Source organism: Enterobacter sp. JBIWA003, from assembly GCF_019968825.1.
Lineage (GTDB): Bacteria > Pseudomonadota > Gammaproteobacteria > Enterobacterales > Enterobacteriaceae > Enterobacter > Enterobacter quasiroggenkampii.
Genome location: NZ_CP074170.1, coordinates 856,685 through 1,087,370, shown reverse-complemented (window position 1 = coordinate 1,087,370; position 230,686 = coordinate 856,685). Strand labels below are relative to the sequence as shown.

199 protein-coding genes, 5 tRNA genes, 3 rRNA genes and 5 pseudogenes (1 of these 212 only partly in view) are annotated in these 230,686 nt (G+C 54.8%); 72 read left to right on the top strand and 140 right to left on the bottom strand.

Annotated elements, in window-relative coordinates:
• Positions 1-1,503 carry the 3' end of an exonuclease subunit SbcC gene (gene sbcC, locus KGP25_RS05155; protein WP_223540065.1) on the top strand. Its footprint begins 1,629 nt before the window's first position, so only the last 1,503 of its 3,132 coding nucleotides appear in the window; its start codon lies beyond the left edge, outside the window; the stop codon is at positions 1,501-1,503.
• 66 nt (positions 1,504-1,569) lie between these two features.
• Here the strand turns inward: sbcC and mak are convergent, their stop codons facing one another.
• Positions 1,570-2,475, bottom strand: coding sequence for a fructokinase (gene mak, locus KGP25_RS05150; protein ID WP_048225853.1), 906 nt, complete (start codon positions 2,473-2,475; stop codon positions 1,570-1,572).
• Between the two features lie 123 nt (positions 2,476-2,598).
• Between mak and rdgC the strand changes: the two genes are divergently transcribed.
• Positions 2,599-3,513 (top strand): recombination-associated protein RdgC, encoded by a 915-nt coding sequence (gene rdgC, locus KGP25_RS05145; protein WP_023310540.1) that lies wholly within the window; start codon positions 2,599-2,601, stop codon positions 3,511-3,513.
• Between the two features lie 48 nt (positions 3,514-3,561).
• On the opposite strand, the gene ppnP is transcribed toward rdgC, so the two are convergent.
• The 5 genes from ppnP to KGP25_RS05120 all read right to left on the bottom strand — a co-directional run bounded on the left by ppnP (position 3,562) and on the right by KGP25_RS05120 (position 6,199).
• Positions 3,562-3,849, bottom strand: coding sequence for a pyrimidine/purine nucleoside phosphorylase (gene ppnP, locus KGP25_RS05140; protein ID WP_008503270.1), 288 nt, complete (start codon positions 3,847-3,849; stop codon positions 3,562-3,564).
• 71 nt (positions 3,850-3,920) lie between these two features.
• Positions 3,921-4,598, bottom strand: a complete 678-nt coding sequence (locus KGP25_RS05135; protein ID WP_008503271.1) for an AroM family protein — start codon at positions 4,596-4,598, stop codon at positions 3,921-3,923.
• Positions 4,599-4,835: 237 nt separating this feature from the next.
• On the bottom strand, positions 4,836-5,027 hold the full coding sequence (gene yaiA / locus KGP25_RS05130) for a protein YaiA (protein ID WP_023334675.1): 192 nt from the start codon (positions 5,025-5,027) through the stop codon (positions 4,836-4,838).
• Between the two features lie 44 nt (positions 5,028-5,071).
• Positions 5,072-5,596: a shikimate kinase AroL gene (gene aroL, locus KGP25_RS05125; protein ID WP_223540064.1), complete on the bottom strand. Its 525-nt coding sequence runs from the start codon at positions 5,594-5,596 to the stop codon at positions 5,072-5,074.
• A gap of 144 nt (positions 5,597-5,740) precedes the next feature.
• Positions 5,741-6,199, bottom strand: coding sequence for a YaiI/YqxD family protein (locus tag KGP25_RS05120; RefSeq protein WP_010428006.1), 459 nt, complete (start codon positions 6,197-6,199; stop codon positions 5,741-5,743).
• A 97-nt stretch (positions 6,200-6,296) separates the two neighbouring features.
• Between KGP25_RS05120 and proC the strand changes: the two genes are divergently transcribed.
• Positions 6,297-7,106, top strand: a complete 810-nt coding sequence (proC, locus tag KGP25_RS05115; protein ID WP_032656527.1) for a pyrroline-5-carboxylate reductase — start codon at positions 6,297-6,299, stop codon at positions 7,104-7,106.
• A gap of 16 nt (positions 7,107-7,122) precedes the next feature.
• On the opposite strand, the gene adrA is transcribed toward proC, so the two are convergent.
• From adrA to KGP25_RS05085, 6 genes are all read right to left on the bottom strand, one after another.
• Positions 7,123-8,226: a diguanylate cyclase AdrA gene (adrA, locus tag KGP25_RS05110; protein ID WP_223540063.1), complete on the bottom strand. Its 1,104-nt coding sequence runs from the start codon at positions 8,224-8,226 to the stop codon at positions 7,123-7,125.
• Positions 8,227-8,328: 102 nt separating this feature from the next.
• A complete protein-coding gene (gene psiF / locus KGP25_RS05105) occupies positions 8,329-8,649 on the bottom strand; it encodes a phosphate starvation-inducible protein PsiF (protein ID WP_008503278.1) in 321 nt (106 codons plus the stop codon).
• A 90-nt stretch (positions 8,650-8,739) separates the two neighbouring features.
• Positions 8,740-10,155, bottom strand: a complete 1,416-nt coding sequence (gene phoA, locus KGP25_RS05100; protein WP_223540062.1) for an alkaline phosphatase — start codon at positions 10,153-10,155, stop codon at positions 8,740-8,742.
• Between the two features lie 99 nt (positions 10,156-10,254).
• Entirely contained in the window at positions 10,255-10,515 is a 261-nt protein-coding gene (gene iraP / locus KGP25_RS05095) for an anti-adapter protein IraP (protein WP_023293178.1), read from the bottom strand.
• Between the two features lie 209 nt (positions 10,516-10,724).
• The gene (locus KGP25_RS05090) at positions 10,725-11,939 is read right to left on the bottom strand and encodes a multidrug efflux MFS transporter (RefSeq protein WP_048030063.1); all 1,215 of its coding nucleotides are present in this window, start codon (positions 11,937-11,939) and stop codon (positions 10,725-10,727) included.
• A gap of 168 nt (positions 11,940-12,107) precedes the next feature.
• Entirely contained in the window at positions 12,108-12,791 is a 684-nt protein-coding gene (locus tag KGP25_RS05085) for an extensin family protein (RefSeq protein WP_126534518.1), read from the bottom strand.
• Positions 12,792-12,894: 103 nt separating this feature from the next.
• Here KGP25_RS05085 and ddlA point away from each other — a divergent pair, with 103 nt between their 5' ends.
• Complete coding sequence (gene ddlA, locus KGP25_RS05080) at positions 12,895-13,995, top strand: D-alanine--D-alanine ligase (protein ID WP_032674239.1); 1,101 nt, start codon at positions 12,895-12,897, stop codon at positions 13,993-13,995.
• Here the strand turns inward: ddlA and KGP25_RS05075 are convergent.
• On the bottom strand, positions 13,992-14,228 hold the full coding sequence (locus KGP25_RS05075) for a DUF2754 domain-containing protein (RefSeq protein ID WP_032656524.1): 237 nt from the start codon (positions 14,226-14,228) through the stop codon (positions 13,992-13,994). The two genes, ddlA and KGP25_RS05075, sit on opposite strands and share 4 nt — an antisense overlap.
• 247 nt (positions 14,229-14,475) lie before the next feature.
• Between KGP25_RS05075 and KGP25_RS05070 the strand changes: the two genes are divergently transcribed.
• Positions 14,476-14,775, top strand: a complete 300-nt coding sequence (locus tag KGP25_RS05070) for a DUF2755 family protein (RefSeq protein ID WP_008503287.1) — start codon at positions 14,476-14,478, stop codon at positions 14,773-14,775.
• Here the strand turns inward: KGP25_RS05070 and KGP25_RS05065 are convergent.
• The 3 genes from KGP25_RS05065 to KGP25_RS05055 form a co-directional block, all read right to left on the bottom strand.
• Positions 14,772-15,869 (bottom strand): DUF1615 domain-containing protein, encoded by a 1,098-nt coding sequence (locus KGP25_RS05065; protein WP_223540061.1) that lies wholly within the window; start codon positions 15,867-15,869, stop codon positions 14,772-14,774. The two genes, KGP25_RS05070 and KGP25_RS05065, sit on opposite strands and share 4 nt — an antisense overlap.
• Positions 15,870-15,883: 14 nt before the next feature.
• Positions 15,884-17,104, bottom strand: a complete 1,221-nt coding sequence (gene sbmA, locus KGP25_RS05060) for a peptide antibiotic transporter SbmA (protein WP_223540060.1) — start codon at positions 17,102-17,104, stop codon at positions 15,884-15,886.
• 114 nt (positions 17,105-17,218) lie between these two features.
• Complete coding sequence (locus tag KGP25_RS05055) at positions 17,219-17,752, bottom strand: isochorismatase family protein (RefSeq protein ID WP_223540059.1); 534 nt, start codon at positions 17,750-17,752, stop codon at positions 17,219-17,221.
• 204 nt (positions 17,753-17,956) lie between these two features.
• On the opposite strand from KGP25_RS05055, the gene ampH reads away from it, so the two are divergent.
• Positions 17,957-19,117 (top strand): D-alanyl-D-alanine-carboxypeptidase/endopeptidase AmpH, encoded by a 1,161-nt coding sequence (gene ampH, locus KGP25_RS05050; protein WP_032638396.1) that lies wholly within the window; start codon positions 17,957-17,959, stop codon positions 19,115-19,117.
• Between the two features lie 2 nt (positions 19,118-19,119).
• On the opposite strand, the gene KGP25_RS05045 is transcribed toward ampH, so the two are convergent.
• The gene (locus tag KGP25_RS05045) at positions 19,120-19,743 is read right to left on the bottom strand and encodes a helix-turn-helix domain-containing protein (protein ID WP_167214436.1); all 624 of its coding nucleotides are present in this window, start codon (positions 19,741-19,743) and stop codon (positions 19,120-19,122) included.
• Between the two features lie 96 nt (positions 19,744-19,839).
• A complete protein-coding gene (locus tag KGP25_RS05040; protein ID WP_223540058.1) occupies positions 19,840-22,614 on the bottom strand; it encodes an autotransporter outer membrane beta-barrel domain-containing protein in 2,775 nt (924 codons plus the stop codon).
• A 453-nt stretch (positions 22,615-23,067) separates the two neighbouring features.
• On the opposite strand from KGP25_RS05040, the gene hemB reads away from it, so the two are divergent.
• Together hemB and KGP25_RS05030 are read left to right on the top strand one after the other, a co-directional pair.
• Positions 23,068-24,042: a porphobilinogen synthase gene (gene hemB, locus KGP25_RS05035; RefSeq protein WP_045909816.1), complete on the top strand. Its 975-nt coding sequence runs from the start codon at positions 23,068-23,070 to the stop codon at positions 24,040-24,042.
• 127 nt (positions 24,043-24,169) lie between these two features.
• On the top strand, positions 24,170-25,870 hold the full coding sequence (locus KGP25_RS05030) for a lysophospholipid acyltransferase family protein (protein WP_196345844.1): 1,701 nt from the start codon (positions 24,170-24,172) through the stop codon (positions 25,868-25,870).
• A gap of 105 nt (positions 25,871-25,975) precedes the next feature.
• Here KGP25_RS05030 and tauD read toward each other — a convergent pair whose 3' ends face one another.
• The 6 genes from tauD to mmuP all read right to left on the bottom strand — a co-directional run bounded on the left by tauD (position 25,976) and on the right by mmuP (position 31,911).
• Positions 25,976-26,824, bottom strand: a complete 849-nt coding sequence (gene tauD, locus KGP25_RS05025) for a taurine dioxygenase (protein ID WP_063620912.1) — start codon at positions 26,822-26,824, stop codon at positions 25,976-25,978.
• Positions 26,821-27,648, bottom strand: a complete 828-nt coding sequence (gene tauC, locus KGP25_RS05020; protein ID WP_048225831.1) for a taurine ABC transporter permease TauC — start codon at positions 27,646-27,648, stop codon at positions 26,821-26,823. Before tauC ends, tauD begins: the two co-directional genes overlap by 4 nt.
• Positions 27,645-28,412 (bottom strand): taurine ABC transporter ATP-binding subunit, encoded by a 768-nt coding sequence (gene tauB, locus KGP25_RS05015; RefSeq protein ID WP_045909819.1) that lies wholly within the window; start codon positions 28,410-28,412, stop codon positions 27,645-27,647. Before tauB ends, tauC begins: the two co-directional genes overlap by 4 nt.
• Before the next feature lie 10 nt (positions 28,413-28,422).
• Positions 28,423-29,385: a taurine ABC transporter substrate-binding protein gene (tauA, locus tag KGP25_RS05010; RefSeq protein WP_001018397.1), complete on the bottom strand. Its 963-nt coding sequence runs from the start codon at positions 29,383-29,385 to the stop codon at positions 28,423-28,425.
• A 206-nt stretch (positions 29,386-29,591) separates the two neighbouring features.
• On the bottom strand, positions 29,592-30,524 hold the full coding sequence (gene mmuM / locus KGP25_RS05005; protein WP_223540057.1) for a homocysteine S-methyltransferase: 933 nt from the start codon (positions 30,522-30,524) through the stop codon (positions 29,592-29,594).
• Positions 30,511-31,911, bottom strand: coding sequence for an S-methylmethionine permease (gene mmuP / locus KGP25_RS05000; RefSeq protein ID WP_008503244.1), 1,401 nt, complete (start codon positions 31,909-31,911; stop codon positions 30,511-30,513). Before mmuP ends, mmuM begins: the two co-directional genes overlap by 14 nt.
• 363 nt (positions 31,912-32,274) lie before the next feature.
• Here mmuP and KGP25_RS04995 point away from each other — a divergent pair, with 363 nt between their 5' ends.
• On the top strand, positions 32,275-33,384 hold the full coding sequence (locus KGP25_RS04995; RefSeq protein ID WP_048030055.1) for an AI-2E family transporter: 1,110 nt from the start codon (positions 32,275-32,277) through the stop codon (positions 33,382-33,384).
• 119 nt (positions 33,385-33,503) lie between these two features.
• Entirely contained in the window at positions 33,504-35,288 is a 1,785-nt protein-coding gene (locus tag KGP25_RS04990; RefSeq protein WP_045909823.1) for a diguanylate cyclase, read from the top strand.
• Here the strand turns inward: KGP25_RS04990 and KGP25_RS04985 are convergent.
• The gene (locus tag KGP25_RS04985; RefSeq protein WP_223540056.1) at positions 35,285-35,512 is read right to left on the bottom strand and encodes a hypothetical protein; all 228 of its coding nucleotides are present in this window, start codon (positions 35,510-35,512) and stop codon (positions 35,285-35,287) included. The two genes, KGP25_RS04990 and KGP25_RS04985, sit on opposite strands and share 4 nt — an antisense overlap.
• A 349-nt stretch (positions 35,513-35,861) precedes the next feature.
• On the opposite strand from KGP25_RS04985, the gene KGP25_RS04975 reads away from it, so the two are divergent.
• From KGP25_RS04975 to catA, 6 genes are all read left to right on the top strand, one after another.
• On the top strand, positions 35,862-36,473 hold the full coding sequence (locus KGP25_RS04975) for a flavin reductase family protein (protein ID WP_223540055.1): 612 nt from the start codon (positions 35,862-35,864) through the stop codon (positions 36,471-36,473).
• A gap of 162 nt (positions 36,474-36,635) precedes the next feature.
• Positions 36,636-37,709: a catalase family peroxidase gene (locus KGP25_RS04970; protein ID WP_223540054.1), complete on the top strand. Its 1,074-nt coding sequence runs from the start codon at positions 36,636-36,638 to the stop codon at positions 37,707-37,709.
• Positions 37,706-38,293, top strand: coding sequence for a cytochrome b (locus KGP25_RS04965; RefSeq protein WP_223540053.1), 588 nt, complete (start codon positions 37,706-37,708; stop codon positions 38,291-38,293). Before KGP25_RS04970 ends, KGP25_RS04965 begins: the two co-directional genes overlap by 4 nt.
• A 400-nt stretch (positions 38,294-38,693) precedes the next feature.
• Complete coding sequence (locus KGP25_RS04960) at positions 38,694-39,188, top strand: molybdopterin-dependent oxidoreductase (protein WP_048030045.1); 495 nt, start codon at positions 38,694-38,696, stop codon at positions 39,186-39,188.
• Between the two features lie 17 nt (positions 39,189-39,205).
• A complete protein-coding gene (locus tag KGP25_RS04955; protein WP_223540052.1) occupies positions 39,206-41,137 on the top strand; it encodes a GGDEF domain-containing phosphodiesterase in 1,932 nt (643 codons plus the stop codon).
• Between the two features lie 63 nt (positions 41,138-41,200).
• On the top strand, positions 41,201-41,878 hold the full coding sequence (catA, locus tag KGP25_RS04950) for a type A chloramphenicol O-acetyltransferase (protein ID WP_223540051.1): 678 nt from the start codon (positions 41,201-41,203) through the stop codon (positions 41,876-41,878).
• A 314-nt stretch (positions 41,879-42,192) separates the two neighbouring features.
• Here catA and KGP25_RS04945 read toward each other — a convergent pair whose 3' ends face one another.
• From KGP25_RS04945 to KGP25_RS04935, 3 genes are all read right to left on the bottom strand, one after another.
• Positions 42,193-42,492, bottom strand: coding sequence for a hypothetical protein (locus KGP25_RS04945; protein WP_025912594.1), 300 nt, complete (start codon positions 42,490-42,492; stop codon positions 42,193-42,195).
• On the bottom strand, positions 42,489-43,553 hold the full coding sequence (locus tag KGP25_RS04940; protein ID WP_223540050.1) for a hypothetical protein: 1,065 nt from the start codon (positions 43,551-43,553) through the stop codon (positions 42,489-42,491). Before KGP25_RS04940 ends, KGP25_RS04945 begins: the two co-directional genes overlap by 4 nt.
• Positions 43,554-44,238: 685 nt before the next feature.
• On the bottom strand, positions 44,239-44,868 hold the full coding sequence (locus tag KGP25_RS04935; RefSeq protein WP_048225801.1) for a hypothetical protein: 630 nt from the start codon (positions 44,866-44,868) through the stop codon (positions 44,239-44,241).
• A gap of 430 nt (positions 44,869-45,298) precedes the next feature.
• On the opposite strand from KGP25_RS04935, the gene KGP25_RS04930 reads away from it, so the two are divergent.
• The 3 genes from KGP25_RS04930 (at position 45,299) to KGP25_RS04920 (ending at position 50,809) form a co-directional block, all read left to right on the top strand.
• Complete coding sequence (locus tag KGP25_RS04930; protein ID WP_223540049.1) at positions 45,299-48,928, top strand: AAA domain-containing protein; 3,630 nt, start codon at positions 45,299-45,301, stop codon at positions 48,926-48,928.
• A gap of 70 nt (positions 48,929-48,998) precedes the next feature.
• Entirely contained in the window at positions 48,999-49,682 is a 684-nt protein-coding gene (locus tag KGP25_RS04925; RefSeq protein WP_048225797.1) for a hypothetical protein, read from the top strand.
• Between the two features lie 77 nt (positions 49,683-49,759).
• Positions 49,760-50,809 (top strand): FRG domain-containing protein, encoded by a 1,050-nt coding sequence (locus KGP25_RS04920; protein WP_048225795.1) that lies wholly within the window; start codon positions 49,760-49,762, stop codon positions 50,807-50,809.
• 176 nt (positions 50,810-50,985) lie between these two features.
• Here KGP25_RS04920 and KGP25_RS04915 read toward each other — a convergent pair.
• The 3 genes and pseudogenes from KGP25_RS04915 to KGP25_RS04905 all read right to left on the bottom strand — a co-directional run.
• Positions 50,986-52,079, bottom strand: a pseudogene (locus tag KGP25_RS04915) (DEAD/DEAH box helicase); the annotation flags it as partial.
• 434 nt (positions 52,080-52,513) lie between these two features.
• Positions 52,514-53,611 carry a hypothetical protein gene (locus KGP25_RS04910; protein WP_048225794.1) on the bottom strand — a complete coding sequence of 366 codons (1,098 nt, stop codon included), beginning with the start codon at positions 53,609-53,611 and terminating at the stop codon, positions 52,514-52,516.
• 93 nt (positions 53,612-53,704) lie between these two features.
• Positions 53,705-54,589 (bottom strand): annotated as a pseudogene (locus KGP25_RS04905) (primase-like DNA-binding domain-containing protein); the annotation flags it as partial.
• On the opposite strand from KGP25_RS04905, the pseudogene KGP25_RS26785 reads away from it, so the two are divergent.
• Positions 54,589-54,792, top strand: a pseudogene (locus KGP25_RS26785) (ogr/Delta-like zinc finger family protein); the annotation flags it as partial. The pseudogenes KGP25_RS04905 and KGP25_RS26785 sit on opposite strands and share 1 nt — an antisense overlap.
• A gap of 400 nt (positions 54,793-55,192) precedes the next feature.
• On the opposite strand, the gene KGP25_RS04895 reads toward KGP25_RS26785, so the two are convergent.
• The 6 genes and pseudogenes from KGP25_RS04895 to proB form a co-directional block, all read right to left on the bottom strand.
• Positions 55,193-56,821 (bottom strand): ATP-dependent helicase, encoded by a 1,629-nt coding sequence (locus KGP25_RS04895; protein ID WP_048225792.1) that lies wholly within the window; start codon positions 56,819-56,821, stop codon positions 55,193-55,195.
• Positions 56,818-58,518: an AAA family ATPase gene (locus tag KGP25_RS04890; RefSeq protein ID WP_223540048.1), complete on the bottom strand. Its 1,701-nt coding sequence runs from the start codon at positions 58,516-58,518 to the stop codon at positions 56,818-56,820. Before KGP25_RS04890 ends, KGP25_RS04895 begins: the two co-directional genes overlap by 4 nt.
• A pseudogene (locus tag KGP25_RS04885) lies at positions 58,508-59,689 on the bottom strand (integrase arm-type DNA-binding domain-containing protein). The gene KGP25_RS04890 and the pseudogene KGP25_RS04885 overlap by 11 nt, the downstream one beginning before the upstream one ends.
• A 163-nt stretch (positions 59,690-59,852) precedes the next feature.
• Positions 59,853-59,928 (bottom strand) — tRNA-Thr (locus KGP25_RS04880).
• A 111-nt stretch (positions 59,929-60,039) separates the two neighbouring features.
• The gene (gene proA, locus KGP25_RS04875) at positions 60,040-61,293 is read right to left on the bottom strand and encodes a glutamate-5-semialdehyde dehydrogenase (RefSeq protein ID WP_223540047.1); all 1,254 of its coding nucleotides are present in this window, start codon (positions 61,291-61,293) and stop codon (positions 60,040-60,042) included.
• 11 nt (positions 61,294-61,304) lie between these two features.
• A complete protein-coding gene (gene proB, locus KGP25_RS04870; RefSeq protein WP_008501877.1) occupies positions 61,305-62,408 on the bottom strand; it encodes a glutamate 5-kinase in 1,104 nt (367 codons plus the stop codon).
• Positions 62,409-62,712: 304 nt separating this feature from the next.
• Here proB and phoE point away from each other — a divergent pair, with 304 nt between their 5' ends.
• Positions 62,713-63,765, top strand: coding sequence for a phosphoporin PhoE (gene phoE, locus KGP25_RS04865; RefSeq protein ID WP_008501878.1), 1,053 nt, complete (start codon positions 62,713-62,715; stop codon positions 63,763-63,765).
• Positions 63,766-63,901: 136 nt separating this feature from the next.
• Here the strand turns inward: phoE and crl are convergent, their stop codons facing one another.
• The 3 genes from crl to gpt form a co-directional block, all read right to left on the bottom strand.
• On the bottom strand, positions 63,902-64,303 hold the full coding sequence (gene crl / locus KGP25_RS04860) for a sigma factor-binding protein Crl (protein ID WP_223540046.1): 402 nt from the start codon (positions 64,301-64,303) through the stop codon (positions 63,902-63,904).
• Positions 64,304-64,360: 57 nt separating this feature from the next.
• The gene (gene frsA, locus KGP25_RS04855) at positions 64,361-65,605 is read right to left on the bottom strand and encodes an esterase FrsA (RefSeq protein ID WP_045909843.1); all 1,245 of its coding nucleotides are present in this window, start codon (positions 65,603-65,605) and stop codon (positions 64,361-64,363) included.
• A gap of 104 nt (positions 65,606-65,709) precedes the next feature.
• Positions 65,710-66,168 carry a xanthine phosphoribosyltransferase gene (gene gpt, locus KGP25_RS04850; protein WP_003863205.1) on the bottom strand — a complete coding sequence of 153 codons (459 nt, stop codon included), beginning with the start codon at positions 66,166-66,168 and terminating at the stop codon, positions 65,710-65,712.
• A 260-nt stretch (positions 66,169-66,428) separates the two neighbouring features.
• Here gpt and pepD point away from each other — a divergent pair, with 260 nt between their 5' ends.
• On the top strand, positions 66,429-67,886 hold the full coding sequence (gene pepD / locus KGP25_RS04845) for a cytosol nonspecific dipeptidase (protein ID WP_045909844.1): 1,458 nt from the start codon (positions 66,429-66,431) through the stop codon (positions 67,884-67,886).
• A gap of 76 nt (positions 67,887-67,962) precedes the next feature.
• On the opposite strand, the gene dinB is transcribed toward pepD, so the two are convergent.
• From dinB to KGP25_RS04805, 8 genes are all read right to left on the bottom strand, one after another.
• Positions 67,963-69,021: a DNA polymerase IV gene (gene dinB, locus KGP25_RS04840; protein ID WP_048029970.1), complete on the bottom strand. Its 1,059-nt coding sequence runs from the start codon at positions 69,019-69,021 to the stop codon at positions 67,963-67,965.
• Between the two features lie 108 nt (positions 69,022-69,129).
• Positions 69,130-69,333, bottom strand: coding sequence for a (Na+)-NQR maturation NqrM (nqrM, locus tag KGP25_RS04835; protein ID WP_023615899.1), 204 nt, complete (start codon positions 69,331-69,333; stop codon positions 69,130-69,132).
• On the bottom strand, positions 69,333-70,556 hold the full coding sequence (nqrF, locus tag KGP25_RS04830; protein ID WP_196364969.1) for an NADH:ubiquinone reductase (Na(+)-transporting) subunit F: 1,224 nt from the start codon (positions 70,554-70,556) through the stop codon (positions 69,333-69,335). The genes nqrM and nqrF overlap by 1 nt, the downstream gene beginning before the upstream one ends.
• Positions 70,557-70,566: 10 nt before the next feature.
• Positions 70,567-71,163, bottom strand: coding sequence for an NADH:ubiquinone reductase (Na(+)-transporting) subunit E (gene nqrE, locus KGP25_RS04825; protein ID WP_023334613.1), 597 nt, complete (start codon positions 71,161-71,163; stop codon positions 70,567-70,569).
• 6 nt (positions 71,164-71,169) lie between these two features.
• Positions 71,170-71,808, bottom strand: a complete 639-nt coding sequence (locus KGP25_RS04820; RefSeq protein WP_024909466.1) for an NADH:ubiquinone reductase (Na(+)-transporting) subunit D — start codon at positions 71,806-71,808, stop codon at positions 71,170-71,172.
• Positions 71,801-72,595 (bottom strand): Na(+)-translocating NADH-quinone reductase subunit C, encoded by a 795-nt coding sequence (locus KGP25_RS04815; RefSeq protein ID WP_223540045.1) that lies wholly within the window; start codon positions 72,593-72,595, stop codon positions 71,801-71,803. The genes KGP25_RS04820 and KGP25_RS04815 overlap by 8 nt, the downstream gene beginning before the upstream one ends.
• Positions 72,588-73,823 carry an NADH:ubiquinone reductase (Na(+)-transporting) subunit B gene (locus KGP25_RS04810; RefSeq protein WP_223540044.1) on the bottom strand — a complete coding sequence of 412 codons (1,236 nt, stop codon included), beginning with the start codon at positions 73,821-73,823 and terminating at the stop codon, positions 72,588-72,590. Before KGP25_RS04810 ends, KGP25_RS04815 begins: the two co-directional genes overlap by 8 nt.
• Positions 73,824-73,826: 3 nt before the next feature.
• Positions 73,827-75,170 (bottom strand): Na(+)-translocating NADH-quinone reductase subunit A, encoded by a 1,344-nt coding sequence (locus KGP25_RS04805; RefSeq protein WP_111967264.1) that lies wholly within the window; start codon positions 75,168-75,170, stop codon positions 73,827-73,829.
• 298 nt (positions 75,171-75,468) lie between these two features.
• Between KGP25_RS04805 and dpaA the strand changes: the two genes are divergently transcribed.
• On the top strand, positions 75,469-76,209 hold the full coding sequence (dpaA, locus tag KGP25_RS04800) for a peptidoglycan meso-diaminopimelic acid protein amidase (RefSeq protein ID WP_167214374.1): 741 nt from the start codon (positions 75,469-75,471) through the stop codon (positions 76,207-76,209).
• Here the strand turns inward: dpaA and KGP25_RS04795 are convergent.
• Both KGP25_RS04795 and lpcA read right to left on the bottom strand, forming a co-directional pair.
• Positions 76,180-76,947 carry a class II glutamine amidotransferase gene (locus tag KGP25_RS04795; RefSeq protein ID WP_223540043.1) on the bottom strand — a complete coding sequence of 256 codons (768 nt, stop codon included), beginning with the start codon at positions 76,945-76,947 and terminating at the stop codon, positions 76,180-76,182. The genes dpaA and KGP25_RS04795 overlap by 30 nt on opposite strands.
• 57 nt (positions 76,948-77,004) lie before the next feature.
• Complete coding sequence (lpcA, locus tag KGP25_RS04790) at positions 77,005-77,583, bottom strand: D-sedoheptulose 7-phosphate isomerase (protein ID WP_021242877.1); 579 nt, start codon at positions 77,581-77,583, stop codon at positions 77,005-77,007.
• Positions 77,584-77,822: 239 nt separating this feature from the next.
• Between lpcA and fadE the strand changes: the two genes are divergently transcribed.
• Positions 77,823-80,267 carry an acyl-CoA dehydrogenase FadE gene (gene fadE, locus KGP25_RS04785; protein WP_048029959.1) on the top strand — a complete coding sequence of 815 codons (2,445 nt, stop codon included), beginning with the start codon at positions 77,823-77,825 and terminating at the stop codon, positions 80,265-80,267.
• A 108-nt stretch (positions 80,268-80,375) separates the two neighbouring features.
• On the top strand, positions 80,376-81,146 hold the full coding sequence (locus KGP25_RS04780; RefSeq protein ID WP_045909852.1) for an amidohydrolase: 771 nt from the start codon (positions 80,376-80,378) through the stop codon (positions 81,144-81,146).
• A 57-nt stretch (positions 81,147-81,203) separates the two neighbouring features.
• Here the strand turns inward: KGP25_RS04780 and KGP25_RS04775 are convergent, their stop codons facing one another.
• The 9 genes and pseudogenes from KGP25_RS04775 to dnaQ form a co-directional block, all read right to left on the bottom strand.
• Positions 81,204-82,805, bottom strand: a complete 1,602-nt coding sequence (locus KGP25_RS04775) for a gamma-glutamyltransferase family protein (protein WP_063620866.1) — start codon at positions 82,803-82,805, stop codon at positions 81,204-81,206.
• A gap of 9 nt (positions 82,806-82,814) precedes the next feature.
• Positions 82,815-83,690: an ABC transporter permease gene (locus tag KGP25_RS04770; protein ID WP_045909854.1), complete on the bottom strand. Its 876-nt coding sequence runs from the start codon at positions 83,688-83,690 to the stop codon at positions 82,815-82,817.
• A gap of 2 nt (positions 83,691-83,692) precedes the next feature.
• Positions 83,693-84,634 (bottom strand): ABC transporter permease, encoded by a 942-nt coding sequence (locus tag KGP25_RS04765; RefSeq protein ID WP_206805699.1) that lies wholly within the window; start codon positions 84,632-84,634, stop codon positions 83,693-83,695.
• Between the two features lie 18 nt (positions 84,635-84,652).
• Positions 84,653-86,167, bottom strand: coding sequence for an ABC transporter substrate-binding protein (locus KGP25_RS04760; RefSeq protein WP_074167081.1), 1,515 nt, complete (start codon positions 86,165-86,167; stop codon positions 84,653-84,655).
• Between the two features lie 2 nt (positions 86,168-86,169).
• Entirely contained in the window at positions 86,170-87,252 is a 1,083-nt protein-coding gene (locus KGP25_RS04755) for an oligopeptide/dipeptide ABC transporter ATP-binding protein (protein ID WP_045909855.1), read from the bottom strand.
• Complete coding sequence (locus tag KGP25_RS04750) at positions 87,249-88,262, bottom strand: ABC transporter ATP-binding protein (protein WP_223540042.1); 1,014 nt, start codon at positions 88,260-88,262, stop codon at positions 87,249-87,251. Before KGP25_RS04750 ends, KGP25_RS04755 begins: the two co-directional genes overlap by 4 nt.
• Positions 88,259-88,977: pseudogene (locus tag KGP25_RS04745) on the bottom strand (FCD domain-containing protein). Before KGP25_RS04745 ends, KGP25_RS04750 begins: the two are co-directional and overlap by 4 nt.
• 379 nt (positions 88,978-89,356) lie before the next feature.
• Positions 89,357-89,433, bottom strand: a tRNA-Asp gene (locus KGP25_RS04740).
• A gap of 132 nt (positions 89,434-89,565) precedes the next feature.
• Positions 89,566-90,297 (bottom strand): DNA polymerase III subunit epsilon, encoded by a 732-nt coding sequence (dnaQ, locus tag KGP25_RS04735; RefSeq protein WP_048029949.1) that lies wholly within the window; start codon positions 90,295-90,297, stop codon positions 89,566-89,568.
• A gap of 31 nt (positions 90,298-90,328) precedes the next feature.
• Here dnaQ and rnhA point away from each other — a divergent pair, with 31 nt between their 5' ends.
• On the top strand, positions 90,329-90,829 hold the full coding sequence (rnhA, locus tag KGP25_RS04730; protein WP_223540539.1) for a ribonuclease HI: 501 nt from the start codon (positions 90,329-90,331) through the stop codon (positions 90,827-90,829).
• Here rnhA and KGP25_RS04725 read toward each other — a convergent pair whose 3' ends face one another.
• Positions 90,830-91,546 (bottom strand): class I SAM-dependent methyltransferase, encoded by a 717-nt coding sequence (locus KGP25_RS04725; RefSeq protein ID WP_045909859.1) that lies wholly within the window; start codon positions 91,544-91,546, stop codon positions 90,830-90,832.
• Positions 91,547-91,578: 32 nt separating this feature from the next.
• Here KGP25_RS04725 and gloB point away from each other — a divergent pair, with 32 nt between their 5' ends.
• Positions 91,579-92,337, top strand: coding sequence for a hydroxyacylglutathione hydrolase (gene gloB / locus KGP25_RS04720; protein WP_223540041.1), 759 nt, complete (start codon positions 91,579-91,581; stop codon positions 92,335-92,337).
• A gap of 68 nt (positions 92,338-92,405) precedes the next feature.
• Entirely contained in the window at positions 92,406-93,770 is a 1,365-nt protein-coding gene (mltD, locus tag KGP25_RS04715; RefSeq protein WP_045909861.1) for a murein transglycosylase D, read from the top strand.
• Between the two features lie 52 nt (positions 93,771-93,822).
• Here the strand turns inward: mltD and KGP25_RS04710 are convergent, their stop codons facing one another.
• From KGP25_RS04710 to KGP25_RS04700, 3 genes are all read right to left on the bottom strand, one after another.
• Complete coding sequence (locus KGP25_RS04710; RefSeq protein WP_196351995.1) at positions 93,823-94,596, bottom strand: class I SAM-dependent methyltransferase; 774 nt, start codon at positions 94,594-94,596, stop codon at positions 93,823-93,825.
• Between the two features lie 76 nt (positions 94,597-94,672).
• Complete coding sequence (locus tag KGP25_RS04705; protein WP_025912579.1) at positions 94,673-95,473, bottom strand: endonuclease/exonuclease/phosphatase family protein; 801 nt, start codon at positions 95,471-95,473, stop codon at positions 94,673-94,675.
• 136 nt (positions 95,474-95,609) lie between these two features.
• The gene (locus KGP25_RS04700) at positions 95,610-96,785 is read right to left on the bottom strand and encodes an MFS transporter (protein WP_196351994.1); all 1,176 of its coding nucleotides are present in this window, start codon (positions 96,783-96,785) and stop codon (positions 95,610-95,612) included.
• Between the two features lie 104 nt (positions 96,786-96,889).
• On the opposite strand from KGP25_RS04700, the gene yafC reads away from it, so the two are divergent.
• Complete coding sequence (gene yafC, locus KGP25_RS04695) at positions 96,890-97,795, top strand: DNA-binding transcriptional regulator YafC (protein WP_045909864.1); 906 nt, start codon at positions 96,890-96,892, stop codon at positions 97,793-97,795.
• A 29-nt stretch (positions 97,796-97,824) separates the two neighbouring features.
• Here yafC and dkgB read toward each other — a convergent pair whose 3' ends face one another.
• The 8 genes from dkgB to gmhB all read right to left on the bottom strand — a co-directional run bounded on the left by dkgB (position 97,825) and on the right by gmhB (position 104,990).
• On the bottom strand, positions 97,825-98,628 hold the full coding sequence (gene dkgB / locus KGP25_RS04690; RefSeq protein WP_048029939.1) for a 2,5-didehydrogluconate reductase DkgB: 804 nt from the start codon (positions 98,626-98,628) through the stop codon (positions 97,825-97,827).
• Positions 98,629-98,788: 160 nt separating this feature from the next.
• A tRNA-Asp gene (locus KGP25_RS04685) sits at positions 98,789-98,865 on the bottom strand.
• A 56-nt stretch (positions 98,866-98,921) separates the two neighbouring features.
• Positions 98,922-99,037: ribosomal RNA gene (rrf, locus tag KGP25_RS04680) — 5S ribosomal RNA — on the bottom strand.
• Positions 99,038-99,109: 72 nt separating this feature from the next.
• Positions 99,110-102,013 (bottom strand): 23S ribosomal RNA (locus tag KGP25_RS04675).
• 170 nt (positions 102,014-102,183) lie between these two features.
• A tRNA-Ala gene (locus KGP25_RS04670) sits at positions 102,184-102,259 on the bottom strand.
• Between the two features lie 107 nt (positions 102,260-102,366).
• Positions 102,367-102,443, bottom strand: a tRNA-Ile gene (locus KGP25_RS04665).
• Between the two features lie 69 nt (positions 102,444-102,512).
• Positions 102,513-104,054 (bottom strand): 16S ribosomal RNA (locus tag KGP25_RS04660).
• The 16S, 23S and 5S rRNA genes sit together here with 3 tRNA genes alongside, the layout of an rRNA operon.
• Positions 104,055-104,423: 369 nt before the next feature.
• Positions 104,424-104,990: a D-glycero-beta-D-manno-heptose 1,7-bisphosphate 7-phosphatase gene (gene gmhB, locus KGP25_RS04655; RefSeq protein ID WP_045907848.1), complete on the bottom strand. Its 567-nt coding sequence runs from the start codon at positions 104,988-104,990 to the stop codon at positions 104,424-104,426.
• Positions 104,991-105,178: 188 nt separating this feature from the next.
• Here gmhB and metN point away from each other — a divergent pair, with 188 nt between their 5' ends.
• From metN to proS, 6 genes are all read left to right on the top strand, one after another.
• Positions 105,179-106,210: a methionine ABC transporter ATP-binding protein MetN gene (gene metN, locus KGP25_RS04650; RefSeq protein WP_045907847.1), complete on the top strand. Its 1,032-nt coding sequence runs from the start codon at positions 105,179-105,181 to the stop codon at positions 106,208-106,210.
• On the top strand, positions 106,203-106,856 hold the full coding sequence (locus tag KGP25_RS04645; protein ID WP_003856130.1) for a methionine ABC transporter permease MetI: 654 nt from the start codon (positions 106,203-106,205) through the stop codon (positions 106,854-106,856). Before metN ends, KGP25_RS04645 begins: the two co-directional genes overlap by 8 nt.
• Before the next feature lie 40 nt (positions 106,857-106,896).
• Positions 106,897-107,712 (top strand): methionine ABC transporter substrate-binding lipoprotein MetQ, encoded by an 816-nt coding sequence (metQ, locus tag KGP25_RS04640; RefSeq protein WP_014168729.1) that lies wholly within the window; start codon positions 106,897-106,899, stop codon positions 107,710-107,712.
• 106 nt (positions 107,713-107,818) lie between these two features.
• Positions 107,819-108,223: an Rcs stress response system protein RcsF gene (gene rcsF / locus KGP25_RS04635; RefSeq protein ID WP_008501883.1), complete on the top strand. Its 405-nt coding sequence runs from the start codon at positions 107,819-107,821 to the stop codon at positions 108,221-108,223.
• Positions 108,220-108,927 (top strand): tRNA (N6-threonylcarbamoyladenosine(37)-N6)-methyltransferase TrmO, encoded by a 708-nt coding sequence (gene tsaA, locus KGP25_RS04630; protein WP_045907846.1) that lies wholly within the window; start codon positions 108,220-108,222, stop codon positions 108,925-108,927. Before rcsF ends, tsaA begins: the two co-directional genes overlap by 4 nt.
• Positions 108,928-109,039: 112 nt before the next feature.
• On the top strand, positions 109,040-110,758 hold the full coding sequence (gene proS / locus KGP25_RS04625) for a proline--tRNA ligase (RefSeq protein ID WP_048028425.1): 1,719 nt from the start codon (positions 109,040-109,042) through the stop codon (positions 110,756-110,758).
• Between the two features lie 47 nt (positions 110,759-110,805).
• On the opposite strand, the gene nlpE is transcribed toward proS, so the two are convergent.
• Genes nlpE through KGP25_RS04610 form a run of 3 tightly spaced genes read right to left on the bottom strand, consistent with a single transcriptional unit; the run spans position 110,806 to position 112,503 of the window.
• Positions 110,806-111,504, bottom strand: a complete 699-nt coding sequence (nlpE, locus tag KGP25_RS04620; RefSeq protein ID WP_048028427.1) for an envelope stress response activation lipoprotein NlpE — start codon at positions 111,502-111,504, stop codon at positions 110,806-110,808.
• A gap of 34 nt (positions 111,505-111,538) precedes the next feature.
• Positions 111,539-111,961: an alternative ribosome rescue aminoacyl-tRNA hydrolase ArfB gene (gene arfB, locus KGP25_RS04615; protein ID WP_028018285.1), complete on the bottom strand. Its 423-nt coding sequence runs from the start codon at positions 111,959-111,961 to the stop codon at positions 111,539-111,541.
• The gene (locus tag KGP25_RS04610; protein WP_196347003.1) at positions 111,958-112,503 is read right to left on the bottom strand and encodes a YaeQ family protein; all 546 of its coding nucleotides are present in this window, start codon (positions 112,501-112,503) and stop codon (positions 111,958-111,960) included. The genes arfB and KGP25_RS04610 overlap by 4 nt, the downstream gene beginning before the upstream one ends.
• Before the next feature lie 196 nt (positions 112,504-112,699).
• On the opposite strand from KGP25_RS04610, the gene KGP25_RS04605 reads away from it, so the two are divergent.
• Positions 112,700-112,900, top strand: coding sequence for a YaeP family protein (locus KGP25_RS04605; RefSeq protein ID WP_008501889.1), 201 nt, complete (start codon positions 112,700-112,702; stop codon positions 112,898-112,900).
• Entirely contained in the window at positions 112,887-113,147 is a 261-nt protein-coding gene (rof, locus tag KGP25_RS04600) for a Rho-binding antiterminator (protein WP_024907532.1), read from the top strand. Before KGP25_RS04605 ends, rof begins: the two co-directional genes overlap by 14 nt.
• A gap of 28 nt (positions 113,148-113,175) precedes the next feature.
• Here the strand turns inward: rof and tilS are convergent, their stop codons facing one another.
• From tilS to rpsB, 20 genes are all read right to left on the bottom strand, one after another.
• A complete protein-coding gene (tilS, locus tag KGP25_RS04595) occupies positions 113,176-114,465 on the bottom strand; it encodes a tRNA lysidine(34) synthetase TilS (RefSeq protein WP_223540040.1) in 1,290 nt (429 codons plus the stop codon).
• Between the two features lie 58 nt (positions 114,466-114,523).
• Entirely contained in the window at positions 114,524-114,913 is a 390-nt protein-coding gene (locus KGP25_RS04590) for a VOC family protein (RefSeq protein ID WP_023293230.1), read from the bottom strand.
• Between the two features lie 65 nt (positions 114,914-114,978).
• Complete coding sequence (locus tag KGP25_RS04585) at positions 114,979-117,111, bottom strand: lysine decarboxylase LdcC (RefSeq protein WP_223540039.1); 2,133 nt, start codon at positions 117,109-117,111, stop codon at positions 114,979-114,981.
• Between the two features lie 100 nt (positions 117,112-117,211).
• On the bottom strand, positions 117,212-118,171 hold the full coding sequence (gene accA, locus KGP25_RS04580; RefSeq protein WP_008501895.1) for an acetyl-CoA carboxylase carboxyl transferase subunit alpha: 960 nt from the start codon (positions 118,169-118,171) through the stop codon (positions 117,212-117,214).
• A gap of 12 nt (positions 118,172-118,183) precedes the next feature.
• The gene (gene dnaE / locus KGP25_RS04575) at positions 118,184-121,666 is read right to left on the bottom strand and encodes a DNA polymerase III subunit alpha (protein ID WP_223540038.1); all 3,483 of its coding nucleotides are present in this window, start codon (positions 121,664-121,666) and stop codon (positions 118,184-118,186) included.
• A gap of 38 nt (positions 121,667-121,704) precedes the next feature.
• Entirely contained in the window at positions 121,705-122,301 is a 597-nt protein-coding gene (gene rnhB, locus KGP25_RS04570) for a ribonuclease HII (protein ID WP_045907841.1), read from the bottom strand.
• Positions 122,298-123,446 carry a lipid-A-disaccharide synthase gene (gene lpxB / locus KGP25_RS04565; protein ID WP_223540037.1) on the bottom strand — a complete coding sequence of 383 codons (1,149 nt, stop codon included), beginning with the start codon at positions 123,444-123,446 and terminating at the stop codon, positions 122,298-122,300. Before lpxB ends, rnhB begins: the two co-directional genes overlap by 4 nt.
• A complete protein-coding gene (gene lpxA, locus KGP25_RS04560; protein ID WP_045907839.1) occupies positions 123,446-124,234 on the bottom strand; it encodes an acyl-ACP--UDP-N-acetylglucosamine O-acyltransferase in 789 nt (262 codons plus the stop codon). Before lpxA ends, lpxB begins: the two co-directional genes overlap by 1 nt.
• A gap of 3 nt (positions 124,235-124,237) precedes the next feature.
• The gene (fabZ, locus tag KGP25_RS04555; RefSeq protein ID WP_010426706.1) at positions 124,238-124,693 is read right to left on the bottom strand and encodes a 3-hydroxyacyl-ACP dehydratase FabZ; all 456 of its coding nucleotides are present in this window, start codon (positions 124,691-124,693) and stop codon (positions 124,238-124,240) included.
• A gap of 102 nt (positions 124,694-124,795) precedes the next feature.
• Entirely contained in the window at positions 124,796-125,821 is a 1,026-nt protein-coding gene (gene lpxD / locus KGP25_RS04550) for a UDP-3-O-(3-hydroxymyristoyl)glucosamine N-acyltransferase (protein ID WP_023345460.1), read from the bottom strand.
• A gap of 3 nt (positions 125,822-125,824) precedes the next feature.
• Positions 125,825-126,319 carry a molecular chaperone Skp gene (gene skp, locus KGP25_RS04545; protein WP_045907838.1) on the bottom strand — a complete coding sequence of 165 codons (495 nt, stop codon included), beginning with the start codon at positions 126,317-126,319 and terminating at the stop codon, positions 125,825-125,827.
• A gap of 122 nt (positions 126,320-126,441) precedes the next feature.
• Positions 126,442-128,850: an outer membrane protein assembly factor BamA gene (bamA, locus tag KGP25_RS04540; protein ID WP_048225699.1), complete on the bottom strand. Its 2,409-nt coding sequence runs from the start codon at positions 128,848-128,850 to the stop codon at positions 126,442-126,444.
• A gap of 31 nt (positions 128,851-128,881) precedes the next feature.
• On the bottom strand, positions 128,882-130,234 hold the full coding sequence (gene rseP / locus KGP25_RS04535) for a sigma E protease regulator RseP (RefSeq protein WP_024907524.1): 1,353 nt from the start codon (positions 130,232-130,234) through the stop codon (positions 128,882-128,884).
• A gap of 11 nt (positions 130,235-130,245) precedes the next feature.
• Positions 130,246-131,103, bottom strand: coding sequence for a phosphatidate cytidylyltransferase (gene cdsA / locus KGP25_RS04530; protein WP_063620841.1), 858 nt, complete (start codon positions 131,101-131,103; stop codon positions 130,246-130,248).
• A 12-nt stretch (positions 131,104-131,115) separates the two neighbouring features.
• Positions 131,116-131,874, bottom strand: a complete 759-nt coding sequence (ispU, locus tag KGP25_RS04525; RefSeq protein ID WP_047651476.1) for a (2E,6E)-farnesyl-diphosphate-specific ditrans,polycis-undecaprenyl-diphosphate synthase — start codon at positions 131,872-131,874, stop codon at positions 131,116-131,118.
• Between the two features lie 186 nt (positions 131,875-132,060).
• Positions 132,061-133,260 (bottom strand): 1-deoxy-D-xylulose-5-phosphate reductoisomerase, encoded by a 1,200-nt coding sequence (gene ispC, locus KGP25_RS04520; protein ID WP_048225697.1) that lies wholly within the window; start codon positions 133,258-133,260, stop codon positions 132,061-132,063.
• Positions 133,261-133,353: 93 nt separating this feature from the next.
• Positions 133,354-133,911, bottom strand: coding sequence for a ribosome recycling factor (gene frr, locus KGP25_RS04515; protein WP_008501909.1), 558 nt, complete (start codon positions 133,909-133,911; stop codon positions 133,354-133,356).
• Between the two features lie 167 nt (positions 133,912-134,078).
• A complete protein-coding gene (gene pyrH / locus KGP25_RS04510; RefSeq protein WP_008501910.1) occupies positions 134,079-134,804 on the bottom strand; it encodes a UMP kinase in 726 nt (241 codons plus the stop codon).
• Between the two features lie 150 nt (positions 134,805-134,954).
• Positions 134,955-135,806: a translation elongation factor Ts gene (tsf, locus tag KGP25_RS04505; protein ID WP_014830708.1), complete on the bottom strand. Its 852-nt coding sequence runs from the start codon at positions 135,804-135,806 to the stop codon at positions 134,955-134,957.
• A 117-nt stretch (positions 135,807-135,923) separates the two neighbouring features.
• Entirely contained in the window at positions 135,924-136,649 is a 726-nt protein-coding gene (rpsB, locus tag KGP25_RS04500) for a 30S ribosomal protein S2 (protein WP_013095653.1), read from the bottom strand.
• A 321-nt stretch (positions 136,650-136,970) separates the two neighbouring features.
• Here rpsB and map point away from each other — a divergent pair, with 321 nt between their 5' ends.
• From map to KGP25_RS04480, 4 genes are all read left to right on the top strand, one after another.
• Positions 136,971-137,765, top strand: a complete 795-nt coding sequence (gene map / locus KGP25_RS04495) for a type I methionyl aminopeptidase (RefSeq protein WP_045907833.1) — start codon at positions 136,971-136,973, stop codon at positions 137,763-137,765.
• Positions 137,766-137,828: 63 nt separating this feature from the next.
• The gene (gene glnD / locus KGP25_RS04490) at positions 137,829-140,504 is read left to right on the top strand and encodes a bifunctional uridylyltransferase/uridylyl-removing protein GlnD (RefSeq protein ID WP_053077067.1); all 2,676 of its coding nucleotides are present in this window, start codon (positions 137,829-137,831) and stop codon (positions 140,502-140,504) included.
• Positions 140,505-140,536: 32 nt separating this feature from the next.
• Positions 140,537-141,361, top strand: coding sequence for a 2,3,4,5-tetrahydropyridine-2,6-dicarboxylate N-succinyltransferase (gene dapD / locus KGP25_RS04485; RefSeq protein WP_008501915.1), 825 nt, complete (start codon positions 140,537-140,539; stop codon positions 141,359-141,361).
• A 111-nt stretch (positions 141,362-141,472) separates the two neighbouring features.
• Positions 141,473-141,859, top strand: coding sequence for a DUF3461 family protein (locus KGP25_RS04480; protein WP_014168696.1), 387 nt, complete (start codon positions 141,473-141,475; stop codon positions 141,857-141,859).
• Between the two features lie 92 nt (positions 141,860-141,951).
• Here KGP25_RS04480 and KGP25_RS04475 read toward each other — a convergent pair whose 3' ends face one another.
• The 3 genes from KGP25_RS04475 to dgt all read right to left on the bottom strand — a co-directional run bounded on the left by KGP25_RS04475 (position 141,952) and on the right by dgt (position 146,338).
• Positions 141,952-143,109 (bottom strand): CdaR family transcriptional regulator, encoded by a 1,158-nt coding sequence (locus tag KGP25_RS04475; protein ID WP_223540036.1) that lies wholly within the window; start codon positions 143,107-143,109, stop codon positions 141,952-141,954.
• A gap of 146 nt (positions 143,110-143,255) precedes the next feature.
• On the bottom strand, positions 143,256-144,692 hold the full coding sequence (degP, locus tag KGP25_RS04470) for a serine endoprotease DegP (protein ID WP_025756813.1): 1,437 nt from the start codon (positions 144,690-144,692) through the stop codon (positions 143,256-143,258).
• Positions 144,693-144,823: 131 nt separating this feature from the next.
• Positions 144,824-146,338: a dGTPase gene (dgt, locus tag KGP25_RS04465; protein ID WP_063620833.1), complete on the bottom strand. Its 1,515-nt coding sequence runs from the start codon at positions 146,336-146,338 to the stop codon at positions 144,824-144,826.
• 82 nt (positions 146,339-146,420) lie between these two features.
• Here dgt and mtnN point away from each other — a divergent pair, with 82 nt between their 5' ends.
• From mtnN to KGP25_RS04450, 3 genes are read left to right on the top strand one after another with little or no spacing between them, the layout of a single operon-like run.
• On the top strand, positions 146,421-147,119 hold the full coding sequence (gene mtnN, locus KGP25_RS04460) for a 5'-methylthioadenosine/S-adenosylhomocysteine nucleosidase (protein ID WP_008501920.1): 699 nt from the start codon (positions 146,421-146,423) through the stop codon (positions 147,117-147,119).
• Positions 147,112-147,912: a vitamin B12 ABC transporter substrate-binding protein BtuF gene (gene btuF / locus KGP25_RS04455; RefSeq protein ID WP_223540035.1), complete on the top strand. Its 801-nt coding sequence runs from the start codon at positions 147,112-147,114 to the stop codon at positions 147,910-147,912. The genes mtnN and btuF overlap by 8 nt, the downstream gene beginning before the upstream one ends.
• A gap of 27 nt (positions 147,913-147,939) precedes the next feature.
• Positions 147,940-148,563, top strand: coding sequence for a TRIC cation channel family protein (locus tag KGP25_RS04450; protein ID WP_223540034.1), 624 nt, complete (start codon positions 147,940-147,942; stop codon positions 148,561-148,563).
• 58 nt (positions 148,564-148,621) lie between these two features.
• Here the strand turns inward: KGP25_RS04450 and erpA are convergent, their stop codons facing one another.
• Both erpA and clcA read right to left on the bottom strand, forming a co-directional pair.
• On the bottom strand, positions 148,622-148,966 hold the full coding sequence (erpA, locus tag KGP25_RS04445) for an iron-sulfur cluster insertion protein ErpA (RefSeq protein WP_013095643.1): 345 nt from the start codon (positions 148,964-148,966) through the stop codon (positions 148,622-148,624).
• Between the two features lie 85 nt (positions 148,967-149,051).
• Positions 149,052-150,452, bottom strand: coding sequence for a H(+)/Cl(-) exchange transporter ClcA (clcA, locus tag KGP25_RS04440; RefSeq protein WP_045907827.1), 1,401 nt, complete (start codon positions 150,450-150,452; stop codon positions 149,052-149,054).
• Positions 150,453-150,629: 177 nt separating this feature from the next.
• Here clcA and hemL point away from each other — a divergent pair, with 177 nt between their 5' ends.
• Positions 150,630-151,910, top strand: coding sequence for a glutamate-1-semialdehyde 2,1-aminomutase (gene hemL / locus KGP25_RS04435; protein WP_048225686.1), 1,281 nt, complete (start codon positions 150,630-150,632; stop codon positions 151,908-151,910).
• Positions 151,911-152,003: 93 nt separating this feature from the next.
• Here the strand turns inward: hemL and fhuB are convergent, their stop codons facing one another.
• The 6 genes from fhuB to hrpB form a co-directional block, all read right to left on the bottom strand.
• Positions 152,004-153,986 (bottom strand): Fe(3+)-hydroxamate ABC transporter permease FhuB, encoded by a 1,983-nt coding sequence (gene fhuB / locus KGP25_RS04430; protein ID WP_223540033.1) that lies wholly within the window; start codon positions 153,984-153,986, stop codon positions 152,004-152,006.
• Positions 153,983-154,873 (bottom strand): Fe(3+)-hydroxamate ABC transporter substrate-binding protein FhuD, encoded by an 891-nt coding sequence (gene fhuD, locus KGP25_RS04425; RefSeq protein ID WP_223540032.1) that lies wholly within the window; start codon positions 154,871-154,873, stop codon positions 153,983-153,985. The genes fhuB and fhuD overlap by 4 nt, the downstream gene beginning before the upstream one ends.
• Positions 154,873-155,670 (bottom strand): Fe3+-hydroxamate ABC transporter ATP-binding protein FhuC, encoded by a 798-nt coding sequence (fhuC, locus tag KGP25_RS04420; protein WP_047346397.1) that lies wholly within the window; start codon positions 155,668-155,670, stop codon positions 154,873-154,875. Before fhuC ends, fhuD begins: the two co-directional genes overlap by 1 nt.
• Before the next feature lie 50 nt (positions 155,671-155,720).
• Complete coding sequence (fhuA, locus tag KGP25_RS04415) at positions 155,721-157,931, bottom strand: ferrichrome porin FhuA (protein ID WP_223540031.1); 2,211 nt, start codon at positions 157,929-157,931, stop codon at positions 155,721-155,723.
• A 234-nt stretch (positions 157,932-158,165) separates the two neighbouring features.
• Positions 158,166-160,691 (bottom strand): bifunctional glycosyl transferase/transpeptidase, encoded by a 2,526-nt coding sequence (gene mrcB / locus KGP25_RS04410; RefSeq protein WP_045907821.1) that lies wholly within the window; start codon positions 160,689-160,691, stop codon positions 158,166-158,168.
• A 142-nt stretch (positions 160,692-160,833) separates the two neighbouring features.
• Entirely contained in the window at positions 160,834-163,263 is a 2,430-nt protein-coding gene (gene hrpB / locus KGP25_RS04405) for an ATP-dependent helicase HrpB (protein ID WP_223540030.1), read from the bottom strand.
• Between the two features lie 73 nt (positions 163,264-163,336).
• On the opposite strand from hrpB, the gene thpR reads away from it, so the two are divergent.
• From thpR to panD, 9 genes are all read left to right on the top strand, one after another.
• Complete coding sequence (gene thpR / locus KGP25_RS04400; protein WP_223540029.1) at positions 163,337-163,891, top strand: RNA 2',3'-cyclic phosphodiesterase; 555 nt, start codon at positions 163,337-163,339, stop codon at positions 163,889-163,891.
• The gene (sfsA, locus tag KGP25_RS04395) at positions 163,881-164,585 is read left to right on the top strand and encodes a DNA/RNA nuclease SfsA (protein WP_039265695.1); all 705 of its coding nucleotides are present in this window, start codon (positions 163,881-163,883) and stop codon (positions 164,583-164,585) included. The genes thpR and sfsA overlap by 11 nt, the downstream gene beginning before the upstream one ends.
• A 176-nt stretch (positions 164,586-164,761) precedes the next feature.
• Positions 164,762-165,217, top strand: coding sequence for an RNA polymerase-binding protein DksA (dksA, locus tag KGP25_RS04390; RefSeq protein ID WP_001155232.1), 456 nt, complete (start codon positions 164,762-164,764; stop codon positions 165,215-165,217).
• Positions 165,218-165,276: 59 nt separating this feature from the next.
• Positions 165,277-166,167 carry a tRNA glutamyl-Q(34) synthetase GluQRS gene (gene gluQRS / locus KGP25_RS04385; RefSeq protein WP_223540028.1) on the top strand — a complete coding sequence of 297 codons (891 nt, stop codon included), beginning with the start codon at positions 165,277-165,279 and terminating at the stop codon, positions 166,165-166,167.
• Positions 166,168-166,209: 42 nt separating this feature from the next.
• A complete protein-coding gene (gene pcnB / locus KGP25_RS04380) occupies positions 166,210-167,607 on the top strand; it encodes a polynucleotide adenylyltransferase PcnB (protein WP_080347332.1) in 1,398 nt (465 codons plus the stop codon).
• Complete coding sequence (gene folK, locus KGP25_RS04375; protein WP_111967237.1) at positions 167,604-168,083, top strand: 2-amino-4-hydroxy-6-hydroxymethyldihydropteridine diphosphokinase; 480 nt, start codon at positions 167,604-167,606, stop codon at positions 168,081-168,083. Before pcnB ends, folK begins: the two co-directional genes overlap by 4 nt.
• A gap of 123 nt (positions 168,084-168,206) precedes the next feature.
• Positions 168,207-168,998, top strand: a complete 792-nt coding sequence (gene panB / locus KGP25_RS04370; RefSeq protein ID WP_008501941.1) for a 3-methyl-2-oxobutanoate hydroxymethyltransferase — start codon at positions 168,207-168,209, stop codon at positions 168,996-168,998.
• A gap of 11 nt (positions 168,999-169,009) precedes the next feature.
• Positions 169,010-169,861: a pantoate--beta-alanine ligase gene (panC, locus tag KGP25_RS04365; RefSeq protein ID WP_008501942.1), complete on the top strand. Its 852-nt coding sequence runs from the start codon at positions 169,010-169,012 to the stop codon at positions 169,859-169,861.
• A gap of 34 nt (positions 169,862-169,895) precedes the next feature.
• Positions 169,896-170,276, top strand: coding sequence for an aspartate 1-decarboxylase (gene panD, locus KGP25_RS04360; RefSeq protein ID WP_003856284.1), 381 nt, complete (start codon positions 169,896-169,898; stop codon positions 170,274-170,276).
• A 3-nt stretch (positions 170,277-170,279) separates the two neighbouring features.
• Here the strand turns inward: panD and KGP25_RS04355 are convergent, their stop codons facing one another.
• The 4 genes from KGP25_RS04355 to KGP25_RS04340 form a co-directional block, all read right to left on the bottom strand.
• Positions 170,280-171,527, bottom strand: coding sequence for a polysaccharide deacetylase family protein (locus KGP25_RS04355; protein WP_223540027.1), 1,248 nt, complete (start codon positions 171,525-171,527; stop codon positions 170,280-170,282).
• A 64-nt stretch (positions 171,528-171,591) separates the two neighbouring features.
• Entirely contained in the window at positions 171,592-172,032 is a 441-nt protein-coding gene (locus KGP25_RS04350; RefSeq protein ID WP_045907814.1) for a PTS sugar transporter subunit IIA, read from the bottom strand.
• Between the two features lie 104 nt (positions 172,033-172,136).
• Complete coding sequence (locus tag KGP25_RS04345; RefSeq protein ID WP_032675960.1) at positions 172,137-172,907, bottom strand: ABC transporter permease; 771 nt, start codon at positions 172,905-172,907, stop codon at positions 172,137-172,139.
• On the bottom strand, positions 172,904-173,830 hold the full coding sequence (locus KGP25_RS04340; protein WP_008501946.1) for an ABC transporter ATP-binding protein: 927 nt from the start codon (positions 173,828-173,830) through the stop codon (positions 172,904-172,906). Before KGP25_RS04340 ends, KGP25_RS04345 begins: the two co-directional genes overlap by 4 nt.
• A gap of 107 nt (positions 173,831-173,937) precedes the next feature.
• On the opposite strand from KGP25_RS04340, the gene can reads away from it, so the two are divergent.
• The gene (can, locus tag KGP25_RS04335; RefSeq protein WP_008501947.1) at positions 173,938-174,600 is read left to right on the top strand and encodes a carbonate dehydratase; all 663 of its coding nucleotides are present in this window, start codon (positions 173,938-173,940) and stop codon (positions 174,598-174,600) included.
• Between the two features lie 87 nt (positions 174,601-174,687).
• Here can and hpt read toward each other — a convergent pair whose 3' ends face one another.
• Positions 174,688-175,224, bottom strand: a complete 537-nt coding sequence (gene hpt, locus KGP25_RS04330) for a hypoxanthine phosphoribosyltransferase (protein ID WP_008501948.1) — start codon at positions 175,222-175,224, stop codon at positions 174,688-174,690.
• A gap of 208 nt (positions 175,225-175,432) precedes the next feature.
• On the opposite strand from hpt, the gene KGP25_RS04325 reads away from it, so the two are divergent.
• The gene (locus tag KGP25_RS04325) at positions 175,433-177,823 is read left to right on the top strand and encodes a pyrroloquinoline quinone-dependent dehydrogenase (protein ID WP_048225662.1); all 2,391 of its coding nucleotides are present in this window, start codon (positions 175,433-175,435) and stop codon (positions 177,821-177,823) included.
• Between the two features lie 85 nt (positions 177,824-177,908).
• On the opposite strand, the gene cueO is transcribed toward KGP25_RS04325, so the two are convergent.
• On the bottom strand, positions 177,909-179,477 hold the full coding sequence (gene cueO, locus KGP25_RS04320; protein ID WP_223540026.1) for a multicopper oxidase CueO: 1,569 nt from the start codon (positions 179,475-179,477) through the stop codon (positions 177,909-177,911).
• Positions 179,478-179,622: 145 nt separating this feature from the next.
• On the opposite strand from cueO, the gene KGP25_RS04315 reads away from it, so the two are divergent.
• From KGP25_RS04315 to speD, 3 genes are all read left to right on the top strand, one after another.
• On the top strand, positions 179,623-179,970 hold the full coding sequence (locus KGP25_RS04315; protein WP_045327862.1) for a YacC family pilotin-like protein: 348 nt from the start codon (positions 179,623-179,625) through the stop codon (positions 179,968-179,970).
• Between the two features lie 115 nt (positions 179,971-180,085).
• Positions 180,086-180,955 carry a polyamine aminopropyltransferase gene (gene speE, locus KGP25_RS04310; protein WP_039265690.1) on the top strand — a complete coding sequence of 290 codons (870 nt, stop codon included), beginning with the start codon at positions 180,086-180,088 and terminating at the stop codon, positions 180,953-180,955.
• Positions 180,956-181,750 (top strand): adenosylmethionine decarboxylase, encoded by a 795-nt coding sequence (gene speD / locus KGP25_RS04305; protein ID WP_008501953.1) that lies wholly within the window; start codon positions 180,956-180,958, stop codon positions 181,748-181,750.
• Positions 181,751-181,781: 31 nt separating this feature from the next.
• On the opposite strand, the gene yacL is transcribed toward speD, so the two are convergent.
• Both yacL and acnB read right to left on the bottom strand, forming a co-directional pair.
• On the bottom strand, positions 181,782-182,144 hold the full coding sequence (gene yacL / locus KGP25_RS04300; protein ID WP_045907811.1) for a protein YacL: 363 nt from the start codon (positions 182,142-182,144) through the stop codon (positions 181,782-181,784).
• 190 nt (positions 182,145-182,334) lie between these two features.
• A complete protein-coding gene (gene acnB, locus KGP25_RS04295; protein ID WP_032645211.1) occupies positions 182,335-184,932 on the bottom strand; it encodes a bifunctional aconitate hydratase 2/2-methylisocitrate dehydratase in 2,598 nt (865 codons plus the stop codon).
• 399 nt (positions 184,933-185,331) lie between these two features.
• Between acnB and KGP25_RS04290 the strand changes: the two genes are divergently transcribed.
• Both KGP25_RS04290 and KGP25_RS04285 read left to right on the top strand, forming a co-directional pair.
• Positions 185,332-186,906 carry a DUF3300 domain-containing protein gene (locus KGP25_RS04290; RefSeq protein WP_223540025.1) on the top strand — a complete coding sequence of 525 codons (1,575 nt, stop codon included), beginning with the start codon at positions 185,332-185,334 and terminating at the stop codon, positions 186,904-186,906.
• Positions 186,907-186,916: 10 nt separating this feature from the next.
• Positions 186,917-187,708, top strand: coding sequence for a DUF2950 family protein (locus KGP25_RS04285; protein WP_063620806.1), 792 nt, complete (start codon positions 186,917-186,919; stop codon positions 187,706-187,708).
• A gap of 55 nt (positions 187,709-187,763) precedes the next feature.
• Here the strand turns inward: KGP25_RS04285 and traT are convergent, their stop codons facing one another.
• The 5 genes from traT to pdhR all read right to left on the bottom strand — a co-directional run bounded on the left by traT (position 187,764) and on the right by pdhR (position 195,753).
• Complete coding sequence (traT, locus tag KGP25_RS04280) at positions 187,764-188,495, bottom strand: conjugal transfer complement resistance protein TraT (RefSeq protein WP_048225655.1); 732 nt, start codon at positions 188,493-188,495, stop codon at positions 187,764-187,766.
• Positions 188,496-188,691: 196 nt separating this feature from the next.
• Positions 188,692-190,116, bottom strand: a complete 1,425-nt coding sequence (gene lpdA, locus KGP25_RS04275; protein WP_223540538.1) for a dihydrolipoyl dehydrogenase — start codon at positions 190,114-190,116, stop codon at positions 188,692-188,694.
• A gap of 175 nt (positions 190,117-190,291) precedes the next feature.
• Positions 190,292-192,187: a pyruvate dehydrogenase complex dihydrolipoyllysine-residue acetyltransferase gene (aceF, locus tag KGP25_RS04270; RefSeq protein WP_023326706.1), complete on the bottom strand. Its 1,896-nt coding sequence runs from the start codon at positions 192,185-192,187 to the stop codon at positions 190,292-190,294.
• Positions 192,188-192,201: 14 nt separating this feature from the next.
• Positions 192,202-194,865 carry a pyruvate dehydrogenase (acetyl-transferring), homodimeric type gene (gene aceE / locus KGP25_RS04265; protein ID WP_028015529.1) on the bottom strand — a complete coding sequence of 888 codons (2,664 nt, stop codon included), beginning with the start codon at positions 194,863-194,865 and terminating at the stop codon, positions 192,202-192,204.
• A 123-nt stretch (positions 194,866-194,988) separates the two neighbouring features.
• Entirely contained in the window at positions 194,989-195,753 is a 765-nt protein-coding gene (gene pdhR, locus KGP25_RS04260) for a pyruvate dehydrogenase complex transcriptional repressor PdhR (RefSeq protein WP_008501960.1), read from the bottom strand.
• 263 nt (positions 195,754-196,016) lie between these two features.
• Between pdhR and KGP25_RS04255 the strand changes: the two genes are divergently transcribed.
• The 4 genes from KGP25_RS04255 (at position 196,017) to KGP25_RS04240 (ending at position 200,184) form a co-directional block, all read left to right on the top strand.
• A complete protein-coding gene (locus KGP25_RS04255; protein ID WP_083261508.1) occupies positions 196,017-196,244 on the top strand; it encodes a hypothetical protein in 228 nt (75 codons plus the stop codon).
• A gap of 46 nt (positions 196,245-196,290) precedes the next feature.
• Positions 196,291-197,661: an aromatic amino acid transporter AroP gene (gene aroP, locus KGP25_RS04250; protein WP_024907477.1), complete on the top strand. Its 1,371-nt coding sequence runs from the start codon at positions 196,291-196,293 to the stop codon at positions 197,659-197,661.
• Between the two features lie 164 nt (positions 197,662-197,825).
• A complete protein-coding gene (locus KGP25_RS04245; protein WP_223540024.1) occupies positions 197,826-199,223 on the top strand; it encodes an MFS transporter in 1,398 nt (465 codons plus the stop codon).
• A 10-nt stretch (positions 199,224-199,233) separates the two neighbouring features.
• Positions 199,234-200,184, top strand: coding sequence for a family 43 glycosylhydrolase (locus KGP25_RS04240; protein ID WP_223540023.1), 951 nt, complete (start codon positions 199,234-199,236; stop codon positions 200,182-200,184).
• A gap of 18 nt (positions 200,185-200,202) precedes the next feature.
• On the opposite strand, the gene ampE is transcribed toward KGP25_RS04240, so the two are convergent.
• Both ampE and ampD read right to left on the bottom strand, forming a co-directional pair.
• On the bottom strand, positions 200,203-201,057 hold the full coding sequence (gene ampE / locus KGP25_RS04235) for a beta-lactamase regulator AmpE (RefSeq protein WP_045907806.1): 855 nt from the start codon (positions 201,055-201,057) through the stop codon (positions 200,203-200,205).
• Positions 201,058-201,066: 9 nt separating this feature from the next.
• Positions 201,067-201,618 carry a 1,6-anhydro-N-acetylmuramyl-L-alanine amidase AmpD gene (ampD, locus tag KGP25_RS04230; protein ID WP_223540022.1) on the bottom strand — a complete coding sequence of 184 codons (552 nt, stop codon included), beginning with the start codon at positions 201,616-201,618 and terminating at the stop codon, positions 201,067-201,069.
• Positions 201,619-201,705: 87 nt separating this feature from the next.
• On the opposite strand from ampD, the gene nadC reads away from it, so the two are divergent.
• The 4 genes from nadC to hofC all read left to right on the top strand — a co-directional run bounded on the left by nadC (position 201,706) and on the right by hofC (position 205,780).
• Positions 201,706-202,599, top strand: a complete 894-nt coding sequence (gene nadC, locus KGP25_RS04225) for a carboxylating nicotinate-nucleotide diphosphorylase (protein WP_021240514.1) — start codon at positions 201,706-201,708, stop codon at positions 202,597-202,599.
• Between the two features lie 176 nt (positions 202,600-202,775).
• Positions 202,776-203,213 (top strand): prepilin peptidase-dependent pilin, encoded by a 438-nt coding sequence (gene ppdD / locus KGP25_RS04220; RefSeq protein ID WP_045907804.1) that lies wholly within the window; start codon positions 202,776-202,778, stop codon positions 203,211-203,213.
• 10 nt (positions 203,214-203,223) lie between these two features.
• Complete coding sequence (gene gspE, locus KGP25_RS04215) at positions 203,224-204,606, top strand: type II secretion system protein GspE (RefSeq protein WP_045907803.1); 1,383 nt, start codon at positions 203,224-203,226, stop codon at positions 204,604-204,606.
• Positions 204,596-205,780, top strand: a complete 1,185-nt coding sequence (gene hofC, locus KGP25_RS04210) for a protein transport protein HofC (RefSeq protein WP_223540021.1) — start codon at positions 204,596-204,598, stop codon at positions 205,778-205,780. Before gspE ends, hofC begins: the two co-directional genes overlap by 11 nt.
• A 41-nt stretch (positions 205,781-205,821) precedes the next feature.
• Here the strand turns inward: hofC and KGP25_RS04205 are convergent, their stop codons facing one another.
• Entirely contained in the window at positions 205,822-206,865 is a 1,044-nt protein-coding gene (locus tag KGP25_RS04205) for a GMP reductase (protein ID WP_023293282.1), read from the bottom strand.
• Positions 206,866-207,093: 228 nt separating this feature from the next.
• Between KGP25_RS04205 and coaE the strand changes: the two genes are divergently transcribed.
• Genes coaE through yacG form a run of 3 tightly spaced genes read left to right on the top strand, consistent with a single transcriptional unit; the run spans position 207,094 to position 208,661 of the window.
• Positions 207,094-207,714, top strand: a complete 621-nt coding sequence (coaE, locus tag KGP25_RS04200; RefSeq protein ID WP_048225642.1) for a dephospho-CoA kinase — start codon at positions 207,094-207,096, stop codon at positions 207,712-207,714.
• Positions 207,714-208,457, top strand: a complete 744-nt coding sequence (gene zapD / locus KGP25_RS04195) for a cell division protein ZapD (protein ID WP_008501972.1) — start codon at positions 207,714-207,716, stop codon at positions 208,455-208,457. Before coaE ends, zapD begins: the two co-directional genes overlap by 1 nt.
• A gap of 9 nt (positions 208,458-208,466) precedes the next feature.
• The gene (gene yacG, locus KGP25_RS04190; RefSeq protein ID WP_023615920.1) at positions 208,467-208,661 is read left to right on the top strand and encodes a DNA gyrase inhibitor YacG; all 195 of its coding nucleotides are present in this window, start codon (positions 208,467-208,469) and stop codon (positions 208,659-208,661) included.
• A 25-nt stretch (positions 208,662-208,686) separates the two neighbouring features.
• Here yacG and mutT read toward each other — a convergent pair whose 3' ends face one another.
• The 19 genes from mutT to mraZ form a co-directional block, all read right to left on the bottom strand.
• On the bottom strand, positions 208,687-209,088 hold the full coding sequence (gene mutT, locus KGP25_RS04185) for an 8-oxo-dGTP diphosphatase MutT (RefSeq protein WP_048028502.1): 402 nt from the start codon (positions 209,086-209,088) through the stop codon (positions 208,687-208,689).
• Positions 209,089-209,145: 57 nt separating this feature from the next.
• The gene (gene secA, locus KGP25_RS04180; RefSeq protein ID WP_223540020.1) at positions 209,146-211,851 is read right to left on the bottom strand and encodes a preprotein translocase subunit SecA; all 2,706 of its coding nucleotides are present in this window, start codon (positions 211,849-211,851) and stop codon (positions 209,146-209,148) included.
• Positions 211,852-211,909: 58 nt separating this feature from the next.
• Entirely contained in the window at positions 211,910-212,413 is a 504-nt protein-coding gene (gene secM, locus KGP25_RS04175; RefSeq protein WP_167213990.1) for a secA translation cis-regulator SecM, read from the bottom strand.
• Between the two features lie 279 nt (positions 212,414-212,692).
• Entirely contained in the window at positions 212,693-213,610 is a 918-nt protein-coding gene (gene lpxC, locus KGP25_RS04170; protein ID WP_010426966.1) for a UDP-3-O-acyl-N-acetylglucosamine deacetylase, read from the bottom strand.
• 101 nt (positions 213,611-213,711) lie between these two features.
• Complete coding sequence (ftsZ, locus tag KGP25_RS04165; protein WP_008501978.1) at positions 213,712-214,863, bottom strand: cell division protein FtsZ; 1,152 nt, start codon at positions 214,861-214,863, stop codon at positions 213,712-213,714.
• Positions 214,864-214,926: 63 nt separating this feature from the next.
• Positions 214,927-216,183 (bottom strand): cell division protein FtsA, encoded by a 1,257-nt coding sequence (gene ftsA, locus KGP25_RS04160; protein ID WP_006173845.1) that lies wholly within the window; start codon positions 216,181-216,183, stop codon positions 214,927-214,929.
• On the bottom strand, positions 216,180-217,022 hold the full coding sequence (gene ftsQ, locus KGP25_RS04155) for a cell division protein FtsQ (RefSeq protein WP_023293285.1): 843 nt from the start codon (positions 217,020-217,022) through the stop codon (positions 216,180-216,182). The genes ftsA and ftsQ overlap by 4 nt, the downstream gene beginning before the upstream one ends.
• A 1-nt stretch (position 217,023) precedes the next feature.
• On the bottom strand, positions 217,024-217,944 hold the full coding sequence (locus tag KGP25_RS04150) for a D-alanine--D-alanine ligase (RefSeq protein WP_063620781.1): 921 nt from the start codon (positions 217,942-217,944) through the stop codon (positions 217,024-217,026).
• Positions 217,937-219,412, bottom strand: coding sequence for a UDP-N-acetylmuramate--L-alanine ligase (gene murC / locus KGP25_RS04145; protein ID WP_023293287.1), 1,476 nt, complete (start codon positions 219,410-219,412; stop codon positions 217,937-217,939). The genes KGP25_RS04150 and murC overlap by 8 nt, the downstream gene beginning before the upstream one ends.
• Before the next feature lie 56 nt (positions 219,413-219,468).
• The gene (gene murG / locus KGP25_RS04140) at positions 219,469-220,533 is read right to left on the bottom strand and encodes an undecaprenyldiphospho-muramoylpentapeptide beta-N-acetylglucosaminyltransferase (protein WP_111967225.1); all 1,065 of its coding nucleotides are present in this window, start codon (positions 220,531-220,533) and stop codon (positions 219,469-219,471) included.
• A complete protein-coding gene (ftsW, locus tag KGP25_RS04135) occupies positions 220,530-221,774 on the bottom strand; it encodes a cell division protein FtsW (protein WP_008501983.1) in 1,245 nt (414 codons plus the stop codon). The genes murG and ftsW overlap by 4 nt, the downstream gene beginning before the upstream one ends.
• Entirely contained in the window at positions 221,774-223,090 is a 1,317-nt protein-coding gene (gene murD, locus KGP25_RS04130; protein WP_045907796.1) for a UDP-N-acetylmuramoyl-L-alanine--D-glutamate ligase, read from the bottom strand. Before murD ends, ftsW begins: the two co-directional genes overlap by 1 nt.
• A gap of 2 nt (positions 223,091-223,092) precedes the next feature.
• On the bottom strand, positions 223,093-224,175 hold the full coding sequence (gene mraY, locus KGP25_RS04125; RefSeq protein ID WP_008501985.1) for a phospho-N-acetylmuramoyl-pentapeptide-transferase: 1,083 nt from the start codon (positions 224,173-224,175) through the stop codon (positions 223,093-223,095).
• Positions 224,169-225,527: a UDP-N-acetylmuramoyl-tripeptide--D-alanyl-D-alanine ligase gene (murF, locus tag KGP25_RS04120; RefSeq protein WP_223540019.1), complete on the bottom strand. Its 1,359-nt coding sequence runs from the start codon at positions 225,525-225,527 to the stop codon at positions 224,169-224,171. The genes mraY and murF overlap by 7 nt, the downstream gene beginning before the upstream one ends.
• Positions 225,524-227,011 carry a UDP-N-acetylmuramoyl-L-alanyl-D-glutamate--2,6-diaminopimelate ligase gene (gene murE / locus KGP25_RS04115; protein WP_223540018.1) on the bottom strand — a complete coding sequence of 496 codons (1,488 nt, stop codon included), beginning with the start codon at positions 227,009-227,011 and terminating at the stop codon, positions 225,524-225,526. Before murE ends, murF begins: the two co-directional genes overlap by 4 nt.
• The gene (locus KGP25_RS04110) at positions 226,998-228,764 is read right to left on the bottom strand and encodes a peptidoglycan glycosyltransferase FtsI (protein ID WP_045907793.1); all 1,767 of its coding nucleotides are present in this window, start codon (positions 228,762-228,764) and stop codon (positions 226,998-227,000) included. Before KGP25_RS04110 ends, murE begins: the two co-directional genes overlap by 14 nt.
• A 15-nt stretch (positions 228,765-228,779) precedes the next feature.
• Positions 228,780-229,145: a cell division protein FtsL gene (gene ftsL, locus KGP25_RS04105; RefSeq protein ID WP_008501989.1), complete on the bottom strand. Its 366-nt coding sequence runs from the start codon at positions 229,143-229,145 to the stop codon at positions 228,780-228,782.
• The gene (gene rsmH / locus KGP25_RS04100) at positions 229,142-230,083 is read right to left on the bottom strand and encodes a 16S rRNA (cytosine(1402)-N(4))-methyltransferase RsmH (RefSeq protein ID WP_223540017.1); all 942 of its coding nucleotides are present in this window, start codon (positions 230,081-230,083) and stop codon (positions 229,142-229,144) included. Before rsmH ends, ftsL begins: the two co-directional genes overlap by 4 nt.
• Before the next feature lie 2 nt (positions 230,084-230,085).
• Entirely contained in the window at positions 230,086-230,544 is a 459-nt protein-coding gene (mraZ, locus tag KGP25_RS04095) for a division/cell wall cluster transcriptional repressor MraZ (protein ID WP_021240528.1), read from the bottom strand.
• Positions 230,545-230,686: the final 142 nt, after the last annotated feature.

The following is a 230,686-nucleotide window of genomic DNA, read 5'->3' as shown; positions in this document are numbered from 1 at the left end:
GAGGAAGGCCTGCTGGTGCTGGGACAGGTCAATGCCCTGACTCAGCAGATCCAGCGCGAGACAGACGACGCGCAGACGCTTTCTCAGGAAGAGCAAGCGCTCACTAAAGAGTGGGTGGCGGCCTGCACGTCCCTGAATATTACCTTGAATATTCAGGACGATATCGCGCCATGGCTGAACGAACAGGAACATTACGAGCGCCAGCTTTATCAGCTCAGTCAGCGTCTCACCCTGCAGAACCAGCTGAGCGAACAGGAAGCGCAGGAGCGGCAGTATCAGCAGCAACTGGCGGCCACGCGGCAGGCGCTGGAACATGCCCTGCTCGCGCTCTCACTTAACGCACCTGAAGAGAGTCAGGAAGCCGCCTGGCTTCAGGCCCGTGAAGCTGAATTCGCGCAGTGGCAGGAGAAACAAACGCAGCACGGCGTGCTTCAGGAACGTATAAACGCCCTGAAGCCACTGCTCGACGCGCTTCCGGCAACGAACAGCGAAGACGCCGAACCGGTTATTCCTGATAACTGGCGCACCATCCACGACGAGTGCGTGTCGCTGCAAAGCCAGCTTACCGCGCAACAGCAGCAGGAAGCGCTGGAGCGAGAGCGCCTGCAGCAATCGCAGACGCAGTTCACCGCGGCGCTCTCGGCGAGCTGCTTTGCCGACCAGGACGCGTTTCTTGCCGCCCTGCTGGATGACGATGCTATTCGCCACCTTGAACAGCTGAAACAGTCGCTGGAAAACCAGATACAGCAGGCCGCGGCGCTGTGCGGGCAAGCGAACCAACAGCTACAGTCTCATCTGGCGCAGAGGCCGGAAGGGCTCGACGCCGATGTACCCACGCTGCAAATCCAGCTGCAGCAGTTGGCGCAACAGCTGCGCGAGAACACCACGCATCAGGGCGAGATCCGTCAGCAGCTTAAGCAGGACAGCGATAACCGGCAGCACCAGCTGGCGTTGATGCAGCAAATTGAAGAGGCCGCGCGCCAGGCGGATGACTGGGGGTACCTGAACGCGCTGATCGGCTCCAGCACCGGCGACAAGTTCCGTAAGTTCGCCCAGGGGCTGACGCTGGACAATCTTGTCTGGCTTGCTAACCAGCAGCTTAACCGTCTGCACGGGCGTTATTTATTGCAGCGTAAGGCCAGCGACGCGCTGGAGCTGGAAGTGGTGGATACGTGGCAGGCAGATGCAGTCCGCGATACCCGCACCCTCTCCGGCGGCGAGAGCTTCCTGGTCAGCCTGGCGCTGGCGCTGGCGCTTTCCGATCTGGTGAGTCATAAAACGCGGATCGATTCGCTGTTCCTGGATGAAGGGTTCGGCACGCTCGACAGTGAGACGCTGGATACGGCGCTGGATGCGCTCGACGCGCTGAACGCCACCGGGAAAACCATCGGCGTGATCAGCCACGTAGAGGCGATGAAAGAGCGTATTCCGGTGCAGATCAAAGTGAAGAAGATTAACGGGCTGGGGTATAGCAAGCTGGATAAGGTATTTGCGGTGGAATGAATGGGGGGATCGTGCGGTCTGATGCCCTCACCCTAACCCTCTCCCACAGGGAGAGGGAATAAACGTTTATTCTGGCCACAGCCACGCCGCGCCGCGCACGCCGCTGGAGTCCCCGTGCAGCGCTTTGCGGATCGGGGTTTCACACTCGCCGCCGAAGACCCACTGCTTCACCAGGTTCGGCACCGTGGCATACAGCCGATCGACGTTGCTCATGCCGCCGCCGAGCACTATCACGTCAGGATCGAGAATATTCACCACGTGGGCCAGCGATTTCGCCAGCCGCATTTCGTAGCGGCTAAGCGCCAGCTCCGCCACCGGGTCCTGCGCTTCGACCAGACGCATGATCTCGTTACCCTTGAGCGGCTGGCCGCTCAGGCGATGGTAGTCGGTCGCAAAACCAGTACCGGAGATAAACGTCTCAATACAGCCCTGTTTTCCGCAGTAGCATGGGACTTCAGTGCGGTATTTGAGTTCGTCTTCATCCATCCACGGCAGCGGGTTGTGTCCCCACTCGCCCGCCGTGCCGTTACCGCCGATATGGGCACGCCCGCCAAACGCCACGCCCGCGCCGCAGCCGGTACCGATGATCACCGCAAACACGGTCTGGGCACCGGCCGCCGCGCCGTCGATGGCCTCAGAGACGGCGAGGCAGTTAGCATCGTTGGCCAGACGCACTTCCCGGTTCAGACGCGCGCTTAAATCTTTATCAAACGGCTGACCGTTGAGCCAGGTGGAGTTAGCATTTTTAACCACGCCGGTATACGGCGAGATCGACCCCGGGATCCCCATCCCGACGCTGCCGGTTTGTCCTGTGGCCTGCTCGGCCATCTCAACCAGCCTGGCAATGGTCTCGATAGTCTGGTGATAATCATCGCGCGGCGTAGGCAGACGGTGGCGGAACAGCTGTTCCCCCTGCTCGCTCAGTGCGATAACTTCTGTTTTGGTGCCGCCCAAATCAATGCCAATACGCACAAGACTCTCCTCATTATTTTGATTATCAACAGAGTAGAAGCACGCATCCCGATTAGCAATGCAAGCGATGCGACAATTCGTTATCATGCCCGCTGATTTAACGACAAGGCCGTGGAAATTATCATGCTGTGGTTCAAAAATTTGATGGTTTACCGTCTCAGCCGCGACGTTTCGCTGCGTGCAGAAGAGATGGAAAAACAGTTAGCCGCTTATACCTTTTCCCCTTGCGGTAGCCAGGATATGGCAAAAACCGGTTGGGTTCCGCCAATGGGTTCACAAAGCGATGCATTGACCCACGCCAGCAGCACGGGTCAAATCATCGTCTGCGCCCGTAAAGAAGAGAAGATTCTGCCCACGCCGGTGGTTAAGCAGGCGCTCGAGGCGAAAATTTTCAAGCTGGAAGCCGAGCAGGGCCGCAAGCTGAAAAAGACCGAAAAAGATTCGCTGAAAGACGAAGTGCTGCACTCTCTGCTGCCGCGCGCCTTCAGCCGCTTCAGCCAGACCATGATGTGGATCGACACCGTTAACGGGCTGATCATGGTGGACTGCGCCAGCGCCAAGAAAGCAGAAGATACGCTGGCCCTGCTGCGTAAGAGCATCGGCTCGTTACCGGTCGTTCCGCTGGCGCTGGAAACGCCAATTGAGTTAACGCTGACCGAATGGGTACGCAGCGGTGCTGCGGCACAGGGCTTCCAGATCCTTGATGAAGCCGAGCTGAAAGCCCTGCTGGAAGATGGCGGCGTGATCCGCGCGAAGAAGCAGGATCTGGTCAGCGACGAGATCGCCGTACACATTGAAGCGGGTAAAGTGGTCACCAAGCTGGCGCTCGACTGGCAGCAGCGCATCCAGTTCGTGATGTGCGACGACGGCTCCGTGAAGCGTCTGAAGTTCTGCGACGAGCTGCGCGATCAGAACGAAGATATCGACCGGGAAGATTACGCCCAGCGTTTTGACGCGGACTTCATCCTGATGACCGGCGAGCTGGCCGCGTTGATTCAGAATCTGGTGGAAGGTCTTGGCGGCGAAGCGCAGAGATAACGGGTAAAACGTAGGCCGGGTAAGCGTTAGCGCCACCCGGCTAATTTTTTATTTCAGGTAGCGGCACAGATAAGAGGTAGGCTCAGCCACCTGCAAATGAAATTCGCTGTGGCCAGGGACGTTGAAAACTTGCCCGGCAGCGTAAACTTTCCATTCCGTTTCACCTGGCAGCAGGACGTTCAGCGCGCCGCTGACCACCGTCATCTCTTCCGCTTCCGCCGTGCCAAAGGTGTATTCCCCTTCCGCCATTACGCCAACGCTGGCGCGGCCAGTGCTGCTGCTGGTAAAACCAATGGATTTCACTTTACCGGAAAAGTATTCGTTACTCTGAAGCATGAACTGGCCCTTATATTTTTAGATAAAAATTCACTATAGGGGCCATGCTCATCACCTGTCACGCAAAATCATTACATGAGCAGTTCCGAGGCCAGGCGAGCCATCAGAACGTTGGATAACAGCACCGGCACATCCAGCGCTTTTTGCAGCAAATCACGATGATGCTGGTGGAATCCCAGACAGTCCAGAATCAGGACATCGGCCCCTCTTTCCAGCAGTTCCTTCCCGGCAGCAATGAGTTTGGCCTCACTGTCCCAGAACGGATTGGCCAGCGCGTACAAGGGCACTTTTTCCAGCACGTGCCATTTTGCCTCCTGGTTATCCATGAGCTCCTCAATGGGGACAATCACCCCCACCTGATGACCATCCACGATGGAGGCCACCAGCGGCGGAATGATGCGCATCGGTTCCAGCAGAATCGCATTGCGCGCCGTGAGTCCCTTAATGGGGGCCGTGCTCATCAGCAAAATAACGTCATAACCTTGATTATCGAGCACTTCTATTACGCCCTGCAGCGAGCGCTCGATTTTCTGGCGTGAAACATGCGCCAGTTTACCGTCACTTAATAACGTCGCCAGGGGATCCTCCCCCGCCTCGACAGCGTAGTCCTCCATGACCTCTTCCCGACTCATCTTCCCCAGCAGGCTCAGATGCGTTATCTGTTGTTCAGATACATGCTCGGTTAAGAGCGGTAACACTTCGCTTACAGGGACCACACCAATGGTGAGGATCGCCAACGTTGCCTTCATCTTTATCGCCTTCCATTACTCCAACATCGTGCACACAGGTACAGGCTCACTACGCTGCACAGTTCATTTTTTCAACAAAACAGCACCAAGCGTAGCAGGTGATCCCGACATCGAAATGTAAAGATCGCCTGCCGATACCAGAGTTACTTGTAATAACTAAATATTAACTCCTGCTTAACTTTCACGATGAGTAAAAAGTGTGATTCAGGCACGATCCTGGAGCGTTTAGGAAAACATTCAGGTTATGTCGGGATCTTCGTAGCGCCGTTTCGCATCCAGCGCTTCCTGTTCAGTCTCGTGTTCACTGATCAGCGAGTCCGGTTTTGGGTGATCGGCACGCAGTTGATACCAGGTCACGGTATGACCCGTATGGCCTTTTTCAACGGTAACAATGCGCGCTTCACGCGGATAGGGAGGTCTGGTTGGCATAGCTCATCCTTTTTTTATGTCTGAGCTATAAGTATAGACGCCGCTTAGCTGGCACAAGCCAAACGCAGGGCGGTAATAATCTGAATCACAACGTCTTCGGGAGAGGCTGACGCATCCACCACGTGGTGAGCCGCTTCGCGGTATAACGCATCGCGTTCCGCCAGCACTTCACTCACCTCTTCGTTCAGCGGCCTGGAGGTTAGCGCAGGGCGTTGCCCCTCTTCCGGAAAGGCTTCCAGACGCCCAACCAGGGCCGACACCGGCGCGCTGAGGTAAATCACAATCCCCTTTTCGCGCATAAACTGACGATTACACTCCGCCAGAACAATGCCACCCCCGGTCGCAATCACTGCAGACGGGGTGGTGACCGCTTTCAGCGTGGCCGTTTCGCGCGCGCGAAAGCTTTCCCATCCCTCTTGTTCAACAATCTCAGCGATGGTTTTTCCAGCCTCGGTTTGCAGCCAGTGGTCGGTATCCACAAACTGGCGATGACACACACGTGCCAGCTCCAGGCCAACGGTGGTTTTCCCACAGCCGCGGAGGCCAACTAAAAAGATGGGTTGGGTCATAGCCAGGTGTTCCCCTTGATGCCGGATGGCTGAAGAGTGTAAAGAAATAATTGCAGAAGATGTTGCGATTACTTTACTGCAAAGCGGTACGGGATGACAACCCTGTGGAGGCCACACTGTACCACAAATTGACAATAATTATCATTACGCTGTACGGCGCTTCACTTCCAGCAGCCATTTATCCAGTTCGGCAGCAAACTGCTGGCGATCGCGCTGTGACAGGCTATCCGGCCCACCGGTCTGCACGCCGCTGGCCCGCATCGTATCCATAAAATCGCGCATAGTGAGCTTCTCGCGAATGGTCGACGGCGAGTATCGCTCTCCGCGCGGATTGAGCGCCGCCGCCCCTTTCTCCAGCACTTCGGCAGCCAGCGGAATATCCGCCGTGATCACCAGATCCTCCGCGCTGCACAGGCGGACAATTTCGTTATCCGCTACGTCAAACCCGGCCGGCACGCGTAAAGAGCGGATGAAGCGCGAAGGCGGTACGCGAATATTCTGGTTCGCCACCAGCGTCAGCGGCATCTGAACGCGCTCGGCGGCACGAAATAAAATCTCTTTAATCACATTCGGACACGCGTCCGCATCAACCCAAATCGCCATATTGTCTCCCCTTAATAACTCTGCCGACTATTGTCGCCTGCATTTCGTTGTTAAGCTATCAATCAGAGAAAACAACGCATAATGACGGAGAATCGTGATGGACAAGAAAATCGGGTTTATCGGCTGCGGTAACATGGGCAAAGCCATCCTGGGCGGTCTGATCGCCAGCGGGCAGGTGCTGCCGGGTCAGATTTGGGTCTATACCCCGTCACCGGACAAGGTCGCCGCGTTGCGCGATCAGTACGGGATCAACGCCGCCGAAAGCGCGCAGGAAGTGGCCCAGGTTGCCGATATCGTCTTTGGCGCCGTCAAGCCGAACATCATGATCAAAGTGCTGAGCGACATCACCTCTAGCCTGAATAAAGAGACGCTGGTGGTGTCGATTGCCGCGGGCGTCACGCTCGATCAGCTGGCGCGCGCGCTGGGCCACGACCGCAAAATCGTCCGTGCGATGCCAAACACCCCTTCACTGGTCAACGCCGGCATGACCTCCGTCACGCCTAACGCCCTGGTGACCTCAGAAGACGTGGCGGATGTACTGAACATTTTCCGCTGCTTCGGTGAAGCAGAAGTGATTGCCGAATCGATGATCCATCCGGTAGTCGGCGTCAGTGGTTCTGCGCCTGCGTATGTCTTCATGTTTTTAGAAGCGATGGCCGATGCCGCCGTGCTTGGCGGAATGCCGCGCGCCCAGGCGTATAAGTTCGCCGCGCAGGCCGTCATGGGCTCCGCCAAAATGGTGCTGGAGACCGGCAAACACCCGGGTGAGCTGAAAGATATGGTTTGCTCCCCTGGCGGTACCACCATCGAAGCAGTGCGGGTGCTGGAAGAGCGCGGATTCCGCTCGGCCGTCATTGAGGCCATGACAAAATGCATGGAAAAATCAGAGAAGCTGAGTAAATCCTGATCGTTTCAGTCGGGCGTCAGGCGGCCACTTCAGTGCGGCTGCGCCCGGCATTTTTCGCTCTGTACAGCGCCACGTCAGCCGCCTTTAGCCATTCCCGATAATGTCCAAATTGCGGTCCCCAGGGGGCAACGCCTACGCTGATGCGCAGCGCCTCTTTTGGCGCGCACGGTAGCGACAGCGTTTCCAGCCGCTCATGCACCCGGGACATCACGGCGATCGCGCTTTCCGCCGCGGTCTGCGACATAATCACCGCAAACTCATCCCCGCCAAACCGGCCGATGGCATCACCTGACCGCACCGACATCTGAAGCTGGCGCGTAATGGCAATGATCGCCTCATCCCCCACGGCGTGCCCCCAGGTATCGTTGATATTTTTAAAGTGATCGATATCAATCAGCAAAATCGTGGCGGTGCAGTGGTCACGGCGGCAATGCTCAAATTCATTTCGCAGCAGCATTTCCCAGTGACGTCGATTAAAGACCCCGGTCATGCCGTCGCGGGTGCTCATCATTTCCAGCCGCTGCTTGTGCTCAGCAAGCCTGACGGCGGTGCGGTGGCTGAGCCAGGCAAACAGCATGGGATAAAGCACCAGCACCGGCAGCGTTAAGCCCCACTCCACCGGGTCGGGGTTAAAGACGGTCACGCGGCCGACAAGCGGCAGCGTCACCAGCGCGGAGAGCAGGGTCAACAGGATCCCCGGAATAAACAGACGACAGCCCCCGGAGCCCATCATATTCATCCCTACCATCATCACCAGCGCCGCCGTGGGTAACGCGCTCATCCCCATCACGCCGATCCAGAGCCCGGCAATGATGGCATCGATCTTAAGATTGAATACTTCCTGCTGATGAGGTGACGCGGCCCGGCAGGACAACTGCCAGGCGAAATGGGGCCAGACGAACGCCCAACCGACCAGTAAAAGCCACCAGCCTCCGGGTAAAAAATGGGTGACCAGCATTCCTGCAACCGGGAAAAACATCGCTGCCAGCCCCACGGCGCGCGCCAGCCGAACCCACCGGGCAAACTGAATGCCAGCGCGGTGAGGGTCATCCTGAGAAAGGGTTAAATTCCACTCTTCCCGAATGCGCTTTTTGTTGTAATACGTTTCATCATTCATCATTTTTGGGAATATTCTGAAACATTTTCCCAAATTATAGAGAGGGGGTCTGCGGGGAAAGTATGAAATTTCGGGTGAGCCGCCGGAGCCGCTCACCCGTTCGAACTACACTTTTTTCTTCAGGCAGGCACTCATGAACTTGCTGCGGTCATCCCCTTTCAGAGACTGTTCGGTGGCCTTGGCATTACACTCGCGCATCTTTTGCTGCTGAGGCGTCAGGCTTTTTTCAGCTGGCTTCGAGGCGCCGTTTTTGAGGCAGTCGCTCATGTAGGTCTTGCGAGCATCGCCCTTCAGACTCTGAGACGTCGCCTGTTGATTACAGGTGGTCATACGCTGCTGCTGCGGCGTTAACGTTTTCTCTTCCGCGTTCGCCGAGGCGACCAGGAACAGGCCGGAGAGCAGAGTAACCAGTAATGTTGTTTTCATTGCACCATCCTTTTGTGAACATTCCCTGTAAGTCTGGTTCGTGACAGGAAAAAAACCACCCGGCAGATGTGATTTCCGCCGGGATTTTTATCATTTCAGACCCAGCGCCGCCTTCATGGTATAGAACAGATCCGTTTGATCCGTCAGGCCTACCACGTTTGCCGCGTGCGGGCCGTAGGCGGCAATGCGCAGCTGGGTGCCCGTGTGCTCCATGGACTCTTCTTCAGAGTTACCGTAGCTCATCACCATGACGGCACCATCTTTGGTGTTCAGCGCCTGCGTCAGGCCAGGGGCTTTGGTATCTGGCGGAATGATCTGGCTGGCGTGCGCGTGGTCCGCGGTGACGATCACCAGGGTGTTACCATCTTTTTTCGCGAACGCGAGCGCCTTCTGCACCGCCTCGTCCAGATCGACGGTTTCGCCAATCTGACCGCACGGATTCGCCGCATGATCCTGCTTATCGATTGACGCGCCTTCTACCTGCAGGAAGAACCCTTTTTCGCTCTTGCTCAACAGAGAGATCGCTTTATCGGTCATCGCCGCCAGCGTCGGTACGCTGTCCGTGCGTTTCGGGTTTGGCGTACAGGTCACCGCAGGCTTATCGATATTGCCGTGATACGAGGCTTTTGGACCTTCCCAGCGCACGGGCATATTGCCGTCGGAGAACAGCCCCAGCAGCGGCTTGTCCTGGTTCGCCTCGCTTATCGCCCCCAGAGCATTTGCGTCACTCACCAGCTGATAGCCGCGAGCCTGCGCCTGCTCGCGCAGCGTTTTGCCCTGCCATTCGCCCGCCGTCGCGGTTTCCGCGAAGGTTTTCGCGCCGCCGCCCAGCGTCACGTCAGGACGCGCGTTCAGCAGTTGTTCCGTAATCGAGCCTTTCCCGCCTTTTTCCAGCGCATTTGTAGGGCATTTTTCGCTGGTCACTGACGGGCCGTAGCACTTACGCGAGGTCACGTGTGCCACCAGCGCCGCAGGCGTCGCATCCTGAAGTTCAGCGGTGGAGACGTTGCCGGTCGCCAGGCCCGCCGCTTTTGCCATCTCCAGAAGGGTTTGATGATCGTGTTCGTGAATATCCACGCCCAGCGCACCATTATAGGTTTTCACGCCGGTGGACCACGCCGTGGCAGAGGCCGCGGAGTCCGTTACGTAATCCGGTTTACCGGTTTTTTTATCCAGCGCGTAGTGGGTATATTGTCCCGTCAACGGTAAGGCGTCGATACCTTTAAAAAAGCCGCCCGCTCCCTCGGCATAATTTCGCGCCGCCGTGATTTCGGAATCGCCCATTCCATCGCCAATCAGCAGAATAATATTTTTTGCCGGTTTCTCATTCAGCGAAGCGCGAATAGCGGCGGTTTGATCTTCTGATAAACGGCGCGCGCCGCCAGGCTGGGTGATATCCCCTTTTGCCGCACGATTATCCAGCACGCTGGTTTGCGTCGTATCTGCATAAATGGCAGGGGTAATTAACAGGGGAAGTAATGCAATGAAAAGTGCGCTCTGTTTCAATTTATTTTCTCCATGTACAAATACATAAAAATAAAAACAGAGCGACTATAGGCATCCTACATGACAATTCTATGACACGTCGTTACGTCCTGTGACGGTTTAGCTGCGCGGATGCCTTAACAGCTTCTTTACGTACTGGTGGAGCATCTCCGCATCCTCTACCGGTACCTGCGATTCAGGCCTGACGCTCTCCAGCGCGCCTTCAACGCTCTCAATCAACGCCTGCTGATCGGTTTTCGCCATTTGTCGCAGCAACGCGGTGACCACAATCTCAAGCGCTTCGACCTGAGCCACCAGTTCTTTTGACTCTTCTTCCTTTTGTGCCAGCTTGACCAGCAATTCAGCAATGAGGTTTTTCATCGTGCCAGTTCCTTTTCAGTTTTGTCTGACGTTATCACTCTGAATCCCTATTGCAAAGAGAAGAAATTAATTATGGTATGCAAAAGTGACACAGGAACGAAAATAAAGAGGTAGCGCCGTGAGCGAAACGTTTTTCTAAAAAAAGACGCCGCATTTTGTTATATAAAAATGCGGCTACCATAAGAATATATAATACATCTACTAAAGTGTTATCTCGCCGATTTGGCCTCCGCCATTTGTCGGCGGCGTCGCAGCGCAATAGCCAACTGGATAATATTGATTAAAACAACAATCGCTGTCGCCGCAAATACCCAACGAAAACCGGCCATTGCGGAAACGGATGCGCCAATAAGCGGACCGGCAACATTCCCCAGATACATAAATGACTGGTTATATCCAAAAATTCGCCCCGTCACCTGGTCGCTGGAATATTTGACCAGCAGAGTCTGTACCGCAGGCAACATGGCGCCGTCAGCAAAGCCGAGCAGAAATCGCAATATGCCAAGCTGAAGCGGAGAAGTGACAAACGACATCGCGAAGAAGAGCACCACCGCAAAGATCAGCGTCGCCATCAGGATGCGCGCCGTGCCGATCCTGTCCCCCAGTTTACCCAGACGCGGCGCGGAAATCAGGGCGGATACGCCCGGCACGGCGGCAATCATGCCGCTCAGAAAAGCGATATTCGTGCTCTCCGGCTCCATCGACTTGATAAACAGCGCCAGAATCGGACCGACCGAACCGTTACAGAGCTGGATCACCATGGTGGTCACAAACAGGCTGATCATCAACCCCGGATAAGGCAGCGAGGCGAAAACGGCCTTGCCGCTGAGGCGTTCAGATTTACTGATAACCGGGCGGCCCCCTTCTTTAATCAGAAAGAGCGTGACCAGAAAACTGACCACCAGCAGGATCGCGGTGATAATAAATACCGCGCGCAGCCCGACGTGGTCCGCCAGAAAGCCCCCCAGCAGCGGCCCGCCGATGACGCCGCTGATCTGTGCCGTGGAGAGCGTACTCAGCGCCCAGCCGCTACGCTCGCGCGGCACCTGAGAGGCGACCAGCGCCATAGCGTTTGGAATATACCCGGACGTCAACCCCATCACTGCCCGCAGGAAAAACAGCTGCCAGACGTTGGTGGCGAAGGCCTGCAGCAGAATAGCAATCGCCATCCCGAGCGAGGCGCGCAGCAGCATCAGTTTACGGCCTTTTCGATCTGCCAGGCTGCCCCACATCGGTGACACAATGGCGGAGACCAGAAACGTGACGCTGAACGTCAGACCGGACCACATGGAAAGCGCTTCATGCGAGGTCACCCCCAGCTGCGACACGTACAGCGGCAGGAACGGTAAAATCTGGCTGATGGCCAGCCCGGTAAAGAAGCAACCGAACCAGACCGAGATAAGATTAACTTTCCAGGATTCCATAACGAAATAGTCTTCATTTTTAGGCGAATTCGCCGACAGATTAGCAAGTTACGCGTGTCAACGTCGCACCAGAGATGCGGCCCGACAGACTTTGGTGTTTTATCTTCCCAGTCATCATATTTGTGAAATAAGTCACAATTCATCCATTTTCTGGCGGAATATTATGCTTCACCGGCAGAGGCCAAAACCGCGCATTCCCAGATGAAAATGGTTTGCATGCGCCGCGTTATACTCCGGTCCCAGGCCGTTCCCGTAGTAGCCGCAGCTCGCCGCCAGCATGGCCTTCAGCCAGGGCTGCGTTGTTGTCGCCTTCCAGCCATTCAGCACCGTGACGCGTTCACCGTTCGCCAGACGAAAAGCGGCAATATCCAGCGCCTCCGCCGTGGCATGTTCACTGCGGCGCGCGTCAGGGCGGTGATAAATATTGCGGCAGGCAAAGCTGCCAAGGTGGTCGATACGCGCGAGCTCGCTGCCTGTATAGCGTTTTGTCAGCGGCCGGGCCTGCTGGCTGATAAAGAGGGCTGAGCTGAGCGCCAGCGGGCAGCTGGCAAGAAAGCTGCTGTTCAGGCCGACAGGGCCGAAGTCACGCACGCGCACGACGTTGTTAAGGGGACACGCGCCGCCGCTGTCCGCTACCGGCTGGGTGCGGATGAGATCGCGTTGATTAGCCTGTAACAGCAGGCTCGCGCACGCCTCGGGAGTTAAACGCCGAAGCTTATACTGAGTGATTCGGCCTGGCGGATCGTCAAGCGTCAGCGGCGTGAAAGGGTTGTAGTAAGTCGGCAACCAGCGGTAACCCAGCGTTGCGATGGTCAAAATGATAAATCCGGTCAGCAGCGTTTTTCCTCTCACTCTCCCCCCTCAACATTCCCCAAAACATTATGGCAGAAGGCCGCGAAACCCGCCGGGCATCGTGGTATGTTATTGGCTTTTCGTCAGACTGGAAGAGAGTAAGATGGCTAAGCAGCGCGTAGGTATTGTCTTTGGGGGAAAATCAGCGGAGCACGAAGTATCATTGCAATCGGCTAAAAATATCGTTGATGCGATCGATAAAAGCCGTTTCGACGTGGTGCTGCTGGGCATTGATAAACAGGGCCAGTGGCACGTTAACGATGCCAGCCAGTATCTGCTCAATGCTCACGATCCGGCACACATCGCCCTGAATCCTTCAGAAGTGAGCGTCGCCACCGTACCCGGCGTCGTGAAGGGGCAGCTTATCGACGCCGGCAATGCGCAGGCTCTCGCCCAGATCGACGTCGTCTTCCCTATCGTTCACGGTACCCTGGGGGAAGATGGTTCCCTGCAGGGAATGCTGCGCATGGCCAACCTGCCGTTCGTCGGCTCGGATGTCCTCGGCTCTGCCGCCTGCATGGACAAAGACGTGACCAAACGCCTGCTGCGCGATGCCGGGCTGAATATTGCCCCGTTCGTTACACTCACCCGCGCCAACCGCGACAAACACACCTTCGCGCAAATTAGCGGAGAGCTGGGTCTGCCGCTGTTTGTGAAGCCTGCAAACCAGGGCTCCTCCGTGGGCGTCAGCAAAGTGACCAGCGAAGCTGAGTTCACGCAAGCTGTCCGCCTGGCGTTTGAGTTCGACCATAAAGTGGTGGTTGAGCAGGGCATCAAAGGCCGTGAAATTGAGTGCGCCGTGCTGGGCAACGATTTTCCACAGGCGAGCACCTGCGGCGAAGTGGTCTTAAACAGCGACTTCTACTCGTACGACACCAAATACATTGATGATAAAGGCGCGCAGGTTGTCGTGCCTGCGGATCTCGATCCGGCGGTTAACGATAAGATCCGGGCGATCGCCATTCGCGCTTATCAGACGCTCGGCTGCTGCGGCATGGCGCGCGTGGATGTGTTCCTGACGGCGGAAAACGAGGTGGTGATCAATGAAATTAACACGCTACCGGGGTTCACTAACATCAGCATGTATCCGAAGCTGTGGCAGGCGAGCGGCCTGAGCTACCCGGAATTGATCACCCGCCTGATCGAACTCGCGCTGGAGCGTCACGCCGCCGACAGCGCGCTTAAAAGTTCCGTAAACGGTTAATCGGCGCCCTTCGCCGACTCTGCCTCATCCGCTGTCGTCTCTTCAGGACGGCGGCGGATAATCAACCCCGCCAGCCAGAAACTGATAACCCAGGTCACCAGCCCAACGGCATAGGTTTGCCAGCCTTTTGCCTCAAACCCTAACAGGCCCACGACACCGTTAAGAATAAAGATCAGCCCGATAGCGAAGGCGTAGTAGTGCCAGTCACGGCGTAGTTTGGACGTGAGCTTCATAACAACTCCGGCAGGAAAAAAAGACATCCTCTCACAGTTTTACGACCAGGTCTGTGGCAGATACGGAAATTCTGAAACGCGACGCAATTTCACTTAAGTTAATAAATTGTGACGTGCTGCAGAAATCAACAATCCAGGAGGATTCCGTCGCGTAAATTACCACGATTCTGATATTGACAAATGCGATGACCTGTCAAACTCCCCCTGTACGAAGCGTATTAACAGAGCGATTTATCCGGAGGTCATCATGGCTGACTTTACATTGTCGAAACCGATTTTTGGCGGAAAACCAAAAACCTCCACGGCGGGTAATATCGCGTATGCCCTGTTTGTCCTGTTCTGCTTCTGGGCTGGCTCGCAGCTGCTCAATATGCTGGTCCATGCGCCTGGCGTTTACGAACACCTGATGCAGGTGCAGGATAACGGACGCCCGCGAGTTGAGATTGGTTTTGGCGTCAGCACCTTGTTCGGCCTGATTCCCTTCCTCGCGGGATGTATGATTCTGGGCGTTGTGGCATTAGTGCTGCGCTTTCGCCGCCGCCGTTAAAGCCCCATACAGCGAGCCCGGCGATCGTCCACGCGTTTTGCGAACCACGCGGTGGTCAGGTTACGCGTGATCTTCGGGCTTTCCAGCTGAATACCCGGCAGGATAGCCCTCGGTAACGTTTTCCCGCTTTTCTGCTCTGCAAGCGCAAACACCTTCTTGTACAGATCCGTTTTCTCAAAGGCCAGGCTATCGCCTTTCTCAAGCTGGCGGCGAATGTCGCTGTTGCTCAAGCCAAGCGTTGCCGATAATTTCCGTACGGCAAGCTCGGTGCTTCCCGCCTCGCTGCTGCCGTAAGCGATGAGATCGCCGTCAAGCGCCAGCTTAACGCCGCTTGCGCGGCTGACCGCACTCTGGAATGCCGCATTACGGCTGGCATACCAGCCAGCGTTAAAGTCGGCAAAGCGATACAGCGGCTCATCGTAGTTCGCCGGGTAGTTCAGCAGGTGATACGTGCCGAACCACAGTCCGCCGCGCAGGGAGAAGACCTCCTGGCGCACCGTACCGTCGATTTTCCACGGATAGCCGTCGGTGTGTTTCTCCGCGAACGCGATGCTTACCTGCATTGGGCCACCGGTATGGACCGGATTCAGTGAGCCAAACAGCTTCTGCCCCATTGGGACCATGCTGATGAAATCATCAAAGATGGCGCTAAGCTGTTTTTCGGTTTTCACCGTATCCAGCCGTTCGCTGTAGCTTTTGCCGTTCGGCGAGGTGATTTTAAGCGCGGTATGCACGAGGAACACCGGGATATGCATGGACTCCGCGCGGCGGTCGATCTCTTTCCAGGCGATTTTATTCAGCCCCGGCACAGCCGGATCTGACTGGTACATCGACTCCTGCTGTGCCACCGCCAGCACCGAACAGATGTTCTCCTCGGTCGGCGCGATCTTTTGGCTTTCAAAGGTTTTTGCCAGCGCGTCTGCCCACGCATTGCGATCTTTCACGCTGGCGGGCATTTTCTGCCGCACAGCGCTCGCCACATCAACGGGCTTCTCGCCCTTTTTGAGCGGAGCGGCCCCCTTTTCGGCACAGCCTGCCAGCACAAAAGCGGCCAGAATGGTCAACGGTAATGCGCGCGGTACGGCAAAAGGCATAGCAACGTCCTGTATTAGCTAAATGTGTTGGTGACTTCCTGCAGGTCACGATCGTCCAGCTCGCGTTCAAAGCTACGCAGACGTTTGTAGATGGACATCAGTTCCACCAGCGTGGTCCAGGAGCTGATCAGGTACTGGAATGAACTTCTGACCTGATCGAAAACGTTAGTAATTTGGGTCATCAGTCCCAGGGTAATTGTCCCTGCAACAATTGACGGGAACAACAGGACTATTCCAAAAACAGTATCGGCCTGAAGATATAAAATACGAGCTATGTTGAAATACATGTAGTGGAAGTAGAGCTTAAAGTAGTTAAAACGGACGTTCTGAAATAACTCTTTTACCGTTGGTGGCGCAGCTCGTGATGGGTCATCCTCACCGTAAACAAGTTCTTTACGGTAAGCCGCTTCCACGCGCTGATTTTTAAATTGTAACCCCGGCAATTTGATCCCCACCACAGCAAGAAGCCCCGTTCCCATAAGAGACCAGACCAGTGCCGCAATAACCAAACCATAGGGTAAATGACCAACAACGGGAAGTTCAGGCACATGGGGTGAAAGTGCAATCAGAATCGGTAAAAAAGCGATAAGTTTCATCACAGCATTAAGCAAGCTGACCCCCATGTCCTCCAGCGTTGAGGCAAAACGCATGGTGTCTTCCTGCACACGCTGTGCAGCACCTTCGATGTGCCGCAGTCGTTGCCAATTTGCCATGTAATATTCGTTCATAGCAGTACGCCAACGGAAAACGTAATGGCTAACGAAGAAATTGTTCAGCACTGCCACTGTTACTGCAATCATGGCAATGCCGGTAAAACTAACGAGACTGGCATAGAGTTCACCAATCGGAACCTTATTCGGGGCGCTTAGTGCTTTTTGGAGCAAATCGTAGAAGGGTGCATACCATGCATTAATTGCAACGCTCACTTCCACCATGAACCAGGTAACGAAAATGATCAGTGCAGATCCCAAAATCGACCAAAACTGCCAACGATGCGGAGAATACTTGAACCAGAAGAGTGCAAACAGCCCCACACATACCGTGTAGTAGGCATAAAATACGATAAAGCTGAGCGACCAGAAGCGCGCTGCGCTAATCGGCACCTCGCCTGTCGCCCCCGTGATGCGCGTCAGCCATGCGCCGCCGCCCGCCTGCCAGAAAATGACAGCGATCAGTGCCCAAATAAATGCCGACAGGAAAAAAGGCCCCGGCTTTGGGAAAAAAGACTTAAACATAATGCTTCCTTCTTGTTGTTATGGCTGTTGCTGTGTACAACACGTCACCACACGAAAACCTGCCCGAGCCAGCCTCCCGGCTCCGGCAAAAAGGTCAGACCCGATCGTTAATTATTAGTTCGCTTTCCAGTTTTCAAGAATTGTTTCGGTGCGTTTCACTGCGAGAGGATTCGCCGGCGCAATGAAGTTACGCCAGACGTCGTTGTGATGGTTAATCAGAATCTGTGCTTCAGCAGCCGGTCGGTTGGATGTGGTATGGGCATCTTCCGCCACGGTGATGTGATAACCCCGGCTAACGCCGTTCTTGATCGTCGCATCGACGCAGTAATCGGTGGCGCAGCCGCAGATAACAAACTCGCGAATGCCCTGCTCCCGCAGCAGCGTCTCAAGCCCGGTGTTGTAGAAGGCATCACAGGCCGTTTTGGTCACGTAAAGCGCGTCAGCAGGCTGATGGAGTTCAGGCAGTAGCGCAAACCCTGCCCCCCCCTCTTCCAGCCCCCCGGCCTCGGTGTGCTGTATAAAAATCACCGTGTCGGCTGCCTGCGTAAGCTGGTTGATCAGAGAGACACACTTTTCGCGCTGATGACGAGGGGTTTCAAACACCCCGTTCTGCATATCGACAACCAAAACCACACGCTTCTCAGACATACCGTTCTCCGTAAAATTGAGTGACACTGGTGCCTATCATAAGCCCGATGTCACAAAATGGGAGATGGCTCGCAAGTAAATTGTTCATATTTACCCATGGTTACGTTTTTCTCGCTATCGTTATGCAATTCGGGGCATTGCACGGTACCGATTAGTAGTATAAATACCCATTACTTTCCTCATTCACTTCATGGATGCTTTTCGTTGAAACGTTGTCTGCTCTCTTTTGCCGCGCTGTGTGCGGTGAGCTTCTCTACCGCCCAGGCAGCCCAACCGCTGACGGCTCCCGTTTTAGCTTCAGATATTGCCGATCGCTACGCGAACCTTATCTATTACGGCAGCGGCGCGACCGGAATGGCGATGGTCGTCATCGACGGAAACCAGCGCGTATTCCGCAGCTTTGGCGAAACGCGCCCGGGAAATAACATTCACCCGCAGCTGGATTCCGTCATCCGCATCGCATCCTTAACCAAGCTCATGACCAGCGAAATGCTGGTGAAACTGCTCGACCAGGGCGTGGTGAAGCTCGACGATCCGCTCAGCAAATACGCGCCGCCAGGTGCCCGCGTACCCACGTATCAGGGGACCCCGATCCGGCTTGTGAACCTTGCTACCCACACCAGCGCCCTGCCGCGTGAGCAGCCAGGCGGAGCGGCGCATCGTGACGTGTTTGTCTGGCCAACGCGCGACCAACGCTGGAGCTATCTGAGTACCGCCACGCTGAAAGCAGCACCGGGCTCGCAGGCCTCTTATTCAAACCTGGCGTTCGACCTGCTGGCGGATGCCCTCTCAACGGCGGCTGGCAAACCCTACACGCAGCTGTTTGAAGAGCAGATCACCCGTCCGCTCGGCATGAAAGACACCACGTTTACCCCGTCCCCGGATCAGTGCCGTCGCCTGATGGTGGCGGAAAAAGGCGCCAGCCCCTGTAATAACACGCTGGCGGCCGTGGGCAGCGGCGGCGTTTACTCCACGCCTGGCGATATGATGCGCTGGATGCAGCAGTTCCTTTCCTCGGATTTCTACTCGCGCAGCAGCCAGGCCGATCGTATGCAGACCCTGATTTATCAGCGAACTCAGCTGCATCGGGTCATCGGGATGGACGTACCGGGTAAAGCCGATGCGCTCGGCATGGGCTGGGTCTATATGGCACCGAAAAATGGCCGTCCGGGTATTATTCAGAAAACCGGCGGCGGCGGCGGGTTCATCACCTATATGGCGATGATCCCCCAGTCAAACGTGGGCGCGTTTGTGGTGGTGACCCGCTCTCCGCATACGCGTTTCGTCAATATGAGTGACGGTATTAATAACCTGGTGGCAGAACTGAGCGCCAATAAAGCCCAGGTGCTTACCGCGTCCAACTGATATTAATATTCCGTGGGCAAGCGGTTGATGCTGACCAGCTTGCCCCGGCTCATATTGATATAGTTTCCCTGTCGCAGGGCGGCCAGAACTTCGGCAACAACAGAACGTGAAATGCGTGTGCTTTGCTGAATATGATTCATCACACCGATTTTTGAACGCAGCGTTTCATCCCACTCGGCCATATTTAACAGCATCGCGCGGATCTGGTGATAGGAGTTATTGCCCACCAGCTGCATATCGCGTTTTTCAAGAATGTAATTTATCCAGGATAACCAGCAGAAGGCCTCTTTCCACAGGGAATACTGCTGGATCTGTTGACGGGTAGTTTCCGTGGATAAATAAAAACCGGTGCAGGCCGTTTTAGCCATCACTCTGTATTCCTGAGAGTGATTAATGACCACCGTAGACAGCCCGAAAATAAAAGGTGCCGTCGCAATCCCCACCAGCAGCTCATCGGAAGGGCGATAGACCTCAATAATACCGGTTTGTAATACGATCGTGCGAGGCTCAATTGATTCGCCTGACGTAATTAATTGTTGAGGAGCACATGTAAAAGGGGTACTGGCTGCTATTAACCCCTGTTCGAGCCGGCGTAATTCAGAAAGTGGTTTCGCATTAACGTTCATGCAGACCTCAAGTCATCCGTATTTGTCGGTTCAATATTATTTTAAATGCTTCTGTAAAAAGCGGGGGAAGATAACCCCTCCCCCCGCTTTTATTCATTACCAGGTATATTTCACACCCAGGTTTGCGCCCCAGTTCTGGTCAACGTCACCGCCGCCCAGATAAGTGGCATCCGTGTAAGCGCTGAAGTTCTTCGTGAAGCTGAACTGGGTGCCCAGCCCAACACGAACAGCGGATCCTTTCACGCCGTTATCAATGCTGTCACCGTTAATATCGGCATTGTTATCGGCGTCGGCATAGACCCAGGCCAGTTTGAAGTAAGGCGTCAGAGCCTGATCGCCGCCGTAGTTGAAGGTATAACCCGTATCAACACCAAGTTCATAACGCAGGCTATCGTAAGATTGTCCATCAACGCGCATGTCATTGCTCAGACGATAGTCATCACCAGACTGGAACAGACCCGATACGGCTGCGTATGGGGTAACGTAGCCAGAGAGGTTTGGTTTCCAGTCATAGCCCAGCTTCAGCCCAAAACCAACAGCATCACTGGTGGTATTGCCGTCAACATACTGGCCGTTGCTCATGTTAGCGGAAAGATCGCTGTTGAAGCGGGTGTAGCTCAGGGAGCTGTCGAGGAACAGATCGTTCGTAAACTTCGCTGACGCGTAGATCATCGCCGTCTGGCTATCCTGATCGACCTGACCGGTACGATCGCTGATATCTCCCTTCGCGAAACCTGCCGCCCCACCGACGATCCACTTCGCGTTATTACCGTCAATCTGGGTATCCAGACCCACCATAATACCGCTCACGTCCTGATCGTAGCTGATAACGCCATTGTCACCGTCGAAATTGCCGCCGAAGTAGCTCACCCACGCTCCGCCATTATCCGCCAGGCCGTGACGGCTGTTGGTCAGACGCGCACCTACGGTATCCTGCTGCAGATTCCAGATATTGGTATTGGCAGAAGGAATGCTCAGCGCCATATTGGCGTAGTCGGTCAGCGCTTTCTGCTGGAGGACAACGGTGTCACCCTGCTGCTGCGCCTGGTAGGTATAGGCCCCTAAATCGGCTCTGTTTGCAGCAGTAAAGCTGGCTGCAGTATCCGCATTATTGTCATAGATGCGAACGATCTCTTTGTTTTTGTAATCAGCAACGGAACCCGCTCCGGTCGCGTCATCGATACGGACCTGATAGTTACCGGCGACGTCACCGTTCACCGCCAGATGGCCGTCAGAGTTAATGGCCACTACGCCGTAGTCATAATCAGCGCTGCGCTTATCGTTAGTGATATAGCGTGCGTTGTTCAGATCGCTGTTCAGCACGTAATCACGGCTGGCAACGTTCAGCACGCCGCCATCGGTCAGTACCATATTGTGCGTATCAACCTGACCCAGCCCCAGCGCCAGCTCTGCACCGTTATCCACGGTGATGGTGTTGGCATAGAGCTCGGCCGTTTCTTCCGTCAGCGCCGCACGGCTATCGCTGTCCAGATACAGATGGTCGGTAGCCACGCCGCCGCTGTCGCCGATATTCAATGAGGACGCATTGGTCAGAGTGATGGCATCCGCCAGCAGGCCTGAGTTTTCAACGTTGACCTGAGACTGGTTGTTGACCGTCAGGGTGTCGATGTTAGACACCTTACGGGTATCCCACTCGGAACCGTTGTCCAGCGCGATGTTAAACAGACCGCTCTGATACACCGCTTCGCCCGCAACATGTCCGTTGTCGTCATAGGTGGAGTCCGGCCAAATGCTGTTAGGGGACAGAGCGTTCCAGTCTACGTTGCTGTAACCCTGGCCATACATCTGCGCCGTGCCAATAGCCTCGACGCTGGACTGTGCTGCGCCGACCCATTTGCTGCCGTTGGTAAGCGTCACATCCAGCTTATCGGTGCCATCCCAGCCGTTGGTGGTTGGGTTATAGATGCCGTCTTCGGTGGTATCGGTTGCCGGATCGCCGTTCGGATAGAAGTTGTTGTCGAAGGTGCTGGAGAACAGAATATCGCCAGTAACGGTGGAATGATCGAACGTGGCGGTGGTTTGCATCGCGTTATCAGACGCGCTGGCGGCCACAATCAGCGCCGCATCGTCTGCCGCTGTCGCGCTGGTTTCACCATAGTCGCTCGGCTTCGCGGTTTGACCGTAGAATCCGCTGGTACCTAAATCGCTGTACGCACCGGAAGTCAGTACCGAATCTTTCACCAGTAGCGTGTCGGTAAAGACGTTGCTGCTGTTGGCTACGCCTTCAACGCCGTCGTATGGCGTATTATCCAGCTCCTGGTACTCCTGCGTCAGGGTAATCCCCGCGACGTGAGAATTATTCTGGATAACAATATCCGATTCCACATCCAGGGTAATCGCATTACCCAGATCGTACGTATCCAGATAGTGTCTTTCCGTATTTTCCCCATTCACGACATCATACGCATAATGCTCGTACGTATCGTTAAGGGTAGAATTATCAACGGTCAGACTAAAACGATCGTATTGCGTATGATGGGTGCCGTCAGCATCCACGCCATCAGCACATGTGGTGGTCATACACTCAGAAGTAATCATGCCGTTAATGGTGCTATTGGAAATACTCAACGCATTCGCCCGGCCATTGATGCCATCATCCAGGTAGTACGTTGAAATAACACCATTCACGGTGGCTTTATTAATCACGGGATAAATATCACCATCATGGATGGCATCCGAGTAATCCCAGTCGGCATAACCATAATACCAGGGGGTGGACGCTGTATTATCGTATCCGAAGGTATTATATGTCGTACCGGAAATATCCTTAGCATTGGCCTGAGAAGCGATAGCCAGGGTGCAGGCTAATGCAAGTTGAGATACAACGAGTTTCTTTTTCCATGTTTGCATTGGGTCATCCCTCCTCAGGGACGTAAGCAAGTTTGTCCATTAATGAATTTGCAATATTTAATTGCGGAGGGAATTATGCAGTTTCATTTCGAAAAGGTTCAATGAATGTTTCCATTAAGTCCGTATTCAGACAAAAAACACATTCAGACCACAAACCATAAGGCGTCATAAAATAAATATTATAAAAACAGAATGTTAATACACGGCTAAACCAATCGGAAAAACACACCGGAAAATAATAAATCATTTTTAATTATGCTTTCATTTCTATATAGAAATAACACGAATATTTCATTCTCCTTTCAGCGTTATACTGGCCTGCATTATATATTATTTATGACAGGCAAACTCACCTGCCGCATTTCACAAAAGCAAAATGCCCACTTTAGTAAAACACCCGTCTTCACTTTGATGTACACTAGCCCTCTTTGTTCCACAAACATCAGGCATACCATGACCGATTTAATTGCACGCCCACGCCGCCTGCGCAAGTCACCTGCACTGCGCGCTATGTTTGAAGAGACAACCCTGAGCTTAAACGATCTGGTGTTGCCGATTTTTGTTGAAGAAGAGATCGATGACTACAAGGCCATCGAAGCCATGCCGGGCGTCATGCGCATTCCGGAGAAATATCTGGCGCGTGAGATCGAACGTATCGCCAACGCGGGGATCCGCTCGGTGATGACCTTCGGCATCTCCCACCATACTGACGCGACCGGCAGCGACGCGTGGAAAGAAGATGGCCTCGTCGCCCGCATGTCACGCATCTGCAAAGAAACCGTGCCGGAAATGGTGGTGATGTCCGACACCTGCTTCTGTGAATACACCTCGCACGGCCACTGCGGCGTACTGTGCGATCACGGCGTGGATAACGATGCTACCCTGCTTAACCTCGGCAAGCAGGCTGTTGTCGCGGCCGCGGCAGGCGCAGATTTCATCGCACCTTCTGCCGCGATGGACGGACAGGTTCAGGCGATTCGTCAGGCCCTGGACGCGGCTGGTTTCACCGACACCGCCATCATGTCCTACTCCACCAAATTTGCCTCCTCCTTCTACGGCCCGTTCCGTGAAGCAGCCGGTACGGCGCTGAAAGGCGATCGTAAAACCTATCAGATGAACCCGCTGAACCGCCGCGAAGCGATTCGTGAATCCCTGCTCGATGAAGCCCAGGGCGCAGACTGCCTGATGGTAAAACCGGCTGGCGCGTACCTGGATATCCTGCGCGACATCCGCGAGCGCACCGAGCTGCCGCTGGGCGCTTATCAGGTGAGCGGTGAGTACGCGATGATCAAATTCGCCGCCCTGGCGGGTGCCATTGATGAAGAAAAAGTGATCCTGGAAAGCCTGGGGGCGATCAAACGCGCGGGCGCGGATCTGATCTTCAGCTACTTCGCGCTGGATCTGGCCGAGAAGAAAATTCTGCGTTAATCCGCTTTAGCGCCGGGTGGCGGCTTCGCCTTACCCGGCCTACGCTCTGCTCAAATCTTCACCCAACTGCAATACAACCGACATCTGCGCCTTCTACTGTCTTCGCAAGACGGCAGGAGGAGTGACCATGTTTAGCCTCGATAGCGTTCTCGACGATCTTTGGCCTCAGGCGAGGCCCGCACCCTGGCAAAAAAGTCTGTTAAAAAGACTGTTCTACGAAGACGAATTTCAGCAATTTGCCGCAGCCCACCGCCACCTGAAAGGCCTGGATATGGTGGAGCAGGTTCTGGAACACCTGGATATTCTCTGCACCGTTTCCGCCCGCGATCTCGAACAAATCCCCGAACATGGCCCGCTGGTCATCTTTGCCAACCACCCGACGGGTACGCTGGACGGACTGGCGCTGCTGTATGCCGTCTCCCGCGTGCGGCGCGATGTTAAAGTCGTAACCAACCGGATGCTGACCCACCTTGAGCCCCTCAGTTCGCTGTTTATTCCGGTGGACAATATGGGCGGCAGGACGGCGAAAACGTCTCTGGTGCAAATGGAACAGCATCTGCAAAACGCGGGCGTGCTGATCTTCTTCCCGGCAGGCGAAGTGTCCCGCCCCACGCGCAAAGGCATTCGCGATAAAAAATGGCACTCCGGCTTTATCAAACTTGCTGGCAAGCTGCGCGCCCCGCTGCTGCCGGTGCATATTCAGGCGCATAACAGCCTGCTCTTTTATGCCAGCACGCTGGTCTCCCCGACACTGTCGATGCTGCTGCTGATGCAGCAGATGTTCCGCCGCCGCCACAGCCAGCTGCCGATCAAAATCGGCCAGCAGATTGCGTGGCATCACTGGCACAGCGCTAACCTTTCGTCGCGTGAGATGGCCGAGCAGTGCCGTCAGCACGTGATGCGTCTTGGCAAGGGAGTGCCCGGCGTCTTTAAAACCCAGTGCGCCATTGCCCGTCCGGAAGACCGGGCCACCCTGAAACGCGCGCTGGCGCAGGCCGAATGTCTGGGCAAAACCAGCGACGGTAAAACCATCTATCTTTGGCAGCGAAACGGTCAGGAAGACGCCCCGCTGCTGCGCGAGCTGGGCCGCCTGCGCGAGATTGCCTTTCGCGCGGTGGAGGAAGGGAGCGGCAAACGTCGGGACACCGACAGCTACGACGATGATTATCTGCACCTGATCCTGTGGGATGAGGACGATCTGGAGATCGTCGGGGCGTATCGCTTTATGCCGACGGCCATGCAGATCGAAAAGCGCGGCGTTGAGGGGTTGTACAGCTATAGCCTGTTTCACTACGACGACAAAATGCAGGACGTGCTGGAACACGGCATTGAGCTGGGGCGCAGCTTTATTCAGCCGCGCTACTGGGGGCGCCGCGGCCTGGACTATTTATGGTCCGGCATTGGTGCCTATCTGGCGCGTTATCCGCACTACCGCTACCTGTTTGGCCCGGTCTCGATTTCCGGTGGCTTACCGCCTGCCGCGCGGGATCTGCTGGTCGCCTTTTACCGCCTGTGGTTCCCGGCGACGCATCCGCTCGCCGCCTCGCGCCAACCGTATCCCGCGTCCCTGCCGGACGTGCTGGCGCAGTTTGGCGGCGTGGATTACGTGGACGATCTGACGAAGCTGAAATCCCTGCTCGGCAATCTTGGCTGCGGAATTCCGCCGCTCTACAAGCAATATTCCGAGCTGTGCGAGCCCGGCGGCGTGCAGTTTATTGATTTTGGCAGCGACCCGGCGTTCAACAACTGCGTCGACGGGCTGGTGCTGGTGGATTTGTGTTACCTGAAGGCGAACCGCTATCAGCGGTATATTGAGGCGCACCTATAAATGTACGGTATTTTGTAGGCCGGGTAAGGCGTAGCCGCCACCCGGCAATTGTGCACCGTTTTCGCCGGGTGGCGCTGCGCTTACCCGGCCTACGGGAGCGACGGGTTAAGGACGATAAAACGGCTTATCGCCCAAAATCGTCGCCCGCTGCATAATCCGGCGCTGCGGCAGATAGTCCGCATTGGCATAATGCTGCGTTACGCGGTTATCCCAGATCGCCAGATCGTTCTCCTGCCAGCGCCAGCGCACCTGGAACTCCGGTTTGGTGATATGCGCAAACAGGAAACCTAACAGCGCCTCACTCTCTTTTTCCGTCACGTCCACGATGCGCGTGGTGAACCCTTCGTTCACAAACAGCGCCTGTTTGCCCGTTACCGGATGGGTCCGCACCACCGGGTGCAGCAGCGGAGGATGTTTCGCCACAGCCTCCTGCCAGCGCTGATGTTCCTCTTCCGTTTTACGGTACTTGTACTCCGGGAACGATTTTTTGAAGTCGTGCTCCGCCCGCAGCCCGCTCAGCAGCGTCCGGAACGGCGCGGAGAGCGCCTCATACGCCGCAATCCCGCTGGCCCACAGCGTATCGCCCCCCGTCTCCGGCAGCCGTTTCGCCGCCAGAATCGCCCCCGCAGGCGGTGTGTCGATAAAGGTCACATCGGTATGCCAGTTATCGTTATCCGGCGGGTTATCGTTGTGGGTGTCGAGGACGATAATCTCCTCCACCCCTTCCGCATGCGGATAGACCGGGTGGATATGCAGATCGCCAAAGCGCAGGGCCAGCGCGCGCTGCTGCTGCGGGGTGATCGCCTGCTCGCGCAGGAACACCACCTGATGGCGCAGCACCGCGTGGTACAGTTGCTCAAACTGGTTATCGCTCAGCGGACGGGTCACATCCAGGCCCGACACCTGTGCACCAATGTACGGCCCCAGCGGGGTGATAGTCAGACGTTCACTCATTGTATTTCTCCATGCCAGGGCGTCAGACGGCGCTGTAACGCGCGCAGCCCCAGTTCTAATCCGAAGGCGATCGCGGCGATCACCGCGATCCCTGCCAGCACCACGTCAGTCGCCAAGAACTCTCCCGCCGACTGCACCATAAACCCAAGGCCGCGCGTGGCCGCAATCAGCTCCGCCGCCACCAGCGTGGACCAGCCCACGCCAAGGCCGATGCGCAGCCCGGTTAAAATCTCCGGCAGTGCGCCCGGTAAAATCACGAACAGCAGCACCTGCGTACGGCTGGCTCCCAGCGACTGCGCCGCGCGGATCCGCACCTGCTGGGCGCTCTTCACGCCCGCCAGCGCCGACATGGCCACCGGGGCGAAAATCGCCAGATAGATCAGCAGGATTTTTGACGTTTCACCGATGCCGAACCAAATCACCATCAGCGGCAGATAGGCCAGCGGTGGGACCGGGCGGTAAAGCTCAATCAGCGGGTCGAGGATGCCGCGCACCGTCGGGCTCAGCCCCATCGCAATCCCCACGGGAATGCCGATAATCACCGCCGCCAGCAGCGCCACCAGAATACGCGCCAGGCTGGCACCTAAGTGCTGCCAGAGCGTGGCATCCATAAAGCCCTGCGGCCCGGCGATGGTAATGAGTTTGGCCAGCACCTGTCCCGGCGGCGGCAGAAACAGCGGGCTGACCCACTGCAGGGCAGCAACTGCCCACCACACCGCCAGCAGTACCAGCAGCGTGCCGACGCTCAACGTGATTTGACGTGAGAAAGGCCAGCGCAGCGCCAGACGCGTGCGGCGCGTTTTTTCACTGAAGACGATGCTCATGAGAAGGCCTCCCGCTGTTCAAACACGCGGCTTAAAACGTACTCACGCTGTTCGATAAACAGCGGATCGGATTTGATGCTGCGCACGGGTTCCCCCGCGACGTAGCGGCGGGCGAATTCCAGCGGCAAGCGCTCCAGCACACGGCCCGGCCCCGGCGAGAGCAGCACCAGCTCGGTGGCCATAAATACCGCCTCTTCGATATCGTGGGTAATCAACAGCACCTGCTTGCCCGTCTCATGCCAGAGGCGCAACAGCAGGGTTTGCATCTGCTCGCGGGTGAAGGCGTCGAGCGCCCCGAACGGCTCGTCCAGCAGCAACAGCTGCGGATTCGCAGCCAGCGCGCGGGCAATCCCGACACGCTGTCGCTGGCCGCCGGAAAGCTGCCAGATATAGCGTTTTTCCGCGCCTTCCAGCCCCACTTTTTTCAGCATCGCCCGCGCCGTTTCCAGCCGCTGTTCACGATTGATGCCCGCAAGCTGCAGCCCAAACGCCACGTTTTCCTGCACGTTGCGCCACGGGAGCAGGCCTTCATTCTGGAAGACCACGCCGCGCTCTGCGCCGGGGCCTTCCACCTTTTTGCCTTCCAGTTGAATGGAGCCATGCTGATAAGGGACAAACCCGGCGATCAGATTCAGCAGCGTGGTTTTTCCGCATCCGGACGGACCCAGCACCACCAGCAGTTCACCGCTGTCCAGCGTCAGGTTGATCTCCTCCAGCGCGGGTTTGCCACCGTAATCAGCAGACAGATTTGTAATATTCAGCATGGCGGACTCCTTATTTCACAAAACGATCGGTCACGTACTGGCTGTAATCCGTCGCTACCGCGGGTACTTTGCCCTGCTCTTTCAGGAAGGTGGCGGTATCAACAATCGCTTTGTTTACCGGCCCGGTCAGCTGCTGCACCTGCTGCGCGGGGGTCAGATAGGTATTGCCCTTCACCAGCCCCGGCACGTCCGCTTCCGGCACGCCGCTCAGGCGGGAAAGTTTTTCCAGGTTGGCGGGCTGCTTCAGCCATTCATCCGGGTTACTGATGTACGGCTGCTGGGCGTCAATCGCGCTTTTCGCGAAGGCTTTCACCACCTCAGGATGTTTCTCGGCGAAGTCTTTACGCACGACCCACACGTCGAGCGTTGGCGCGCCCCACTGGCCCACTTTTTCGGAGTCGGTCAGCACGGTGCCGTCTTTTTCCAGTTCGTTCACGGCAGGTGCCCACACATAGGCCCCGTCAATGTCGCCGCGCTGCCAGGCCGCGATAATCGCCGGCGGCTGGAGGTTAATAATTTGTACCTGCCCCGGCTTGATGCCCCAATGTTTGAGCGCTGCCAGCAGGCTGTAGTGGGTGGTGGAGATAAACGGCACGGCGATGCGTTTGCCGATCAGGTCTTCCGGCTTGGTGATGTTTTTCTTCACCACCAGCGCTTCAGAGTTACCGAGCTGCGAGGCGAGCAGGAACACCTCAATCGGCACCTGCTGGCTGGCCGCAACCGCCAGCGGGCTGGAGCCGATATTGCCAATCTGCACGTCGCCGGAGGCTAACGCACGCACCACGGAGGCCCCGCTGTCGAACTTGCGCCAGTCGACTTTCGCGCCGCTCTCTTTGGCAAAGGTGTTGTCCGCCTGCGCGACTTTCGCCGGTTCCGCAGAAGTTTGATACGCGACGGTGACGTCCACCGCCTGCGCCTGAAATGCCCACAGCGCCAGTGCGCCGAGTAGTGTGATTCGCGATGAAATTGCCATAGTGCCTGCTCCCCTTGTTGTTATGAGGGCAGTATTTCCAACGCGGGAATTTTGATAAAGGAATAAAAATGAATCGCTCATAACGATTCGTTTTTAGATAAAAAGCGGGAAAGGATAGTTGGTTTTGTGCGTTTGTTTATGCCGGGTGGCGCTGCGCTGTGCGATCCGTAGGCCGGGTAAGGCGCAGCCGCCACCCGGCAAAAAACTCAGCGCTTCGCGTTAAGCTCAGCAATATCCTTCGGCGTAGTGCGACAGCAGCCGCCAATCAGCTTCGCGCCGGCGTCCAGCCACTGGGGCAGATACCCCGCCAGCGTCTCGCACGCTTCGCCGTGGTGGTGCCAGGTTTTGGTCACCGCATCATAATGCTCGCCCGAGTTCGGGTAGACCACCAGCGGCAGCGGCGTCAGGCTTTGCAGGTGCTTCAGTGCCGCCGTGGTGTTTTCCAGCGCGATACAGTTAATGCCCAGCGCGACGATATGCGGAGAGTCGGCCAGCGCGCTGACTACGTCACGCAGCGGCGTGCCGTCGCTCAGGTGTTCACTGTCCCGCAGGGTAAAAGAGAACCACGCCCGGGCGCGGGGATACCCGGCCAGAAGGGCCGCCAGCGCCTTAATCTCGGCAAAAGACGGCAGCGTTTCGCAGGCCAGCAGGTCAGCGCCCGCATCCAGCAGCGCTTCCACGCGCGGACGGTGGAAGTCGGTGAAGGCTTCCGCACTGCGCACGTAGTCGCCGCGATACTCTGAGCCATCCGCCAGATAGGCACCATACGGTCCAACGGATCCCGCCACCAGCAGCGTGCCCGCATGCGGATTTTCAGCCAGATACGCTTCACGCGCCTTACGCGCCAGCTCCACGCTTTTGCCAATCAGCGCCCGGGACTGCGCCTCGTCCAGGCCGCGCGCCGCAAAACCCGCAGGCGTGGCCTGATAGCTGGCGGTGATCGCCACCTGCGCACCTGCGCGGTAATAACCAAGATGCACTTCGCGGATAAGCTCCGGGTTTTCCATCAGCACTTTGGCAGACCAGAGGTTGTCTGCCAGGTTACAGCCGCGCGCTTCCAGCTCCGTCGCCATCGCGCCATCCAGCACCACAAACGGCTGCTTTTCAAGGAGGGCGGTAAGCGGATTATTCTGCGACATGTTCGGGCTCCTGCGATGTCATATTTCGGGTCAGATAGTAGGCACCATAGCACAGGGCGACAAACGGAATCCCGCAATAAAGGGCAATGCGCTGGCTTGGGTCAAACCACAGGCCGACACAAGCCACCACGCAGAGGATAAAACCGAGCACCGGTACCAGCGGATACCACGGCGCGCGGTACTGCAGCGCAGAGAGCGGCTGCCCGGACTGCAGATGGCGACGACGGAAAACGAAGTGCGACGCGCAGATGCTGATCCAGACGGCCACCACCGCAAAGCCAGAAATCGCCGAGAGCGCGACAAACACAGTGTCAGGCGCCACGACGCTTGAGAACAGCGCCAGCACGCCGCCGAGCATAGAAACCGACAGCGCCGTCAGCGGCACGCCGTTTTTGTTCACTCGGGCAAAGCAGCGCGGGAGCGTTTTCTCATTAGAGAGCGACCACAGCATGCGCCCGGAGGCGTACAGCCCGGAGTTCGCCGCCGAGAGGATCGCCGTCAGAATCACAAAGTTAAAAATATCCGCCGCGTAAGGAATACCGACCTTTTCAAACACCAGCACGAACGGGCTCTTTTCCACGCCAGCCTGCTGCATCGGGATCAGCGCCGCCAGCACAAACACGGTGCCGATAAAGAAGATGATCAGGCGCGCAATGGTGGTACGGATCGCGACCGGAATCACCTTGTGCGGATTTTCCGTTTCCCCTGCGGCAATACCGATAAGCTCGGTCCCGGAGAAGGCAAAGTTCACCGCCACCATGGTCATCAGGATCGGCAGGCCGCCGTGCGGGAACCAGCCCTCGGCGGTGATGTTGCTTAAGCCCGGCGCGGGGGAACCGTCCTGCATCGGGATAAAGCCAAAGACCGCCGCGCCGCCAAGAATAATGAAGGCAATGATGGTGATGACTTTCACCAGGGAGAACCAGAATTCACCTTCCGCAAAAAAGCGCGTTGAGATGACATTCAGGCCAAAAATCACCACGCAGAAGACCACGCACCAAGCCCATACGGGCACCTGCGGGAACCAGTACTGCATGCAGAACCCGGCGGCGGTAAAGCTTGACCCGAGCGCCACCGTCCAGGTGAGCCAGTAGAGCCACGCCACGGTGTAGCCCGTCGCCGGGCCAAGATAACGCGCGGCATAGACGTGGAACGCGCCGGTTTCCGGCATCGCCACGGAGAGTTCGCCCAGACACTGCATCACCAGCCAGACCACCAGCGCGCCGATCAGATAGGCCAGCAGCGTGCCCGCCGCCCCGGTCGTGGAAATGATGTAGCCGGTATTGAAGAATAACCCTGTCCCAATCACGCCACCCAGCGAGAGCATGATCAGGTGGCGTGTTTTCATGGTGCGCTTAAGCTGCCCATTTTCTTGTTGTGTTTGCATATTACCTTCTATACGTATGGACATCTAAACATCCAAAGAAGGTGTGTTATACCGCGATTGTTAATAAAAAGCTAGATGACCAGACGCAAACGGGCGCGCCGCGCGCTGAGTCTGGGGTGGGTTGTGAGGATGACATAGAGAATCGGACGCCAGGCCATAAGCACCTCCGCAAGCAGATACTTACAGCATGGTGCGGGAAAAGGCGATCTTCGGTCAGTCGAAAGTGGTATCCGTAAAGCGCGAAGTCATACCGTAACACTGCCCGCAAGACGGGTAAGGCGCAGCCGCAACCCGGTGCAAGGTTGGTAATTCTCACAATCGGTTCTATAGTCGTCACAGTTTCTTAGTAACCAGGACTGACTGATGCGCTTTAACGGACTGACTAAAGGTTTCTTTATTTTCATTCTCGCCCTTGTGACCTGGGCCTTCTTCGACGTGCTGTCGCCCTACTTCTCCGCGATACTGTGGGCCGCCATTCTGACCGTTATCTTCAACCCGGTAAAAAACAAGCTGCGCACCGCGCTGGGGGAGCGCAACGGGCTGGCCTCGCTGTTGACCATCGGCATTATCTGCCTGATCGTCTTTATTCCGCTGATGGTGATCCTCTCCTCGCTCGCCATTGAGCTGAATGTGGTTTACACCAAACTGCAGGAGAACAACACCCAGTTCCCGGAAGTGGTGGCGAGCATCTTCAACCACCTGCCTGACTGGGCCAGCGGCTTCCTCGCGGATCACAACCTGACCAACGCGGCGCAGATCCAGAAAAAACTCTCCGATGTCGCCCTGCAGGGCGGACAGTATCTCGCCGGCAGCGCGTTTCTGATTGGCAAGGGGACGTTTGGCTTTGCGATTAGCTTCGGCATCATGCTGTATCTGCTGTTCTTCCTGCTGAAAGACGGCCCGTATCTGGTACGCCAGATCCTCGATTCCCTGCCCCTGTCCGATTTTGCCAAGCAGCATCTGTTCGCCAAATTCGTCGGCGTGTCACGCGCCACGGTAAAAGGGACGGCGGCGGTGGCCGTGGTTCAGGGCATCCTCGGCGGGATTGCCTTTGCCATTGCCGGTATCGACGGCAGCGTGCTCTGGGGCGCACTGATGGCGTTCCTTTCCCTCGTGCCCGCCATCGGCTCAGCGATTGTCTGGGTGCCCGCCGCTATCTTCCTGTTCGCCACGCACCAGATCTGGCAGGGGCTGTTTATTGTCGGCTTTTTCGTGATTATCGTCGGGTTGGTGGACAATATTCTGCGCCCGCTGCTGGTGGGGAAAGACACCAAAATGCCGGACTACCTGATTCTGATCTCCACTCTCGGCGGCATGGAGCTGTACGGCATTAACGGCTTTGTGATCGGGCCGCTCATCGCCGCGCTGTTTATCGCCTGCTGGAACCTCTTTTCCGGACGCGATCACGAAGGTAACGCCGAAGAGCTGGACGCGGATTTCATCGAAGAAGGAAAAAATCCTCCAGATTTGTAAGGACGTGACGATAAAGACCACACCAGGCGGCACTGTGCCGCCTTTTTTTTCGCCTTAAATCAGACGTTTTCTATAATTTGAAGAACGCCATCCTACTCATGTCGTAAAAGGATCATCTGGTGCGAATCGCGACGATAACAAACTGGGCCTATGGGGCCACGGTCTGCCTGACCATCGCCTCCGGCATCATCATGCTGATGGCGTCCAGTGCGGATACCCTCGAACGTCAGGCCGTTGAACAACGGCAGAAATTTGATCAGCTGACGGAAGATATCGAAACCGATATCTGGGCGCAGTCTGATTTAGCGCGGCTGTACGTCATTAAAAAAGATCCTCAGGTGCTCAAGGAATATAACCAGGCAGAAAACAGCCTGAAGCGCATCGAGCTTCGTCTGGAAAAGCTGCAGGATAACGGCGCATCGGATGAAGAACTGGCCCTGCTGCATGAAGGAATAAAGATCGTCGATGAGCTGCAGGACGAGCAGCAAACCGCCCTCGCCAGCCTGGAACGCGGTGAAGACGCCCAGGCCGTTGCCTTGCTCTATGGTCAGCCCTATGAGCAGGAGCTGGATCGCGCGCAGAATCAGATCGATCACTTTCGCCAGATACTCGACAAGCGCGTTATCGGCTCCGTAAAAGATGCGACAAAAAAATCGAAAGCGCTGCGTACCGCCTCTGAGCTGACGGTCGGCCTGACCGCCCTGCTGTTCCTGTTTGTGCTCGGCTTTATATTAAAGCGCCGCGTGCTACGCCCCGTGGTGCGCCTGAGCGACGTGGTGCACCGCCTGGCATCCCAGGATTACGCGGTTGAAACGCCCAATTTCAACCAGATTGATGAGATAGGCGATATGGCTCAGGCCATCAGCATCTTCCGTGAAAACGGCCTGGCGCGGCAGCGTCTGGAAAAAGAGCGCGATGCCGACTGGGCCATCCGCGAACTGCTGGCGCGCATGACCCAGCGGCTGCAGGGGTGTGAGAACTTTAACGATGTGATTAACGTGGCGGAGCTGTTTGCCCCCAATATCGCGCCGGGGATCGCGGGCCGACTCTACGTCCTTGACCGCGAGCCGTGGCAGATGCGCTGCGTCGCGCAATGGCTTTCGCCGATTGGTGAAGAGACGACGTTCCACCCGGACGAGTGCTGGGCCGTGCGTCGCGGGCAGAGTCACCCGCCGGTGAACGGCGAGCCGGATATTGCCTGTTATCATCTTCCGGCATCCCAGGCGGAAAGCGCGCTTTGCGTGCCGCTTATCGCTCAGGGTGAGGCCATTGGCCTGCTCTCCTTCCAGAATATCACGGCGGATAATGCCCCTTCCCGCGCATATCTGGAGCTGATGGCTGAGGCGCTCGGGCTGGCGCTGGCCAACCAGCGTCTGCGCGACGCGTTGCTGGAAAAAGCGTTGTTTGACCCGCTCACCGGCCTGCGTAATCGTCATCATCTGGAAGATACCCTGCAAACCCAAACGGCACAGGCGATACGCACTGGCGTACCGTTAAGCTGCATGATGATTGATATCGACCACTTCAAGAGCATTAACGATCGTTTCGGCCATGAAGCGGGCGATCTGGTGATCAAAAGCGTGGCGTCAATTGTTCAGCGGGCCGCACATGACAACGGGCTGGCATTCCGCTACGGCGGCGAGGAGTTTCTGGTGTTGCTTTCCGGTGCCGATGAAGCAGAAGCGTACGCCTGCGCGCAGAAGATTTACACCGGCGTGCATGAACTGTCGCTTCGCTACGGGCTGACCGAGATTGGGCCGGTGGACGTGTCGATTGGCATTGCCAGCTACCCACAACATGCCCAGACCGACAACCTGCTGCGCGCCGCGGATGTGGCCTTGTACCGGGCAAAAGAGCTGGGACGCGCGCGGATTGTGAGTTTTGGGATGCTGGAGGCGGGTTAGCTATTACTTTCACGCCACTGCTTTACCATCTCATCTGTTACTTCATTTTTATAACAAATGGGAGCATAGCCTCCCGCCTTACTCCATGCGCTGCGTTTCCCGCAAGCGCTTCCGTTTCTGGCCCGGTTAAAAGGACAAGCGCATACTCCGGGATAAGATGCTATCGACTCTGCAATAACATTCTCTTTAACCTGTTCACTGGAAACTGAACTGTTTTTTGCCATGGCGATGTCCGCTACAAAAAAGCAGCACACAGCACAAAGCACAAAGCACCATCAGGAACGGTCTTTTTTTCATTTTTGATTCGTTTTAAGGAGGGGGTGCACACGATAGGCGGCGAATGAAAGAGACATCATGATTTAAGTCAATAAATCTGTTCCGGCAGGGACAACGAACCTTACGCGTTCTCGCAAAAGGTGGACGCATTATGCACGTTCTCGCTCAGTTGGGTACAAGGCAGCTATTGCAGTTCCCCTGGGAATTTTAGCCTGCCGCGTTTTACTTCACGCTTCACCGAAGTAACGCACGTTAGCAAAACGTAGACTGGTCCTTCGTTAATCAGAGGATGATAAAATGAAAACCCAGCAGGTCGATTTTGCTTCTTTATATTTTGGTACACCGGTCGCCATTATCTCCAGCCAAAATCCTGACGGTTCAACCAACCTGAGCCCGATCTCCTCGTGGTGGATCCTTGACCGGAATATCGTGTTCGGGCTTGGCACCTCTGGAAAATGTTATGAAAATATCACAGGTAACCCCGATATTGTTCTGAACATCCCGGACAGCAGGCTCTGGCCGAATATTGAAGCTATCGCAAATAAAACGGGAAAAGCATCGCCACCGGAATGGAAGAAAAAGAGGGGGTATGTTTTTGAACAGGACAAATTTAGCTGCGGGAATTTCCATAAGGAAAAGGCGGTGACGATTAACTCGTTGAGAATTAAAGAGTGTCCTGTACAAATAGAGGCTAAGGTTGGCGGGATATCGCCCCTGACCGGTTCGCAGGGGAACCTGGTGTCCGTTGATGCCACGATAACCTGCGTCCACATATCTGAGGCATTATTAATTCATACTCAGAGAGGGGTAAAATTTAATGTGGAGAAATGGAACCCCCTCTATTATCTATTTCGCCACTATTTCTCGCTGGGTCACCGACTCGGTCACAACTTCCGCCACGATGAGTAACCCGGTCTTTTTTGCAGCGGAAAGGTTTAAACTTTTCGTGATATTCTTTCTTTACGCCCCTTAGTTCCTATACTCGAGCCATATTCGCCACTGTATTAACACCTGTCACGCACAATACGTTGCGCATGACAGGTGAAGATATTTTGTTCTGGAAAAACGTCTATGTCGAAACTGGATTTGAGGTCCAAAAAAACCTGGGGCGCGCTGGCAGCGATCGCCGTTGTCTCCGGTACGCTGGCATTTGCTTTTGCATGGACGGCGGGCTGGCTTGGGTCACGCACGGTCAGCCAGGCACTGGTGGGTGAAACACCGAAACCCTTCCCGCCTGGTTTTCGCCGCGCGCATGGAAAAGGCATCTGCTTTGCCGGCACCTTTACGCCAAACGGCTCGGCGGCTTCTCTTTCAACCTCCCGCCTCTTCTCGCAGCAGGAAGTGCCCGTTGTGGGCCGATTCTCTATTGGTACCGGCGATCCGCATGCCCCGGATAGTACGACCAAAACCCTGAGCATGGCGCTGCTGCTGAAGACAGATGATAAGCAACAATGGCGGATGGCGATGAACAACGAGCCTTTCTTCGCCACGCACAGCCCGGAAGGTTTTCTGGCCTTGCGAAAAGCCACGGCCGTTGATGCGGCCACCGGCAAACCGGATCCGCAGCGTCTCAAAGACTTTTTGAAAGCGTACCCGGAGGCGGAGAAATACCTAAAATGGGCGGCACAAAAACCCGCGCCCGGCAGCTTCGCGGGGGCGACGTTTTACAGCATTAACGCCTTTTACCTTGTGAACGCACAGGGGGACCGTCAGGCCGTTCGCTGGATGATGCGTCCGCACGAGCCTTTCCTGTCGATAAGCGATGAGCAACGACAGAAAGCCGATGACAACTTCCTGTTCGAAAATCTGCGTCAGCGCCTGGCGCAGAAGCCACTCTACTGGGATTACGTTTTGCAGCTCGCACAGCCGGGCGATCCGGTGGATGACCCTTCCCAGCCATGGCCGGACGATCGCAAAAAGGTGGTAGCCGGTACGCTGGAAGTGACGCGCGTCGAAGCACAATCCACAGGCGCGTGCCGCGACGTTAACTTTGATCCTTCTGTCGTTCCTGCAGGCGTTGCGGTGTCTGATGATCCCATCTTAAGCGCCCGCTCCGCGGCCTACTCCCACTCTTTCAGCCGCCGTGAACGGGAAATCGGCTACGACAAGGCCACCGAAGCCGTGCAAAAGCAGGAGGTAAAATGAGCTCAAATAAAGACAGGCGAGAGCACGCGCCGCAGCATTTCAATACCCTGGCGCGAAGCCTGCACTGGCTGATGGCGGTGATGATCCTGACCATGCTTTTCATCGGTGCCGCGATGATGACGTCGTTACATCACCGGATTTGGCTAATCGACCTCCACCGGCCGCTGGGGATCGCCATTTTACTGCTGGCACTGGTTCGTCTGGTCAACCGACTCCTGAGCCGCACGCCCCCACTTCCTGCCGATTTGCCCATCTGGCAGGTGCTTGCCGCAAAGGCATCACACTGGATGCTGTATGGGTTAATGCTGGCAATGCCGCTGCTGGGCTGGGCGCAGCTGTCGGCAGCGGGCCTGCCGATTGTGATGTTTGATGGCGTCAACCTGCCGGCAATTGTCCCGACCAGTCCGGCACTCTTTGCCTGGTGTCACGACGCCCATAGCCTTCTGGCAAAATTGCTTTTTGCCGTGGTGCTGGTCCATCTCTCCGCCGCACTCGTTCATGCGTGGATCTACCGGGACGCAGTGTTTGCCAGCATGGCGAAAGGGAGTAAGTCGGCGTCAGCCCTCCGGGATGACCTGAAGTAAGGCAAGCGCCAGGGGACACGCACAATCAGAATGTTCGTGTCCTCGCTTATCATCGCCATCCTGAAACAGCGCACACAACCGGGGCGCGTATTTAGCCGCTAAATTCGCGCGCCAAAAAGCCACGGACACCCCACAATTATCGTGGAAGATAATATCTCTAAATTAAAGCGATTATTTTTTAAACAGAAGAGCATTTATGCCCGCAATTTTAGCTTTTATCAAAAAGTTAAGAGTCGCTCGCGCATCAAACATCCTGACACCCGCAACACATAACTCATTGATTAAAATGACTTTACATCAATAAAAACGATAAAACCCCCGACTCCCCAACAAAATATATCAACTCGTGTGATATCTAAATTATAATTCTTATACTTCTGTTAAAAAGGTGGAGGTCAAAATGCGATTAACCCTACTGCTGTTATGCTGTCTGGTACAAAGTGTAACCTGGGCTGGCGACCTGCCAAAACCAGTTGGTAAACCCATTTTAACGATTTACGGTAATATAGAAAATACCAACGAAAATGGAAAAGCAGTGTTTGATCTCGCCAGCCTTGAAAAACTCGGAGTAGTGAGTTTCGAGACGACCTCTCCCTGGTATAACGGTCGTACGAAGTTTGAGGGTGTCCCCATGAGCAAGCTCATGGATTATGTGGGTGCAAAAGGTACGAACGTGAATGTTATTGCGCTCAATGATTACTCAACCATCATCCCTCTCAGCGACTTTAAAAAATACAACGCCATCCTTGCCTTAAAGGTCAATGGCGAATATATGCGCATCCGCGATAAAGGCCCATCGTTCATTGTATACCCCTATGACAGTCTTCCTGAGTTGAATAATCAGATTTATTACTCACGATCAGCATGGCAGGTAAGCAAAATGAAGATTGAGTAGCCGTTCAGGAGAACATAATGAACAGGATACTGGTTGGTATCATTTTTTCTCTTTTTATCACGACAGGATATATTGCATACCTTGTTTATGATCGACAGCAGGAATTGCAAAAACTGACTCAATACACTGAGTCCTGGTCCGTGGCACAACTGGTATCAGAGTATTACCGTTTTGAATCATGGCTTGGTCTATACGCAACCGATACTGATGACGTTACGATAGACCAGGTCCGCATGCGCCTCGAAATTATGCTCAGTCAGGGCGATTTAATGAAGGGGGGCGATTTAGGTCGCTACATTGATAGCGATAAAACGCATCAGGAGCTCGCTTTACGCTTAGAAAATATACTGGCCTATCTGGATAGTCATCTTGAAAAAATGAGCCATCCGGAGTTACAGGCGTACCTGACAAATATGCATGAGCTCGACGCACCGCTCAGCCAGCTGTCTGCAACGGCATTAACGAAAGATATTAATACGGTTAATGAATCCAACAACAAAATACAAATCCTGTATTATATTTATTCCGCACTTTCTTTACTCCTGGTGATTTTAAGCTTTATTCTTGGCTTCTTAATGATCTACCAGAATAAAAACATCCTGAAAGCACACATGCAGGTTAAAAGCCTGGCTGATGAACTTCAAATATCAAAAGAAAAACTGCAAATTCAGAACTCGAAGCTGGAGTATGATGTTTATCATGACTCCCTCACCGGCATGAAAAACCGCCTTTTCTTCTGGGACGATCTCAACAAAATTAATCTTCAGGCAGATAAAAACCACGTCCCCGTCACCGTAATGTTATTTGATTTAGACCGCTTCAAAGAGGTCAACGATACCTATGGCCATGATACGGGAGATTTGCTGCTGAATCAGGTATCCCGACGGCTGACCTCAATGAGCAGCGCAACGAATACGTTTTACCGCTTGGGCGGCGATGAATTCGCCCTTCTCTCCAGCGGACTCACGGAAACCGCCGCCGTTTCGCGCGCCAAAGAAATCAGCGATCATATCAGCCAGCCCTATACGATTAATAATCAGCTGATAAAAATTGCCACCTGCGTGGGCATCGTTTTATCTGATAATGAACGACGCTCTGATTACCTTTATAAATTTGCCGACCTGGCCCTCTACGAAGCGAAAAAAGAAGGTTCGCAGCAGATCAAGGTCTTCCGGCAGTGGATGCTGCAAAGACTGCAGGAAAGCAGAACCCTTGAACATGATATGGCTCTGGCGATCGATCACAATGAATTCGTTGTGTATTACCAGCCTATTGTCGATTCATTCAGCAATGAAATTTACGGCTATGAAGCGCTTATTCGCTGGATACACCCGGTGAAAGGGATACTCGCGCCAGATTATTTTATTTCCGTCGCTGAAAAAACGGGGATGATCAATGAGATCGGCAAGTCGGTGCTTGAGATGGCCTGCCGGGAAGCTGTGTCCTGGGCGGTGCCGGCCAGGATCTCGGTGAACGTCTCACCCGTTCAGCTAGGCACGAAATCGTTTACCACGATGGTGCAGTCCATCCTGAAAGAGACAGGGCTACCGGCCAACCGACTCGAGTTAGAGGTAACAGAGTCTTCACTCTTCAGTGACAGCAACATGCCGATCACCATTCTCAAAAAGCTCCGGGCGCTGGGTGTCAAAATTTCCATCGATGATTTCGGAACGGGATATTCCTCGCTCTCACGACTGAGTGAACTTAATTTTGATAAAATTAAGATAGATAAATCCTTTGTGAATCCGATATCCACGCAGGATGATGCCCTTAATATCGTTAAGTTAATTACCGGCATGGCGAAGAGCCTCAACATGCGGGTCATTGCTGAAGGTGTTGAAACCGAAGCACAGCTTGAACGTCTTCAGGCGCTTGGTTGCGATCTCGTGCAGGGATACCTGTTCGGAAAACCACAGGCTGAGATTGACAGGAAGATTAGATACGGTTGAAATGGTTGTGCGGTTTTTTCTGGCCCAAAATCACGTAGACGGTTGATAATCAAAGGTTAAACAATGAAAAAAACAGCCCCGGACTATACGCCTGTTGATTTATCTCGTTGGCCAAGGAAGGAGCATTTTGAAGTCTTCCAGTCATTTGCTGAATGCACAATTAACCAAACCGTTCTCATCGACATCACCGCGCTGCGAAAACATATCAAAGCGGTGGGCTGGAAGTTTTACCCGACGATCATTTTTCTCCTTTCTAACATCATGAACCGGCATCCTGAGTTCCGTATGGCCATGAAGGACAATGAGCTTGTCATATGGAATGAAGTTCATCCCAGCTACACCATTTTCCACCCCGAAACGGAGACCTTTTCGTCACTGTGGAGCCACTATGACGGCAATATGCATCACTTCCAGAACACGTATGCTGAAGATACGGCCCGCTATGGAAATAGCCTTTCATACTGGCCTAAGGAAGAGTCCCGGGAAAATGTCTTTTTCGTCTCGTCTATTCCGTGGGTTACGTTTACGAACTTTACGATGAACATTGCGCATATGAAGAACTTCTTTTCGCCTATGTTCACGTTTGGAAAATACTACGAGCAGGATGGAAAAGTGCTGCTGCCGCTCGCGGTGCAGGTCCATCATTCGGTGTGCGATGGCTTCCATGTGGCAAGGATGTTTAATGAGTTGCAGGAGATGTGTGATGGTTTGTCGGCGTTGTCAGAGGAACCTGGCGCATGATGCGTAAGAAGTGCTGATGGTTTCCATCTGCAGGAGTGGGTGTGAGAAGCCTACCGGGCTTTCATTATTTTATGCGCTTTCCATGTGAGGCCACAAGGGCCATAGAAATCTGCGTTCCTGCACGTTATGGAGACGGCACACTGCGCCACTATCGATGAGAATGTCTGCCGGGAACGCTGCCCAAAGGGCAGGTTCTTTTCGGGGGCATCGATGCTGACGAGACGAACACACATGAGCCTGTTTTAAGGTTCTGCGCTTCCCCTGTCCGGCTGGAGGCGTACCCAATAATTTACTGACGGCGCTGGAAACTAACGCTATGGTAAATCACCTGCTTTTAACAAAACGATTGCATGGTCAAGCTGCTTGTAGAGTTTGTGTCTCAAATCGTCTAACTCGTCATTTTCCCGAATGAGAGGTATTCCATTTTTATGAAGAACAATATCGTTAAATGATCCCATCCCGCCGTAGAGTTTTTTCAACGAGTAAATGGATGACTCACAATCAACATCGAGCTCGATGGCTAGTTTTTCGAATGTTTTTGCCCATGAATCCTCATCATTTGAGGAGAGGATTTTGATGATATCAGTTACCGTTTTCTTTATTTCATTTTTCATTTCAAACCACCACTTTCAAGTATCTTAACGCCAGGTATTTTCCACGGGGTAGGTATCACAACTTGCTCAGAGCCACCGGAAAAAAGGTCTGTTTGATAGCCAACTTCTCCAACATATACTTTCGTTCCTGCGGGTATTTGTATCTTGTGATAGCTATCAAGAGGGGATTCACTTCCGTTAGGCCATTTGGGGAGCAGAGCCTTATCTATTCTGGTCTGGAGCACTCCCTGAGGTTGTTCATATCCGAAAAACTGACCTAATGGTCGGCCCTCAATACCACCTCTGTAGAAACTCGTGTCTGTTGATAGCGTGATCTCTTTATATGTACCACTGGAGAAGGTTTCAGCCAGCTCTTTAGGTAATGGTCCGGGTTTTATCATCGAGTATTCACCCTCGACTTTTCCCAGAACATGAAGATTGCTAAGCTCACTCGCCGTTCCCAGTCTGCCCAGGCCAAGGCCCGCAGCAACAGAAGCACCAGCGATAATCAGCCCTTTATTATCCATAACCTGATCGTAACCCGCCGGTGCATCACCACCGAGCTGCTGCGCGGTCTGACGGAATCCCTCGATATTGCCATTATAGATCCCGCCCGCGGCCAGCAACCGACCGGCAGTTTTGCTGTTGATGGTTTTTGCGGCCTGGGCATATTGCACCGGTGCCGCATGGCGGACCTGATATCTCGGGCGTTTCAGTTGCCGGGACAGGATGTGTCGGAGTCGGGTTTGAAGGAACAGAGGCAGGTCATTGCGAAGGTCACCGGATGTCGTCAGCACGCCCGAAATCGCATGGCCGGTGATGTCTTTTCTTAGCAGAACGAGCTTACCGGATTTGATGTCGTCGAGCGTGTCACGGTATGCCATCCAGGGATGTTGCCAGTGGTACAGTTGATACCGGCTGACAAACCGGGTGTAGCCCTGTGGCAAATTCCACTCCTGAATGATGCGGTTAGGCCTTGCAGTATCTGCGAGGTCTCCTGCTGCCGTATCCGGGTGAATAATGTGAGGAATGTCTTCAAGGTAGATGTCATCCAGTGACATTGCCTGGCTGTGATGAAGCATATTGCCCCTTTTACGCTGCCATTATGTGCCACATTATCGCTCATTCCGGAAATCTGGCAAAGACACGAATATAGCAGGTAATGGCCAGTTGTGTGGCTGTAAGCAACGGGTTCTGTACGCTGAGAAGAAAGCATACTGCTTGCGGAAGATGACAGACAGCCCACATTAGCGCCCCATCCGAACGTAAATGACGATGAAGATCTGTTGGTTGTTTAACCATGGACGGCGCAAACCGAACAGGAATATATACACAATCCTATACACATTCCGTATCGGATTCTACTGGATGGTTACGGACAGCGACGGACTAAAAAGAAATAAAATCGTTATAAAGCAAGGTGTTTATGGATGAATACGGACGTTTGGGGAAGTTGAGATGGTGTGATAATAGGAACAGAACCAACAGCATAAAAACATTGATTTTCAATCACTTTATTTCATTCGATCTTTTAGAATACCCCCATAAGTACCCCCAGATGTCAGTATGTCACACAGTTCTTTTTTTAGTGGCGTTCAAAAGTATCAGGTATCAGCCTTGATATCTGAAATCATTCCTTTGGCATCCAAGGCTACTACTGGGTCGAATTCATGTTCACACGTTCATTCGGCCGCCAAAGATTTCATCGGGTGCATTAAAGTGTTTATTGCTGAGTTGCTCTACAAAGAGTTTGCTTCATCATCTTGTTTACTTAGGGACCAGGGGCATATTCCCAGTCAAAAATGAGCGGATCGCACTGTCGATTATCTCGCGAGTGAGCACCAGCTCTTCCACGATGATTTGCAAACCAATGCCGCTACGATAGCCAGATTGAATGCGGTAGCCAGGAGTAACTACAGGCGGGTTGTCGCGCATGACTTCGGCCAAGCGTTTATCAATGTAGTCGAAATAGGTTAATCCACCGAATTGAGGATAAGAAACGCGGGTACGTTCTACCACCGTATGGCTAACCACCTTCCCATTCGCATTGTAGTTTGGTGTTGTATCCATGCGGGCTTCATCTTCCTGCTGGTTTTGGCTCAACATGGCATGAGCTTCTTCAAACACCAGATTTTCCACAATATCCGCACGCGCTACGTCAATGGTAATGATCTCCGCATTCCAATACACATCTGGCGAATTACCCAAGAATAAAACATCGCTCCAGGTCCACATCCAACCCGCAGCAATGGCCTCTGCATTTTCAGAATCGCAATCATCATAATGCAGCCCTCCGCAGCGGTGACGCTCGCGGTGGATCAGATTCTTGACGTGTTGTGTCCGGGCACGACGCCGACGGCGGGAAAGAGTATTAAATGTTTTGTTTCTGCGGATCATGGTTCACTCTGCGCGTGCTCGCTGGGAGGAATCCAGCCGCACAGTTTAGCTAATAGGAATAAGGAAATCTACTTGCTAACAAGAGGGCAAAAAATATGGGGCTTGGGCAATATGCTGTATATCATTAATGTGCAGGGACGAAGTCAATGTGCTCATGGACACGCGAATAAAAATCTATCCAGATGTCGAAAACTTATTACCGTACCTCAAGCTCACGGGTAATAGCCTTTGGCTGGCCCTCAACCATCAAGTCATACCAACGAACCTGCATTATATTGATTTGCACAGAGTGCGTCTTTGCACGTAAGCAGCCAGTTAAGCATCCCACCGAGATTTGGATCTACGTCATGAGCGCACGTTAATAGTTTTAGAAATCAAGCAAATTAGCATAATATCTCTTAACTGAAGGGGTATGGAGCCGCAGAAATAAATGAAGACACGGCAGTATGCGCAAAAATCTATCTTCGATCTGGAAGCAATCTTCGAACAGTCCCGCAACAATGTTAGTGAACTTGAACAGCTGTTGAGCGAGCTGACCTTTCGCAACACTGCCAGGGCGCGGACGCTGACGTCTAAAATCGAGCAATCTCTAACTGCACTTAGCGACCGCAGCGAGGTCGCCATGTCGGCTTCCAACCCATCAACATGTAATCCCGATTCGGCGTCCATACAATTTTCTCAAGCTGTGCCCCACAGTGCACCTGCAGCTGTAGAGCAACTGCAACAGAAGGCTATCCCAGACACTGCCATGCGACAGCAATTCGACAAAGACCAAATTGATCTAGGTCCACTCCCATCTTTCTCTCCGTCAGATAAGGCGAATGATGCGCGAGCAATACTGGCAGCATGGACAGCCCTCGAAGCACTGTCGCCTCAAGGTTATAAACGCCCAGAGGATATGGCAACCGGCGATCGCTCCAGGGTTGCTCTATTGGAGCGAGGTGTTCCTTGGGGACCAAATGCCCGCAGCAAGCCTAGTTATAAGCTTTATTTCGAGGTCGTCCTCGGCTCCATCGCTCTCGACAAGGCGACGGACGAGCTGGTCAAGGTTTTTGGCGAGGATGAGGAGAGTTCACGCCCGGACGGTAAGAAAGCGGCCATCGGCTCGATCCTGATCGACAAGGAAGGTTATGTGCTTGAGGAAAAAGGCGTTGCCGTTTCCAGTTTTGCCTGGGCACTCAAGCCGGCTCTCGATCTGAAGCTTGGGAGCTTAGGGAATTGGCCGAATGTTGAGCCGCGCATTATCGAGCATCTGGATCGAATAGTTCGCCGCTACAACGAGGATGGAGAACCCATACCGATCGATTTGGATGTCGTTCTTAATGCTTATAAATGGCTTGTGTCTCAATTCGGTGTACCCGAACATTTGGTTGAGCCACCCACATTCGCGATTAAGGTGTTTCATCATTTCAAGGCCAAGTCGCCGCCTGAATCTTCGTTACTGAATTCCTTCTATCTTGAAGATCTCGGTGAAGCAACCAAATTGCTCGAGACGGGCAAAGCCGGAACCGGTTTGCGCCGCTATATGGGAATTGGCAGGCCTGACCAAAAAATCGACGTGCTATCGCCCATTTCCGCAGTTGAGCCTTTCGTCGCGCCGTCGCTCATGCCGCAGGCTCGTTGGCCTTCGAAAGGCGGCCATCCATTGGTACTGCTTCAACAGGCTGCCGTGAATGCGGCGCGTGCAGAGCTGAATGGTGCTCCAGGTATCATCGGTGTCAATGGGCCACCGGGTACTGGAAAGACCACTCTTCTGCGAGATATTGTCGTTGGGTGCATTCTTGATCGGGCCACGGCGATGTGCGGCTTCAATAAACCGCAGGATGCCTTTTCCACAACAGGCGAGAAGCTGGCATTCGGTTCCAATGCATTCCTGCACTTCTACAAGTTACATGCGTCCTTGAGGGGCCATGAGATCGTCGTAGCCTCCTCCAATAACAAAGCAGTCGAAAACGTCAGTAAAGAGCTTCCTCTCAAGGAAGCCAATGGTCGCCATGAACAGATCGCCTACTTCCGGTCCATCAGCGACCTGATTGCGAATCCCAAACGCGCCGGCTATTTCGAAGCCGAGGCCGAGGGGGACATCCCATCCGACCCTGTCGAAACCTGGGGATTGATCGCCGCGGCTCTCGGCAAGAGCAGCAACCGAGGCGCGTTCCAGCAAAGTTTCTGGTGGAATGAAGACGGTGGTTTCCTTACCTACCTGAAAGCAGCTCGCGGCTTAAACGTCTTGCGTGAGATCAAAGATGAACAAACTGGCGAAATCATCGATCGCGTGATGCCCAGCGTGGTCGTCAATGAGCGGCCCAGCACCAACGAAGCGGACGCTTTAGCGGCCTGGCAGAAAGCACGAACCGTTTTCCTTAAACTCAAGGAGACGGTAGACACCGAAATCGCCAGCATCGAAGAGATGCGACGGGATATCCAGGCACTCAAGGGAGCGACTACCGAACTACAAAGGGTGGAACAGCGTCGTCCGAGTCTGATTGAAGCTGTCGAAGAGGCACACCAGACTGCTGAATCCTACCAATGGGAGCATGAGAAGGCAAAATCGCAGATCGAGCAGGACAAGATCATGCTCAACAGCCATCTTGCTTGCCGTCCAGGTTTCTTCTCCCGTTTGTTCGCAACTGCGGCCTGGAAGTCGTGGAGATCGACACTGCAGAAGCTCTCGGCGACCTTGCAGCAATCAGTCTTACGGGCGCAGGAGACAGACGGTGCCCTGGAGCTTGCAAGGACTAAGTGGAGCAATATTAAGTCCCAGTTACAGCAACTCGACCAGGAAATTTCCAGCAAATGTCAGGCTGTCTCGAAATTGAAGGCAGCCGAGGCAGAGGCACGCAACCGCATGGGAGACAGAGTCGTTGATGAGAGATTCTTCGAGCGCGAGCACGAGGCTATCCACCTGACTGCGCCATGGCTTCCCGATCAGGTTCATCACCTGCGAGAGGATCTTTTCGCCGCTGCCCTGACTGTGCATAAAACGTTCATTGATGCTTCGGCCAGCCGCTTGCAACACAATCTTGGGCTATTGATGTCGGGTATGGTGGCTGGCGCCTTCCAGTCTTCCGCTCACCGTGAACTTCTCCCCGACCTTTGGTCGAGCCTTTTCATGGTTGTGCCTACCGTGTCCACGACATTCGCCTCTGTTCGGACGATGTTCGGGGATCTGCCACCAGAGAGCATTGGCTGGCTTCTTGTAGATGAAGCGGGCCAGGCCGTTCCTCAGGCAGCAGTTGGAGCTATCATGCGGGCAAAGCGCTCCATCGTGGTAGGTGACCCGTTGCAAATCCCACCTGTAGTTTCACTTCCTGAAAAGCTGAACGCCGAAATCTGCAAGTTCTTTGACATTGACCAAGTCGAATGGTCTGCCCCCGCAGCATCTACGCAGACCCTTGCTGATCAGGCATCAAGCTTCAAATCCACCTTCGTCATGGACGTAGGTGATCGAGAAGTCGGGCTGCCACTCCTCGTTCACAGGCGTTGTCAGAACCCAATGTTCGATGTTTCTAACTCCATCGCCTATGCCGGGCAGATGGTCCATGCTGTCGGGCCTAAAAGACCTGGATCTATCGGCTCGGCTTTGGGGAGATCTCACTGGGTGGATATCAATGGCGATGCTGAGACGAAGTGGTGCCCCGAGGAGGGCGAAGCGGTTGTACGAATGCTCAAAGAGCTGGCAGCATCGGGCATTACAAATCCAGACGTATTTATTATCACACCATTCAAGATTGTAGAGCAGAACATGCGTCGGCGTCTCGACAGAGAAACCGACCTGCTGCGAACGTTCGGCGTAAAGTTGGATGAGTGGTGCCGTGATCGTGTAGGCACGATCCACACGTTCCAGGGCCGAGAGGCGGACACGGTCATCCTGTTGCTGGGTGCGCCGAAAGCGAGTCAGCAAAGGGCGCGTCAGTGGGCGGCAAGCCCGCCAAACATAATCAATGTAGCCGTCTCACGCGCCAAGCAAAACCTGTATGTGGTCGGCTCGGCTGCTGCATGGGCAGGGGCGGGAACTAGTCTGCAGATCCTGCATCGGCAATTGGCGCAATCAGGCTGACAATCTCCGAGGTGGCCCTCATTGTTGAGGGCGCATCGCGGTTAATCTACAACCTGCATGAGGTGTTTAAATGAGTTTTATTAAATACATATTTTCCAGTAAGACATCTGGACTGACTGAACTTACCGAGAAAGAGTATATGGACATGTTAGTGAATATATGTCCCGATAAGGCAGAAAAAGCCTTCGAGAAGGCATGGGCAACAAGAAATTTTGAAATTGAAATGTATTGGAAAAGAGCAACATACTTTTGGGCATTCATTGCAAGTATATTTGTAGGTTACTTTGCTTTAATTTCATCAGAAAATTATGTCAAGTATGATAGATTTAACCATGTTGAAGTGTATTTTTTGATATGTATCGGTTTTGTGCTTTCGTTAGCTTGGCATTTTACTAATATAGGCAGTAAGTCGTGGCAGAGGCATTGGGAGGTTCATGTTGATTTACTTGAAGATGCCTTTACAGGCCCATTGTATAAAACTGTTCATCCCCAGCTAACATATTCTGTTTCTAAAATAAATGAAATTGTAAGTTTTGTTTTTGTTTTTATTTGGCTTCTTCTTGGCGTAAAATATTTATTTGACCAAAACCTAATTCGTTCTCTTGGAGAGACTAAATCTGTAAACTGGTTTGTTGTTACAAGCACCATCATGTCATTACTCGTTGTTTGTTCGATGATTTTTGGCCATGGCAGAGGTCGTTTTGGTTCAAGACCAATAAAAATGTATAGAAGAAATGTTTCTTACAAAAGTTAATGTTATGAGTAAATAATGACCATCAAATCTATTTGCTAAGGCGTGAAATTCTATATTCAATAAAAAGGGGTAAATAAATGCTAAGCGATGGACTTATTGAAATACTACGAGATAAAAAAATTCCGGAGAAATTGATAACTGATGTAATAGATTCAGGCTATATACTCAGAAAATTTCATGATCCATTTTCAGGTTATAAATGGTTGAGTGTTAGTGATAAGATGTATGGCAACAAACAGCATTCCAGTTCATTTGATATTGATGATTTTGTTAAATATATCAAAGGCGATAATGTTTTCGAAAAATTACCTAGCTTCACGGAATTTACAGCGAAAAACTATAAGGATATAGAGGAATTTTTATCTGAACCAAGGAGGCAGCACTATATTAATGAAGGCACGCTTTCATTTCGTGGTCAAACATCTCAATATACTTATAAGCGAAAAATCCCGAATCCAGTAAGAGCAGATCAAAACGGAAGGGAACTATCTATATTTCCAGGTTTATATAGACAAAAAGAGGAACTATACTCATTCAATATTATTCAAGATGAACAAAGGAGTGCCCTCAGTGTCCTTCAAGAGCTCGAGCCCAACAATCCGAACGTGTTCTTTGATAGTTCTTATTCATCCGATATTATGCGGGTGGAACAGCATTATGCCACTCAAACAGCTGGTTTAGACATATCATTTGATATTGAAACAGCTATATTTTTTGCCACCTATAAGTTTCTTTTTAATTCGCATGGTAATGCATATCATAGCAAAATTAAAAAAGGCGAACATGAGGGTGTTATTTATGGATTTCGTTTTAGAGCCCCCCCAGTAAAAAAAACTGAATTTCTAATTGAAAAGTTTGATTTATTTAAAACATATAGGCCTGAGAGGGTTCTAAGGCAAAATTGTGCCTTACCATTATTTAGTGATTATGAACGTAACATTGCAATCACTGATTTAGATTTTATAATATATCTCGATAAAGATTTTGACTATGAGGGTAAGAGAGAACCTTGTTATATGTTCCCAAATATAAAAGAAGATCGATTCTATGGAAAACTGCTTGAATTGAAGGATGCACATCCGCATTTACTTCCTAATGTTATCGAGTATCAAGGTAGCCGAGATTAAACTTATGAGCGTTTAATGTGCCAGGTGGCGATTGATATTTTATAATCTCATGTGTCTGCTTCTCGCTCAAAGCAGACCTTACGACCTCGATTTCTGGCAGATCCGAAGAGTGGACATTGGTAACATCAACGGCCTCTATCTTAAGGGGAACATCTCCCCCTTATTACGTAACCAGTTTACTGAACGTGCCGCTTCAACCAAATACGAGTACCTTCAATATCATACGTTTTTTCCCCAAATCCTTTCGCAAGCAGGGACTCTGGTAAATACTCGTCGTATTTATCCAAGAACTTTTCTGGAACATCTTCGGCAAGATCAAATGCAGATGATAAGCCTGACAACAGCATTTTTTTAAGCACTTGTTGAACGGTTGCATCAATCTCTATAACACCTACGAATGGATTGGCTTTAAAACCACAACGTATGAGCAAGGCTGTAATCGTATTCACAACTTTATCCCCCCATCCAGGGAATTACGTAACAGTGTTGCCCACTCGTAATAATATACTCATTTTGCAAGTTATAACGCTGAAAGTTACTACAGCCTTCCGCAAATAGTTTTTTGGCGGCAGTATCGGCATAATCTACTTTCTTCCTACCTATTGCTATGCGGTAATCACCTTCCCTATAGATAGCGAGCATTTCCTGACGAACGACATCATGAACAGACATACCCCCCACTAAATTGTGGTGGCTGACCGCCTTTGGTCGCCTCTACATAGATAACTTTTTTCTCTGTCTCGATCTCTGTCACTTTCCAGCGCCGCCCATCGAAGATGATGTGTTGGTCTGGTAGCAGTGGGGAGTTCACAGGCACTGTTCCAAGGGTTCTGTTTCCGGTGACAATGCGGAACTCTTCTGGTGTATTGAACACGGCATAAAACGTGTAATGGTTAGTCAGTTTCTCCCCCTCTGCCCCAACAACCATTTCGCCGCTAGCAAGTTGAGTGAGTAGGCCACATGCTCCCATATGTTTAAGCAGGCTTTTGAAATCGTTTAAATCTACATTTCTAAATGGTCCTGTCTGGCATAGTTGCGACCAGAGCTGGTCGGCACGAACTCCGCCCCATTGTGCCGTAATAGCAAGAATCTGGTGCAACAGCGTGGAATAATGAATCTGTCGAGCATCTGCTGGTTCAAACCATTGTTTAGAGATCATCAATCTGATCATTGCCATCGACTGGACCAACTGCAGCCGTAGGAGGTCAACGATACTGCTAGTTACAGTAAGCTCATTTTCTTCTGTAATTAGCTTTCTTAGAACTGATGGGTAGAAGTGATATGTAATTACTTGATATGACTGGTGCGATAATAGGAACAAACAAATCAACTTAATTCGTTGTTTTGCAAGAATTTATTCTTATCGACAAATAATCCTATACACATGGCTATACACATTGGCGGGAGCGTTCAAAACTCGTCCACCTCATCGCACAACAAAATACTTTTTCTTAAGAAAAGCGTACAGACTATTCACCATCATATTTTTATATGAAATATCAATATGATAGAAGTTAACCGTTAAGTGAAGAGTGAACAGCAAACCCTACATTTGATCTTAGACCATAATAAAACCCAGCATTCGCCGGGTTGGTTGTCCACTCGCAATAAATTTATGATAGGTCAAAACTATCTTTTCCTAAATTTTAACCTATTCCAAAAGAACAGGGCTGTGAAGTTAGCCCCATCCTTAACCTATTAAATTTATTCAAGATATAAGGATTGCTCAATGAACTGACTGGTACCACATAAATGAACTTTAACCTCACGCTCACCAAAAAACGCCTGCCAATATTTTTTTATATCCTTTTCTTTTTCTTTATCTCTTTCATATGTTACGACTTCAATTTTAACACTTCGTTTAATCATTCGAGATAAAAGTTGTCTCATTTCAAAATCGGCATTCGGCAACGAATAACCTATGAAGATTATTCTGTCAGCTTCAGATAATTCAATACCAGCGTTCTGCCAAATTATTTTGTATTGAGGATTTGATAGATCCTTTAGAAAGGTAGGCATAATAAGATTTGATATCAGTCTATTCTCTTTATTTACTGCGTCATGATTTTTATCGCAATGCCTACATGTTGCCCCTCTCGCAACCCCTATTTTTTTATTAAACCCGACATAAAGGCGCATGCATCGCGAACATTGTAGCCAGTTAAGTGAACCATGAATCTTCAGCAGTTTCACATTAAAACCACCTGCTCCTAACATTTCTAGACCCGGCTTTACCGTTTCGTCCCTTTCTTCTAAGGAGCTTATATAACAGCAATAATCAACAACTGCACGTCCGTGGTAGTTCCTTTGGATATAATCATACAATGAATTATCTAGTAGAATATCCCAGTTGGTACTAATAACGCTTACAGGATCATGCTGTCTATAATTACCACCCAGCCTCTCGCTACATTTCCTCACTAAATACTCAGCAAAGTGGTCAATATATTCCTTACTATTCCCTTTTCTTTCCAAGATCCTCCTAATGGCCAAACCAATGATATTAAAAACAGCATCCCTTGTCTTTGTCATTTGCTCAATAGACAGACCTCTAAACTGGATATTATCCGCCAAGCACCGGTCTAAAGGAGTGAACATATCTTCAATCTGAACATCTTTAAATTGCTCACATTTATAATATAACTGTTCAGTAAGTAAGTTTTCAAAAAGCTGAAAATCTGAACCATTAAAATAGTTTGAATCCTCTTGGTGTATTTTAAATATCTCACCCATTATTTCCGCCTGCATAGGCGCGCCAGCTTCTTTTGAAAATCCAGCGCCAAGCACAAATACAGTTTTCATCCACAACCTCTTAAATTATATTCTGCGGTCAGGTATTTGAAGATTAGCTTATTCATATGTCAAGAAAAAACCAGCTTCCACCGGTTTAAATACCTATTTTGTGATTTCGAGACCGTACTTCGGTAGCCAGTCAGCATTGCATTCTTCTCTAAGTGCTAGATTGGTCTGCATTCCCTGATTGATCCGCCGCTTCTCGTACTGCAGCCCATACTCTTTCAGCATTAACGGCAGCCCCTTGCCAAACATGGTCAGACTGAGCGTATTTTTATAGCCGTTGGCTTCCATGTAGACCAGATAGGCATGGTAGAGGTACATACGAGGCTGACGTGGAACAATGTTAGCGTTCCCCATAAACATACCCGTGGTGTCTGGTAAAACTTCAAGATAGCCGCAAAAATCAAACGCAGAATCGGCATCACGTTTGATGGTGAGCGCTTCATCGGAATTTTGCTGCGCCTGAAGTAATGCTCTGGCGCTCATAGGGTCGCTGAAACGCTGCATAAGCTGGCGAACAATCACAGCCAGCTCGCTGGCAATTTTCTCTTTGAGCTGGGTATCGCGTTCCGCCGGGGCTATCTGGTCGGGGAAATGCAGGATCACCCTTCGGCGTGATACTCCACCACTACGATCAGTGAAACGCATCGGATTATTGTTCACAGCCAGGATGACCGCCGGAATGTGGGTCGAAAAAGCGTTCTGGTACTTAGGATCAACAGATACTGCATCGCCGCAAGTGATGGCTTTTAGTCCGGCCCCGTCACCGCTCCACTTCTCCTAGTCGGGAAGGCGAATCAGTGAAAAACCTATTAATGCGGCTCGTTCTCTCGGTGATTCAAGCATTTCTATCGTTGCCGAAGTTGCATAATCCTCACCCGCCAGCATGGTTGCGATTTCAGCCAGGATACTCTTGCCGCTTCCACCAGGGCCTGTGACCTCCAGAAACAACTGCCAGTCGTACCGGTTAGCCAGAACCATATAAGCGGACCTACTATCAGTGCAAAAATCTTGAGTGCTCATGTACATTTACCGCACTTGAGAGCGTGGACACGATTATTGCCCGGCTTAACAAGGTCGAAGTTAAGGATGAAGCCGCTGCCGAGCAGTCAGAGAAGCCAGCTCATACGCTCGGAAAATATGGCGCAGCCTCAAGGCTCTCCAATCGTCAGCAAATTCCTGTCTGACAACCCAAGCAATCCTCTAACCGGCTTATATGCCGGTTTTTTACGCTAACTTTCTGGCTTCTCCGTTAAAGTTGAGAGTGCATGTCTATGCTGCATGAAAACGCATGAGCTCAATGCGCTGCTTTTGCTCCGTAAGGCACTCAAACGTGCATCTCTAGCCTCTCTGATGGTGCATGAAAAGTGAAGAGCGGACGGGCGGACGGACGCTCGCACTGAAGCTAGAAATTCAACTCGAGCATGTCTAGCTTGCTACAACGAAAAAAGATACTGACCCTAGGAAAACTAAGCGCACTGGCCATATCCATTATCATTTATTTTATAACACGACCATTAGATGGTCATTTAAAAAATATAAATAAAAATGCTTTATTAACAATAAAAACCATAAATATCGCACACTTTACTTAATTACTTTATAAAGTCCACCCAGTCCTTTACGTGAAAGAAATTGGGATGGCTTCGCCTGTTTCACTTCTTTTTGAAAATTAAAGCGTTGAGTAGAGTTCACTAGCACAATTGCTTTTTTTGCTCTAGTAATTCCTACGTAATGTAAATTAAGGCATTGCTCATAGTTTGAAAAAACTTCTTCATAGCAACCTTTTATGACCTCCCTTCGAGGTAAAATCCAATCGTAAAGATCTAAATGAAAGACAATATCGAACTCCAAACCTTTAGCCTTGTGCAAGGTCATTATTTGAAGTTCATCATCGCTGATTGGCAAATAATTATTCAACATCATTCTATTGCCAGTTATTGAACTAATAGCATCAACATGCTGAGCAGAAAGGTCTTCGTCTATAAGCATTTTCAGAGCCTTTCTCAAGGAAGGAATCAACTCTAAATCATCAACAAGTCTAACCTCCTTAATAACACGCCTCATACTTCTGAGGGCGTTAGATTCAATAGATTTATGAGACAGTTCGTCAATAATTGATTGTGCTGTCGCAGATTTATTATATCTAAACTTTAGTAGTGCCTTCAATAAAATAGAAGCAGCTCCCCCAACCTTAGATAATTCATCATCTAAATATGCTCGACATTTTGTTTTAACAAAACTTGAAACTAACGATACAGAAGCATTCGTTGCAAGCAATATAGCAACCTTGCTCTCTTTTTTAACATTATAAAATTTCAGCATGTTAAAAATTTCCGCATCGATCCATGCAGAAATATCTCGCTGTGTACCGTTAACTGTTGTTCGAAAAACACGGATTTCTTCGCAGGGTAACAATTCAGCATTTTCCTTAAGTAATCGTGATGCATAATTTATTATCGAAGGATGTGAACGGTGATTTATAGTGATTTCAAAAGGTTCAAAACCACTATCTTTACTTAGTAGTGCGGTTAGATATCTTGAGCTCTTTCCAGCGTACGAATAGATGGATTGATCGATATCACCTACAGCTACAGATTTTATGCCAATGGTGGACACTAGGATAAAAATGAGATGTTGAATAAAACCCGCATCCTGATATTCATCAATGTATACTGATTTATATTTGGTTGACAGATATCTACGACTAGAAGATGAGATAACAAGCACAAAATATGCAAGTAAGGGAATAAATTCTAATATCAAAAAACCTTTATCATATAGAATCTTTAGCTCAAAAAAGTCGTAAACATCAATTTTAGCGCAAACATCCTCAATATCATTGTAAATTTCTAAACGTTCTTTAGATTCTTGGGGTAAATCTGAAAACTTAATCACCTTCAAATTTTCGGCTCGCCCCCAAACCTGATGAATATATTGAAAAATTATTTCATTCAAATAGAATTTATCTATAGTCCCAAAAAAACTTGATTTAGTAGATGCTACACTTTTAGCGCATCTTCGTTTAAGTTCTTCACTTGCCTTATTAGTATATGAAATAGCAATTACCCCTTGATAATCTTTGCAGGAGCTTAAATCTCTCACTATCTTCTCGACAATCACAGCAGTTTTCCCACTGCCAGGACACGCAGTTAAGACCATGCTTTTAGGATAAGCAATCGCTTCTTTTTGCTCATCAGTAAAGTTTATCTTCATACATCATCCTTAGCTAAAGAAACCGCTGTAAAAAGTGGTTTAATCAATTCACCTGTTGAAATACTTTTTAAATCTTGAGAATACTCCTCTAAAAATGCTCTCATCCTAATTGCTTTTTTACCGCGTAAAAATTGCGCTGCATCGTTTTCAGTTTCAACTCCAGCATAATCTTTTAATTGCTTGCTTAGTTCTTTACTTACATCCCCTTCTAGATCATCATAGGAAATATAAATATTCTTATCTTGAAGTATTTTTCTATACGCATCATGCATCTGATTTCGCATTGCGCGTGTAATTTCTTTATTTTCATTATCTATTAATTTCCTACCAGACAATGCCAATGCCCTGTTTAAACCTGCATACTGCCACTCATTTTTTTTAGGAACCTTAGATACGTCATTATCAGTTCTTGCAACCCACTTAATTTCAAATGCGTCTAAAATTTTCCTGTAAACTTCAAATTGAACACCATCAACAGAAAGCAAACTTATATTGTAATAATCCAAGTCAATATCATTAACCCTCGCCAAGGCTCGATAAAATAACATCTCCGATGGACCTTCAACTAAAAAAACCACCTTAGCAAAGAAAGCTTCTGCTGATAATATACTGATTCTGTACCCCATGTCTGACCATGCTTCGCTTATACAGTTTGAACATCCTTCGCTCGCAGCATAAGATTCGCCATCTGATGAGCATATTTTTATTATTGAATCCGGGGAGTAATTAACTGCAATTTGCGGTGAGTGAGAAGTGACTAAAGACTGACCTGGGAGCTTATTAATGAGATACTCAGAAAGTTTTCTCTGTTGATGAGGATATAAGTGTGATTCAGGCTCTTCTACGCAATAAATAACAACTTCGTTATCAACATCATGTTCTCTTACGCTTTTTGCCTTCCAGAGCGCAAGTAATATTTGATTATTAAAGCCATCACCTCCTAGCATGACCTTTTTCCCGTTTGAGCTTGAACTTAGCTCTAATTTTTCAATAAATTGATCTATTCCTATAGCCCCTGAATCAAGCATTACAGTCATTTTATCGTTGTTATAAGAGAGTTTGCTTAATTCAGTATTTAGTTCATCAGTTGCAGCCGACACATAACTAATTTCTTTTACTTTATCATTTATATTTACCAGTAATTCACCAAGTTCCCTTAAGGTTGCCTCATCTTTCTCGACGTGATCTGTGTCTCTCATTTCCTGTGCGAGTTTGAGCAAATGCCTTTTCTCAGTCGAGATATACTTTGTAAGATCTCTATGTGAATTAACATACCTTAAGTTAAGGTACTTCAAATAAAAACGCCCATTTATCTCATCCATATCAGAAATTTTATGCCCTAAGAATAATTTGTAATCCAATGTGCTCCTTTTTGCCTGATACTTTATATACGTCTGTTCATCATCACTGATGTAACCACCAAGCTTAGATATAACAGCATCTTCCTTTACATCTCTAAAATTTAATATGACCTCAAAATGGTCGGATTGTTCGCCTTTACTATTTATATGAAAATCACTATTTTTAGGCTCTATATCCAAATCAGAAAGACTTTTATCCAATAACATTCTCAATGCATATAAAAGATTCGTTTTGCCAACATCATTACTTCCTATGATAAGCGTCGAACGGCTAAATTTAATAAAACTATCCGAATAGTTTCTAAATCCTTTAATATAAACATTATCAATGTACATTGTTGAACCCCGTAATTATATTGGAATACCACTGAAGCATTTCCTTGCGCTTCTCAAAGTATTGCGCGTGGTTGCAATTTCTACGAATACTATTTTTATCGATATGCCCCAGTTGAGTTTCAATCCATTCGGATTTAAAGCCATTCTCATGCATTAGAGTTGACATCATGTGCCTAAACCCATGCCCGGTAAGCTTACCATCATAACCAACCCGCTTAATGACTTGATTTATACTCGCTTCACTCATAGGTTTATTCGGATCGTTCCGTCCCGGAAAAACATAGCGATAGTTTCCTGTCATGGTCTAGAGTTCACTGAGTAAATCTAACGCTTGAGTCGACAATGGCACAAGATGCGGCCTGCGCATTTTCATCCTTTCAGCAGGAATTTCCCAAATAGCGTTATCCAGATCAAACTCTTACCATAATGCCGCACGTAATTCGATGGTTCTCAAGCCCGTAATCATCAGTAATTTCGTGGCTATCTGGACAAGCTTACTTCCGGTGTAACTTTCTAAGGCGCGCAGAAATTCGGGTATCTCATCAGCTTTTAGGAACGGGAAATGATTGGATTAGTGTACTTCGAGAGCGCTGGAAAGATCTGCCGCAGGATTGTACTCCGCTCTACCCGTTGTAATTGCGTAGCGAAACACTTCGGAGCAAGGCTGACACACTTTCCGCACTTTTTCCAATGCACCACGTTTCTCAATTTTACGCAGTACGTTCAGCAGCTCCAGCGGTTTAATCTCTCCCACAGGCCTTGTTCCAACATAAGGAAAAATGTCGTTCTTAAACGCTTCCATGATGTCTGATGCATATCCTGCCGACCACTTAGCAGATTTAAGTTGATGCCACTCTCTGGCTATCTTTTCGAAGGCGTTCTCTGACTCTGCTTGCAGAGCCAGCTTTTGCTCTTTTCGAACCTCACAAGGGTTCTTTCCTTCTGCCACAAGTTTTAGAGCTTCATCACGACGGGAACGAGCATCGGCAAGGGTGATTGTTGGGTAAACGCCAAGCGAGATCATCTTGGGTTTACCGGCATAGCGATAGCGGAACCGCCAGCTCTTGCTTCCATTAGGTTCTATAAGCAATGACAAGCCTTGCCCATCCCCATGCGTATAGGGTTTATCTTCAGGCTTAGCGCGGCGAATCAGCACATCGTTTAAAGGCATGTGCATAGGGATCCAGACCGAACAGGAACATATACACAATCCTATACACATTTAGTTCCGGATTCTACTGGATGGTTATGGACTAACACGGATTAAAGATGCAGTAAAAACTTTATAAATAAGAGATGTTATGGATGGTTACGGATGTTTGAGGAAGTTGGGGTGGTGCCGATAATAGGAGTCGAACCTACGACCTTCGCATTACGAATGCGCTGCTCTACCAACTGAGCTATATCGGCCCTGAGAGGCCGGTTACGAGTGTAACCACGGGGCAAAAGGTTAGATCTATCCGGGTGATGCGTCAATGCCCTTTTGAATCAAACGGCTATTTTTGCATCACCCGTGATTATTTACGCACGAATCGTATCGTCGCCGAAGCCGATCCACTTGTACGTGGTCAGCGCTTCCAGCCCCATCGGACCGCGCGCGTGCAGTTTCTGCGTGCTGACCGCCACCTCAGCGCCGAGGCCGAACTGGCCGCCGTCGGTGAATCGGGTGGAGGCATTTACATACACCGCAGAGGAATCCACTTCGTTCACGAAGCGATCCGCATTGCGCAGCGTACGCGTCAGGATGGCGTCAGAATGCTGCGTGCCATGCTCACGGATGTGCGCAATGGCGTCGTCAAGATCGCTCACGATTTTCACGTTCAGATCCAGTGACAGGAACTCGTCGTCGTACTGCTCCGCGTTGACGGGAACGACGTTAGCCGGGCCATCCTGCAGCAGCGCGAGCGCACTGGCGTCAGCATGCAGCGTCACGCCGCTCTCTGCCATCTGTTTGCTCAGAGCTGGCAGGAAGGTATTTGCAATGTCCTGATGCACCAGCAGCGTTTCCACGGTGTTACAGGTGCTAGGACGCTGGGTCTTCGCGTTCACGATAATCTTCAGCGCAGGAGCTATCTCAGCGCTGTCGTCTACCACGATATGACACACGCCAATACCGCCGGTGATAACCGGAATCGTCGACTGCTCGCGGCACAGCTTATGCAGGCCCGCGCCGCCGCGTGGGATCAGCATGTCGATGTATTTGTCCATGCGCAGCATTTCGTTGACCAGCGCGCGGTCCGGGCTCTCAATTGCCTGCACGGCACCCGCCGGTAAGCCACACTCTTCCAGCGCCTGCTGAATGACTTTCACCGTCGAGGCGTTGGTGCGCCAGGTCTCTTTCCCACCGCGCAGAATCGCGGCGTTACCGGTTTTCAGGCAAAGGGAGGCGACATCCACCGTCACGTTTGGACGGGCTTCATAAATAACGCCGATAACGCCGAGCGGCACGCGACGGCGCTCCAGGCGTAAACCGCTGTCCAGCAGCCCACCGTCAATCACCTGCCCTACCGGGTCGGCCAGATTGCAGACCTGACGAACATCGTCGGCGATGCCTTTCAGGCGAGCCGGGGTCAACGCCAGACGGTCGAGCATCGCTTCGCTCAGACCGTTGCGGCGCGCTTCCAGTAAATCCTGCTCGTTGGCGAGCAAAATTTCCTGGGACTGAGATTCCAGATAATCAGCGATTTTTTCCAGCACGCGGTTTTTCTCGCGGCTGGAAAGGAGCGCCAGTTTATAAGAGGCGGCCTTCGCGGCGGCGCCCATTTGTTCCAGCATGTTCTGGCTCCTTAACGAATAATCATGTCATCGCGATGCACGGCAACCGGGCCATATTCATAGCCCAGAATGGCGTCGATCTGCTGCGAATGGTGACCCGCGATGCGGCGCAGGGCATCGCTGTTATAGCGGCTTACGCCGTGGGCGATGTCGCGGCCTTCGAGGTTACGGATACGGATCACTTCACCACGGGAGAAGTTGCCTGTCACGCTTTTAATTCCTTTAGGAAGTAATGAACTTCCTCGTTCCAGAATCGCGGCAGTCGCCCCTTCATCGACGACGAGTTCGCCCGCAGGCGGCGCGCCAAATATCCAGCGCTTACGGTTTTCCAGCGGAGATTCCTGAGCGTGGAAGCGGGTGCCAACGGAGATGCCTTCCATCACGTCGCCAATCACGCCAGGGCGGCTGCCCGCCGCAATGATGGTGTCGATGCCGGCGCGGCACGCCACGTCGGCGGCCTGCAGCTTGGTCCCCATACCGCCCGTTCCGAGGCCGGACACGCTGTCACCGGCGATGGCGCGCAGCGCATCGTCGATACCATGAACGTCGGTAATCAGCTCAGCTTCCGGGTTGGAGCGCGGATCGGCGGTGAACAACCCCTGCTGATCGGTCAGAAGCAGTAATTTATCGGCGCCAGCCAGAATGGCGGCCAGCGCAGAGAGGTTATCGTTATCACCCACTTTGATTTCAGCGGTAGCAACGGCATCGTTCTCGTTGATGACCGGAACGATATTGTTGTCCAGCAGCGCGCGCAGGGTATCGCGGGCGTTCAGGAAGCGCTCTCTGTCTTCCATATCCGCACGCGTCAGCAGCATCTGCCCGACGTGGATGCCATAGATAGAGAACAGCTGTTCCCAGAGTTGAATGAGTCGGCTTTGTCCCACGGCGGCCAGCAGCTGTTTGGAGGCGATCGTCGCGGGGAGTTCGGGGTAACCCAGGTGTTCACGCCCGGCGGCAATCGCCCCGGAGGTCACAATCACAATACGATGCCCTGCGGCATGTAACTGAGCGCACTGACGTACAAGCTCAACAATGTGGGCGCGATTTAGGCGGCGCGATCCGCCTGTTAAAACACTGGTACCGAGTTTTACCACCAGCGTCTGGCTGTCACTCATGATTCTCTGCCGTTCAACGATAAGGGAAAGTAATGTCGAACGAACGTTTTAGCAGGAGTCAGCCCCGTTGCCAACTGCCTTAGCACATCGCGAAACACTTTGTTGCGCGGGATCAGGAAGCGTAGCGGGAGAATTTGACACTTTTATTACCGAAATAATAAATCACAGTTTTTTAAAATTATTCTTAGTTTGTCATAAAAGTTTCATTCCAGAACGATAAAACCCTTCCTGTTTTTTCACGGGACTTAAGCATGAGCTTATCGTCCAGCGAATTTTTTAGCGCGTTTATAAGACAGGATCGAAAATGAAAAAGAGCACTCTGGCATTAATGGTTATGGGCGTAGTGGCTTCTGCATCCGTTCACGCAGCTGAAGTTTATAATAAAGATGGTAATAAGCTGGACGTGTACGGCAAAGTGAAAGCCATGCACTACATCAGCGATGATGCCACCAAAGACGGCGATCAGACTTACGTTCGTTTCGGTTTTAAAGGCGAAACCCAGATTAACGATCAGCTGACGGGCTATGGTCGTTGGGAATCTGAATTTGCGGGTAACAAAGCCGAGAGCGACTCCTCTCAGAAAACCCGTCTGGCGTTCGCGGGCCTGAAGCTGAAAAACTTTGGTTCTCTGGATTACGGTCGTAACCTGGGTGCCCTGTATGACGTTGAAGCATGGACCGACATGTTCCCTGAGTTCGGCGGCGACTCTTCCGCGCAGACCGATAACTTCATGACCAAGCGTGCGACCGGTCTTGCTACCTACCGTAACACCGACTTCTTCGGCGCGGTTGACGGCCTGGACATGACCCTGCAGTACCAGGGCAAAAACGAAAACCGTGACGCCAAGAAACAGAACGGTGACGGTTTTGGTACCTCTCTGAGCTATGACTTTGGCGGCAGCGATTTCGCCGTCAGCGGTGCTTACACTAACTCTGACCGCACCAATGCGCAGAACCTGCTGGCGCGTGGCCAGGGCCAGAAAGCCGAAGCCTGGGCTACCGGTCTGAAATATGACGCGAACGATATTTATCTGGCAGCGATGTATTCAGAAACCCGCAATATGACGCCAATTTCTGGCGGATTTGCTAATAAAGCACAGAACTTTGAAGTCGTCGCACAATATCAGTTCGATTTCGGTCTGCGTCCTTCCCTGGGTTATGTCCAGTCTAAAGGCAAAGATATCGAAGGTATTGGTGACGAAGATCTGGTGAAATATATTGACGTTGGCGCGACCTATTACTTCAACAAAAATATGTCCGCGTTTGTTGATTATAAAATCAACCAGATTGACGACGATAATAAACTGGGCGTGAGCAGCGATGACATTGTTGCTCTGGGTATGACCTACCAGTTCTAAGATTATCCGAATAAGAAAATCCCGGCAGATAAGCCGGGATTTTTTTTGGCCGGTGGCGCTGCGCTTACCGGGCCTACGGGATAGTGCATTTTGTAGGCCGGGTAAGGCGAAGCCGCCACCCGACGCTGTGACGCTATCAGGCAGTCAGCTTCACCGCTTCGCTGGAAAAATCATCCGCTGGCTCGAACTTAAGGTCCAGGGTGGCCAGCAGTGCGCTCGCTTTGTCGTGAAACTCTTTCAGGGTATATTCCAGGCGATCGATCACTTCCTGATCTTTAATGGTGGTGGCCTCCCAGTTACCGTCTTTATTAAACAGGCCAAACTGGTAGCTATACGTAAAGCGTTTTTCCTCTGCTTCCATTTCCATCCACCAGCCCCAGAATTCACGTTTTTCGGGTGCAGGCTTCACGTTGACGCATACAGCCAGGCAGTCGAAAAAAAAGCGATTCTCTTCACACTGCTCTTCTCGAATATACGGGCCAAGAGCCATGAACTTCTTAATCAATCTACTTTTCGGGTGTCCACTCGGTAACGTCATTGCGATCTCCTTTTGTGAAGCCACTGTTTTACCAAACCAGCGAAATTTAGCAATCTATTAACACAATCTCTGAGCGATCCAGCGCGTAATCTCTTTCAGAGCTTTATCGAAATTCTGATAGACCGGGCTGAACGGCACCTCAAGTAATTTGCCATCCGCAGATGACGACGTGATTAAGCGCGACTCTTCTTCCGGACTGAACGGATCGTTTTTCCAGAAACCCGACAGCATCGGCGTTGGGCAGCGACGTCCCAGTAACCCTTGCGTTTTTAACGAGTAGCGATTGAGCTCCACGCGCAGCGCTTCGTCTGATGCATCATGCATGCCAAGACGGCTGGCCAGCACATCAAGGTACATTTCAGGCACGCTCCCCTGGCGGGCGGGATCGCTGAGCAGGGCGTGAACGACCGGACCAAGACAAGCGACGGCTTTCAGGCGGGAGGATTCAAGGTAAGCCAGACGCACCGCGACGTTTGCACCAAAGCGGAAGCCAAATGCCGCCACGCGGGTGTGGTCAACCCATGGAATGTTTTCCAGCGCTTTTAGCGCATGCTGGTGCAGCAGGCTGGAATCCTGAGTCAGTTTCCATTTGGAGGAGAAGCCGATTGAGGGCATATCCAGCGTCAGCATCGCGATCCCTTTTGGTGCGAAGTAACGCTCATAGAGGCTGTAATAATCGATCTGCAACGAATCCAGCCCCCCGCACATGAGGACGGTCGGGAACGGACCTTCACCTTCAGGCATATGCAGGAACCCGGTGATGGATGACCCACCCGGAATGGTAAACTCGAGTTCGCGCATCTGGCCCGGCAGGCGTTGAGCCGCCTCTTCGTAAGCGCGATTCGCCAGCGCCTGTGCCTGCTCAGCCAGCTCATCACCTTTCAGATGTGGATACGCGGCAATGGCGTAGAGATTGGCCGCATGCAGCCAGTGCTTGCCGCTGCGCGTGGCATCCTCTTCTTGGGTGGCTTTTTGCTGCCAGAGCATCGCCTGTTTAGACCACTCGTAGATCCAGTTTCCCCCCCGATAACCCACCACCGTATCATAGAGTTCGCTGTCGGTGCGCTCGGCTTCACTCATCACGATACGCGCCTGCACATCAAGGATTTCACGAGGATCGATACCGCGCCAGACCCACATCAGGCGGTTAATCATACGATACCAGTGGGGAACGTTTTTACCGTCTAACGCGGACTGCACGGCAGGCTGGGTCCCCGGATTAAAGCGACGCACCAGCGTCGACGTTTCAGGGTGTTTGAAACGGGGTTTGAAAAGTGTCTCGGTGAGATTCGCCTGCGTCATTGCGTTGCCTCCATGAATACGTCATATGAAGACTATTGTAACGCGTGGCAGGCCAAAAAGAACAACGCCCGGCATAGCCGGGCGTGTAAAGTTACGTACTGGTATTAACGGCCTGAAATCGGCGGTACGAAGACCACGCCCATATCCCATGGCTGTTCAATCCAGGTATCCTGCGGGATATCAATCACGTAATCGTCAACCAGTGGGCGACCAGCAGGTTTCGCGAAGATAGTGACGAAATGGGCTTTCGGATACATTTCACGGATAGCCACCGCAGTACCACCGGTATCCACCAGGTCATCAATAACGATGAAACCTTCACCGTCGCCTTCCGCGCGTTTCAGCACTTTCAGCTCACGCTGGTTATCATGGTCATAGCTGGAGATGCAGACGGTATCGACATGACGAATACCCAGCTCACGTGCCAGCAGCGCCCCCGGTACCAGACCGCCACGGCTGACGGCAATAATGCCTTTCCACTGTTCGGAAGGCATCAGACGCGCAGCCAGTTTGCGTGCGTGAATCTGCAACATGTCCCAGGTGACGACGTATTTTTCGCTCATGTGAAGTGTCCCAGCCTGTTTTTATACGGCTTAAAAAGTGTTCGAGGGGGAAATAGGTTGCGCGAGATTATAGAGATCTGACGCACTAAAAACCAGTGTTTAGCGCCCTCAGCCTGAGTTTTTACATGCTTTATGCTACCAGCCAGCAGAGAAAGTGGTATTCTCAGATTCATCTCGCAAGCCTGACTTGTGGTAACTATTAACCTGCTAACCCTGTGACCTGCAACCCTGTTTGCAGCGCCTCGACAAGGAGACTTATCGTGTCTGAACTGTCTCAACTATCTCCGCAGCCGCTGTGGGATATTTTTGCCAAAATCTGCTCCATTCCACACCCTTCCTACCATGAAGAACAGCTTGCCGAACATATTATGGGCTGGGCGAAGGAAAAAGGTCTGCATGCGGAACGTGACCAGGTTGGCAACATTCTGATCCGCAAACCCGCCACCGCAGGCATGGAAAACCGTAAACCGGTTGTGCTGCAGGCGCACCTGGACATGGTGCCACAGAAGAACAACGACACCGTTCACGACTTCACCAAAGACCCGATTCAGCCGTACATCGACGGCGACTGGGTGAAAGCGCGCGGCACCACCCTGGGCGCGGATAACGGCATCGGTATGGCCTCTGCGCTGGCCGTGCTGGCTGACGACAGCGTTGAGCACGGTCCACTGGAAGTGCTGCTGACCATGACCGAAGAAGCGGGCATGGACGGGGCGTTCGGTCTGCAGGCGAACTGGCTGCAGGCGGATATCCTGATCAACACCGACTCCGAAGAAGAAGGCGAGATCTACATGGGCTGCGCGGGCGGGATTGATTTCATCTCTACCCTGCCGCTGTCACGCGAAGCGATTCCTGCCGGTTTCCAGACCTTCAAGCTGACGCTGAAAGGACTGAAAGGCGGCCACTCCGGCGGTGATATTCATCTGGGTCTGGGCAACGCCAACAAGCTGCTGGCCCGCTTCCTGGCAGGCCATGCGGCTGAGCTGGATCTGCGTCTGGTAGACTTCAACGGCGGTACCCTGCGCAACGCGATCCCACGCGAAGCCTTCGCCACCGTAGCGGTTCCAGCATCAAAAGCCGACGAGCTGAAAAAACTCTCCACCGTATACCTGGATATCCTGAAAAACGAACTGTCGGCGAAAGAGAAGAACCTGACCGTGGTGCTGGAATCCGTCTCCACGGATAAAGCCGCGCTGACCGTGCAGTCTCGTGACACCTTCGTTCAACTGCTGAACGCGACGCCAAACGGTGTGATCCGCAACTCTGACGTGGCGAAAGGCGTGGTGGAAACCTCACTGAACGTGGGCGTGGTGACCATGAGCGACGACAGCGCGGAGATCATCTGCCTGATCCGTTCCCTAATCGACAGCGGTAAAGAGTATGTGGTGAGCATGCTGGAATCTCTGGGCACGCTGGCGGGAGCAAAAACCTCAGCCAAAGGCAGCTACCCGGGCTGGCAGCCGGATGCAAGCTCTCCGGTGATGGCGCTGGTGCGTGAAACCTATCAGCGTCTGTTCAACAGCACGCCGAACATTCAGGTGATCCACGCAGGTCTGGAATGCGGTCTGTTCAAGAAACCGTACCCGGACATGGACATGGTATCTATCGGGCCAACCATTACCGGTCCGCACTCGCCGGATGAGCAGGTTCATATCGAAAGCGTCGGTCACTACTGGACGCTGCTGACTGAACTGCTGAAAGCGATCCCTGCGAAGTAACATCTTCATCCCAACCCTCTTCCTGTGGAAGAGGGTGAAAAACCCAGGCCCGGTAAGCGTAGCGCACCGGGCTTTTTTACAATCCCAATACCAGTTGTCGCTCTAACTGCGGATCCAGCAGCGTGACGTGCAATCCCACCAGCCTCACCCCTCGCCCACCTCGTCGCTCTTCCCATGCCTTTTTTGCCGTCGCGATAAGATCGTCTTTATTCAAACGCGGCCAGACATGTTCCTGCGTGGTCTGCTGGAAATCGTTGAATTTGAGCTTGATGCCCTGACGGGCGATGAGCAGGTCCGGTTTTACCTTGCTTAAGCGTCGCTCCAGCTCCGGGTAGAGTTGTTCCGTGATAATAGATTCGCACTCGGACCAGTCATGAATATCTTCAATGAGGGTACGCTCAACGCCGACGGATTTCCGCAGCCGTTCGCTGTTCACATCGCGATCGTCAATCCCCTGGCTGCGCTCCCACAGCACGCGGCCAAACTTCCCGAAGCGCTTAAGCAGCATCGCGAGATCGCTTCGCTGTACGTCTTCGCAGGTGCGTAACCCCATGCTTTCCAGCTTTGCGGCGGAGACTTTTCCTACCCCGGGGATTTTGCCGAGCGGCAGCGTTTTTAAAAATGCGGGCACCTCTTCCGGGGTAATGACGTACTGGCCGTTGGGCTTATTTAAATCAGAGGCAATTTTGGCAAGGAATTTAACGGGCGCCACACCCGCCGATGCCGTCAGATTCAGCTCGTTGAAAATCGTCTGGCGAATCTCCTGCGCCATCAGGGTGGCGGAGCCGTGGCAGTGCACGCTGTCGGTCACATCCAGATAGGCTTCGTCCAGCGACAGCGGCTCTATCAGAGAGGTATAGCGGGAGAAAATTTCCCGAATATGAAGGGAAGCCTCTTTATAGGCGTCGAACCGCCCGGGAAGAAGCGTGAGATGAGGGCAAAGCTTTAAGGCCATCGCCGTCGGCATGGCGCTTCGCACGCCAAATTTGCGCGCAGGATAGTTGGCGGTGCTGATGACACCACGCTGAACGCGGCTGCCGCCAATGGCGATGGGAATATCCCGCAGCGCCGGGTTGTCTCGCATCTCCACTGCGGCAAAAAAGCAGTCCATATCAACATGGATTATTTTGCGCATAGTAAGCCCTCACTCATCACTGGATAAGTATACAGTAAATAAATGAGGGTTGAGAAGCAGATGTAAGAATGCCGGGTGGCGGCGTTGCCTTACCCGGCCTACAAAAACTTAAATAATGCGCTGCTGCTCGCGCGCCATGCGTTTTTTGCGGGCGTCGCACGGTTCCGGGCAGTCGCAGACCTTCTCCATACCAATGGAGGAAATACCGCCGCAGCTGCCCTGAATGCTTTTCCGCTTAACGATCCAGCCTAACGACATGCCGAAGATGACAAGCACAAAAACCACAAAGGTTGCCAGAAACGTCAGCATCATCAGCCTCCAAAGTCATCAAGCATGATGTTCTCATCTTCGACGCCGAGATCTTTCAGCATCTTAATCACGGCGGCGTTCATCATCGGCGGACCACACATATAGAACTCGCAGTCCTCGGGCGCCGGGTGCTGTTTGAGGTAGTTTTCATATAGCACGTTGTGGATGAACCCCGTATAGCCCGTCCAGTTATCTTCCGGCTGCGGATCGGAGAGCGCCACGTGGAAGGTAAAGTTCGGGTTTTCACGTGCCAGCTGTTCAAACTCGTCGTCGTAAAACATTTCGCGCAGCGAGCGCGCCCCGTACCAGAAGCTGATTTTACGCTTGCTGCCGAGCCGCTTGAGCTGGTCAAAAATGTGCGAGCGCATCGGGGCCATACCGGCACCGCCGCCGATAAAGACCATTTCCGCGTCGGTATCTTTCGCGAAGAACTCCCCGAACGGACCGGAGATAGTTACCCTATCTCCCGGCTTCAGAGACCAGATGTATGACGACATCACGCCCGGCGGCGCATCCGGCACATTCGGTGGCGGCGTGGCGATACGCACGTTGAGCATGATAATACCCTTCTCCTCCGGGTAGTTGGCCATCGAGTAGGCGCGCAGCGTCGGCTCTTTTACCTCTGATACAAAGCGGAAGAGATTGAATTTGTCCCAGTCGGCGCGGTACGCCTGCGGAACGTCGAAGTCCGCATATGCTACGGTATGCTCAGGACACTCAATCTGAATGTATCCGCCGGCGCGGAACGGGACATCTTCCCCTTCCGGTACGCGCAGCTTCAGCTCTTTGATAAAGGTGGCTTTGTTATCATTAGAGATAACCTCGCACTCCCATTTTTTGACGCCAAAAATCTCTTCCGGCAGTTCAATCTTCATGTTCTGACGCACTGCGACCTGACAGGCCAGACGGCAGCCCTCTTTTGCCTCACGCTTAGTGATATGCGCCAGCTCGGTGGGCAGAATATCGCCACCGCCCTCTTTTACCGTCACGCGGCACTGCCCGCAGGAGCCGCCGCCGCCGCAGGCTGAGGAGACAAAAATACCATTACCGGAGAGCGTGTTGAGCAGTTTATCTCCCGCAGGCGTGCGGATCTGATTCTGCGGATCGTCATTAATATCAATCACCACGTCGCCGGAATTCACCAGCTTCGCCCGCGCTGCCAGAATGAGTCCTGACAGCACCAGTACGATCAGCGTGAACATCACCACGCCAAGAATAATTTCCATCTGTTAGCCCTTATAGCTGCACACCGGAGAAGGACATAAAGCCCAGCGCCATCAGACCGGTGGTGATAAAGGTGATCCCTAAGCCACGCAGACCCGCAGGCACGTTGGCATATTTCATTTTCTCGCGGATCCCCGCCATGGTGACAATCGCCAACATCCAGCCGATACCGGAGCCGAAACCGTACACCACGGATTCACTGAAGTTGTAATCACGCTGAACCATAAACGAGACGCCGCCGAAGATGGCACAGTTCACCGCGATCAGCGGGAGGAAGATCCCCAGCGCGTTGTAGAGCGACGGGAAATACTTATCGAGGATCATCTCCAGGATTTGCACCAGCGCCGCGATCACCCCGATAAAGGTAATGAAGTTCAGGAAGCTGAGATCAACCCCTTCCACCAGCGCGCCATCCCGCAGCACGAAGTTGTACACCAGATTGTTAATCGGAACCGAAAGCCCCAACACAACGGTGACCGCCACGCCCAGGCCAAATGCCGTGGAGACCTTTTTAGACACAGCAAGGAACGTACACATGCCGAGGAAAAACGCGAGCGCCATGTTTTCAACAAACACCGCGCGCACAAACAAACTCAGGTAATGAGCCATCGTCGGTTACTCCTTTTCCTGCTGTTCTGGTTTCAACGTACGAATCAGCCAGATCAACAAACCGATAATGAAAAATGCGCTAGGGGCCAGCAGGAACAGGCCGTTTGGCAGATACCATCCGCCGTTTTGCACCGTGTCCAGCACCGTGATGCCAAACAGCTTGCCGCTGCCAATCAGCTCTCGCAGGAACCCCACGGTCAGCAGGATCGCACCGTAGCCCAGACCGTTGCCGATACCGTCCATAAAGCTCGCCAGCGGCGGCATTTTCATGGCGTAGGCTTCCGCACGCCCCATGACGATACAGTTGGTGATAATCAGCCCGACAAACACCGAGAGCTGTTTGGAGGTTTCATAGGCGAAGGCGCGCAGCAGCTGATCGACCACGATCACCAGCGAGGCGATGATCGCCATCTGCACGATGATCCTCACGCTGTTGGGAATGTGGTGGCGGATCATCGAGATAAACATGCTCGAAAACGCCGTAACCAGCGTGACGGCCAGCGTCATTACCACCGCCGTTTCCAGCTTGGTGGTCACCGCCAGGGCTGAACAGACGCCCAGCACCTGCAGCGTGATCGGGTTATTGGCGAGCAGTGGGCCAATGAGCACCTTTTTCACTTCTTTCAGTTCACCGGTATCAGCCATTGTTCAGCGCTCCTTCACGTACGTTTTTCAGGAAAGGACCAAAGCCCAACTCGCCCATCCAGAAATCAAAACTGTGCTGCACGCCGTTTGAGGTGAGCGTGGCACCGGAAAGCCCGTCGACCGCGTAGTCGTCACCGGGACGTGCCGCTCCTTTCATCACCTTCAGCGCAGGCAGACCGTTATCGTCGAGCACTTTCTTGCCGACAAACTGTGCCCGCCAGTTCGGATTTTCCACTTCGCCGCCCAGCCCCGGCGTTTCGCCCTGGTCATAATACGTAATGCCTTTAACGGTGCGGCCATCCGTATCAAGGGCTACAAAGGCATACATCATTGACCACAGGCCGTTGCCGTAGACAGGAAGCACCACTTCCTGAATGCGTTTTTGGGTGTCACGCACCAGGTATATTTCGGCGAGATTGCTGCGGCGCTTAATCCCGGCAGGGTCTTGCGATGCCTCGAGCGTCAGGCTCATCTGCGGATCTTTCAGCGCCAGCGCCTGGTTGAAGGTTGCCGGGTCTTTATCCAGCAGCTGGCCGGTTTTTAAATCCACCAGACGCGCGGAAATACGTTCGGCAAAGACGGCCGAAACCTCATCTGCGCTCATCCCCTCCTGCATCAGCCCGGCCACGGCCAGAATGTTGCGCTGTTTATCCAGGGCACGTTGCTCCTGCTGCAGGGGTTTTAACCCCACGGCAGAACCGGCCACGACAATGGAGCAGACCAGACAGAGCACCACCACCACCAGCAGCGTTTTGCTGATGCTGTCGTTATTTTTGACTTCAGCCACGCGCCTTCCTCCGCTTGATGTTGGCCCGCACCACCAGGTAATCGAAGAGTGGCGCAAACAGATTGGCAAACAGAATCGCCAGCATCATCCCCTCCGGATACGCCGGGTTGACCACGCGGATCAGGACGCACATCGCGCCAATGAGCACGCCATAGCTCCATTTACCTTTATCGGTAAACGAGGCCGAGACGGGGTCCGTCGCCATGAACATCATGCCGAACGCGAAGCCCCCCAGCACCAGATGCCAGTACCACGGCATAGAGAACATCGGGTTGGTGGTCGAACCGATAAGGTTGAACATCGTGGCGGTCAGCACCATGCCGATCATCACGCCCGCCACAATCCGCCAGGAGGCCACGCGCCCAAACAGAATGATCGCCCCGCCAATCAAAATCATCAGCGTCGAGACTTCACCGATAGAGCCGGGAATGTTGCCCATAAAGGCATCAAACCAGGTCACGGGCTGACCCGTCGCGTTGTTCACCAGCGTTTCGCCGCCGTGTGCCGCCCACTGTGAAAGCGGCGTCGCACCGGAAAAACCGTCTGCCGCCGTCCAGACCAGATCGCCTGAGATTTGCGCCGGATAGGCAAAGAAGAGGAACGCTCGTCCCGCCAGCGCCGGGTTGAGGAAGTTCCGCCCGGTGCCGCCGAAAATTTCTTTAGCAATGACCACGCCAAAGCTGATGCCCAGCGCCGCCTGCCAGAGCGGTAAGGTTGGCGGGACAATCAGGGCAAACAGAATCGAGGTCACGAAGAAACCTTCGTTGATCTCATGTTTACGGATGATGGCGAACAGCACTTCCCAGAAGCCACCCACGATAAATACCGTGAGGTAAATCGGCAGGAAGAACACCGCGCCCAGCGTCATCATGCTGATCCAGCCTGCGTCTGGCGCAAAGTTCACCCCTAACGACTGGGCCAGGCGGTAGTGCCAGTCAGACTGAAGCACCTGCGCCAGCTGCTGCGCATCATACATGTGGTGCAGCGCCGGAAGGGTCTGCAAACCGACGTTGTACATCCCCCAGAACATCGCCGGGAAGACTGCAAACCACACCAGAATCATCATCCGTTTAAGGTCGATGGCGTCACGAACGTGCGCCGCCCCCTTCGTCACCAGACCCGGCGTATAGAAAATGGTTGCCGTTGCTTCATACAGCGGGTAGTACTTTTTGAGCTTCCCTTCGGTAAAGTGCGGCTCCATTTTTTCAAAGAGGTGTTTTAAGCCCATCGGTTATCCTTCCTGCTCAATGCGGGTTAACACCTCGCGCAATACCGGTCCATATTCGTATTTTCCCGGACAGACATAGGTACAGAGCGCCAGATCTTCTTCGTCCAGTTCCAGGCAGCCCAGCGCCTGCGCGCTGTCGGTGTCACCGGCGAGCAGATCGCGCAACAGCATGGTCGGCAGAATATCCAGCGGCATGACGCGCTCGTAGTTGCCAATCGGGACCATGGCGCGCTCGCCACCGTGCGTAGTGGTCGAGAAGTTAAACAGCCTGTTACGCAGGAAGTGGCCCAGCGTGGTCCGGGTAACGGAGTATTTTTCCGCACCGGGCAACACCCAGCCGAACAGCTCTTTGTCGCGTCCTTCCTGCACAATGCTGACCTGCAAATGGAAACGCCCCAGATAGGCGTGCGCCTGCACAGCATGGCGGCCACTGAGGACCGAACCGGAAATCAGCCGGTTTTCGCCCGCTTTGGTTTCGTCGGTCAGTAGTTCATTGATATCCGCGCCAATCAGCGTTTTCACCAGACGCGGGTTTACCGCCTGCGGCCCGCCGATGGCGATGACACGTTCTGCGCACAGCTCTCCGGTGGTGAAGAGCTTCCCGATGGCGATGACGTCCTGATAATTAAGGTGCCAGACCTGTTTCGCCAGGCTTACCGGCTCAAGAAAGTGGATGTGCGTTCCAACCAGACCCGCCGGATGCGGGCCCGCAAACGCATTAAACGTGACCTGCCCCTGCGGATGTCCGCCGAGCTTGCCGCCACCGGCCTGGCAAACGTGGACTTTCCCCGACGTCAGGCGGGTTAACACGGTCAGCCCGGCATCAAAGGCTTTGCGCTGCGCCAGGATAACCGGCTGCGGGTCCACGCTGAGCGGGTTGGTGTCCATTGCCGTGACAAAAATCGCGGCCGGTTCCGTGCCCGGCATAGGGGATTTGCTGAAGGGACGGGTACGAAGCGCGGTCCATAAACCGGATGCCAGAAGTTGAGCCTGAACAGCGTCACGGCTCAGCGACGCGAGGTCTGCGGCATCGTAATGGGCGAATTCACGCTGTTCGTTGCCTTCAATGCGGATAACCACCGACTGCAGAACGCGTCGTTCGCCACGGTTAATCGCCACAACGGTGCCACTTGCGGGGGCCGTGAACATCACGCCGGGATTTTTTTTGTCCTCAAAGAGCGCCTGTCCTGTGATCACGCGATCGCCTTCCTGTACCAGCATAGAAGGTCGCATTCCCAGGTAGTCGTCGCCCACAATGGCGACATGACGGACACGTGCGCCTGTCGAAACGTGCTGCGCGGGCACGCCTGCAATCGGCAGATCAAGTCCTTTTTTTATTTTAAACATGTGGTTAGCAGGTTTCCATGAACAACAATCCAGTGGCCGCGAAGTGTAACATTTTCCCCTTCTCGCGGGCAGGGAAACCGCCGTCGTGCGCTCCAAATTGCGAGCTAATGCGCAAAGTTCCTGGAGCCATCGCGATTTTGATGGTTTATAAAGTAAAACTAATTTGTAAACTCACCGCCCGGCTCTTGCGAAAATCTATAGCGGTGCTAATGTGAGCGCTCCTAACAGAATAATCTGATTTCGGGTCTCTTTTGCCGTCCTGGCAAGTTGGTCATGGTTTTATCAAGGAACTAGTAGTATGCGTAAAATCGCATTGTTCATTGCGATGCTTCTGATTCCGTGCATGTCGTTTGCCGGACTGCTCAGCAGTAATAGCTCAACGACGCCGGTCAGCAAGGAATATAAACAGCAGTTAATGGGATCGCCGGTTTATATTCAAATCTTCAAGGAAGAACGCACTCTCGATCTGTTTGTGAAGATGGGCGAGACCTATCAGCTGCTTGATAGTTACAAAATTTGTAACTACTCCGGCGGACTGGGGCCAAAACAACGTCAGGGCGACTTCAAAAGTCCGGAAGGGTTCTACAACGTTCAGCGCAGCCAGCTCAAGCCTGACAGCCGCTTCTATAAAGCCATTAACATCGGCTTCCCGAATGCCTATGACCGTGCACACGGTTATGAAGGTAAATACCTGATGATCCACGGTGCCTGCGTGTCTATCGGCTGTTATGCGATGACCGATTCCGGCATTGATGAGATCTTCCAGTTCGTGACCGGCGCGCTGGTCTTTGGGCAGCCTAGCGTACAGGTCAGCATCTATCCGTTCCGCATGACGGACGCCAACATGGCACGTCACAAGTACTCATACTACGCGGATTTCTGGCAACAGCTGAAGCCGGGTTATGACTACTTTGAGCAGACCCACAAGCCACCGGTGGTCTCTATCGTAGATGGCCGTTACGTGGTCAGCAAACCGCTGAGCCACGAAGTCGTCCATCCACAGCTGGCGTCAAATTACACGGTCCCCGAGACAAAATAGCACCCACTCGCCTGGCATAATCTTTTGCCAGGTTTCGTTGCCCGTCAGCGGCTGCGTTGCAATAACAGTGACCACATCGTTCGGTGTGGTCTCCTTCTGAAAGTCTATCTCCACATCCTGATCCAGCAGCGTCGCCACGCCAAACGGCGCACGGCGGGTGATCCAGAACAGATTCGTCGAGCAGAACGCCATCACATAGCGGCCGTCAGAGAGCAGCATGTTGAACACGCCTTTTTCACGTAGCTCGGTCGCCAGCGTCGCGATGTATTTAAACACGGCAGCCATGTTGCCGGGCGTGCGGGGATAGCGCTCCGTCAGCTTGTGCAGCAGCCAGCAGAAGGCTTTTTCGCTGTCGGTTTCGCCAACCGGGCGGAAATTGCCCGTCTCCAGCGACTTATAGCCCGTGAGTTGCCCATTGTGCGCGTAGGTCCAGTTACGGCCCCACAGCTCGCGGGTAAACGGATGGGTATTTTCCAGCGCCACTTCGCCGCGGTTAGCCTGGCGAATGTGGGCGATCACCGAGCGGGACTTGATGGGATAGTCCTGCACCAGTTTGGCAATCGGTGAGTTAAAGCTGGGCTGTGGATCTTTGAACGTGCGACACCCTTTAGCTTCGTAGAAGGTGATGCCCCAGCCGTCTTTATGCGGCCCGGTTCCTCCACCGCGCTGCACCAGCCCGGTGAAACTAAAGCAGATATCGGTTGGCACATTCGCGCTCATCCCGAGCAGTTCGCACATACATCACCTCCACAACAGCGGGGGCAGCGCCCCAATGGATATGCCCCCCGCGAAGTCTTACTTAGCCATCTCTTTTTCGATCAGCTGGATCAGGATGTGGATCACTTTGATGTGAATTTCCTGAATGCGGTCAGCATAACCGAAGTGCGGAACGCGAATTTCAACATCCGCCGTACCGTCCATCTTACCGCCATCTTTACCCGTCAGGGTGATGACTTTCATCCCTTTTTCACGCGCGGCGGCGATCGCTTTGATCACGTTACCGGAGTTGCCGGAGGTAGAAATCCCCAGCAGCACGTCGCCTTCACGGCCTACCGCTTCAACGTAGCGAGAGAAGATGTGGTCGTAACCGAAGTCGTTGCCTACGCAGGAGATGTGGCTCACGTCGGAAATCGCAATCGCCGGATAGCCCGGGCGGTTTTCGCGATAGCGACCGGTCAGCTCTTCTGCGAAGTGCATCGCGTCACAGTGAGAGCCACCGTTACCGCAGGAGAGCACTTTGCCACCCGCTTTGAAGCTGTCGGCCAGCAGGACCGCAGCGCGCTGAATAGCGTGAATATTGGCATCATCTTTCAGAAAGTTAGCCAGCGTTTCCGCCGCTTCGTTCAGTTCGTTACGAATAAGATCCTGGTACATGAGGATAATCCTTCAGTATTGATGAAATAACACAGTGGAGTGTACCGGATAGCGGGAAAAGCGAGAAGCTAAAGCCATGCGAAACGTCCGGCGTTTTGCTTTTTCGTGCCGGGTAAAACGCGAACAATGTGAACCAGGTTGTAATTATTTTGTAAACACATTGCTAAAGGAAATAACATCAACTACAACCATATCATCACAAGTGGTCAGACCTCCTACAAGCAAGGGAGCTTTTCTTTATGATGATTTTGAGCATTCTCGCAACCGTTGTTCTGCTCGGTGTGTTGTTCTATCACCGCGTAAGTTTATTCCTGAGCAGCCTGATTCTTCTGGCCTGGACGGCTGCGCTTGGCGTCGCAGGTCTCTGGAATATCTGGCTTTTAGTCCCTCTTGCCATCATCCTTCTGCCGTTTAACTTTGCCCCGATGCGTAAATCAATGATCTCTGCACCGGTGTTCAAAGGCTTCCGCAAAGTGATGCCGCCAATGTCGCGCACTGAAAAAGAGGCGATTGATGCGGGCACCACTTGGTGGGAAGGCGACCTGTTCCAGGGCAATCCGGACTGGAAAAAGCTGCATAACTACCCGCAGCCGCGTCTGACCGCGGAAGAACAGGCGTTTATTGACGGCCCGGTAGAAGAAGCCTGCCGTATGGCGAACGACTTTGCTATCACCCATGAAATGGCCGATCTACCGCCAGAACTGTGGGCGTACCTGAAAGAGCATCGCTTCTTCGCGATGATCATTAAGAAAGAGTACGGCGGTCTGGAGTTCTCCGCTTACGCTCAGGCTCGCGTGCTGCAAAAGCTGGCAGGCGTTTCCGGGATCCTGGCGATTACCGTTGGCGTGCCTAACTCCTTAGGCCCGGGCGAACTGCTGCAGCATTACGGTACGGAAGAGCAAAAAGATCACTACCTGCCGCGTCTGGCACGCGGTCAGGAAATCCCTTGCTTCGCGCTGACCAGCCCGGAAGCAGGCTCCGATGCGGGCGCGATTCCGGATACCGGCGTGGTCTGCATGGGCGAGTGGCAGGGCGAGCAGGTGCTGGGCATGCGCCTGACCTGGAACAAGCGTTATATCACGCTGGCCCCTATCGCCACCGTGCTGGGTCTGGCCTTTAAGCTCTCTGACCCGGAAAAACTGCTGGGCGGCGAAGAAGATCTGGGCATTACCTGTGCACTGATCCCGACCTCTACCCCAGGCGTCGAGATTGGTCGTCGTCACTTCCCGCTGAACGTGCCGTTCCAGAACGGTCCGACCCGCGGCCAGGATATCTTTGTGCCGATTGACTACATCATCGGTGGCCCGAAAATGGCCGGTCAGGGCTGGCGTATGCTGGTGGAATGTCTGTCGGTGGGCCGCGGTATTACCCTGCCGTCTAACTCAACCGGCGGTCTGAAGTCGGTGGCGATGGGGATTGGTGCCTACGCGCACATCCGCCGTCAGTTCAAAATCTCCATCGGCAAGATGGAAGGTATCGAAGAGCCACTGGCGCGTATCGCGGGCAACGCCTACGTGATGGACGCCGCCGCCACGCTGATTACCTACGGTATTATGCTGGGCGAAAAACCGGCCGTACTGTCCGCCATTGTGAAGTACCACTGTACCCACCGCGCGCAGCAGTCAATCATTGACGCGATGGATATTGCAGGCGGTAAAGGCATTATGCTCGGCGAAGGCAACTTCCTGGCGCGCGGCTATCAGGGCGCACCGATTGCCATCACCGTGGAAGGGGCAAACATCCTGACCCGCAGCATGATGATCTTCGGTCAGGGCGCAATTCGCTGCCATCCATACGTGCTGGAAGAGATGGCCGCTGCGCAGAACAACGACGTGGATGCCTTCGATAAGCTGCTGTTCAAACATATCGGTCACGTGGGCAGCAACAAGGTGCGCAGCTTCTGGCTGGGCCTGACGCGCGGTCTTACCAGCGCCACGCCGACCGGCGATGCAACTAAACGTTATTATCAGCATCTGAACCGTCTGAGCGCCAACCTGGCCCTGCTGTCTGACGTTTCCATGGCGGTGCTGGGCGGCAGCCTGAAGCGTCGCGAACGTATCTCTGCCCGTCTGGGCGATGTGCTGAGCCAGATCTTCCTGGCCTCTGCGGTCCTGAAACGTTACGACGACGAAGGCCGTCAGGAAGCGGATCTGCCGCTGGTGCACTGGGGCGTGCAGGATGCGTTGTATCAGGCTGAACAGGCGATTGACGATCTGCTGGCGAACTTCCCGAACCGCTTCGTGGCAGGCGCCCTGCGCGTGGTGATCTTCCCGACCGGTCGTCACCATCTGGCGCCGTCCGACAAGCTGGACCACAAAGTGGCGAAGATCCTGCAGGTTCCGAGCGCAACCCGCTCCCGCATCGGTCGCGGTCAGTATCTGGCACCGACGCCGCATAACCCGGTGGGTCTGCTGGAAGAAGCGCTGCTGGACGTGATGGCCGCCGATCCGATTCACCAGAAGATCTGTAAACAGCTGGGCAAAAACCTGCCGTTTACCCGTCTGGACGAACTGGCAAAACAGGCGCTGGCCGGGGGCATTATCAGCAAAGATGAGGCTGCTCTGCTGGTGAAAGCCGAAGAGAGCCGTCTGCGCAGCATTAACGTGGATGATTTCGAACCGGATGAGCTGGCGACGCAGCCGGTAAAGCTGCCGGAGAAGCACCGCAAACCTGAAGCGGCATAACGCGTTTCGCTTATACAAACCCCGCCTCGCGCGGGGTTTTTTATTGCCACATTTTCTCGTTATGTCGTGCTACAGTGTCAAAAAGTGGTCGTTTGAGGAGTCTGAATTGTGCCTGGTCTGAAGATTTCTATTTTGCAGCAACCTTTAGTGTGGATGGATGGCCCCGCCAACCTGCGCCACTTTGATCGTCAACTGGAAGACATTACCGGGCGTGATGTGATTGTCCTGCCGGAAATGTTCACCACCGGCTTCGCCATGGAAGCGGCAAAACAGTCAATGCCTCAGGATGAGGTGGTCGCCTGGATGCACGCCAAAGCGCAGCAGACTAATGCGCTGATCGCCGGCAGCGCCGCCCTGCAGACCGAACGCGGGCCGGTGAACCGCTTCCTGCTGGTGGAGCCGGAAGGGAACGTGCATTTTTACGATAAACGCCACCTGTTCCGCATGGCGGATGAGCATCATCACTATGAGGCCGGTAACGAGCGCGTGGTGTTCGAATGGCGCGGCTGGCGTATTCTGCCGCTGGTCTGCTACGACCTGCGTTTCCCGGTGTGGTCGCGTAACCGCAACGATTACGACCTGGCGCTGTATGTTGCCAACTGGCCTGCACCGCGCTCCCTGCACTGGCAATCGCTGCTGGTGGCGCGCGCGATTGAGAACCAGGCGTACGTGGTGGGCTGTAACCGCGTGGGGACGGACGGCAACGGGCATCACTATCGCGGCGACAGCCGGGTGGTGAATCCGCAGGGCGAGATCATCGCCACCGCCGAGCCGCATCAGGCGACGCGTATTGATGCCGAATTATCGTTAACGGCGCTGAAGGAGTACCGGGAGAAGTTTCCGGCGTGGCAGGATGCGGATCCTTTTAGCATTGAGTGAAAAAAAAGCCGGGTGGCTGCTACGCCTTACCCGGCCTACCAATGTTGCTCGCTTCTTTTAACTCACCAGCGCCTGCCCGTCCTTGCGGCTTTCCGTCGCGGCCACGTAGTGTCCTTCCGGCAGGCGGTAAATCACCTGCGCGCCTCCGAAGTTGTAATCCTGAAGCGGATCTTCCACCACGATCTGATGCCCGCGCTCGCGCAGAGCGGCAATCGTGTTGCGATCGAACGTCGATTCAACGATCACCTCCCTGCCCTGCACTACGCGCCAGCGCGGAGCGTCGATTGCCGCCTGCGGGTTTTGCCCGTGCAGCATGATGCGCAGCGCCATCTGCATGTGCCCCTGCGCCTGCATCGGGCCGCCCATCACGCCAAAGGACATCAGCGGCTGGCCGTTGCCGTCCATCGCAAAGCCCGGAATGATGGTATGGAACGGGCGCTTGCTGCCCGCCAGCGCGTTCGGGTGCTCAGGATCCAGCACAAATCCGCAGCCCCGGTTTTGCAGGCTGATCCCGGTATCCGGCACCACAATGCCTGAACCGAAGCCCATATAGTTGGACTGAATAAACGAGACCATCATCCCGCTGGCGTCCGCGGTGCTGATGTAGACCGTGCCGCTCTGCGTCGGGGAACCGTAGACAAAATCAGACGCGCTGTCGTGGTTGATCAGCGCCGCACGCGACTTCAGATAATGGTCGCTCAGTAGCTCTTTTGCCGCGAACGCCATGTGCTCTTCGTCCGCCACGTAGCGGTCGAGATCCGCCAGCGCCAGCTTCATCGCCTCAATGGAGAGATGCAGAGACTGCACGGAATCCGGATGATGCTTCTCAATGCCGCACTGCTCAAGAATGCCGAGCGCGATCAGCGTGGCGATCCCCTGACCGTTAGGCGGGAGCTCCTGCACCGAACCGCCCGCGAAGTCGCGCGACAGCAGCTCTACCCAGTCCACGCGATGGTTGGCCAGATCCTCAGCCGTCAGGTGCGCGCCATGTTCTTTGGCGAAGGCGGCAATTTTCTGCGCCAGCTCGCCGCGGTAAAAGGCGTCGCCGTTGGTGCGGGCGATCAGCTCCAGCGAGTTTGCCTGCGCCGGGTTACGGAAGATCTCCCCCACGCGCGGGGCGCGGCCTTCCGGCGCGAAGCAGGCGCTGAAGCCCGGCTGATCTTTCAGCTTGTGATAGCCGCGCTGCCAGAGATGCCCAATCAGCGGGGAGACCGGGAAGCCGTTGCGCGCGTAGTCAATGGCGGGCTGCGCCAGCGTGGTCAGCGGCAGCGTGCCGAAGCGTTCCGCCAGGGCGACCCAGCCGGATACCGCGCCCGGCACGGTCACCGCGTCCCAGCCGATTTCCGGCACTGCGGTTTTTCCGGCAAACAGATCCGCATGCCAGCTCGCAGGCGAACGACCGGAGGCGTTCAGGCCGTGCAACTTTTCTCCGTCCCAGACGATGGCAAAGGCGTCGCTGCCGATCCCGTTGCCGGTCGGCTCGACCACCGTCAGCGCCATCGCGGTGGCAATGGCCGCATCCACGGCATTCCCGCCCAGCTGCAGCATCTTCATACCCGCCTGCGCCGCCAGCGGCTGAGACGTTGCAACGGCGTTATGGCCCAGCATCGGCGGGCGTCGTGAATCGTAACCGGACGTAAAATCAAGCGCTTTGGTCATCATGACTCCTTAGTCATGGCGCGGATCGAGCGCATCGCGCAGCCCGTCGCCGAGTAAATTAAAGCCCTGCACGGCAAGGAAAATCGCCACACCGGGGAAAATGGACATCCACGGGGCCTGCTCAAGAAAACCTTTGGCGGTGTTGAGCATAGAGCCCCAGGACGGATTGGGCGGCTGCTGTCCCAGCCCCAAGAACGACAGGCTGGCTTCAGCGATTATCGCCGAGGCAATCGCCAGCGTGGCCTGTACCAGGATCGGCGACATCACGTTGGGCAGGACATACTTAATGATGATCCAGCGATCCGGCAGGCCAATCGCCCGCGCGCCGTCGATATACTCTTCGTTGCGAATGGCGATCACCTGCCCGCGCGTCAGGCGGGCGAAGATCGGCATCGCCGAAAGACCGATGGCGATCATCGCGTTGGTCAGGCTCGGGCCTAAAAATGCCCCCAGCGCGATCGCCATGATCAGGAACGGGCAGGCCAGCAGCGCCTCGATCACGCGCGAGATGACGCCGTCCCACATCTTCTGGAAGTAGCCCGCCACCAGCCCCAGCGGTACGCCGATAACCACGGCAATCACCACAGACATACAGCCCGCCATCAGCGAGGTGCGCGCCCCCCAGATAATGCGGGATAAGATGTCGCGCCCCAGCTCGTCGGTGCCGAACCAGTACATCGCCGAGGGCGCTTTGCGCACCGCCAGGAAGTTGGCCTTGACCGGATCGAACGGGGCGATCCACGGCGCCAGCAGCGCCACCAGTACAAAGAATCCCACCACCGCCGCGCCAATAACCGCACTTTTATTACCGAGGAATTTCTTCAGCACCCGGTTTTGCGCCCGCGGCAGCGCAGGCACAGCGGTTTGCGTCGTCAGTTCTGCCATGGTTAACCTCGCATTTTCGGGTTGATGAGGACGTAGAGCACGTCGGCCAGAAGGTTCAGCATCAGGAAACCGATCGCCACGATCAGCACCACGCCCTGCACCACCGCATAGTCACGGTTGAATACCGAGTCAACGATCATCTTGCCAAAGCCCGGAATGGTGAAAACCTGCTCGGTCAGCACCGCGCCGCCCAGCAGCTCGCCAAACAGCAGCGTAGTGAGGGTGATTACCGGCACCAGCGCGTTGCGAAAGGCGTGCTTCAGGATCACCGCTTTCGGCAGTAGCCCTTTCGCCTGCGCGGTGCGGATGTAATCCGCTTTCAGCACGGCAATCATCGAGGCGCGGGTATGGCGCATCAGCGTTGCCGCAAGGCCCGTTCCGAGCACGGACGCGGGCAGCAGCAGCGTGCGCAGGTTCTGGAGCGGATCTTCGCTGAATGGCACATAGCCGGACGCAGGGAGCCACTGCAAGTTCACCGAGAAGACCAGAATCAGCAGGATCCCCAGCCAGAAGTGCGGGATCGAGATCCCCGAGATCGCCACGAAGTTCGCCCCGTGATCGACCCAGCTGTTTTTGTTCACCGCCGCGAGGATCCCCATGCTGATGCCAAACACCAGCGCGATAATCATCGCCAGCAGCGACAGCTCCAGCGTAACCGGCAGCTTGCTGGCAATCAGCTGCGTCACCGGCTCATGCGTGCGTAAGGAGACGCCCAGATCGCCCTGCAGCGCCCGCGTCAGCCAGTGGAAATACTGCACGGGGATCGGCGCATCGAGGTTCAGCTCCGCGCGCAGCTGAGCGATAACTGCCGGGTCGCGCTCCTCGCCGGCCATGGCGATCAGCGGGTCGCCGGGCAGCAGCTTTTGCAGCCCAAACACCATCATGCTCACCAGCAGTAGCGTCGGGACGGCCAGCAGCAGACGTTTGCAAATCAGTTCCAGCATGGGCTCTCCTCAGGACGGTTATTTCGCCAGCGTTAAGCCAGCCAGACGCACGATGCCGTCCGGGTACGGCTTAAAGCCCTGCACGCTTTTGTTCAGGCCAAAAATACGCGGCTCGAAGTAGAGGTAGGCAATCGGCATATCCGTTTGCAGCTGTTTCACCACCTTGTCGTACAGCGGCTGGCGCGCAGCCTGGTCGGTGCTCTGGCGCGCCTGGGTCAGCCACTCATCGACCTGCGCATTGCTGTAGCGGCCGTCGTTCAGGGTGCCTTTGCTGTTGATAAAGCCGTAGATGCTGCCGTCCGGATCCGGGCGCCCCGACCAGCCGGAGAAGCTCAGCTGATAGTCCCCGCTCTGCTGGCGGTCCAGCAGCGTGGCGAATTCGGTCATCTGCAGGTTCAGGTTAAAGCCCGCCTCGGCGACCATCGCCTGCAGCACCTGCCCCACCTGCTGTGAGGTGGGGTTGTTCGGCACCAGCAGGTTGACGGTCAGCGGCGCGCTGACGCCAGCCGCTTTGAGCAGCGCTTTGGCCTTGTCGACGTCACGCGGCGGGACCGGCAGGTTGACGTGATACGGGCTGACCGTCGAAAACGCCTGGTTGGCTGGCGTATACAGTCCTTCAAAGACCACCTGGTTTAGCGCATCGCGGTCGATAGCCTGCGAGAAAGCCTCGCGCACGCGGGCATCTTTGAACGGGTCGTTAGCTGGCACCTTGCCGTTATTGATGTTGAAGGTGATGCCCTGATAGCCCAGGCCCGTTACCTTCGCCAGCGCCAGCTTGCTGTCGGCTTCGACGGTTTTCACGTCGCTGGCAGCAATCCCTTCGGTCAGATCGAGATCGCCCGCGCGCAGGTTCGCGAGGCGCACGGAGGCATCCGGGATCGGCAGATAGATGATTTTGTCGAAGTGGTAGGCGTCTTTGTTCCAGTAGTTGTCGAAGCGGGTCAGAACAATGCGGTCCTGAGATACGCGGCTGTCGAATTTATACGGGCCAGAACAGACGGGATGGGCAGCAAAGTCAGGCTTTTTCGCCGCCTCGGGGGCCATCATTGCACCCGCGCGGTCGGTGAGCTGCATCAACAGCGCGGCATCGGGGGTCTTCAGGTGCAGCGCAATCTGCATCGGGCCGGTGACCTCGACCGATTCAACAGAGGAGATCTCGCTCTTACGCAGGGAGCCTTTCAGGGTCAGGGCGCGGTCGAGGTTGTATTTTGCCGCAGCGGCATCGAATTTCTCACCGTCGTGGAAGGTGACGCCTTCGCGCAGATTGAGCGTCAGGGTTTTACCGTCGTCACTCCACGCCCAGTCTTTGGCCAGACCGGGGACGACCTTCAGATTTTCATCCACGTCCACCAGCCTGTCGCACAGGGAGGCGAAGACGAAGCGGCCATAGTAGGTGCGCGCCAGATGTGGGTCGAGCATGTCCGGATCTGCCCCCAGGCCAATACGCAGCACGCTTTCAGAATGGGCGGGCAGCGCCGCGCCAAGCAACATAACACTTCCCAGTACGGTCAACAGAGAATTACGCATTGTCATTATCATGAGTTCCTTGAAGGAAGGGATGAATGGGTGGCCGCGTGTTCAAACAGCGCGCGGCGGCGCAGAAAAGCGGCGGATGGCGGTGCGATCTGGATAACGCTGCGATCGCGGTTGATCTCCTGCCAGCGGTGGCAGGCAACCTGACGCCCGCCATCGAGCACCTGATTAATCGGCTCGACCTGGCGGCATTCGTCGGTGACGTAGGGGCAGCGGGTGTGGAAACGACAGCCGGACGGCGGGCTGGCAGGGTTCGGTAAGTCCCCCTGCAGCAGCGGCGCGGCGCGTTCAGCGCCCGGCTGCATCTGCGGCGCCGAGGCGATCAGCGCCTGCGTATAAGGATGAAGCGGCGCGTCAAATATCTCATCCACGGTGGCGAGCTCGACGATTTGCCCGAGGTACATGACCGCCACGCGGTCGCTCATGTGGCGGATCACCGCCAGACCATGGGCGACAATCACCATTGTCAACCCCAGCTGCTGCTTCAGGCTTTCCAGCAAATTGACCACCTGCGCCTGAACGGAGACGTCCAGCGCGGATACCGGCTCATCGCCCAGCAGCAGCTTCGGTCCCGAGGCCAGCGCGCGCGCAATGCCGATACGCTGGCGCTGCCCGCCGGAAAACTCGTGCGGGTAGCGCCCGGCCCAGGCGGCGGGCAGGCCTACGGTTTTAAGCAACTCGGCAACGCGGTACTGGCGATCCGCTTTTTTCATGTTCTGATGCAGCCACAGCGGCTCGCCGACGATCTGCTCCACCGTCATGCGCGGGTTCAGGGAGGCGAAGGGATCCTGGAAGATGATCTGCAGCTCGCGGCGGAGCTGATTGAGCCGCGCGCCCGAGGCGTGGGTGATCTCTTCCCCCTGATAAAACACGCGCCCTTCGCTGGCGGCCAGCAGGCGCAGCAGCAGGCGGCCAAGCGTGGATTTTCCGGAACCGGACTCGCCGACAATCGCCAGCGTTTCGCCCGGCATGACCGCAAGCGACACGCGATCGACCGCCGTGACGAACCGGGCCGGGGTAAAGAGTTTTTTCGGACCGGGGAACAGCTTGCTGAGGTCCCGTGCTTCAAGAATGGGTGTGGTCATGCGGTCTCTCCCAGGGCGATGTGGTGTTCGAGCGGCACGCGGAAGCAGGCAACCTGATGGCCCGCGCCGAGCGTGGCGAGCTGCGGTTTTTCATCATGGCAGCGCGCCTGCGCAAACGGACAGCGGGTGGCAAAACGACAGCCCTTCGGCATGGATTCCGGCAGAGGTACCGAACCGGGAATGGTGGAAAGCGGGCCTTTACGTGCGCCAAGGGAGGGAATCGACCCCATCAGGCCGATGGTGTACGGGTGCTGCGGATCGGCAAATATCGCCTCAACGCTGCCCTGCTCTACCACCTGTCCGGCATACATCACCGCCACCTGCTGCGCCACTTCGGCCACCACGCCTAAATCGTGGGTGATCATCAGCACCGCCGTGCCGGTCTCTTCTTTGAGGGCGTTGAGCAAGGCGAGGATTTGCGCCTGGATGGTGACGTCGAGCGCGGTGGTCGGTTCGTCGGCAATCAGCAATTTGGGATGGTTAATCAGCGCCATGGCAATCATCACGCGCTGGCGCATGCCGCCGGAAAGCTGATGAGGATAAGCCTTGAGACGCATCTCTGCCGCCGGGATCTGCACTTTCTCGAGGATCTGCAGCGCGACCTTCATCGCCTCTGCGCGCGAGATGTCCTGGTGTCGCATGACCGCTTCACTCAGCTGATCGCCCAGCGTAAACGCCGGATTGAGCGAGGTCATCGGCTCCTGGAAAATCATCGCCAGCTCGCTGCCGCGCAGATCGGCATATTCCCGCGGCGAGAGCTTGCGCAGATCGTGGCGGCGAAACTGCATCTCCCCGCTGACGATCCCTGCGCTGGCGGGCAGTAACCCCATCAGCGCCAGTGAGGTGATACTTTTCCCGCAGCCGGACTCTCCCACCAGCGCCAGCGTTTCACTCGCCCTGACGGTCAATGAGATACCGTCAAGCACGCTAACCGGTGAGCCCGCGAACGTAACGTTGAGGTTTTGGACTTGCAGTACGGGCGTGGCGTCCTTAAAGGGGATTGTCGTCATGGCGTGAAGTCGTCCTCAAGGTGGATAGCCTGAATCAGGGCGGTTTGCAGGCTGAGCAGGTGTTCGCGCATGGCGGCCGCAGCTTCATTAGGCTGGCGATGGATAATCGCCGCCATGATCTTGTGATGGTGGTCGTTATAGCTATCGACACGTTCGGGCGTGCGGGCTAATTCGCGCAGATGCTGCCAGCCCGGTTCACGTCTGACGGCATCAATGGCATCAAACAGGCCGAGCATCAGACGGTTGCCCGCAGCCTCGGCAATCGCCCGGTGAAAGGCGCTATCCCAGAGTTCGTTAAGATCGCGGTCATCCGGGCTGACCTTATCGATGCGTTCCAGCATGCGCTGCATAAGCGCGAGGTTTTCCCTGGTGGCACGCAGTGCCGCAGCCGGGCCAGGCCGGGTTCAAGCTGAAGACGAGCTTCCATCACTTCCAGCAGGTTGGTTTGCTGCACCAGTCCCTGAAGGGCCAGCGGTTCAACAGGTGCTGACGGGCCGATAAAGGTCCCTTTGCCCTGCTTACGCCAGATACGCCCCTCCTCTTCCAGCACATCCAGCGCACGACGGACTTCACGTCGCCCTACGCCGAGAGTGTCCGACAGCTCACGTTCCGTGGGCAGCGGAATGCCTGGTGTTGACTCATGCTGGTTGATTAGCCCGCGCAACTGCTCAAGCGCGGTGCTGGAATTGGCCAGAAACCGTGACGGTTTTTCCATATTGGTTCGCTCGCTTTCATCATTGCTTTATTTTTATTAACGATAAGTTATTGATATGGAATGAAGCTTATCGTGCTAATGATTAAGCAATAACCAAACCAATACGTAATTGGTTCGGTATTTTTTTGGCAAACGCGAGATAACCAAATGATTCTGCGTGAATTATTTTTACAGAAAGACACACTCTGAATGAGGTCTGAAGAGAGTCATGGTGGCAAAATGCACAACAATAGTGCAAATAACGCACTGCAACCGTGCAATTGTTGATTAATTGCACCATTGATATTAACTTTTTGTTAACGATAAGTGAGAGTATGGGATTACAGAACGCGGAAACGACGAAGGCCTGAATCATTTCTGATTCAGGCCTTCTGAATAGTGGCGGAACGGACGGGACTCGAACCCGCGACCCCCTGCGTGACAGGCAGGTATTCTAACCGACTGAACTACCGCTCCACTGTTCCCGTTTGGGGAACGAGGCGCATATTACGGTGCGCCTCCGATCTCGTCAACGCTTTTTCTCGCGTTTTGAATCGTTTGCTGCAAAAATCGCCCAAACGATGATTTTACAGGCATTCCGGCGTTTTTTCAGGCACGCCAGAGACAGCTGCCGCCCTTCTTCTGCACCAGATCAAGACGGGATTCGTGGTTAAGCAGCTCTTCATCACTGGCTAAAACAACCCGTAGCCGGCTTGCCTGACGGACAACACGCTGAATACCCGCTTCGCCCTGCGTCTGCTGAGACTCATTTTCCATACTGAACTTCATTGACGTCTGCCCGCCGGTCATCGTCAGATAGACATCGGCGAGGATCTGGGCATCGAGCAACGCCCCGTGGAGCGTTCGTTTGGTATTGTCTATCTCGTAGCGCGAACAAAGTGCATCCAGGCTGTTACGCTTGCCGGGGAACATCTTCCTCGCCAGCGCCAGACTGTCTGTTACCTTACAGAAGGTGTTCGTCTTCGGGATATCACGATTAAGCTTGCTGAATTCATAGTCCATAAAGCCGATATCGAACGAGGCGTTATGGATGACAAGTTCGGCGCCCTTGATGTATTCCAGAAACTCGTCAGCCACATCCGCAAACGTCGGCTTATCCAGCAAGAACTCATCGGCAATACCGTGAACGCCGAACGCTTCGGGGTCCACCAGCCGATCGGGCTTTAGGTAGACGTGGAAGTTGTTCCCCGTAAGACGACGGTTCACCACTTCAACGGCGCCGATCTCGATGATCTTATGCCCTTCGTAGTGCGCGCCGATCTGGTTCATACCGGTGGTTTCGGTATCGAGGACGATCTGGCGAGTAATTGCAGTGCTCATAGCGGTCATTTATGTCAGACTTATCGTTTAACTGAACGTTTCAAATACAGGAAGTCTACCAGAGATGCGTAAACAGGTAGAAATTTTCACCGATGGATCTTGTCTCGGCAACCCAGGTCCCGGCGGCTACGGCGCGATTATGCGTTATCGCCAGCACGAAAAAACTTTTAGCGAAGGCTATTTTCTGACCACCAACAACCGGATGGAGCTCATGGCGGCCATTGTGGCGCTGGAGGCGTTAAAAGAACATTGTGACGTGGTGTTAAGTACCGACAGTCAGTACGTCCGCCAGGGAATTACCCAGTGGATCCATAACTGGAAAAAACGCGGCTGGAAGACTGCCGATAAGAAACCGGTCAAGAACGTCGATCTCTGGAAACGTCTTGATGCTGCGCTGGGCCAGCACCAGATTAAGTGGGAATGGGTTAAAGGGCACGCCGGCCATCCGGAAAACGAACGCTGTGACGAGCTGGCGCGTGCGGCGGCCGCTAACCCTGCGCATGAGGACGCGGGCTATCAGCCTGAATCCTGATCAGGGCTTTTTGTATTGCCGCGTGGCGCCAACGGTCTGACGGATTGGCGTTTTCGATTTGCTCTGCTTCATGGGATTAAGCGTAAGGGGAATGGTTCGCTTACGCGCGACGATAAACTGCATGCAGCCTAAGGCAGGCAAATGCGTGCTCAACAAGACGCCCCCCTGCCGCGCCCAGGGCAGCACCTGAAAACCGCCGTAGCAGAGCACTTCGAAGTTCAGCAGTGACAGCCAGTCGAGCTGGCGCATCATGGTAAACATCCGGCTGTTGTAAGGCGGCGTCCGACGCAGCACCGGTACCAGCTTACGCAGGCCCATCAGGCTCAGCGGATTGAATCCGCTCAGTACCAGCCAGCCGTCATCAATCAGCACGCGATCGGCTTCGCGAAGCAGACGGTGCGGATCGCTGCACCAGGGTAACGTATGTGCGAGCAAACACGCATCAACGGATTTTTCCGCAAACGGCAGATGTAACGGGTCTGCTTTCACCTGTACCGGCGATCCGCCGAGAGAGACGTTGACCTGATGCGAGATAGCGCAGCTTTCGGTATTGATTTCCGCGCTGAGATTGCCAATCTTAAGCAGGTGAAAGCCATACATTTTCGCCAGCCAGGGCTTCAGCTGTTGCTCTAACGCTTCGCGATAGTATTCACCCCAGGGCAATTCCGCCCAACGTTCCGGTGCTGCGACAGTCTGAGGTATCCTTGCCGGTTTCATCAACACACCCGCCACGCTATTAGAGGTAATGTATGAATCTTATCAGTATTTCCGCTTTTGAGGACAATTACATCTGGGTTTTGGTGGACGATGAACGTCGATGCGTCATTGTCGATCCCGGAGAATCCGCCCCCGTACTGCGCGCAATAAAAGAGAACGGCTGGCAGCCGGAAGCCATTCTGTTGACGCATCACCATCACGATCATACGGGCGGCGTGCCTGAACTGCGCGCCCACTTTCCGCATGTTGTGGTTTACGGACCGACAGAGGCACAAGATAAGGGACTCACGCAAGTAGTCGAAGAAGGCGAAAAAATCCTCATACTTGAGTGGGAGTTTTCCGTATTTGCTACACCGGGTCACACTTTGGGACATCTGTGTTTCTACAGTAAGCCTTATCTTTTTTGCGGCGACACGCTGTTCTCCGGAGGCTGCGGAAGACTGTTTGAAGGCACACCAGCACAAATGTATCAGTCTTTACAGAAGATTAACGCATTACCCGATGATACCGTTATTTGTTGCGCGCATGAGTATACATTAGGAAATATGAAGTTTGCCGTCAGCCTGTTACCTGAGGATCGGGCGATTCAGGATTATTATCACAAAGTGAAGGAGTTACGTGCAAAAAACCAAAAAACACTCCCCGTAATTCTGAAAAACGAGCGCCAAATTAATTTATTTTTACGAACAGATGATATTGATTTAATTAATAAAATTAACCAAGAAACAAATTTGCAACAACCAGAACAGCGATTTGCATGGTTAAGGTCAAAGAAAGATAACTTCAGATAATTGCGGGTTGCCTTTTCAAAATTTCGCCGTTATCATCGCTCGTCTTTTAAGCAACTATTGACACACACATGAAGGCAAAAGCGATATTACTCGCCTCTGTCCTGCTTGTAGGTTGCCAGTCGCAGAACGGCAGCAACGTACAACAGCACGCACAGAGCCTTTCTGCAGCTGGTCAAGGGGAAGCAGGGAAGTTTACAAGTTCGGCGCGCTGGATGGACGATGGAACATCTTTCGCGCAGGATCAAGACTTGTGGACCTCTATTGGCGACGAGCTAAAGATGGGAATTCCGGAAAATACCCGGATTCGCGAACAGAAACAGAAGTATTTAAGTAATAAGAGCTATCTCCACGATGTAACGTTACGGGCAGAGCCGTATATGTACTGGATAGCCGGGCAAGTTAAGAAACGTAACATGCCTATGGAGCTGGTACTCCTACCCATAGTGGAGAGCGCTTTTGACCCACACGCGACGTCTGGCGCCAATGCCGCAGGCATTTGGCAGATCATTCCGAGCACCGGGCGAAACTATGGTCTGAAACAGACCCGCAACTATGATGCGCGTCGCGATGTTGTCGCTTCAACGACAGCCGCTCTCGACATGATGCAACGTCTGAACAAGATGTTTGACGGCGACTGGCTGTTGACGGTCGCAGCGTACAATAGCGGCGAAGGTCGTGTACTGAAGGCAATGAAAGCGAATAAAGCACGGGGTAAATCCACCGATTTTTGGTCGCTCTCACTGCCACAGGAAACAAAGATTTACGTACCGAAAATGCTGGCACTGAGCGATATTCTCAAGAACAGCAAGCGTTACGGTGTGCAACTGCCAACACCAGACGAAAGTCGTGCACTGGCGCGTGTTCGCCTCAGCAATCCGGTTGATATTCAACAGGTTGCTGATATGACGGGTATGTCGGTAAGTAAACTGAAAACCTTTAATGCTGGCGTTAAAGGCTCAACCCTGGGGGCGAGTGGTCCGCAGTATGTAATGGTTCCGCAGAAACATGCTGAGCAGTTACGTGAGTCTTTAGCTTCGGGTGAAATCGCTGCCGTTCAGTCAACGCTGATCGCGGATGCCTCACCCGTCAACAGCCGCAGTTATAAGGTTCGTTCAGGTGATACGCTTTCAGGCATTGCATCACGTCTTGGCGTGAGCGCAAAAGATCTCCAGCAGTGGAACAATCTGCGCGGATCGGGCTTGAAAGTGGGTCAGAATCTGACGGTTGGCGCAGGTAGCAGTGCGCAGCGTCTTGCCAACAACAGCGATAGCATTACCTATCGCGTGCGTAAGGGTGACTCGCTGTCCAGTATCGCAAAACGTCACGGCGTGAACATCAAAGATGTGATGCGCTGGAACAATGATACTGACAATCTGAAACCAGGCGACCAGCTGACGCTGTTTGTGAAGAACAGTGCGACGCCAGACTCCTGATAACACGACCGAAAGATAAAAAGGCACCGATTCCCCTCGGTGCCTTTTTTGTTTATCCCGCTTTTTGCGCTTCCGCCATGATGGTATCGCTGGTAAATGAACCGTCGTCCTGCAGTTCAAAGTACGCCTTCACCTCTGCGGAAGCACTCTCCTGATACAGCCTGATTGCCTGACTTAATGCTTCCGGGGTGCGCATACGCGCTATCCACGAGCTAAACTCCAGTGGCAAACGGTCTGTGATTAACGAGCGTGTAATCAGTCCCGCTTCCGTGATAAGCGATAACCACTCTCCGCTGGCGTAGTTTTGCACATGCGAGGTGTCGCGCAGCGCTTCCACCGTTTGCAGCCAGATATTGCGCACAGGGTGTCCAGGCGACATCACATCCATAATAATGAAGATGCCACCCGGCTTCAGAACGCGTTTGACTTCGCGTAATGCCTGGCCAACATCATGCCAGTGGTGCGCGGAATAACGGCTGATCACCACCTCAAACGCGGCATCATCAAAAGGTAAGGATTCGGCATAGCCCTGACGCGTATCAATGTTGTCCAGCCCCTTCGCTTTCGCCGCTTCAGCAACCACCTCCAGCATCTGGCTGGATAAGTCATATGCGGTAACCTGCGCCACCTGCTGCGCAGCCGTGAAGCTGGCATGCCCGGCCCCGCAGCCTAAATCCAGCACGTGCGCCTGCGGGAATGCCGACAGGCGCTCACCGAGGCGTACCAGATCGCGACCTGAAGCGTGTACGGCGCTGCTCAGATACGCATTTGCCTGCGAACCAAACTGTTTTTCTACGTTGTCATGATGGGAGTGTGTTGTTGTCATCGTACTGTCCTTTGTGGGTTAAAAATAAAAGGGCAGCACCTGCACAGGCCTGCCCCACGGCAGACCTGACACACCATTATTTATCAGGTTTGCCGGGACTGAATTCGACGAGTAGAGGGTTATGATCGGAGGCGCGCGTCACCAGCACGGAGGCATCGTGCACGCTCAACCCACGATAGAAGACAAAGTCGAGAGGACGACCAAAGGCTTTTTTGCGCTGGTCATCGCTAAAACGAACTTCACGCAACGACATTTCGCGCGCAAAGCGGTACAGCGCATTCATGCGCGGACGGCTCCAGGCATTGAAATCGCCGGCCATAATGATGGGCCCGCTGTGATGCGCTATCTGATCGCCAATCGGAAGTAACTGCTTACTGTACACATCCACGCCCAGGCTGAAGTTTACCGCGTGGATATTCACGACCATCAGCATACGGGTATCCGGCAGCGGATAGACCGTCACCAGCGCCGATTTCGCCAGGCGCAGAATAGGCTCTCGTTCGCGCAGTGGACAACAATAGACGGGATGTGCCGCTGAAAGCGTCATCACGCCCGAGGGGTGCTGAGGCAGAACAAAGGCGGGTACCTGGTCGGCGGCAAGATAGTGAGTGGTAGCAAACCGAACGAGTTCAGGCGTGGTTTGCGCCTCCTGGAGCAGGACCAGATGGGCATCTTTGCCAAAATTCTTGAGAACCGATAACCACTCCGCACGCTGCTGCTTAAAGATATTCCACACCAGTACACGGATTTTTTCATCGCTGCTTAACGGTGTGCCGGCGGGTAATGCCTGGCTTATGCTCGCAAATGACCCCGGAGGCAAGATCCTCTCCGCGGGCATTCCGGCTACATAACGCATGGCATAGGTATTTTTTCGCACTTTTGGAAACAGCCTCTGTAACATGAACCAGTCCGGAAAACGGACTGGTTCTAATGTTATAGGGACTTTAGGTCACACTTTCAACGCAATTTCTGAGAAACCGCTTTCCAGTTTTGTAAGCAAGCGCTTACTGATGTTAACCCAGCGCGACGCGGGCGGGTTTATCAAGACGTCCGCTCAGCCCAATCAACAGGAAAGCGACCAGGACAATCACCGCGCCAATCCATGGCGTCTGGGTTAATCCGACGTGTTCAACGGTTTGCCCACCAATGATGGAGCCCAGCGCGATACCAATATTAAAAGCGGCAATATTCAGGCCGGAAGCCACATCCACCGCATTGGGCGTATAAAGCTCGGCTTTCTGTACAACGTAGACCTGAAGCCCGGGTACATTACCAAAGGCGAAGATCCCCATGACCAGTACCGTGATCAGCGCGGCGTACTGTATCGAAGCCGTGAACTGGAAAATCATCAACAGAACGACCAGCGCGGCGAAGATGAATTTCAGCGCCGGTACCGCCCCATGCTTATCCGCAAGCTTGCCGCCCCAGATATTGCCTATCGCAACGGAAATACCGTATCCCAGCAATATCCAGCTCACGGCATTGGGGGAGAAGCCCGCCAGGTCCTGCATCATCGGTGCAAGGAAAGTGAAGGCGGTGAATACGCCGCCATAGCCCAGCGCCGTAACCGCGTAGATGATCAGCAAACGCGGATGCGTGAGCACCTTCAGCTGATCGCTCAGGCTGGCGCTGGCCCGGCCAGGAATATTCGACGGCACCAGCAGCAGGCTGGTCACCAGGGCAATGACGCCCAGTAAGGAGACGGCCAGGAACGTTTCACGCCAGCCGAAGTGTTGTCCGATAAACGTGCCCAATGGTACGCCCGTGACGAGTGCAACGGTCAGCCCACCGAACATGATCGCAATGGCGGAGGCCGCTTTCTCTTTTGGTACCAGGCTGGTTGCAATAGTGGAACCAATCGAGAAGAACACCCCATGGGCGAGGCCGGTCAACAGACGAGCGATGACCAGCGTGGTGTAGTCCGGCGCCTGCCAGGCCAGCACGTTGCCGGCGGTGAACAGCACCATTAATGCAACTAACAGCTGCTTACGCGGAAAGCGTCCGGTCAGAGCCGTCAGCACGGGTGCACCGACGGCAACGCCCAGGGCATAGATGGACACCAGCAATCCGGCGGAGGGCAATGAGATCGCGAGCTGGTTAGCAATGGTGGGAACCAGTCCCACGATAACAAATTCGGTCGTGCCAATTGCAAAGGCACTGATCGTCAGGGCAAGAAGCGCCAGTGGCATAAAATACTCCGTATCATCAGGATTAAGATGACAGGCAGTATGCGCCAGTGCTTAAATAACAAAAATGGTCAAAATATCAATAGAATTTTGCGGGTGGTGCAACAATGAAAGCAACGTCGGAAGAGCTGACAATCTTTGTCGCCGTCGTCGAAAGCGGCAGCTTTAGCCGCGCGGCCGAACAGCTGGGACAGGCTAACTCAGCCATTAGCCGCTCGGTAAAAAAGCTGGAGATGAAGCTTGGGGTGAGCCTGCTCAACCGAACGACGCGGCAGCTGAGCCTGACGGAAGAAGGAGAGCGTTATTTTCGCCGCGTGCAGTCGGTACTGCAGGAGATGGCCGCAGCGGAGACCGAGATTATGGAAACCCGCAGCACGCCGCGTGGGTTACTGCGCATTGATGCGGCCACGCCGGTTGTGCTTCACTTTCTGATGCCGCTGATTAAACCTTTCCGCGAACGTTATCCGGAGATGACGCTCTCTCTGGTCTCCTCAGAGACGTTTATCAACCTCATCGAGCGAAAGGTAGATGTGGCTATCCGGGCGGGAACGCTGACCGATTCAAGCTTGCGTGCCCGCCCTCTGTTTGCCAGCTACCGAAAAATTATCGCGTCGCCACAGTATATTGCTGAACATGGTAAACCGGAGACGGTTGAAGAACTGAAGCAGCATCTGTGCCTGGGCTTTACGGAGCCAGTATCGCTGAACACCTGGCCTGTCGCCTGCCATGATGGGCAACTTCATGAAATTACTAGCGGATTGTCGTCTAACAGCGGGGAAACGCTGAAGCAGCTGTGCCTCGAAGGCAATGGTATCGCCTGCCTGTCAGACTATATGATCGATAAGGAGATTGCGCGAGGTGAACTGGTGGAATTGATGGCCGATAAACGCCTGCCGGTCGAAATGCCTTTTAGCGCAGTGTATTACAGTGACAGAGCAGTGAGTACGCGCATTCGTGCCTTTATTGATTTTCTGAGTGAACATATAAAAACAGCTCCCGGAGGAGCTGTGTGAGGGTTCAGGTTACAGAGGGTGGGTCAAACTTAATCCCAGTGAGGAGCTAAGCCTTCCGGGCTGACCAGGCGATCGTTGCACTCCAGGGCTGCGATCGCTTTTTTATCGTCAGCATCCAGGTGAAGATCCGTTGCTAACAGGTTGCTCGCCAGGTTTTCACGTTTAGTTGAAGATGGGATCACGGCATAACCTTCACCCATAGCCCATGCCAGAATGACCTGCGCGGCAGTCGCGCTATGTTTCTCAGCGATACGCGTAATCACTTCATCTTTCAGCGCCTTACCATAGGCCAGCGTCATGTATGAGGTGATGTGGATCCCGTGCTGTTTTGCCCAGTCCACGACTTTGCGGTTCTGCAGGTAAGGAGACAGTTCAATCTGGTTGGTCGCAATATTTTCTGCACCTACAGCCGCAATGGCTTTTTCCATCAGCGGGATCGTGAAGTTGGAGATCCCAATTTCGCGGGTTAAGCCCTGCTTTTTCGCTTCCAGCAGCGCCTGCATGAATTCTTCCACGGAGACGGCATCGTTTGGTGATGGCCAGTGGATCAGCGTCAGATCGACGTAGTCAGTACGCAGTTTTTTCAGGCTTTCTTTCAGGCTTGGGATCAGCTTGTCTTTGCTGAGATTCTCAATCCAGATTTTCGTGGTAATGAACAGCTCATTACGCGGTACACCGCTCTCTTCGAGAGCTTGTCCAACGGCAGCTTCGTTTTCATAGATCTGCGCCGTATCAACTGCGCGATAGCCCAGTTCGAGTGCGGTTTTAACTGATGCGATAACAACGTCGTCTTTCAGGCGGAAAGTGCCCAGACCAAATGCAGGGAGAGTCATAATTTTCCTCAATCGTTATGTTCGTAAACTGAGGATGATTATCGCTGGCGGTGTTATAGAGAAAAAGATCGTAAAACGCAGAGGATTTTTGCTGATTTCGCAATAATTAAACGTCAGATAAGAAAAAAGCCCTGAGCGCTAACTCAGGGCTTTTAATAAGTGGCGGAACGGACGGGACTCGAACCCGCGACCCCCTGCGTGACAGGCAGGTATTCTAACCGACTGAACTACCGCTCCACCGAAGACTGCTTGTAACCACCGGATTAATGCACCGGCTTACTACTTAATTTGATGCCTGGCAGTTCCCTACTCTCACATGGGGAGACCCCACACTACCATCGGCGCTACGGCGTTTCACTTCTGAGTTCGGCATGGGGTCAGGTGGGACCACCGCGCTAAAGCCGCCAGGCAAATTCTGTTAATCTGTATCAAGGCTGAATTTTGATTGTTCGTCTCTTCGCCAAAACAGCTTCGGCGTTGTAAGGTTAAGCCTCACGGTTCATTAGTATCGGTTAGCTCAACGCATCGCTGCGCTTACACACCCGACCTATCAACGTCGTCGTCTTCAACGTTCCTTCAGGAGACTTAAAGTCTCAGGGAGAACTCATCTCGGGGCAAGTTTCGTGCTTAGATGCTTTCAGCACTTATCTTTTCCGCATTTAGCTACCGGGCAGTGCCATTGGCATGACAACCCGAACACCAGTGATGCGTCCACTCCGGTCCTCTCGTACTAGGAGCAGCCCCCCTCAATTCTCCAGCGCCCACGGCAGATAGGGACCGAACTGTCTCACGACGTTCTAAACCCAGCTCGCGTACCACTTTAAATGGCGAACAGCCATACCCTTGGGACCTACTTCAGCCCCAGGATGTGATGAGCCGACATCGAGGTGCCAAACACCGCCGTCGATATGAACTCTTGGGCGGTATCAGCCTGTTATCCCCGGAGTACCTTTTATCCGTTGAGCGATGGCCCTTCCATTCAGAACCACCGGATCACTATGACCTGCTTTCGCACCTGCTCGAGCCGTCACTCTCGCAGTCAAGCTAGCTTATGCCATTGCACTAACCTCCTGATGTCCGACCAGGATTAGCTAACCTTCGTGCTCCTCCGTTACTCTTTGGGAGGAGACCGCCCCAGTCAAACTACCCACCAGACACTGTCCGCAACCCGGATTACGGGTCTACGTTAGAACACCAGCCATTAAAGGGTGGTATTTCAAGGACGGCTCCATGCAGACTGGCGTCCACACTTCAAAGCCTCCCACCTATCCTACACATCAAGGACCAGTGTTCAGTGTCAAGCTATAGTAAAGGTTCACGGGGTCTTTCCGTCTTGCCGCGGGTACACTGCATCTTCACAGCGAGTTCAATTTCACTGAGTCTCGGGTGGAGACAGCCTGGCCATCATTACGCCATTCGTGCAGGTCGGAACTTACCCGACAAGGAATTTCGCTACCTTAGGACCGTTATAGTTACGGCCGCCGTTTACCGGGGCTTCGATCAAGAGCTTCGCGTTGCCGCTAACCCCATCAATTAACCTTCCGGCACCGGGCAGGCGTCACACCGTATACGTCCACTTTCGTGTTTGCACAGTGCTGTGTTTTTAATAAACAGTTGCAGCCAGCTGGTATCTTCGACTGATTTCAGCTCCACCCGCAGGGGCTTCACCTACATATCAGCGTGCCTTCTCCCGAAGTTACGGCACCATTTTGCCTAGTTCCTTCACCCGAGTTCTCTCAAGCGCCTTGGTATTCTCTACCTGACCACCTGTGTCGGTTTGGGGTACGATTTGATGTTACCTGATGCTTAGAGGCTTTTCCTGGAAGCAGGGCATTTGTTACTTCAGCACCGTAGTGCCTCGTCATCACACCTCAGCGTTAAAAGGTACCGGATTTACCTGGAACCTCCGCCTACATGCTTAAACCGGGACAACCGTCGCCCGGCTAACATAGCCTTCTCCGTCCCCCCTTCGCAGTAACACCAAGTACAGGAATATTAACCTGTTTCCCATCGACTACGCCTTTCGGCCTCGCCTTAGGGGTCGACTCACCCTGCCCCGATTAACGTTGGACAGGAACCCTTGGTCTTCCGGCGAGCGGGCTTTTCACCCGCTTTATCGTTACTTATGTCAGCATTCGCACTTCTGATACCTCCAGCATGCCTCACAGCACACCTTCAACGGCTTACAGAACGCTCCCCTACCCAACAACACATAGTGTCGCTGCCGCAGCTTCGGTGCATGGTTTAGCCCCGTTACATCTTCCGCGCAGGCCGACTCGACCAGTGAGCTATTACGCTTTCTTTAAATGATGGCTGCTTCTAAGCCAACATCCTGGCTGTCTGTGCCTTCCCACATCGTTTCCCACTTAACCATGACTTTGGGACCTTAGCTGGCGGTCTGGGTTGTTTCCCTCTTCACGACGGACGTTAGCACCCGCCGTGTGTCTCCCGTGATAACATTCTTCGGTATTCGTAGTTTGCATCGGGTTGGTAAGCCGGGATGGCCCCCTAGCCGAAACAGTGCTCTACCCCCGAAGATGAGTTCACGAGGCGCTACCTAAATAGCTTTCGGGGAGAACCAGCTATCTCCCGGTTTGATTGGCCTTTCACCCCCAGCCACAAGTCATCCGCTAATTTTTCAACATTAGTCGGTTCGGTCCTCCAGTTAGTGTTACCCAACCTTCAACCTGCCCATGGCTAGATCACCGGGTTTCGGGTCTATACCCTGCAACTTAACGCCCAGTTAAGACTCGGTTTCCCTTCGGCTCCCCTATACGGTTAACCTTGCTACAGAATATAAGTCGCTGACCCATTATACAAAAGGTACGCAGTCACACCACAAGGGTGCTCCCACTGCTTGTACGTACACGGTTTCAGGTTCTTTTTCACTCCCCTCGCCGGGGTTCTTTTCGCCTTTCCCTCACGGTACTGGTTCACTATCGGTCAGTCAGGAGTATTTAGCCTTGGAGGATGGTCCCCCCATATTCAGACAGGATACCACGTGTCCCGCCCTACTCTTCGAGTTCACAACCTGTGTGTTTTCGTGTACGGGACTGTCACCCTGTACCGTGCGACTTTCCAGACGCTTCCACTAACACACAAGCTGATTCAGACTCTGGGCTGCTCCCCGTTCGCTCGCCGCTACTGGGGGAATCTCGGTTGATTTCTTTTCCTCGGGGTACTTAGATGTTTCAGTTCCCCCGGTTCGCCTCGTTAACCTATGTATTCAGTTAACGATAGTGCAACGAATTGCACTGGGTTTCCCCATTCGGACATCGCCGGGTCAAAGGTTCATATCACCTCGCCGGCGCTTTTCGCAGATTAGCACGTCCTTCATCGCCTCTGACTGCCAGGGCATCCACCGTGTACGCTTAGTCGCTTAACCTCACAACCCGAAGATGTTTCACTTCTGATTGCGAAAATTTGAGAGACTCGAACACACCTTAAAGATGTGTCGTTTCAATTTTCAGCTTGATCCAGATTTTTAAAGAGCAAAACTTCGCAGTGCACCTTTTCAGGTTCACTCTGAAGTTTTCTTGGGTTCGCAGTAAAAGATGGTGGAGCTATGCGGGATCGAACCGCAGACCTCCTGCGTGCAAAGCAGGCGCTCTCCCAGCTGAGCTATAGCCCCATCGTTTTGCAATCTCTGTACCGGTAATTTTTCCTGAGACAAGGCGTGGTAACGCGAAGCATACATCAGTATGTGAGCGTTGCCGCAACGCAGTATCAGGGAAAATTTGGTAGGCCTGAGTGGACTTGAACCACCGACCTCACCCTTATCAGGGGTGCGCTCTAACCACCTGAGCTACAAGCCTGCAGAGATTCTTACTGCTGTTTTTCATCAGACAATCTGTGTGAGCACTACAAAGGCAGGTTCTTTAAGGTAAGGAGGTGATCCAACCGCAGGTTCCCCTACGGTTACCTTGTTACGACTTCACCCCAGTCATGAATCACAAAGTGGTAAGCGCCCTCCCGAAGGTTAAGCTACCTACTTCTTTTGCAACCCACTCCCATGGTGTGACGGGCGGTGTGTACAAGGCCCGGGAACGTATTCACCGTAGCATTCTGATCTACGATTACTAGCGATTCCGACTTCATGGAGTCGAGTTGCAGACTCCAATCCGGACTACGACGCACTTTATGAGGTCCGCTTGCTCTCGCGAGGTCGCTTCTCTTTGTATGCGCCATTGTAGCACGTGTGTAGCCCTACTCGTAAGGGCCATGATGACTTGACGTCATCCCCACCTTCCTCCAGTTTATCACTGGCAGTCTCCTTTGAGTTCCCGGCCTAACCGCTGGCAACAAAGGATAAGGGTTGCGCTCGTTGCGGGACTTAACCCAACATTTCACAACACGAGCTGACGACAGCCATGCAGCACCTGTCTCAGAGTTCCCGAAGGCACCAATCCATCTCTGGAAAGTTCTCTGGATGTCAAGAGTAGGTAAGGTTCTTCGCGTTGCATCGAATTAAACCACATGCTCCACCGCTTGTGCGGGCCCCCGTCAATTCATTTGAGTTTTAACCTTGCGGCCGTACTCCCCAGGCGGTCGACTTAACGCGTTAGCTCCGGAAGCCACGCCTCAAGGGCACAACCTCCAAGTCGACATCGTTTACGGCGTGGACTACCAGGGTATCTAATCCTGTTTGCTCCCCACGCTTTCGCACCTGAGCGTCAGTCTTTGTCCAGGGGGCCGCCTTCGCCACCGGTATTCCTCCAGATCTCTACGCATTTCACCGCTACACCTGGAATTCTACCCCCCTCTACAAGACTCTAGCCTGCCAGTTTCGAATGCAGTTCCCAGGTTGAGCCCGGGGATTTCACATCCGACTTGACAGACCGCCTGCGTGCGCTTTACGCCCAGTAATTCCGATTAACGCTTGCACCCTCCGTATTACCGCGGCTGCTGGCACGGAGTTAGCCGGTGCTTCTTCTGCGGGTAACGTCAATCGATGAGGTTATTAACCTCACCGCCTTCCTCCCCGCTGAAAGTACTTTACAACCCGAAGGCCTTCTTCATACACGCGGCATGGCTGCATCAGGCTTGCGCCCATTGTGCAATATTCCCCACTGCTGCCTCCCGTAGGAGTCTGGACCGTGTCTCAGTTCCAGTGTGGCTGGTCATCCTCTCAGACCAGCTAGGGATCGTCGCCTAGGTGAGCCGTTACCCCACCTACTAGCTAATCCCATCTGGGCACATCTGATGGCAAGAGGCCCGAAGGTCCCCCTCTTTGGTCTTGCGACGTTATGCGGTATTAGCTACCGTTTCCAGTAGTTATCCCCCTCCATCAGGCAGTTTCCCAGACATTACTCACCCGTCCGCCGCTCGCCGGCAAAGTAGCAAGCTACTTTCCGCTGCCGCTCGACTTGCATGTGTTAGGCCTGCCGCCAGCGTTCAATCTGAGCCATGATCAAACTCTTCAATTTAAGTTTGATGCTCGTGAATTAAACTTCGTAATGAATTACGCATGTTCACTCAGAGACTTGGTATTCATTTATTGTCCGAAGACATTAAGAATCCATGTCACTTTGAGTGCCCACACAGATTGTCTGATAAATTGTTAAAGAGCAGTGCAACTCGGCTTTCGCTCACCGTTGCGAGGTGGCGTATATTACGCTTTCCTCTTTCAGAGTCAACCCGTTATTTCAGGATTTTTTCTCTTCAACCGAACCGCTTGTTGTGTGAAGTGATTCACATCCGCCGTGTCGATGGAGGCGCATTATAGGGGGCCGCCGAGGAATGACAAGCGGAAAAATGCATTTTTATTTCAACCGCTCATCTTTTCACCAGAAAGGCTATTTTTGGTGCTTTTTAATCTCTTTTGGCAGCTCGGCCAGACTATTAATCACCCAATCCGCCGCATTCTCAGCTTCTGGCGTCACAGGCTTGCCGGTGCGCACTAATATTTTGGTCCCTACACCCGCTGCTGCAGCTGCCTGCATATCTTCCAGTTTATCGCCCACCATATAAGAAGCCGCCATATCAATGTGCAGGAACTCCTGCGCAGAGATGAACATTCCCGGATGCGGCTTACGGCAATCACAGGTCTGACGATATTCTTCTACGGTTCCCTGTGGGTGATGCGGACAATAGTAGATGCCATCGAGATCCACACCGCGGTCGGCCAGTGACCAGTCCATCCATTCCGTCAGCGTCTCAAACTGCGCTTCGGTAAATTTACCGCGTGCAATACCGGACTGGTTCGTCACCACCACCAGCGCATAGCCCATCTCTTTCAGCTGGCGCATGGCATCTATTACGCCCTCGATAAACTCGAACTCATCAATCTCATGGACATAACCGTGATCCACATTAATAGTGCCGTCACGATCGAGGAAAATTGCGGGTACTGATTTTGCCACCGGTTTGCTCCTGAAAAAGGCATGTTCGACTAGTATCTCATGAATCGCAGCGCAATAAAGTGCTCATCGTACAGAGTTGGATTGATTTAGACGTCTGGATGCCTTAACATCCGTTTTGTTTACGGTCATCACCCGTATCTGGCAGAAGAAAATGCCACGGCTAACTTACATACGATAAAAATAATCTAATGATTAAACTTTCCAATATCACCAAAGTGTTCCAGCAGGGGAACCGAACCATTCAGGCGCTGAACAACGTCAGCCTGCATGTTCCTGCTGGTCAAATTTATGGCGTCATTGGCGCATCGGGTGCAGGTAAAAGCACGCTGATCCGTTGTGTTAACCTGCTTGAGCGCCCAACCCAGGGCAGCGTAGAAGTTGGCGGCCAGGAACTTACCGCCCTTTCAGAGAAAGAACTCACCAAAGCGCGTCGTCAGATTGGCATGATTTTCCAGCACTTTAACCTGCTGGCCTCCCGCACCGTGTTCGGCAACGTTGCCTTACCGCTTGAGCTGGATAACACGCCGAAAGAAGAAGTGAAGCGTCGCGTCACCGAGCTGCTCGACCTCGTGGGTCTGGGCGACAAACAGGATAGCTACCCGGCAAATCTGTCCGGTGGGCAAAAACAACGTGTGGCCATTGCCCGCGCGCTGGCAAGCAATCCTAAGGTACTGCTGTGCGATGAAGCCACCAGCGCACTGGATCCGGCAACCACGCGTTCGATTCTGGAACTGCTGAAGGACATTAATCGTCGCCTGGGCCTGACGATCCTCCTTATTACGCACGAGATGGATGTGGTGAAACGCATCTGTGACTGCGTGGCGGTCATCAGCAACGGTGAACTGATCGAGCAGGACACGGTAAGTGAAGTGTTCTCGCATCCGAAAACTCCGCTGGCGCAGCAGTTCATCCAGTCCACGCTGCATCTGGATATTCCGGAAGACTATCTGGAGCGCTTGAAAACCGAACCCGCTGCTGACAGCGTCCCGATGCTGCGCATGGAGTTCACCGGTCAGTCCGTTGATGCCCCCCTGCTTTCCGAAACCGCACGTCGCTTTAACGTGAACAACAACATCATCAGCGCGCAGATGGATTACGCCGGTGGCGTCAAGTTCGGCATCATGCTGACAGAAATGCACGGCACACAAGAAGAAACCCAGGCAGCCATTGCCTGGCTGCAAGAACATCACGTAAAAGTAGAGGTACTGGGTTATGTCTGAGCCAATGATGTGGCTGCTGGTTCGCGGCGTTTGGGAAACGCTGGCAATGACCTTTGTCTCTGGCTTCTTTGGTTTTGTGATTGGCCTGCCGGTCGGCGTGTTGCTGTACGTGACGCGTCCGGGTCAAATCATTGAGAACGCGAAGCTGTACCGTACGCTCTCTGCGCTGGTGAACATCTTCCGTTCTATCCCGTTCATTATTTTACTGGTGTGGATGATTCCGTTTACCCGCGTGATCGTCGGAACGTCTATCGGTCTGCAGGCAGCGATCGTTCCGCTGACCGTTGGCGCTGCGCCGTTTATCGCCCGTATGGTGGAAAACGCCCTGCTGGAAATCCCAACCGGTTTGATCGAAGCTTCCCGTGCGATGGGCGCCACGCCGATGCAGATCGTCCGCAAGGTTCTGCTGCCGGAGGCACTGCCAGGGCTGGTGAATGCGGCAACCATTACGCTTATCACCCTGGTCGGTTATTCGGCGATGGGCGGTGCCGTAGGCGCGGGCGGTTTAGGTCAAATTGGTTACCAGTACGGCTATATTGGATATAACGCGACCGTGATGAATACCGTTCTGGTATTGCTGGTTGTTCTGGTTTACTTAATCCAGTTCTCTGGCGATCGCATCGTCCGGGCTGTTACGCATAAATAACGTTACACACAACACAAACTCTACGAGTTAAGGATAAAACATGGCGTTTAAATTAAAGACCTTCGCAGCAGTAGGCGCGCTGATCGGCTCTCTGGCACTGGTGGGTTGCGGTCAGGACGAAAAGGATCCAAACCACATTAAAGTGGGCGTTATCGTAGGTGCAGAACAGCAGGTTGCGGAAGTTGCTCAGAAAGTGGCAAAAGAGAAGTATGGCCTGGACGTGGAGCTGGTGACCTTCAACGATTACGTTCTGCCGAACGAAGCGCTGAGCAAAGGCGATATCGACGCGAACGCCTTCCAGCATAAGCCATACCTGGACCAGCAGATCAAAGATCGTGGCTATAAACTGGTGGGTGTCGGTAACACCTTCGTTTATCCGATTGCCGGTTACTCTAAGAAAATTAAATCACTGGACGAACTGCAGCCGGGCTCTCAGGTTGCCGTGCCTAACGACCCAACTAACCTTGGTCGTTCCCTGCTGCTGCTGCAGAAAGTGGGCCTGATCAAGCTGAAAGACGGTGTTGGCCTGCTGCCAACCGTTCTGGACGTCACCGAGAACCCGAAAAATCTGAAAATCGTTGAACTGGAAGCACCGCAGCTGCCACGTTCTCTGGACGATGCGCAGATTGCTCTGGCCGTTATCAACACCACGTACGCCAGCCAGATTGGCCTGACGCCAGCCAAAGACGGTATCTTCGTTGAAGATAAAGACTCCCCGTACGTTAACCTGATCGTGACTCGCGAAGACAACAAAGACGCGGAAAACGTGAAGAAATTCGTTCAGGCCTATCAGTCAGACGAAGTTTACCAGGAAGCCAACAAAGTGTTTAACGGCGGCGCGGTTAAAGGCTGGTAATCTCACCTCAGTGTAATATCATCAGGACGGGCTTATGCCCGTCTTGTCATTTGTGCAGTCAACTGATTCAATATCTGACGTTTTGATTATCCATTGAGGAAATATTATGCGTGCTTTACCGATCTGTCTTTTAGCACTCATGCTGAGCGGCTGTTCTATGCTAAGCAGATCTCCCGTTGAACCTGTTCAAAGCACGGCAACCCCGCCAAAGACCGAGCCTGCGAAACCGAAAGTGGTTCGCCCTGCGCCGGTTCGCATTATCACGAAAGCGGACGAACTCGTCGGTAAACCGTTCCGTGAACTGGGCGAAGTGAGCGGCGAATCCTGTCAGGCGACCAATCAGGACTCACCACCAAATATTCCGACTGCGCGTAAACGCATGCAGATTAATGCCGCAAAAATGAAAGCTAACGCGGTCCTGCTGCACAGCTGTGAAGTCACCAGCGGCACGCCGGGCTGCTACCGTCAGGCGGTGTGCATCGGTTCTGCGCTGAATATCACGGCGAAATGAGTGCATTTCAGTTCGAGCAGATAGGCGTTATCCACTCTCCTTATAAAGAGAAGTTCGCCGTCCCCCGCCAGCCCGGTCTTGTCACCAGCGGACGCGGTGAGCTTCACCTGATTGCGCCTTACAATCAGGCCGATGCGGTACGCGGGCTCGAGGCGTTCAGCCATCTGTGGGTGGTGTTCGTGTTTCACCAGACGATGGAAGGCGGCTGGCGTCCTACCGTGCGTCCTCCTCGTCTTGGCGGCAATGCGAGAATGGGGGTGTTTGCGACGCGCTCGACCTTTCGTCCAAACCCGGTTGGCATGTCGCTGGTTGAACTGAAAGGCATACGCTGCCAGAAAGATCAGGTGATACTCGAGTTAGGTAGCCTGGACCTGGTCGACGGCACGCCGGTGATCGACATCAAACCCTATTTGCCCTTCGCCGAAGCCCTTCCGGACGCGCGTGCAAGCTATGCCCAGGACGCACCACCGGCGGATATGCCGGTGTATTTTACCCCTGAGCTCGCCTCGCTGCTCGGTCAACTGGAGAAACGCTATCCTCGCTTACGGGATTTCATCACCGAAGTGCTGGCACAGGACCCACGTCCGGCCTACCGTAAAGAAGAGGAAGCGGGAAAAACGTACGCCGTCTGGCTGCTGGATTTTAACGTTCGCTGGCGCGTCACCGGGGCAGGTTTTGAAGTGTTTGCCCTGGAACCCAGGTAATTTTGTTCTCCTCTCTTTTGGCATCTTTGCCACACTGGTAAACTAAACCACTTTTTTTGTGTCAGGCTGGTGTTTCAGCCTGTTCCAATCGTCGAAATGGAACCGTAACAACATGCGTACTAGCCAATATCTGCTCTCCACTCTGAAGGAGACGCCTGCCGACGCCGAAGTGATCAGCCATCAGCTGATGCTGCGCGCCGGGATGATCCGCAAGCTGGCCTCCGGGTTATACACCTGGCTGCCGACCGGCGTGCGCGTCCTGAAAAAAGTCGAAAACATCGTGCGTGAAGAGATGAACAACGCCGGTGCTATCGAGGTGTCCATGCCTGTGGTTCAGCCCGCTGACCTGTGGCAGGAGAGTGGCCGTTGGGAACAATATGGCCCTGAACTGCTGCGCTTCGTCGATCGCGGCGAGCGTCCGTTTGTTCTCGGCCCAACGCATGAAGAAGTCATTACCGACCTGATTCGTAATGAGCTGAGCTCTTACAAACAGCTGCCGCTGAACTTCTTCCAGATCCAGACCAAGTTCCGTGACGAAGTTCGCCCACGTTTCGGCGTTATGCGCTCTCGCGAATTCCTGATGAAAGATGCCTACTCTTTCCATACCTCTCAGGAATCCCTGCAAGAGACGTACGACGCAATGTACGCGGCATACAGCAAAATCTTCTCCCGCATGGGTCTGGATTTCCGCGCTGTGCAGGCTGATACCGGCTCCATCGGCGGTAGCGCATCCCATGAATTCCAGGTTCTGGCGCAGAGCGGTGAAGACGATGTGATCTTCTCTGACTCCTCTGATTACGCGGCGAACATCGAATTTGCAGAAGCGCTGGCACCAAAAGAACCGCGTGCTGCGGCAACGCAAGAGATGACGCTGGTTGATACGCCAAACGCGAAAACCATTGCCGAGCTGGTTGAGCAGTTCAACCTGCCGATCGAAAAAACCGTTAAGACCCTGCTGGTGAAATCCACCGAAGGGAGCGCTTACCCGCTGGTTGCCCTGCTGGTGCGTGGCGATCACGAGCTGAACGAAGTGAAAGCCGAGAAGCTGCCGCAGGTCGCCAGCCCGCTGACGTTCGCCACGGAAGCGGAAATCCGCGCCGTGGTCAATGCTGGGCCAGGTTCACTGGGTCCGGTGAATATGCCGGTGCCTGTTGTTATTGACCGCACGGTAGCCGCGATGAGCGACTTCTCCGCTGGTGCGAACATCGACGGTAAACACTACTTCGGCATCAATTGGGATCGCGACGTGGCGACGCCGGAAGTGGCTGACATCCGTAACGTGGTCGCAGGCGACCCAAGCCCGGACGGTCAGGGTACCCTGATGATCAAGCGCGGTATCGAAGTGGGTCACATCTTCCAGCTGGGCGATAAATACTCGCGCGCGCTGAACGCCGCCGTTCAGGGTGAAGATGGCCGTAACCAGATCCTGACCATGGGTTGCTACGGTATCGGGGTGACGCGCGTGGTAGCTGCGGCGATTGAGCAGAACTATGACGAGCGCGGCATCGTCTGGCCGGACAACATCGCACCGTTCCAGGTCGCTATTCTGCCAATGAACATGCACAAGTCTTACCGCGTGCAGGAGCTGGCCGAGAAGCTGTATGCCGAGCTGCGTGCGCAGGGTATCGAAGTGCTAATGGATGACCGTAAAGAGCGTCCGGGCGTGATGTTTGCCGATATGGAACTGATCGGTATCCCACACACCGTCGTGATCGGCGACCGTAACCTCGATAGCGACGAGATTGAATACAAATACCGTCGCAGCGGCGAAAAACAGATGATCAAGACCGGCGACATTCTTGATTACCTGGTGAAAGCCATCAAAGGCTAAACAAAAAACCCCGCTCAGGCGGGGTTTTTTAATGGCGCTACGTCAGCTTATTTGCTGTTGCAGTCTTTGCCCGCAATAAATTTCGCGTCTTTGTCCGCCACCAGCGTTTTCACCATCTCTCCGCTATCCGGGTTTGGCTCCAGCGTAAAGTGACCGTCCACCGTCAGCAATATCGGCTTGCTGTCATTGCCGCGCGCCACAGCGTAATCACGCTCAAGCTGGGCATTGTTTGCCACGCTAACCTTCTTGCCGGTTGCGCAGTCGGTAAAGATCGCCGCATCCGCCATATAGAAGTACATCCCGCGCATTGCCATCGGCGTCGCGGGCAGAGCCGCTTTCACCGGTGCCAGAGTGTAGTTGAACTGGGATTCAATAGGATTACCTTCTCGGTCGAGCATCTCCATGCTGTCACCTTTAGGGCGGAACCAGGTTTTCTCGCCGGAGGTATCGGTGAGGACAAGTTTCTCCGCCGTACGCGCCCATGTTCCATAAGTCGCAAAAGAAGAAGGCTCTTTCCCGCCCTGATAGCGCTGATTCATCACCCAGGTGCCGTCTTTTTGCAGGAACAGGGACGTTTCAATGCCTTCACAGTCCGCGCAAGGCAATACGCCGCGCCAGCTCTGCTGCATTGGTTTTAATTCTTCCGTTTGCGTGGGTTGCAAAACCTGCGTTTCTGAACGGTTGTTACACCCGAAAAGCGCAAACAGCGTACTCACTGCCAGCGCTGACCATAATGCTTTTTTCACAATGAATTCCTTATGAAATTTGTGTTCCCTTTCGTCACTCTGTCGGGCGACGAACTTTACCGCGTAATGCTTTCACTGTGGATTTTTGGGCCTTCGAGGACAGCCGACGCTCTTTCGATGCGCGGGTTGGCCGCGTTGCCCGGCGGCTTTTTTGTACTGCCGTTAATTCTTTGATGACCGCCACCAGCCTGGCGATGGCCGCTTCCCGGTTGAGCTCCTGGCTGCGGTATTCCTGGGCTTTGATCACCATCACGCCATCGCTGGTGATGAGGTGATGGCTGGCAGCAAGCAGACTTTCTTTATAATACTCTGGCAGGCTTGAGGCCCGAATGTCAAAACGCAAATGGATAGCCGTTGAGGCCTTGTTGACGTGCTGCCCACCGGCCCCCTGAGCACGGATGGCGGTGATCTCCAGCTCGTTGTCCGGAATGCTGACGTTTCGGGACAAGACGATCATGAGGCCGGTTGCCACGCCGTTAAATGAATTTCCAGATTATTCTGAGAATCAGAAAGCCAGATTGCACCGTCCTGAATCGTCGCCTGCAACACCATGGTCCGGCTGGCAAAGTCGCTCAGCTGCGCCAGTTGCTCATCATCCAGATACCAGACGGTGAGATTTTTAAACTGTCCGCACTTGCTCTTGTTTTGCTGCCACCAAATCTCTGCAGCACGCTGATTATACGCGAATAAGGCCACTTCAGCGGACTGGGTGCAGGCCTTCTTCATTCTGCGCTCGTCCGGCAGTCCGAGTTCGATCCACAAATCGATACCCAGATGATCGTTGCGCAGCCAGGCTTCAGGCTCGTCTTCTGCGCTTAACCCACGGGTAAACTGCAGACGCTCGTCAGCGTATTTAATCCACGCCAGCAGGCGCAGCATCATGCGCTCCTGGGTTTCGGAGGGGTGGCGTGCCAGCGTCAGCGAGGCGTCCAGGAACTGGTTGCGATCAAGATCGGCCACATTGACCACTGCTTTATAGATTGTCGCTTTCAGCGCCATGAGAGAACTCCATTCGAATCAGGCGCACATTGTAGCGAAAACCGCGGCAAAAGGCTGTTACGGGGTAATAAATACACCGCTATCAAGGCGCTGATATTGCTTAAATGAGTATGGTATAGTCACCTTGCTAAACCGAGTTTATCTTCGTAGGCTTAATGATATCTCACAGTAAGTCAGTGCGCTGGCGGGAGGGGATGTGAATAATTATTGTGAGTTAATTCGCAAACGGTATGCGGAAATCGCCAGCGGAGATCTGGGGTATGTCCCGGACGCGTTGGGCTGTGTATTGAAAGTGCTTAATGAAGTGGCCTCTGATGAGAGCCTTTCAGAGTCGGTCAGGGAAAAAGCAGCGTATGCTGCGGCGAATTTACTGGTGAGCGATTATGTCGATGAATGATACTTATCAACCCATCAATTGTGATGACTATGACAACCTCGAACTCGCCTGCCAGCATCATTTATTACTGACGCTGGAGCTAAAAGATGGCGAAGTGTTGAAGGCGAAAGCCAACGATCTGGTTTCACGTAAGAACGTGGAATACCTGATAGTGGAAGATGCCGGTGCGACGCGTGAGCTGCGTCTGGATAAAATAGCCAGCTTCAGCCACCCGCAAATCGGCACCGTCGTGGTGAGCGAATCCTGATGACACTAACGGGCAGCCAGGCTGCCCGTTACGCTTTCTGCCAATCAAACCTGACCCCGTCTTCCGCCCATCCCGCTTCCGTGATGAAAACCCCTGCCGCAGCAATCAACGTTTCACCATAGAACAGCAGCGGCGTGGTGTCGCGCAGCCACGGTGGCACATTGCACTCCTGCCAGATTTTCTTCAGCTTGCGGCCCCCGTTGCGCCCGACAATATGCAGCATGCCGCCAGCCTTAAAGCGTACCGTTACCGGTTCACCGGGCTTCGGCGGCCGCACATGACCAGACGGTATGAGGGAGATACGTCCAGCCTCAGCGGGCAATATCAGCGGAAGCTCAGGAGAAAGCCAGTCGAGCACCACATCCGTCAGGCAGGGCGTTGATTTTACCCACCAGAGTTCCCCTTTATAGCGTCTTACGTCAAAACCGTTCAGATGGACGCGCGGGGAAGCATCATCCCGCGCGAGGGCAACCTCGTCCCAGATACGGCTCAGCATCGCCCTAGACGGCATCGCAGCGTGATGAGAGGCCAGCCAGCGTCGTAGCAGCGCGGCGCGACGTACCGGGCTCATCGCTGTCAGCGGTGCAATGGCCAGCGCCCCGTCTTTAGAAATCAGTTCAGCCAGCTCGTCACTCAATAGCTCGTCCAGCAGCGTTTCCTGTTCGGCGCACAGCATAGCGCTTCTTGCCGTCGCGTCGGCAAAATGCGGCCAGCGCTCGCTCAATAGCGGGAGGACGCGCAGACGCAGAAAGTTACGATCATAGCCGTCATCCTGGTTACTCTCATCTTCAATCCAGCTCAGCTGATGTTCTCGCGCCCAGGCTTCAAGCGAGGCGCGCGTCTCGCCAAGCAGCGGACGCAGTAACGTTGTGCCGGCAAATACCGAACGCGCCGGCATGGCAGAAAGCCCCGCTGGTCCGCTTCCCCGCTTAAGCGCCAGCAGAAAGGTTTCACACTGATCGTCCAGATGCTGGGCCGTAACCAGCGCTTCTCCAGCACGTAATGCCCCGGCAAAGGCGGCATAGCGGGCTTTACGCGCCTGCGCCTCGATGCCCAACCCTTCCTCTACCAGCGTGACGCGCTCGACGAGGAGCGGGATCGCCCATGCCGCACACAAGGCTTCGCAGTGCGCCACCCACTTCTCTGCGTGAGGACTTAATCCGTGATGAATATGTATCGCCCGCAGCTGGACGTCAGGCTCCTGGTCGCGCCAGCACTTAAGACGATGAAGCAGAACGGTGGAATCCAGGCCACCGCTAAACCCCACCAGCAGCTGGCGGTACGGTGAAACGGCGTGTGCGATAGCGGGTAAGGTCATAGGGAATTACACATAAAAAATGCCCGAACTGAGCGGGCATTATCACACAGGACGAAGATTACTGCTGATAAAGCTCCAGCGGCAGGCCGTCCGGGTCGTTGAAAAAGGTAAAGCGCTTGTCGGTGAACGGATCGACGCGGATCGCTTCACACGTCACGCCGTGCGCTTCCAGATGTTTTACTGCGCTATCCAGATCATCGACGCTGAAGGCGAGATGGCGCAGGCCGCAGGCTTCCGGACGGGACGGACGCGCAGGCGGAAAAGGAAAAGAGAACAGTTCAATCACATACTGCCCGTTTAACGCCAGATCGCCCTTCCAGGAGTCGCGCTCCTCGCGGTACGCCTCGCTCAACAGCGTAAAGCCGAGAATGTCGCAGTAGAAGGCCTTACTCTTCGCGTAATCGGTCGCAATGATCGCAATATGATGAACCTGTTTTAAACCCAGCATAGCTTCTCCTTTTTATGATGCCTGAACGTTACAACCGAAAACCCGCACCATGCAAGCGGTCGCCCTTATTTTAGGACTCGCACCCAGTAAACGCCGTTTTCGTCGCGCTTCGCACCGTGGATATCCGTCTCAAAACCGGGGTAGTGACGCCCTACCGAACAGAGCATCAGCAGGAAATCGAGCACCGCCCGACTCTCCTCGGTAATCATCTCTCCTGGCATCAGGAGCGGTACGCCCGGCGGGTAAGGCAGGATCATGTTGGCCGATACGCGTCCAACCAGATTTTCCAGTTCGACGGTTTCGACCTCCCCCCTCACCTGGCGCTGCCACGCCTTGTGCGGGGTAAACTTCATCTCCGGCAACACATCAAACGCCTGAAGCATCAGACGCGGCAGATCGTGCTGACGGATCAGCCTGTGGATCCCCTGGGCCAGATCCTGAATGCGCATATTGCGGTAGAAGTCAGGATCCTCCGCATAGAGATCCGGCAGCATGTTCTTCACCCGCAGGTTGAGATCGTAGGCGCGCTTGAACTCCATCAGCCCGCGCAGCAACCCCATCGCCCGGGTTTTATCGATCCCGATACTGAACAGGAACAGCAAATTATAGGGCCCGGTCTTCTCCACCACCACGCCGCGTTCATCAAGGAATTTCGCCACCAGCGCGGCCGGGATCCCTTCCTCGCTCATCTTGCCCTGCTCATCCATGCCTGGCGTCAGGATCGTCACTTTTACCGGGTCGAGGAACATATGGTCGCAATCGGCATCCCGGAAACCATGCCAGTCTTCGCCGGGCGAGACGGGCCAGCACTCCGCCTCATCAATCTCTTCCGGCTGCCAGATATCAAAGAACCAGCCGTCGGCTTCCTCTTTCAGCCGCTGAACCTCTTTGCGGAAATGCAGCGCGCGCTCCACCGAACGGTTGATGAGACGTTTGCCCGGATTGCCGCGCAGCATCGCCGCGGCCGTTTCGATAGACGCCACCAGCGGATAGCTCGGTGAGGTGGTGGTATGCATCATAAAGGCTTCGTTAAAGGTCTCTTCGTCGTACTCGCCTTTGATATGAATAAGCGAAGCCTGGGAAAACGCCGCCAGCATTTTGTGCGTCGACTGCGTTTCGAAGAACACTTTACCCGGCACGCGCTCACCGCTCATGCCGCTCTTACCCGCGTAAATCGGGTGGAAATTGGTGTACGGTACCCACGCGGAATCGAAGTGGATCGACGGCACGTCCAGCGTCTTTTTGATCCAGTTCGTGTTGTACAGCAGACCGTCATAGGTCGAGTTGGTGATCACCGCATGGACAGGCCAGCTAGCGCCAGGCACTGCAGCGACCTTGCTTTCAATCGCTTCATGCGTGAACTCCCGGCGCGGAATACCACCAAGAATACCGAGCGCGTTACGCGTGGGTGACAGCCAGAGCGGTACGACGTCGCTCATCATCAGCAGGTGCGCCAGCGACTTATGGCAGTTACGGTCAATCAGCAGGGTGCTGCCCGCAGGCGCAGCGTACATTCCGACGATTTTGTTCGAGGTCGAGGTGCCGTTGGTCACCATATAGCTCTGCTCGGCCCCAAAGGTGCGGGCGATATACTCTTCAGCTTCCAGATGCGGGCCGGTATGATCCAGCAACGAGCCTAGTTCGGTGACTGAAATGGACACGTCCGCTTTCAGCGTATTGCCACCAAAGAAATCATAGAACAGGCAGCCCACCGGGCTTTTTTGGTAGGCCGTCCCCGCCATATGGCCCGGCGTACAGAAGGTATATTTCCCCTCTTTCACGTAGGTGAAGAGCGCCCGGGTAAACGGTGGCGTAATGTTATCGAGATATTCATTCGTGTATTGCTGAATGCGGGTCGCAATGTCTTCCGCCACGCCGAGTGAATATTCAAAGAACCACAGCGCCATACGCATATCATTGGCGCTGACGTCCATGGTTGAGTGGGTATTGATAAAGGCGTACAGCGGGAGATATTCGTTCAACTTGTTGATATCGCTGCACAGTTCGAGGTCATATTCATCCCAGTCGAAGATCACGCCGCAGATACGCGGGTTATGCTCGATGAACTTCAGCAGATCGGCGCTGTTGTGCGGCCAGATTAGCTGATACCCGCGCGACTGCAGGGCTTGCTCCAGCTCCTTAATCGGCTCATCTTTATAAAAGACGCCGTGTGGCCCCATAACGGCAATGATATTCATGGGCTTCCTCCTTAAAAAACATTAGCTAAGCATAGTCCGGCTAAACCGCAGGTATAAAAAAAGCCGCAACATTGTGCGGCTTTTCAGATAATTGTGAAGCTTACGCGTAGCCGTAAGTCATCAGACGCTGGTAACGGCGGTTGAGCAGATCTTCTTTGCTCAGCACGTCCAGGTCTGCCAGATCGGCCAGCAGCTGCGCTTTCAGGGACGCGGCCATCACTTCCGGCTTACGATGTGCACCACCCAGCGGTTCCGGGATGATGGAATCGATCAGCTTAAGCTCTTTCAGACGTGGCGCAATGATGCCCATCGCTTCGGCAGCCAGAGGTGCTTTGTCGGCACTTTTCCACAGAATGGATGCACAGCCTTCCGGGGAGATAACGGAATAGGTGCTGTACTGCAGCATATTCACTTTATCACCCACGCCAATCGCCAGCGCGCCACCGGAACCCCCTTCACCGATAACGGTACAGATGACCGGCACCTTCAGACGAGACATCTCGCGCAGGTTGCGCGCGATGGCTTCAGACTGACCGCGCTCTTCCGCGCCCACGCCAGGGTAGGCACCCGGCGTGTCGATGAAGGTGATGATAGGCATATTAAAACGCTCAGCCATCTCCATCAGACGCAGGGCTTTACGGTAGCCTTCTGGGGCTGGCATACCGAAGTTACGACGGATTTTCTCTTTGGTTTCACGACCTTTCTGATGACCAATGATCATCACCGGGCGTCCGTCCAGACGCGCGATACCACCTACGATAGCTTTGTCGTCAGCGTATGCGCGATCGCCTGCCAGTTCGTCAAATTCGTCAAACGCCAGGCGGACATAATCCAGGGTGTACGGACGCTGTGGATGGCGAGCCAGCTGGGCCACCTGCCATGCGCCGAGATCGGCAAAGATTTTGCGCGTCAGCTCTACGCTTTTCTCGCGCAGACGATGCACTTCTTCGTCGATGTTAATATCCAGTTTTTCATCCTGACGGCTTACCGCTGTCAGAGAATCGATTTTCGCTTCCAGCTCAGCAATCGGCTGTTCGAAATCAAGGAAATTCAGACTCATAGTATTCCTGTATTAGTCAAACTCCAGTTCCACCTGCTCCGAACCAATGAGGCCACGGAGATCGTTCAGTAAACGATCGCTCGGAGAGACACGCCACGTTGCACCAAAGCGCAACCGCGCACGTGCATCCGCCCTCTGATAGTAGAGATGTACTGGAATTGTCCCCGAGCGGTGGGGTTCCAGAGACTGACGGAGTCGGTTTAAAAGCTGGTCATCAATTTGCCTGTCCGTCAGCGAGATAGCAAGCCCGCGAGCATATTTTTCCCGGGCTTCGTCAATGTCCATCACTTCGCGGGCGGTCATTTTAAGCCCCCCACTGAAGTCATCAAAGCTGACCTGTCCGCTGACGATAAGTATGCAGTCTTTTTCCAGCAATTGCTGGTATTTATCCAGCGCGTCGGTGAACAGCATCACCTCCAGACGCCCGGAACGGTCATCCAACGTACAGATGCCGATACGATTGCCGCGCTTGGTGACCATAACCCTTGCAGCAATCACGAGCCCCGCAGCCGTGGTAATTTTACCACGTTCTGTCGGATGCATGTCTTTTAGCCTGTGGCCGCCGACATAGCGCTCAATTTCTTTAATGTACTGGTTGATCGGGTGACCCGTCAGGTACAAGCCTAACGTTTCACGCTCGCCGTCCAGCACCACCTGTTCTGGCCACGGCTGGCAGTTGGAATACGACTGTTCAATCTGCTCCGGCTCTTCAGCCAGCACCCCGAACATATCCGCCTGGCCAATCGCTTCCGCTTTCGCGTGCTGATCCGCCGCTTTCAGGGCGTCGCCCAGCGAGTTCATTAGCGCGGCGCGATGCGGCCCCAGCCTGTCGAACGCGCCGGACATGATCAGTTTTTCCAGCACGCGACGGTTCAGTTTTTTGGTATCGGTACGGGCGCAAAGATCGAACAGCTCGCGGAAATAGCCGCCGTTGTTGCGCGCTTCGATGATCGCCTCGATCGGCCCCTCACCTACGCCCTTGATCGCGCCAATCCCGTAAACGATCTCCCCGTCGTCATTGACGTGGAAATGATAAAGACCCGAGTTGATATCCGGCGGCAGGATCTTCAGCCCCATGCGCCAGCACTCATCCACCAGCCCTACCACCTTCTCGGTGTTGTCCATATCTGCGGTCATTACCGCAGCCATAAACTCAGCAGGATAGTGTGCCTTCAGCCACAGCGTTTGATACGACACCAAAGCATAGGCGGCGGAGTGAGATTTGTTAAATCCGTACCCGGCGAATTTCTCCACCAGGTCGAAGATTTTCATCGCCAGTTCGCCGTCAACGCCGTTTTTCTTCGCACCGTCTTCAAAGATGGAGCGCTGCTTGGCCATCTCTTCCGGCTTTTTCTTACCCATCGCACGACGCAGCATGTCCGCGCCGCCGAGGGTATAGCCGGAAAGCACCTGGGCGATCTGCATCACCTGTTCCTGGTACAGGATGATGCCGTAGGTGGGCTCCAGCACCGGCTTCAGGCTTTCGTGCTGCCACTGAACGTCCGGGTAGGAAATCTCTTCGCGCCCGTGCTTACGGTCGATAAAGTTATCTACCATCCCTGACTGCAGCGGGCCCGGACGGAACAGGGCAACCAGTGCGATCATATCTTCGAAGCAGTCGGGCTGCAGACGCTTAATCAGATCTTTCATGCCGCGGGATTCAAGCTGGAAGACGGCGGTGGTCTCCGAGCGCTGCAGCATGTCGAAGCTTTTCTTGTCATCCAGCGGGATGGCCGCGATATCCAGCGGCGGCTCGCCGTTCTTCTCGCGGCGGGCGTTGATCATCTCCAGCGCCCAGTTAATGATGGTCAACGTACGCAGACCAAGGAAGTCGAACTTCACCAGCCCGGCGTATTCTACGTCGTTCTTGTCAAACTGGGTAACCGGGTGTTGGCCCGCTTCATCGCAGTAAAGCGGTGCAAAATCCGTAATTTTAGTCGGGGCGATAACCACGCCCCCTGCATGCTTACCGGCGTTTCGCGTGACGCCTTCCAGCTTGCGCGCCATGTCGATCAGCGCTTTGACCTCTTCGTCCGCTTCGTAGATTTCCGGCAGCTGCGGTTCAGTCTCAAAGGCTTTTGCCAGCGTCATGCCCGGATCGGGCGGCACCAGTTTAGAGATGCGATCGACAAACCCGTACGGGTGGCCCAGCACGCGGCCCACGTCACGGATAACCGCTTTCGCCGCCATCGTACCGAAGGTAATGATCTGCGATACCGCGTCACGGCCGTACATATCGGCCACGTGCTCGATCACCTGATCGCGTTTCTCCATGCAGAAGTCGACGTCGAAGTCGGGCATCGAGACACGTTCCGGGTTGAGGAAACGTTCGAACAGCAGGTCGAATTCCAGCGGATCGAGGTCGGTGATTTTCAGCGCATACGCCACCAGCGAACCTGCACCGGAGCCACGCCCCGGTCCGACCGGCACGCCGTTATCCTTCGACCACTGGATAAACTCCATAACGATCAGGAAGTAGCCCGGGAAGCCCATCTGGTTGATCACCTGGAGTTCAATGTCCAGGCGTTCGTCATATTCAGGGCGACGCTTTTTACGCTCTTCTTCATCCGGGAACAGGAATTCCAGACGCTCTTCCAGACCTTCTTTTGATTTCGCGACCAGGAAATCTTCCGTGGTCATGTCTCCCGTCGGGAACTGCGGCAGGAAGTATTCGCCGAGGCGGACGGTGACGTTGCAGCGCTTGGCAATCTCTACGCTGTTTTCCAGCGCTTCGGGGATATCGGAGAAGAGCTCACACATCTCCTCTTCGCTGCGCATGTACTGTTGTGCAGAGTAATTACGCGGTCGCTTCGGATCGTCGAGGGTGAAACCATCGTGGATCGCCACGCGAATCTCATGCGCGTCGAAATCACCCGCCTCAAGGAACCGCACGTCGTTGGTGGCCACCACGGGCAACCCGCGCTCTTCTGCGAGCGCCACCGCGGCATGAAGATAGCTCTCTTCATCCTGACGACCGGTACGGATCAACTCCAGGTAATAGCGATTCGGGAAATATTCTTCATAGAACGAGACGCATTGATCCACCAGCGCACTATTGCCGCGCAGCAGACATTTGCCGACGTCACCCATACGGCCACCCGAGATCAGCAGTAGCCCTTCGTTCAGCTCGGCCAGCCAGTCACGGTCGATCCACGGCCCCAGCGCACCATAGCCGCGCTGATAGGCTTTTGAGATAAGCAGGGTGAGGTTTTGATAACCCGTGTTGTTCATCGCCAGCACGGAAATTTGCGTCATTTCATCGCCGATGAGATCGCTCTGCACATGAAAATCTGCACCGACGATGGGCTTCATCCCCGCGCCGTGCGCCGTTCCGTAGAACTTCACCAGGCCACACAGGTTGGTAAAATCGGTGATCGCCAGCGCGGGCATGCCAAGGGAGGCCGCCTTTTTTACCAGCGGCCCGGTCTTCGCCAGCCCATCGATCATGGAGTAGTCGCTATGCACCCGCAGGTGTACGAAACGTGGTTCAGCCATCTTCAGATTCCGCGTTACTTAATTGCTTGCGTAATGATTCAGGACACCCGTCCCAGGGCGCGTTTCACCGGGCCAAAACTGCGCCGATGGTGTTCGGTTGCGCCATGTTCAGCCAGCCTCTCCAGGTGGAAAGGTGTGGGATATCCCTTATGCTGGGCGAAACCATACTGAGGGTAAGTGAGGTCCAGCGCGGCCATTTCGGCGTCGCGTGTCACTTTGGCAATAATAGAAGCTGCGCTAATTTCTGCGACCCGGCTATCGCCTTTGACCACTGCCATTGAAGGCATGGGCAATGCCGGACAGCGGTTGCCGTCAATCAGGACATATTCAGGGGCGATTTTCAGCCCCGCTACCGCACGCTGCATCGCCAGCATCGTGGCGTGCAAAATATTCAGCTCGTCTATCTCATGCGGCTCAGCGCGCCCGAGGCTCCAGGCCAGCGCTTTCTCCTGAATCTCACTAAACAGCGCCAGCCGGCGCTTTTCAGACAATTTTTTAGAGTCGTTCAGCCCGACGATCGGCCGAGCCGGATCGAGGATCACCGCAGCGGTCACCACGGCTCCGACTAACGGACCACGACCCACTTCATCCACGCCCGCCACAAGGTGGGTGTGAGGATAAACAAATTCCATCATTTTGCTAACTCCAGCACCGCATCGGCCGCTTGCTCATCAGCATGACAGCGGATCAGTTGATGCAGTTCGCGGAAGGTATCGTGCATCTGGTGACTGGTTTTACCGTTGGCGAGCAGCGGCAGCAGCGCCTCCGCCAACGCCTGCGGCTGGCACTCATCCTGCAGCAGCTCTTTCACCAGCTCGCGCCCGGCAAGCAGGTTTGGCAGGGAGACATAATCCGTTTTCACCAGACGTTTTGCCAGCCAGAAGGTAAACGGCTTCATGCGATAACCGACCACCATTGGGCATTTCGCCAGCATACATTCCAGCGCCGCCGTGCCGGAGGCCAGCAGTGCGGCATCGCTCGCATACATTGCTTCCCGCCCCTGCCCGTCCAGAAGACGGACGTGAAGATCCGGGGCGACGTCTGCTTTGATGCGCTCAAACTGCTCGCGGCGTTTGGCATTCACCAGCGGCACGACCACTTCGAGATCGGGGTACGTCTGGCGAAGAATTTGCGCTGTCTTGAGGAAATCAGCACTCAGCATCTCCACTTCTGCGCCACGGCTGCCGGGCAGCAAGGCCAGACAGTGCACATCATGGGGGATGCCCAGCATGTCGCGCGCCGCGTTTTTATCCGGATCCAGTGGCATTGCATCCGCCATGGTATGACCGATAAAACGGCACGGAACATTAAATCTGTCGTAAAACGCTTTTTCGAAAGGCAGGAAAGCCAGCACCAGGTGGGTGGACCGTCCGATTTTGAAAACGCGTTTCTGTCGCCACGCCCAGACGGACGGACTGACGTAGTGAATGGTTTTAATGCCCTGCTTTTTCAGGTTCCCTTCGAGGGTAATATTGAAATCAGGTGCATCGATACCGACAAACACATCGGGTTTGAGTTCGGTAAAGCGGCGGGTGAGATCGGCACGAATGTGCAGCAAACGGCGCAGCCGTCCCAGCACCTCAACGATACCCATCACGGCCAGCTCTTCCATTTCGTACCAGGCTTCACAGCCTTCGACCTGCATCAGCGGGCCAGCAACGCCGACAAAGCGAGCATTGGGTACACGCGCCTTAAGCGCACGGATGAGACCTGCACCAAGAATATCGCCGGAGGTTTCTCCGGCGACCAGGGCTATCGTAAGCGGACGACTGTCGACCATTAACGAATCAGACCCCTTGTTGAACGGTCAAAGAACTCCATGAACGCGTCCACTTCCGGGTGCTTTTTCGCCAGTTCGGCAATTTCCGGCTTCGCCTCTTCCAGCGTTTTACCGCTGCGGTACAGCAGTTTGTACGCGTTGCGGATGGCAGTAATCGCTTCGCGACTAAAGCCACGACGCTTGAGGCCTTCGATGTTCACGCCAAACGGCGTGGCATGGTTGCCCTGCGCAATCACATACGGTGGGACGTCCTGCGCCACACCGGAGCATCCACCGACCATCACGTGCGCACCAATAATGCAGAACTGATGGACTGCGGTCATGCCGCCAATAATTGCGAAGTCATCAACCGATACGTGTCCTGCCAGCGTGGCGTTGTTGGCAAGAATACAGCGGTCACCCACGGTACAGTCGTGCGCGATATGCGCATTCACCATAAACAGGTTATCGCTGCCCACCTTCGTCAACCCACCACCCTGTACTGTTCCACGATGAATGGTGACGCTTTCGCGAATACGGTTACGATCGCCAATTTCCAGACGGGTCGACTCACCAGCATATTTCAGATCCTGGTTAACTTCGCCGATGGAGGCGAACTGATAGATCTCATTATTGCAGCCAATGGTCGTGTGACCATTCACGACAACGTGAGATTTCAGTACTGTACCCTCACCAATTTCGACATGGGGTCCAACAATACAAAACGGGCCAATGTGGACGTTAGCACCAATGATGGCACCGGTTTCCACAATCGCGGTAGGATGAATAAAGGCGGATTTATCAATCACGTATCAGGACTCCCGGCTACGAGCACACATCATCGTCGCTTCGCAAACAACTTTGCCGTCAACCAGCGCTACGCCTTTGAAGCGAGTCAGGCCACGACGCGTTTTTTCAAAAGTGACTTCCATGATCATCTGATCACCAGGCACGACTGGGCGCTTAAAGCGCGCTTCATCAATACCCGCGAAGTAATACAGCTCACCTGGCTCCAGTTTACCGACGCTTTTGAACGCCAGAATACCGGTAGCCTGAGCCATCGCTTCCAGAATCAACACACCCGGGAAGATAGGCTTACCAGGGAAGTGCCCCTGGAAGAACGGCTCGTTCACGGAAACATTTTTCACTGCGCGCAGAAAACGACCTTCTTCAAAATCCAGCACACGGTCTACCAGCAGAAACGGGTAGCGGTGCGGCAGAAGTTCTAAAATCTCTTCAATATGCAGAGTATGAGTGTCAGTAGTCAAAATACTCTTCCTGTCAAAATGTACTGATAACAATAATAACACGGCCTGCCGGTTTATTAGAAAGCCGACAGGCCGGGAAAAATAGCGTTCAACGGATGACGCTTAGTCTTGTTGATCGATCTTACGCTCAAGAGACTTGAGGCGCTTGCTCATATCATCAATGTTCATCACCAGAGCTGCTGTTTTACGCCATACCTTGTTGGGCTGAAGCGGAATGCCGGAGGAATAGACGCCAGGTTCAGTGATAGGACGCATTACCATGCCCATTCCCGTCACGGTCACCTTGTCGCAAATTTCCATATGGCCATTAATCACGCTCGCACCGCCAATCATGCAATAACGGCCAATTTTCAGGCTGCCCGCCATGATGACGCCACCTGCAACCGCGGTATTGTCGCCAATCACAACGTTATGCGCAATCTGGCACTGGTTATCGATGATAACACCATTGCCAATGATCGTGTCGTCAAGCGCGCCACGGTCAATGGTGGTACAGGCGCCGATCTCCACGCGATCGCCAATAATGACGCGACCAAGCTGCGGGATCTTCACCCAGTTACCGCGATCGTTAGCGTAACCAAAGCCATCAGAACCAATCACGGTGCTGGACTGAACGAGGCAGTTTTCGCCAATTTCCACGTCATGATAAACGGACACATTGGCCCACAAACGGGTCCCCGCGCCGATTTTCGTATTTTTCCCAACGAAGCAGCCTGGGCCAATGACGACGTTATCGCCCAGCACAACGCCGGATTCGATAACCGCATTCGCCCCAACGGCGACGTTGTTACCCAGCCTGGCCGTCTCATCAATCGCTGCGCTGGCAGCAATGTTCTGGGCCGGTTGCGGCGTGGTATCAAGAATTTGAGCCATGCGTGCATACGTCAGGTAGGGGTTTTTCACTACCAGCGCGCTTACAGTGGCAAATGGAAGATCGTCCTGCGTCAGAACAACAGCTGACGCCTGGCATTGAGCCAGTTGCTCACGGTACTTAGGGCTTACCATGAAGGTAATCGTGCCAGCTTTAGCAGATTGCATGGACGCAACAGCGGTGATGACGATATCGCCATCACCGTGTAATTCTGCATCCAACTGCTGAGCTAAATCAGCCAGTCGAATTGAAGGCATTACTTATTTAACCTGTTTCAGAACATCAGCAGTGATGTCTTTAACATCTTTGCTGTTGAAAGCAACGGCGTTCGCATCAACAACCAGATCGATGCTCTGATCGGCAGCCACTGCTTTAACAGCGGTCTGAATGCGAGTCACCAGCTTGCCGCGTTCTTCGTTAGAACGACGCTGACGATCCTGCTCGAAAGCCTGCGCTTTCTGGGAGAACGTCTGGCGCTGAGCCATTACGTCTTTTTCCAGCTTGCTGCGGTCGCTTGCTTTCATGGTAGAACCATCACGCTGCAGACGCTGCATTTTGGACTGAAGATCGTTTTCCATACCCTGCAGTTCGCTTGCACGGCCTTTGAATTCGTTTTCCAGAGTCGCAGAAACACCTGTTTTCTGTGCAACCTGCTGGAACAAATTACCCATGTTGACGATTGCAATTTTGTCTGCTGCCTGAGCAGAAGTTGCCATCGCTAAACCGAGACCTGCAGCTAATAACCACTTTTTCACAATTAACTCCTTACCATCCCATTGGCACCAGAAGGTACCGTTCTTTGCGTGGCAAGGCGACCGTGTTACCGATCGCCAGTTGTCAGCGCTACACTGCCAACGCATTCCTTTGCTGCGGATTATTACCAGGTTTTACCAATGTTAAACTGGAATTGCTCCGACTTATCTCCATCATATTTCTTAAACGGCTGGGCGTAAGAGAAGACCAACGGCCCCAGCGGTGACATCCATTGTAATGCGATACCGGCAGACATGCGAATATTGCTCGGATCGCTGTAGTCAGGAACATCGCTAGGCATACCTTTCGTGCTCCAGTTTGTATCCCACACGGTACCTGCATCCCAGAAGAAGGACGTACGCACCGAGTTCGCATATTTATCACTGATAAACGGCGTTGGTGTGATGAACTCCAGGCTGGCAACAGCCATAGCGTTACCGCCGACTGCATCGTCAGAACTACAAAGCTGTCCTGGACCCTTATCGCAGTTATCCTTGTCGTTCCCGCCGTAGTAAACCGCTTTCGGACCAATGTTGTTGGACTGGAAGCCACGAACGGTGCTCGAACCACCGGCATAGAAGTTTTCATAGAACGGCAGTTCTTTGCCGCCTAAACCATCACCATAGCCCCAGCGGGTACGACCCAGAACCACCCACTTATGATCGTCATCGATCGGGAAGTAGGAGGCGGTATCCAGCGTCACCTTATAGAACTCGTTATCAGAGCCCGGCACGGTGACTTTACCGTTCAGGTTGACGCGAGAACCTTCCGTTGGGAAGTAGCCACGGTCGAGACGGTTATAGGTCCAGCCGTAGTTGAAGGTGAAGTCATCCGCCGCAAAACCGTTATTATCGCTGGTGGTGCTCGCTGACTGGCCAATAGAATCCAGATAACGCCACATCGCCACCTGCGGTTGCATATTGGACAGGTCGTTATGCACGTAACCTAAGCCCGCACGCAAGGTGTTGTATTCGTTGATCGGGAAGCCAAGCGTACCGTCCACACCGTAACTCTTGTTGGTGTACGAGGACAGATCCGCATCGTCTGCTTTAAAGTCGTTATAGAAGATACGACCGCCCAGGCTCACACCGTCAACGGTGAAGTATGGGTTCGTTACAGAGAACTCAGAGTAGGTCTGGTAGTCGTTTTTGGTACCGTTAATTCCGACAGAGTAACCCGTACCCAGCCAGTTATCCTGCTGCACGCCGACCTGGAAGCTGACGCCGCTTTCGGTACCGTAGCCCACACCGAAGTTGAAGCTACCGGTGTTACGCTCTTTCACTTTATAAACGACATCAACCTGATCCGGGCTGCCCGGTACGCGCTGGGTGTCGGTGTCCACCGTTTCAAAATAGCCCAGACGGTTCAGACGCTCTTTACCCTGATCAACGAGATCGCTACCTAACCATGCGCCTTCCATCTGACGCATTTCGCGACGCAGAACGGAGTCTTTGGAGGTGTCGTTACCGACGAAGCGGATCTTACGCACGTAGAAACGGTTACCCGCGTCAACATTCACGTGCAGCTTAACGGTTTTATCCGCGTCATTGATTTCCGGCTGAGTCTGTACGCGCGGGTAGGCATAACCATAGCGGCCGAGCAGCTTCTTAATGCTGTCTTCCATTTTGGTGACCTTGGAACCGCTATAGAGATCGCCTGGCTGAATTTTGGTCAGCGATTCGATTTCAGCAGAATGCCCCGCCAGGTTACCACTTACCTCAACACCCGAAAGCTTGTACTGATCGCCTTCAGTGATGTTGATCGTAATGTAGATGCCTTTCTTGTCCGGCGTCAGACTCACCTGAGTCGAGTCGATATTGAAACGCGCGTAACCACGATCCAGATAGTAGCTGCGCAGGGTTTCAAGGTCGCCCGCCAGTTTCTGTTTCTGGTATTTGCGATCGCCTACCACGTTCCACCATGGCACTTCATCGCGCAGCTGGAAGGTGGAGATCAGTTCGTCGGTGCTGAACGCGTGGTTGCCGACAATGTTGATCTGCTGGATCTTCGCAGAAACACCTTCCTGGAAGACCAGCTTCAGGTCAACACGGTTACGTGGCAGCGGAGTAACAACCGCTTTCACGCTGGCGCTGTATTTACCGACGCTGTAGTAGAAGTCTTCCAGACCTTTTTCAATGTCTGAAAGGGTTGTGCGGTCCAGAGACTCCCCCACACGAACACCGGATGCTTCAAGGTTTTGCTTGAGCATGTCATCTTTCACCGACTTGTTGCCGGAGAAAGTGATACTGGCGATCGTTGGACGTTCTTTTACCTGTACCAGCAGCGTATCACCATCGCGCAGGACGCGGACATCCTCGAAGTTGCCGGTGGCAAACAGAGCACGGATGGTGTTACTGATATCATCATCATTAACCGTATCGCCGGGGCGCACAGGCATACTGAGGAGGGCCGCACCAACGGCGACACGCTGAAGGCCTTCGAAATGAATGTCTTTCACTACGAACCCGTCAGCACCGTATACGGTGGCGCTGCTAAACAGCAGCGACGCTATGAGCAACTTTTTCATCGCCATCGTTATTATGCGTTCTTCCTAACTAACTCTCTTACAACCGAGAGAAATCATTGAAAAGTGCAAGCCCCATTAACAGCACCAGCAAAATCGAGCCAATGCGATAACTAAAGTCTTGAACTCGCTCGGATACCGGTCCGCCTTTTAGCTTTTCAATCGCTAAAAACAGCAGATGACCCCCGTCTAAAACGGGAAGCGGGAACAGGTTGATTATCCCAAGGTTCACGCTAATGAGCGCGAGGAACATGAGATAGTAAATCACCCCGAATTCCGCTGACATCCCAGCCCCCTGAGCAATCGAAATTGGCCCACTGAGGTTGTTCAGTTTCACATCACCGGTTATCAATTTCCCCAACATGTTGACCGTCAGCTTCATCAGTTGCCATGTTTTATCCGTGGCTTCAAGGATGGCGCTGAACGGCCCATACTGGCGTATTGTCTTGTACTCATCTGGCAGCGGGATCACTTTTGGCACAACGCCTGCAAACCCTTCTGCCTTCTTGCCGACCGACTTCGTATCCGGGATCAGCGTCAGCGAAAGCGGACTGCCCTGCCTTTCAACTTCCAGCGCGAGAGACGTACCCGGATTATCGCGCACCAGAGTAACAAAGGTCATCCACTCTGTTAATGGTTGACCATCGACTTTAACGATCCTGTCGCCTGCTTGCAAACCCGCTTTGCTCGCCGCCGAGTTGGCCTGGACTTCGGCTAATACCGGCTCGATCTGTGCGCCACGTGGACGAATGCCCAGCGCAGCGACGGGATCCTCTTTGTCCGGCTCGAAACGCCAGTGGCGTAAATCGAGCACTTTGTCCTGACGGGCGTCTGACCCAAACGGCGATACGCTGATGGTGGTCTGCGGATCGCCAATTTTAGCAACCAGCTGCAGTCGCACGGCATCCCAATCAGGGGTTTCGATACCATCAATCGCTTTAAGTTCCATCCCGGATGTAATTTGCGCACTCGCCGCGATGGAGTTGGGGGCAATTTCACCGACCACCGGACGTACGCCAGGGACGCCGATGATAAACACCAGCCAGTAAGCGAAAATCGCAAAGATGAAGTTGGCTACCGGTCCGGCAGCGATGATGGCGGCGCGTTGTCCAACGGTTTTATTGTTGAATGCGCTGTGTCGCAGCTCAGGCGCGACAGGCTCGACGCGTTCGTCGAGCATTTTGACGTAGCCGCCCAGCGGGATAAGGGCGATGACAAATTCTGTGCCGTGGCGATCGGTGCGCGTCCAGAGTGATTTACCAAAACCGATGGAAAAGCGCTCTACGCGCACACCACAGCGGCGAGCAACCCAGAAATGGCCAAATTCATGCACGGTAATCAGTACACCCAGTGCAACTATGAACGCCGCCAGATTCCAGAGAATGCTCAGCATAAAACCTTCCGTTAAATCGTCCCGAATACCAGTAAAAGCAAACACGCAAACACGGGAACAGCCGCTGTCAGGCTATCAATGCGATCCAGTATACCGCCATGCCCTGGAATCAGGTGTCCACTGTCCTTAATCCCTGCTTCACGCTTGAACATACTTTCGGTTAAATCACCGAGCACGGAGGCAAGCGCAGCAAAAATCGAGCACACCAGCAGTATTGACGGTGCCACTTCAAGATTCGCCCAGACGCCGTAGCCCCAGGAGATGATCGCGGCCGTAAACAAACCGCCGATGAATCCTTGCCAGGTTTTGCCCGGAGAAACCTTCGGCGCCAGCTTATGTTTGCCAAACAGTTTACCAAACATATAGGCCCCGGAGTCAGCCCCCCAGACGAGAATCATCACATAAAGCAGCCAGATCGCACCGCTGTAGTGGTTTTCGTCGTAATGCCAGGCGCGCAGCGCAACCATACCCCAGAAAAAAGGAATAATGGTGAGCAAACCAAAAATCAGTCGCAGCACTTTTGAATGACGCCATAACGCCGCGGAGCCGGGATAAAACAGCACCAGCAACAGCGCGGCCACCCACCAGGCCAACGATATCCACAAGGAACCGGCCACCAGGGGCTGATGAATATCATGATGATATTCAGGCAACATAAACAGCATTATGGCCAGGATAAAGCCACACAGTACCGCAAGCCATACTCGCTGCGTGCGCGAGGTAAAGCCGCTAAACTGTCCCCATTCCCACGCGGCGAGCATGCACACCACCAGCGTAACAATAGCGAATCCCACCGGGGGCAGTAAAAACAGCGCCGCAATGACAATGGGTATTAATACAAAAGCGGAAATCAGGCGATACTTCAGCAAAAGCTACCCCCATCAGGCGTTATCGCCACCAGGCTCGGTGCCGCCGAAACGACGCTCTCGATTGGCAAAGGCATGCAGCGCACCTTCAAAGTCTTGTTCATCAAAATCGGGCCAAAGAACATCCGTAAAGTAAAGTTCAGCATAGGCAATTTGCCATATCAAAAAGTTACTTATGCGATGTTCCCCCCCTGTCCTAATTACCAAATCCACAGGTGCCTGTTCATTCATGCAGATTTGCTTGCTCAGCGCCTCTTCATCAATTTGGTCGGGTCTCAACAGCCCTTCCTGAACCTGTTCGGCCAGATGCCGAACGCCCTGGATAATATCCCAGCGTCCGCCGTAATTCGCCGCAATATTCAGCGTCAGTCCGGTATTATTTTCCGTCAGCGCTTCTGCTTTGCGAATCCGTTCCTGCAAACGTGAGTTAAAACGACTGGTATCGCCAATGATACGCAGGCGGACGTTGTGGCGGTGCAGGCTTTTTACTTCGCTGTCTAGCGCCCACACAAACAATTCCATCAACGCAGTCACTTCCTGCAGTGGTCGATTCCAGTTTTCACTGCTAAAAGCATAGAGCGTTAACGCATCAATGCCGTTATTGGCGGCAAAAGAAACGGCGCGGCGAACAGATTTCGCCCCAGCTTTATGCCCAAAGGCTCGTATTTTCCCTTGTCTTTTCGCCCAGCGGCCATTGCCATCCATAATGATTGCTACATGACGGCAGCCATGCGCTGGCAAGTTTTCGCTTATTGGTTGATTCGCAGACAACATAACGCGTTTTTTGTCCCTGAAAAGGATTTAACGGTACTCAGGAATACTGAAGCCGATACATAAAAAAGCCGTGTAAAACCACGGCTCACCTGACCACGTAAAGTCAAATACCTGCGATCAGGTGGCGCAGACTATATCACTGAAGCCCAACGCTAACAAATAGCACGACGACTAGTGGTTGCTTTATCACCAGCTTGCGAGACGTGTCACCTGTTGGCGCGCAATATTACGCGCAGCTGCATCCACCGCCAGCACCTCTTCCACGCTCTGTGGTTCGCGCAAATCCATCATCTCCAGTACCGCTAAATTCAACGCCGCGATATCGGTAAAACGAATTTGCTGATTCAGAAATGCTTCAACGGTAATTTCATTGGCTGCATTCAGTGCCGTTGTCGCCGCCTGCCCCTGGTCAAAGGCCGTCATCGCAAGCTTCAGACAAGGGTAACGGTCGTAGTCTGGCTCACTGAACGTCAGGGAACTTAGCTTGCAGAAATCAAGCGGCTTCACGCCGGACTTCACTCGATTCGGCCACGCCATGGAATGGGCAATTGGCGTACGCATATCCGGTTCGCCCAACTGCGCCAGCACGCTGCCATCCTGATAACGCACCATCGAATGAATCACCGATTGTGGGTGAATCAGTACTTCCATCTGTTTCGCTGACGCATTGAACAGCCAGCGCGCTTCAATGTATTCCAGACCTTTGTTCATCATGGTGGCAGAGTCAACGGAGATTTTACGCCCCATCGACCAGTTCGGATGACGGCACGCCTGATCCGGCGTCATGGCACGCAGTTCAGACAGTGGCGTTTCACGGAACGGGCCACCAGACCCGGTAAGCAGAATAGACACGACGCCATTCTGCTCCAGGTCAGCGTACCCCAGGTTCTGTTGAAAAGGTTGCGGTAAACTCTGAAAAATCGCGTTGTGCTCGCTGTCGACGGGCAAAAGACGCGCCCCGTGCTGCTTCACCGCCTCCATAAACAGGCGTCCGCAGGTCACCAGCGACTCTTTATTGGCCAGCAGAACGTCCTTACCGGCATCAATCGCGGCAAGTGTCGGCAATAATCCTGCCGCCCCGACGATGGCCGCCATCACCTGATCCACCTCATCCAGCGCCGCCATCTCGCAGGCCGCCTGTTGACCACTCAGCACCTCGGTTCGGCTGCCCTTCTCAAGCAGCTGTGCTTTCAGCAGGCGCGCGCTCTCTTCGTCATCCATCACCGCATAGCGGGGCGTAAACTCCAGGCACTGCTCAACCATTCGCTGCACATTCTTACCAGCCACCAGCGCTGTCACGGTGTAAAGTTCAGGATTATGGCGAACGACGTCGAGAGTACTGCAACCGATAGAGCCGGTTGAGCCGAGGAGTGTTAAATGCTTCATGAGATGCCCGAAAAGTTAGACCAGATAAAAGCAAAACGCCGCCAGCAAGACCCTAAGTCTCTCTGAACGGCGTTTATCAGTGTACGACAGAAATCAGAACTGCATCAGTTCCGCTTCTTTATCTGCCAGCGCCGCATCAATTTTCTTGATGGCAGCGTCAGTCATTTTCTGAATGTCGTCCTGGGAACGACGATCGTCATCTTCACTGATCTCTTTTTCTTTCAGCAGCGCTTTGACTTTATCGTTCGCGTCGCGGCGAACGTTACGCACGGAGACACGACCCTGCTCAGCTTCGCCACGCACCACTTTGATCAGGTCTTTACGACGCTCTTCGGTCAGCGGTGGCAGTGGAACGCGGATGTCAGCACCCGCAGAGCTTGGGTTCAGACCGAGGTCAGACGCCATGATCGCTTTCTCAACCGCCGGGCCCATAGAACGATCGAATACGTTGATTTTCAGCGTACGGGTATCTTCTACCGTCACGCTCGCCAGCTGACGCAGAGGGGTTGGCGTACCGTAGTACTCGACGATGATACCATCCAGCAGGCTTGGGGAAGCACGGCCAGTACGGATTTTGCTGATTTGGGTTTTGAACGCTTCTACGCATTTTTCCATGCGTACTTCAGCATCTTTTCTGATGTCGTTAATCACGTTACGAATCCTTGAAAACTTGTCTCAGGCAGACTATCCGCCAGCACAGCGCTACAGGTGTGCTAAGTATAGTCGCGTTTAATTCATGACAACGCCAAAGGCGCGCCCGGGTAAGATACCACTACAAAATAAAGCGGAATCTTACCTGTATTTATCGTCAACGGAAATTATTCCGTGATCAAAGTGCCTTCTTTTTCGCCCATGACCACGCGACGCAGTGCGCCAGGTTTGTTCATGTTGAAGACACGGATCGGCAGTTTGTGGTCACGAGCCAGCGTGAAGGCGGCAAGATCCATCACTTTCAGCTCTTTATCCAGCACTTCGCTGTAGCTCAGCTGATCGTACATGGTGGCAGACGGATCTTTTGCCGGGTCGGCAGTAAACACGCCATCGACTTTGGTCGCTTTCAGTACCACATCAGCTTCGATCTCGATACCGCGCAGACAGGCAGCGGAATCGGTCGTAAAGAACGGGTTACCCGTACCGGCGGAGAGGATCACCACGCGGTTGTTGCGCAGCAGGCTGATAGCTTCTGCCCAGCTGTAATTATCGCATACGCCATTCAGGGGGATCGCGGACATCAGGCGGGCGTTCACATAGGCGCGATGGAGCGCATCACGCATCGCCAGGCCATTCATCACGGTTGCCAGCATACCCATGTGGTCGCCCACAACGCGGTTCATCCCCGCTTTCGCCAGACCAGCACCACGGAAAAGGTTGCCACCGCCAATGACCACGCCAACCTGGATGCCCAGTTCGACCAGTTCTTTGATTTCCTGTGCCATGCGATCAAGGATGCTTGCGTCAATACCGAAGCCTTCCGATCCCTGCAGCGCTTCGCCACTCAGCTTAAGCAGAATGCGTTTGTACACGGGTTTTGCATTGGTAGCCATGTTTCTTTCCTGAGACTGTCAACGATTAAGATGGGGGTTAATTCTGGCGACATGATATGCCGCAAATCAGTACAGCGATACTGGAGCCTGTCTGATTTCCTGTGACGGGTGACAAAAAGAAGCCGCCCTCAGGCGGCTCCTTTTCAATCATTAAGACTGCTTGGACATTGCAGCAACTTCTGCTGCGAAGTCAGTCTCAACTTTCTCGATGCCTTCGCCCACTTCGAAGCGGATGAAGCCAGTTACGTCAGCATTGTGCTCTTTCAGCAGCTGAGCAACAGACTTGCTTGGATCCATAACGAATGGCTGGCCAGTCAGAGAAACTTCGCCGGTGAATTTCTTCATGCGGCCTTCAACCATTTTCTCTGCGATTTCTTTTGGTTTACCAGACTGCATCGCGATGTCCAGCTGAACCTGGTACTCTTTCTCTACCACTTCAGCAGACACGTCTTCTGGCTTAACGAATTCTGGCTTGCTTGCAGCGATGTGCATTGCCAGCTGTTTAACCAGCTCTTCGTCAGCGCCTTTAGCCGCAACCAGAACACCGATACGTGCACCGTGCTGGTAAGAGCCCAGAACGTCGCCTTCCAGAGAAGCAACGCGACGGATGTTGATGTTCTCACCGATTTTAGCAACCAGCGCAACACGTTCTTCTTCGAACTGTGCTTTCAGAACTTCAACGTCAGTGATTTTGCCAGCAACCGCTGCGTCCAGAACTTTGTTAGCAAATGCCTGGAAACCACCATCTTTAGCAACGAAGTCAGTCTGGCAGTTAACTTCCAGAATGATGCCGTAGGTGCCGTCGATTTTAGTGATGATCACGCCGTCAGCAGCAACGTTGCCTGCTTTTTTAGCTGCTTTGATCGCACCGGATTTACGCATGTTTTCGATTGCCAGCTCGATGTCGCCGTTCGCTTCAGTCAGCGCTTTTTTGCAATCCATCATGCCTGCGCCAGTACGCTCGCGCAGCTCTTTTACCAGGGATGCGGTAATTTCAGCCATTCTTAAATCCTCGGGAGATGTGAACTGCCCGGCCGGGGGCCAAACAGTGTAAATTGAAAAAAGGGGCCGGTAATGGGCCCCTATTCATACACGGTACTAATAAGGGGTAAAACCTTATTATTCAGCTTCTACGAAGCTTTCTTCCGCCTGAGAAGCCAGATCCTGGGAACGGCCTTCACGAACGGTAGCAGCTACAGCGCTCAGGTACAGGCTAACAGCACGGATTGCGTCGTCGTTACCCGGGATAACGAAGTCAACACCGTCCGGATCGGAGTTGGTATCAACGATAGCGAATACCGGGATACCCAGGTTGTTAGCTTCTTTGATTGCGATGTGCTCGTGGTCTGCATCGATTACGAACAGCGCGTCTGGCAGGCCGCCCATATCTTTGATACCGCCCAGGCTGTTTTCCAGCTTGTCCAGTTCACGAGTGCGCATCAGCGCTTCTTTCTTAGTCAGCTTGTCGAAAGTACCGTCCTGAGACTGGGTTTCCAGATCTTTCAGGCGCTTGATGGACTGACGAACAGTTTTCCAGTTGGTCAGCATGCCGCCCAACCAGCGATGGTTCACGAAGAACTGGTCGCAGCTGTTAGCAGCATCTTTCACAGCTTCGCTTGCAGCGCGCTTAGTACCAACGAACAGAATCTTACCTTTACGGGAAGCGATCTTGTTCAGCTCAGCCAGGGCTTCGTTGAACATTGGTACAGTTTTCTCAAGGTTGATGATGTGAACTTTGTTACGTGCGCCGAAGATGAAAGGCTTCATTTTCGGGTTCCAGTAACGGGTCTGGTGACCAAAGTGAACACCAGCCTTGAGCATGTCGCGCATGGAAACAGTTGCCATGTTTAAAACCTCTATATTGAAAGTTGGGGTTATGCCTCCACGTATCCCATATTACCGACCCCGAAGGGCACCCCGGAATATGTGCCGATACGTGTGTGTTGTTACACAAAGTGAGATTTGTCGCTCCCGTCCAGCCTGTGTATCTGAGATGGATCGGAAGTCCGGCGCGCTTTATACCACAAAACACGACCAGAAACCAACAGTTGTTGGCGGAGTGTGCTGTTAATGATTCTCAATTTGGCACGAAGCGTGCCTGACTGATACCATTGACGACACTTAGACTAGTATTGTCGAAAAAATCGACACCGATGGACAGATTACATGGCTATCTCTATTAAGACACCTGAAGAAATTGAAAAGATGCGCATCGCCGGTCGTCTGGCCGCGGAAGTGCTGGAAATGATCGAGCCGTTCGTGAAGCCGGGCGTCAGCACCGGTGAACTGGACCGCATCTGTAACGACTATATCGTGAACGAGCAGCACGCGGTTTCCGCCTGCCTCGGCTACCACGGTTTCCCGAAATCCGTCTGCATCTCTATTAATGAAGTGGTGTGTCACGGTATTCCGGACGATGAAAAACTGCTGAAAGACGGCGACATCGTTAACATCGACGTGACCGTCATTAAAGACGAGTACCACGGTGACACCTCAAAAATGTTCATCGTTGGCAAGCCGACCATTCTTGGCGAGCGTCTGTGCAAAGTTACCCAGGAAAGCCTCTACCTGGCGCTGAAAATGGTGAAACCGGGTATTCGCCTGCGCACCATCGGCGCGGCAATCCAGAAATTTGTCGAAGCAGAAGGGTTCTCCGTGGTACGCGAGTACTGCGGTCACGGCATTGGCCGCGTCTTCCACGAAGAGCCGCAGGTTCTGCACTATGATGCCGATGACGGCGGCGTGGTGCTGCAAAAAGGCATGACCTTTACCATTGAGCCAATGGTCAACGCGGGTGATTACCGCATCCGTACCATGAAAGACGGCTGGACGGTGAAAACCAAAGACAGAAGCTTGTCTGCGCAGTACGAGCATACTATTGTGGTAACAGACAACGGCTGCGAAATTATGACGTTGCGCAAGGATGACACCATCCCGGCGATACTGACGCACGACGAATGATAAAAAAGCCGGCAAATGCCGGCTTTTTTAATGGCTATAGCTTTTTCTTATGGGTGGCGCACGATGAGTAATCTTTTACCCGAACAGTATGCTAACACAGCCCTTCCCACCCTCCCCGACCAGCCCGATAACCCGGGTGTCTGGCCGCAGCACGAGCTGACCTGTGCCGGCATCAAGGCGCACATGGATGTCTTTCACCGCTGGCTGGGCAGCGCATTTGATGCGGGCATATCGGCAGAACAGCTGATTGAGGCGCGCACCGAATTTATCGACCAGCTGCTGCAGCGCCTGTGGATCGATTATGGGTTTGGACAAATCAGCGATGTTGCGCTGGTTGCCGTCGGAGGCTATGGCCGCGGTGAGCTGCATCCGCTTTCCGATATCGATCTCCTGATCTTAAGCCGCAAAAAGCTGCCGGACGAACAGGCGCAAAAAATCGGCGAGCTGCTGACCCTGCTCTGGGACGTAAAGCTGGAAGTCGGCCACAGCGTGCGTACCCTGGAAGAGTGTCTGCTTGAAGGGCTGTCGGACCTGACCGTCGCCACCAACCTGATTGAAACCCGCCTGCTGATTGGCGACGTCGCGCTGTTCCTGGAGCTGCAAAAACACATCTTCAGCGACGGCTTCTGGCCGTCAGAAAAGTTCTTCGCCGCGAAAGTCGAGGAGCAAAACCAGCGCCACCAGCGCTACCACGGCACCAGCTATAACCTTGAACCCGATATTAAAAGCAGCCCCGGCGGCCTGCGCGACATCCACACGCTACAGTGGGTCGCCCGACGCCATTTTGGCGCCACCTCGCTGGACGAGATGGTTGGCTTCGGCTTTTTAACCGAGGCGGAGCGTAACGAGCTCAACGAGTGTCTGCACCTGCTCTGGCGCATCCGCTTTGCCCTGCATCTGGAAGTTACGCGCTACGATAACCGTCTGCTGTTTGACCGCCAGCTCAGCGTGGCGCAGCGCCTGAATTACCAGGGCGAGGGTAACGAGCCGGTTGAGCACATGATGAAGGATTTCTTCCGCGTCACCCGCCGGGTGACCGAGCTGAACCAGATGCTGTTGCAGCTGTTCGACGAGGCCATTCTGGCCCTGACGGCCGACGAAAAGCCGCGCCCGATTGATGACGAATTCCAGCTGCGCGGCACGCTTATCGATCTCCGCGACGAAACGCTGTTTATCCGCGAGCCGGAAGCGATTCTGCGGATGTTCTATACCATGGTGCGCAACAGTACCATCACCGGGATCTACTCCACCACCCTGCGCCATCTGCGCCACGCGCGCCGCCATTTGACGGAGCCGCTGTGCTATATCCCGGAAGCCCGTTCGCTGTTCCTGAGCATGCTCCGCCACCCGGGTGCCGTCAGCCGCGGTCTGCTGCCGATGCACCGTCACAGCGTGCTGTGGGCCTATATGCCGCAGTGGTCGCACATCGTCGGGCAGATGCAGTTCGATCTGTTCCACGCCTACACGGTGGATGAACACACGATCCGCGTGATGCTCAAGCTGGAAAGCTTTGCGAAAGAAGAGACGCGCTCCCGCCACCCGCTGTGCGTCGAGCTGTGGCCGCGCCTGACCCATCCGGAGCTGATCCTGATTGCCGCCCTGTTCCACGACATCGCCAAAGGTCGCGGCGGCGACCACTCGGTGCTCGGCGCGCAGGACGTGCTGAAATTTGCCGAGCTGCACGGCCTGAACTCACGTGAAACGCAGCTGGTGGCCTGGCTGGTGCGCCATCACCTGCTGATGTCGGTCACCGCCCAGCGCCGTGACATCCAGGACCCGGAAGTCATTAAGCAGTTCGCCGAAGAGGTCCAGACGGAAAATCGTCTGCGCTATCTGGTCTGCCTGACGGTGGCCGATATCTGCGCCACCAACGAAACCCTGTGGAACAGCTGGAAGCAGAGCCTGCTGCGCGAGCTGTACTTCGCCACCGAAAAACAGCTGCGTCGCGGGATGCAGAACACGCCAGACATGCGCGAGCGCGTGCGTCACCACCAGTTGCAGGCGCTGGCGCTGCTGCGGATGGATAACATTGATGAAGAGGCGCTACATCAGATTTGGGCCCGCTGCCGCGCCAACTATTTTGTCCGTCACAGCCCAAACCAGCTTGCGTGGCACGCGCGGCATCTGCTCAAGCACGATCTGTCCCAGCCGATGATCCTGCTGAGCCCGCAGGCCACCCGCGGCGGGACGGAGATTTTCATCTGGAGCCCGGACCGCCCTTATCTGTTTGCTGCGGTCTGCGCCGAGCTGGACAGGCGTAATTTGAGCGTGCACGACGCGCAGATTTTCACCACCCGCGACGGCATGGCAATGGACACATTTATCGTGCTGGAGCCGGACGGCAGCCCGCTGTCGTCGGACAGGCATGAAGGGATACGTTTTGGTCTGGAGCAGGCGATCACCCAGCGCAGCTGGCAACCCCCGCAGCCGCGTCGCCAGCCGGCGAAATTGCGCCACTTCACCGTGGATACCGAAGTCAATTTCCTGCCAACCCACACCGATCGTAAATCGTTCCTCGAGCTGATCGCGCTCGACCAGCCGGGGCTGCTCGCCCGCGTCGGCCAGGTTTTTGCCGATCTGGGAATTTCGCTTCATGGGGCCCGAATTACAACCATTGGCGAGCGAGTAGAAGATTTATTTATAATCGCCACCGCCGACCGGCGTGCCCTTAATAATGACCTGCAGCTTGAAGTGCAACAACGGTTGACAGCAGCCCTCAATCCAAACGATAAAGGGTGATATGTTTTTTAGTGAAATGGAAAGAGTAAACAATGCAGCAGTTACAGAACGTTATTGAGTCCGCTTTTGAGCGTCGCGCCGAGATTACCCCGGCAAATGTGGATACCGTGACCCGTGAAGCGGTAAACCAGGTGATTTCCCTGCTGGATTCCGGCGCGCTGCGCGTGGCAGAAAAAATCGACGGTCAGTGGGTCACTCATCAATGGCTGAAGAAAGCCGTGCTGCTCTCTTTCCGCATCAACGATAACCAGGTTATCGACGGAGCAGAAAGCCGCTACTTCGATAAAGTGCCAATGAAGTTCGCTGACTACGACGAAGCGCGTTTCCAGAAAGAAGGTTTCCGCGTGGTACCGCCTGCGGCAGTGCGCCAGGGCGCCTTTATCGCACGCAACACCGTGCTGATGCCATCCTACGTGAACATCGGGGCCTACGTTGACGAAGGTACCATGGTCGACACCTGGGCAACTGTCGGTTCCTGTGCGCAGATCGGTAAAAACGTTCACCTGTCCGGCGGCGTGGGCATCGGTGGTGTTCTGGAGCCACTGCAGGCTAACCCGACCATCATCGAAGATAACTGCTTCATCGGCGCGCGCTCTGAAGTGGTTGAAGGCGTGATCGTGGAAGAAGGCTCCGTGATCTCCATGGGCGTTTACATCGGCCAGAGCACCCGTATTTACGATCGTGAAACCGGCGAAGTGCATTACGGTCGCGTTCCGGCGGGCTCCGTCGTGGTGTCCGGCAACCTGCCGTCAAAAGATGGCAAATACAGCCTGTACTGTGCGGTTATCGTGAAGAAAGTGGATGCGAAAACGCGTGGTAAAGTGGGCATCAACGAATTGCTGCGCACCATCGATTAATCGGGTATAACAAAAAGCGGGGGCAACCCCGCTTTTTTTATATCTGAGGGTGGCGAAAATAGATTTTTTCGTTAATTATTCAAAGGTTATGTTGAGATCAAGGGTACCGCTATGTACGATAATCTGAAAAGTCTGGGCATTACCAATCCTGATGAAATTGATCGTTACAGCCTCCGCCAGGAAGCCAACAACGATATTTTGAAAATCTATTTTCACAAGGACAAAGGAGAGTTTTTCGCCAAAAGCGTGAAGTTTAAATACCCACGCCAGCGTAAGACCGTTGTTGCTGACGGTGTAGGACAGGGATACAAAGAAGTACAGGAAATCAGCCCTAACCTGCGCTATGTGATCGATGAACTCGATCAGATCTGCCAGCGCGACCGCACCGAAGTCGATCTCAAGCGTAAGATCCTTGACGACCTGCGTCACCTTGAAAGCGTTGTTACCAATAAGATCAGCGAGATTGAAGCGGATCTTGAGAAGTTAACCCGGAAATAAAAGCAAAACGGCAATCCTTGATTGCCGTTTTTAGTGTTTGCGCCCTCTCCTCGTGGGAGAGGGATGGGGTGAGGGCACCAGACCGCACTCAGTCATCTCTGCTCGTCCAATTGCAGTGCCACATACAGCAGCAGCCTGTCGTCGAAATTCCCCAGATCCAGCCCCGTCAGCTCTGAAATTCGGTTTAACCGATACTCCAGGGTATTGCGGTGAATAAACAGCGCTTTTGACGTCGCCAGCGGCTGCACGTTATGACGGAACCACACCTGCAGGGTCCGGCGCAGCAGGCCGTTATTGTCCATGGCTTTCAGGCGCGCCAATGGCCGCGCCAGCTCATTGGCCTGCCAGCCACCGCGCAGGCTGTCGAGCAGCACCGGCAGCATCAGGTCCTGATAAAAATAACTGCGGCTCTCCGGCATTCGCTGCTTGCCCACCATCATGGTGGTGCGTGCGGTGCGCCAGGAGCGGGCGATACTGCCCGGCCCGGTAAAGTAGTTGCCCAACGCAACGCGAAAACGCAGCTGGCCATTCTCCTTCATTCGGGCGATCAGCAGCTCCACGCGACGACGATGATCGTCCGCATCCCAGCGGCCGAACGCATTAAGCGCTGGTTTGAGCACCACCATTTCCGTCAGAGAAACGATCGCCACCAGGTTATCGCGCTCCGGCGTCGCCAGCGCATTTTGCAGCTGCTGCAGTTCGGCCATCGCGCTGTCTACGCCCAGCTGGCCGCTATCGACTTCAATCACCGCCACCACGCGCGGCTGGTTCAGGTCGATCCCCAGACGCTGCGCCCATTCACTGAGCGCAGGCGTATGCTCTTCCGCCTGAATAAGGTTCATCACCAGCTCCTCACGCAGGCGGCTGTCCTGAGCGAGCAGGTGCATCAGGCGCGACTGCTCGAGCATCATCTCCGCCGTCATGCAGACCAGCTCACCGTATTTTCGCAGTGACTCGGGCTCGCCGGTGAGACCGATGACCCCCACAATCTCGCCTTCAAGGCGCAGCGGTAAATTGATGCCCTGACGGACGCCGTGCAGGTGTTTCGCTACCGCATCGTCGATATCGACTACGCGCCCCTGGGAGAGCACCAGCAGTGCGCCTTCGTGCAATTCCCCAATACGCTCGCGATCGCCGCTGCCAATAATGCGCCCGCGGGCATCCATTACGTTGATATTGGTATCAATGATGCGCATGGTGCGCGCCACGATATCCTGCGCCATTTTGGTATCAAGATGCCAGCCAGCCATAGAACCCTCCTGTGAGCAGAGCTCAAGCATAGGGATGTTCAGCGACGGCTGCATTGTGCGAATGCACAAAGAGAGAGGAAGAAGTATGGACTTGTGGGAAGGGTCACAGAAACGAGAAAGCCCCTGCGAACAGAGGCTTCAGAGGATTACTGCATCAGCAGGTAAATAGAGGTATCACCACGCTGGATATTCAGCGCCAGCACGGAAGGCTTGCTGTCGAGAATTTTACGCAGTTCAGCGATATTTTTCACCGGCTGCTGGTTAGCGCCCATGATCACATCGCCTTTCTTGAGGCCGATACGGGCTGCCGGTGAATTCGCTTTCACGTTGTTCACCACCACGCCTTTGTCTGCGCCTTTGTTGCTCATCTCGGCGCCTTCAATCCCGCTGAAGATGGTGCTGGAGTCCACCTGATTCTGGCTGCTCTGCTGCAGCTCCAGGCTCACGTTAACCGCCTTACCGTCGCGCAGCAGACCAAGGGTCACTTTGCTGCCGATAGGCATAGAGCCGACTTCCGCACGCAGGGCGGCAAAGCTGCTGATCGGTTTACCGTTCAGGGAGGTGATCACATCCCCCGCTTTAATGCCCGCTTTAGCGGCAGAGGAGTTCGGCATCACCTGGCTGACGAATGCCCCGCGCTGGGCGTCAACCTTCATCGCCTTCGCCAGCTCGGAGTTCAGCTCCGTACCGAGGATACCCAGCTCACCGCGTTTCACCTGGCCATACTGCACCATCTGCGCGGTCAGGTTTTTCACCATGTTACTTGGGATAGCAAAACCGATCCCGATGTTGCCGCCGTCCGGGGCGAGGATCGCGGTGTTGATACCGATCAGTTCGCCGTTCAGGTTGACCAGCGCACCGCCGGAGTTACCGCGGTTGATCGCCGCATCCGTCTGGATGAAGTTCTCATAGTTCTCGGCATTGAGACCGCTACGGCCCAGCGCAGAGACGATACCCGAGGTCACGGTTTCACCCAGACCGAACGGGTTACCGATCGCCACGGTATAGTCGCCCACGCGCAGCGCGTCGGAGTCGGCAATTTTAATCGCCGTCAGGTTTTTCGGATCCTGAATCTGGATCAGCGCAATGTCAGAACGCGGGTCTTTGCCGACCACTTTGGCGTCAAACTTACGGCCATCGCTCAGCTGAACCTTAATGCTGTTCGCGTTATCGACAACGTGGTTGTTAGTGACGACATAGCCTTTCGCTGCATCAATGATTACCCCCGAGCCAAGCGCCATGAATTTCTGCTGCTGGCCGCCGCCCTGGCTGTCATCCCCTGCGCCACCGCCCTGACAGAACGGAGAGCTCTGGAATGGCGAACCGTCCTGGCAGAACGGCGAGTTGTCGCCGAAGAACTGCTGGAAGTTACGCGGCATGCGCGGCGTATTGACGGTCGTGCTACCCTCAACGTTAATACTCACCACCGATGGCATCACTTTTTCGAGCATCGGTGCCAGGCTTGGCATCTGCTGCGCGGTTGCTGCCGACGACGCGGTCTCGGCTGCAGTAGCAGTCAGAGGAGACAGCGCTAAACCTAAACTCAGAGCCAGTGCACTCATTGCTAATGTGGTTTTTTTCATGTTTCTCAATCTCGATTTACAGGTAACGCAAAATTGCTGTGTAACTCAGATTCGTTTTATACCGCTTAGTTCCGGCGATAAGTTTATGGAAAAGGTAAAAATTTATTGGCCGTCTTTACAAAACTCCGGCGTTATTCCACCGCCATCAGCTTGCGATATTCATCCCAGGCATACAAATCCGTCATGCCGCTGATATAGTCCTGGATAAGACGGCAGCGATAATAATATTCCATCACCGGCCACTGGGGAGAATGACGATCCAGCTTGCCAATCGCTTCGACATACGCCAGACGGTGTCGGGTAGAGAGTTTCTGATAAAGTCGGGATTCGATGGGGATGCGGCGCACGCGCTCGTGTTCCACCAGCTCGCTGAATTCGTCAACGGACAGCTGGAGCAGCGGGGCATAAATTTCCAGTAACCCGCTGATCACCCGGTAGCCCTGCAGCTCTAACTGTTCGACATCCGGATGGCTGAAGACATGCCGCATCGCCACATGTTTATAAAGCTCGAGGAGCTGGCTGAAACTGCTGTCATCTTCCAGTAGCGCATGGTTGAATTCCCCGCTGAAAATCAGCGGCAAATTATCAATAAAGCGCGACGCCGCGTACGGCACCAGCTTATTTAATGTATTGACCCGCAAATACATAAAGAACTGATCTTCCGTACTGCGGCTTAATGTATTTGAGCGCGATTTATCCCAGGCATTTTCGACAACCTGCGCAAACAGCGAGCCTTTTTCATGGGTGCCCCAGGCCGTATAAAGATGCTGATAAAGCTCCTCGACGCTGAAGATTCTTTTCTCAACCGCGTCTTCCAGATCGGCCACGCAATAGGAAATATCATCGGCGGCTTCCATAATCCAGGTCAATGGAAAGCGGCCGTTTGGCGTCAATGAAAGTTCTTTACGTAGCCGTTCAATATAGGCCTCTTCGGAAAGATAATAGCCCGGTTTTTTCATTAAATAACTGTGGGACGCGGGCGTCTCCCCCATCCACCACGCGGGGCGCGTATATTTCAGAATGCAGCCGACCTGTGCCCAGGTCAGGTTCATACGCATCAGGGAGTGGACCAGCCGGATCCCCTGCGCGTTGCCTTCAAAATGACAGAGATCCTGGCGCACCTTGCGGCGCAAATCGTTCAGCCCCTCTTCGCCTTCACGCAGGCGTAAATCGCGTACGATGCAGCGGTCGTCGCTCAGCGGCTGGCTTACCGCATCCGAAGGGTAGAGCCGTTGTTTAAACCAGTCATTGATTGCCGCCTCACCAAAATGACCGAAAGGCGGGTTGCCGATGTCATGCATCAGGCAGGCCATCTCAACGATACTCTCGAAAGGCCCCGTCAGCTCGTCCAGACCATAGGTTTCCAGCAAGCGCTGCTCTTTGAGGCGGCTCAAAATCTCTTTAGCTATATAGCGCCCGACCTGCTGCACCTCCATAGAGTGGGTTAAGCGCGTGCGCACCGCGGCGTTACGCTCCAGCGGAAAGACCTGGGTTTTTTGCTGCAGACGGCGGATGGCGGGCGAGTTAATGATCCGCCCGCGATCGCTTTCGAAGATACGCAGGATCTCATGTTCGCTCTTGTCGCCCTGCGGCGAACGGAAACGTCGGTGCCAGTTAATTTTGGTGCGAAAATCGATTGGTGACATGTGCTCCCCCGCGTGAGAATGCGTTTCCCCTTAACCGCATGATAGACTATGCATCTTAACAAGGCACATCGCGAGTAAATCTATGAAAATCGGCATTATTGGTGCAATGGAAGAAGAAGTTACGCTCCTGCGTGACAAAATTGAGAACCGTCAGACCCTCTCTCTGGGGGGTTGTGAGATCTATACCGGTCAGCTAAACGGTGTTGACGTGGCTCTGCTGAAATCAGGCATCGGTAAAGTCGCTGCGGCGCTGGGTGCCACCCTGTTGCTTGAGCGCTGCAAGCCGGACGTGATCGTGAATACCGGCTCTGCGGGCGGCCTGGCGCCGACGCTGAAGGTGGGGGACATCGTTGTTTCCGACGAAGCGCGTTACCACGATGCTGACGTCACCGCGTTCGGTTACGAGTACGGCCAGCTTCCGGGCTGCCCGGCAGGGTTTAAAGCGGACGACAAACTGATTGCGGCGGCAGAGACCTGCATTGCGGAGCTCAACCTCAACGCGGTACGCGGTCTGATTGTCAGCGGTGACGCGTTCATCAATGGTTCCGTGGGTCTGGCGAAAATCCGTCATAACTTCCCTCAGGCGGTGGCCGTTGAGATGGAAGCGACTGCGATTGCGCACGTTTGCCATAACTTCAACGTACCGTTTGTGGTGGTTCGCGCCATCTCTGACGTGGCTGACCAGCAGTCCCACATCAGCTTCGACGAGTTCCTGACCGTTGCGGCAAAACAGTCCACCGTGATGGTGGAACGCCTGGTGCAGAATCTGGCACGTGGCTAAACATACCCTCAGGGCGCTTGCCGCCCTGCTTCTGCTCGCCCCGCTGTGGCTCTATGCTGTACCGCGCGTGATTACGCTCTCTCCCGCCAATACGGAGCTGGCGTTTGCCGCCGGCATTACGCCCGTCGGCGTGAGCAGCTTTTCCGATTATCCGCCGCAGGCCGCGGGGATTGAGCAAGTGGCTACCTGGCAAGGGATGAACCTTGAGCGCATCGTGGCGCTGAAACCGGATCTCATTCTGGCCTGGCGTGGCGGCAACGCCGAGCGGCAGGTCAACCAGCTCACTTCCCTTGGCATAAAGGTCATGTGGATTGATGCCGTCAGCATTGAACAGGTCGCACAGGCGCTACGCGCCCTGGCACCCTATAGCCCTACGCCCAAAAAAGCCGAGGCTGCGGCGAAACAGATGCTGAGCGACTATGCCGCGCTGAAATCCCGATACGATACCCCTGTTAAAAAGCGCATCTTCCTGCAGTTTGGCAGCCAGCCGCTGTTCACCACCGGAAAAGGGTCGATTCAAAACCAGGTGCTGGAAGTTTGTGGCGGTGAAAACATCTTTGCAGCCAGCCGGGTGCCGTGGCCTCAGGTAAGCCGTGAGCAGGTTCTGGCGCGCCAGCCACAGGCCATCGTCGTGGTCGGAAATGCGAGCGAAATTCCCAAAATTGAGCAATTCTGGCAAAAGCAGCTAAAAATACCGGTAATACCCCTCAACAGCGACTGGTTTGAACGCGCCAGCCCGCGTATTATCCTCGCCGCAAAACAGCTCTGTGCCGCGCTGGCAGAGAGTCACTAACATAAGACCCTTTTCGAGGATTTAACGATGCTCGTTTATTGGCTGGATATTCTTGGCACAGCCGTTTTTGCTATCTCCGGCGTCCTGCTCGCCGGAAAACTACGCATGGATCCGTTTGGCGTGCTGGTACTAGGCGTGGTGACCGCCGTGGGCGGCGGGACAATCCGCGATATGGCGCTGGCGAATGGCCCGGTGTTTTGGGTGAAAGATCCGACCGATCTGGTGGTCGCGATGGTCACCTGCCTGTTAACCATTGTGCTGGTTCGCCAGCCCCGCCGATTACCAAAATGGATATTGCCGGTACTGGATGCCGTCGGTCTGGCCGTGTTTGTCGGTATTGGCGTCAATAAGGCGTTTAATGCGGGCACCGGTCCGATGGTGGCGATCTGCATGGGCGTATTAACCGGCGTAGGCGGCGGGATCATTCGCGACATTCTGGCGCGTGAGGTACCGATGATCCTGCGTACTGAAATTTACGCGACGGCCTGTATTGCGGGCGGCATTGTCCATGCGACCGCGTACTACACGTTTGCATTTCCGCTGGAAAACGCCGCGATGCTGGGGATGGTCGTGACGCTGGTGATACGTCTAGCGGCGATACGCTGGCACCTGAAGCTGCCGACGTTTGCGCTGGATGAAAATTCAAGATAGGCGTCGTTTATAAGCCCGGTGGCGCTTCGCTTACCGGGCCTACAATCCGCATTCAGGCTTAAATGCTGAACGAAGAACCACACCCGCAGGTGCTTGTTGCGTTCGGGTTGGTGACCACAAAGCGCGAACCTTCCAGACCCTCGGTGTAATCCACCGAACCGCCCACCAGATATTGCAGGCTCATCGGGTCAACCACCAGCGCAACGCCCTGTTTCTCGATGGTCATATCGCCATCGTTAACCTGATCGTCAAAGGTAAAACCGTACTGGAAGCCGCTGCAGCCGCCGCCGGTAATATAGACACGCAGTTTCAGATCCGGATTGTCTTCGTCGGCAATCAGGGTTTTCACTTTGTTGGCTGCTGCTTCGGTAAACTCCAGCGGCAACGCTACATCATCACTCATCTTATGCTCCCATGAATACTGCTACTGCTATTGGGTAAAATTCACCCAATTCTTTGTGTCATTATCTAATACCCTGGTAATTCATTCAAGTATTCTGCGTTGCGGCCCGCTCCGCCTCTTGTTTTGCCAGAGTACGCGCAAGAATGGTGGAGTATAGCGGTTTTCCACCCAGGAACTGGGCTAATAGTGTCGCGCCGAGACAGGTAATGATCATTGGCAAAATGAGCTGGTAATTATCCGTCATCTCCAGCACCAGCACGATCCCGGTCAATGGCGCGCGCAGGGAGGCGGCAAGCAGCGCGCCCATTCCGGCCACCGCAAAGGTCCCGGCGTCAAGGTGATAGGCGGGAAAGCCCGCTTCCGCCGCCATACCAAACGCGGTGCCCAGCAAGGTTCCCAGTGCCAGCATCGGGGCGAATATCCCGCCGGGCGCGCCGGAGGAAAAACAGAGCACCGTCGTGATGACGCGGGAGATAAACATAAACAGCAGCAGACCCACGCTAAAGTTCCCCGCCGCCGCAATGGGGATCAGCCCGAAACCGCCGCCAGCGGCATTCGGCTCGATAAACCCGAGCACGCCGCAGATTCCGCCCAGCAGGCCGCCCATCAGCACCCATTTGGTCGTATTCCCACCGTGAATACGCTGGAACATATCCTGAGCGCGTAAGATAAAGGTATTAAACAGCGGCCCCACCACGCCAAAAATCATGCCGAGGATCAGGTAAAGCCACAGGGTGTTCACCGGCGCGTTGGTCAGTTTACCCACCTCAATGACCGCCCCTTCGCCATTAAAGAGGCGAAACACGATGCTCGACATAATGACGCCGGTAAACACCGCTTTAATGGAGATCAGGTTGTAGCGAAACTGCGCGCGCATCTCTTCGATGATAAACAAAATGCCCGCCAGCGGCGCGTTAAAGGCCGCCGACAGCCCCGCCGCCGCACCGGTTGCCAGCAGCGTATGGCGCGCTTCGGCGCTGCGCATCCGAAACAGATCGCCCACCATGCGGCCGACGTTCCCGCCCAGCTGAACCGTAGGCCCTTCCCGGCCAAGAACCATCCCCGCGCCCAGCGTACCCATGCCGCCGATAAATTTCACCGGGATGACACGCCACCAGCGCACCGGACGCAACTCCTCCAGCGCCCCTTCAATTTCCGGGATGCCGGACCCGCCCGCCTCCGGCGCAAATTTACGCACCAGGAAATACCCCACCATGGCAAACAGCGCCGACAGCCCGAACGCAGCAACCCAGACCAGCCATCGGCTGTCGGCGAAACCGGCCACGGTTCCCACTCGCCAGTTGAGCACGGCATTAACCGCTTTTTCAAACGCCACGCCCACCAGACCGGCGAGTGTTCCCACCACGGCAGCGGCCAGCAGGATCGCCAGCGGCGTTTTATCGCGATTGAGCAGCCGTCGAATACTGATTCGATGCTGGGCGCGCGTAAACTGTTGTTCTTCAAAAGACGGAGAATCTGATTTCATGTCCTGTACTTATTCGTCATACAAAAAGCCGCGAGGATTTTACCAGAGACAGCCCCACCGTCTCCTGAAAATTACTTAACAAATCTTAAAGCATTACCCGGCTAAAAATTTCATAACCTTCCCCGAATCACTTAGAATAGTGGGCTTAATCATTTTATACGAACCAGGAACGACGCCATGAGCAAGTCTGAAAACCTCTACAGTGCAGCCCGCGAGCTTATTCCGGGTGGCGTGAACTCACCTGTGCGCGCCTTTACCGGCGTGGGCGGCACGCCGCTGTTTATCGAACGTGCTGACGGCGCGTATCTGTATGATGTCGATGGCAAAGCCTATATCGATTATGTCGGCTCCTGGGGCCCTATGGTGCTGGGACACAACCACCCGGCCATTCGTAACGCGGTGATTGAAGCCGCTCAGCGCGGCCTGAGCTTCGGTGCGCCAACCGAAATGGAAGTGAAAATGGCGGAGCTGGTCACCGAGCTGGTCCCGACCATGGACATGGTGCGCATGGTGAACTCCGGCACCGAAGCGACCATGAGCGCCATCCGCCTGGCGCGCGGCTTTACCGGTCGCGACAAGATTATCAAGTTTGAGGGTTGCTACCACGGTCATGCGGACTGCCTGCTGGTGAAAGCGGGTTCCGGCGCGCTGACGCTCGGCCAGCCAAACTCACCTGGCGTACCGGCTGACTTCGCGAAGCATACCCTGACCTGCACCTACAACGATCTGGACACCGTTCGCGCGGCGTTCGAGCAGTATCCGCAGGAGATCGCCTGCATCATCGTTGAGCCGGTTGCAGGCAACATGAACTGTATCCCACCGCAGCCTGACTTCCTGCCGGGCCTGCGCGCCCTGTGCGATGAGTTCGGCGCGCTGCTGATCATCGACGAAGTGATGACCGGCTTCCGCGTGGCGCTGGCGGGCGCACAGTCTTATTACGGCGTGGAGCCGGACCTCACCTGCCTGGGTAAAATCATCGGCGGCGGCATGCCGGTTGGCGCATTCGGTGGGCGTAAGGACGTCATGGAAGCGCTGGCACCCACCGGCCCGGTTTACCAGGCGGGCACGCTCTCCGGTAACCCTATCGCGATGGCGGCGGGCTTTGCTTGCCTGACCGAAGTGGCTCAGCCAGGCATCCACGAAACCCTGACCGACCGGACGACGCAGCTGGCAAACGGCCTGCTGGAAGCGGCAGAGGAAGCCGGTATTCCGCTGGTGGTTAACCACGTGGGCGGCATGTTCGGGATCTTCTTCACCGAGGCGAAAACCGTGACCTGCTATCAGGACGTGGTGAAGTGCGACGTTGAACGCTTCAAGCGCTTCTTCCACCTGATGCTGGAAGAAGGCGTATACCTGGCACCGTCAGCGTTCGAAGCGGGCTTTATGTCCGTGGCGCACAGTGAAGAAGATATCAATAACACCATTGACGCGGCGCGTAAGGTGTTTGCGAAACTGTAAGATGTGCGGCTTGATGCCCTCACCCCAACCCTCTCCCACGGGGAGAGGGAGCAAACACTAAAACGGCAATCTAAGGATTGCCGTTTACTTTTATTACCGACTCTGCTTTCTCAACAGATAAATAAAATACGGCGCACCGATAAAGGTCGACAGCAGACCCGCCGGGATCTGATACGGGAACAGCACCATTCTTCCGCACCAGTCCGCAAACACCAGCATTACCCCGCCCGTCAGGGCCGACATCACGATATGCGGCATCGTCCGGCGGAACCCCATCATTCTGGCAATGTGCGGCGCCATTAGCCCCACAAAACTCAGCGGGCCAATCGTCATGGTCGCCGTCGCCGTCAGGCACGCAGCGAGCAGCAGCAACGCGACACGCGCTGGCGTCAGCGCCATTCCCACCGCGCGCGCGGTTTCCCCGCCGAGCGGCAGAATGGTCATCCAGCGACGGCACAGCGGCACCATCGCCAGCAGTACGATCATCACGATCCCGGACCCGATCGCCTGGCTGCCGGTCGCGCCGTACGTTGAGCCGGATATCCAGGTCAGGATCTTCGCCATACGCGGATCGCCGCTTGCCTGCAGCATCATCAGCAGCATCGTGAATGCGGTGCTGAGCGCCATCCCCGCCAGCAGCATACGGTGCGGTGAAAACCCGCCTCGACCAGCGGCAATCAGGATAATCATCAGCGTAACCGCCGCCCCGAGACTGCCGGCAGGCATCAGCCAGCCAAACGCATTGCCCGGCACGAAGAACAGCATCAGCACCACGCCAAAGGCAGCGCCAGAGCTGATCCCGAGCACTTCCGGGCTCGCCATCGGGTTGCCGGTCAGACGCTGAATAATGCAACCTGCCACCGCCAGCATCACGCCTGCGATCAGCGCAGCGAGGATACGCGGCCAGCGCCACTGCAGCAGGGCGTTGAGTAAATCACCCGTTGCCCAGTGCCAGCCAGCGGCATCGCGTCCGAATGAGAGCGCCGCGAACGAGGCGATAATCAGCACCACCAGCCCGACAAGGCTAAACCACAGTACCGACTGACGCTCAGTATGGACTTTATCGCCCGCATCCATCGCCGGTGCGCTCATGCTGCGCAGACGCGGCAGCAGCCAAAGCAGCAGCGGCGCACCGATCAGCGCGGTGACCGAGCCGGTGGAGACTTCACGCCAGACCCGCGCCAGCCAGAGAATAAGCTGATCGGAAAGCCAGAGGATCAGCGCCCCAATCAGCGAGGCCAGCAGCAGACGCGCCAGCAAACGACGCGCCCCAAGCATTTTCGCCAGCAGCGGCGCAAACAGGCCGATAAACCCGATGATGCCAACCGCATTCACCAGAAGGGCGCTCAATACAATCGCCAGCGTCAGCGCCGCCAGTCGAGCCAGCGACAGCGCCAGCCCCAGGTTACGCGCCACGCCATCATCCAGTCCCATCAGCGTCAGGGGACGCAGGAGCAGCAGCGTCAGCACGACACCGCCAGCCAGCTGCGGCCACAGGCGCAGCACAACGCTCCAGTCGGTTTGGGTGAGCGTACCGGTACTCCACAGGAACATGCTTTGCAGCCGATCGTGGTGGAAAAGCACCAGCAGCTGGTTAATGGCGCCACAGTAGAGGCTCACCACCAGCCCGGCCAGGATAAGCGTTACCGGAGAAAGGCGTTTACCCCAGGCCACGCCAAAGACCAGTGCGCCCACTACGCACGCCCCCGCGAGTGCCGCAAACTGCGAGGTTAACGCTCCCGGCAGCGCCCACAGCGTGGTGATAGTGATCCCAAGCTGTGCGCCGGTCGCGACGCCGAGCGTGGTTGGCTCCGCCAGCGGGTTACGTAACACCTGCTGGAACAGCACGCCCACCAGCCCTAAGCCGGCACCGACTAAAAGGGAGATTGCCAGACGCGGCAGCAGGCTGTAGTGGAACAGCATCTGCTGAATATTGTCGATATCCGGCGAGGCCAGCGCGGCTCCCCATTGCGCGCGCGGTAACGCGGCAGAGAGGTTGAACCCGGTTAACGCCAGCGCGGCAAGAAAAATCAGCATCAGCAGAAGCGCCGGGAAACGGGCAATACGCGTACTCATGCTTTACCTCCCAGGGCGTTATCCAGCACGCGGGCAAAATGCATCGCCGACAGCGTCGCGCCGTAGAACCAGACCGCCGGAGCGCGCTGGAAGCGCCGCTCGCGCACAAACGGCATCGCCTGCCAGAGCGGGGTCGCCATCAGGGTTTGCATGTCGCGCTCGTTGCCGTGATCGAAGCACAGCACATCCACATCGCGAAACGCCGCGAGGCGATCGATACCCACAGCGGTACTGCCCCAGAACGTCCTCTCCCCTTCCCAGGCGTTGCGAATGCCGAAGCTGTCCAGCACCTCCTGGAACAGGCAGTTTTTACCAAAGACCAGCATATGGCGGGCATCCAGCAGCGTCACCATCAGCAGCGGACGATCGCCCCGGTGAGCAAAACGCGGCTTGAGGGAGTCGATCAGGGCATCAAATTCGGCGAGATGCCGTTTGGCCTCCGCTTCCCGGTTAAGGAAATGCGCCATCTCGCCAATCGAATTTTTCGCTACGGCCAGCGGTTTTTTACCGTCGCTGAAAGCGAATCCGCGCCCGGGCGCAATGCGCGCCATCACCTCTTCTGACGGACCGTAGCCCGCGGACCAGAACAGAAACGAGGGTTTCATCTGGGTGAGCAGCTCGAGGTTTGGCTCCGTACGCAGGCCGACGTCGATCACCGAGTCCGGCAGCTTCGGCTCGTTCACCCAGAGGTTATAGTTAGGAATGTCCGCCACGCCGTAGGGCGTGACGCCGAGCGCCATCATCAGCTCGACCGGCAGCCACTCCAGAGCGACTATGCGGTGCGGATCGACGGCGGCGGCACGCGCCGCATTCATTTTTAACAGCAGCGGTGAGAGGGCCATCGCCGTCAGCAGGCGACGGCGGCTAATGCGCATGTTGTCGAGCATCAGTAGACGAAGCTCACCGGTGCAGCCCCGGCCGGGTGAGGCAGAATACCCATCGGAATACCATAAATATGTTCCAGCGTTTCGCTGCGCATCAGCTCGGAGGGCGTTCCCTGCGCAATCATTTCGCCGCCGCGCAGCGCGACGAGGTAGTCACAATAACGCGCGGCCATGTTGATATCGTGCAGCACCGCAATCACCGTCAGACCACGCTGCTGGCTTAAGCGGTGCACCAGCGCCAGGACATCGACCTGATGGGCGATATCGAGCGCGGAGGTGGGTTCATCAAGGAGCAGGCAGCGGCTGTCCTGGGCCACCAGCATCGCAATCCACGCGCGCTGGCGTTCACCGCCGGACAGGCTATCCACCAGACGGTGCGCCAGCGGCTTTAGCCCAACCAGCGCAATCGCCTCTTCCACTTTCTCTCTGTCGGCCACGCCAAAGCGTCCAAGCGCGCCATGCCACGGATAACGCCCAATCGCCACCAGCTCTCGCACCGTCATCCCCTCCGCCTGCGGCAGCTGCTGCGGCAGATACGCCACTTTGCGGGCAAACGCTTTGCTGCTCCAGCTCTCGAGCGGTTGGTCATCCAGCAGAATGTCGCCTTCTGAAGGCGGCTGATGGCGTCCCAGCATCTTGAGCAGCGTGGACTTACCGGAACCGTTGTGACCAATCAGGCCAGTGACTTTACCTGCGGGGAACGTCAAAGAGAGCGGATGCAGCAAGGTGCGCCCGGGTACGCGAAAGGAGAGATGGTTGAGCGTAAAGGTGGTGTCGGGTTGCGTTTGATTATCCTGCATTTCAGCCAACTTAAATAAAAAGGGCACGGCGAACCGTGCCCGGACAGAGATTAGAAGCGGAAGGTCGCGGTGGCAACAACCTGACGTCCTGCGCCCCAGTAGCATGCATATTCGCTGTAGCAGCTGGAGACGTATTCACGATCGAAGATGTTGTTCACGTTGACGCCGACGGATGAGCCCGGCAGTCCAAAGCGTGCCAGGTCGTATTTCACGGTCGCGTCAGCCAGTGCGTAGCCCGCGACGTTGAACGACTGGTAGGCTTTTGGCGACGAGGCAGAGTAGTAGGACACGGTGTTACCGATGTAACGGGTGCCTGCCCCTACCGTCAGACCGCTCAACGCCGTCTCGTGGAAGGTGTAATCTGCCCACAGAGACGCCATGTTACGCGGCACTTCCGCCGGACGACGGCCTTCATACCAGGTATCGTGCGTGTATTCCGCATCAGTAAAGCTATAGGAAGCCGTCACGTTCACGTTGGCAGATACTGCCGCTTTCGCTTCCAGTTCGAAACCGCGAGAGCGAATTTCACCGCCCTGTACGCTAAAGCCGCTGGTCGGGTTCGCCGGATCGGCCGTCAGGTTGTTGTTTTTGGTCAGCTGATACACCGCAGCGGTGACCACAACAGGCAGATCTTTCGGTACATACTTCACGCCCGCTTCATACTGCTTGCCGCGAGCCGGATCGAACGGTTTGCCGCCCTGGGTTGCGCCGGAAATAGGCTCGAAGGATTCGCTATAGCTGAAGTACGGCGTAATACCGTTATCAAACAGGTAGTTGATCCCGCCGCGCCAGGTGAATGCCCGATCGTTGATTTCAGCCGTCGTGTCGGAGGAACGCGTCAGTGTTGACGTTTTGGCAAAATCATAGCGTCCACCCAGGGTCAGTACCCACTTATCCCACTCAGCCTGATCCTGCGCGTACAGGCCCGTTTGCTCCTGACGATTGAGCACGGCATACGGGAAGTTCACGTTGATATTGGCATTGTTGTGCTGCGGATTCGTCATGCTGATAGGGTCAGCGCTGCCGTAATCTGCATCAATATCGTTACGCATGCGCAGGTAATCGACGCCCGTTAACAGAGTATGATCCACTGCACCGGTCGCAAATTTGGACTGCAGTTGGGTATCGACCGTGAACGAGTTGAGGTCCTCATCAGAGCGCACGTACGCGCGGCTGATCTGAGCCGGTGCAATATAGCCGTTACCGTAAACGGAACGGTAAAGCGTATTGATTTTGGTGTAGCGCAGGTTTTGACGCACGGTAAAGGTGTCATCAAACTGATGGGATAAGCTGTAGCCCACCATTTTCTGGCGACGGGAGATCTTATTGTCTTCGTCACCTTCGTTGAAATCGGTCGGCAGCTTATGCGCGTTGCCGTTGGCGTCGTAGTAAGGCACAACGGTACCTTCCCGCGGCAGCCAGCCGTAATAGCCTGCATCCGGATCGCTCTGGAAGTTGCTCAGGAAAGTAAAATCGGTTTTATCGTCAGGACGCCAGCTGAAAGCAGGTGCAATAGCGTAGCGGGAAGATTTCACCATCTCCTGCTGCGCATTTTCGCTGCGCCCCAGACCGGTCAGACGGTATGACCACACGCCGTCATCATCAATCGCATCGCTGAAATCAAACCCTGTCTGCCACAGGTTATCGGTACCCATTTTGAACTGAATTTCTTTCAGTGGCTCGGTGGTTGGCCGCTTGCTGACCATGCTGACCACGCCGCCCGGGTGGCTTTTACCGTACAGAACGGACGTAGGGCCGCGCAGCAGCTCGACGCGCTCAAGGAAATACGGATCCATGGACGCTTCAGAATAGTTATCACCCTGCAGCTTCATCCCGTCCAGATACTGGTTGGTATTCACGGTACTGGAGGTGGTGAACCCACGAATAGAAACAACATCATATGTTGTTGACGCGCCGCGCGTTGCGAACACGCTCGGCGTATAGGCCAGCGCCTGTTTAACCGTACCCGGCTGCTTCATGTCCATCTCTTCGCGGGTGACGACAGAAATAGACTGCGGGGTTTTCTCAATCGGGGTATCGGTCTTGGTCGCCGTGGCGGTGCGTTTGGCCGCAATCGTGGGTGCCGGTCCCCAGGCACTTTCCTGTGCCGCAGGTGCTGCGGTTACCGTAATGGTTTCTTCTTTTTTCGGGGTTTCTGCCGCATGAGCATACGCGGACATGCCGGCAACCGCTGTGGCGACGACGACCGCGAGTTTACGCAGCGACGTGTTCATTGGCTGAGCAGTATTGGAAAGCGCCATGATGTTTCTCTGATGGAAAAGTGAATGATAACGTAAACGAGAATTATTATTATGAGCGCCAGAATAATATGCGAAACGCAGGTTGCATAGCAAGCAGTAAGCGGCCCTACGAGAATTAAGGGTTTAAGAAATAGACAAGAGAAAACGAAGGGTTAATCAGAGTTAAAGTGAGGGTTAACGAAATGAGGTTTACGGGTAAAAAAAGCCCCCTTCCGGGGAAGAGGGCTTTAAAAGTTAGTTACCGCCAAACATGTCCTTAATCCAGCCGGCTACGCCATCGCTGTCTTTCTTCTCATTCTGCTGCTGCGGCTGTTGCTGCTGCGGCTGCTGTGGCTGAGAAGACTGATCGAACGGGTTGCCGGTCGGCTGTTCAGGCTGGCTCTGCTGGCACAGGGAATCCGGGTTGGTTGTCCAGACCGGCAGAGTACGCATTCCGCCGCCGCAGACGAAATTACCGGAGCTGTCCACGCCCATATCGACGATATCTTCCGGCGCGACAAGGTTCAGCGGCACCGGTGACTGATTCGCCAGATAGCGCTGGTAAATCGACATCGCCCCGCTCGCCCCGTACAGCTTGGTCGGCTGGTTGTTATCGCGTCCTACCCAGGTAATGACCACTTCACGGCCATCGATACCGGCAAACCAGGTATCGACGTTGTTGTTGGTGGTCCCGGTCTTACCTGCCAGATGCAGGCCCGGATACTTCGCACCCAGTTGACGACCCGTACCGCGCTGCACCACCTGCTGCATCGTCCACAGCGTCATGTAGGCCGCCTGAGCAGGAACGGCACGCTCCGCCTGCGGGAAGCTCTGATACAGCACGGAGCCATCTTCGGCAATCACCGAACGCAGGGCGGACAGCGGCGCGCGGTTACCGCCGCTGGCGATGGTCTGGAACGCCTGCGCCACTTCGATCGGCGTCAGGTTAAGCGCCCCGAGGATCATCGCCGGCACCGGGTGCAGCTGATCTTTCGCCACGCCCAGCTTCTGCCAGGTATCGACAATGGCCGGCAGGCCCAGCGACATGCCCAGGTTTACCGTCGGCACGTTCATGGAGCGCGTCAACGCATCCACCAGCATCACCTGACCGCTGAACTGCTTATCGTCGTTCTGCGGTGACCACACCTGGCCGTTAGGCTGGCGCAGGGAGATAGGCGCATCCGCAATCCAGGTATTTAGACGATACTGGTTTGGCTGACTCAGGGCAGTCAGATAGGTCGCCGGTTTTGCCAGAGAACCGATCGAGCGACGCGCCTGCATGGCACGGTTGTAGCCTGCAAACTGCGGCTCGGCACCGCCCACCATCGCACGAACTTCGCCGGAGTTGCGGTCAACCACCACCATCGCGGTTTCAAGATCGGAGAGCTTACGCTGTTTCTTCAGCGCCGGAATACCTTCCACCGCCGCTTTTTCTGCCGCATCCTGCGCCACGGAGTCAAAGGTGGTGAAGATCTTCACGCCGGAGAGATCTTTGACCTTATCGCCAAGCTTGCTTTGCAGCTCCTGACGCACCAGCTGCATAAACGCAGGCTGAGGCGAGATCACCCCACCGCGCGGCTGAACGCCAAGCGGACGTGCGCTCAGCATGTCGTACAGCTCCTGGTCGATCACCTGCTGTTGTTGCAGCAGACGCAGCACCAGGTTACGACGCTCCAGCGCCAGTTTCGGGTTACGCCACGGGTTATAAATGGACGCCCCTTTCACCATGCCCACCAGCAGCGCCTGCTGATCCAGGCTCAGCTCTTCCACTGGACGGCCAAAGTAGTACAGGCTCGCCAGCGGGAAGCCGCGGATTTCGTTATCGCCGCTCTGACCGAGATACACCTCGTTCATATACAGCTCAAGGATACGATCCTTACTGTAACGCGCGTCCATCAGCACGGCCATATAGGCTTCGTTCGCTTTACGCCAGTAGGAGCGTTCGCTGGAGAGGAACAGGTTCTTCACCAGCTGCTGGGTCAGCGTACTCGCTCCCTGCACGGTACGACCGGCAGTCAGGTTCGCCAGCACCGCACGACCAATCGAGTAGAGGCTGATGCCATCGTGCTCGTAGAAGTGACGGTCTTCGGTCGCCAGCAGCGTATCGACCAGCAGATCCGGGAAGCCGTTACGCGCCACGAACAGACGCTGCTCGCCGTTTGCCGACGAGAGCATGGTGATCAGACGCGGATCGAGACGGAAGAAACCGAACTGGCGGTTATTATCCATGTTCTCGATGGTATCCAGACGATCCCCGTCAAAGGTCAGACGCGCGCGCACCTGACCCTCTTTGCTGTCCGGGAAATCAAACGGACGACGGATCATCTCAATGCTGTTCGCCTGCACGGTAAATTCGCCAGGGCGTGTCATTTTTGACACCTGACGATACTGGGTGGCTTCCAGCAGTTTTACCATTTCGTTTTTCGTGATGGACATATCTGGTTCAAGGTTCACCATACGGCCATACACTGCCGCAGGTAACTGCCAGACTTTACCGTCGATACGGCTGCGGATCTTCTGATCCAGATACACGCCGTAAATTGCCATCAGCACAACAAAAACAATAAAGAGCTTCAGCAGCAGCCAGAACCAGCCGCGTTTGCCCCGAGGCTTGCGCCCTTTGCCTTTCCCTTTACGCGGCATCGGTTCTTCATCCTCATCATCGTCTTCATAGTCATCGTCATAGTCCTCATCTCTGAGGCGACGACGGCTTACTTTTTCTTTCGCCGGACGCGTGGGTTTTCCCTTACGTCCTATTGGCTCGCGGTCATTCCCCGCCATGCTTTTTCTCCGCAACTTTCAGGCGCAAAGGCCAGATTTTCTTTTCTTTCACAGGCCTGTGAAAGAAGAAATCTCTCAAAATTAGTTCTCCCTCTCCCTGTGGAAGAGGGCTAGGGTGAGGGCATCAGGCCGCACATCCCGTTCAGGAATACTTCTTCGTCCGCTTCGTCGGCGCCGTATTCGCCGGATCGTCCGGCCAGACGTGTTTGGGGTACCGCCCCTTCATCTCTTTCTGCACGTCACGGTAGCTCCCCGCCCAGAACGCCCCTAAATCTCGGGTGATCTGCAAGGGGCGATGCGCAGGCGACAGCAGCTCAAGCACGAGCGGCACGCGCCCTTCAGCGATAGACGGCGTGGTTGCTTCACCAAACATCTCCTGCATACGAACCGCCAGCGCCGGCGGATTATCCTCATGATAACGGATGGCAATCCGGCTTCCGGTCGGCACAGTGTAATGCCCTGGCAGTTCACTATCCAGACGTTGACGCAATGACCAGTCCAGTAAATTCTGTAACGCAGTCTTAACATCAAGCGCCTTAAGGGCGCGCAGAGAGTGCACGCCGCTCATCTGCGGCAGTAGCCAGCGTTCAAGCGTAGCCAGCAGCGTCTCGTCATCCACCGCTGGCCAGCCATGCTCCGGTAGCCACTTTGCGGCGCAGTGCAGGCGAATGCGATACTGTTCCGCCTCCGGCGTCCAGTTCAGCACGCTCAGCCCTTTTTCCCGAATGCCGTTCAGCATAGCCTGATGAAGCTCGTCTTCCGACGGCTTCGCCAGCGGCTTCGTCCCGAGCGTCAGTTTCCCAATCTGACTACGACGAAACGCCTTCAGCGTGCCCTGCGCATCATCCCACTCGACGATGTCCGATTGCTTAAGCAACTGCGGACAGCTACGGGTCAGGGCATCGATATCGACGGCAATCGCCTGCAGGATACGCGCGTCGGGGGAGTTGCTCCCCTGCAGCAGGAGCGGCGCAATCAGCCACTCATGACGCGTCAGGGCGTCATCGCTGTCCAGCATCGCCCCCATGCCGTTTGCCAGCTGATAGCGGCCGTCCAGCCCGCGCCGACGCGCAATTCGATCCGGAAACGCCTGCGCTAACAGCCGGGAAATCTTCTCGCTGTCTGGCACGCCGCCGCGGCTGTTAAGCCGCTTGCACAGTTGCTGCGCTCGCTGCTGCCAGTTCCCCTGATTGCGCGAAAATGCCTGCCCCAGATCGCTGCTGCCTCCGCGCGGCGGCTCCTCAAGGATAGCCGCCAGTTTTGCCGCCGTGGCAATTTCATCATCCCCTTGCGCGGCCACCAGCATCGCGGCCAGACGCGGCTCGTTGCCCAGCGCCGCCATTTTCTGGCCGCGTACCGTCAGACGTTCGCCTTCCAGCGCGCCAAGCTCAGTCAACAGACTGCGCGCAGCGGTGAGGTTAACGACAGGGGGAGAATCAAGCCAGGTGAGCTGCCCAGGATCCGGACAACCCCACTGCAGCAGATCCATCACCAGGCCCGACAAATCACTTTGTAAAATTTCCGGCGTGCTTTGCTGCGCCGCGCGTTCTGCCTGTTCCGCGCTGGTCAAATGCAGGCAGATCCCAGGCTCAAGACGCCCCGCACGGCCCGCGCGCTGCACCATTGACGCCTGGCTGATGCGCTGCGTCAGGAGTTTAGTCAACCCGGTGCGCGGATCAAAGCTTGCCACCCTCTCCTGCGCGCTATCGACCACCAGGCGAATACCTTCGATGGTCAAACTGGTTTCAGCGATGTTGGTTGCCAGCACCACCTTGCGCTGCCCCACCGGGGCAGGAAGGATAGCTTTACGCTGCTCCTGCAGCGACAGCGCGCCGTAGAGCGGGCACAGCAGTACATCACCGCCTACGCGAGAGGAAAGCTGCTCCTGCACGCGCTGGATCTCACCGACACCCGGCAAAAACAGCAGCAGGGAACCGGGTTCCTGGCGCAGCAGTTCAGCGGTGGCAATGGCGACCGCCTCGTCAAAACGCAGGTGGGAGGGAAGTGGTTGATAGCGGCGTTCAACAGGAAACGCCCGCCCTTCAGAGCTGATGACCGGCGCATCAGGTAGCGCCTGCCGTAGCCGCACATTGTCCAGCGTCGCCGACATTATAAGCAGACGGAGATCGTCGCGCAGCCCCTGCTGAACGTCCAGCAACAGCGCAAGGGCCAGATCCGCCTGCAGGCTGCGCTCGTGGAATTCATCCAGGATCACCAGCCCGACGCCGGTCAGCTCCGGATCGTTTTGCAGCATGCGGGTGAGAATACCCTCGGTGACCACCTCAAGGCGCGTGGTCGAGCCCACGCAGGTCTCGGCGCGCATCCTGTAACCTACCGTTTCGCCCGGTTTTTCATTCAGCAGTTCCGCCAGGCGCTGCGCCACGTTGCGCGCGGCCAGCCTGCGCGGCTCCAGCAGGATAATTTTCCCGCTGATGTTCCCGTCTTTCAGAATTTGCAGCGGCAGCCAGGTGGACTTACCCGCCCCCGTCGGGGCATTCAGCAAAACCTGCGGGGCATGGCGTAAGGCAGCGAGAAGGTCAGGAAGAACGACGGCGACCGGCAATGAGGACACTAACAGCTCCAGAGGGTTAACATTAGTCGGCGTACATTGTAGCATCGGCGCATATCATTACCGAGTCCTCCGTATGCCTGAGTCGAAACGGCTTTTTTTTGCCATTGAATTGCCCACAACACTACAGCGTCAAATTGTTCGCTGGCGCGCCGATCGCTTCCCGCCGGAAGCCGGTCGCCCGGTCGCGGCGGCTAACCTGCACCTGACGCTGGCCTTTTTGGGCGACGTCAGTGCCGAAAAACAGCGGGCGTTAGCCGCACTGGCCGGGCGTATTGTCCAGCCGGAATTTACGCTACACCTCGACGACGCGGGTCAGTGGCTGCGTTCGCGTGTGGTCTGGCTGGGGACGCGTCAGCCTCCGCGCGGATTATTACAGCTGGCGAACATGCTGCGCGCGCAGGCGGCGCGCAGCGGCTGTTATCAAAGCCCGCAACCGTTTCATCCGCACATTACCCTGCTGCGCGATGCCGGTCAGGCCGTTGCCATCCCGCCGCCGGGTTTTCACTGGGCTTTTCCGGTCAACACATTCGCGCTTTATGAATCCGTCTTTGCCCAGGGACGCACCCGCTATACGCCGCTACAGCGCTGGACGCTGGGCAACACCGAAAGGAACGCTGATGAAGTTTAGTCCTCCCCTGCAGCACGCTACGCTTATCCAACGCTACAAACGCTTCCTCGCCGATGTGATCACGCCTGAAGGTGAACCGCTCACCCTGCACTGCCCCAATACCGGTGCCATGACGGGATGCGCGACGCCGGGTGACAGGGTCTGGTATTCCACATCAGAAAATACTAAACGCAAATATGCCCATACCTGGGAAATGACCGAAACCCAGAACGGGGCATTTATTTGCGTTAATACCCTGCGCGCCAATCAACTGGTTAAGGAAGCGCTGACCCATGGCGTAATTCCCGAACTGGTTGGTTATGGCACGCATAAAAGCGAAGTGAAATATGGCGATGAAGGCAGCAGAATTGACTTCATGTTACAGGCGGAAGACAGGCCGGAGTGCTATATTGAAGTGAAATCAGTGACGTTAGCGGAACAGGAAAATGGCTACTTCCCGGATGCGGTAACGCTACGTGGCCAGAAGCATCTGCGAGAGCTAATGAGTGTTGCGGCGGCGGGCAAACGCGCCGTATTGCTGTTTGCAGTGTTGCATTCAGCCATTGAACGTTTCTCCCCTGCCCGCCATATTGATCCTAAATACGCGCAATTGTTGAATGAGGCACAAAAGCAGGGGGTAGAGGTTTTCGCTTATAAAGCGGAACTTTCTGCCGATAATATGACTCTGAGATCCTCTCTTCCCATTGTCTTATAAGGGATTAGACGATTGACGATTAAGTGTTCTGGCCGCGTGCGCAAATACGCTTTTCCTCACAGGCTTGTCAAGTGTTACGTTTAGATAATTGCCATACGGAAAAGCATCTGCTATTTATAGCGACCTGATTTTTCCCCCAACACGGGGATCGATAGTGCGTGTTAAGGAGAAGCAACATGCAAGAAGGGCAAAACCGTAAAACATCGTCCCTGAGTATTCTCGCCATCGCTGGGGTGGAGCCGTATCAAGAGAAACCGGGCGAAGAGTATATGAACGAAGCCCAGCTGTCGCACTTCAAGCGTATTCTTGAAGCATGGCGTAATCAACTCAGGGATGAAGTCGATCGCACCGTTACTCATATGCAGGATGAAGCTGCTAACTTCCCGGACCCGGTAGACCGTGCCGCTCAGGAAGAAGAGTTCAGCCTCGAACTGCGTAACCGTGACCGCGAACGCAAACTGATCAAAAAGATCGAGAAAACGCTGAAAAAAGTCGAAGACGAAGATTTTGGCTACTGCGAATCCTGCGGTGTTGAAATTGGCATTCGTCGCCTGGAAGCGCGTCCAACCGCCGATCTGTGCATCGACTGCAAAACGCTGGCCGAAATCCGCGAAAAACAGATGGCCGGTTAATACCAGCGCTGTTTACACACTCCAAAGGCGGGAGTCTCTCCCGCCTTGTTACTGTTGATATGTCTGAATCACACTATATTGGGCGCTTCGCGCCATCTCCTTCCGGTGAATTACACTTCGGCTCATTAATTGCCGCGCTCGGCAGCTACCTGCAGGCTCGCGCCAGCCAGGGAAAATGGCTCGTCCGCATCGAAGATATTGACCCTCCGCGTGAAGTTCCCGGTGCAGCAGAGACCATTCTGCGTCAGCTGGAACATTACGGTCTTCACTGGGATGACGAGGTTCTGTGGCAGTCAAAGCGTCATGAGGCCTATCGGGAACGTCTGGCCTGGCTTCGCGCTCAGGGGCTTTCCTATAACTGCACCTGCACCCGCGCACGCATCCAGAGCGCAGGCGGCGTTTATGACGGCCACTGCCGCACGCTGAACAACGGTCCTGAAAATGCCGCCGTGCGCATCAGACAGCACTCCCCGGTGATGCACTTTAACGATTTACTCTCCGGTGAAATTCATGCCGATGAACGTCTGGCGCGTGAGGATTTTATTATTCACCGTCGCGATGGCCTGTTCGCCTACAACCTGGCCGTGGTGGTGGACGATCATTTTCAGGGCGTGACGGAAATAGTGCGCGGAGCGGATCTGGTCGAGCCGACCGTGCGACAAATCTCGCTCTATCATCAGTTTGGCTGGACGGCACCGGATTACATTCATCTGCCGCTGGCGGTTAATGCGCAGGGCTTAAAATTGTCAAAGCAGAACCACGCCCCGGCCCTGCCAGACGGCGATCCGCGTCCTGTTTTGATCGACGCGCTGCAATTTCTCAACCAGAATGTAACCAACGAATGGCAGGATCTGCGTATTGACGAACTGCTGAAAATGGCCATTGCTAACTGGACGCTCGCGGCAGTGCCAAAAATCCAGCATTCTCAAATGCGTTGCGCTGAGCTATGATTAGCCGCTTTTTTCATAACAAAACACACTACGAGGTGTACCATTTTTACCCGAGTCGCTAATTTTTGCCGTAAAGTGCTAAGCCGCGAAGAGAGCATGGCGAACGATGCTATTGCACAGCCACACATGTCGGTTATTCCGCGTGAGCAGCACACTATTTCCCGCAAAGATATCAGTGAAAATGCCCTCAAGGTGCTCTATCGTCTGAATAAAGCGGGCTACGAGGCCTATCTCGTGGGCGGTGGAGTGCGTGATTTACTGCTGGGCAAAAAACCCAAAGATTTCGACGTGACGACCAGCGCCACGCCTGAGCAGGTGCGCAAATTATTCCGTAACTGCCGTCTCGTTGGCCGCCGTTTCCGTCTGGCTCACGTAATGTTTGGGCCGGAAATCATCGAAGTGGCGACCTTCCGCGGTCATCACGAAGCGGGCGCGTCCGATCGCACGACGTCGCAGCGCGGCCAGAACGGTATGCTGCTGCGCGATAATATCTTCGGTTCCATCGAAGAAGATGCCCAGCGTCGCGACTTCACCATCAACAGCCTTTATTACAGCGTCGCGGATTTCACCGTGCGCGATTACGTCGGCGGCATGCAGGACCTGAAAGAAGGTCTGATCCGCCTGATCGGCACGCCGGAAACGCGCTACCGTGAAGATCCCGTGCGTATGCTGCGCGCCGTGCGTTTCGCCGCCAAGCTGAATATGCGCATCAGCCCGGAAACGGCTGAGCCAATCCCGCGTCTGGCGACGCTGATTAACGACGTGCCGCCTGCTCGCCTGTTTGAAGAGGCGCTGAAGCTGCTGCAGGCCGGCCACGGTTTTGAAACCTACAAACTTCTGCGCGAATACAACCTGTTCCAGCCGCTGTTCCCGACCATTACCCGCTACTTTACCGAAAACGGTGACAGCCCAATGGAGCGGATGATTGCGCAGGTGCTGAAAAATACCGATACCCGCATTCGCAACGACATGCGTGTGAACCCGGCGTTCCTCTTTGCCGCGATGTTCTGGTATCCGCTGCTGGAAACGGCACAGCGTATTACCCAGGAGAGCGGGCTCGCCTATTACGATGCGTTCGCGCTGGCCGCCAACGACGTGCTGGACGAAGGCTGCCGCACGCTCGCCATTCCGAAACGGATTACCACCCTGGTGCGCGACATCTGGCAGCTTCAGCTGCGCATGTCCCGTCGTCAGGGCAAACGCGCCTGGAAGCTGATGGAGCATCCTAAATTCCGCGCGGCCTTCGATCTCCTGTCGCTGCGCGCGGAAATTGAACGCAACCAGGAGCTGCAGCGTCTGGCGCAGTGGTGGGCTGAATTCCAGGTCTCCGCCCCGCCAGAGCAGAAAGATATGCTGACCGGGCTGGATGAAGAGCCGGAACCGCGTCGCCGTCATCGTCGCCCGCGCAAACGCGCGCCGCGTCGTGAAGGAACAGCATGACCCTCGCGTATATCGCCATCGGCAGCAATTTAGCCTCTCCGCTGGAGCAGGTGAATGCTGCCGTACAGGCGCTGGGCGACATCCCACAGAGTCGGATCGTGGCGGTCTCCTCGTTCTACCGCACACCGCCGCTGGGGCCACAGGATCAGCCAGACTACCTTAACGCCGCCGTGGTCCTTGAGACTGAACTGGGTCCCGAAGCGCTGCTGGACAATACCCAGCGTATTGAGCTTCAACAGGGCCGTGTGCGCAAAGCCGAACGCTGGGGCCCCCGCACGCTCGACCTCGACATTATGCTGTTTGGTCACGAGACGATTAACACTGAACGTCTCACCGTTCCGCATTACGACATGAAAAATCGCGGGTTTATGCTCTGGCCACTGTATGAAGTTGCCCCTTCCCTTACCTTCCCTGACGGGCTCTCGCTAAAGGCCGTTCTCAACAGTCTCGGTGCGGAAAAACCCGCTCGCTGGTAAAGCCGTTTTTTTATTGGTTAACCATAAAATATTTGTGGTTAATCGATTGCCTAAAATCATTGTTCCCTCGAATGTTACTGTTAGAATGCGCAAAGATTCGCTTTTGGGCTATCAGGAAACAGTATGAAACCAACCACCATCTCCTTACTGCAGAAATGCAAACAGGAAAAAAAACGCTTCGCCACCATCACCGCGTATGACTACAGCTTCGCCAAACTGTTTGCCGAAGAGGGGATCAACGTCATGCTGGTCGGGGATTCGTTAGGGATGACGGTACAAGGACATGATTCCACTCTGCCGGTGACGGTTGAGGACATCGCTTACCATACCCGCGCCGTGCGCCGTGGTGCCCCAGCCTGCCTACTGCTTTCCGATCTGCCGTTTATGGCCTATGCCACGCCGGAACAGGCATTCGAAAACGCGGCGGCAGTGATGCGTGCCGGTGCCAATATGGTCAAAATTGAAGGCGGCGCCTGGCTTGTTGATACGGTGAAGATGCTCACCGAGCGCGCCGTGCCGGTGTGCGGGCATTTAGGCCTGACGCCGCAGTCCGTCAATATCTTCGGCGGCTACAAGGTGCAGGGCCGCGGCGATGCCGCCCAGACGCTGCTGGATGATGCTCTGGCGCTGGAAGCCGCAGGTGCACAGCTGCTGGTGCTGGAGTGCGTGCCGGTTGAGCTGGCGAAACGCATTACCGACGCGCTGTCCATTCCGGTGATTGGTATCGGGGCAGGCAACGTGACCGACGGTCAGATTCTGGTGATGCACGATGCCTTCGGTATCACCGGCGGACACATCCCGAAATTTGCCAAAAATTTCCTCGCCGAAGCGGGCGACATGCGCGCTGCGGTCAGGCAGTATATTGCCGACGTTGAATCCGGTGTTTACCCGGGTGAAGAACACAGTTTCCATTAAGGAGTCTCGTTGTGCTAATCATTGAAACCCTGCCGCTGCTTCGCCAGCATATCCGCCGCGCGCGTCAGGAAGGTAAACGTATCGCACTGGTCCCGACCATGGGCAATCTGCATGACGGCCACATGAAGCTCGTCGACGAAGCCCGCGCGCGGGCAGATATCGTGGTGGTCAGTATCTTCGTGAACCCCATGCAGTTTGACCGCGCAGACGATCTGGCGCGCTACCCGCGCACCCTGCAGGAAGATTGCGAGAAGCTCAAAAAACGCCACGCGGATATCGTCTTCTCACCTGCACCGGCGGATGTTTACCCGCAGGGTACCGAAGAGGCAACCTACGTTGACGTCCCGGGCATTTCCACCATGCTCGAAGGCGCGAGCCGCCCGGGCCATTTCCGCGGTGTTTCCACCATCGTCAGCAAGCTGTTCAACCTGGTACAGCCGGACGTTGCCTGCTTTGGCGAGAAAGACTTCCAGCAGCTGGCGCTGATCCGCAAGATGGTTGCGGATATGGGTTACGATATCGAGATTGTCGGCGTACCGATCGTACGCGCAAAAGACGGCCTGGCACTCAGCTCGCGTAATGGCTACCTGACCGCCGAACAGCGTAAAATCGCGCCGGGTCTCAGCAAGGTCATGAACACCATGGCTGAGCAGATGCTGGCAAAAGAGTTAACAGCAGAAGAGATTATCGCCCTTGCCGAGCAGGCGCTTAACGATAAGGGGCTTCGTGCTGACGACGTACAAATTCGTGATGCTGATACGCTGCTGGAATTAACCCAGAACAGCAAGCGCGCAGTCATCCTGGTGGCGGCCTGGCTAGGTCAGGCGCGTCTGATCGACAATAAAGTGGTTGAGCTGGCGTAGTTCCTTTCACCCCTGATAATTATAGGTAAACGTAATGATTCGCAAAATGCTGCAAGGTAAGCTTCACCGTGTGAAAGTCACGCAGGCCGACCTGCACTATGAAGGCTCCTGCGCCATTGACCAGGATTTCCTTGATGCAGCAGGTATCCTCGAAAACGAAGCGATTGATATCTGGAACGTGAACAACGGTAAACGCTTCTCTACCTACGCGATTGCCGCCGAGCGCGGTTCTAAAATCATCTCCGTTAACGGCGCTGCGGCGCACTGCGCGGACGTGGGTGATATCGTGATCATCGCCAGCTTCGTGATGATGTCTGACGAAGAAGCGCGTCGCTGGCAGCCTAAAGTCGCCTACTTCGAAGGCGACAATGAAATGAAGCGCACCGCAAAGGCGATTCCGGTTCAGGTTGCCTGATGTTTATCCCTGCGGCTGATTGCTGATCAGCCGCGACATCGTCTCCAGCGAATCCGTTCTTAAGATATACAGGCGCTTCAGCAAGAACGGATTATCCCCCGGCTTGACCTTCCCTCGTACCGTCGTCACCGCCAGATGGAACCCGGCGTCATTCGCAGCTTTAATTGCCTTATCGTCATAACCGCCGAAAGGATACGAGAGGTAGAGCACGTGCGGGTTAAACTGCGTCAGGTCCCGGCGCGAGCGCTTAAAATCAAACAAAATATTGTGATAGCTGCGGCTCAGTAAAATGGGCTGATGGTTGTCGTCGACGCGGTGCAGGAAGTGCGTGTGGGACTGATAGTCGAACACGTCATGCATCTGCTCCAGCTCCGACACGCTCATAAACTGCAGAAATTTTGGCGCCCATTTTTGCGGGTGGCGCTTGATACGCGACGAGATGATGAACGCCGTCGCCTTAAAGCCATACGCTTTGAGGATCGGGTAAGCATAGCGATTAACGGACTTCAGGCCATCGTCGAAGGTAATCACCACCGATTTCGCCGGCAAGTTCATCTTGTTGCGCACATACCCTTCCAGCTGATACAGGGTCAGAGTGGTATAGCCCTGATCGCGCAGCCAGGTCATCTGGTTGTTGAACGCACGCACGCTGGTGGTCGTGGAGGTATGGCGAAAACGGGTGTTCTCTTCGTCGCGCAAAATATGGTGGTAGGTAATGACCGGAATGCCGTTATCTTCCTGCGCGTCCAGGCTGCTGATCCAGGCCAGGCGGTTGCCGATGCGGATCTGGAACCAGGTCTGATTGAGGCGATCTTTGAGCTTGTTCAGGATCGGATAGCGAAGATTGGCGCTTAAGGTGCCGAAGGGTGCGCTACCGTTGTTCGGGGCGTTATAAACGGGCGTGTCTTTCCACGTTATCAGGTTTTGATTGCTCAGCGGTTTATTCAAATCCCCCAGGCCATCCTCGACGCGCTGTTTGCCCTGCACCGGCTCCAGGTGCCCCTTGTCGATAAAGCCCGTGCCAAATCCGAAGCGAAATTCATAGTAGTCCGCCGCCGCAGGCACCACCGCAAGGATCTGCCCTGCCCGCACGTTGCCAACGTTAATGACGCTGTTGCCGACCTGCGCCCAAATCGCCGCATCTTCGGTGGTTTGCATATATTGAGCAGGCAGTCTTTGCTGACTTAATAAACTGGCAGAAGAAGTGCCGGAGACGAACATCAATAGCAGGAAAACAATACGCGTGAACATGAGGGTCTTATTCGAAGCGGAAATACTTATGCCATTGTAGCAAAAGCGACATCAATACCAATGTTTAATTCTTATACAGATCATGAAGCAGGACAAAGGGGGGATTTTTTTGCTGCTGATGCCACAAGCTGCTGACGCCCGGTGTACCCTGCGCGACGATAGCGTTACGGAACGCCGCGCTGGTTAATGTTTCGCGCTGGGGATACATCATTTCAAGCAATGGAAGGCTAATACCGGAGATCACCTCGCAGCCGTCGTGCTTATGGCTCATCAGGGCCGCAGCACGGTACGGCGCCGCGCCGGATTTATCAGTAAGAAAAATGACGCCCTCTCCGGTGTCGGTTTCATGCAGGGCATCGCACATCATCCGGCCAAGCATGTTGGTGCTCAAGCCGCGCCAGTAGTTGACGGCGCGACACTGTGGCAGTGGACCAAACCTGGCTTCCAGCTTCAGCAGCATGTCCTGCGCCCGTTCATCGTGGCAGGTGATAACCCATCCCAGCATAACTCTCTCCTTAGCAGGCAAGTAGTTTAGCGGAGTGAAGGTTAGCTTATGGTGATAACTGTCAAAGAAAATGCCCGGCAAACAGAATGTCGCCGGGCTGAGGGCTAGCTGCGCAGACCGCGTCCGCGCTGGATCAGGTACCAGCACAGCAGGTAGAAGACGATGATGAACACCGCCAGCACCGCCACCGTGGTAAACAGCGGCACATCGGTGATGCCGAGGAAGCCGAAGCGGAAGCCGCTGATCATATAGACGATCGGGTTCAGGTGCGACAACGCCTGCCAGAACGGCGGCAGCAGCGTCAGGGAGTAGAACACCCCGCCAAGATAGGTCAGCGGCGTCAGCACGAAGGTCGGGATCAGGCTGATGTCGTCAAACGTTTTGGCAAACACGGCGTTCAGCAAACCGGCCAGCGAGAAGAGGATTGCCGTCAGGAGCAGCGTCAGCGCGACGAACAGCCAGGAGTGCACCTGGAACGGGACAAAGAACAGCGAAATCGCCGTGACCAGGATCCCGACGCACAGCCCGCGCGCCACGCCGCCGCCGACGTAACCGGCAATAATGACGTGCGTTGGCACCGGTGCAACCAGCAGCTCTTCAATATTGCGCTGGAACTTGGCGCTAAAGAACGATGACGCCACGTTGGCATAGGCGTTGGTGATCACCGCCATCATAATCAGGCCCGGCACGATAAACTGCATATAGGTAAAGCCGTGCATCTCACCAATCCGGGAACCAATCAGGTTACCGAAGATGATGAAATAGAGCGTCATCGTGATGACCGGCGGCACCAGGGTTTGCACCCAGATGCGCATAAAGCGGTTAATCTCTTTCGCCCAGATGCTTTTCAGCGCGACCCAGTAAAGATGCGTCATGCCTTGTCTCCTTGTTTATCCTGCACCAGAGAGACAAACAGCTCTTCCAGTCGGTTCGCTTTGTTACGCATACTTAAGACCTGAATACCCTGCGCGCTCAGCTGTGAAAACACGCTGTTGATGCCCTGCTCGCGCAGCACTTCCACTTCCAGCGTCGAGGTATCGACGAGGCGGTATTGATAACCTTCGAGCTTCGGCAGCGGGCTCTTTGCCGCCAGATCGAGAATAAAGGTTTCTGACTTCAGCTTGGAGAGCAGGTTCTTCATCGAGGTGTTTTCCACCAGCTCGCCGTGCTGAATGATGCCGATGTTGCGGCACAGCATTTCTGCCTCTTCCAGATAGTGGGTGGTCAGAATAATGGTGGTGCCTTTGTCGTTGAGGTCTTTCAGGAAGCCCCACATGGAGCGGCGCAGTTCAATATCGACACCCGCCGTTGGCTCATCAAGAATCAGCAGTTTTGGCTCGTGCATCAGCGCGCGGGCAATCATCAGGCGGCGCTTCATCCCGCCGGATAACATCCGGGCGCGTTCGTTACGCTTTTCCCACAGGTCGAGCTGCTTGAGGTATTTTTCGCTCCGCTCCAGGGCCTCTTTACGCTCAACGCCGTAATAACCCGCCTGGTTAACGACGATCTGCTGCACCGTCTCAAACGGATTGAAGTTGAACTCCTGCGGCACCAGACCCAGCTGGCGCTTGGCGTTCACCACATCTTTTTGCAGGTCATAACCAAAGACGCTCACCCGGCCGGACGTTTTATTGACCAGCGAACTGATAATCCCAATGGTGGTCGATTTCCCCGCGCCGTTCGGCCCCAGAAGCGCGTAAAAATCACCGGCCTCTACTTTTAGATCTATTCCGCGCAGCGCCTGAACGCCGCCCGGATAGGTTTTTTTAAGCTGCTCAAGCTCCAGTGCAATTGCCATGAAATTAACTTACCTTCAGTTCTGACACACGTTGTGTGGTTTCATTAAAAGTCGGGTTACCCTATAGTAGCGCAACGCAATTACTCGGTTACAGGTCGCTAACCTCCATGAACAACATAGATACACTCATCAGCAACAATGCACTATGGTCAAAAATGCTGGTGGAGGAAGACCCCGGATTTTTTGGAAAACTCGCGCAGGCGCAAAATCCACGCTTTCTCTGGATTGGATGCTCCGACAGCCGCGTACCGGCGGAGCGCCTGACCGGCCTCGAGCCCGGCGAACTGTTTGTTCACCGCAACGTAGCCAACCTGGTGATTCACACCGATCTCAACTGTCTTTCTGTTGTTCAGTATGCCGTTGACGTTTTGCAAGTCGAGCACATCATCATTTGCGGCCACTACGGCTGCGGCGGCGTGCAGGCAGCGGTTGAAAACACGGAGCTGGGGCTCATTGATAACTGGCTGCTGCACATCCGCGATATCTGGTTCAAACATAGCTCACTGCTGGGCGAAATGCCGCAGGAGCGTCGCATGGATACCCTGTGTGAACTCAACGTGATGGAGCAGGTGTATAACCTGGGCCACTCAACGATCATGCAATCAGCGTGGAAACGCGGGCAGAAGGTCTCGATCCACGGCTGGGCGTACGGTATTCACGACGGTCTGCTGCGCAACCTGGAAGTGACCGCCACCAACCGGGAAACGCTGGAGCAGCGTTACCGTTCGGGAATTGCCAACCTTCAGCTTAAGCACGTAAACCATAAATAAAGCCGGGTGGCGGCTGCGCCTTACCCGGCCTACATGTGCCCATTCGTAGGCCCGGTAAGCGCAGCGCCACCGGGCAACAAACCGCAATTACTCGTCCAGCAATACCACTTTCCCAACATACGGCAGATGGCGATAACGCTGTGCGTAGTCAATACCGTAACCGACGACGAATTCGTCCGGGATAGAGAAGCCCACGAACTCTACCGGCACCTGCACTTCACGGCGATCAGGTTTATCCAGCAGGGTGCAAATCGCCAGCGATTTTGGCTCACGCAGGCTCAGGATCTCGCGCACTTTTGACAGCGTGTTGCCGGAGTCGATAATGTCCTCAACGATCAACACATCTTTGCCACGAATATCTTCATCCAGATCTTTCAGGATTTTCACATCACGGGTGGTGGACATGCCGCTGCCGTAGCTGGAGGCGGTCATAAAATCGACCTCATGGGGCACGTGCACTTCACGGCACAGGTCGGCCATGAACATGAAAGAGCCGCGCAACAGACCGACCAGCACCATTTCGCTGCCGCTGTCCTTGTAATGTTCGGTGATTTGACGACCCAGTTCGGCGATACGCGCTTTGATCTCGGCTTCCGGGATCATCACTTCAACAGTATGTTTCATATTACTAACCAAATGATTTTAATGAAAATCTCTCAATACGGATGAGTTAATATCCAGCACTGATACGCAAGCCAGCCATTATATCAGCAAATGGATAACCCTGGCGTATGAGTTATAAAAAGCAAATATTGTGATTCCGATCACACTTGTTAATACCTATAATTAGTTGCTAGCAAATTATTAACAAAAACTGACGAGTACACTTTCTATGGCTGAAACAAACTCTAAACAGCCGCGTCTACTGGTGACATTAACAGCGCTATTCGCCGCCTTCTGCGGCCTGTACCTGTTAATCGGTGGCGTCTGGCTGGTCGCGATCGGCGGCTCCTGGTACTACCCGATTGCGGGCCTGGTTATGCTTGGCGTAACCGTCCTGCTCTGGCGTAGAAAACAATCTGCACTGTGGCTGTATGCCGCACTCCTTCTTGCCACCATGATCTGGGGCGTCTGGGAAGTCGGCTTTGACTTCTGGGCGCTGACGCCGCGCAGTGACATCCTGGTCTTCTTCGGTATCTGGCTGATCCTGCCGTTCGTCTGGCGTCGCCTGATCGTGCCGTCCAGCGGTGCCGTTGCGGCGCTGGTGGTGGCGCTGCTGATCAGCGGCGGTATCCTCACCTGGGCTGGCTTTAACGACCCGCAGGAGATCAACGGTACGCTGAACGCAGAATCCACGCCTGCGGCAGCGATCTCACAGGTTGCTGACGGCGACTGGCCTGCCTATGGTCGTAACCAGGAAGGCCAGCGTTACTCTCCGCTGAAGCAGATCAACGCGGACAACGTTAAGAACCTGAAAGAAGCATGGGTATTCCGTACCGGCGACCTGAAGATGCCGAACGATCCCGGTGAACTGACCAACGAAGTGACGCCAATTAAAGTCGGCGATATGCTTTATCTGTGTACGGCGCACCAGCGTCTGTTCGCGCTCGACGCGGCCACCGGTAAAGAGAAATGGCACTTCGATCCGCAGCTGAACTCCAACCCGTCCTTCCAGCACGTGACCTGCCGTGGCGTCTCTTATCACGAAGCGCGCGCCGATAACGCGAGCCCGGAAGTGGTTGCCGACTGTCCGCGCCGCATCATGCTGCCGGTCAACGATGGTCGTCTGTTCGCCATCAATGCCGAAACGGGCAAGCTGTGTGAAACCTTTGCCAACAAAGGTATCCTGAATCTGCAGACCAATATGCCGGACACCACGCCGGGTCTGTACGAGCCAACCTCGCCGCCAATCATCACCGATAAAACCATCGTGATTGCCGGTTCGGTAACGGATAACTTCTCCACGCGTGAAACCTCCGGCGTTATCCGCGGTTTCGACGTGAATACCGGTAAACTGCTTTGGGCCTTCGACCCGGGCGCGAAAGATCCGAATGCGATCCCGTCGGACGAGCACACCTTTACCTTTAACTCGCCAAACTCCTGGGCACCTGCTGCGTATGACGCGAAGCTGGACCTGGTCTACCTGCCGATGGGTGTTACTACGCCAGATATCTGGGGCGGTAACCGCACGCCGGAGCAGGAACGTTATGCCAGCGCTATCGTGGCATTGAACGCGACCACCGGTAAGCTGGCCTGGAGCTATCAGACCGTTCACCACGATCTGTGGGATATGGATATGCCGTCCCAGCCGACGCTGGCGGACATTACCGTTAACGGCAAAACCGTTCCGGTGATTTACGCCCCGGCGAAAACCGGCAACATCTTCGTACTGGATCGCAGCAACGGCAAGCTGGTTGTGCCGGCACCGGAAAAACCGGTTCCGCAGGGTGCGGCGAAAGGTGATTACGTCAGCAAAACCCAGCCGTTCTCCGATCTGAGCTTCCGTCCGAAGAAAGACCTCAGCGGGGCAGACATGTGGGGTGCCACAATGTTTGACCAGCTGGTGTGCCGCGTGATGTTCCATCAGCTGCGCTATGAAGGCATCTTCACGCCGCCTTCTGAGCAGGGCACGCTGGTCTTCCCGGGTAACCTGGGGATGTTCGAGTGGGGCGGGATCTCCGTTGACCCTAACCGTCAGGTCGCTATCGCCAACCCAATGGCGCTGCCGTTCGTTTCCCGTCTGATCCCACGCGGTCCGGGCAACCCAATGGAGCAGCCGAAAGACGCGAAAGGCAGCGGTACCGAAGCCGGTATTCAGCCGCAGTATGGCGTACCGTTCGGCGTAACGCTGAACCCGTTCCTGTCGCCGTTTGGTCTGCCGTGTAAACAGCCTGCCTGGGGTTACATCTCCGGTCTGGATCTGAAAACTAACCAGATCGTGTGGAAAAAACGTATTGGTACCCCGCAGGACAGCATGCCGTTCCCGATGCCGGTTCCAGTGCCGTTTAATATGGGTATGCCAATGCTGGGTGGCCCAATCTCCACCGCCGGTAACGTGCTGTTCATCGCGGCAACCGCAGATAACTACCTGCGCGCGTACAACATGACCAACGGTGAGAAACTGTGGCAAGGCCGTCTGCCAGCGGGTGGACAAGCTACGCCGATGACCTATGAAGTGAATGGCAAGCAGTACGTTGTCATCTCTGCGGGCGGTCACGGTTCGTTTGGCACGAAGATGGGCGACTATATTGTCGCGTATGCACTGCCTGACGAAAACAAGTAACTGAAAAGCCCGGTGGCGCTTACGCTTACCGGGCCTTCGGGTACGCTATGTAGGCCGGGTAAGGCGAAGCCGCCACCCGGCTTTTTTATACGGTAAAGCCCAGCATCATCCCCGTATCTTCATGCTCCAGCAGATGGCAGTGCGCCATATAGGCAAACTCCTTCGGCGCATCGTGGTCAAACTTCACCAGCACCTCGCTGACGCCGCCTTCCACCTTCACCGTATCCTTCCAGCCCGCGCGATGCGCGTCCGGCGCGTTGCCGTTCTCAGAAAGAATGCGGAACTGCGTGCCGTGAATATGGAACGGATGCAGCATCATGTCCCCTTCACCTGAAATCACCCAGCGCTCAAACTGCCCTTTTGTCGCTGCAAACATCGGCGTGTTCATGTCGAACGCTTTACCGTTGATCATATTGGCGTTATGGAAATCAAAGCCATGGTCGCCGTGATTCATGTTCCCCATGCCACCCATTTTGCCGTGGTCCATATTCATGTGGCCCATCATCTGCCCGTGATGCATCCCCGCCATCGCCTTATCACCATATTTCGCCATCAGCGCCTGCATGCCCATCATATCGAGCATCGGGTTCATGGAGAGCTGCAGTTTGCGTTGCGTAAGCCCATCAAGCGACGGAAGTGCCGGCAGAGTGGTTAACGTATCAGGCAGCGTGCCGGAAGCGGTCACCTGTAACGGCTGAATACGCAGCACCGGATGCGGCTTGTCAAACGGCGCGACCGCCATCCCCATCTGACTAACCGGCAGGGTCACGAGGTCAAACGCCTTGCCGTCGCTGATATCCACCAGCACCTCAAAACGCTCCCCCATCAGCATCGGCAGTTCGTTGACCTTCACCGGCTCAGGCAGCAGCCCGCCGTCGCTGGCGACCACGTACAGCGGACGCTTATCGCTGGCGGCGAAGTTGAGTGAACGCGCGTTACAGCCGTTAAGCAGACGCAGTCGCAGCCAGCCTTTCGGCGCAGCGTGCTGAGGATAAATGGCGCCGTTGGTCAACAGCGTGTCGCCAAACCAGCCTACCGCCGCGCTCATCACGTCCAGTTGGTAGTCAATTTGCCCGTCAGCGGTGAATTTCTTGTCCTGCACAATCACCGGCACATCGTCGATGCCCCATTGTTTCGGCAGGCGCAGCAGGCGGCTCTCGTCGTCTTCAATCAGCACCAGTCCCGCCAGCCCCATCGCCACCTGATGGCCCGTTTTGCCATGCTGATGCGGATGGAACCAGCAGGTCGCCGCACGCTGGTCGGGCGTAAAGGTGACGCTGCGCGAACCGCCTGCTTTGATGATGCCCTGCGGCCCGCCGTCTACCTCGCCCGGCACTTCCAGTCCGTGCCAGTGCACCGTCGTCTCTTCAGCAAGCGTATTGTGGATATCCACCGTCACCGCCTTCCCTTTGCGCAGCTGCAGCGCCGGGCCGAGCAGATTACCGTTATAGCCCCAGGTTGTCGCGTTGTGCGCACCAAACAGCGTGCTGCCGGACTGAACAACAAGCTTGATACGGCTACGGGCATCCGCGGTCAGCAAATCAGGAATGGGTAAGGCAGGCCTGTCAGCCGCAAAAACCGCGCGGCTCCAGAGAGGCAATGCGCTGGCAGCACCCAGCGCCACGGAATATTTTAAAAAATCACGACGTTGCATGTTCATTTCCTTATTTCCAGCAGGCGATCTTTTGAGCATAAACCCTCCCCTTACCGGAAGGTCAAGTAAAGCGGCAATAATAAAGATCGTCGCACTGGCACCAAGTATGCTAACGTTAATTTTCCGTGAAGAAGTGGTAGAAGCAATGAAGACGTTTTTCAGGACAATTTTGTTCGGTAGCCTGATGGCAATGTGTGCGAACAGCTATGCGCTAAGTGAAAATGAAGCGGAAGATATGGCCGATTTAACGGCAGTTTTTGTATTCCTGAAAAATGATTGTGGCTACCAGAATTTACCCAACGGGCAAATTCGCCGCGCGCTGGTCTTTTTTGCCCAGCAGAACCAGTGGGATCTCAGCAACTACGACAGCTTCGACATGAAGGCGCTCGGCGAAGACAGCTACCGTGACCTAAGCGGTATTGGCATTCCCACTTCTAAAAAATGCAAAGCGCTGGCTCGCGACTCACTCAGCCTGCTCGCCTACGTCAAATAACCTTCCCGACGCCCCCTGTTGAACCTATAGCCGTGCAACCACGGTAATAGTTAGCTATCATGTTTCGCTCATTTTTTGTGAGCGTAACGGATGTTAACAAAGGAGGAGTCCGCGTATGGCCGACCACACGTTGTGGCATGAAACACTGCATGACCAGTTTGGTCAGTACTTTGCCGTTGATAACGTGCTCTATCATGAGAAAACCGATCACCAGGATCTGATCATCTTCGAGAATGCTGCCTTTGGCCGCGTCATGGCCTTGGACGGCGTCGTGCAAACGACCGAGCGAGATGAGTTTATCTATCATGAGATGATGACCCACGTCCCTCTGCTGGCACACGGCCACGCGAAGCATGTCCTGATTATCGGCGGTGGCGACGGCGCAATGCTGCGTGAAGTTTCCCGCCATCGTTCCATTGAAACCATCACCATGGTGGAAATCGATGCGGGCGTCGTCTCTTTCTGCCGCCAGTATCTGCCCAACCACAATGCCGGCAGCTATGACGACCCGCGCTTTAGCCTGGTGATTGACGACGGCGTTAACTTCGTTAACCAGACCTCGCAGACCTTTGACGTGATCATCTCCGACTGCACCGACCCTATCGGCCCCGGCGCATCGCTGTTTACCTCCTCGTTCTACGAAGGCTGCAAGCGCTGTCTGAACCCGGGCGGGATCTTCGTCGCCCAAAATGGCGTCTGCTTCCTGCAGCAGGATGAAGCGCTGGATAGCCACCGTAAGCTGAGCACCTATTTCGAGGATGTCAGCTTCTATCAGGCGGCAATTCCAACCTACTACGGCGGGATCATGACCTTTGCCTGGGCGACGGATAACGACGTCTTACGTCATCTCTCCACCGAAATTATTCAGGCCCGCTTCCATCAGGCCGGTCTTCAGTGCCGATACTACAATCCGGCTATTCATACCGCAGCGTTTGCTCTGCCGCAGTACCTGCAAGACGCATTATCCACTAAGGGGGTGAGCTAATTGAAAAAGCTTAAACTGCATGGCTTTAACAACCTGACCAAAAGCCTGAGTTTTTGTATTTACGATATCTGCTATGCCAAAACAGCGGAAGAACGCGATGGTTACATCGCCTATATCGACGAACTCTACAACGCCAACCGTCTGACCGAGATCCTGTCAGAAACCTGTTCCATTATCGGCGCCAACATCCTGAATATCGCCCGACAGGATTATGAACCTCAGGGCGCCAGCGTGACCATTCTGGTCAGCGAAGAGCCGGTCGACCCGAAGCTTATCGACAAAACGGAACATCCGGGCCCGCTGCCGGAAGTGGTTGTTGCCCACCTGGATAAAAGCCATATCTGCGTCCATACCTACCCGGAGAGTCACCCCGAAGGTGGGCTGTGTACGTTCCGCGCCGATATTGAAGTGTCGACCTGCGGCGTGATTTCCCCGCTCAACGCGCTGAACTATCTCATCCACCAGCTGGAATCGGATATCGTCACGATTGATTATCGCGTGCGCGGCTTTACCCGTGATGTCAACGGCATGAAGCACTTCATCGACCACGAGATCAACTCTATTCAGAACTTTATGTCCGAGGACATGAAATCACTGTATGACATGATGGACGTGAACGTGTATCAGGAAAACATCTTCCATACCAAGATGTTACTTAAGGAATTCGACCTTAAGCACTATATGTTCCACACGAAGCCGGAAGATTTGAGCGAAGAAGAGCGTAAGGCGATTACTGACCTGCTCTGGAAAGAGATGCGCGAGATTTACTACGGCCGTAATATTCCGGCCGTGTAAGTGTTGCCCGGAGCAGGGACGCTTCGGGAAGTTATCGCTGTTTCATGAACTCGCGGTAGGCATTCACCACCTGAAGGAAGTCTTCAACGCCGCACAGCGACAGGCTTTCTTCGTCATAGTAGCTCATCCCCTCTTCCATCTCGTCGCCTGAAAACTCGAGCTGGTTGGCACGCACCATGACCTCTTCGCCGTCCATCCACAGCGTGTATTCGTGCCCGGCGCGTTGCCAGGAGCGTTCACTGCCTTTCACCGTATTTGCCGCCTGTTCAACCTCATCAAGAAGGGCGAGATTTTCTTTCACCTCTTCGTTAAACCAGTGTCCAACGGCTTCGTGGCCCATCGACATACGCACTTTCACCACTCCGGTGATGTCGCGCAGAAATTCGTAATCCATAGTGTTTTCCTCTGCAAAGCCATTAGGGTAATTATCGCAGCAGAGAGGAAGAAAAAAAGCGTGAGAGGTGGGAGGAATGAAAATAAAAAGGTGAGAGCAAGACCCTGCGGCCTGATGCCCTCACCCCGTCCCTCTCCCGTGGGAGAGGGTGCAAACACTCAAAACCGTCTCGTAGAGACGGTTTTGCTGTTTATACTGCCGTCTGGAAGATAACCCCGTCAGCCTTCTCGGTATACTGAGAGAGCTGGTCGAAGTTCAGATAGCGATAGGTATCCACCGCGGTCTTATCCACCTGAGCCACAAAGGTCTGGTACTCTTCCGGTGTTGGCAGTTTGCCAATCAGCGCCGCAACCGCCGCCAGCTCCGCAGAGGCCAGGAAGACGTTCGCACCGGTACCTAAACGGTTCGGGAAGTTACGGGTCGAGGTGGAAACCACCGTCGCGCCGTCGGCGACGCGCGCCTGGTTGCCCATACACAGGGAACAGCCAGGAATTTCAATACGCGCCCCGCTCTTACCAAACACGCTGTAGTAGCCCTCTTCGGTCAGCTGAGCCGCGTCCATACGGGTTGGCGGCGCCACCCACAGACGGGTTGGCAGCTGGCCTTTGTGGGTATCCAGCAGCTTGCCGGCCGCACGGAAGTGGCCGATGTTGGTCATGCAGGATCCGATGAACACTTCGTCAATCTTCTCGCCCTGAACTTCGGACAGCGGACGCGCGTCGTCCGGATCGTTCGGTGCACACAGGATTGGCTCTTTGATATCCGCCAGATCGATGTCGATCACCGCCGCGTACTCTGCGTCAGCATCAGCTTCCAGCAGCTGCGGATCGGCCAGCCATTTCTCCATGCCCTGGATACGACGCTCCAGCGTACGACGGTCGCCGTAGCCTTCTGCAATCATCCACTTCAGCAGCACGATGTTAGAGTTCAGATACTCAATAATCGGCTCTTTGTTCAGCTTGATGGTACAGCCCGCAGCTGAACGCTCAGCGGAGGCATCGGTCAGCTCGAACGCCTGCTCAACCTTCAGATCCGGCAGACCTTCGATTTCCAGGATACGGCCAGAGAAGATGTTTTTCTTCCCTTTCTTCTCAACGGTCAGCAGACCCTGTTTAATCGCATACAGCGGGATCGCGTGAACCAGGTCGCGCAGGGTGATACCCGGCTGCATTTTACCTTTGAAGCGCACCAGCACCGATTCCGGCATATCCAGCGGCATCACGCCCGTCGCCGCAGCAAACGCCACCAGACCGGAACCCGCCGGGAAGGAGATACCGATTGGGAAACGGGTATGGGAGTCACCGCCGGTACCCACGGTATCCGGCAGCAGCATGCGGTTCAGCCAGGAGTGAATTACGCCGTCGCCCGGACGCAGGGAAACACCGCCGCGGTTCATGATGAAGTCTGGCAGCGTGTGGTGCGTGGTTACGTCAACCGGCTTCGGATACGCCGCAGTGTGGCAGAAGGACTGCATCACCAGATCGGAAGAGAAGCCCAGGCACGCCAGGTCTTTCAGTTCGTCACGGGTCATTGGGCCAGTGGTGTCCTGAGAGCCTACGGAGGTCATCTTCGGCTCGCAGTATGCGCCAGGACGAACACCGGCGACGCCGCAGGCGCGACCGACCATTTTCTGTGCCAGAGAGTAACCGCGATTGCTCTCCGCAACGTCTTTCGCGTGACGGAATACATCACTGTGCGGCAGACCCAGCGCTTCACGCGCTTTGGTGGTCAGGCCACGACCGATGATCAGCGGAATACGGCCACCGGCACGCACTTCGTCGATCAGCACGTCGGTTTTCAGCTCAAAGCTCGCCAGCAGCTCGTTGGTTTCGTGGTTACGCACTTCACCTTTGTACGGGTAAACGTCAATCACGTCGCCCATGTTCAGGTTGGAGACGTCCACTTCGATCGGCAGAGCGCCCGCATCTTCCATGGTGTTGAAGAAGATCGGTGCAATTTTACCGCCGAGGCACAGGCCGCCGCCGCGTTTGTTTGGCACATGCGGGATGTCGTCACCCATGAACCACAGCACGGAGTTGGTCGCGGATTTACGGGAAGAACCGGTACCCACAACGTCACCCACGTAGGCCAGCGGGAACCCTTTTTTCTGCAGGGCTTCGATCTGTTTGATCGGGCCAACGCTGCCTGGCTGATCCGGCTCAATGCCTTCACGGGCGTTTTTCAGCATCGCCAGGGCGTGCAGAGGGATATCCGGGCGAGACCACGCGTCCGGTGCCGGAGAGAGGTCATCGGTGTTGGTTTCACCGGTCACTTTGAAGACGGTAACGGTGATTTTTTCAGCAAGTGCTGGACGATTCAGGAACCATTCGGCATCCGCCCAGGACTGCATCACCTGCTTCGCATAGACGTTGCCTGCTTTGGCTTTTTCTTCCACATCGTAGAAGTTATCGAACATCAGCAGCGTAGACGAGAGCGCTTTAGCGGCAATCGGTGCCAGCTTGTCGTTATCCAGCGCGTCAATCAGCGGATGAATGTTGTAACCACCCTGCATGGTGCCGAGCAGTTCAATGGCTTTTTCAGGAGTAACCAGTGGGGAGGTGGCTTCGCCTTTGGCGATAGCAGCAAGGAATCCGGCTTTTACGTAGGCAGCTTCATCTACGCCAGGCGGTACGCGGTTGATCAACAGATCTAACAGGAATTCTTCTTCGCCCTTAGGCGGGTTCTTCAGCAGCTCGACGAGCGCGGCCATTTGGGTTGCATCTAAAGGTTTGGGTACAATTCCCTCGGCGGCACGTTCTGCTACGTGCTTACGGTATTCTTCTAGCACGACGGTTCTCCTCGCTCTCATTGTCATATGCGGCGGGCGTTCTCTTCACGCTCCTGTGAGACAGCAGTTTGTAGGGTAAATGCCCGATACCGCGTCGGGCAGCATAGCAGGATTTCTGCACAGTGTTAATCCGTTTACAAAAAAGCAACATTAAAAAATTTGCTGAATCGTTAAGCATGGTGTAGCGGGGATTTAGGCCACCATTTTGCGGTTTCTTCCGCACCGTGACGCTTCAGTTTTTCCTTCATCAGATATAATTGTGTAATAAATACTCACACTCTTTATCCGGACGTACCGGACGCTTCCCAATAAAAGTCAAAACAGTAAAAGACGGGTGAATAATACTCACGCCAACCGTAACGCCTCACGGCACAGCGCTTGTCTCGTTGGAGTCATTTTATGAAGTTGCCCTTTAAGCCACATCTGCTCGTCCTTCTGTGCAGTGCCGGGCTGCTTGCCGCCTCAGGCGTCATGTTTGTCAAAAGCCGCGCAACGGAACCCGTTGCGCCCGCCCCTGTAGCTCAACAACCGGCGGCCCCCGCTGCACCGGCAGCAGCAACGCCCGCCCCTGTCGTCGCGCCAACCTATACTGCCGCGCAAATCGATCAGTGGGTTGCCCCTATCGCGCTCTACCCGGACGCCCTGCTGTCACAGATCTTGATGGCCTCGACTTACCCGGCCAACGTGATTCAGGCGGCGCAGTGGTCAAAAGACAACCCTAAAATGGAAGGGGACGCCGCCATTCAGGCCGTTGCCAGCCAGCCATGGGATCCGAGCGTAAAATCGCTGGTCGCGTTTCCTCAACTGATGTCGCTGATGGGTGAAAACCCGCCGTGGGTACAAAATTTGGGCGATGCGTTTCTCGCGCAGCCGAAAGACGTGATGGATTCCGTTCAGCGCCTGCGCGCGCTGGCACAGAAGACAGGCGCGTTACAATCCACGCCTCAGCAGACGGTCACCACCGTGACTAAACCGGCTCCGGCTAAAACCAGCACCACCGAGGCAACGACGACAACCACAACCACAACCACGTCTGCGCCCGCGCCAACGGTGATCAAAATTGAATCTGCCGATCCGCAGGTTGTGTACGTCCCCACCTATAACCCCAATACGGTTTACGGGACCTGGCCCAACACTGCCTATCCGCCCACCTATCTCCCGCCTACACCCGGGGAGCAGTTTGGCAACAGCTTCGTCAACGGCTTAGGCTTCAGCCTGGGTGTCGCCACAACCTATGCCATTTTCAGCAACATCGACTGGGATGACGACGATGACTGGGATCACCATCATGACGGTGACTGGGATAATCACGGCGGCTATAACCGCAACGGTGATAACAACATCAATATTAACGTTGAGAACTTCAATAAAATCAGCGGACAGCGTCTGACGGACGCCAACCGTACCTGGCAGCATAACCCGGCCTATCGGGAAGGTGTGCCCTATCCGACTAACCAGCTCAACACCCGTTTCCACCCCACCAGCACGGCTACCGGGCTAAGCTCAACGCAGCAAAAACCGGTTAACCGGGACAGCCAGCGTCAGGCGGCCCTGAGCCAGATGGAGAAATCCACAGGTAAAACCTTCCCGCAAACGGCACGTCCCGGCACGAAAGACGTGCAGCGTCAGGCCTCAAGTGAACAGCTGAAGCAGATTTCCCAGCGCAATAACTACCGTGGCTACGACAGCAAACCGCAGACGGCGAAGCGGACCACCACACAGCAGCGAGAAAATCGCCAGACCACCGCGCAGAGACAAGAGAAACGGGTTTCGCAGCCCGCGCAGCAACGCACTCTGCAGCAGCGGAACAGCCAGCCCCGGGCCAATGCGCTGAGCGGCAACGACAGCCGCTCCGCGAACTGGCAGGCGCAGCAGCAGCGTGGTGCGCAAAGCAGACAGCTTGCGGCTCGCCAGCAGCAGCCGCGTCAGGCGTCTGGCGGACGCGCTGAACGCCGTGAAATTCGACATCGCTAAGGGAACCGACATGAAAAGTAAACTACTCAGTGGAATGGTGTTGTTCATGCTTTCGGCCTCGGCGATGGCGCAGCAGTCTTTCAGCACGCCCGATCAGGCGACCGATGCGCTGGCCAACGCCATTGGTGAGCATAATGAGCGCGCGATGAGCAACCTGCTTGGAGAGAACTGGCGCGATTTTCTGCCCCCTGAAGGCGTTGATCCGGATGCCGTCGATCGTTTCCTGCGCGACTGGAAAGTCCGTCACAACACCGTTGTCGAAGGGGATACGGCGCATCTTGTTGTCGGCGATAACAGCTGGCAGCTTCCCATCCCGGTGATCAAAACCGCCACCGGTTGGCAATTCGATATCAAAGAAGGGGCGGAAGAGATCCTGACCCGCGAAATCGGGCGTAACGAACTTGCCGCCATTGAAGCCTTACATGCCTATGTTGATGCGCAGCAAAGCTACTTTGCGATGAACCAGAAATACGCGCAGAAGATTGTCAGTTCGAAGGGCAAAAAAGACGGTTTGTACTGGCCCGCCTCTCCCGGCGAAGCGCCCAGTCCGCTCGGACCAGCATTTAGCCCAAAAGAGCCGGGTACCGGCTATCACGGCTATCGCTTCCGGATCCTGCCGGATAAAAACGGTTTCGCGATGGTGGCGTGGCCGGTCAGCTACGGCCAGACGGGCGTGATGAGCTTTGTGATAAATCAGGACGACAAGGTGTACCAGTCCGATCTCGGCAGCGAGTCGGAGCAAAAGGCCCGGGCGCTGGCCTCATACGCGCCTGATAAAACCTGGCAGCCCGTCGAACCCTGAATACCCGCTCTGCCTGTAGGCCGGGTAAGGCGAAGCCGCCCCCCGGCTTTTTAACTTACAGAATATTGGCGACTGATTTCGCCAGCTGAGCTTCCAGAACCGGTTTGGCTTCTTCAAACTTCAGGTTTACTTTGTTAGCGTTCGACACCACGCGGGTTTGATACTTCGCACGGTCGCCCTGCTCGGAGCTGGTTTGCAGCTTCACGCCAGACGTTCCCTGACGCAGCGCCGCGATGTTGTCCGTGGTCACCTTCGCCTTGCTGCGCTCGGAGATCTGCAGGTCGGTCACCATGGTATAGTTTACGTCTTCCACCATCGCATCTGCCGCCATGCCGATCAGCCCCGCAGCCAGCCCCACGCCCAGCGCTGCGCCGGAGGAGTTGCTGTTGTAGGCCGTGATACCGGCACCCAGCGCGGCACCCACAGCGGCACCTTCATAGCCGGTTTTCAGGTAGCCCTGAGATTCACGCAGGTCCATTTTGTCTGCTTTCAGAACGTTAGCCTGCACCCAATAGTATGCGCTGTCAGGAGAGCTGGTGACCTTGTATCCCTTGGCACTCAGATCGTTTGCCAGCAGCGTCTGCAGGTTGCTCATGTCTTTATCAGAAGTGTTTTTAACCTGAATGTAGACCGTTTTTTCACTGGATGGCTCAAGCCAGATGGTTTCACTCATCTGCGTTTTTACTTCCAGGTTGCGTTTTTTCACCGCCGTCGTCATCGCACCGCACCCGGTCAGCGTCATCACTGCCGCTAATAAGCCAATCCCCATCACTTTCTTCAAAGACATGTTATTTCCTTTTTGTGTGTAATCAAAAGTCCAGAATCGTTAACCGTGCGGCCAGTAGCTACACAATGGTGCAAAAGGTATCGGCAGACAGATGAAAAATTTTAGAGGAAATAACAATAAGTTACCTACCATAATGGGTAGTTTTCAGGCAAAAAAAAACGCCTCCAGAGGAGGCGTTAGCAATCAGGGAAGAAACTTATTTCTTCTTCGCTTTCGCGTTTGGCAGGTCGGTGATGCTGCCTTCAAACATTTCTGCCGCCAGGCCCACGGACTCGTGCAGAGTCGGGTGTGCGTGGATGGTCAGCGCGATGTCTTCAGCGTCACAACCCATTTCGATAGCCAGACCGATTTCACCCAGCAGCTCGCCGCCGTTGGTACCGACAATCGCACCACCGATTACGCGGTGAGTCTCTTTGTCGAAGATCAGTTTGGTCATACCGTCTGCGCAGTCGGACGCGATAGCACGGCCAGAAGCAGCCCACGGGAAGGTGGCGGTTTCGTAGCTGATGCCTTTCTCTTTCGCTTCTTTCTCAGTCAGACCAACCCATGCCACTTCTGGCTCGGTGTACGCGATAGATGGGATCACTTTCGGATCGAAGTAGTGCTTCATGCCGGCGATAACTTCAGCGGCAACGTGACCTTCGTGAACACCTTTGTGCGCCAGCATTGGCTGACCGACGATATCGCCGATAGCAAAGATGTGCGGCACGTTGGTGCGCAGCTGTTTGTCAACGCGGATGAAGCCACGGTCGTCTACTTCCACGCCAGCTTTGCCCGCGTCGAGATTTTTACCGTTCGGTACACGACCGATAGCCACCAGCACGGCGTCGTAACGCTGTGGTTCGGATGGGGCTTTTTTGCCTTCCATGGAAACGTAAATACCGTCTTCTTTCGCTTCAACGGCAGTCACTTTGGTTTCCAGCATCAGGTTGAATTTCTTGCTGATGCGCTTGGTGAAGACTTTAACGATGTCTTTGTCGGCAGCCGGGATAACCTGGTCGAACATTTCAACCACGTCGATCTCTGAACCCAGCGCATGGTACACGGTACCCATTTCCAGACCGATGATACCGCCGCCCATAACCAGCAGACGCTTAGGAACGGTTTTCAGCTCCAGCGCATCGGTGGAATCCCACACGCGTGGATCTTCATGTGGAATGAAAGGCAGTTCGATTGGGCGAGAGCCTGCCGCGATGATCGCGTTGTCGAAGTTGATCACGGTTTTGCCGTTTTCGCCTTCCACTTCCAGGGTGTTCGCACCGGTGAATTTACCCAGACCGTTTACCACTTTCACTTTACGGCCTTTGGCCATACCCGCCAGACCGCCGGTCAGCTGAGTGATAACTTTCTCTTTCCAGGTACGAATTTTGTCGATGTCGGTTTTCGGCTCGCCGAAGACGATACCGTGTTCAGCCAGCGCTTTGGCTTCTTCGATAACTTTCGCTACGTGCAGCAGCGCTTTAGAAGGGATACAGCCGACGTTCAGACAAACACCGCCGAGGGTGCTGTAACGTTCTACGATGACGGTTTCCAGACCTAAATCCGCTGCACGAAATGCTGCGGAGTAACCTGCCGGGCCTGCCCCAAGTACTACGACCTGAGTTTTGATTTCTGTGCTCATCATGACCTCTTAGTTTATACCCGTCGTCCACCGGGTCGTTCTATCCGCCCGCAGTTTACAAAATTGTTAACAATTTTGAAACAACAAACGGCTCACGAATTGTCGCTTTCGCCAATAACCTCACAAACACCATGAGATTATCAGAAAAAAGCCGGCCGACTGGCCGGCTTTTCGATTACATCACCAGGCGGCGAATGTCGCTCAGCATGTTGTTGATGATGGTGATGAAACGCGCACCATCAGCACCGTCGATCACGCGGTGGTCGAAGGACAGAGAGATTGGCATCATCAGACGCGGCACGAACTCTTTGCCATTCCACACCGGCTCCATCGCGGACTTGGACACACCGAGGATAGCCACTTCCGGCGCGTTCACAATCGGCGCGAAGTGGGTGGTACCCAGGCCGCCGATGCTGGAGATGGTGAAGCAGCCGCCCTGCATTTCGCCGGCAGTCAGCTTACCATCACGCGCTTTCTTGGAGATGGTGGTCAGTTCACGGGACAGCTCAGTGATGCTCTTCTTGTTCACGTCTTTGAAGACCGGAACAACCAGACCATTTGGCGTATCAACCGCAACACCGATGTTGATGTATTTCTTCAGCGTCAGCTTCTGGCCGTCTTCGGACAGGGAGCTGTTGAAGCGTGGCATCTGTTCCAGAGCCGCAGCAACCGCCTTCATGATGAAGACCACTGGGGTGAATTTCACGTCCAGTTTACGCTTCTCAGCTTCGGCGTTCTGCTGTTTACGGAACGCTTCCAGATCGGTGATATCGGTCTTATCGAAGTGCGTAACGTGCGGGATCATCACCCAGTTACGGCTCAGGTTCGCACCAGAGATTTTCTGGATACGGCCCAGTTCCACTTCTTCGATCTCGCCGAACTTGCTGAAGTCCACTTTCGGCCATGGCAGCATGCCCGGGATACCGCCGCCAGCGGCTGCAGCTGGTGCAGCTTCGGCGCGTTTCACCGCGTCTTTCACGTAGGTCTGAACGTCTTCGCGCAGGATACGACCCTTACGGCCGGTCCCTTTCACTTTCGCCAGGTTCACACCGAATTCGCGCGCCAGGCGACGAATCAGCGGCGTCGCGTGGACGTAAGCGTCGTTTTCAGCGAACTCTGATTTTTCTGCTTTTGCAGCAGGGGCAGCGGCTGGTTTAGCAGCCTGAGCCGGTGCAGCAGCCGGTGCTGGAGCAGCCGCGGCAGCCGGAGCTGCGGCAGGCGCAGCGCCTTCCACTTCGAAGACCATGATCAGAGAGCCGGTAGACACTTTGTCGCCGGTGCTGATTTTGATCTCTTTAACGGTACCCGCGAATGGCGCAGGGACTTCCATAGAAGCCTTGTCGCCTTCAACGGTGATCAGTGACTGTTCAGCGGCAACTTTGTCGCCCACTTTTACCATCACTTCGGTGACTTCAACTTCATCACCACCGATGTCCGGTACGTTAACGTCTTTCGCGCCGCCAGCAGCGGCTGGTGCTGCGGCTGGCGCCGGAGCAGCGGCCTGTGCAGGCGCGGCAGCAGGTGCAGCACCTGCCACTTCGAAGATCATGATCAGGGAGCCAGTAGACACTTTGTCACCGGTGTTGATCTTGATCTCTTTAACGGTACCCGCAAACGGTGCTGGCACTTCCATAGAAGCTTTGTCGCCTTCTACGGTGATCAGTGACTGCTCTGCCGCAACGGTATCGCCCACTTTCACCAGGATCTCAGTCACTTCAACTTCGTCACCGCCGATGTCAGGCACGTTCACTTCTTTCGCACTCGCGGCAGCTGCTGGAGCAGCGGCGGCCGGAGCGGCTTTCTTCTCTTCCTGCGCAGGTGCAGCAGCGGCTGCACCGTCGGCGGAATCGAAAATCATGATCAGTTTGCCAGTCTCGGTTTTATCGCCAACAGAGACTTTGATCTCTTTAACGATGCCAGCCTGAGGAGACGGGACTTCCATAGAGGCTTTATCGCCTTCTACGGTGATCAGCGACTGTTCAGCTTCAACTTTGTCGCCTACTTTGACCAGGATCTCGGTGATTTCAACTTCATCAGCCCCGATGTCCGGTACATTGATTTCGATAGCCATTATTCTTTTACCTCTTACGCCAGACGCGGGTTAACTTTTTCTGCATCGATGTTGAATTTGGTGATTGCGTCCGCAACCACTTTCTTATCGATTTCGCCACGTTTAGCCAGTTCGCCCAGTGCTGCTACAACCACGTAAGAAGCATCAACTTCGAAGTGGTGACGCAGGTTTTCGCGGCTGTCAGAACGACCGAAGCCGTCAGTACCCAGAACGCGATAATCATCAGCTGGAACGTAAGTACGAACCTGCTCAGCGAACAGTTTCATATAGTCAGTAGACGCCACCGCTGGCGCGTCGTTCATCACCTGAGCGATGTACGGAACGCGTGGGGTTTCCATTGGGTGCAGCATGTTCCAGCGCTCACAATCCTGGCCATCACGCGCCAGTTCAGTGAAGGAGGTCACAGAGTACACATCGGAACCGACACCGTAGTCTTTCGCCAGGATCTGTGCTGCTTCACGAACGTGACGCAGGATAGAACCGGAGCCCAGCAGCTGAACTTTACCTTTGCTACCTTCGATGGTTTCGAGTTTATAGATACCTTTACGGATACCTTCCTCGGCACCTGCTGGCATTGCCGGCATGTGGTAGTTTTCGTTCAGGGTGGTGATGTAGTAGTAAATGTTCTCCTGCGCTTCACCGTACATGCGCTGCAGACCGTCATGCATGATGACTGCCACTTCATACGCGTAAGACGGGTCGTAAGAGATACAGTTAGGGATAGTCAGAGACTGAATGTGGCTGTGACCATCTTCGTGCTGCAGACCTTCACCGTTCAGGGTCGTACGACCGGAAGTACCACCGATCAGGAAGCCGCGAGCCTGCTGGTCGCCTGCCTGCCAGCACAGGTCACCGATACGCTGGAACCCGAACATGGAGTAGTAAATGTAGAACGGGATCATCGGCAGGTTGTTGGTGCTGTAAGAGGTCGCAGCAGCCAGCCAGGATGCGCCTGCGCCCAGCTCGTTGATACCTTCCTGCAGGATCTGACCTTTCTCGTCTTCTTTGTAGTAAGCAACCTGCTCACGGTCCTGCGGGGTGTACTGCTGGCCGTTCGGGCTGTAGATACCGATCTGACGGAACAGACCTTCCATACCGAAAGTACGCGCTTCGTCGGCGATGATTGGCACCAGGCGATCTTTGATCGACTTGTTCTTCAGCATCACGTTCAGGGCACGAACGAAAGCGATAGTAGTAGAGATCTCTTTGTTCTGCTCTTCCAGCAGCTGAGAGAAGTCTTCCAGCGCTGGCAGTTCCAGCTTCTCGGTGAAGTTAGGCTGGCGAGCTGGCAGGTAGCCTTTCAGCGCCTGACGACGTTCGTGCAGGTACTTGTGCTCTTCAGAGCCTTCCGGGAAGGTGATGTAAGACAGGTTTTCGACCTGCTCATCGGTCACTGGAACGTTGAAACGGTCGCGGATATAACGCACGCCGTCCATGTTCATTTTCTTAACCTGGTGAGCGATGTTTTTACCTTCTGCGGTATCACCCATGCCGTAACCTTTGATGGTGTGGGCCAGGATTACAGTCGCTTTCCCTTTGGTTTCACGCGCTTTTTTCAGTGCAGCGTAGATTTTCTTCGGATCGTGACCACCGCGGTTCAGGGCCCAGATCTGCTCATCAGTCCAGTCTGCAACCAGGGCTGCGGTTTCTGGATATTTGCCGAAGAAGTGCTCACGCACGTAGGCACCGTCTTTGGATTTGAAGGTCTGGTAGTCACCGTCAACGGTTTCGTTCATCAGCTGGATCAGTTTACCGCTGGTGTCTTTACGCAGCAGTTCGTCCCAACGGGAACCCCACATGACTTTGATCACGTTCCAGCCAGCACCTGCGAAGATGCCTTCCAGTTCGTTGATGATCTTGCCGTTACCGGTTACCGGACCATCCAGACGCTGCAGGTTACAGTTGATGATGAAGCACAGGTTGTCCAGCTTCTCACGGGTCGCGATGGTGATCGCGCCTTTGGATTCTGGCTCATCCATTTCGCCGTCGCCCAGGAAGGCGTATACGGTCTGCTCAGAGGTGTCTTTCAGACCACGGTGTTCCAGATACTTCAGGAATTTCGCCTGGTAGATCGCACCGATTGGGCCCAGACCCATTGATACGGTCGGGAACTGCCAGAATTCAGGCATCAGTTTAGGGTGCGGGTAAGAAGACAGACCTTTACCGTGAACTTCCTGACGGAAGTTGTTCATCTGCTCTTCAGTCAGACGACCTTCCAGGAATGCACGTGCATAGATGCCCGGAGAGATGTGGCCCTGGAAGTACACCAGATCGCCGCCGTCTTTCTCGTTCGCAGCACGGAAGAAGTGGTTGAAGCACACTTCGTAAACGGTCGCAGAAGACTGGAAGGACGCCATGTGGCCACCCAGCTCCAGATCTTTCTTGGATGCGCGCAGAACGGTCATGATGGCGTTCCAGCGAATTGCAGAACGGATACGACGTTCCAGATCCAGATTGCCCGGGTATTCCGGTTCGTCTTCGACGGCAATCGTGTTTACGTAGTTGCTAGCCCCTGCACCTGAAGCAACCTTCACACCGCCTTTGCGGGCTTCAGAAAGCAGCTGATCAATCAGATACTGAGCGCGCTCAACACCTTCTTCACGGATGACCGATTCGATCGCCTGTAGCCAGTCGCGAGTTTCGATCGGATCCACGTCATTTTGGAGACGTTCTGACATGGGGGTATTCCTTATCTATCTAATACGTTGATTTGTCTGGAACCTGTCCCATTGTGCTCTTGGGCAAGAACACAATAAGACAGGTTCTGCGTTTAGTTGCCGCGCTCTAAAAGTACCTGGCGCTTAATCCTTTCGTTGCTGTATGCGGCGTAATGAACGTTCGCGACGCGATTGTTCACGGCTGCGGTCCAGCAAGATTTCCTCAATGAAAGCCAGATGGCGGTGCGACGCTTCGCGCGCCTGCTCCGGTTCCCCGGCCATTATCGCCTCGAATACTCGGGTGCGATGGTTGCTTACCAGTGGGAGCATGTCCCGACGGGCATACAACAATTCAAAATTTTGACGAACGTTCTGGGCCAGCATCGGCTCCATGCAGCGTAGCAGATGGAGGAGCACCACATTGTGTGCCGCTTCGGTGACGGCGATTTGATACTGGACGACGGCGCTGGACTCGGCGTCTAAATCGCCGGACTGCTGTGCCCGTTCAATGGCCTGATGCAGTTCGCGGATACGCACGCGATCTTCATCAGTGCTGCGAAGGGCGGCGTAATAGGCCGCAATACCTTCCAGCGCGTGACGGGTCTCAAGCAGGTCAAACTGGGATTCTGGGTGGTCAGAGAGAAGTTCTACCAGCGGATCGCTGAAGCTCTGCCACAGGCTGTTTTGCACAAAGGTTCCGCCGCCCTGGCGACGAAGCAGCAAGCCCTTTGCTTCGAGACGTTGAATCGCCTCACGCAGAGAAGGACGTGAAACGTCGAACTGTTTTGCCAGCTCGCGTTCTGGCGGAAGTTTCTCACCCGGGCGCAGAGTCCCTTCGAGGATTAAAAACTCCAGCTGCTGCTCAATCACATCAGATAGTTTTGGTTGGCGAATTTTGCTGTAGGCCATATTCCCTGTCTTACGCCTTTTTGCCCGGAGTCAATTGGTCTTACCAATTTCTATTTCGTATCGCTAAAGTAACAAAGTATTCACCTTCTGTCCATATTGGTTTTGATTGAAATCAGTAAACCCTGCACATTTTAACAACCTTACAGAAATAACGTTTCAGAAATGTAACTTTGCACAAATGAGTTGATTACCCCCAAAGAGGGAGTTTTAACCATAATGAAACGAGGGTTTTTGCAATCTGAAGCGATTCAACAAGGCAAATAATGAAAATTCGCCCACTTAAGGCGCATTTCTATTCTATAGGTTGGGAGAGGAACAACGAGCGGGCCGATTTACAAATGCTTTCTTTTTATTCAAGTCGTCATCACCCCTTCATAAAGCAGGTGCATTCGCAGGCACTTACCACTATTCTGGCGCTTACGGAAGTCATCTCCGCTTTTTTCGGTCTCGTTTACCGTAAAGAAATAAATACAGAATATGGATTTTCATAATTACACACGCTCAGCGTGAACATAACAACCACACACGAGGTTTCAAATGGAAGCTCAACAGCACGGCGATCAGCTAAAGCGCGGGCTTAAAAACCGCCATATTCAGCTCATCGCACTGGGCGGTGCGATTGGTACCGGCCTGTTTCTGGGCAGCGCATCCGTTATCCAGTCTGCCGGTCCGGGCATTATTTTGGGTTACGCGATTGCGGGTTTCATTGCTTTTCTGATCATGCGCCAGCTGGGCGAAATGGTCGTGGAAGAGCCGGTCGCAGGCTCCTTCAGCCACTTTGCCTATAAATACTGGGGCAGCTTTGCCGGTTTCGCCTCGGGCTGGAACTACTGGGTGCTGTACGTTCTGGTTGCCATGGCCGAACTGACCGCCGTCGGGAAATACATTCAGTTCTGGTATCCTGAAATCCCAACCTGGGCTTCTGCTGCAGCCTTCTTCGTCATTATCAACGCCATTAACCTGACCAACGTTAAAGTGTTCGGGGAGATGGAGTTCTGGTTTGCCATCATCAAGGTCATTGCCGTGGTGGCGATGATTATCTTCGGCGGCTGGCTGCTGTTCAGCGGCAACGGCGGCCCGCAGGCCACCGTGCGCAACCTCTGGGAACAGGGTGGCTTCCTGCCTCACGGCATGACCGGTCTGGTGATGATGATGGCCATCATTATGTTCTCCTTCGGCGGTCTGGAGCTGGTAGGGATCACTGCCGCTGAAGCCGACAACCCGGAGCAGAGCATCCCGAAAGCCACAAATCAGGTTATCTACCGTATTCTGATCTTCTATGTGGGCTCACTGGCGGTGCTGCTCTCCCTGCTGCCGTGGACGCGCGTCACCGCTGACACCAGCCCGTTTGTGCTGATCTTCCACGAGCTGGGCGACACCTTTGTCGCCAACGCGCTGAACATCGTGGTGCTGACCGCAGCGCTCTCCGTATACAACAGCTGCGTATACTGCAACAGCCGTATGCTGTTCGGCCTCGCCCAACAGGGCAACGCGCCGAAGATGCTGCTTAACGTTGATAAACGCGGCGTGCCGGTGAATACCATCATTGTTTCCGCCATCGTGACCGCCCTGTGCGTGCTCATTAACTACATGGCACCGGAATCGGCGTTTGGCCTGCTGATGGCGCTGGTGGTCTCTGCTCTGGTCATCAACTGGGCGATGATCAGCCTGGCACACATCAAGTTCCGCCGCGCGAAACAGCAGCAGGGCGTCACCACGCGCTTCCCTGCCCTGCTCTATCCGCTGGGCAACTGGATTTGCCTGCTGTTCATGGCGGCCGTTCTGGTGATCATGCTGATCACGCCGGGTATGGCGATTTCCGTCTACCTGATCCCGGTCTGGATTGCGATCCTGGGCGTGGGCTATCTGTTCAGTCAGAAAAGCCGTAATGCCATGAAGGCGCACTAAGCCTCCCTCCGCGGTACCAGCTTTTGCGGGTGCCGCGCGTTGTTACCTCCCTCACACTTTCGCGCCCACAGCGCATTTATCCATATCACCGCCCTGATACTGCAACGCATATATCCCTTCGTCAGCGAATAATTCTCTCCATACCGTAAACCGGAGAGCTGTCGATGGATAACAACACACTGTCAGTAAAAGAAAAGATCGGCTATGGGATGGGCGACGCCGGATGCAACATTATCTTTGGCGCCATCATGCTGTTTGTTAACTATTTTTATACGGATATTTTTGGCCTCGCCCCTGCGCTGGTCGGCGTGCTGCTGCTGTCTGTCCGCGTGATTGACGCCGTAACGGACCCGATCATGGGCGCGATTGCCGACCGTACCCGCAGCAAATATGGCCGGTTTCGTCCATGGCTACTGTGGATCGCTTTCCCCTACGCGCTGTTCAGCATCCTGATGTTCACCACGCCAGAGTGGAGCTATAACAGCAAAGTTATCTATGCCTTTGTCACCTATTTCCTGCTGTCGCTGACCTATACCGCCATCAACATCCCCTACTGCTCGCTGGGCGGGGTGATCACTAACGACCCGAAAGAGCGCGTCGCCTGCCAGTCGTATCGCTTCGTGCTGGTCGGCATCGCCACGCTGCTGCTCTCATTAACGCTGCTGCCGATGGCCGACTGGTTTGGCGGGGACAACAAAGCCAAAGGCTACCAGATGGCGATGACCGTACTGGCGCTGATTGGCACCTGCATGTTCCTGTTCTGCTTCGCCACCGTGCGCGAGCGCGTGCGCCCGGCGGTGCAGACCAACGATGAGCTGAAAAACGATCTGAAAGACGTGTGGAAGAACGACCAGTGGGTGCGCATTCTGCTGCTGACGCTCTGCAACGTCTGTCCCGGCTTTATCCGCATGGCGGCCACCATGTATTACGTTACCTGGGTGATGGGCCAGAGCACCCACTTCGCCACGCTGTTTATCAGCCTGGGCGTTGTTGGCATGATGCTCGGCAGCGTGCTGGCAAAAGTGCTGACCGACCGCTGGTGTAAGCTGAAGGTCTTCTTCTGGACCAATATCGTGCTGGCGATTTTCTCCTGCGCCTTTTATTTCTTCGACCCGAAAGCCACCGTCACCATCGTGGTGCTCTACGTCCTGCTGAACATCCTGCACCAGATCCCGTCTCCGCTGCACTGGTCGCTGATGGCCGACGTGGACGACTACGGCGAGTGGAAAACCGGGAAGCGCATCACCGGCATCAGCTTCTCGGGCAACATCTTCTTCCTGAAGCTGGGGCTGGCGATTGCCGGGGCGATGGTCGGGTTCCTGCTCTCCTGGTACGGCTACGACGCGGGCGCGAAAGCGCAAAGCGCGGACGCCCTTAACGGGATCGTGCTGCTCTTTACCGTCATTCCCGGCATTGGATACTTAATTACCGCGGGCGTGGTGCGCCTGCTGAAGGTGGATCGTGAAACCATGAAGCAGATCCAGGCCGATCTGGAGAAACGCCGCACCAACTACCGTGAACTGAACGACTATCAGGCACTGAAAGCCGCAGAGACAAAATAAGGAGAGCCAAATGCATCAGTGGCCAAACCCGTTTATCGAACAACGCGCCGATCCGTACATTTTACGCCATGAGGGGCAGTACTATTTTATCGCCTCCGTGCCGCAGTACGACAAGCTGGCGATCCGCCGCGCAGCGTCGCTGGAAGGCTTACGTCATGCCGAAGAAGTGGTGGTCTGGCGTAAACCCGACGCTGGCCCCATGAGCCAGCTGATATGGGCGCCGGAACTGCATCATATCGACGGAAAGTGGTACATCTATTTTGCCGCGACGCACACGCAGGCGCTCGATGCACTCGGGATGTTCCAGCACCGCATGTTTGCCATTGAATGTACCGACAGCGATCCGCTTACCGGCACGTGGGTGGAAAAAGGGCAAATCAAAACCCCGTTCGATACCTTTGCTCTGGACGCTACCACCTTTGTGCATCAGGGGAAACGCTGGTATCTGTGGGCGCAAAAGGCACCGGATATCACCGGGAACTCCAACCTTTATCTGTGCGAAATGGCGAACCCGTGGACGCTAAAAGGCGAGCCGGTGATGCTCAGCAAACCGGAGTATGACTGGGAGTGTCGCGGATTTTGGGTCAACGAAGGCCCGGCGATGTTGGTTCACGGCGATAAGCTGTTTATCAGCTATTCCGCCAGCGCCACCGACGAGAACTACTGCATGGGACTGCTGTGGATAGACCTGAATGCCGATCCGCAAAACCCTGCAAACTGGCACAAATCCCCGCGCCCCGTATTCGCCACCAGCTACGAAAACCGCCAGTTCGGCCCGGGCCACAACAGCTTTACACAAACGCCGGAAGGGGAAGATGTGCTGGTGTATCACGCGCGAAACTACACCGAAATTGAGGGCGATCCGCTATACGATCCGAACCGTCATACCCGCCTGAAGCACGTCCGCTGGAATGAAAACGGGATGCCTGATTTCGGCATCCCGCCTGCGGATACGCTTTAGTCTTTGCGGCGCGCTGGCTTACACCAGCGTGCCGTAGATCGTCAGCAGCGCCACGATAACCACCACCACAAACGACGTTTTCTTCGCCATGGAGACAGCGGCTTTCGGTGTTTCAATCTTGTCGGTATGCGGCTCACGCGCCAGCGAGAACTGCGCCAGACGCGTTAACACCTGATACTGCGACGTATGGCGGTCAGCCAGCGAAGCAAACCATGCGGGCAGCGCTTTCTCACCGTGACCAATTAACGCGTACACCACGCCCACCAGACGCACCGGGAGCCAGTCGAGCACGTGCAGGATGGCATCGATGCCGGACAGCAAACGTTCATGCGGCGTCAGATAGCGGGCAAGCCAGGTCTGCCAGGCGCGCAGGAACGCATACCCCATCAGCAAGACCGGTCCCCACGGGCCGCCCACCACAAACCAAAACAGCGGCGCCAGGTAGTAGCGGAAGTTAATCCACAGCAGCGCGTTCTGCAGTTCGCGCAGAAACTCGCGCTCGTCGCAGTCCGGCGGCACGCCGTGGATCATCGTCAACTCGCTCGCCATGGCACCGCGCGCATGGGCATCGTCACGGGAGGCGGCTTTCAGGTAGGCGTGATAGTGCAAACGCACCTTGCCCGCACCAATGCACAGCACGCCGAGCAGGATCCACACCACCAGCAGCGGCACGTTGAAAAACAGTCCATGCAGCGCGCGCAGCAGCAGGAACGTAATGACCATCACCCCTGCCATCATCAGCAGCGTACGCAGCAGAGAAAAGTGCTTAATCCGGCGGAAAAGCACCTCCAGCCGGTGATCCAGATGCCAGTGCTCGCCAAGCTTGAACAGGCGTTCAGCGATGATGACCAGCAGCATGGTAAACAACGTCATGGTATCTCCTTATTCTGACGACGCGGTGAGCATGGCGCGGAACCGCGTCCAGTCGAATGCCGGGCCGGGATCGGTTTTTCTCGCCGGGGCAATATCACTGTGTCCCGTAATATTGTCGGCGATGGCCGGATAGAGTCCGATAAGCGTGCGGGTCACAGCCGCTAACTGTTGATACTGTGAATCGGTGTAGGGTGTGGTATCCGTGCCTTCCAGTTCGATCCCGATAGAAAAATCGTTGCACCGTTCGCGCCCGTGATACATCGACACCCCGGCATGCCAGGCGCGCTTATCAAAGGGAACATACTGAACCACTTCACCATCGCGACGAATCAGGCAGTGAGCCGACACGCGCAGATGCGCAATCTCAGCAAAGAAAGGATGGGCATCGGGATCAATCGTTCCCGTGAATAACGCATCGATCCACGGGCCGCCAAATTCCCCCGGCGGGAGACTAATATTATGAACCACCAGCAGTGTGGGCTTTTCATCCTCCGGGCGGCAGTCGTGGTGCGGCGAAGGCACATGCCGCGCATCCACCAGCCATCCGTTTTCTAACAACATGCTGGAACTCCTTATGTATGGTGCTGTTACTCGGTTCAGAGTAGCATGTTTCAATATTATGATTCGTTACCAATTTGGAGTTTTATCATGCCGCCTCGCCGCTACAACCCCGACCACCGACGTGAAGCGCTTCTGGAACGTATTAATATGGATATTCCGGCAAGCGTTGCCCATGCTTTGAAAGAAGACCTGGGCGGTGACGTCAATGCCGATAAAGATATTACCGCACAATTGTTGCCAAAAGAGACACGCTCCCACGCGGTCATTATCACCCGCGAAGAGGGTGTTTTTTGCGGCAAGCGCTGGGTTGAAGAGGTCTTTACCCAACTGGCGGGCGATGATGTGCAGGTAACATGGCACGTGGAAGATGGCGATAGCGTCACGCCCAATCAGCCGCTGTTCGAGCTGGACGGCCCCTCCCGCGTCTTGCTGACCGGCGAACGTACCGCGCTCAATTTTGTACAAACGCTCTCTGGCGTTGCCAGTGAAGTGCGCCGCTACGTTGACCTGCTGGCCGGCACCCGAACCCAGCTGCTGGATACCCGCAAAACGCTGCCGGGCCTGCGCACGGCGCTGAAGTACGCGGTGCTCTGCGGCGGGGGCGCAAACCATCGTCTGGGCCTGTCCGACGCTTTTCTGATTAAAGAGAACCACATTATTGCCTCGGGCTCCGTGCGTCAGGCGGTGGAGAAGGCCTTCTGGCTGCACCCTGATGTGCCGGTTGAAGTGGAAGTGGAAAACCTGGACGAGCTGGAGCAGGCGATTAAGGCCGGGGCCGATATCATCATGCTCGATAACTTCGAAACCGAGCAGATGCGCGAGGCGGTAAAACTGACCAACGGCCGGGCCCAGCTCGAAGTGTCCGGAAACGTCACCTTCGAAACAATCCGTGAATTTGCCGAAACCGGCGTGGATTACATCTCCGTCGGCGCGCTGACCAAGCACGTTCGCGCTCTCGACCTCTCGATGCGTTTTAAATAGTCATTCCTCTCCCCTCTCCGCCCGGAGAGGGGAATTTCAGCCCCGCTCGCAAATCCGCTGTTCTTCCCTGCAACGCAGCATAAATTCTCTGAAAGCGCTCTCCCGTTCCTTTTTTTGCCCCTCGTTTCTGCCCTTTCGCGCTGACAGAGTAGCGCCACCTAACGTAAGGAGCAGATATGAACAGACAACACGGATTCACTCTCATTGAGCTGATGGTGGTCATCGGCATTATTGCGATTCTGAGCGCCATCGGCGTACCTGCCTATCAGAACTACCTGCGCAAAGCGGCGTTGACCGATATGCTGCAAACCTTCGTTCCCTACCGCACCGCCATCGAGCTTTGCGCGCTGGATCACGGGGGCGTGGAGAGCTGCGATGCCGGCAGCAACGGCATCCCTTCCCCCACCACGACACGCTACGTGTCGGGAATGAGCGTAGCGAAAGGGATCGTGAACTTAACAGGACAGGAAAGTCTTAACGGGCTGGAAGTGGTCATGACGCCGCAGTGGAACGACGCTAACGGTATGACGGGCTGGACGCGTCTCTGCAACATCAGCGCTGATAGCGCCCTGAAGCAGGCCTGCGAAGACGTTTTCCGCTTCGACAATAACTGAGGAGCGGAAAATGAAGACCGATCAACTCGTGGCGCTTTGTCTTCGCCATCACGCACTGCTGCTTACCAGCGACAGTGAAATGGTCAGCATTGCCGTCGTGGGCAACCCCGCGGCTGAACTCATGGAGGCGCTGCGTTTCGCGACTCAGAAACGGATTGATATTGAGTGCTGGAGCGCTGAGCGCATGGAAAAACACCGGCAGCTCACGTCACAATCGCATCTGCCCGGTGTTTCGCAAACGCATTCAACGGTAGATATCCTCAACCACACGCTGCAGCAGGCAATCAACCAGCGCGCCTCTGATATTCATATCGAACCGATGGAGCACGCGTGCCAGATTCGTTTACGTATCGACGGCGTACTTTGCCCGCAGCCTCCGCTTGCGGCGGAACTGGCTAACCTGCTCAGCGCGCGTTTAAAAGTGCTGGGTAACCTGGATATTGCTGAGCGCCGTTTACCCCAGGACGGCCAGTTTACGATTGAACTGGCCAACGAGCCGGTTTCGTTTCGGATCGCGACGCTTCCCTGCAGCGGCGGCGAGAAAATTGTGCTGCGTCTCCTGCAGCAGGTTCCGCAGGCCCTTGAGCCGAAAGCGCTTGGCATGAATGCTGAGCAGTTGGCCTGTTTTAATGCGGTTCTCCACCAGCCGCAGGGGCTGATTCTGGTCACCGGGCCTACCGGCAGCGGCAAAACCGTGACGCTGTACAGCGCGCTGCAGTCGCGTAACACCCCTGACGTCAACATCTGCAGCGTCGAAGATCCTATTGAGATCCCCCTTGCCGGATTAAACCAGACGCAGATTAATCCCCGGGCGGGTTTAACCTTCCAGAGCGTGCTGCGGGCGCTGCTGCGTCAGGATCCCGACATTATTATGGTCGGCGAAATCCGTGACGGTGAAACGGCCGGGATTGCCATTAATGCTGCCCAGACCGGGCACCTGGTGCTGTCGACCCTGCATACCAACTCGACGACGGAAACGCTGGTTCGCCTGGAGCAGATGGGCGTCGCACGTTGGATGATTTCCTCCGCGCTGACGATGGTGATTGCCCAGCGACTGGTTCGACGTCTGTGCCCGTACTGCCGACAGAAAAGCGGGGAGCATACGGACTTACCTCGATCAGTATGGCCCAGACCGCTTCCACGCTGGCAGCCTACCGGCTGCGAGCGCTGTTACCACGGTTTTTATGGCCGCGTGGCCATTTTTGAAGTACTTGGGATCGACAATGCCCTGCGGCAGGCCATTGCCAGCGGGGCGGGAACAGACGTCATCGAGGCGAGCGCCCGCCAGGCAGGGATGATTTCTCTTTTTGAACACGGCTGCATGGCCGTCGAACAGGGGCTAACCACGATTGAAGAGTTGCTGCGCGTCCTGGGAATGCCCAATGGCGGCTAATCATCTCTGGCGCTGGCGTGCGCTCACCAAAAATGGAGAACCCCGAAGCGGGACACTGTGGGCCACGGACCGCAATGCGGCCTTCACCCGGCTAATGCGTAACGACCTCCATCCTCTGACGCTAACCCGATGCGCGCAGCGGCACCGCTGGCGGCAACACCACTGCGACGAGATGTTTCATCAGCTCGCCACGCTTCTGCAGGCTGGACTGACATTGTCCCACAGCCTGCAAATGCTGGCAGAGCAGCATCCGTTAAAACCGTGGCAGGCGCTGCTGCAAAGCATTGCCGATGAGCTCAGTGAAGGATGCCCGTTTTCTGAGTCGCTAAAAAGGTGGCCAGCCGTTTTTAGCCCTCTGCATGTCTCGATGGTGAAGACCGGGGAGCTGACAGGGAAGCTGGAGGCGTGCTGTCGTCAGCTCGCGCAGCAACAAAAAGCGCAGCAGCAGCTCAGTGCAAAAGTGAAAAAGGCGCTGCGCTACCCGGCGATCGTCCTGACGCTGGCTGTAGTGGTTGTGCTGGCGATGGTCACCCTGGTCCTGCCCGAGTTTGCCGCGATCTACAAAACGTTTAATACCCCGCTTCCCGTGCTGACGCAGATGGTCATGGGAATGGCCGCCTTTATGCAGTCATATGCCCTCGCGTTGTTCGCCCTGCTACTAACCCCCTTTGCCGTCGCCTGGGCTCTGCGGCAGAACCCTCGCTGGCAGCAAATCCTGATGCAGACGCCCGTGATGGGCGCACTGGCAAAAGGCCAAAAGCTGGGACACATCTTTACCGTGCTGTCACTCACGCAACAGGCGGGCATCCCCTTTTTACAGGGTCTGGAGAGTGCAGAAGAAACCGTTGAGAGCCGGTACTGGCAAGGGATACTTCGCAACGTGCGGGAGGACATTGAAAAGGGTCTACCCGTCTGGTCATCCTTTCAGAAGGCGACATTGTTTACCCCGCTCTGTATTCAGCTTTTACGAACCGGTGAAATGTCAGGTGCGCTGGACATCATGCTGGCAAACCTTGCCCATCATCACACGGAACAGACCTTTCAACGAGCAGATAACCTGGCGGCGCTTCTGGAGCCGCTGCTACTGATTGTGACGGGGGTCATTATCGGTACGCTGGTGGTGGCAATGTACCTGCCGATATTCCACCTGGGAGATGCGATGAGCGCGGGATAGTACAACAGGGCTGGCGCACGGGCATGCGCCAGCAGAAGCCATTACAGGCTATTGAATACGCGGTTTTCCTGTTCCTGAACGCGAATAAACGTCGTACGCTTTGTCAGCTCTTTCAGGCGGGAGGCGCCCACGTAGGTGCAGGCAGATCGCAGGCCGCCAAGGATATCGCGTGCGGTGTTTTCAACCGGGCCGCGCAGGGGCAGCTTCACGGTTTTGCCTTCTGCCGCGCGGTATTTTGCCACGCCACCGACGTGACGGGTCATCGCAGACTCAGAGCTCATGCCGTAGAACAGCATAAATTTCTCGCCGTTCTCTTCAACGACGGTACCGCCGCTCTCTTCATGGCCTGCCAGCATACCGCCGAGCATCACGAAGTCCGCGCCGCCGCCGAAGGCCTTTGCGACATCACCCGGCATGGTGCAACCGCCGTCGCTGATGATCTGGCCGCCCAGCCCGTGCGCCGCGTCGGCACATTCAATGACGGCAGAGAGCTGCGGATAACCGACGCCGGTTTTGACGCGTGTGGTGCATACGGAGCCCGGGCCAATGCCCACTTTCACGATATCGGCACCGGAGAGGATCAGCTCTTCACACATTTCACCGGTCACCACGTTGCCCGCGATGATGGTTTTCGTCGGCCAGGCTTCACGCGCCTTGCTGACGAACTGCACGAAGTGCTCGGAGTAACCGTTCGCCACATCAATACAAACGAAGTTCAGCGCCGGGTTAGCCTTCAGGATCTGTTTGGTCTTCTCGAAATCCGCATCGGAGGTGCCGGTGGAGACCATCACGTGCTTCACCACATCAGCAGAGGCGGACGCAACAAACGCATCCCACTCTTCAGGGCTGTAATGTTTGTGCACGGCGGTGAGGATATCGAACTGTGCCAGCGCGGTTGCCATCTCAAAGGTTCCCACAGTATCCATATTGGCAGCGATGATCGGCACGCCAGACCAGGTCTGACCGGAATGCTTAAAGGTGAATTGACGTTCGAGTTCAACGTCTGAGCGACTTTTCAGTGTAGAGCGTTTAGGGCGGATAAGAACGTCTTTGAAACCTAACTTCAGATCTTCTTCGATACGCATGTGCGGATTCCTGGGGTTAGAGGCAAATATGTTAAAAGCACAACTCCAGTGACGCTATCATACGCACTAATACCTGCTCCGCAAGACTGCGAAATTCTCTTTTTTTACGCTACAATCCTATAAATTTACCTGGTAAAAAGCCGGTAAACAGGGCTAAACAGTGACTGGCGCATCTGTGATTTTTAATCAACTGATTTTTATAATGAATAATTCCCAGGATTTGATTTAATGGGGTATATCGTTGCATTAACCGGCGGCATCGGTAGTGGCAAAAGTACCGTTGCGGACGCGTTTTCTCGTTTGGGTATCACGATTATCGATGCCGATATTATTGCCCGCCAGGTGGTAGAGCCCAATACACCCGCGCTAAAGGCCATCGCAGAACATTTTGGTCAGACAATCATCAATGACGATGGCACCCTGAATCGGCGCCAGCTTCGCGAATGCATTTTTTCCGATTCCGCGGAAAAAGCCTGGCTTAATAGCCTTCTCCACCCCATCATCCACCAGGAAACTCAGCGTCAGATCGCCGCGGCCCGCTCGCCCTATGTCTTGTGGGTGGTTCCGCTGCTGGTTGAAAATCAGCTGCAGAAGAAAGCCGACCGAGTGCTGGTGATTGATGTCACCCCCGAAACGCAAATCCAGAGAACCATGACGCGCGACCACGTCTCGCGCGAGCATGCGGAACACATTCTTGCCGCTCAGGCCACGCGCGCTCAGCGCCTTGCCGTGGCGGATGATGTCATTGATAATAACGGCGCACCAGATGCCATTGCATCGGATGTTGCCCGTCTGCACGCGCAGTATCTGACGTTTGCCGCGCAGGCCGTTGCACAGGAAAAACCATAATGTCGACACACATCCTTTTTGAGCATCCGCTCAATGAAAAAATGCGTACCTGGCTGCGCATCGAATTCCTCATTCAGCAGCTTTCACAACATCTGCCGGTTAACGATCACGCTACGGCGTTGCATTTCTTCCGCAATGTAGGCGATCTGCTGGATGTGATTGAACGCGGCGATGTCCGCACAGAATTGCTTAAAGAGCTGGAGCGTCAGCAGCGTAAATTACAGGCATGGGCTGAGGTTCCGGGGGTGGATGTAAGCCGTATCGATTCCCTTCGCCAGCAGCTTAAAACCAGCAGCAGCATCCTGATGGCTGCACCGCGCGTCGGGCAGTTTTTGCGTGAGGACCGCCTGATTGGCCTGGTGCGCCAGCGCCTGAGCATCCCTGGCGGTTGCTGCAGCTTCGACCTGCCGACGCTGCATATGTGGCTCCATATGCCACAAGCCCAGCGTGACGCGCAGGTGAACAGCTGGCTAGCAAGCCTGGAGCCGATGCACCAGACGCTGTCGCTGATCCTCGATCTGATCCGTAACTCAGCGCCGTTCCGCAAGCAAACCAGCCTGAATGGTTTCTACCAGGACAACGGTGATGATGCCGATCTTCTGCGCCTGAATTTATCGCTTGGCGAACAGCTTTATCCGCAAATTTCCGGGCATAAGAGCCGCTTTGCGATTCGCTTTATGCCGCTGGACAGCGAAAATGGCACCGTGCCGGAACGCCTCGATTTTGAACTGGCCTGTTGTTAAGGAGTGCCGATGTCTGATGTCACCACCGTAAACTGCCCTACCTGTGGCAAAACCGTTGTCTGGGGCGAAGTGAGTCCGTTCCGCCCATTCTGCTGCAAACGCTGCCAGCTTATTGACCTGGGCGAATGGGCGGCGGAAGAGAAACGTATTCCGAGTAAAGGCGATCTCTCGGACAGCGACGACTGGAGTGAAAATCAGCAGTAATCTGTAAAGCCTGCTGGCGCGTCGCTTAGCAGGCCTTCGGTTGTTCGACTAACCGCAGGATCACAGGCTCATTAGCTGGCGGGAATTTTTCGGCATCACTTGCCTGAAGCGCCACCCAGTTACCCGGCTGCCCCTCTTTTCCCCAGGGTTCACCTTCCCAGTTTTCCACCAGCCAGAACCAAAGCGTAATGTGCCTGTCCGGGAACTGGTATTCGAGCTTATCAAACAGCGTTGCGCCAAGCGGGGTGATCCCGACTTCTTCCTGAAGCTCGCGAACCAGCGCCGCTTCCGGCGTTTCACCAGCCTCAATTTTTCCGCCTGGAAACTCCCATTTGTTCGCCATATGGGCGTCGGCAGCACGCTGGGTGATAAAGATTTGGTTTTGCGGGTTGCGAATAATCCCGACGGCAATTTGCAGTATTTTCATATTGTTACTTCCATAAAAAAGGCGCAGATGTCTGCGCCTTTTTGGTTTTTTATGAATTTAGCTCAGACGCCCGTGGCACGCCTTGTACTTTTTACCGGAGCCACATGGGCACGGATCGTTACGACCCACTTTGCGATCGCCAGTCTGCGCGGCGATCGCCGCTGCGGCTTCGCTGTCGTCGGTCTGATGGCTCAGCTGTTGCATTTGTGCCAGACGCTCGGCTTCTTCACGACGCTGCTGCTCCATCGCTTCTACTTCTTCCGGCATACGCACCTGAACCTTGCTCAGGGTGCTGATCACTTCATACTTCAGCGACTCCAGCATAGACGCAAACATGGAGAAGGATTCACGCTTGTATTCCTGCTTCGGATCTTTCTGCGCATAGCCACGCAGGTGGATACCCTGACGCAGGTAGTCCATCGCCGCCAGATGCTCTTTCCACAGGGAATCCAGCGTCTGCAGCATCACGCCTTTTTCGAAGTGACGCATCATCTCAGCGCCAACAACCTCTTCCTTACGCTTGTAAACATCCAGCGCGGTTTCGTAGATACGCTCGCGCAGGGTCTCTTCGTGCAGCTCAGGCTCTTTATCCAGCCACTCTTTGATAGGCAGATCGAGGTCAAAGTCGTTTTTCAGACGTTCCTGCAGGCCTTCGATGTCCCACATTTCTTCCAGAGACTGAGGTGGAATATGCGCATCAATCGTGGCTTTAAACACATCTTCACGAATGCTGTTGATGGTTTCGCTCACATCGGATACGTCCAGCAGTTCGTTACGCTGGGTGTAGATCGCACGGCGCTGGTCGTTAGCCACGTCATCGTATTCCAGCAGCTGCTTACGAATATCGAAGTTGCGGCTTTCCACTTTACGCTGGGCGTTCGCGATCGCTTTGGTGACCCACGGGTGCTCAATGGCTTCGCCAGGCTTCATGCCCAGCTTACGCATCATGCCGGACACGCGGTCGGAGGCGAAAATACGCATCAGCGCATCTTCCATCGACAGGTAGAAGCGGGAAGAACCGGCATCACCCTGACGACCCGCACGGCCACGCAGCTGGTTATCGATACGACGCGATTCATGACGCTCGGTACCGATAATGTGCAGACCACCGGATGCCAGCACCGCGTCGTGACGCACCTGCCAGTCGGCCTTAATCTGCGCAATCTGTTCAGGCGTTGGGTTTTCCAGCTCAGCCACCTCGGCCTGCCAGCTACCACCCAGCATAATATCGGTACCACGACCCGCCATGTTGGTGGCGATGGTTACCGCAGCCGGATAACCTGCCTGCGCAACAATATCCGCTTCTTTGGCGTGGAATTTGGCGTTCAGTACGTTGTGTTTAATACCCGCTTTCGTCAGCTCGTGAGAAACCACTTCGGATTTTTCAATGGAGATGGTCCCCACCAGAACAGGCTGGCCTTTAGCAGTACGCTCGCGGATATCTTCGATGATTGCCTGAATTTTTTCCGCTTCGGTCATGTACACCAGGTCCGGCATATCCTTACGGATCATCGGACGGTTGGTTGGAACGACCACGGTATCCAGCTTGTAGATGGAGCTGAATTCAAACGCTTCGGTATCGGCAGTACCGGTCATGCCCGCCAGCTTCTCGTACAGACGGAAGTAGTTCTGGAAGGTGATAGACGCCAGCGTCTGGTTTTCGTTTTGAATATCCACGCCTTCTTTGGCTTCTACAGCCTGGTGCAGACCGTCAGACCAGCGACGCCCCTGCATGGTACGGCCGGTGTGCTCATCGACAATGATCACTTCGCCGTCTTTTACGATGTAGTCGACGTCACGGGTGAACAGCGCGTGGGCACGCAGCGCGGCGGTCACGTGGTGCATCAGCATGATGTTGCTCGGGGAGTACAGAGACTCGCCCTCTTCCATAATGCCTTCAGCAACCAGCAGCTCTTCAATTTTCACCAGACCACGTTCGGTCAGGTTCACCTGGCGCGTTTTTTCATCAACGGAGAAGTGGCCTTCACCCTGGAAGGTATCCGAGTCTTCTTTCTCCTGACGCAGCAGGTGTGGAATGATTTTGTCGACTTTACGGTACATCTCGGAGCTGTCTTCAGCCGGGCCGGAGATGATAAGCGGGGTACGCGCTTCATCGATCAGGATGGAGTCCACCTCATCCACCAGCGCATAGTGCAGCTTACGCTGGACACGCTCTTCAGGGCTGAACGCCATGTTGTCACGCAGGTAGTCGAAGCCGTATTCGTTGTTGGTACCGTAGGTGATATCCGCATTGTACGCTTCACGCTTGGCTGGCGCAGGCAGGCCGGACATGTTGATACCGACGGTCATACCGAGGAATTCGAACAGTGGACGGTTGTTTTCGGCATCACGCTGCGCCAGATAGTCGTTGACGGTAACGACGTGAACGCCTTTACCGGTCAGCGCGTTCAGGTAAGCCGGCAGCGTTGCGGTCAGGGTTTTACCTTCACCGGTACGCATTTCCGCGATGCAGCGCTCGTTAAGCACCATACCGCCCAGCAGCTGAACGTCGAAGTGACGCATGCCGAACACGCGCTTACTTGCTTCACGCACAACGGCAAACGCTTCCGGGATCAGGCTTTCTAAGGTTTCACCTTTTTCCAGACGCGCACGGAATTCCGCCGTTTTCGCTTTCAGCTCATCATCAGAGAGCTTCTCCATCGCCGGTTCCATACCGTTGATGACGGTAACAGCTTTGCGCATACGGCGCAGGGTACGATCGTTACGACTACCAAAAACTTTAGTTAATAATTTGATTAGCATAATAAATTCTCAAACGCCCCATCATGGGCAGATAAATTAAGGTATTGAAAAAGTTAATTTAGCTGAGGCGTTGAGGCCCGGCGCGAATGCCGTGAACCTGGCTAATCCAGGTTGATACAGAGAATGAAACAGGAGGAACGAGCGCGCGTTGCGCCGTCTCGCGCACCATGACCGGCGGCTGGCTGTCCTGCGTAAGCAGTGCATTAAGCGTGTCCAGCAGGGCAAGATGCTGTGCCTGCACCGGCAGCGTCTCTTCCGCCACAGGCATTGCCTGGGGCGCCATCGCGAAGGAGAGATGGCGGATAACCGTGCGGATAGCGTGCTGGTGCCAGTAATCAACGGAGAAATTCGGGCGGCGGCTGGCTTCAAGCCACGCGAGGTTTGTAAAGTTAACCCGCGTGTTGAGATCGTGTTTGGTGGTAGAGGTCTTCGCTGGCGTCGCCGCTTCGGCACTGTTGCTGAGCGCAGGCAAGCCGAGACTCGCCGCGACCATCCCTAATAAGAGATGCGGCCAGAAGTAACGTCTGCCAAATTGTCGCCAGCGCGTCAGTATTCCGCTCACTTGCTCCACCACATAAGCCAGCCTGTAACAGGCTACTTTTAAGTTATTTTTTTAAGCGCCCAGATATTACCACTAAAGCCAATGCACATCAGCAGGAATGAGGTGCCGCCGCGGGGAAAAACGGTCAAGAATGCAGCTAACGCACGCATTTTCTGCGCAAGACAAACAAGAGATAACGCCGGAGCAAACGAAGAAGGGCAAAAATAAAAACGACTGGTCTTCCTGGTCGGAGAGAGTACCAGGTTAACCAGTCGATTTTTTACGAAACGGCGTGAACCGTTACGCCAGAACCATGTTTGGCGCTTTGAAAGCCAGCGGCAGTTCTGCTTCGTCTTCGAAGGTCACATATTCCCAGGCTTCCTGTTTTGCCAGGACGGCCTGCAACAGTTTGTTGTTCAGCGCATGACCGGATTTGAACGCGGTAAATGCACCAATAATATTGTGACCACACATAAACAGGTCGCCGATAGCGTCCAGCATTTTGTGACGAACGAATTCATCTTCGAAACGCAGGCCGTCTTCGTTCAGTACGCGATAATCGTCAACAACGATGGCACAATCGAAGCTGCCGCCCAGGCACAGGCCGCGGGACTGCAGATATTCGATATCACGCATGAAGCCAAACGTACGGGCTCGGCTGATCTGGCGCATAAACGCATCAGCAGAGAAGTTCATCGCGTAGCGCTGGGTGCTGGAATCAATCGCCGGATGGTTAAAGTCGATGGTAAAGTCCAACGAGAAACCATTGTACGGTTTGAATTCAGCCCACTTGTCGCCATCTTCGACGCGAACAGTCTCTTTGATGCGAACAAATTTCTTCGCGCAGTTCAGTTCTTCGATGCCGGCATCCAGCAACAGATAGACGAACGGTGCAGCACTGCCATCCATAATCGGGATTTCTGGCGCATCGACTTCAACAATAATGTTGTCGATACCCAGCCCCGCCAGGGCGGCGTTCAGGTGCTCTACGGTAGAAATCCGCACGTCATGCTCGTTCACCAGACAAGTACAGAGCATAGTATCACGCACAGATTTGGCATCGGCCGGAAAATCTACCGGTGGATTCAAGTCGGTGCGACGATAGATGACCCCGGTATTGGCCGGCGCAGGGCGTAACGTCAGCGTGACTTTCTTGCCGGTATGTAAACCGACACCCGTCGCCTGAACGATACGTTTAAGTGTCCTTTGTTTGATCATCGTATAATCTCGCCAAATTAACTATCCAACCGAGAGTGTATATCACTAACGGTGGGCCAGTTTAGCACAAAGAGCGCAAATCCCCTAATTCCAGCCAATTCTTAATCAGCTTGCTTACGCAGGAACGCCGGGATATCCAGATAATCTGGCTCTTTCGCCGTTTGCGGCGTTGGGTCGTTCACCACTTTCGCGGCCGGTTTCTGCTCCTGAGTCAGCGGAGACATACCGTGCTGCTGGTAACGATCCATTACCGGTTGCTGAGTCTGCTTGTTAGTCACTAAGGTGATCTCAGGACGCTTGTCCATACCGATACCGGTCGCAACAACGGTAACACGCAGCTCGTCGTTCATTTCAGGGTCAAGCGAAGTACCGATTACCACGGTAGCGTTGTCAGAGGCGAACGCACGGATAGTGTTACCCACGGTTTCGAACTCATCCAGACGCAGGTCAAAGCCAGCGGTAATGTTGACCAGCACGCCACGCGCACCAGACAGATCGATATCTTCCAGCAGTGGAGAAGAGATGGCCATTTCAGCCGCTTCTTCTGCACGGTCTTCGCCGCTCGCCACGCCAGAGCCCATCATCGCGTAGCCCATCTCGGACATCACGGTGCGAACGTCTGCAAAGTCAACGTTCATCAGGCCAGGACGGGTAATCAGTTCAGCGATACCCTGAACCGCGCCTTTCAGCACGTCGTTTGCTGCACCGAAGGCATCCAGCAGGGAGATACCGCGACCCAGAACCTTCAACAGCTTGTCGTTCGGGATAGTGATCAGCGAGTCAACGTGCTTGGACAGTTCGGTGATACCCTGCTCCGCGAAGGCCATACGCTTCTTGCCTTCAAAATTGAAAGGCTTAGTCACGACAGCAACGGTCAGAATACCTAAATCTTTAGCCACTTCAGCTACAACAGGTGCTGCGCCGGTACCGGTACCGCCACCCATACCTGCTGCAATGAAGACCATGTCCGCACCTTCCAGTGCAGCGCGCAGGGCTTCACGATCTTCTTCAGCCGCATTGCGGCCCACTTCCGGGTTAGCCCCTGCTCCCAGCCCTTTGGTGATACCACCGCCGATCTGGATAGTCTGGCCTACAGCCGTCTTACGCAGTGCCTGTGCATCGGTGTTAACTGCAAAGAATTCAACACCCTCAATGCGTTCACGCACCATATGCTCTACGGCGTTACCGCCGCCGCCACCGACGCCGATGACTTTAATCACCGCGTCGTTGGTCAGTTCCATAGGTTCAAACATAATTTCTCTCTCCGTTGTGCCTGTCGCCCGAGACCGCTAATTCTCTCCGGTCTCTTAAAAAAATTAAAACTCTTTTCGCAACCAGTTGTTCAGTCGTTTGACCCACGACCCCACTGAGACGCGTTTTTCCACTTCCGCTTCACCACTGAGATGAGATTCCTTCCCGTAGTGGAGCAGGCCCACAGCCGTTGAATAATACGGCTCCTGAGCATAATCCGTTAAACCGGTGATATTCAGCGGCGCACCAATACGCACCTGCGTATGGAACACGCGCTGTGCACACGCCGCAAGACCTTCAATTTGCGCTGCACCGCCGGTTAATACAATCCCCGCTGCAAGATGATGTTTAACACCCTGCTGACGAAGCTGTTCCTGTAACTGTAAAATCTCTTCGTTGACCAGGTTGAGCAGCTCGGTATAGCGCGGCTCGATCACCTCTGCCAACGTCTGGCGCTGCAGGCTGCGCGGTGGACGACCACCGACGCTTGGCACTTCAACGCTCTCATCTTTGCCAACAATAGAGCCCAGCGCACAGCCGTGGCGCACTTTAATCGCTTCTGCATCGCTCGGTGGCGTACCAAAAGCGTAAGCAATATCACTGGTCACGACGTTCCCTGCGTACGGGATCACTTTGGTGTGGCGCAACGCACCGCCGGTATACACGGCCATGTCCATTGTACCACCACCAATATCGACCACACAGACACCCAGTTCACGTTCATCTTCGGTCAGCACGGAATAACTTGCCGCCAGACCGGCGAAAATAAGTTGGTCAACTTTCAGGCCACAACGTTCAACGGCTTTTACAATGTTCTTCGCCATATCGTTGTGACATGTGATCAGGTGCACTTTTGCCTGCATACGAACGCCTGACAGACCAACCGGGTTCTTGATCCCTTCCTGGTAGTCAATCGCATATTCCTGCGGGATCACGTGCAATACGCGATGCTCATCGCGGACACGCACGGATTTCGCCGTATGCACAACGTTTTCAACGTCTTCCTGCGTCACTTCTTCTTCGGAAATCGGCACCATACCGATTTCGTTCTGGCAGCTAATGTGCTTACCAGAGAGGGCCAGATAGACAGAAGAAATCTGGCAATCTGCCATCAATTCAGCCTGATCGATGGCGCGCTGGACGCATTTCACCACCGATTCAAGATCGTTTACCCCACCTTTATCCATACCACGGGACGGGCAACTGCCCACGCCAATGATATTGACCATACCGTCGGGCAGAACTTCCCCTACTAAAGCGGCAACCTTCGCGGTGCCAATCTCCAGTCCAACTACCAGTTTTCTGTCCGTCGCCTTGATCATTGTTGTTCTGCCTGTACCTGTGCCTGATTCTGTTGCTGATTAGGTTCCTCGACCGGAGCCGGTACCCAACCGACTGCTGCGCCTGAGTCATAGCGCAAATCAACGTAGCTTATCCGTTTGCCGTCAGTCTGTGCCTGCTGCTGTAAAACCGGGTAAAGTTCGACAAAACGCGCCAGACGCTTCATGGTGTCCCCGCGCCCCAGGTTGAGCTTAATGCCGTTCGTTAACGTAAGCTGCCAGGAACGGCGCGCCGTCATGGCAGCATCTTTTAACGTAAACCTGTCCTTCGCCAGCACCTGACCCATTTCACGAAAACCCTGTAACACTTCGTTTTCGCTGCCTTCAGGGCCATACAACATCGGTAAATTTTGCTTGTTGACACGATCGGCCGGGACGCTGAAGGAATTTCCGTCGACGTCAACCATGTGCTGATCATTCCAACGCGCAATGGGCACATATTCAACCAGATGAATCTTCAATTCATCAGGCCATTGCTTTCTTACGCTCGCCTGTTTTATCCATGGCAGACGTTCAATCTGGCTCTGGATAATATTGACGTCCTGAGTCATAAAGGTGCCAGGCGAGCCCAGTGCCAGTATTGACTGGCGAATATCGTCGTTACGCGTGTAGTGACGCTCACCGGTGACCACCAGCTTAGAAAGTGGCAACCGCTGCGCATCTTCCATCCAGCCCAGGACCATCCAGCCGCTGATAAACACGGTGCACAGCACCCCGAGCAGGAAAATGATGCCTGCAAGACGCGTTCCATTACTGCGGCGTGAAGAGGTGTATTCTTCCTCGTCATCGCGGTTGCGCGTGTTCAATGCAGCCTGAGACATATCAGCCCGCCTGGTCCAGAATGCGTACGACTAACTGCGAGAAGCTCATCCCCGCCTGACGCGCGGCCATCGGCACAAGGCTGTGGCTGGTCATTCCCGGAGAGGTATTGGCTTCCAGCAGATAAAATTGTCCATCCCGGTCCTGCATCACGTCGATGCGCCCCCAGCCCTGGCAACCCAGAACATGCCAGGCTTTAAGCACCAGGGACTGTAATTCGGCTTCACGCTCAGCTTCAAGACCACTTGGGCAGAAATATTGCGTCTCATCAGAGAGATACTTCGCCTCATAATCATAGAAGACTCCAGCGGGTTGGATACGGATTGACGGTAAAATTTCTTCGCCAAGCATCGCGACGGTAAATTCCGGCCCGCTAAGCCATTTTTCTACCAGAACTTCATCATCATGTTGAAATGCCAGCGCTAAAGCGGACGCTAAATCGTCAGCTTTGTCGACTTTGGACATTCCCACGCTGGAGCCTTCCCGGCTGGGCTTTACAATAACCGGTAAGCCCAGTTCAGCAATGCGCGCATTAACGCTATCCGACAGGCCCAATTCAAATTCGCGTCGCGTCAGCGCTACCCATGGTGCGACAGGTAACCCTGCGCCCTGCCACAGCAGCTTGCTGCGCAGTTTATCCATAGAGATAGCGGAAGCCATCACGCCGCTGCCGGTGTACGGCAGGCCGAGCAGATCCAGAAGCCCCTGCAGGGTACCGTCTTCACCGCCACGACCGTGTAAAGCGATAAAAACTTTATCGAAGCCCATGGCTTTTAATTGCGTCACGTCGACCTCTTTTGGGTCAACCAGATGCGCATTGACGCCACCTTCACGCAGGCCCGCCAGTACAGCCGCGCCGGAATTCAGGGAAACCTCGCGCTCGGCGGAGGTGCCGCCAGACAGGACAGCAATCTTATCAGCCATGATGCTCATCCTCCTGGTTTTGCGGCTTCAGTTTGATTTCAGCTAAGGTACGGGCGATTTTGCCGATATTTCCCGCACCCTGAATCAGAATTAAATCGTTACCTGTCAGGACCGGTGCCAGAATTTCCGCCACCTGGGCAGGGTCAGAAACCAGAATAGGGTCAACTTTACCGCGTCCACGAATGGTGCGACACAGAGAACGACTGTCTGCGCCCGGAATCGGCGTCTCGCCTGCGGCGTATACATCCAGCATTAACAGGGTATCAACCTGCGACAGGACGCTGGCGAAATCGTCATACAGATCGCGCGTACGCGTGAAACGGTGCGGCTGGAACACCATCACCAGATTCTTGTCCGGCCAGCCCGCACGTGCGGCTTTAATGGTGGCGTCCACTTCGGTTGGATGGTGACCATAGTCGTCCACCAGCATCGCCGTACCGGCTTTACCGTTTACCGGATCCAGCGGGAATTCACCGAGGAAGTCGAAACGACGACCGGTGCCCTGGAAGCTTTCCAGCGCGCGCAGGATCGCATCATCATCAATGCCTTCTTCCGTCGCGACGGCCACTGCCGCTGCGGCATTGAGCGCGTTATGGCGCCCTGGCGCATTCAGCGTCACGTGCAGCAGCTCTTTGTCCTGACGCGCCAGCGTGAAGTGCCCCTGCGCGCCAATCTGTTTGTACTCTTCCACGCGGACGTCAGCGTCTTCACTGAAACCGTAGGTGGTGATTTGACGACCCACGCGCGGCAGCAGCTCGCGGATCACCGGATCGTCTACGCACATCACCGCGCGCCCGTAGAACGGCAGGTTGTGCAGGAAGTTGATAAAGGTCTGCTTTAAGTTCTCGAAGTCACCCTGGTAGGTATCCATATGGTCCGCTTCGATGTTGGTGACAATCGCCACCATCGGCTGCAGGTGCAGGAACGACGCGTCGCTCTCATCTGCTTCAGCAATCAGATAACGACTGTGGCCCAGACGCGCATGCACGCCCGCGGCTTTGACCAGGCCGCCGTTGACGAACGTCGGGTCGAGACCCGCTTCTGCATAAATACTGGAGACCATCGCCGTGGTCGTGGTTTTACCGTGGGTCCCGGCAATGGCAATGCCATGACGGAAACGCATCAGTTCCGCCAGCATTTCTGCACGGCGGATCACCGGAATGCGCGCGTCATGCGCGGCAACGATTTCCGGGTTGTCAGAGGAGATAGCGCTCGATACCACCACCACGCTCGCATCGCGCACGTTTTCCGGGCGATGGTTAAAATAGATAGTCGCCCCAAGCGACGCCAGCTGCTGCGTTACAGGGTTTGGCGCCAGGTCAGACCCGCTGATCTGATAGCCTTCGTTAGCTAACACTTCGGCAATACCGCCCATGCCAGCACCACCGATGCCAACAAAGTGAATGTGCCGGACGCGACGCATCTCGGGCACGATTGAACGCAGTTTTGCCAGTTGTTGTGTATTCATTCTCTAAACGCCATCGACTACTTAAAATTCGTGCCGCGCTTCACGCGCTGCGAGGGTTAAGCCTGAGCTGCCAGGCTCACTTCTTTTGCCACCCGTTCCGTCGCATCAGGGATAGCCGCCGCGCGCGCGCGTTCAGCCATCTCAAGCAATACGTCTCTGTTCCAGCCCGCCAGGGTGGTGGCGACCGCGTCGGCGGTAAACTGTGGCTGCTCAAAAATTTTCGCCGCACCGGCTTTCTCAAGCGGCAGGGCATTCCAGTACTGTTGCCTGTCTTTGTGCTGGAAAGGCACAAACAGAGCCGGCAGCCCCGCGGCAGCGATTTCGCTTACCGTTAAGGCGCCAGAACGACAGACCACGACATCGGCCCAGGCGTACGCTGCCGCCATGTCGTCGATAAATTCCGTCACGTTATGCTGCGGCTGCCCCGCCTCGGCGTAAGCCTGCTCAACGGTCTGCTGAGCGCCTTTTCCACTCTGGTGCCAGATAGTGACGGCATCACCCAGCTTTGCGGCAACCTGCGGCATCGTCTGGTTTAAAATGCGCGCGCCCTGAGAACCGCCGACGACCAGCACACGCACCGGCCCTTCACGGCCCGCCAGGCGAGCCTCCGGCAGCGGCAGTGCCAGTACGTCTACGCGCACCGGGTTTCCCACCACGTCCGCTTTCGGGAACGCGCCGGGAAATGCCTGCATGACTTTGGTGGCGATTTTCGCCAGCCATTTGTTGGTCAGACCCGCAATACCGTTCTGCTCATGCAGCACAACGGGAATACCTAACGACCACGCGGCTAACCCACCTGGACCCGAGACATAGCCGCCCATGCCCAGCACCACATCGGGCTTAAAGCGCTTCATGATGGTGCGCGCCTGACGCCAGGCGTTAAAAATGCGCACCGGTGCCAGCAGCATTGCCTTGAGGCCTTTGCCCCGAAGGCCGGAAATACGAATAAAGTCGATCTCAATACCGTGTTTCGGTACCAGGTCGGCCTCCATGCGGTCTGCGGTTCCCAGCCAGCGTACCTGCCAGCCCTGATCCATTAAATGGTGCGCAACCGCCAGTCCCGGGAACACATGTCCGCCGGTACCGCCTGCCATCACCATTAACCGCTTCGGTTGATTCATCGTGAACCTCGTGTAAACGCCTGGGCTTTTTCCAGACGCGTCTCATAATCTATGCGCAACAACAGCATGATGGCCGTCGACATAATCAACAGACTGGAACCACCATAACTGATCAACGGCAACGTCAGACCTTTGGTCGGCAGCATACCTGCTGCGGCCCCGACGTTAACCAATGCCTGGAAGCTAAACCAGATACCAATTGAGCAGGCCAGGAAGCCTGAGAAACGGTGATCGATCTCCAGCGCTTTCCGGCCGATGGACATGGCGCGGAAAGCGACGAAGAATACCATTAATAGCGCTAATACCACACCGATATAACCCAGTTCTTCCGCAATAATGGAGAAGATGAAGTCAGTATGCGCTTCCGGTAAATACTCCAGTTTCTGTACCGAGTTACCCAGCCCCTGCCCCCAGAGCTCACCGCGCCCAAAGGCCATAAGTGACTGCGTCAGCTGATAGCCGCTGCCGAACGGGTCTTCCCACGGGTTCCAGAACGAGGTCACGCGGCGAATACGGTAAGGCTCGGCGAGGATCAGCAGCACAACCGCTGAAATCCCCATCCCGATAATGGCGATGAACTGCCACAGCTTTGCGCCCGCCAGGAACAGCATGGCCAGCGTGGTGACAAACAGTACCACCACGGTACCGAGGTCAGGCTGCGCCAGCAGTAATACCGCCAGCACCAGAATCACGCCCATCGGTTTTAAGAAGCCGCGCAGGTTATTACGCACTTCATCTACCTTACGCACCAGGTAGTTCGCCAGGTAGCAGAACAGGGAGAGCTTGGTAAATTCCGCAGGCTGAATACGCAGCGGGCCAAAGGCGATCCAGCGTGATGCCCCGTTTACGGAACTCCCCACCACCAGAACGATCAGCAGCATAATGATCGAGGCGATCAGCATCGCCGTACTGTGTCGCTGCCAGAACTCCATCGGCAGACGCAAGGTCACCAGCGCCAGGCAGAATGCCAGGATAATGTATAGACCATCACGCTTGGCAAACAGGAAAGGATCGTTCGCCAGACGCTGCCCGACGGGCATTGACGCTGACGTCACCATAATAAAGCCGACCGCCGCGAGCCCCATCGTGAGCCAGAACAGCGTGCGGTCGTACATGATCAGGCTGTCGTTATCTTTTTGACGAGAGCCCATCACCCAGCCTTTGAGTGCCGCAAACAACCACACCAGGATCCCAAATCCTGGCAGGCGCGGCATTTTCAGGCGAGGGAGAGATAAACGCATCAGCCTAACTCCTTCGCCAGGCGGGTAAAGACATCACCACGCTGTTCGAAATTCTTGAATTGATCGAGGCTGGCACAGGCCGGAGAGAGCAGCACCATATCACCCGGCTTCACGCGAGGGGCAATCAGCCGCATCGCCTGTTCCATGGTTTCGGTTTGCTCGGCGACCTCAGGGCGCAGTGCAGCCAGCTCGCTGCCGTCACGGCCGAAGCAGTACAGACGGACGTTATCACCGGAGAGATACGGCTTCAGGGACGAGAAATCCGCTGATTTACCGTCGCCGCCCAGCAGCAGATGCAGGGTACCGTCAACGTGCAGGCCGTTCAGCGCGGCCTCCGTGCTGCCCACGTTGGTGGCTTTAGAGTCGTTGATCCAGCGCACGCCGTTGTGCTCCAGCGCCAGCTGGAAACGGTGTGCCAGGCCGGAAAACGTGGTTAACGCTTTCAGGCTTGAGGAGCGCGGCAGCCCCACTGCGTCCGCCAGCGCCAGCGCCGCCAGCGCATTGGTATAGTTGTGCTGCCCAGAGAGCTTCATCTCTTTCACGTTCAGCACTTTCTCACCTTTCACGCGCAGCCAAGTTTCGCCCAGCTGGCGGTTCAGATGATAATCACCCATGGTGATGCCAAAACTAATGCAGCGGTCGTCTGCGCCACGCACCGGCATGGTCAGCGCATCATCGGCGTTCACTACGCAGACTTTGGCATTCTCATAAACGCGCAGCTTGGCGGCGCGGTACTGCTGCAGACCAAATGGATATCTGTCCATGTGATCTTCAGTCACGTTGAGGATCGTCGCAGCGGCAGCATGCAGGCTGGAGGTCGTTTCCAGCTGGAAGCTGGAAAGCTCGAGAACATAGAGTTCACAGCCTTTGTCCAGCAGCATCAGAGCAGGCAAACCAATGTTACCGCCAACGCCGACGTTCATGCCCGCCGCTTTTGCCATTTCCCCCACCAGGGTGGTGACGGTGCTTTTACCGTTAGAACCGGTAATCGCGATAACAGGCGCCTGCGCTTCGCGGCAGAACAGCTCGATATCGCCGACAATCTCAACGCCTGCATCTGCGGCAGCGCTCAGGGAAGGATGCGCCAGCGCCATACCCGGGCTGGCGACAATCAGATCGGCTGCCAGCAGCCAGTCATCATTCAGACCACCAAGGTGGCGTTCAACCTGTTCCGGCAGTTTATCCAGACCCGGCGGAGAGACACGCGTATCCATCACGCGCGGCGTCACGCCACGTGCGAGGAAAAAGTCCACGCAGGAAAGGCCCGTGAGGCCTAACCCGATGATAACGACTTTTTTGCCCTGGTAATCTGCCATGATTAACGTACCTTCAGCGTTGCCAGGCCAATCAGCACCAGCATCAGCGAAATAATCCAGAAGCGCACAATGACGCGCGGCTCCGGCCAGCCTTTCAGTTCATAGTGGTGGTGAATCGGCGCCATACGGAAGATGCGCTGGCCGCGGAGCTTGAAGGAGCCGACCTGCAAAATCACCGACAGCGTCTCAACCACAAACACGCCGCCCATGATCACCAGCAGGAACTCCTGACGCAGCAGCACGGCAATAATGCCCAGCGCGCCGCCTAACGCCAGTGAACCGACGTCACCCATAAAGACCTGAGCCGGATAGGTGTTGAACCACAGGAAGCCAAGCCCCGCGCCGACAATCGCCGTACAGACGATCACCAGCTCACCCGCGTGGCGCAGATAAGGGATGTGCAGGTAGTTCGCAAAGTTCATGTTACCGGTCGCCCATGCCACCAGCGCAAAACCGGCGGCGACAAAGACGGTTGGCATAATGGCCAGGCCATCCAGACCGTCGGTCAGGTTAACGGCGTTACCGGTGCCGACAATCACAAAGTACGCCAGCAGAATGTAGAACAGACCCAGCTGCGGCATCACGTCTTTAAAGAACGGCACGACCAGCTCGGTCGCTGGCGTGTCTTTCCCTGCCAGATACAGCGCGAAGGCCACGCCCAGCGCGATCACCGACATCCAGAAGTACTTCCAGCGGGCAATCAGGCCTTTGGTGTCTTTACGGACGACTTTGCGGTAATCATCGACGAAACCAATGATCCCGTAACCCACCAGAACCGTCAGCACACACCAGACGTACGGGTTGGACGGGTACGCCCACAGCAGTACGGAAACGACGATGGCAGTCAGGATCATTATCCCGCCCATGGTCGGGGTACCGCGCTTGCTGAAGTGCGATTCCGGGCCGTCGTTACGCACAACCTGGCCGAAAGAAAGCTTTTGCAGACGGGCAATCATGCGCGGGCCCATCCACAACGAGATGAACAGCGCAGTCAGCAGGCTGACGATGGCGCGAAACGTCAGATAGGAAAAGACGTTAAAGCCTGAGTAATATTTGACCAAATGTTCGGCCAGCCAAACTAACATGTCCCGTTCTCCTGTAATGCGTGCACAACCTCTTCCATGGCGGCACTACGTGAACCTTTCACTAACACTGTCACAATTTGTTTTTCTGTTATTAATGCCTTAAGGCGCTCAATCAACGCGGCTTTATCGGCAAAATGCTCGCCAACGCCGCTGGCCTGGCTAATCGCCTGGCTCAGTTTTCCTGCGCTCAGTACACAGTCCAGCCCCGCCGCTTTCGCCGCTTCACCGACCTGGGTATGACAGGCTTCGCTTTCGTCGCCCAGCTCTGCCATGTCGCCAACCACCATGATGCGGAAGCCCGGCATTTCAGATAACACCTGCACCGCCGCCGTCATCGAGCCAACGTTCGCGTTGTAGGAGTCATCCAGCAGCAGCTTGTTTTCCGAAAGCTGAATCGGGAACAGGCGTCCCGGCACGGCTTTCAGGTTCGCCAGCCCGGCTTTGATTGCCTCATGTGAAGCGCCCACCGCCGTTGACAGCGCCGCCGCCGCAAGGGCATTGGCGATGTTATGGCGACCCGGCAGCGGCAGCAGCACCTCCACGCCACCCGTTGGGGTGGTGAGGGTGAACTCAGTGCCGTGCGACGTCACATGGATATTGGTCGCCGTAAAATCACTGTTGGCCGCATTTGGCGAGAAGCGCCAGGTTTTACGCGCACCAATGATGCTCTGCCAGTTCAGCCAGTCGTTGTTATCGGCGTTCAGAATGGCGATACCGTTTTCCGGCAGGCCGGTGTAAATCTCGCCTTTTGCTTTTGCCACGCCTTCCAGCGATCCAAAGCCTTCCAGGTGCGCAGCCGCAAGGTTATTCACCAGCGCCGCTTCCGGGCGAGTCAGGCTCACGGTCCAGGCGATTTCACCCTGGTGGTTTGCACCTAACTCGATCACCGCATACTCGTGCTCTTTGGTCAGGCGAAGCAATGTCATCGGCACGCCGATGTCATTATTGAGGTTGCCCGCGGTATAAAGCGTATTGCCGCACTGGCTGAGGATCGCAGCCGTCATCTCTTTCACTGACGTTTTGCCTGAAGATCCGGTCAGGGCGACGACGCGAGCCGGCACCTGCTGACGAACCCAGGCCGCCAGCTCGCCGAACGCGAGACGCGTATCTTTCACCACAACCTGCGGCAGATCGATATCAAGCTTGCGGCTGACCAGCAGCGCACCGGCGCCGTTCTCTTTGGCCTGTTCAGCAAAATCATGCGCGTCAAAACGCTCGCCTTTCAGCGCCACGAACAGACAGCCAGCGGTGACTTTGCGGGTGTCCGTCGTCACGGCATCAATGGTCAGGTCTTGCCCGTGCAGGTCGCCGTGCAGTACCGCAGCGGCCTGGCTTAACGAGAGGCTAATCATGCGACGACTCCCAGCAGGCGAGCTGCCGTTACGCGATCCGAGTAATCCAGACGGCGGTTGCCAACGATCTGATAATCTTCATGGCCTTTACCCGCCAGCAGAACAACATCATTCTCCTGTGCCTGCATGATGGCGTTCGTCACGGCTTCCGCCCGGCCTTCCACGACGCGCGCGCGGCCCGCATCCAGCATGCCCGCCAGAATGTCATTAATGATGGCGCGCGGCTCTTCCGTACGCGGGTTGTCATCGGTGACAACCGGAATATCTGCGAACTGTTCCGCAATAGCGCCCATCAGCGGGCGTTTGCCTTTGTCACGATCGCCGCCGCAGCCAAACACGCACCAGAGCTTACCGGTACAGTGCAGGCGCGCCGCTTCCAGCGCTTTTTCCAGCGCATCCGGCGTGTGGGCATAATCAACCACAACGGTCGGTTTACCCGGCGCGCTAAACACTTCCATACGGCCACAAACTGGCTGCAGACGCGCGGCGGTTTTCAGCAGTTCATCCATCGGGTAACCCAGCGCCAGCAGCGTTGCCAGCGCCAGCAGCAGGTTGCTGACGTTAAACGCCCCCATCAGGCGGCTTTCAATTTCGCCTTCACCCCAGGAAGAGGCAAAGCGGATGGTCGCCCCGCTGTCGTGATAATTCACCTCAACCGCCTTCAGCCAGCGGCCGTGGCAGTTCGGATTGATATGGTCTTCCATCGATACGGCAACCGCATCCGGCAGCTTCGCCAGCCAGCGGCGGCCGACTTCATCGTCGGCATTGATGATCGCCTGACCACAGTGGTGAGTGGAATAGAGCAGCCATTTTGCGGCTTCGTAGTGCTCCATATCACCATGATAATCAAGATGATCGCGGCTCAGGTTGGTAAACACGGAGGCGGCAAATTTCAGCGCCGCGACGCGGTGCTGTACCAGACCGTGCGAAGAGACCTCCATCGCGGCAAAGGTTGCGCCCTGCCCTGCCAGTCCGGCAAGCACGTGCTGTACGTCAACCGCGGAGCCAGTGGTGTTTTCCGTCGGGCTCACTTTGCCCAGCAGACCGTTACCCACAGTCCCCATCACCGCGCCGGTTTCACCCAGCAGCTGAGCCCACTGCGCCATCAGCTGCGTGGTGGTGGTTTTTCCGTTCGTACCCGTTACGCCAACCAGGCGCAGCTGGTCGGAAGGTTCGTGATAAAAACGTCCCGCCAGTGCGGAAAGACGTTCATTTAACTGGCTGAGATAGATGACCGGCACGCCGTGCATTTCACGGATCTCACCGTCGCTTGCCTCATCTTTAGCCTCAGCAATAATGGCAGCCACACCTTGCGCAATCGCCTGCGGGATATAACGACGCCCGTCCGCCTGATGACCGACCACCGCCACAAAAAGATCGCCAGAAGCAGCCACGCGGCTGTCCAGTACCATCTCTCGCAGTGCTCGCTCCGGTGCATTTGGCACCCACGGAGCGAGAAGGTCGCGCAAATTACGATCTGCCACCTGTACCCTCGCCTTGATTAATTACAAATTCACTTTTTTCGCCCGTCGCCAGCGCATCCGGTTCAATGTTCATGGTGCGTAACACGCCGCCCATGATGGCCCCGAACACAGGCGCGGAGACGGCGCCGCCGTAGTATTTACCCGCCTGTGGATCGTTTATCACGACCACCAGTGCAAAACGCGGATTGCTTGCAGGCGCAACGCCTGCGGTATAGGCAATGTATTTGTTGATGTAGCGGCCGTCTGGCCCCACTTTTTTCGCTGTACCGGTTTTAATGGCGATACGATAGCCTTTAATCGCCGCCTTCACGCCGCCGCCGCCCGGCAGCGCCACGCTTTCCATCATATGCACCACGGTACGAACGATGGATTCCGGGAAGATACGCTCGCCCGGGACCGGTGGATCAACTTTGGTAATCGACAGCGGGCGATAAACGCCATAGCTGCCAATCGTTGCGTAGACTCGCGCTAACTGTAACGGGGTTACCATTAGCCCGTAGCCGAAAGAGAAGGTGGCCCTCTCTATGTCAGACCACCGTTGTTTTTGAGGATATAAGCCACTGCGTTCTCCGACCAACCCCAAATTGGTCGCCTTTCCCAGTCCAAAACGTGAGTAAGTCTCTACTAACGCTGAGGACGGCATCGCTAACGCCAGCTTTGAAACACCGACGTTACTCGACTTCTGTAACACCCCGGTCAGGGTCAATTCGCTGTAGCGCGCCACGTCTTTTATCTCGTGGCCGTTAATACGGTATGGGATGGTGTTCAGAACCGTGTTTTCATTGACGATGCCGCGCTGGAGCGCGGTCATCACCACCATCGGCTTCACCGTGGAGCCAGGTTCGAACACGTCGGTAATCGCCCGGTTACGCATGGCATCTTTTGCGGTGCCGGTAAAGTTGTTCGGGTTGTAGGACGGACTGTTGGCCATCGCCAGCACTTCACCGGTGCTGACATCCACCAGCACGGCGCTGCCTGACTCCGCCTTGTTGAACGCCACGGCGTTGTTCAGCTCGCGGTAGACCAGCGCCTGCAGGCGCTCGTCGATACTCAGGGCCAGGTTGTGCGCTGCCTGACTGTCCGTAGAGGAGATATCTTCGATGACGCGCCCGTAGCGGTCCTTACGCACGATTCGCTCGCCCGGCTGACCGGTGAGCCACTTATCGAAGCTTTTTTCAACGCCCTCAATCCCCTGGCTGTCGACGTTGGTGAAGCCAATGAGGTGAGCGGTTACTTCGCCGGATGGATAGTAACGACGGGATTCTTCACGCAGATGAATGCCCGGTAGCTTCAGTTTGCGAATGTAGTCCGCCATGTCAGGGTTAACCTGACGCGCCAGATAGATAAAACGCCCTTTCGGGTTCGCGTTAACGCGGGAGGCCAGCTGATCCAGCGGCATTTTCAGCGCATCAGCCAGCGCTTTCCAGCGGTTATCAAGGGTAATGCCACCGGCGTCGTGCAGCTCTTTCGGATCGGCCCAGATAGCCTTCACCGGTACGCTCACCGCCAGCGGACGACCGGAGCGGTCGGTGATCATCCCGCGGGACGTGGAGACCTCCTGAACGCGCAGAGAGCGCATATCGCCCTGGCGTACCAGCATGTCAGGGGCGACGATCTGCAGCCAGGCCACGCGGCCCAGCAGAAAACCCAGCGCCAGTAAAATGCAGCCGCAAAGCAACGCAAAACGCCAACTGATAAAGTTGGCCTGTTCTTCCTGACGTTTTGGTTTTAGCGTTTTTGCCGCTGCTTTCATGCGTCGCGTTTTCCCTTATTTTTGTACTACGATATTTTCCTGTGAAGGATCAACATGCTGCAGCTGCAGCTTTTCCGTTGCGATCCGTTCAACCCGGCTGTGATCGCCGAGCGCGTTTTCTTCAAGGATCAGATTTCGCCATTCAATATCCAGCGCATCGCGTTCCAGTACCATCTGCTCGCGTTGCGCAGTCAATAAACGTGTATGGTGGGCTGTCGTCACCACCGTTACTGCCGTGACAATGATGCAAATGAACAGACAGAGTGGCAGTTTCCCAAACCGCAAAAGATCGTCGCCGATCACGCCAGGCAAGGCATGGCGCTCGTTGCTTCCTAACGAATCCTTAACTTTGCTTAGGGTCTCTGTCACTCTGCCGATCATGCGTTCGTCCTCTCTGCAACACGCAGCACTGAACTACGGGCGCGTGGATTCTCTGCCACTTCTTCTTCGCCCGGCATCAACTTGCCTAATGCTCGCAACTGACGGCCACCCAGCTTTCTGAGTTGTTCTTCCGTCATCGGCAGCCCCGCTGGCACCTGTGGACCGCGGCTTTGTTCACGCATAAAGCGTTTCACAATACGGTCTTCCAGCGAATGGAAGCTGATGATGGATAACCGCCCACCCGGGGCAAGCACGTCGAGCGAGCTTTTTAGCGCCAGCTCTATTTCCTCCAGTTCACTGTTTACCCAGATGCGAACCGCCTGGAAGGTGCGGGTCGCGGGATGTTTGTGCTTATCCTTCACCGGGGTCGCTGCCGCGATCACCTCGGCCAACTCTTTGGTGCGGGTCATTGGCTCAATGCGGTTGCGCTCAACAATGGCGCGCGCAATACGTTTGCCAAAACGCTCTTCGCCAAACGTTTTGATGACCCATGCAATATCGGCTTCGTCAGCGGTCTGTAGCCACTCGGCGGCGGATTGTCCGCGCGTCGGGTCCATCCGCATGTCCAGCGGACCATCACGCATAAAGGAGAAACCGCGCTCAGCGTCGTCAAGTTGGGGTGAAGAGACGCCAAGATCGAGAAGAATCCCGTCGATCTTGCCCGTCAGGCCGCGCTCAGCCACATAGTCCGCGAGCGCAGAGAAAGGTCCATGCACGATGGAAAAGCTTGGGTCATTGATGGTCTGTGCAACGGCAATTGCCTGGGGATCGCGATCGATTGCCAGCAGACGTCCCTCCTCACCCAGCTGGGAGAGGATCAAACGCGAGTGGCCACCGCGACCAAATGTGCCATCAATGTAGATGCCATCCGGACGAATATTCAGGCCGTTAACGGCCTCGTCCAGTAACACCGTTTTATGTTTATAATTTTCCATCATATTTATAGAGACAAGTCCTGCAGTCGTTCCGATAATGTCGCGGAATCAGACTGCTCAGCGTCGATATCTTCCTTGACCTGTTGATACCAGGTCGTTTCATCCCACAGTTCAAACTTGTTGAACTGCCCGACCAGCATCACTTCTTTTGTCAGACCGGCATGTTGCCGCAACACAGGGGCAATCAGTAATCGCCCTGCGTTATCCATCTGACATTCACTGGCATGTCCCAATAACAGCCGCTGCACGCGGCGTTCCTGCGGGTTCATGCTCGACAGTCGCGACAGCTTTTGCTCAATAATTTCCCATTCAGGTAAGGGGTAAAGCAGCAGGCAGGGGGAGTTAATGTCAATGGTGCAAACCATTTGACCCGCAGCGTTCTCAATCAGCTGGTCGCGGTATCGGGTTGGTACCGATAAACGCCCTTTGCTGTCGAGATTGACTAACGTTGCTCCACGGAACATGCCAGTCTCACCCCTCCTCACCACTTTAACCCACAAATTCCCACCTAAAGGAGTTTACGGAGCGAGGGAAAAGCTTGTCAAGCCAGGACTCTCCGTATAAGGACTCGAAAGCCCTCTATTTACAGAGTTAAACAGTCCTGGT

Bases quoted from the DNA above. Each gene is read 5' to 3' on its own strand.
- KGP25_RS05065 (WP_223540061.1), bottom strand. From the start codon at position 15,869: ATGCCTTTTGCCGTACCGCGCGCATTACCGTTGACCATTCTGGCCGCT.
- tilS (WP_223540040.1), bottom strand. From the start codon at position 114,465: ATGACCTTACCCGCTATCGCACACGCCGTTTCACCGTACCGCCAGCTG.
- clcA (WP_045907827.1), bottom strand. From the start codon at position 150,452: ATGAAATCAGATTCTCCGTCTTTTGAAGAACAACAGTTTACGCGCGCC.
- gpt (WP_003863205.1), bottom strand. From the start codon at position 66,168: ATGAGCGAAAAATACGTCGTCACCTGGGACATGTTGCAGATTCACGCA.
- coaE (WP_048225642.1), top strand. From the start codon at position 207,094: ATGGGGTATATCGTTGCATTAACCGGCGGCATCGGTAGTGGCAAAAGT.
- folK (WP_111967237.1), top strand. From the start codon at position 167,604: ATGACCCTCGCGTATATCGCCATCGGCAGCAATTTAGCCTCTCCGCTG.
- KGP25_RS04750 (WP_223540042.1), bottom strand. From the start codon at position 88,262: ATGACGACAATCCCCTTTAAGGACGCCACGCCCGTACTGCAAGTCCAA.
- mmuP (WP_008503244.1), bottom strand. From the start codon at position 31,911: ATGCAAACACAACAAGAAAATGGGCAGCTTAAGCGCACCATGAAAACA.
- ispU (WP_047651476.1), bottom strand. From the start codon at position 131,874: ATGTTGTCTGCGAATCAACCAATAAGCGAAAACTTGCCAGCGCATGGC.
- ftsA (WP_006173845.1), bottom strand. From the start codon at position 216,183: ATGATCAAGGCGACGGACAGAAAACTGGTAGTTGGACTGGAGATTGGC.
- gloB (WP_223540041.1), top strand. From the start codon at position 91,579: ATGAATCTTATCAGTATTTCCGCTTTTGAGGACAATTACATCTGGGTT.
- KGP25_RS04590 (WP_023293230.1), bottom strand. From the start codon at position 114,913: ATGCTGGGTTTAAAACAGGTTCATCATATTGCGATCATTGCGACCGAT.
- KGP25_RS04285 (WP_063620806.1), top strand. From the start codon at position 186,917: ATGAAAAGTAAACTACTCAGTGGAATGGTGTTGTTCATGCTTTCGGCC.
- aroL (WP_223540064.1), bottom strand. From the start codon at position 5,596: ATGACCCAACCCATCTTTTTAGTTGGCCTCCGCGGCTGTGGGAAAACC.
- proB (WP_008501877.1), bottom strand. From the start codon at position 62,408: ATGAGTGACAGCCAGACGCTGGTGGTAAAACTCGGTACCAGTGTTTTA.
- gluQRS (WP_223540028.1), top strand. From the start codon at position 165,277: ATGTCTGAATCACACTATATTGGGCGCTTCGCGCCATCTCCTTCCGGT.
- KGP25_RS04910 (WP_048225794.1), bottom strand. From the start codon at position 53,611: ATGAAAACTGTATTTGTGCTTGGCGCTGGATTTTCAAAAGAAGCTGGC.
- thpR (WP_223540029.1), top strand. From the start codon at position 163,337: ATGCCTGAGTCGAAACGGCTTTTTTTTGCCATTGAATTGCCCACAACA.
- rpsB (WP_013095653.1), bottom strand. From the start codon at position 136,649: ATGGCAACTGTTTCCATGCGCGACATGCTCAAGGCTGGTGTTCACTTT.
- KGP25_RS05045 (WP_167214436.1), bottom strand. From the start codon at position 19,743: ATGAACGTTAATGCGAAACCACTTTCTGAATTACGCCGGCTCGAACAG.
- KGP25_RS04895 (WP_048225792.1), bottom strand. From the start codon at position 56,821: ATGAAGATAAACTTTACTGATGAGCAAAAAGAAGCGATTGCTTATCCT.
- KGP25_RS04775 (WP_063620866.1), bottom strand. From the start codon at position 82,805: ATGACCAAAGCGCTTGATTTTACGTCCGGTTACGATTCACGACGCCCG.
- KGP25_RS04945 (WP_025912594.1), bottom strand. From the start codon at position 42,492: ATGAAAAATGAAATAAAGAAAACGGTAACTGATATCATCAAAATCCTC.
- mutT (WP_048028502.1), bottom strand. From the start codon at position 209,088: ATGAAAATACTGCAAATTGCCGTCGGGATTATTCGCAACCCGCAAAAC.
- KGP25_RS04805 (WP_111967264.1), bottom strand. From the start codon at position 75,170: ATGTTTAAAATAAAAAAAGGACTTGATCTGCCGATTGCAGGCGTGCCC.
- murF (WP_223540019.1), bottom strand. From the start codon at position 225,527: ATGATTAGCCTCTCGTTAAGCCAGGCCGCTGCGGTACTGCACGGCGAC.
- fhuC (WP_047346397.1), bottom strand. From the start codon at position 155,670: ATGCAGGATAATCAAACGCAACCCGACACCACCTTTACGCTCAACCAT.
- KGP25_RS04935 (WP_048225801.1), bottom strand. From the start codon at position 44,868: ATGATCCGCAGAAACAAAACATTTAATACTCTTTCCCGCCGTCGGCGT.
- traT (WP_048225655.1), bottom strand. From the start codon at position 188,495: ATGTCTTTGAAGAAAGTGATGGGGATTGGCTTATTAGCGGCAGTGATG.
- KGP25_RS04755 (WP_045909855.1), bottom strand. From the start codon at position 87,252: ATGACCACACCCATTCTTGAAGCACGGGACCTCAGCAAGCTGTTCCCC.
- murG (WP_111967225.1), bottom strand. From the start codon at position 220,533: ATGAATCAACCGAAGCGGTTAATGGTGATGGCAGGCGGTACCGGCGGA.
- dapD (WP_008501915.1), top strand. From the start codon at position 140,537: ATGCAGCAGTTACAGAACGTTATTGAGTCCGCTTTTGAGCGTCGCGCC.
- KGP25_RS04820 (WP_024909466.1), bottom strand. From the start codon at position 71,808: ATGGCTGATACCGGTGAACTGAAAGAAGTGAAAAAGGTGCTCATTGGC.
- tsaA (WP_045907846.1), top strand. From the start codon at position 108,220: ATGAGTGCATTTCAGTTCGAGCAGATAGGCGTTATCCACTCTCCTTAT.
- proS (WP_048028425.1), top strand. From the start codon at position 109,040: ATGCGTACTAGCCAATATCTGCTCTCCACTCTGAAGGAGACGCCTGCC.
- rcsF (WP_008501883.1), top strand. From the start codon at position 107,819: ATGCGTGCTTTACCGATCTGTCTTTTAGCACTCATGCTGAGCGGCTGT.
- KGP25_RS04965 (WP_223540053.1), top strand. From the start codon at position 37,706: ATGAGCTCAAATAAAGACAGGCGAGAGCACGCGCCGCAGCATTTCAAT.
- arfB (WP_028018285.1), bottom strand. From the start codon at position 111,961: ATGATCGTCTTGTCCCGAAACGTCAGCATTCCGGACAACGAGCTGGAG.
- KGP25_RS04725 (WP_045909859.1), bottom strand. From the start codon at position 91,546: ATGAAACCGGCAAGGATACCTCAGACTGTCGCAGCACCGGAACGTTGG.
- KGP25_RS04960 (WP_048030045.1), top strand. From the start codon at position 38,694: ATGCGATTAACCCTACTGCTGTTATGCTGTCTGGTACAAAGTGTAACC.
- KGP25_RS04325 (WP_048225662.1), top strand. From the start codon at position 175,433: ATGGCTGAAACAAACTCTAAACAGCCGCGTCTACTGGTGACATTAACA.
- mraY (WP_008501985.1), bottom strand. From the start codon at position 224,175: ATGTTAGTTTGGCTGGCCGAACATTTGGTCAAATATTACTCAGGCTTT.
- iraP (WP_023293178.1), bottom strand. From the start codon at position 10,515: ATGAAAAACCTCATTGCTGAATTGCTGGTCAAGCTGGCACAAAAGGAA.
- KGP25_RS04345 (WP_032675960.1), bottom strand. From the start codon at position 172,907: ATGACGCATCTTTACTGGGTCGCGCTGAAAAGCATCTGGGCGAAAGAG.
- hpt (WP_008501948.1), bottom strand. From the start codon at position 175,224: ATGAAACATACTGTTGAAGTGATGATCCCGGAAGCCGAGATCAAAGCG.
- rseP (WP_024907524.1), bottom strand. From the start codon at position 130,234: ATGCTGAGCATTCTCTGGAATCTGGCGGCGTTCATAGTTGCACTGGGT.
- KGP25_RS04315 (WP_045327862.1), top strand. From the start codon at position 179,623: ATGAAGACGTTTTTCAGGACAATTTTGTTCGGTAGCCTGATGGCAATG.
- proA (WP_223540047.1), bottom strand. From the start codon at position 61,293: ATGCTGGAACAAATGGGCGCCGCCGCGAAGGCCGCCTCTTATAAACTG.
- mraZ (WP_021240528.1), bottom strand. From the start codon at position 230,544: ATGTTCCGTGGAGCAACGTTAGTCAATCTCGACAGCAAAGGGCGTTTA.
- KGP25_RS04645 (WP_003856130.1), top strand. From the start codon at position 106,203: ATGTCTGAGCCAATGATGTGGCTGCTGGTTCGCGGCGTTTGGGAAACG.
- dpaA (WP_167214374.1), top strand. From the start codon at position 75,469: ATGCGTAAAATCGCATTGTTCATTGCGATGCTTCTGATTCCGTGCATG.
- hofC (WP_223540021.1), top strand. From the start codon at position 204,596: ATGGCGGCTAATCATCTCTGGCGCTGGCGTGCGCTCACCAAAAATGGA.
- KGP25_RS04985 (WP_223540056.1), bottom strand. From the start codon at position 35,512: ATGGCAAAAAACAGTTCAGTTTCCAGTGAACAGGTTAAAGAGAATGTT.
- can (WP_008501947.1), top strand. From the start codon at position 173,938: ATGAACAACATAGATACACTCATCAGCAACAATGCACTATGGTCAAAA.
- nqrM (WP_023615899.1), bottom strand. From the start codon at position 69,333: ATGATGCTGACGTTTCTGGCAACCTTTGTGGTTTTTGTGCTTGTCATC.
- map (WP_045907833.1), top strand. From the start codon at position 136,971: ATGGCTATCTCTATTAAGACACCTGAAGAAATTGAAAAGATGCGCATC.
- fhuA (WP_223540031.1), bottom strand. From the start codon at position 157,931: ATGGCGCTTTCCAATACTGCTCAGCCAATGAACACGTCGCTGCGTAAA.
- KGP25_RS04770 (WP_045909854.1), bottom strand. From the start codon at position 83,690: ATGGCAGAACTGACGACGCAAACCGCTGTGCCTGCGCTGCCGCGGGCG.
- KGP25_RS05040 (WP_223540058.1), bottom strand. From the start codon at position 22,614: ATGCAAACATGGAAAAAGAAACTCGTTGTATCTCAACTTGCATTAGCC.
- KGP25_RS04760 (WP_074167081.1), bottom strand. From the start codon at position 86,167: ATGACAATGCGTAATTCTCTGTTGACCGTACTGGGAAGTGTTATGTTG.
- fhuD (WP_223540032.1), bottom strand. From the start codon at position 154,873: ATGCTCGACAACATGCGCATTAGCCGCCGTCGCCTGCTGACGGCGATG.
- pdhR (WP_008501960.1), bottom strand. From the start codon at position 195,753: ATGGCCTACAGCAAAATTCGCCAACCAAAACTATCTGATGTGATTGAG.
- hemL (WP_048225686.1), top strand. From the start codon at position 150,630: ATGAGCAAGTCTGAAAACCTCTACAGTGCAGCCCGCGAGCTTATTCCG.
- KGP25_RS04475 (WP_223540036.1), bottom strand. From the start codon at position 143,109: ATGGCTGGCTGGCATCTTGATACCAAAATGGCGCAGGATATCGTGGCG.
- KGP25_RS04290 (WP_223540025.1), top strand. From the start codon at position 185,332: ATGAAGTTGCCCTTTAAGCCACATCTGCTCGTCCTTCTGTGCAGTGCC.
- fadE (WP_048029959.1), top strand. From the start codon at position 77,823: ATGATGATTTTGAGCATTCTCGCAACCGTTGTTCTGCTCGGTGTGTTG.
- ftsL (WP_008501989.1), bottom strand. From the start codon at position 229,145: ATGATCGGCAGAGTGACAGAGACCCTAAGCAAAGTTAAGGATTCGTTA.
- KGP25_RS05090 (WP_048030063.1), bottom strand. From the start codon at position 11,939: ATGGAATCCTGGAAAGTTAATCTTATCTCGGTCTGGTTCGGTTGCTTC.
- rof (WP_024907532.1), top strand. From the start codon at position 112,887: ATGTCGATGAATGATACTTATCAACCCATCAATTGTGATGACTATGAC.
- dkgB (WP_048029939.1), bottom strand. From the start codon at position 98,628: ATGACTCTCCCTGCATTTGGTCTGGGCACTTTCCGCCTGAAAGACGAC.
- zapD (WP_008501972.1), top strand. From the start codon at position 207,714: ATGTCGACACACATCCTTTTTGAGCATCCGCTCAATGAAAAAATGCGT.
- pyrH (WP_008501910.1), bottom strand. From the start codon at position 134,804: ATGGCTACCAATGCAAAACCCGTGTACAAACGCATTCTGCTTAAGCTG.
- ispC (WP_048225697.1), bottom strand. From the start codon at position 133,260: ATGAAGCATTTAACACTCCTCGGCTCAACCGGCTCTATCGGTTGCAGT.
- mrcB (WP_045907821.1), bottom strand. From the start codon at position 160,691: ATGGCGGGGAATGACCGCGAGCCAATAGGACGTAAGGGAAAACCCACG.
- erpA (WP_013095643.1), bottom strand. From the start codon at position 148,966: ATGAGTGATGATGTAGCGTTGCCGCTGGAGTTTACCGAAGCAGCAGCC.
- nqrF (WP_196364969.1), bottom strand. From the start codon at position 70,556: ATGGAAATTATTCTTGGCGTGGTGATGTTCACGCTGATCGTACTGGTG.
- aroP (WP_024907477.1), top strand. From the start codon at position 196,291: ATGGAAGCTCAACAGCACGGCGATCAGCTAAAGCGCGGGCTTAAAAAC.
- KGP25_RS04940 (WP_223540050.1), bottom strand. From the start codon at position 43,553: ATGCTTCATCACAGCCAGGCAATGTCACTGGATGACATCTACCTTGAA.
- dgt (WP_063620833.1), bottom strand. From the start codon at position 146,338: ATGTCACCAATCGATTTTCGCACCAAAATTAACTGGCACCGACGTTTC.
- crl (WP_223540046.1), bottom strand. From the start codon at position 64,303: ATGACGTTACCGAGTGGACACCCGAAAAGTAGATTGATTAAGAAGTTC.
- fhuB (WP_223540033.1), bottom strand. From the start codon at position 153,986: ATGAGTACGCGTATTGCCCGTTTCCCGGCGCTTCTGCTGATGCTGATT.
- KGP25_RS04355 (WP_223540027.1), bottom strand. From the start codon at position 171,527: ATGTTCACGCGTATTGTTTTCCTGCTATTGATGTTCGTCTCCGGCACT.
- speE (WP_039265690.1), top strand. From the start codon at position 180,086: ATGGCCGACCACACGTTGTGGCATGAAACACTGCATGACCAGTTTGGT.
- accA (WP_008501895.1), bottom strand. From the start codon at position 118,171: ATGAGTCTGAATTTCCTTGATTTCGAACAGCCGATTGCTGAGCTGGAA.
- yacG (WP_023615920.1), top strand. From the start codon at position 208,467: ATGTCTGATGTCACCACCGTAAACTGCCCTACCTGTGGCAAAACCGTT.
- KGP25_RS05070 (WP_008503287.1), top strand. From the start codon at position 14,476: ATGGCTGACTTTACATTGTCGAAACCGATTTTTGGCGGAAAACCAAAA.
- KGP25_RS04955 (WP_223540052.1), top strand. From the start codon at position 39,206: ATGAACAGGATACTGGTTGGTATCATTTTTTCTCTTTTTATCACGACA.
- glnD (WP_053077067.1), top strand. From the start codon at position 137,829: ATGAGTAATCTTTTACCCGAACAGTATGCTAACACAGCCCTTCCCACC.
- lpcA (WP_021242877.1), bottom strand. From the start codon at position 77,583: ATGTACCAGGATCTTATTCGTAACGAACTGAACGAAGCGGCGGAAACG.
- aceF (WP_023326706.1), bottom strand. From the start codon at position 192,187: ATGGCTATCGAAATCAATGTACCGGACATCGGGGCTGATGAAGTTGAA.
- gspE (WP_045907803.1), top strand. From the start codon at position 203,224: ATGAAGACCGATCAACTCGTGGCGCTTTGTCTTCGCCATCACGCACTG.
- lpxC (WP_010426966.1), bottom strand. From the start codon at position 213,610: ATGATCAAACAAAGGACACTTAAACGTATCGTTCAGGCGACGGGTGTC.
- tauB (WP_045909819.1), bottom strand. From the start codon at position 28,412: ATGCTGAATATTACAAATCTGTCTGCTGATTACGGTGGCAAACCCGCG.
- yafC (WP_045909864.1), top strand. From the start codon at position 96,890: ATGAAAGCAACGTCGGAAGAGCTGACAATCTTTGTCGCCGTCGTCGAA.
- dnaE (WP_223540038.1), bottom strand. From the start codon at position 121,666: ATGGCTGAACCACGTTTCGTACACCTGCGGGTGCATAGCGACTACTCC.
- KGP25_RS04350 (WP_045907814.1), bottom strand. From the start codon at position 172,032: ATGCTGGGATGGGTTATCACCTGCCACGATGAACGGGCGCAGGACATG.
- yaiA (WP_023334675.1), bottom strand. From the start codon at position 5,027: ATGCCAACCAGACCTCCCTATCCGCGTGAAGCGCGCATTGTTACCGTT.
- dinB (WP_048029970.1), bottom strand. From the start codon at position 69,021: ATGCGCAAAATAATCCATGTTGATATGGACTGCTTTTTTGCCGCAGTG.
- lpxB (WP_223540037.1), bottom strand. From the start codon at position 123,446: ATGGTCGACAGTCGTCCGCTTACGATAGCCCTGGTCGCCGGAGAAACC.
- sfsA (WP_039265695.1), top strand. From the start codon at position 163,881: ATGAAGTTTAGTCCTCCCCTGCAGCACGCTACGCTTATCCAACGCTAC.
- adrA (WP_223540063.1), bottom strand. From the start codon at position 8,226: ATGATGAATGATGAAACGTATTACAACAAAAAGCGCATTCGGGAAGAG.
- KGP25_RS04765 (WP_206805699.1), bottom strand. From the start codon at position 84,634: ATGCTGGAACTGATTTGCAAACGTCTGCTGCTGGCCGTCCCGACGCTA.
- aceE (WP_028015529.1), bottom strand. From the start codon at position 194,865: ATGTCAGAACGTCTCCAAAATGACGTGGATCCGATCGAAACTCGCGAC.
- KGP25_RS04340 (WP_008501946.1), bottom strand. From the start codon at position 173,830: ATGGCAATTGCACTGGAGCTTGAGCAGCTTAAAAAAACCTATCCGGGC.
- KGP25_RS05055 (WP_223540059.1), bottom strand. From the start codon at position 17,752: ATGTCTGAGAAGCGTGTGGTTTTGGTTGTCGATATGCAGAACGGGGTG.
- KGP25_RS04710 (WP_196351995.1), bottom strand. From the start codon at position 94,596: ATGACAACAACACACTCCCATCATGACAACGTAGAAAAACAGTTTGGT.
- metN (WP_045907847.1), top strand. From the start codon at position 105,179: ATGATTAAACTTTCCAATATCACCAAAGTGTTCCAGCAGGGGAACCGA.
- KGP25_RS04890 (WP_223540048.1), bottom strand. From the start codon at position 58,518: ATGTACATTGATAATGTTTATATTAAAGGATTTAGAAACTATTCGGAT.
- KGP25_RS04480 (WP_014168696.1), top strand. From the start codon at position 141,473: ATGTACGATAATCTGAAAAGTCTGGGCATTACCAATCCTGATGAAATT.
- KGP25_RS04585 (WP_223540039.1), bottom strand. From the start codon at position 117,111: ATGAATATCATTGCCGTTATGGGGCCACACGGCGTCTTTTATAAAGAT.
- KGP25_RS04205 (WP_023293282.1), bottom strand. From the start codon at position 206,865: ATGCGTATCGAAGAAGATCTGAAGTTAGGTTTCAAAGACGTTCTTATC.
- lpdA (WP_223540538.1), bottom strand. From the start codon at position 190,116: ATGAGCACAGAAATCAAAACTCAGGTCGTAGTACTTGGGGCAGGCCCG.
- KGP25_RS05030 (WP_196345844.1), top strand. From the start codon at position 24,170: ATGTTTAGCCTCGATAGCGTTCTCGACGATCTTTGGCCTCAGGCGAGG.
- nadC (WP_021240514.1), top strand. From the start codon at position 201,706: ATGCCGCCTCGCCGCTACAACCCCGACCACCGACGTGAAGCGCTTCTG.
- ftsQ (WP_023293285.1), bottom strand. From the start codon at position 217,022: ATGTCTCAGGCTGCATTGAACACGCGCAACCGCGATGACGAGGAAGAA.
- tauC (WP_048225831.1), bottom strand. From the start codon at position 27,648: ATGAGCATCGTCTTCAGTGAAAAAACGCGCCGCACGCGTCTGGCGCTG.
- KGP25_RS05135 (WP_008503271.1), bottom strand. From the start codon at position 4,598: ATGAAGGCAACGTTGGCGATCCTCACCATTGGTGTGGTCCCTGTAAGC.
- panB (WP_008501941.1), top strand. From the start codon at position 168,207: ATGAAACCAACCACCATCTCCTTACTGCAGAAATGCAAACAGGAAAAA.
- ftsZ (WP_008501978.1), bottom strand. From the start codon at position 214,863: ATGTTTGAACCTATGGAACTGACCAACGACGCGGTGATTAAAGTCATC.
- secA (WP_223540020.1), bottom strand. From the start codon at position 211,851: ATGCTAATCAAATTATTAACTAAAGTTTTTGGTAGTCGTAACGATCGT.
- KGP25_RS04970 (WP_223540054.1), top strand. From the start codon at position 36,636: ATGTCGAAACTGGATTTGAGGTCCAAAAAAACCTGGGGCGCGCTGGCA.
- cueO (WP_223540026.1), bottom strand. From the start codon at position 179,477: ATGCAACGTCGTGATTTTTTAAAATATTCCGTGGCGCTGGGTGCTGCC.
- psiF (WP_008503278.1), bottom strand. From the start codon at position 8,649: ATGAAAACAACATTACTGGTTACTCTGCTCTCCGGCCTGTTCCTGGTC.
- hemB (WP_045909816.1), top strand. From the start codon at position 23,068: ATGACCGATTTAATTGCACGCCCACGCCGCCTGCGCAAGTCACCTGCA.
- rdgC (WP_023310540.1), top strand. From the start codon at position 2,599: ATGCTGTGGTTCAAAAATTTGATGGTTTACCGTCTCAGCCGCGACGTT.
- KGP25_RS04795 (WP_223540043.1), bottom strand. From the start codon at position 76,947: ATGTGCGAACTGCTCGGGATGAGCGCGAATGTGCCAACCGATATCTGC.
- phoE (WP_008501878.1), top strand. From the start codon at position 62,713: ATGAAAAAGAGCACTCTGGCATTAATGGTTATGGGCGTAGTGGCTTCT.
- mmuM (WP_223540057.1), bottom strand. From the start codon at position 30,524: ATGTCGCAGAATAATCCGCTTACCGCCCTCCTTGAAAAGCAGCCGTTT.
- KGP25_RS04610 (WP_196347003.1), bottom strand. From the start codon at position 112,503: ATGGCGCTGAAAGCGACAATCTATAAAGCAGTGGTCAATGTGGCCGAT.
- rsmH (WP_223540017.1), bottom strand. From the start codon at position 230,083: ATGATGGAAAATTATAAACATAAAACGGTGTTACTGGACGAGGCCGTT.
- tauA (WP_001018397.1), bottom strand. From the start codon at position 29,385: ATGGCAATTTCATCGCGAATCACACTACTCGGCGCACTGGCGCTGTGG.
- sbmA (WP_223540060.1), bottom strand. From the start codon at position 17,104: ATGTTTAAGTCTTTTTTCCCAAAGCCGGGGCCTTTTTTCCTGTCGGCA.
- ftsW (WP_008501983.1), bottom strand. From the start codon at position 221,774: ATGCGTTTATCTCTCCCTCGCCTGAAAATGCCGCGCCTGCCAGGATTT.
- catA (WP_223540051.1), top strand. From the start codon at position 41,201: ATGAAAAAAACAGCCCCGGACTATACGCCTGTTGATTTATCTCGTTGG.
- murD (WP_045907796.1), bottom strand. From the start codon at position 223,090: ATGGCAGATTACCAGGGCAAAAAAGTCGTTATCATCGGGTTAGGCCTC.
- nqrE (WP_023334613.1), bottom strand. From the start codon at position 71,163: ATGGCTCATTACCTGAGTTTGTTTGTGCGCGCGGTGTTTGTTGAAAAC.
- tsf (WP_014830708.1), bottom strand. From the start codon at position 135,806: ATGGCTGAAATTACCGCATCCCTGGTAAAAGAGCTGCGCGAGCGTACT.
- KGP25_RS04240 (WP_223540023.1), top strand. From the start codon at position 199,234: ATGCATCAGTGGCCAAACCCGTTTATCGAACAACGCGCCGATCCGTAC.
- KGP25_RS04925 (WP_048225797.1), top strand. From the start codon at position 48,999: ATGAGTTTTATTAAATACATATTTTCCAGTAAGACATCTGGACTGACT.
- KGP25_RS04700 (WP_196351994.1), bottom strand. From the start codon at position 96,785: ATGCCACTGGCGCTTCTTGCCCTGACGATCAGTGCCTTTGCAATTGGC.
- dnaQ (WP_048029949.1), bottom strand. From the start codon at position 90,297: ATGAGCACTGCAATTACTCGCCAGATCGTCCTCGATACCGAAACCACC.
- ppdD (WP_045907804.1), top strand. From the start codon at position 202,776: ATGAACAGACAACACGGATTCACTCTCATTGAGCTGATGGTGGTCATC.
- KGP25_RS04110 (WP_045907793.1), bottom strand. From the start codon at position 228,764: ATGAAAGCAGCGGCAAAAACGCTAAAACCAAAACGTCAGGAAGAACAG.
- KGP25_RS04255 (WP_083261508.1), top strand. From the start codon at position 196,017: ATGAAAATTCGCCCACTTAAGGCGCATTTCTATTCTATAGGTTGGGAG.
- proC (WP_032656527.1), top strand. From the start codon at position 6,297: ATGGACAAGAAAATCGGGTTTATCGGCTGCGGTAACATGGGCAAAGCC.
- KGP25_RS05120 (WP_010428006.1), bottom strand. From the start codon at position 6,199: ATGGCGATTTGGGTTGATGCGGACGCGTGTCCGAATGTGATTAAAGAG.
- murC (WP_023293287.1), bottom strand. From the start codon at position 219,412: ATGAATACACAACAACTGGCAAAACTGCGTTCAATCGTGCCCGAGATG.
- KGP25_RS04920 (WP_048225795.1), top strand. From the start codon at position 49,760: ATGCTAAGCGATGGACTTATTGAAATACTACGAGATAAAAAAATTCCG.
- KGP25_RS04245 (WP_223540024.1), top strand. From the start codon at position 197,826: ATGGATAACAACACACTGTCAGTAAAAGAAAAGATCGGCTATGGGATG.
- ampE (WP_045907806.1), bottom strand. From the start codon at position 201,057: ATGACGTTGTTTACCATGCTGCTGGTCATCATCGCTGAACGCCTGTTC.
- ampD (WP_223540022.1), bottom strand. From the start codon at position 201,618: ATGTTGTTAGAAAACGGATGGCTGGTGGATGCGCGGCATGTGCCTTCG.
- metQ (WP_014168729.1), top strand. From the start codon at position 106,897: ATGGCGTTTAAATTAAAGACCTTCGCAGCAGTAGGCGCGCTGATCGGC.
- dksA (WP_001155232.1), top strand. From the start codon at position 164,762: ATGCAAGAAGGGCAAAACCGTAAAACATCGTCCCTGAGTATTCTCGCC.
- degP (WP_025756813.1), bottom strand. From the start codon at position 144,692: ATGAAAAAAACCACATTAGCAATGAGTGCACTGGCTCTGAGTTTAGGT.
- ddlA (WP_032674239.1), top strand. From the start codon at position 12,895: ATGGCTAAGCAGCGCGTAGGTATTGTCTTTGGGGGAAAATCAGCGGAG.
- KGP25_RS04150 (WP_063620781.1), bottom strand. From the start codon at position 217,944: ATGGCTGATAAGATTGCTGTCCTGTCTGGCGGCACCTCCGCCGAGCGC.
- bamA (WP_048225699.1), bottom strand. From the start codon at position 128,850: ATGGCGATGAAAAAGTTGCTCATAGCGTCGCTGCTGTTTAGCAGCGCC.
- KGP25_RS04450 (WP_223540034.1), top strand. From the start codon at position 147,940: ATGCTCGTTTATTGGCTGGATATTCTTGGCACAGCCGTTTTTGCTATC.
- frsA (WP_045909843.1), bottom strand. From the start codon at position 65,605: ATGACGCAGGCGAATCTCACCGAGACACTTTTCAAACCCCGTTTCAAA.
- panD (WP_003856284.1), top strand. From the start codon at position 169,896: ATGATTCGCAAAATGCTGCAAGGTAAGCTTCACCGTGTGAAAGTCACG.
- mltD (WP_045909861.1), top strand. From the start codon at position 92,406: ATGAAGGCAAAAGCGATATTACTCGCCTCTGTCCTGCTTGTAGGTTGC.
- KGP25_RS04995 (WP_048030055.1), top strand. From the start codon at position 32,275: ATGCGCTTTAACGGACTGACTAAAGGTTTCTTTATTTTCATTCTCGCC.
- KGP25_RS05075 (WP_032656524.1), bottom strand. From the start codon at position 14,228: ATGAAGCTCACGTCCAAACTACGCCGTGACTGGCACTACTACGCCTTC.
- yacL (WP_045907811.1), bottom strand. From the start codon at position 182,144: ATGGATTACGAATTTCTGCGCGACATCACCGGAGTGGTGAAAGTGCGT.
- KGP25_RS04810 (WP_223540044.1), bottom strand. From the start codon at position 73,823: ATGGGCTTAAAACACCTCTTTGAAAAAATGGAGCCGCACTTTACCGAA.
- ppnP (WP_008503270.1), bottom strand. From the start codon at position 3,849: ATGCTTCAGAGTAACGAATACTTTTCCGGTAAAGTGAAATCCATTGGT.
- mtnN (WP_008501920.1), top strand. From the start codon at position 146,421: ATGAAAATCGGCATTATTGGTGCAATGGAAGAAGAAGTTACGCTCCTG.
- KGP25_RS04930 (WP_223540049.1), top strand. From the start codon at position 45,299: ATGAAGACACGGCAGTATGCGCAAAAATCTATCTTCGATCTGGAAGCA.
- KGP25_RS04975 (WP_223540055.1), top strand. From the start codon at position 35,862: ATGAAAACCCAGCAGGTCGATTTTGCTTCTTTATATTTTGGTACACCG.
- rnhB (WP_045907841.1), bottom strand. From the start codon at position 122,301: ATGATGGAATTTGTTTATCCTCACACCCACCTTGTGGCGGGCGTGGAT.
- lpxD (WP_023345460.1), bottom strand. From the start codon at position 125,821: ATGCCTTCAATTCGACTGGCTGATTTAGCTCAGCAGTTGGATGCAGAA.
- tauD (WP_063620912.1), bottom strand. From the start codon at position 26,824: ATGAGTGAACGTCTGACTATCACCCCGCTGGGGCCGTACATTGGTGCA.